The sequence below is a fragment of the Oscillibacter valericigenes genome (genome assembly GCF_016902445.1).
GTDB lineage: Bacteria > Bacillota > Clostridia > Oscillospirales > Oscillospiraceae > Oscillibacter > Oscillibacter avistercoris.
In genome coordinates this window covers 1-228,016 of record NZ_JACSNX010000001.1, presented here as the reverse complement: position 1 = coordinate 228,016, position 228,016 = coordinate 1, and the positions used below count along the sequence as shown (strand labels likewise).

The 228,016-nt window shown below is 63.6% G+C and carries 210 protein-coding genes, 1 tRNA gene, 2 pseudogenes, 1 riboswitch and 2 other annotated features (1 of these 216 cut by a window edge); of the genes and pseudogenes, 146 read left to right on the top strand and 67 right to left on the bottom strand.

Going from position 1 to position 228,016, the window contains the following annotated elements; genetic code table 11:
* The 7 genes from H9X91_RS01050 to H9X91_RS01020 all read left to right on the top strand — a co-directional run.
* A protein-coding gene (locus tag H9X91_RS01050; RefSeq protein ID WP_204801626.1) for a homoserine dehydrogenase crosses the window boundary here: on the top strand, positions 1 to 1,005 show its 3' portion. It extends 189 nt beyond the left edge of the window; 1,005 of the gene's 1,194 nt are visible here — the last part of the coding sequence; the start codon falls outside the window, past its left edge; the stop codon is at positions 1,003 to 1,005.
* A 79-nt stretch (positions 1,006 to 1,084) separates the two neighbouring features.
* Positions 1,085 to 2,296, top strand: coding sequence for an aspartate kinase (locus H9X91_RS01045; RefSeq protein ID WP_204801624.1), 1,212 nt, complete (start codon positions 1,085 to 1,087; stop codon positions 2,294 to 2,296).
* Between the two features lie 105 nt (positions 2,297 to 2,401).
* Complete coding sequence (locus tag H9X91_RS01040) at positions 2,402 to 2,875, top strand: hypothetical protein (protein WP_204801622.1); 474 nt, start codon at positions 2,402 to 2,404, stop codon at positions 2,873 to 2,875.
* Between the two features lie 175 nt (positions 2,876 to 3,050).
* Positions 3,051 to 3,320 carry an ACT domain-containing protein gene (locus H9X91_RS01035; protein WP_204801619.1) on the top strand — a complete coding sequence of 90 codons (270 nt, stop codon included), beginning with the start codon at positions 3,051 to 3,053 and terminating at the stop codon, positions 3,318 to 3,320.
* 237 nt (positions 3,321 to 3,557) lie between these two features.
* Entirely contained in the window at positions 3,558 to 4,916 is a 1,359-nt protein-coding gene (locus H9X91_RS01030) for a PFL family protein (protein WP_204801617.1), read from the top strand.
* A gap of 284 nt (positions 4,917 to 5,200) precedes the next feature.
* On the top strand, positions 5,201 to 6,793 hold the full coding sequence (locus H9X91_RS01025) for an amidohydrolase (protein WP_204801615.1): 1,593 nt from the start codon (positions 5,201 to 5,203) through the stop codon (positions 6,791 to 6,793).
* A gap of 102 nt (positions 6,794 to 6,895) precedes the next feature.
* Entirely contained in the window at positions 6,896 to 7,240 is a 345-nt protein-coding gene (locus H9X91_RS01020) for a cyclic-di-AMP receptor (RefSeq protein WP_204801613.1), read from the top strand.
* A 136-nt stretch (positions 7,241 to 7,376) separates the two neighbouring features.
* Here H9X91_RS01020 and H9X91_RS01015 read toward each other — a convergent pair whose 3' ends face one another.
* Complete coding sequence (locus H9X91_RS01015) at positions 7,377 to 7,943, bottom strand: epoxyqueuosine reductase QueH (RefSeq protein ID WP_204801611.1); 567 nt, start codon at positions 7,941 to 7,943, stop codon at positions 7,377 to 7,379.
* 229 nt (positions 7,944 to 8,172) lie between these two features.
* Here H9X91_RS01015 and H9X91_RS01010 point away from each other — a divergent pair, with 229 nt between their 5' ends.
* The 8 genes from H9X91_RS01010 to H9X91_RS00975 all read left to right on the top strand — a co-directional run bounded on the left by H9X91_RS01010 (position 8,173) and on the right by H9X91_RS00975 (position 18,812).
* Positions 8,173 to 11,106: an acyl-CoA dehydratase activase gene (locus tag H9X91_RS01010; RefSeq protein ID WP_204801609.1), complete on the top strand. Its 2,934-nt coding sequence runs from the start codon at positions 8,173 to 8,175 to the stop codon at positions 11,104 to 11,106.
* A gap of 9 nt (positions 11,107 to 11,115) precedes the next feature.
* Complete coding sequence (locus H9X91_RS01005; RefSeq protein WP_243414388.1) at positions 11,116 to 12,459, top strand: 2-hydroxyacyl-CoA dehydratase; 1,344 nt, start codon at positions 11,116 to 11,118, stop codon at positions 12,457 to 12,459.
* 163 nt (positions 12,460 to 12,622) lie between these two features.
* Positions 12,623 to 14,344 carry a glycosyl hydrolase family 18 protein gene (locus H9X91_RS01000; RefSeq protein ID WP_204801607.1) on the top strand — a complete coding sequence of 574 codons (1,722 nt, stop codon included), beginning with the start codon at positions 12,623 to 12,625 and terminating at the stop codon, positions 14,342 to 14,344.
* A 122-nt stretch (positions 14,345 to 14,466) separates the two neighbouring features.
* Positions 14,467 to 15,054, top strand: a complete 588-nt coding sequence (locus H9X91_RS00995; protein ID WP_204801604.1) for a flavodoxin family protein — start codon at positions 14,467 to 14,469, stop codon at positions 15,052 to 15,054.
* A 141-nt stretch (positions 15,055 to 15,195) separates the two neighbouring features.
* Entirely contained in the window at positions 15,196 to 16,062 is an 867-nt protein-coding gene (locus H9X91_RS00990; RefSeq protein WP_204801602.1) for a class I SAM-dependent methyltransferase, read from the top strand.
* A gap of 216 nt (positions 16,063 to 16,278) precedes the next feature.
* Positions 16,279 to 17,130, top strand: coding sequence for an energy-coupling factor transporter ATPase (locus H9X91_RS00985; protein WP_204801601.1), 852 nt, complete (start codon positions 16,279 to 16,281; stop codon positions 17,128 to 17,130).
* Positions 17,131 to 17,148: 18 nt separating this feature from the next.
* Positions 17,149 to 18,015 (top strand): energy-coupling factor transporter ATPase, encoded by an 867-nt coding sequence (locus H9X91_RS00980; RefSeq protein ID WP_204801598.1) that lies wholly within the window; start codon positions 17,149 to 17,151, stop codon positions 18,013 to 18,015.
* Positions 18,009 to 18,812 (top strand): energy-coupling factor transporter transmembrane component T family protein, encoded by an 804-nt coding sequence (locus H9X91_RS00975; protein ID WP_204801596.1) that lies wholly within the window; start codon positions 18,009 to 18,011, stop codon positions 18,810 to 18,812. The genes H9X91_RS00980 and H9X91_RS00975 overlap by 7 nt, the downstream gene beginning before the upstream one ends.
* Here H9X91_RS00975 and H9X91_RS00970 read toward each other — a convergent pair.
* On the bottom strand, positions 18,787 to 19,053 hold the full coding sequence (locus H9X91_RS00970) for a hypothetical protein (RefSeq protein WP_204801594.1): 267 nt from the start codon (positions 19,051 to 19,053) through the stop codon (positions 18,787 to 18,789). The two genes, H9X91_RS00975 and H9X91_RS00970, sit on opposite strands and share 26 nt — an antisense overlap.
* A gap of 151 nt (positions 19,054 to 19,204) precedes the next feature.
* Between H9X91_RS00970 and H9X91_RS00965 the strand changes: the two genes are divergently transcribed.
* The 9 genes from H9X91_RS00965 to H9X91_RS00925 all read left to right on the top strand — a co-directional run bounded on the left by H9X91_RS00965 (position 19,205) and on the right by H9X91_RS00925 (position 27,910).
* Positions 19,205 to 19,432 carry a helix-turn-helix domain-containing protein gene (locus H9X91_RS00965; protein ID WP_204801592.1) on the top strand — a complete coding sequence of 76 codons (228 nt, stop codon included), beginning with the start codon at positions 19,205 to 19,207 and terminating at the stop codon, positions 19,430 to 19,432.
* Positions 19,433 to 20,013: 581 nt separating this feature from the next.
* Positions 20,014 to 20,895, top strand: coding sequence for a hypothetical protein (locus tag H9X91_RS00960; protein ID WP_204801590.1), 882 nt, complete (start codon positions 20,014 to 20,016; stop codon positions 20,893 to 20,895).
* Positions 20,896 to 20,904: 9 nt separating this feature from the next.
* Positions 20,905 to 21,660, top strand: coding sequence for a tRNA pseudouridine(38-40) synthase TruA (gene truA / locus H9X91_RS00955; RefSeq protein WP_204801588.1), 756 nt, complete (start codon positions 20,905 to 20,907; stop codon positions 21,658 to 21,660).
* Positions 21,653 to 22,840, top strand: coding sequence for a DUF5711 family protein (locus H9X91_RS00950; protein WP_204801586.1), 1,188 nt, complete (start codon positions 21,653 to 21,655; stop codon positions 22,838 to 22,840). The genes truA and H9X91_RS00950 overlap by 8 nt, the downstream gene beginning before the upstream one ends.
* 57 nt (positions 22,841 to 22,897) lie before the next feature.
* Positions 22,898 to 23,599: a CvpA family protein gene (locus H9X91_RS00945; RefSeq protein WP_204801584.1), complete on the top strand. Its 702-nt coding sequence runs from the start codon at positions 22,898 to 22,900 to the stop codon at positions 23,597 to 23,599.
* Positions 23,600 to 23,650: 51 nt separating this feature from the next.
* Positions 23,651 to 25,969, top strand: coding sequence for an ATP-dependent Clp protease ATP-binding subunit (locus H9X91_RS00940; RefSeq protein ID WP_204801582.1), 2,319 nt, complete (start codon positions 23,651 to 23,653; stop codon positions 25,967 to 25,969).
* Positions 25,970 to 25,995: 26 nt separating this feature from the next.
* Entirely contained in the window at positions 25,996 to 26,205 is a 210-nt protein-coding gene (locus H9X91_RS00935; protein WP_204801580.1) for a hypothetical protein, read from the top strand.
* Positions 26,206 to 26,270: 65 nt separating this feature from the next.
* The gene (locus H9X91_RS00930; protein WP_204801578.1) at positions 26,271 to 27,092 is read left to right on the top strand and encodes an EFR1 family ferrodoxin; all 822 of its coding nucleotides are present in this window, start codon (positions 26,271 to 26,273) and stop codon (positions 27,090 to 27,092) included.
* Positions 27,089 to 27,910, top strand: a complete 822-nt coding sequence (locus tag H9X91_RS00925) for an esterase/lipase family protein (RefSeq protein WP_338111897.1) — start codon at positions 27,089 to 27,091, stop codon at positions 27,908 to 27,910. The genes H9X91_RS00930 and H9X91_RS00925 overlap by 4 nt, the downstream gene beginning before the upstream one ends.
* Before the next feature lie 45 nt (positions 27,911 to 27,955).
* On the opposite strand, the gene H9X91_RS00920 is transcribed toward H9X91_RS00925, so the two are convergent.
* Positions 27,956 to 29,101 carry a D-alanyl-D-alanine carboxypeptidase family protein gene (locus H9X91_RS00920; protein ID WP_204801576.1) on the bottom strand — a complete coding sequence of 382 codons (1,146 nt, stop codon included), beginning with the start codon at positions 29,099 to 29,101 and terminating at the stop codon, positions 27,956 to 27,958.
* A 211-nt stretch (positions 29,102 to 29,312) separates the two neighbouring features.
* Between H9X91_RS00920 and H9X91_RS00915 the strand changes: the two genes are divergently transcribed.
* Entirely contained in the window at positions 29,313 to 30,380 is a 1,068-nt protein-coding gene (locus tag H9X91_RS00915; RefSeq protein ID WP_204801575.1) for a hypothetical protein, read from the top strand.
* A gap of 121 nt (positions 30,381 to 30,501) precedes the next feature.
* Positions 30,502 to 32,319 carry a DNA helicase RecQ gene (recQ, locus tag H9X91_RS00910; protein ID WP_204801572.1) on the top strand — a complete coding sequence of 606 codons (1,818 nt, stop codon included), beginning with the start codon at positions 30,502 to 30,504 and terminating at the stop codon, positions 32,317 to 32,319.
* Positions 32,320 to 32,565: 246 nt separating this feature from the next.
* On the opposite strand, the gene rpoD is transcribed toward recQ, so the two are convergent.
* Together rpoD and dnaG are read right to left on the bottom strand one after the other, a co-directional pair.
* On the bottom strand, positions 32,566 to 34,032 hold the full coding sequence (gene rpoD, locus H9X91_RS00905; protein WP_204801570.1) for an RNA polymerase sigma factor RpoD: 1,467 nt from the start codon (positions 34,030 to 34,032) through the stop codon (positions 32,566 to 32,568).
* Positions 34,022 to 35,815: a DNA primase gene (gene dnaG / locus H9X91_RS00900; protein WP_204801568.1), complete on the bottom strand. Its 1,794-nt coding sequence runs from the start codon at positions 35,813 to 35,815 to the stop codon at positions 34,022 to 34,024. Before dnaG ends, rpoD begins: the two co-directional genes overlap by 11 nt.
* A 218-nt stretch (positions 35,816 to 36,033) precedes the next feature.
* Between dnaG and H9X91_RS00895 the strand changes: the two genes are divergently transcribed.
* A complete protein-coding gene (locus tag H9X91_RS00895; RefSeq protein ID WP_204801566.1) occupies positions 36,034 to 36,639 on the top strand; it encodes a 4'-phosphopantetheinyl transferase family protein in 606 nt (201 codons plus the stop codon).
* Positions 36,640 to 36,702: 63 nt separating this feature from the next.
* Here H9X91_RS00895 and H9X91_RS00890 read toward each other — a convergent pair whose 3' ends face one another.
* Together H9X91_RS00890 and H9X91_RS00885 are read right to left on the bottom strand one after the other, a co-directional pair.
* Positions 36,703 to 37,176, bottom strand: a complete 474-nt coding sequence (locus H9X91_RS00890; protein ID WP_204802095.1) for a helix-turn-helix transcriptional regulator — start codon at positions 37,174 to 37,176, stop codon at positions 36,703 to 36,705.
* Between the two features lie 176 nt (positions 37,177 to 37,352).
* Positions 37,353 to 37,802 (bottom strand): CBS domain-containing protein, encoded by a 450-nt coding sequence (locus tag H9X91_RS00885; protein WP_204801564.1) that lies wholly within the window; start codon positions 37,800 to 37,802, stop codon positions 37,353 to 37,355.
* Between the two features lie 191 nt (positions 37,803 to 37,993).
* Here H9X91_RS00885 and H9X91_RS00880 point away from each other — a divergent pair, with 191 nt between their 5' ends.
* From H9X91_RS00880 to H9X91_RS00855, 6 genes are all read left to right on the top strand, one after another.
* Positions 37,994 to 38,656, top strand: a complete 663-nt coding sequence (locus H9X91_RS00880) for a Crp/Fnr family transcriptional regulator (protein ID WP_204801562.1) — start codon at positions 37,994 to 37,996, stop codon at positions 38,654 to 38,656.
* Positions 38,657 to 38,817: 161 nt separating this feature from the next.
* Complete coding sequence (locus H9X91_RS00875; RefSeq protein WP_204801560.1) at positions 38,818 to 39,660, top strand: sulfide/dihydroorotate dehydrogenase-like FAD/NAD-binding protein; 843 nt, start codon at positions 38,818 to 38,820, stop codon at positions 39,658 to 39,660.
* A 2-nt stretch (positions 39,661 to 39,662) separates the two neighbouring features.
* Positions 39,663 to 41,054 (top strand): NADPH-dependent glutamate synthase, encoded by a 1,392-nt coding sequence (gltA, locus tag H9X91_RS00870; protein WP_204801558.1) that lies wholly within the window; start codon positions 39,663 to 39,665, stop codon positions 41,052 to 41,054.
* Positions 41,055 to 41,197: 143 nt separating this feature from the next.
* Positions 41,198 to 41,620, top strand: coding sequence for a hypothetical protein (locus H9X91_RS00865; protein WP_204801555.1), 423 nt, complete (start codon positions 41,198 to 41,200; stop codon positions 41,618 to 41,620).
* A gap of 32 nt (positions 41,621 to 41,652) precedes the next feature.
* Positions 41,653 to 42,561, top strand: coding sequence for a DUF3658 domain-containing protein (locus tag H9X91_RS00860; protein WP_204801553.1), 909 nt, complete (start codon positions 41,653 to 41,655; stop codon positions 42,559 to 42,561).
* Positions 42,562 to 42,708: 147 nt separating this feature from the next.
* On the top strand, positions 42,709 to 43,029 hold the full coding sequence (locus tag H9X91_RS00855; protein WP_204801551.1) for a DMT family transporter: 321 nt from the start codon (positions 42,709 to 42,711) through the stop codon (positions 43,027 to 43,029).
* A gap of 52 nt (positions 43,030 to 43,081) precedes the next feature.
* Here the strand turns inward: H9X91_RS00855 and H9X91_RS00850 are convergent, their stop codons facing one another.
* Both H9X91_RS00850 and murC read right to left on the bottom strand, forming a co-directional pair.
* On the bottom strand, positions 43,082 to 43,618 hold the full coding sequence (locus H9X91_RS00850; RefSeq protein WP_204801549.1) for a prolyl-tRNA synthetase associated domain-containing protein: 537 nt from the start codon (positions 43,616 to 43,618) through the stop codon (positions 43,082 to 43,084).
* A 3-nt stretch (positions 43,619 to 43,621) separates the two neighbouring features.
* Complete coding sequence (gene murC / locus H9X91_RS00845) at positions 43,622 to 45,004, bottom strand: UDP-N-acetylmuramate--L-alanine ligase (RefSeq protein WP_204801547.1); 1,383 nt, start codon at positions 45,002 to 45,004, stop codon at positions 43,622 to 43,624.
* Positions 45,005 to 45,373: 369 nt separating this feature from the next.
* Here murC and H9X91_RS00840 point away from each other — a divergent pair, with 369 nt between their 5' ends.
* Together H9X91_RS00840 and H9X91_RS00835 are read left to right on the top strand one after the other, a co-directional pair.
* On the top strand, positions 45,374 to 45,724 hold the full coding sequence (locus H9X91_RS00840; protein ID WP_204801545.1) for a DUF2200 domain-containing protein: 351 nt from the start codon (positions 45,374 to 45,376) through the stop codon (positions 45,722 to 45,724).
* Between the two features lie 32 nt (positions 45,725 to 45,756).
* Positions 45,757 to 47,109: a CCA tRNA nucleotidyltransferase gene (locus tag H9X91_RS00835; protein ID WP_204801543.1), complete on the top strand. Its 1,353-nt coding sequence runs from the start codon at positions 45,757 to 45,759 to the stop codon at positions 47,107 to 47,109.
* 74 nt (positions 47,110 to 47,183) lie between these two features.
* Here H9X91_RS00835 and H9X91_RS00830 read toward each other — a convergent pair whose 3' ends face one another.
* Both H9X91_RS00830 and H9X91_RS00825 read right to left on the bottom strand, forming a co-directional pair.
* Positions 47,184 to 47,819, bottom strand: coding sequence for a DUF624 domain-containing protein (locus tag H9X91_RS00830; RefSeq protein WP_204801541.1), 636 nt, complete (start codon positions 47,817 to 47,819; stop codon positions 47,184 to 47,186).
* Complete coding sequence (locus tag H9X91_RS00825) at positions 47,803 to 49,194, bottom strand: MATE family efflux transporter (RefSeq protein ID WP_325192993.1); 1,392 nt, start codon at positions 49,192 to 49,194, stop codon at positions 47,803 to 47,805. Before H9X91_RS00825 ends, H9X91_RS00830 begins: the two co-directional genes overlap by 17 nt.
* A gap of 260 nt (positions 49,195 to 49,454) precedes the next feature.
* Between H9X91_RS00825 and H9X91_RS00820 the strand changes: the two genes are divergently transcribed.
* The 9 genes from H9X91_RS00820 (at position 49,455) to H9X91_RS00780 (ending at position 59,076) form a co-directional block, all read left to right on the top strand.
* Positions 49,455 to 50,582, top strand: coding sequence for a LacI family DNA-binding transcriptional regulator (locus tag H9X91_RS00820; protein ID WP_275552497.1), 1,128 nt, complete (start codon positions 49,455 to 49,457; stop codon positions 50,580 to 50,582).
* Between the two features lie 51 nt (positions 50,583 to 50,633).
* A complete protein-coding gene (locus H9X91_RS00815; RefSeq protein WP_204801535.1) occupies positions 50,634 to 51,920 on the top strand; it encodes an ABC transporter substrate-binding protein in 1,287 nt (428 codons plus the stop codon).
* A gap of 178 nt (positions 51,921 to 52,098) precedes the next feature.
* The gene (locus tag H9X91_RS00810) at positions 52,099 to 53,010 is read left to right on the top strand and encodes a carbohydrate ABC transporter permease (RefSeq protein WP_204801533.1); all 912 of its coding nucleotides are present in this window, start codon (positions 52,099 to 52,101) and stop codon (positions 53,008 to 53,010) included.
* Positions 53,011 to 53,027: 17 nt separating this feature from the next.
* Positions 53,028 to 53,876, top strand: a complete 849-nt coding sequence (locus H9X91_RS00805; protein ID WP_204801531.1) for a carbohydrate ABC transporter permease — start codon at positions 53,028 to 53,030, stop codon at positions 53,874 to 53,876.
* 35 nt (positions 53,877 to 53,911) lie between these two features.
* Entirely contained in the window at positions 53,912 to 54,967 is a 1,056-nt protein-coding gene (locus tag H9X91_RS00800) for an amidohydrolase family protein (RefSeq protein ID WP_204801529.1), read from the top strand.
* Between the two features lie 21 nt (positions 54,968 to 54,988).
* Positions 54,989 to 56,377 carry a family 4 glycosyl hydrolase gene (locus tag H9X91_RS00795; RefSeq protein ID WP_204801527.1) on the top strand — a complete coding sequence of 463 codons (1,389 nt, stop codon included), beginning with the start codon at positions 54,989 to 54,991 and terminating at the stop codon, positions 56,375 to 56,377.
* Between the two features lie 20 nt (positions 56,378 to 56,397).
* Complete coding sequence (locus tag H9X91_RS00790) at positions 56,398 to 57,288, top strand: carbohydrate kinase family protein (RefSeq protein ID WP_204801525.1); 891 nt, start codon at positions 56,398 to 56,400, stop codon at positions 57,286 to 57,288.
* Between the two features lie 14 nt (positions 57,289 to 57,302).
* Positions 57,303 to 58,427: a M20/M25/M40 family metallo-hydrolase gene (locus H9X91_RS00785; RefSeq protein ID WP_204801523.1), complete on the top strand. Its 1,125-nt coding sequence runs from the start codon at positions 57,303 to 57,305 to the stop codon at positions 58,425 to 58,427.
* A gap of 46 nt (positions 58,428 to 58,473) precedes the next feature.
* Positions 58,474 to 59,076 (top strand): DsbA family oxidoreductase, encoded by a 603-nt coding sequence (locus H9X91_RS00780; RefSeq protein WP_204801521.1) that lies wholly within the window; start codon positions 58,474 to 58,476, stop codon positions 59,074 to 59,076.
* A 78-nt stretch (positions 59,077 to 59,154) separates the two neighbouring features.
* On the opposite strand, the gene H9X91_RS00775 is transcribed toward H9X91_RS00780, so the two are convergent.
* The 4 genes from H9X91_RS00775 to H9X91_RS00760 all read right to left on the bottom strand — a co-directional run bounded on the left by H9X91_RS00775 (position 59,155) and on the right by H9X91_RS00760 (position 64,958).
* Positions 59,155 to 60,543: an MATE family efflux transporter gene (locus tag H9X91_RS00775; protein ID WP_204801519.1), complete on the bottom strand. Its 1,389-nt coding sequence runs from the start codon at positions 60,541 to 60,543 to the stop codon at positions 59,155 to 59,157.
* A 231-nt stretch (positions 60,544 to 60,774) separates the two neighbouring features.
* Positions 60,775 to 62,496 carry an ABC transporter ATP-binding protein gene (locus H9X91_RS00770; RefSeq protein ID WP_204801517.1) on the bottom strand — a complete coding sequence of 574 codons (1,722 nt, stop codon included), beginning with the start codon at positions 62,494 to 62,496 and terminating at the stop codon, positions 60,775 to 60,777.
* Entirely contained in the window at positions 62,493 to 64,271 is a 1,779-nt protein-coding gene (locus H9X91_RS00765) for an ABC transporter ATP-binding protein (RefSeq protein WP_207754306.1), read from the bottom strand. The genes H9X91_RS00770 and H9X91_RS00765 overlap by 4 nt, the downstream gene beginning before the upstream one ends.
* 72 nt (positions 64,272 to 64,343) lie before the next feature.
* Positions 64,344 to 64,958, bottom strand: a complete 615-nt coding sequence (locus tag H9X91_RS00760; protein WP_204801515.1) for a TetR/AcrR family transcriptional regulator — start codon at positions 64,956 to 64,958, stop codon at positions 64,344 to 64,346.
* 197 nt (positions 64,959 to 65,155) lie between these two features.
* Here H9X91_RS00760 and larAH6 point away from each other — a divergent pair, with 197 nt between their 5' ends.
* Complete coding sequence (gene larAH6, locus H9X91_RS00755) at positions 65,156 to 66,418, top strand: nickel-dependent malate racemase, LarAH6 family (RefSeq protein WP_204801512.1); 1,263 nt, start codon at positions 65,156 to 65,158, stop codon at positions 66,416 to 66,418.
* 86 nt (positions 66,419 to 66,504) lie between these two features.
* On the opposite strand, the gene H9X91_RS00750 is transcribed toward larAH6, so the two are convergent.
* The 4 genes from H9X91_RS00750 to vanR form a co-directional block, all read right to left on the bottom strand.
* Complete coding sequence (locus H9X91_RS00750; protein WP_204801510.1) at positions 66,505 to 67,257, bottom strand: M15 family metallopeptidase; 753 nt, start codon at positions 67,255 to 67,257, stop codon at positions 66,505 to 66,507.
* Positions 67,254 to 68,297, bottom strand: coding sequence for a D-alanine--D-alanine ligase family protein (locus H9X91_RS00745; RefSeq protein ID WP_204801508.1), 1,044 nt, complete (start codon positions 68,295 to 68,297; stop codon positions 67,254 to 67,256). Before H9X91_RS00745 ends, H9X91_RS00750 begins: the two co-directional genes overlap by 4 nt.
* A gap of 130 nt (positions 68,298 to 68,427) precedes the next feature.
* Complete coding sequence (locus tag H9X91_RS14670; RefSeq protein ID WP_338111895.1) at positions 68,428 to 69,537, bottom strand: sensor histidine kinase; 1,110 nt, start codon at positions 69,535 to 69,537, stop codon at positions 68,428 to 68,430.
* Complete coding sequence (gene vanR, locus H9X91_RS00735) at positions 69,530 to 70,225, bottom strand: VanR-ABDEGLN family response regulator transcription factor (protein WP_204801506.1); 696 nt, start codon at positions 70,223 to 70,225, stop codon at positions 69,530 to 69,532. Before vanR ends, H9X91_RS14670 begins: the two co-directional genes overlap by 8 nt.
* Before the next feature lie 264 nt (positions 70,226 to 70,489).
* On the opposite strand from vanR, the gene H9X91_RS00730 reads away from it, so the two are divergent.
* Both H9X91_RS00730 and H9X91_RS00725 read left to right on the top strand, forming a co-directional pair.
* Positions 70,490 to 71,353: an AraC family transcriptional regulator gene (locus H9X91_RS00730; RefSeq protein ID WP_204801504.1), complete on the top strand. Its 864-nt coding sequence runs from the start codon at positions 70,490 to 70,492 to the stop codon at positions 71,351 to 71,353.
* 134 nt (positions 71,354 to 71,487) lie between these two features.
* On the top strand, positions 71,488 to 72,489 hold the full coding sequence (locus tag H9X91_RS00725) for a substrate-binding domain-containing protein (RefSeq protein ID WP_204801502.1): 1,002 nt from the start codon (positions 71,488 to 71,490) through the stop codon (positions 72,487 to 72,489).
* 52 nt (positions 72,490 to 72,541) lie between these two features.
* Here the strand turns inward: H9X91_RS00725 and H9X91_RS00720 are convergent, their stop codons facing one another.
* The 4 genes from H9X91_RS00720 to H9X91_RS00705 all read right to left on the bottom strand — a co-directional run bounded on the left by H9X91_RS00720 (position 72,542) and on the right by H9X91_RS00705 (position 78,033).
* Positions 72,542 to 73,702 carry a YibE/F family protein gene (locus tag H9X91_RS00720; RefSeq protein WP_243414370.1) on the bottom strand — a complete coding sequence of 387 codons (1,161 nt, stop codon included), beginning with the start codon at positions 73,700 to 73,702 and terminating at the stop codon, positions 72,542 to 72,544.
* Positions 73,703 to 73,817: 115 nt separating this feature from the next.
* Positions 73,818 to 75,764 (bottom strand): metallophosphoesterase, encoded by a 1,947-nt coding sequence (locus tag H9X91_RS00715; RefSeq protein ID WP_204801498.1) that lies wholly within the window; start codon positions 75,762 to 75,764, stop codon positions 73,818 to 73,820.
* Between the two features lie 252 nt (positions 75,765 to 76,016).
* Positions 76,017 to 77,315 carry a sensor histidine kinase gene (locus H9X91_RS00710; protein WP_204801496.1) on the bottom strand — a complete coding sequence of 433 codons (1,299 nt, stop codon included), beginning with the start codon at positions 77,313 to 77,315 and terminating at the stop codon, positions 76,017 to 76,019.
* Positions 77,316 to 77,319: 4 nt separating this feature from the next.
* Positions 77,320 to 78,033 (bottom strand): LytR/AlgR family response regulator transcription factor, encoded by a 714-nt coding sequence (locus H9X91_RS00705; RefSeq protein ID WP_204801494.1) that lies wholly within the window; start codon positions 78,031 to 78,033, stop codon positions 77,320 to 77,322.
* Positions 78,034 to 78,272: 239 nt separating this feature from the next.
* On the opposite strand from H9X91_RS00705, the pseudogene H9X91_RS00700 reads away from it, so the two are divergent.
* From H9X91_RS00700 to H9X91_RS00685, 4 genes and pseudogenes are all read left to right on the top strand, one after another.
* A pseudogene (locus tag H9X91_RS00700) lies at positions 78,273 to 79,046 on the top strand (TraX family protein).
* Positions 79,047 to 79,065: 19 nt separating this feature from the next.
* Positions 79,066 to 79,809 (top strand): ABC transporter ATP-binding protein, encoded by a 744-nt coding sequence (locus H9X91_RS00695; protein ID WP_204801492.1) that lies wholly within the window; start codon positions 79,066 to 79,068, stop codon positions 79,807 to 79,809.
* A 4-nt stretch (positions 79,810 to 79,813) separates the two neighbouring features.
* A complete protein-coding gene (locus tag H9X91_RS00690) occupies positions 79,814 to 81,949 on the top strand; it encodes an FtsX-like permease family protein (protein WP_204801490.1) in 2,136 nt (711 codons plus the stop codon).
* Between the two features lie 270 nt (positions 81,950 to 82,219).
* On the top strand, positions 82,220 to 85,402 hold the full coding sequence (locus H9X91_RS00685) for an S-layer homology domain-containing protein (RefSeq protein ID WP_204801488.1): 3,183 nt from the start codon (positions 82,220 to 82,222) through the stop codon (positions 85,400 to 85,402).
* A gap of 150 nt (positions 85,403 to 85,552) precedes the next feature.
* Here H9X91_RS00685 and H9X91_RS00680 read toward each other — a convergent pair whose 3' ends face one another.
* Positions 85,553 to 86,464 (bottom strand): LysR family transcriptional regulator, encoded by a 912-nt coding sequence (locus tag H9X91_RS00680; RefSeq protein WP_204801487.1) that lies wholly within the window; start codon positions 86,462 to 86,464, stop codon positions 85,553 to 85,555.
* A gap of 291 nt (positions 86,465 to 86,755) precedes the next feature.
* Here H9X91_RS00680 and H9X91_RS00675 point away from each other — a divergent pair, with 291 nt between their 5' ends.
* The 5 genes from H9X91_RS00675 (at position 86,756) to H9X91_RS00655 (ending at position 93,646) form a co-directional block, all read left to right on the top strand.
* Positions 86,756 to 88,120 carry a Na+/H+ antiporter NhaC family protein gene (locus H9X91_RS00675; RefSeq protein ID WP_204801485.1) on the top strand — a complete coding sequence of 455 codons (1,365 nt, stop codon included), beginning with the start codon at positions 86,756 to 86,758 and terminating at the stop codon, positions 88,118 to 88,120.
* A 21-nt stretch (positions 88,121 to 88,141) separates the two neighbouring features.
* Positions 88,142 to 89,338 carry a mandelate racemase/muconate lactonizing enzyme family protein gene (locus H9X91_RS00670; protein ID WP_204801483.1) on the top strand — a complete coding sequence of 399 codons (1,197 nt, stop codon included), beginning with the start codon at positions 88,142 to 88,144 and terminating at the stop codon, positions 89,336 to 89,338.
* 24 nt (positions 89,339 to 89,362) lie between these two features.
* Positions 89,363 to 90,559 (top strand): methionine gamma-lyase, encoded by a 1,197-nt coding sequence (gene megL / locus H9X91_RS00665; protein WP_204801481.1) that lies wholly within the window; start codon positions 89,363 to 89,365, stop codon positions 90,557 to 90,559.
* Between the two features lie 197 nt (positions 90,560 to 90,756).
* Complete coding sequence (locus H9X91_RS00660) at positions 90,757 to 92,907, top strand: YcdB/YcdC domain-containing protein (protein ID WP_204801479.1); 2,151 nt, start codon at positions 90,757 to 90,759, stop codon at positions 92,905 to 92,907.
* A 352-nt stretch (positions 92,908 to 93,259) separates the two neighbouring features.
* Positions 93,260 to 93,646 (top strand): metal-dependent transcriptional regulator, encoded by a 387-nt coding sequence (locus tag H9X91_RS00655; RefSeq protein ID WP_204801477.1) that lies wholly within the window; start codon positions 93,260 to 93,262, stop codon positions 93,644 to 93,646.
* A 38-nt stretch (positions 93,647 to 93,684) separates the two neighbouring features.
* Here the strand turns inward: H9X91_RS00655 and H9X91_RS00650 are convergent, their stop codons facing one another.
* The 4 genes from H9X91_RS00650 to obgE form a co-directional block, all read right to left on the bottom strand.
* Complete coding sequence (locus tag H9X91_RS00650) at positions 93,685 to 94,245, bottom strand: putative ABC transporter permease (protein WP_204801475.1); 561 nt, start codon at positions 94,243 to 94,245, stop codon at positions 93,685 to 93,687.
* 97 nt (positions 94,246 to 94,342) lie between these two features.
* Positions 94,343 to 95,164, bottom strand: coding sequence for a polysaccharide deacetylase family protein (locus H9X91_RS00645; protein ID WP_243414369.1), 822 nt, complete (start codon positions 95,162 to 95,164; stop codon positions 94,343 to 94,345).
* A 126-nt stretch (positions 95,165 to 95,290) separates the two neighbouring features.
* Positions 95,291 to 96,673, bottom strand: coding sequence for a TrpB-like pyridoxal phosphate-dependent enzyme (locus tag H9X91_RS00640; RefSeq protein ID WP_204801473.1), 1,383 nt, complete (start codon positions 96,671 to 96,673; stop codon positions 95,291 to 95,293).
* 88 nt (positions 96,674 to 96,761) lie between these two features.
* Positions 96,762 to 97,013, bottom strand: a binding site (T-box leader).
* A 160-nt stretch (positions 97,014 to 97,173) separates the two neighbouring features.
* Positions 97,174 to 98,460 (bottom strand): GTPase ObgE, encoded by a 1,287-nt coding sequence (obgE, locus tag H9X91_RS00635; protein ID WP_204801472.1) that lies wholly within the window; start codon positions 98,458 to 98,460, stop codon positions 97,174 to 97,176.
* 209 nt (positions 98,461 to 98,669) lie between these two features.
* Here obgE and H9X91_RS00630 point away from each other — a divergent pair, with 209 nt between their 5' ends.
* Positions 98,670 to 98,843 carry a hypothetical protein gene (locus tag H9X91_RS00630; RefSeq protein ID WP_204801471.1) on the top strand — a complete coding sequence of 58 codons (174 nt, stop codon included), beginning with the start codon at positions 98,670 to 98,672 and terminating at the stop codon, positions 98,841 to 98,843.
* 73 nt (positions 98,844 to 98,916) lie between these two features.
* Here H9X91_RS00630 and rpmA read toward each other — a convergent pair whose 3' ends face one another.
* The 3 genes from rpmA to rplU are packed head-to-tail and all read right to left on the bottom strand — an operon-like array spanning position 98,917 to position 99,887.
* Positions 98,917 to 99,198, bottom strand: a complete 282-nt coding sequence (gene rpmA / locus H9X91_RS00625; protein WP_025543765.1) for a 50S ribosomal protein L27 — start codon at positions 99,196 to 99,198, stop codon at positions 98,917 to 98,919.
* A gap of 42 nt (positions 99,199 to 99,240) precedes the next feature.
* Complete coding sequence (locus H9X91_RS00620) at positions 99,241 to 99,573, bottom strand: ribosomal-processing cysteine protease Prp (RefSeq protein ID WP_204801470.1); 333 nt, start codon at positions 99,571 to 99,573, stop codon at positions 99,241 to 99,243.
* A gap of 2 nt (positions 99,574 to 99,575) precedes the next feature.
* Positions 99,576 to 99,887: a 50S ribosomal protein L21 gene (gene rplU, locus H9X91_RS00615; RefSeq protein WP_204801469.1), complete on the bottom strand. Its 312-nt coding sequence runs from the start codon at positions 99,885 to 99,887 to the stop codon at positions 99,576 to 99,578.
* Positions 99,888 to 100,093: 206 nt separating this feature from the next.
* Between rplU and H9X91_RS00610 the strand changes: the two genes are divergently transcribed.
* From H9X91_RS00610 to H9X91_RS00600, 3 genes are all read left to right on the top strand, one after another.
* Entirely contained in the window at positions 100,094 to 100,552 is a 459-nt protein-coding gene (locus H9X91_RS00610; protein WP_204801468.1) for an AraC family transcriptional regulator, read from the top strand.
* Between the two features lie 118 nt (positions 100,553 to 100,670).
* Complete coding sequence (locus H9X91_RS00605; RefSeq protein ID WP_204801467.1) at positions 100,671 to 101,030, top strand: DUF3796 domain-containing protein; 360 nt, start codon at positions 100,671 to 100,673, stop codon at positions 101,028 to 101,030.
* The gene (locus H9X91_RS00600) at positions 101,027 to 101,245 is read left to right on the top strand and encodes a helix-turn-helix transcriptional regulator (protein ID WP_204801466.1); all 219 of its coding nucleotides are present in this window, start codon (positions 101,027 to 101,029) and stop codon (positions 101,243 to 101,245) included. The genes H9X91_RS00605 and H9X91_RS00600 overlap by 4 nt, the downstream gene beginning before the upstream one ends.
* Positions 101,246 to 101,295: 50 nt before the next feature.
* Here H9X91_RS00600 and mtnN read toward each other — a convergent pair whose 3' ends face one another.
* From mtnN to H9X91_RS00580, 4 genes are all read right to left on the bottom strand, one after another.
* Complete coding sequence (gene mtnN / locus H9X91_RS00595; RefSeq protein ID WP_204801465.1) at positions 101,296 to 101,982, bottom strand: 5'-methylthioadenosine/S-adenosylhomocysteine nucleosidase; 687 nt, start codon at positions 101,980 to 101,982, stop codon at positions 101,296 to 101,298.
* Positions 101,983 to 101,999: 17 nt separating this feature from the next.
* Positions 102,000 to 102,407, bottom strand: a complete 408-nt coding sequence (locus H9X91_RS00590) for a zinc-ribbon domain-containing protein (RefSeq protein ID WP_204801464.1) — start codon at positions 102,405 to 102,407, stop codon at positions 102,000 to 102,002.
* A gap of 28 nt (positions 102,408 to 102,435) precedes the next feature.
* A complete protein-coding gene (locus H9X91_RS00585; RefSeq protein ID WP_204801463.1) occupies positions 102,436 to 103,359 on the bottom strand; it encodes a carbon-nitrogen hydrolase family protein in 924 nt (307 codons plus the stop codon).
* 145 nt (positions 103,360 to 103,504) lie between these two features.
* The gene (locus H9X91_RS00580) at positions 103,505 to 104,713 is read right to left on the bottom strand and encodes an acetate/propionate family kinase (protein WP_204801462.1); all 1,209 of its coding nucleotides are present in this window, start codon (positions 104,711 to 104,713) and stop codon (positions 103,505 to 103,507) included.
* 331 nt (positions 104,714 to 105,044) lie between these two features.
* On the opposite strand from H9X91_RS00580, the gene H9X91_RS00575 reads away from it, so the two are divergent.
* From H9X91_RS00575 to H9X91_RS00555, 5 genes are all read left to right on the top strand, one after another.
* The gene (locus tag H9X91_RS00575; protein WP_204801461.1) at positions 105,045 to 106,271 is read left to right on the top strand and encodes a nucleotidyltransferase family protein; all 1,227 of its coding nucleotides are present in this window, start codon (positions 105,045 to 105,047) and stop codon (positions 106,269 to 106,271) included.
* Positions 106,272 to 106,290: 19 nt separating this feature from the next.
* The gene (locus H9X91_RS00570) at positions 106,291 to 107,223 is read left to right on the top strand and encodes a DUF3298 and DUF4163 domain-containing protein (protein ID WP_204801460.1); all 933 of its coding nucleotides are present in this window, start codon (positions 106,291 to 106,293) and stop codon (positions 107,221 to 107,223) included.
* Between the two features lie 111 nt (positions 107,224 to 107,334).
* On the top strand, positions 107,335 to 107,676 hold the full coding sequence (locus tag H9X91_RS00565; protein WP_204801459.1) for a PadR family transcriptional regulator: 342 nt from the start codon (positions 107,335 to 107,337) through the stop codon (positions 107,674 to 107,676).
* Position 107,677: 1 nt separating this feature from the next.
* Positions 107,678 to 108,415: a permease prefix domain 1-containing protein gene (locus H9X91_RS00560; RefSeq protein ID WP_204801458.1), complete on the top strand. Its 738-nt coding sequence runs from the start codon at positions 107,678 to 107,680 to the stop codon at positions 108,413 to 108,415.
* On the top strand, positions 108,412 to 109,131 hold the full coding sequence (locus H9X91_RS00555; protein WP_204801457.1) for a hypothetical protein: 720 nt from the start codon (positions 108,412 to 108,414) through the stop codon (positions 109,129 to 109,131). Before H9X91_RS00560 ends, H9X91_RS00555 begins: the two co-directional genes overlap by 4 nt.
* A gap of 42 nt (positions 109,132 to 109,173) precedes the next feature.
* Here H9X91_RS00555 and H9X91_RS00550 read toward each other — a convergent pair whose 3' ends face one another.
* The 4 genes from H9X91_RS00550 to H9X91_RS00535 form a co-directional block, all read right to left on the bottom strand.
* Complete coding sequence (locus H9X91_RS00550) at positions 109,174 to 110,220, bottom strand: flavodoxin family protein (protein WP_204801456.1); 1,047 nt, start codon at positions 110,218 to 110,220, stop codon at positions 109,174 to 109,176.
* A gap of 17 nt (positions 110,221 to 110,237) precedes the next feature.
* Positions 110,238 to 111,488 carry a Rossmann-fold NAD(P)-binding domain-containing protein gene (locus H9X91_RS00545; RefSeq protein ID WP_204801455.1) on the bottom strand — a complete coding sequence of 417 codons (1,251 nt, stop codon included), beginning with the start codon at positions 111,486 to 111,488 and terminating at the stop codon, positions 110,238 to 110,240.
* Between the two features lie 41 nt (positions 111,489 to 111,529).
* Positions 111,530 to 116,341, bottom strand: coding sequence for a nicotinate-nicotinamide nucleotide adenylyltransferase (locus H9X91_RS00540; protein ID WP_243414368.1), 4,812 nt, complete (start codon positions 116,339 to 116,341; stop codon positions 111,530 to 111,532).
* Positions 116,342 to 116,470: 129 nt separating this feature from the next.
* Complete coding sequence (locus tag H9X91_RS00535) at positions 116,471 to 117,334, bottom strand: rhomboid family intramembrane serine protease (RefSeq protein ID WP_204801454.1); 864 nt, start codon at positions 117,332 to 117,334, stop codon at positions 116,471 to 116,473.
* 200 nt (positions 117,335 to 117,534) lie between these two features.
* A riboswitch (SAM riboswitch) is annotated at positions 117,535 to 117,629 on the top strand.
* 92 nt (positions 117,630 to 117,721) lie between these two features.
* On the opposite strand from H9X91_RS00535, the gene metK reads away from it, so the two are divergent.
* The gene (gene metK, locus H9X91_RS00530; protein ID WP_204801453.1) at positions 117,722 to 118,912 is read left to right on the top strand and encodes a methionine adenosyltransferase; all 1,191 of its coding nucleotides are present in this window, start codon (positions 117,722 to 117,724) and stop codon (positions 118,910 to 118,912) included.
* A gap of 68 nt (positions 118,913 to 118,980) precedes the next feature.
* On the opposite strand, the gene H9X91_RS00525 is transcribed toward metK, so the two are convergent.
* Positions 118,981 to 119,427, bottom strand: coding sequence for a GNAT family N-acetyltransferase (locus H9X91_RS00525; protein ID WP_204801452.1), 447 nt, complete (start codon positions 119,425 to 119,427; stop codon positions 118,981 to 118,983).
* Positions 119,428 to 119,602: 175 nt separating this feature from the next.
* Here H9X91_RS00525 and H9X91_RS00520 point away from each other — a divergent pair, with 175 nt between their 5' ends.
* Positions 119,603 to 120,160, top strand: a complete 558-nt coding sequence (locus tag H9X91_RS00520) for a hypothetical protein (protein ID WP_204801451.1) — start codon at positions 119,603 to 119,605, stop codon at positions 120,158 to 120,160.
* An 83-nt stretch (positions 120,161 to 120,243) separates the two neighbouring features.
* Here the strand turns inward: H9X91_RS00520 and H9X91_RS00515 are convergent, their stop codons facing one another.
* A complete protein-coding gene (locus tag H9X91_RS00515; RefSeq protein WP_204801450.1) occupies positions 120,244 to 120,669 on the bottom strand; it encodes a ferritin family protein in 426 nt (141 codons plus the stop codon).
* A 171-nt stretch (positions 120,670 to 120,840) separates the two neighbouring features.
* Here H9X91_RS00515 and H9X91_RS00510 point away from each other — a divergent pair, with 171 nt between their 5' ends.
* The 9 genes from H9X91_RS00510 (at position 120,841) to H9X91_RS00470 (ending at position 135,648) form a co-directional block, all read left to right on the top strand.
* Entirely contained in the window at positions 120,841 to 121,857 is a 1,017-nt protein-coding gene (locus tag H9X91_RS00510) for a glycosyltransferase family 2 protein (protein WP_204801449.1), read from the top strand.
* A gap of 19 nt (positions 121,858 to 121,876) precedes the next feature.
* Positions 121,877 to 123,400 carry an O-antigen ligase family protein gene (locus H9X91_RS00505; RefSeq protein WP_204801448.1) on the top strand — a complete coding sequence of 508 codons (1,524 nt, stop codon included), beginning with the start codon at positions 121,877 to 121,879 and terminating at the stop codon, positions 123,398 to 123,400.
* Positions 123,397 to 123,705, top strand: a complete 309-nt coding sequence (locus tag H9X91_RS00500; RefSeq protein WP_243414367.1) for a hypothetical protein — start codon at positions 123,397 to 123,399, stop codon at positions 123,703 to 123,705. The genes H9X91_RS00505 and H9X91_RS00500 overlap by 4 nt, the downstream gene beginning before the upstream one ends.
* 171 nt (positions 123,706 to 123,876) lie before the next feature.
* Positions 123,877 to 124,719 (top strand): tyrosine-type recombinase/integrase, encoded by an 843-nt coding sequence (locus tag H9X91_RS00495; RefSeq protein ID WP_204801447.1) that lies wholly within the window; start codon positions 123,877 to 123,879, stop codon positions 124,717 to 124,719.
* A gap of 123 nt (positions 124,720 to 124,842) precedes the next feature.
* Positions 124,843 to 125,637: a tyrosine-type recombinase/integrase gene (locus H9X91_RS00490; protein ID WP_204801446.1), complete on the top strand. Its 795-nt coding sequence runs from the start codon at positions 124,843 to 124,845 to the stop codon at positions 125,635 to 125,637.
* A 140-nt stretch (positions 125,638 to 125,777) separates the two neighbouring features.
* The gene (locus H9X91_RS00485; RefSeq protein ID WP_204801445.1) at positions 125,778 to 134,069 is read left to right on the top strand and encodes a Cna B-type domain-containing protein; all 8,292 of its coding nucleotides are present in this window, start codon (positions 125,778 to 125,780) and stop codon (positions 134,067 to 134,069) included.
* Between the two features lie 177 nt (positions 134,070 to 134,246).
* Positions 134,247 to 134,322: transfer RNA gene (locus tag H9X91_RS00480), tRNA-Pro, on the top strand.
* 194 nt (positions 134,323 to 134,516) lie between these two features.
* Entirely contained in the window at positions 134,517 to 135,314 is a 798-nt protein-coding gene (locus H9X91_RS00475; RefSeq protein ID WP_204801444.1) for a hypothetical protein, read from the top strand.
* A gap of 40 nt (positions 135,315 to 135,354) precedes the next feature.
* The gene (locus H9X91_RS00470) at positions 135,355 to 135,648 is read left to right on the top strand and encodes a hypothetical protein (protein WP_204801443.1); all 294 of its coding nucleotides are present in this window, start codon (positions 135,355 to 135,357) and stop codon (positions 135,646 to 135,648) included.
* Positions 135,649 to 135,704: 56 nt separating this feature from the next.
* Here the strand turns inward: H9X91_RS00470 and H9X91_RS00465 are convergent, their stop codons facing one another.
* The 5 genes from H9X91_RS00465 to H9X91_RS00445 all read right to left on the bottom strand — a co-directional run bounded on the left by H9X91_RS00465 (position 135,705) and on the right by H9X91_RS00445 (position 139,984).
* Positions 135,705 to 136,790, bottom strand: coding sequence for an iron-containing alcohol dehydrogenase (locus H9X91_RS00465; protein ID WP_204801442.1), 1,086 nt, complete (start codon positions 136,788 to 136,790; stop codon positions 135,705 to 135,707).
* A 159-nt stretch (positions 136,791 to 136,949) separates the two neighbouring features.
* Positions 136,950 to 137,525, bottom strand: a complete 576-nt coding sequence (locus tag H9X91_RS00460) for a hypothetical protein (RefSeq protein WP_204801441.1) — start codon at positions 137,523 to 137,525, stop codon at positions 136,950 to 136,952.
* Positions 137,522 to 138,553 (bottom strand): HAMP domain-containing sensor histidine kinase, encoded by a 1,032-nt coding sequence (locus H9X91_RS00455; RefSeq protein ID WP_338111892.1) that lies wholly within the window; start codon positions 138,551 to 138,553, stop codon positions 137,522 to 137,524. Before H9X91_RS00455 ends, H9X91_RS00460 begins: the two co-directional genes overlap by 4 nt.
* A 62-nt stretch (positions 138,554 to 138,615) precedes the next feature.
* Positions 138,616 to 139,287, bottom strand: a complete 672-nt coding sequence (locus tag H9X91_RS00450; RefSeq protein ID WP_204801439.1) for a response regulator transcription factor — start codon at positions 139,285 to 139,287, stop codon at positions 138,616 to 138,618.
* Positions 139,262 to 139,984, bottom strand: a complete 723-nt coding sequence (locus tag H9X91_RS00445) for a cation diffusion facilitator family transporter (RefSeq protein WP_204801438.1) — start codon at positions 139,982 to 139,984, stop codon at positions 139,262 to 139,264. The genes H9X91_RS00450 and H9X91_RS00445 overlap by 26 nt, the downstream gene beginning before the upstream one ends.
* Positions 139,985 to 140,374: 390 nt before the next feature.
* Here H9X91_RS00445 and H9X91_RS14765 point away from each other — a divergent pair, with 390 nt between their 5' ends.
* From H9X91_RS14765 to H9X91_RS00270, 35 genes are all read left to right on the top strand, one after another.
* Positions 140,375 to 140,557: a cupin domain-containing protein gene (locus tag H9X91_RS14765; protein ID WP_204801435.1), complete on the top strand. Its 183-nt coding sequence runs from the start codon at positions 140,375 to 140,377 to the stop codon at positions 140,555 to 140,557.
* A gap of 35 nt (positions 140,558 to 140,592) precedes the next feature.
* On the top strand, positions 140,593 to 141,393 hold the full coding sequence (locus H9X91_RS00435) for a heparan-alpha-glucosaminide N-acetyltransferase (RefSeq protein ID WP_338111891.1): 801 nt from the start codon (positions 140,593 to 140,595) through the stop codon (positions 141,391 to 141,393).
* 207 nt (positions 141,394 to 141,600) lie between these two features.
* Complete coding sequence (locus H9X91_RS00430; protein ID WP_204801433.1) at positions 141,601 to 142,533, top strand: carbohydrate kinase family protein; 933 nt, start codon at positions 141,601 to 141,603, stop codon at positions 142,531 to 142,533.
* A 276-nt stretch (positions 142,534 to 142,809) separates the two neighbouring features.
* Complete coding sequence (gene tenA, locus H9X91_RS00425) at positions 142,810 to 143,469, top strand: thiaminase II (protein WP_204801431.1); 660 nt, start codon at positions 142,810 to 142,812, stop codon at positions 143,467 to 143,469.
* Between the two features lie 9 nt (positions 143,470 to 143,478).
* The gene (locus H9X91_RS00420; RefSeq protein WP_204801429.1) at positions 143,479 to 144,234 is read left to right on the top strand and encodes an ABC transporter ATP-binding protein; all 756 of its coding nucleotides are present in this window, start codon (positions 143,479 to 143,481) and stop codon (positions 144,232 to 144,234) included.
* Entirely contained in the window at positions 144,231 to 144,986 is a 756-nt protein-coding gene (locus tag H9X91_RS00415) for an ABC transporter permease (RefSeq protein ID WP_204801427.1), read from the top strand. The genes H9X91_RS00420 and H9X91_RS00415 overlap by 4 nt, the downstream gene beginning before the upstream one ends.
* Positions 144,987 to 145,027: 41 nt before the next feature.
* Positions 145,028 to 146,050 carry an ABC transporter substrate-binding protein gene (locus tag H9X91_RS00410; RefSeq protein WP_204801425.1) on the top strand — a complete coding sequence of 341 codons (1,023 nt, stop codon included), beginning with the start codon at positions 145,028 to 145,030 and terminating at the stop codon, positions 146,048 to 146,050.
* Positions 146,051 to 146,191: 141 nt separating this feature from the next.
* Positions 146,192 to 147,247 carry a M23 family metallopeptidase gene (locus H9X91_RS00405; RefSeq protein WP_204801423.1) on the top strand — a complete coding sequence of 352 codons (1,056 nt, stop codon included), beginning with the start codon at positions 146,192 to 146,194 and terminating at the stop codon, positions 147,245 to 147,247.
* Positions 147,231 to 147,824, top strand: coding sequence for a zinc metalloprotease (locus H9X91_RS00400; RefSeq protein ID WP_204801421.1), 594 nt, complete (start codon positions 147,231 to 147,233; stop codon positions 147,822 to 147,824). Before H9X91_RS00405 ends, H9X91_RS00400 begins: the two co-directional genes overlap by 17 nt.
* 128 nt (positions 147,825 to 147,952) lie before the next feature.
* Complete coding sequence (gene rplS / locus H9X91_RS00395) at positions 147,953 to 148,294, top strand: 50S ribosomal protein L19 (protein ID WP_204801419.1); 342 nt, start codon at positions 147,953 to 147,955, stop codon at positions 148,292 to 148,294.
* A 149-nt stretch (positions 148,295 to 148,443) separates the two neighbouring features.
* The gene (gene lepB / locus H9X91_RS00390; RefSeq protein ID WP_204801417.1) at positions 148,444 to 149,037 is read left to right on the top strand and encodes a signal peptidase I; all 594 of its coding nucleotides are present in this window, start codon (positions 148,444 to 148,446) and stop codon (positions 149,035 to 149,037) included.
* A gap of 70 nt (positions 149,038 to 149,107) precedes the next feature.
* On the top strand, positions 149,108 to 149,740 hold the full coding sequence (gene lepB / locus H9X91_RS00385) for a signal peptidase I (protein WP_204801415.1): 633 nt from the start codon (positions 149,108 to 149,110) through the stop codon (positions 149,738 to 149,740).
* Positions 149,741 to 149,825: 85 nt separating this feature from the next.
* Entirely contained in the window at positions 149,826 to 150,722 is an 897-nt protein-coding gene (gene ylqF, locus H9X91_RS00380; RefSeq protein ID WP_204801413.1) for a ribosome biogenesis GTPase YlqF, read from the top strand.
* Between the two features lie 13 nt (positions 150,723 to 150,735).
* A complete protein-coding gene (locus H9X91_RS00375) occupies positions 150,736 to 150,972 on the top strand; it encodes a PF20097 family protein (protein WP_204801411.1) in 237 nt (78 codons plus the stop codon).
* Between the two features lie 49 nt (positions 150,973 to 151,021).
* The gene (locus H9X91_RS00370; RefSeq protein ID WP_204801409.1) at positions 151,022 to 151,258 is read left to right on the top strand and encodes a PF20097 family protein; all 237 of its coding nucleotides are present in this window, start codon (positions 151,022 to 151,024) and stop codon (positions 151,256 to 151,258) included.
* 7 nt (positions 151,259 to 151,265) lie between these two features.
* Positions 151,266 to 151,889, top strand: coding sequence for a ribonuclease HII (locus H9X91_RS00365; RefSeq protein ID WP_204802081.1), 624 nt, complete (start codon positions 151,266 to 151,268; stop codon positions 151,887 to 151,889).
* Entirely contained in the window at positions 151,886 to 152,254 is a 369-nt protein-coding gene (locus tag H9X91_RS00360; RefSeq protein ID WP_204801407.1) for a YraN family protein, read from the top strand. Before H9X91_RS00365 ends, H9X91_RS00360 begins: the two co-directional genes overlap by 4 nt.
* A 29-nt stretch (positions 152,255 to 152,283) precedes the next feature.
* Complete coding sequence (gene thrC, locus H9X91_RS00355; RefSeq protein WP_204801405.1) at positions 152,284 to 153,771, top strand: threonine synthase; 1,488 nt, start codon at positions 152,284 to 152,286, stop codon at positions 153,769 to 153,771.
* An 824-nt stretch (positions 153,772 to 154,595) separates the two neighbouring features.
* Positions 154,596 to 155,282, top strand: coding sequence for a metallophosphoesterase (locus tag H9X91_RS00350; protein WP_204801403.1), 687 nt, complete (start codon positions 154,596 to 154,598; stop codon positions 155,280 to 155,282).
* A gap of 90 nt (positions 155,283 to 155,372) precedes the next feature.
* The gene (gene tig / locus H9X91_RS00345) at positions 155,373 to 156,854 is read left to right on the top strand and encodes a trigger factor (protein ID WP_204801400.1); all 1,482 of its coding nucleotides are present in this window, start codon (positions 155,373 to 155,375) and stop codon (positions 156,852 to 156,854) included.
* A gap of 262 nt (positions 156,855 to 157,116) precedes the next feature.
* Entirely contained in the window at positions 157,117 to 157,701 is a 585-nt protein-coding gene (locus H9X91_RS00340) for an ATP-dependent Clp protease proteolytic subunit (protein WP_204801398.1), read from the top strand.
* A gap of 76 nt (positions 157,702 to 157,777) precedes the next feature.
* A complete protein-coding gene (clpX, locus tag H9X91_RS00335; RefSeq protein WP_207754304.1) occupies positions 157,778 to 159,100 on the top strand; it encodes an ATP-dependent Clp protease ATP-binding subunit ClpX in 1,323 nt (440 codons plus the stop codon).
* A 72-nt stretch (positions 159,101 to 159,172) separates the two neighbouring features.
* A complete protein-coding gene (lon, locus tag H9X91_RS00330) occupies positions 159,173 to 161,593 on the top strand; it encodes an endopeptidase La (protein WP_204801396.1) in 2,421 nt (806 codons plus the stop codon).
* A 12-nt stretch (positions 161,594 to 161,605) separates the two neighbouring features.
* The gene (gene yihA / locus H9X91_RS00325) at positions 161,606 to 162,202 is read left to right on the top strand and encodes a ribosome biogenesis GTP-binding protein YihA/YsxC (RefSeq protein WP_204801394.1); all 597 of its coding nucleotides are present in this window, start codon (positions 161,606 to 161,608) and stop codon (positions 162,200 to 162,202) included.
* Positions 162,203 to 162,348: 146 nt separating this feature from the next.
* Positions 162,349 to 163,065, top strand: a complete 717-nt coding sequence (gene pyrH / locus H9X91_RS00320; protein ID WP_204801392.1) for a UMP kinase — start codon at positions 162,349 to 162,351, stop codon at positions 163,063 to 163,065.
* A gap of 61 nt (positions 163,066 to 163,126) precedes the next feature.
* Entirely contained in the window at positions 163,127 to 163,684 is a 558-nt protein-coding gene (gene frr / locus H9X91_RS00315) for a ribosome recycling factor (RefSeq protein WP_204801390.1), read from the top strand.
* A gap of 470 nt (positions 163,685 to 164,154) precedes the next feature.
* Positions 164,155 to 164,637, top strand: coding sequence for a hypothetical protein (locus tag H9X91_RS00310; RefSeq protein WP_204801388.1), 483 nt, complete (start codon positions 164,155 to 164,157; stop codon positions 164,635 to 164,637).
* Between the two features lie 16 nt (positions 164,638 to 164,653).
* Positions 164,654 to 164,941 carry a hypothetical protein gene (locus H9X91_RS00305; RefSeq protein ID WP_204801386.1) on the top strand — a complete coding sequence of 96 codons (288 nt, stop codon included), beginning with the start codon at positions 164,654 to 164,656 and terminating at the stop codon, positions 164,939 to 164,941.
* Between the two features lie 393 nt (positions 164,942 to 165,334).
* Positions 165,335 to 166,081 (top strand): polyprenyl diphosphate synthase, encoded by a 747-nt coding sequence (gene uppS / locus H9X91_RS00300; protein ID WP_204801384.1) that lies wholly within the window; start codon positions 165,335 to 165,337, stop codon positions 166,079 to 166,081.
* A 36-nt stretch (positions 166,082 to 166,117) separates the two neighbouring features.
* Positions 166,118 to 167,002: a phosphatidate cytidylyltransferase gene (locus tag H9X91_RS00295; protein WP_243414366.1), complete on the top strand. Its 885-nt coding sequence runs from the start codon at positions 166,118 to 166,120 to the stop codon at positions 167,000 to 167,002.
* Positions 167,003 to 167,059: 57 nt separating this feature from the next.
* Entirely contained in the window at positions 167,060 to 168,205 is a 1,146-nt protein-coding gene (locus tag H9X91_RS00290; RefSeq protein ID WP_204801382.1) for a 1-deoxy-D-xylulose-5-phosphate reductoisomerase, read from the top strand.
* A gap of 32 nt (positions 168,206 to 168,237) precedes the next feature.
* On the top strand, positions 168,238 to 169,308 hold the full coding sequence (locus tag H9X91_RS00285) for a M50 family metallopeptidase (protein WP_204801380.1): 1,071 nt from the start codon (positions 168,238 to 168,240) through the stop codon (positions 169,306 to 169,308).
* A gap of 14 nt (positions 169,309 to 169,322) precedes the next feature.
* Positions 169,323 to 169,841: a GNAT family N-acetyltransferase gene (locus H9X91_RS00280; RefSeq protein ID WP_204801378.1), complete on the top strand. Its 519-nt coding sequence runs from the start codon at positions 169,323 to 169,325 to the stop codon at positions 169,839 to 169,841.
* Complete coding sequence (ispG, locus tag H9X91_RS00275) at positions 169,838 to 170,875, top strand: flavodoxin-dependent (E)-4-hydroxy-3-methylbut-2-enyl-diphosphate synthase (RefSeq protein WP_204801376.1); 1,038 nt, start codon at positions 169,838 to 169,840, stop codon at positions 170,873 to 170,875. The genes H9X91_RS00280 and ispG overlap by 4 nt, the downstream gene beginning before the upstream one ends.
* 159 nt (positions 170,876 to 171,034) lie before the next feature.
* Positions 171,035 to 175,042, top strand: a complete 4,008-nt coding sequence (locus H9X91_RS00270) for a PolC-type DNA polymerase III (protein ID WP_204801374.1) — start codon at positions 171,035 to 171,037, stop codon at positions 175,040 to 175,042.
* A 162-nt stretch (positions 175,043 to 175,204) separates the two neighbouring features.
* Here H9X91_RS00270 and H9X91_RS00265 read toward each other — a convergent pair whose 3' ends face one another.
* The 6 genes from H9X91_RS00265 to H9X91_RS00240 form a co-directional block, all read right to left on the bottom strand.
* Positions 175,205 to 175,603 (bottom strand): thioesterase family protein, encoded by a 399-nt coding sequence (locus H9X91_RS00265; RefSeq protein ID WP_204801372.1) that lies wholly within the window; start codon positions 175,601 to 175,603, stop codon positions 175,205 to 175,207.
* A 75-nt stretch (positions 175,604 to 175,678) separates the two neighbouring features.
* Complete coding sequence (locus tag H9X91_RS00260) at positions 175,679 to 176,776, bottom strand: ABC transporter substrate-binding protein (RefSeq protein ID WP_204801370.1); 1,098 nt, start codon at positions 176,774 to 176,776, stop codon at positions 175,679 to 175,681.
* A gap of 72 nt (positions 176,777 to 176,848) precedes the next feature.
* On the bottom strand, positions 176,849 to 177,730 hold the full coding sequence (locus H9X91_RS00255; RefSeq protein ID WP_204801368.1) for an ABC transporter permease: 882 nt from the start codon (positions 177,728 to 177,730) through the stop codon (positions 176,849 to 176,851).
* A complete protein-coding gene (locus tag H9X91_RS00250; protein ID WP_204801366.1) occupies positions 177,727 to 178,551 on the bottom strand; it encodes an ABC transporter permease in 825 nt (274 codons plus the stop codon). Before H9X91_RS00250 ends, H9X91_RS00255 begins: the two co-directional genes overlap by 4 nt.
* The gene (locus H9X91_RS00245) at positions 178,541 to 179,758 is read right to left on the bottom strand and encodes an ABC transporter ATP-binding protein (RefSeq protein WP_204801364.1); all 1,218 of its coding nucleotides are present in this window, start codon (positions 179,756 to 179,758) and stop codon (positions 178,541 to 178,543) included. The genes H9X91_RS00250 and H9X91_RS00245 overlap by 11 nt, the downstream gene beginning before the upstream one ends.
* A 174-nt stretch (positions 179,759 to 179,932) precedes the next feature.
* Positions 179,933 to 180,895: an RluA family pseudouridine synthase gene (locus tag H9X91_RS00240; RefSeq protein WP_204801362.1), complete on the bottom strand. Its 963-nt coding sequence runs from the start codon at positions 180,893 to 180,895 to the stop codon at positions 179,933 to 179,935.
* 107 nt (positions 180,896 to 181,002) lie between these two features.
* Here H9X91_RS00240 and H9X91_RS00235 point away from each other — a divergent pair, with 107 nt between their 5' ends.
* The 7 genes from H9X91_RS00235 to H9X91_RS00205 all read left to right on the top strand — a co-directional run bounded on the left by H9X91_RS00235 (position 181,003) and on the right by H9X91_RS00205 (position 185,958).
* Positions 181,003 to 181,317 carry a hypothetical protein gene (locus H9X91_RS00235; protein ID WP_204801360.1) on the top strand — a complete coding sequence of 105 codons (315 nt, stop codon included), beginning with the start codon at positions 181,003 to 181,005 and terminating at the stop codon, positions 181,315 to 181,317.
* Positions 181,314 to 181,787 carry a hypothetical protein gene (locus H9X91_RS00230; RefSeq protein ID WP_204801358.1) on the top strand — a complete coding sequence of 158 codons (474 nt, stop codon included), beginning with the start codon at positions 181,314 to 181,316 and terminating at the stop codon, positions 181,785 to 181,787. Before H9X91_RS00235 ends, H9X91_RS00230 begins: the two co-directional genes overlap by 4 nt.
* Positions 181,788 to 181,903: 116 nt before the next feature.
* On the top strand, positions 181,904 to 182,410 hold the full coding sequence (locus tag H9X91_RS00225; RefSeq protein WP_204801356.1) for a YceD family protein: 507 nt from the start codon (positions 181,904 to 181,906) through the stop codon (positions 182,408 to 182,410).
* A 52-nt stretch (positions 182,411 to 182,462) separates the two neighbouring features.
* The gene (gene rpmF / locus H9X91_RS00220; RefSeq protein ID WP_025543998.1) at positions 182,463 to 182,657 is read left to right on the top strand and encodes a 50S ribosomal protein L32; all 195 of its coding nucleotides are present in this window, start codon (positions 182,463 to 182,465) and stop codon (positions 182,655 to 182,657) included.
* Between the two features lie 167 nt (positions 182,658 to 182,824).
* A complete protein-coding gene (gene der, locus H9X91_RS00215) occupies positions 182,825 to 184,150 on the top strand; it encodes a ribosome biogenesis GTPase Der (RefSeq protein ID WP_204801354.1) in 1,326 nt (441 codons plus the stop codon).
* Positions 184,151 to 184,154: 4 nt separating this feature from the next.
* Positions 184,155 to 184,865, top strand: a complete 711-nt coding sequence (plsY, locus tag H9X91_RS00210) for a glycerol-3-phosphate 1-O-acyltransferase PlsY (RefSeq protein WP_204801352.1) — start codon at positions 184,155 to 184,157, stop codon at positions 184,863 to 184,865.
* Positions 184,866 to 184,953: 88 nt separating this feature from the next.
* Complete coding sequence (locus H9X91_RS00205) at positions 184,954 to 185,958, top strand: NAD(P)H-dependent glycerol-3-phosphate dehydrogenase (RefSeq protein ID WP_204801349.1); 1,005 nt, start codon at positions 184,954 to 184,956, stop codon at positions 185,956 to 185,958.
* Between the two features lie 124 nt (positions 185,959 to 186,082).
* Here the strand turns inward: H9X91_RS00205 and H9X91_RS00200 are convergent, their stop codons facing one another.
* Positions 186,083 to 186,289: a DUF6485 family protein gene (locus H9X91_RS00200; RefSeq protein WP_204801347.1), complete on the bottom strand. Its 207-nt coding sequence runs from the start codon at positions 186,287 to 186,289 to the stop codon at positions 186,083 to 186,085.
* 130 nt (positions 186,290 to 186,419) lie between these two features.
* On the bottom strand, positions 186,420 to 186,977 hold the full coding sequence (locus tag H9X91_RS00195) for a cyclase family protein (protein WP_204801345.1): 558 nt from the start codon (positions 186,975 to 186,977) through the stop codon (positions 186,420 to 186,422).
* 190 nt (positions 186,978 to 187,167) lie between these two features.
* On the opposite strand from H9X91_RS00195, the gene trpS reads away from it, so the two are divergent.
* Genes trpS through H9X91_RS00180 form a run of 4 tightly spaced genes read left to right on the top strand, consistent with a single transcriptional unit; the run spans position 187,168 to position 191,265 of the window.
* On the top strand, positions 187,168 to 188,175 hold the full coding sequence (gene trpS, locus H9X91_RS00190; RefSeq protein ID WP_204801343.1) for a tryptophan--tRNA ligase: 1,008 nt from the start codon (positions 187,168 to 187,170) through the stop codon (positions 188,173 to 188,175).
* Positions 188,176 to 188,188: 13 nt separating this feature from the next.
* On the top strand, positions 188,189 to 189,331 hold the full coding sequence (locus H9X91_RS14240; protein ID WP_204833181.1) for an MraY family glycosyltransferase: 1,143 nt from the start codon (positions 188,189 to 188,191) through the stop codon (positions 189,329 to 189,331).
* Entirely contained in the window at positions 189,332 to 190,480 is a 1,149-nt protein-coding gene (gene wecB, locus H9X91_RS14235; RefSeq protein ID WP_243414365.1) for a non-hydrolyzing UDP-N-acetylglucosamine 2-epimerase, read from the top strand. It begins immediately after the preceding gene.
* A 35-nt stretch (positions 190,481 to 190,515) separates the two neighbouring features.
* Entirely contained in the window at positions 190,516 to 191,265 is a 750-nt protein-coding gene (locus H9X91_RS00180; RefSeq protein ID WP_204801341.1) for a hypothetical protein, read from the top strand.
* 253 nt (positions 191,266 to 191,518) lie between these two features.
* Here the strand turns inward: H9X91_RS00180 and H9X91_RS00175 are convergent, their stop codons facing one another.
* The 5 genes from H9X91_RS00175 to H9X91_RS00155 form a co-directional block, all read right to left on the bottom strand.
* The gene (locus tag H9X91_RS00175; protein WP_204801338.1) at positions 191,519 to 191,905 is read right to left on the bottom strand and encodes a hypothetical protein; all 387 of its coding nucleotides are present in this window, start codon (positions 191,903 to 191,905) and stop codon (positions 191,519 to 191,521) included.
* A gap of 3 nt (positions 191,906 to 191,908) precedes the next feature.
* Positions 191,909 to 192,337, bottom strand: a complete 429-nt coding sequence (locus H9X91_RS00170; RefSeq protein ID WP_204801336.1) for a hypothetical protein — start codon at positions 192,335 to 192,337, stop codon at positions 191,909 to 191,911.
* A 28-nt stretch (positions 192,338 to 192,365) separates the two neighbouring features.
* Positions 192,366 to 192,626: a hypothetical protein gene (locus H9X91_RS00165; protein WP_204801334.1), complete on the bottom strand. Its 261-nt coding sequence runs from the start codon at positions 192,624 to 192,626 to the stop codon at positions 192,366 to 192,368.
* Positions 192,627 to 192,725: 99 nt separating this feature from the next.
* Positions 192,726 to 193,373, bottom strand: a complete 648-nt coding sequence (gene nth, locus H9X91_RS00160) for an endonuclease III (protein WP_204801332.1) — start codon at positions 193,371 to 193,373, stop codon at positions 192,726 to 192,728.
* A gap of 73 nt (positions 193,374 to 193,446) precedes the next feature.
* Positions 193,447 to 194,040 carry a DUF6064 family protein gene (locus tag H9X91_RS00155; protein ID WP_204801330.1) on the bottom strand — a complete coding sequence of 198 codons (594 nt, stop codon included), beginning with the start codon at positions 194,038 to 194,040 and terminating at the stop codon, positions 193,447 to 193,449.
* A gap of 172 nt (positions 194,041 to 194,212) precedes the next feature.
* Here H9X91_RS00155 and H9X91_RS00150 point away from each other — a divergent pair, with 172 nt between their 5' ends.
* The 5 genes from H9X91_RS00150 (at position 194,213) to H9X91_RS00130 (ending at position 200,584) form a co-directional block, all read left to right on the top strand.
* Complete coding sequence (locus tag H9X91_RS00150; protein ID WP_204801328.1) at positions 194,213 to 195,625, top strand: sodium:solute symporter family protein; 1,413 nt, start codon at positions 194,213 to 194,215, stop codon at positions 195,623 to 195,625.
* An 89-nt stretch (positions 195,626 to 195,714) separates the two neighbouring features.
* Positions 195,715 to 196,842 (top strand): aminopeptidase, encoded by a 1,128-nt coding sequence (locus tag H9X91_RS00145; RefSeq protein ID WP_204801326.1) that lies wholly within the window; start codon positions 195,715 to 195,717, stop codon positions 196,840 to 196,842.
* Between the two features lie 11 nt (positions 196,843 to 196,853).
* Complete coding sequence (gene pepT, locus H9X91_RS00140; RefSeq protein ID WP_204801324.1) at positions 196,854 to 198,110, top strand: peptidase T; 1,257 nt, start codon at positions 196,854 to 196,856, stop codon at positions 198,108 to 198,110.
* 4 nt (positions 198,111 to 198,114) lie between these two features.
* Positions 198,115 to 199,188, top strand: a complete 1,074-nt coding sequence (locus H9X91_RS00135) for a M24 family metallopeptidase (RefSeq protein WP_204801322.1) — start codon at positions 198,115 to 198,117, stop codon at positions 199,186 to 199,188.
* A gap of 127 nt (positions 199,189 to 199,315) precedes the next feature.
* Positions 199,316 to 200,584 (top strand): replication-associated recombination protein A, encoded by a 1,269-nt coding sequence (locus H9X91_RS00130; RefSeq protein WP_204801320.1) that lies wholly within the window; start codon positions 199,316 to 199,318, stop codon positions 200,582 to 200,584.
* Here the strand turns inward: H9X91_RS00130 and H9X91_RS00125 are convergent.
* On the bottom strand, positions 200,565 to 201,500 hold the full coding sequence (locus H9X91_RS00125; RefSeq protein WP_204801317.1) for a S1 RNA-binding domain-containing protein: 936 nt from the start codon (positions 201,498 to 201,500) through the stop codon (positions 200,565 to 200,567). The genes H9X91_RS00130 and H9X91_RS00125 overlap by 20 nt on opposite strands.
* Positions 201,501 to 201,595: 95 nt before the next feature.
* Here H9X91_RS00125 and H9X91_RS00120 point away from each other — a divergent pair, with 95 nt between their 5' ends.
* The 11 genes and pseudogenes from H9X91_RS00120 to H9X91_RS00075 all read left to right on the top strand — a co-directional run bounded on the left by H9X91_RS00120 (position 201,596) and on the right by H9X91_RS00075 (position 210,467).
* Positions 201,596 to 201,787, top strand: coding sequence for a DUF951 domain-containing protein (locus H9X91_RS00120; RefSeq protein WP_204801315.1), 192 nt, complete (start codon positions 201,596 to 201,598; stop codon positions 201,785 to 201,787).
* 210 nt (positions 201,788 to 201,997) lie between these two features.
* Entirely contained in the window at positions 201,998 to 202,489 is a 492-nt protein-coding gene (locus H9X91_RS00115) for an RNA polymerase sigma factor (RefSeq protein WP_204801313.1), read from the top strand.
* 2 nt (positions 202,490 to 202,491) lie between these two features.
* On the top strand, positions 202,492 to 203,070 hold the full coding sequence (locus tag H9X91_RS00110) for a zf-HC2 domain-containing protein (protein WP_204801311.1): 579 nt from the start codon (positions 202,492 to 202,494) through the stop codon (positions 203,068 to 203,070).
* A 122-nt stretch (positions 203,071 to 203,192) separates the two neighbouring features.
* A pseudogene (locus tag H9X91_RS14230) lies at positions 203,193 to 203,945 on the top strand (sigma-E processing peptidase SpoIIGA); the annotation flags it as partial.
* Between the two features lie 115 nt (positions 203,946 to 204,060).
* Positions 204,061 to 204,765, top strand: a complete 705-nt coding sequence (gene sigE, locus H9X91_RS00105; protein ID WP_204801309.1) for an RNA polymerase sporulation sigma factor SigE — start codon at positions 204,061 to 204,063, stop codon at positions 204,763 to 204,765.
* Positions 204,766 to 204,934: 169 nt separating this feature from the next.
* Positions 204,935 to 205,162, top strand: a binding site (T-box leader).
* A 53-nt stretch (positions 205,163 to 205,215) separates the two neighbouring features.
* Positions 205,216 to 205,686 (top strand): GNAT family N-acetyltransferase, encoded by a 471-nt coding sequence (locus H9X91_RS00100; protein ID WP_204801307.1) that lies wholly within the window; start codon positions 205,216 to 205,218, stop codon positions 205,684 to 205,686.
* On the top strand, positions 205,683 to 206,192 hold the full coding sequence (locus tag H9X91_RS00095; protein ID WP_204801305.1) for a hypothetical protein: 510 nt from the start codon (positions 205,683 to 205,685) through the stop codon (positions 206,190 to 206,192). Before H9X91_RS00100 ends, H9X91_RS00095 begins: the two co-directional genes overlap by 4 nt.
* Before the next feature lie 25 nt (positions 206,193 to 206,217).
* Positions 206,218 to 208,854, top strand: coding sequence for a valine--tRNA ligase (locus H9X91_RS00090; protein WP_204801303.1), 2,637 nt, complete (start codon positions 206,218 to 206,220; stop codon positions 208,852 to 208,854).
* A gap of 107 nt (positions 208,855 to 208,961) precedes the next feature.
* Complete coding sequence (locus H9X91_RS00085) at positions 208,962 to 209,429, top strand: VOC family protein (protein WP_204801295.1); 468 nt, start codon at positions 208,962 to 208,964, stop codon at positions 209,427 to 209,429.
* Positions 209,430 to 209,481: 52 nt separating this feature from the next.
* Complete coding sequence (locus tag H9X91_RS00080) at positions 209,482 to 210,027, top strand: CD3072 family TudS-related putative desulfidase (protein WP_204801293.1); 546 nt, start codon at positions 209,482 to 209,484, stop codon at positions 210,025 to 210,027.
* A gap of 8 nt (positions 210,028 to 210,035) precedes the next feature.
* Entirely contained in the window at positions 210,036 to 210,467 is a 432-nt protein-coding gene (locus tag H9X91_RS00075; protein WP_204801291.1) for a GNAT family N-acetyltransferase, read from the top strand.
* 63 nt (positions 210,468 to 210,530) lie between these two features.
* On the opposite strand, the gene H9X91_RS00070 is transcribed toward H9X91_RS00075, so the two are convergent.
* Entirely contained in the window at positions 210,531 to 211,157 is a 627-nt protein-coding gene (locus H9X91_RS00070) for a flavodoxin family protein (RefSeq protein ID WP_204801288.1), read from the bottom strand.
* Between the two features lie 191 nt (positions 211,158 to 211,348).
* Here H9X91_RS00070 and H9X91_RS00065 point away from each other — a divergent pair, with 191 nt between their 5' ends.
* Genes H9X91_RS00065 through H9X91_RS00055 form a run of 3 tightly spaced genes read left to right on the top strand, consistent with a single transcriptional unit; the run spans position 211,349 to position 212,823 of the window.
* Entirely contained in the window at positions 211,349 to 211,654 is a 306-nt protein-coding gene (locus H9X91_RS00065) for an STAS domain-containing protein (RefSeq protein ID WP_204801287.1), read from the top strand.
* Between the two features lie 18 nt (positions 211,655 to 211,672).
* The gene (gene spoIIAB, locus H9X91_RS00060; protein WP_204801286.1) at positions 211,673 to 212,122 is read left to right on the top strand and encodes an anti-sigma F factor; all 450 of its coding nucleotides are present in this window, start codon (positions 211,673 to 211,675) and stop codon (positions 212,120 to 212,122) included.
* A complete protein-coding gene (locus H9X91_RS00055; RefSeq protein ID WP_204801285.1) occupies positions 212,119 to 212,823 on the top strand; it encodes a sigma-70 family RNA polymerase sigma factor in 705 nt (234 codons plus the stop codon). Before spoIIAB ends, H9X91_RS00055 begins: the two co-directional genes overlap by 4 nt.
* Here the strand turns inward: H9X91_RS00055 and H9X91_RS00050 are convergent.
* The 4 genes from H9X91_RS00050 to H9X91_RS00040 all read right to left on the bottom strand — a co-directional run bounded on the left by H9X91_RS00050 (position 212,711) and on the right by H9X91_RS00040 (position 216,173).
* On the bottom strand, positions 212,711 to 213,568 hold the full coding sequence (locus tag H9X91_RS00050; RefSeq protein WP_204801284.1) for a TIGR03915 family putative DNA repair protein: 858 nt from the start codon (positions 213,566 to 213,568) through the stop codon (positions 212,711 to 212,713). The genes H9X91_RS00055 and H9X91_RS00050 overlap by 113 nt on opposite strands.
* Before the next feature lie 13 nt (positions 213,569 to 213,581).
* The gene (locus H9X91_RS00045; RefSeq protein ID WP_204801283.1) at positions 213,582 to 214,847 is read right to left on the bottom strand and encodes a putative DNA modification/repair radical SAM protein; all 1,266 of its coding nucleotides are present in this window, start codon (positions 214,845 to 214,847) and stop codon (positions 213,582 to 213,584) included.
* 1 nt (position 214,848) lies between these two features.
* Positions 214,849 to 214,977 carry a hypothetical protein gene (locus H9X91_RS14550; RefSeq protein ID WP_275552496.1) on the bottom strand — a complete coding sequence of 43 codons (129 nt, stop codon included), beginning with the start codon at positions 214,975 to 214,977 and terminating at the stop codon, positions 214,849 to 214,851.
* A gap of 173 nt (positions 214,978 to 215,150) precedes the next feature.
* A complete protein-coding gene (locus tag H9X91_RS00040) occupies positions 215,151 to 216,173 on the bottom strand; it encodes a threonine aldolase family protein (protein WP_204801282.1) in 1,023 nt (340 codons plus the stop codon).
* 185 nt (positions 216,174 to 216,358) lie between these two features.
* On the opposite strand from H9X91_RS00040, the gene H9X91_RS00035 reads away from it, so the two are divergent.
* From H9X91_RS00035 to H9X91_RS00025, 3 genes are all read left to right on the top strand, one after another.
* Positions 216,359 to 216,877 carry a DUF4358 domain-containing protein gene (locus H9X91_RS00035; RefSeq protein ID WP_204801279.1) on the top strand — a complete coding sequence of 173 codons (519 nt, stop codon included), beginning with the start codon at positions 216,359 to 216,361 and terminating at the stop codon, positions 216,875 to 216,877.
* A gap of 66 nt (positions 216,878 to 216,943) precedes the next feature.
* Entirely contained in the window at positions 216,944 to 218,371 is a 1,428-nt protein-coding gene (locus tag H9X91_RS00030) for an MBOAT family O-acyltransferase (RefSeq protein WP_204801277.1), read from the top strand.
* Positions 218,372 to 218,384: 13 nt separating this feature from the next.
* The gene (locus H9X91_RS00025) at positions 218,385 to 219,503 is read left to right on the top strand and encodes a DHHW family protein (protein WP_204801275.1); all 1,119 of its coding nucleotides are present in this window, start codon (positions 218,385 to 218,387) and stop codon (positions 219,501 to 219,503) included.
* A 90-nt stretch (positions 219,504 to 219,593) separates the two neighbouring features.
* Here H9X91_RS00025 and H9X91_RS00020 read toward each other — a convergent pair whose 3' ends face one another.
* Entirely contained in the window at positions 219,594 to 224,177 is a 4,584-nt protein-coding gene (locus tag H9X91_RS00020; RefSeq protein WP_204801274.1) for a M56 family metallopeptidase, read from the bottom strand.
* Positions 224,170 to 224,550: a BlaI/MecI/CopY family transcriptional regulator gene (locus H9X91_RS00015; protein WP_204801272.1), complete on the bottom strand. Its 381-nt coding sequence runs from the start codon at positions 224,548 to 224,550 to the stop codon at positions 224,170 to 224,172. The genes H9X91_RS00020 and H9X91_RS00015 overlap by 8 nt, the downstream gene beginning before the upstream one ends.
* Positions 224,551 to 224,747: 197 nt before the next feature.
* On the opposite strand from H9X91_RS00015, the gene H9X91_RS00010 reads away from it, so the two are divergent.
* Complete coding sequence (locus tag H9X91_RS00010; protein WP_204801270.1) at positions 224,748 to 227,219, top strand: ATP-dependent helicase; 2,472 nt, start codon at positions 224,748 to 224,750, stop codon at positions 227,217 to 227,219.
* Entirely contained in the window at positions 227,219 to 227,887 is a 669-nt protein-coding gene (locus H9X91_RS00005; protein ID WP_204801268.1) for a nucleotidyltransferase domain-containing protein, read from the top strand. The genes H9X91_RS00010 and H9X91_RS00005 overlap by 1 nt, the downstream gene beginning before the upstream one ends.
* Positions 227,888 to 228,016: the final 129 nt, after the last annotated feature.

Genomic DNA, 228,016 nt, shown 5'->3' with positions numbered 1-228,016 from the left:
GACGACGCCATCCGGGTGGTGGTGGAGACCATCGGCGGCGTGGAGGCGGCCTACGAGTACACGAAGCGGGCCCTGAATGCCGGCAAGCATGTGGTGACGGCCAACAAGCAGCTGGTGGCGGAAAAGGGCTGTGAGCTGCTGGCCCTGGCCAAAAAGCGGGGCGTGAACTACCTGTTCGAGGCAAGCGTGGGCGGCGGCATCCCCGTCCTGCACCCCCTGACCCAGTGCATGGCAGCCAACCGCATCGACGAGGTGTACGGTATTTTGAACGGCACCACCAACTATATCCTCACCCGGATGGTCCGGGCCGGCGCCACATTTGCCGACGCCCTGCGGGAGGCTCAGGAGAAGGGCTATGCCGAGGCGGATCCCACCGCCGATGTGGAGGGCATCGACGCCGGACGGAAGATCTGCATCCTGGCGGATCTGGCCTTCGGCCGGCAGGTGGATCCGGCGGCGGTCCCCATGGAGGGGATCAGCCGGCTGTCGCTGGATGACGTCCGGATCGCCCAGCGGGCGGGCTACCGCATCAAGCTGCTGGGCCGGGCGCTGCGCCTGGGCAGCGGCCGGACGGCTTATGTGGCGCCCCACTTGGTCCCGGAGGACCACCCCCTGGCCAATGTGGAGGATGTGTTCAACGCCGTGGTGGTGAAGGGCAATGCCACCGGCGAGGTGATGTTCTACGGCCGGGGAGCCGGGGAGATGCCCACCGCCTCCGCCTGCGTGGCAGATGTGATGGAGGCCCTGCAGGCCAGCCCCCGCCGGGAGGAGATCGGCTGGGAAGCGGACCCGGAGGGCTTTGTGGCCCCGCAGACAGTGCCCCTCCGGCACTACTTCCGCATCCGCGGCAGCCTGGCAGACGCCGTCGGAGCATTTGGCCAGGTGGAGGTGCTCAGTGAGGACAGCGGTATGACGGCGTTCCTGACAGAGCCTGTCAGCGGCGGGGAGGCGGCGGAAAAAGCTGCGGCCCTGGCGGTCCTGGCCAGGCTGCCTGTCCTGGGATAAGCCCCAAACGGCCCCTTGCTGTGTATAATGGACCAGGCGTGGAAGCCTGCTTGAGATTTCAGTTAAAGAAGGAAACACCATGAGTTTGATCGTACAGAAATTCGGCGGCAGCAGCGTGAAGGATGCCCAGCGCATCCGCAACGTGGCCGGCATCATCGCCGAGACCTATCTGGCTGGGAATGACGTGATCGTGGTCCTCTCCGCCCAGGGGGACACCACCGATGATCTCATCGCCAAGGCGGAGGAGATCAACCCCCACGCCTCCAAGCGGGAGATGGATATGCTGCTCTCCACCGGAGAGCAGATCTCCGTGGCCCTGTGCGCCATGGCCCTGGAGGCCATGGGCCTGCCCTGCGTGTCCCTGACGGCCTGGCAGGTGGGGATCCAGTCCACTGCCGTTCACTCCGATGCCCGGATCAAGAAGATCGACTCCGAGCGGATCCAGGCGGAGCTGGACCAGCACCGGATCGTCATCGTCACCGGCTTTCAGGGCGTGGACCGCAACGGCGATGTAACGACCCTGGGCCGGGGCGGATCCGACACCAGCGCCGTGGCGCTGGCGGCGGCATTCCGGGCAGACCTGTGCCAGATCTATACGGATGTGGACGGCGTGTATACCACAGACCCCCGCATCGTTCCTAATGCCAAGAAGCTGGAGGAGATCACCTACGACGAGATGCTGGAGCTGGCGTCGCAGGGGGCCCAGGTGCTCCACAACCGCAGCGTGGAGCTGGCCAAGAAGTTCAGAGTGAATTTGGAAGTCGTGTCCAGCCTGGAACGCAAGCCCGGCACGAAAGTCAAGGAGGTCACCAAAGTGGAGAAAACGAATATCGCCGGCGTCGCCAAGGACACCAGCATTGCCCGGGTCGCCCTGATCGGCCTGCAGCACAACCCCGGCGTCGCCTTCCAGGTCTTTGACCTGCTGAGCAAGCACAACATCAATGTGGACGTCATCCTGCAGTCCATCGGCCGGGAGGATACCAAGGACATCACCTTCACGGTCCACAAGAAGGACCTGGAGGAGTCTCAGAAAGTGCTGGAAGAGCACAAGGAGGCGCTGAAATTCGACCATATCGAGACTGATGAGAGCATCGGCAAGGTCTCCATCGTGGGCGCGGGCCTGATGAGCAACTGCGGCGTGGCCGCCAGGATGTTCGAGGCGCTCTATGAGGCCGGCATCAACATCCAGATGATCAACACCTCGGAGATCCGGGTCTCTGTCCTGCTGGATGAGGAGGATGTGAACCGGGCGGTCCGGGCCATCCACGACAAGTTCTTCGGCGACCTGTAACAGGTCCCGCTGCCGGGAGGTGGGGCGCGCGGCCGGCGCGCCCCATGTCCTTTCTGGTCTGCCGTCCCGCTGCTGCGCATACAGTGGAACGAGGTGAGGCAGACCATGCGGGACCCCTGTGATCGGTTTGCACTGCGATATCTGGCGGCGGTGGTGTGCGGGCTGGCCCTGCTGCTGTTCCACGGCGCGGCGGACAGCGGACTTCCGGCGGCATTCGTGCCCCAGTGTGCCAGCCCCTGGGAACTGAGCAAGCTGGCCTTCTGGCCGGGCCTGGCCGCCTGGGTGATGACCAGCCGCCTGGGCGGGGCGCGCCGGCCTTTGCTGCGGGACCTCCCTGCGGCGGTGCTGGCGCCGCTGACGGCAGCGGCGGCGGACTGGGCACTGCTGGCCGCCGGCGGACGCGGCACGATGGGGCTGGCTGTATGGGCGGCGGTGCTGGCTGCATCCATGGCCTTCTGTCCGGACGGGGAAAAGCACCCGGTGCTGTGGACGGCGCTGGCGCTGGCCCTGGCGGGGCTGTACATGCTGCTGACGTTCACGCCGCCGGCCTGGGGGCCGTTTCTGGCCCCGCCGGGATGAGAGAGGATTTACTTCTCCGTCCCTTCGTGGTACAATAGCCGCAAAACACGGCGAGAGCGCCGGCTGCTGCCGGACTGGCAGTATGCCGTGGCGTGCTGCCGGCTGCGGCGGCCCGATACGAGAGAACGCCGCCCTGCCGGAGCTGCCGGCCGGCGGCTGTGAGGAGGAATTTTCCATGAACGCCATCGTTACCGTTGTGGGGCAGGACAAGGTGGGCATCATCGCCGCTGTCTGCACCCTGCTGGCTGAAAACAATGTGAATATCCTGGATATCTCCCAGACCATCCTCCAGGGCTCCTTCACCATGGTCATGGCCGTGGACGTGGGGGCGGCCAGCGTCTCCATCGGGGAGCTGCGGGACCTGCTGGAGCAGCTGGGCCGGAAGATGGGGATCTCCATCCGCATCCAGCGGGAGGAGATCTTTGATGCCATGCACAGGATCTAAAGGGGGAGCAGGCTCCCCCTTTAGAACCCCCACCCCCAGTGACGTCGGTCACTGGGGACGCCGCCCAAGGCGGCTGGGTCAAGGAATTTTCGACAGGCGCATGTCCTGCCGAAAATGATTTCAATTTCTTCGTTTGCCGGCGGCGAACGAACTGGGGAAAACCGGAGGTTTTCCCCTAGCCCCCTTTCCCGGTTTACGGGGCTCCTTAGAGAGAATTTGTACGTTGGGAGATACATTATGCTGAACCAGAAGGAAATCTTATCCACCATTGAGATGATCGACCAGCAGCATCTGGACATCCGCACCATCACCATGGGCATCTCCCTGCTGAGCTGCTGCGATCCGGACCCAAAGCGGGCCTGTGAGAAGATCTACGACAAAATTACCCGGTACGCGGAGAAGCTGGTGCGGACCGGGGAGGACATCGAGCGGGAGTTCGGCATCCCCATCGTCAACAAGCGGATCTCCGTCACCCCCATGGCCCTGGTGGCAGGCGCCAGCGAGACGGAGGACTACGTGCCCTTCGCCCTGGCGCTGGACCGGGCGGCCCGGACCTGCGGCGTCAACTTCATCGGCGGCTACTCTGCCCTGGTGCAGAAGGGCATGACCAAGGCCGATGAGAAGCTGATCCGCTCCATCCCGGAGGCGCTGGCCCGGACGGAGCTGGTATGCTCCTCTGTCAACGTGGGCTCCACCCGGGCGGGCATCAACATGGATGCGGTGGCTCTCATGGGCCGCATCGTCAAGGACACCGCCGCCGCCACGGCGGACCGGGACGGCTTGGGCTGCGCCAAGCTGGTGGTGTTCTGCAACGCCGTGGAGGACAACCCCTTCATGGCCGGCGCCTTCCACGGCGTGGGAGAGGCGGAGAAGGTCATCAACGTGGGCGTCTCCGGCCCCGGCGTGGTGTGCACCGCCCTGCAGGCGGTGAAGGGCCAGCCCTTTGACGTGGTGGCGGAGACGGTGAAGAAGACCGCCTTCCGGGTGACCCGCATGGGCCAGCTGGTGGCACAGGAGGCCAGCCGTCGGCTGGATACCCCCTTCGGCATCGTGGACCTCTCTCTGGCGCCCACCCCGGCGGTGGGGGACAGCGTGGCCCGGATCCTGGAGGAGATGGGCCTGGAGGTCTGCGGCACCCATGGCACCACGGCGGCGCTGGCATTGCTGAACGACGCGGTGAAGAAGGGCGGCGTCATGGCGTCCTCCTCCGTGGGCGGCCTCTCCGGCGCCTTTATCCCCGTCAGCGAGGACGAGGGCATGATCGCCGCCGCCGAGGCGGGGACCCTCTGCCTGGACAAGCTGGAGGCCATGACCTGCGTCTGCTCCGTGGGACTGGACATGATCGCCGTGCCCGGTGACACCCCGGCGGAGACCATCGCCGCCATCATCGCCGATGAGGCGGCCATCGGCATGGTGAACAACAAGACCACCGCCGTGCGGCTGCTGCCGGCCCCCGGCAAGACGGTGGGGGACCGGATCGAGATGGGGGGCCTCCTGGGCAGCGCCCCGGTGATGCCGGTACATCCGGAGTCCAGCGCGGACTTCATCGCCCGGGGCGGCCGTATCCCGGCACCGCTCCACAGTTTGAAGAACTGAGGCCGCCCCGGGGACCCCATCGCAGATGGGGCGGCGCTTTGCGCCGTACAAGCGTTTTGCCATTGGCAAAACCTTGGCGCAGGCGGAATTTACTTCCGCCGAGCATTGCAATCGAAGCAGGGGTCCCGGCCGGGTTTACCCGGCTGGGACTGGCCGTATCCCGGCACCCCTCCACAGTTTGAAGAACTGAATCCGCAGGCCGCCCGGAGGGGCGGCCTGCTTTTGCACATCGTGGGTATGGGATGACTCCGGCCGCGGCAAACTGAGAGAACAGGAGGGATCATATGGACATTCTCTTTACAAACGGCACCATCCGCACCATGGAGCGGGAGAGCCCCGCAGCCCAGGCTCTGCTGGTGCGGGATGGCCGCGTCGCCGCCGTGGGGAGCTTGGCGGCGGTGGAGGACCAGGCGGAGATCGATGTCCGCCGGGTAGACCTGGCGGGCCGGACGCTGCTGCCGTCGTTCCTGGACGCCCACAGCCACTTCACGGCGGTGGCCAACCAGTTTCTGCAGGCGGATTTGAGCGGGTGCCGGTCCTGGGCGGACATCCAAAACAGGATCCGGGACTACATCCGGCGGGAGCACGTTCCCGCCGGACAGTGGGTGACGGCTCAGGGGTACGACCACAACCAGATGTCGGAGTGCCGCCACCCGGACCGGGCCTGCCTGGATGCGGCGGCGCCGGAGAACCCGGTGGTGATCTGCCACCAGTCCGGCCACATGGGAGTATTCAACACAGCCGCGCTGGAGCGGCTGGGCGTCACCGGGGACACCCCTTGTCCAGCGGGCGGCGTCATCGGGCAGGCGTGCGGCGTCCCCACCGGCTACATGGAGGAAAACGCCTTTCTGGAGTTTCAGAAGCGGGTGCCCATGATGCCGCTGGAGGCCTTTCTGGGGGCCTATCGGAAGGCCCAGGGCCTGTACGCCTCCCACGGCATCACCACGGTGCAGGAGGGGCTGCTGCGCCGGGAGCTGGTGCCCCTGTATCAGGCGCTGCTGGCGGACGGCTCTCTGAAGCTGGACGTGGTGGCCTATGGAGACGAGGCGGGGACTGCGGCGGCCCGGCAGGCGTTCCCGGCCAGCGTCCGGCGGTATCAGGGGCACTTCAAGCTGGGCGGGTACAAGATGTTTCTGGACGGCTCCCCCCAGGGCCGCACCGCCTGGCTGCGGCAGCCCTATCAGGGGGAGGCGGCGTACCGGGGCTACGGCCCCCTGACGGATGCACAGGTGTTGGACATGGTCCGCCGGGCCGGGGCGGAGGGCGTGCAGCTGCTGGCCCACTGCAACGGGGACGCCGCCTGCGCCCAGTACCTGGCGGCGCTGGAGACCGCGGCCCGGGAGGGCGTGGACCTGGCGGCCATGCGGCCGGTGATGATCCACGCCCAGCTGCTGGGCCGGGACCAGCTGCCGGCGGTGAAGCGGCTGGGGGTGATCCCCTCCTTCTTCGTGGCCCACGTGTACCACTGGGGGGACATCCACTGGGAGAACCTGGGGCCTGACCGGGCGGACCGCATCAGCCCCGCGGGCTCGGCGGCGGAGCTGGGCATCCCCTTCACCTTCCACACCGACGCACCGGTGATCCCGCCGGATCTTCTGGAGACCGTGTGGTGCGCCGTGAACCGGGTGACCCGGTCCGGCCGTCTCCTGGGAGCGGAGGAGCGGGTGGACGCCCGGACCGCCCTGGAGGCGGTGACGGCGAATGCCGCGTTCCAGTATTTTGAGGAGCGGGACAAGGGCACCCTGTCGCCGGGGAAGCGGGCGGACCTGGTGATCCTGGACCGGGATCCGCTGGCGGTGCCGCCGGAGGAACTCCGGGACATCCGGGTGCTGGAGACCTGGAAGGACGGTGCGGCCATCTTCCGCCGGGAGCCGTGATCCTCGGGGCGCACGAAAAGGCGCTTGCAATTTCTGCCGGGCGCGGTAAAATAGAAAAAGGAAGTGCGCTTCCAACGACATTGAACACGGGAGGCGGAAGATATGGAAAAGAAGAGCAAGCTGGTGCTGGCCGTCCTGCAGGGCAGTGATTCCGACAACACCATCCGGAACCTGAACGAGCAGGGCTTTATGGTGACGGTGCTGAGCTCCACCGGCGGCTTTTTGAAGAAGAAGAGCACCACGGTGATGATCGGCGTGGAGGAGGACCGGCTGGATTCGGCTCTGGAGCTGCTGCAGAAATACGCCGGGCGGCGGAAGGAGACGGTGTACCAGAGCGTCACCATGCCGCATGGGGAGATGTCCTCGGTCCCGCCGGTGCCCATGGAAGTCATGGCCGGCGGCGCGGCGGTGTTCGTCCTGTCCCTGGACGAGATCCGGAAGTTCTGAGACCAAAGCTGAAACAAGGAGCCTGCAGGGCCGATGCCCCGCAGGCTCCTGCGCTGTTCTCTGACCAGTTGTCCTCCGCCGGAGACCGGCGGTCCGTCTGCTCTGGACAGTGCCGGGCCGCGGTGAGATACTGGATTTACGCCTCCTGGAATTTCGCCCGGTCCCGGTCGATCTGCTTCTGATAGCGGTCGGCCTCGGAAAAGACGCAGCCGCAGTACTTCTGCATGTAGAAGCCCAGCTCCCGGGCCCGCTGGTTCCCGGCCCGGAAATTGGGCCGGAAGTCCCGGTAGAGGAATTCCACCCCGTACTGCCGGGCGTACTTCTCCCCGGCGGCGGCGATGGCCTCGTGGTTCTGATAGGTGCTGGCCAGCAGGGTGGAGGTGAAGGCGGAAAAGCCGTGCTCCGCCGCGTATTTGGCCGTGCCCTCCAGCCGGTGCTCGTAGCAGTAGACGCAGCGGCGGTCGATGTCCTCCGCCACATGTTCCACGAACTGCCGCAGGCCGTAGTCCTCCTGCACCCGGACCTCCATGCCGATGGTGGGGGCATGCGCCAGCAGGCAGTCCCGCCGGGCCTGATACTCCTTCCAGGGGTGGATGTTGGGGTTGTACCAAAACGCCACCGGCTCGATGCCCTCGCTCCGCAGGGGATCGATGCAGCTGAGGGAGCAGGGGGCGCAGCAGGTGTGCAGCAATACACGTTCCATATCAAGGGTGCCTCACTTTGGTTCTAAGATGGGACCAGTATAGCATAGAGGAGAGAAAAGGCCAAGCCCTTTCCTTCACCAAGTTTCTTAACGAAAAATTAACAGTCTTTCAGAATATTGCCGATTGAACATCCCATGGAAAAAGTGTATGATGTCAACTAATGTGGTATCATGCGGTTAGCTGTCGAAAACTCTGACGCAACCGTTTTCCCAGAAGGAGGAATCAGAGTTGAAAGTTGGACTTGACGTGGGCTCCACCACCATCAAATGCGTGGTGCTGGATGACACGGACAATCTGATCTACAGTACATACGAGCGGCATTACAGCCATATTCTGGAGAAGTCGGAGGAGCTGCTGCGCCGGGTGGCGGAGCGGTACGGCCGGACGGCGGATCTGGCCATCTCCGGCTCTGCCGGCATGGGCATGGCGGAGAGCGTGGGCGTCCCCTTCGTGCAGGAGGTGTTCGCCACCCGGGTGGCCGCCAACCGTCTGGCCCCGGGCACAGACTGCATCATCGAGCTGGGCGGTGAGGACGCCAAGATCCTGTTCCTCACCGGAGGCATGGAGGTGCGGATGAACGGCTCCTGCGCCGGCGGCACCGGTGCTTTTATCGACCAGATGGCGACGCTTTTGAAGATGAGCGCCGACGAGATGGACGCCGCCGCCCAGCGGGCGGAGAAGACGTACACCATCGCCTCCCGCTGCGGCGTGTTCGCCAAGAGCGACATCCAGCCCCTCATCAATCAGGGCGCCCGGGCGGAGGACATCTCCGCCAGCATCTACCAGGCGGTGGTGAACCAGACCATCGCCGGTCTGGCCCAGGGCCGGCCCATTCACGGCAACGTGCTGTATCTGGGCGGACCCCTGACCTTCTCCCGCTGCCTGCGGGAGAGCTTCGACCACACCCTGGGGGTGAAGGGCGCCTGTCCGGAGAACAGCCTGCTGTTCGTGGCGCTGGGCGCGGCCTTCTACTCTGACCAGGCCTTTGACCTGGATCGGGTGGCGGACGACCTGCAGAAGCACGGCGCGGCGGAGACTTACCGGTCCCAGCCGCCTCTGTTCACCAGCCGTGAGGAGTATGAGGCCTTCCGGGCCCGGCATGCCAAGGCCGCAGTGCCCCGGGTGCCCTTCGGCGCGGACTACGCCGCCCCGGTGCACATCGGCATCGACTCCGGCTCCACTACCGTCAAGGTGGTGGTCATCGACCAGGAGGCCCGGATCCTCTTTACGGACTATCAGCCCAACCTGGGCAATCCGGTGCCCCTGATCCGGGAGGTGCTGCAGAAGCTCTACGACGAGCATCCGGCCCTCCACGTGGCATCCGTCACCACCACCGGCTACGGTGAGGACCTGGCGAAGAACGCCTTCCACGCCGACTACGGCGTGGTGGAGACGGTGGCCCACTTCACGGCTGCCCGTCACTTCCTGCCCAATGTGGACTTCATCATCGACATCGGCGGCCAGGACATGAAGTGCTTCAAGATCGAGGACGGCGCCATCAGCAACATCTTCTTAAATGAGGCCTGCTCCTCCGGCTGCGGCAGCTTCCTGCAGACCTTCGCCCAGGCACTGGGCTATGATGTGAAGGAGTTCGCCAGGCTGGGCCTCTTTGCCGAGCGGCCTGTGGACCTGGGCAGCCGCTGCACCGTGTTTATGAACTCCTCTGTGAAGCAGGCCCAGAAGGACGGGGCCACCATCGAGAATATCTCCGCCGGCCTCTCCATCTCTGTGGTGAAAAACGCCATCTATAAGGTGATCCGGGCCTCTTCCCCCGAGGAGCTGGGCCGGAACATCGTGGTGCAGGGCGGCACCTTCTACAATGAGGCGGTGCTGCGTGCCTTTGAGAAGGAGATGGGCGTGGAGGTCATCCGGCCCGATATCGCAGGCCTCATGGGCGCCTATGGCGCGGCCCTGTTCGGCCGGGGCAAGGCCCGGGCGGACCAGATCAGCACGCTTTTGGACCGCCAGGGACTGGCGGATTTCCGCCAGGAGACGGAGAGCCGGGTGTGCGGCCTGTGCGGCAACAACTGCCAGCTGACCATCAACACCTTTGCCGACGGGGCTACCTTCATCAGCGGCAACCGGTGCGACCGGCCTGTCACCGGCAAGGCGGACACCGGCGAGCGGAACCTCTACGCCTACAAGCGCAAGCTGATCCTGGGGTACAAGCCCGTCCCCGGCAAGCGGGGCAAGATCGGCCTGCCTCTGTGCCTGAACATGTGGGAGCTGCTGCCCTTCTGGCATGCCTTTTTCACAAAGCTGGGCTTTGCCGTTTACCACAGTCCTCTCTCCAGCCGGGACCTGTATCTGAAGGGGCAGGGCACCATCCCCAGCGACACCGCCTGTTTCCCCGCCAAGCTGGCCCACGGCCACATCCAGTTCCTCTCCAAGCTGGGACTGGACGCCATCTTCTACCCCTGCATGACCTACAACATCGATGAGGGGCTGGGGGACAACCACTACAACTGCCCCGTGGTGGCCTATTATCCGGAGGTCATCGCCGGCAACTGCCCGGAGATCCAGGACACCAGGTTCATCTATGACTACGTGGGGCTCCACCGGCCCAAGGACTTTACCAAGAAGATCTTCACCATCCTGCGGAATTACTTCCCGGACATCACGAAGGGCGAGGTGAAGGAGGCCACCGACGCCGCCTACGCCGAGTACGCCCACCACATGTCTCTCATCCGCAGGGAGGGGGAGCGGATCATGGACCAGGCCCGGGCGGAGGGCCGCCGGATCATCGTGCTGGCGGGCCGCCCCTATCATGTGGACCCGGAGGTGAACCACGGTATCGACACCCTGATCACCCGCTCCGGCGCCGCGGTCATCACGGAGGATTCCATCTCCAACCGGGTGGAGAAATTCCCCACCACGGTGCTGAACCAGTGGACCTACCATGCCCGGCTCTACGCGGCGGCCCGGTACTGCTGCACCCAGAAGGATATGGACCTGGTGCAGCTGGTCTCCTTCGGCTGCGGCGTGGATGCCATCACCTCCGACGAGACGAGAGAGATTTTGCAGGCGGGCGGCAAGCTGTATACGCAGCTGAAGATCGACGAGATCACCAACCTGGGCGCCGTCCGCATCCGGCTGCGGAGCCTGTTCGCCGCCCTGGATGAGCAGGACGAGGCCCGGGAAACCGCCAGAAAGGAGGCGTGAGACATGGAGCTGGAATACCAGAATTACCCCAAGTTCACCCCTGAGATGAAGAAGACCCATAAAATTTTGATCCCCAATATGGCTCCGGTGCAGTTCCGCATCCTGGCGGCCGTCATGCGCCAGGCCGGCTACACCTGCGAGCTGCTGGAAAACTGCGGCAGCCAGGTGTGCGAGCTGGGCCTGAAATACGTCCACAACGACACCTGCTATCCCGCCCTGCTGGTCATCGGCCAGTTCCTGGACGCGCTGAACTCCGGGAAGTACGACCTGGACCACACCGCCCTGATCATCACCCAGACCGGCGGCGGCTGCCGGGCGTCCAACTACATCCACCTGCTGCGCAAGGCCCTGGTGAAGGCGGGCTACGGCCAGGTGCCGGTGGTGAGCCTGAACTTCTCCGGCCTGGAGAAGGACTCCGGCTTTCCCATGACCCTGCCCCTGATGCGCAAGCTGCTGGCCTGCATCTACTACGGCGACCTGCTGGTGGCCCTGAAGGCCCAGACAGAGCCCTATGAGACCCACAGGGGCGACGCGGCCGCCCTGCAGGAAAAATGGCTGGATACCATCTGCGGCTGGGTCCTGGAGGACAAGGGCTGGTCCGGCCGGGAGATCAAGGCCGCCATGCCCAAGATCGCCAAGGATTTCGCCGCCATCCCCGTCCACCGTGTGCCCAAGGTCAAAGTCGGCGTGGTGGGGGAGATCTACGTGAAATACTCTCCCCTGGGCAACAACGATCTGGAGAAGTTCCTGGCCTCTCAGGACTGCGAGGTGAACCTGCCGGGGCTCATGGGCTTCGTGCAGTACTGCGCCTACAACCCCTCCGAGACCGCCCGGCTGTACGGCGGCACCTTCCTGGAAAAGCATGTGTCCGACGTGATCCTGGATTACATCGAGGGCATGGAGAAGGTGATGATCAAGGTCCTGAAGGACAATGGCTTCCACGCGCCCCTGCCCTTCCGGGAGCTGGTGAAGCTGGCGGACGGCGTCATCTCCACCGGCAACAAGATGGGAGAGGGCTGGCTCCTCACCGCTGAGATGATCGAGCTGGTGCGGGCCGGGTACGAGAACATCGTCTGCGCACAGCCCTTCGGCTGCCTGCCCAACCACATCTGCGGCAAGGGCATGATCAACAAGATCCGGGAGCTGTACCCCCAGGCCAACATCACCCCCATCGACTATGACCCCAGCGCCACCCGGGTGAATCAGGAGAACCGCATCAAGCTGATGCTGGCGGTGGCCCGGGAGCGGCTGGCGGAGAAGGCTGCCGGCCAGGGCGAGGCGGCCCCCGCTCCGGCGGAGGCCCCGCAGAGCGCGGCAGAGCCCCAGACCGCCTCCGTGTCAATCAATCTATGACTGGAAATGCCGGCGCGGCAGACCCGAAAGGGCCTGCCGCGCTGCTGTTTTCTGGCCGTGCTGCCAGCATTTGTGCCTTGAGGCCCGCAGCCCGGTCCGGTAGAATAGAGCGTGACGACACACGCCATGCGGTGACGATCATCTGAAAAAGGAGCGTTTTCCCTTGCAAGATCTTATCAGACGCACCGCCGCCGCGCTGGCCGCCGCGTGTATGGCGGCATTGCTGCTGGGCACCCCCACCGGAGCAGAGCAGCGTACATACCAGGCCGGCGGCGAAGTGGTGGGCTATTACGCCGGGTGGGCGGCCTACCAGGGCTACACGCCGGACCAGCTTCCGGCGGAGCACCTGACCCAGATCAACTACGCCTTTGCCCGGATCGACCCGGACACCCTGACCATCGCCCTGGAGAACCCGGCCCACGACAAGAAGAACCTGGCTGCCCTCCGGAAGCTGCGGCAGCAGAACGGGCATCTGAAGCTGCTGATTTCCGTGGGCGGCTGGTCGGACTCCCAGTATTTCTCCGACGCCGCCGCTACGGCGGCCCGGCGGGAGGCATTCGCCGCCAGCTGCGTGGACTTCGTGGTGGCGCAGGGCCTGGACGGGGTAGACCTGGACTGGGAATACCCGGTGTCCGGCGGCGCGCCGGGGACCATCCACCGCCCGGCGGACAAGCAGAACTTCACCAAGCTGCTGCAGGAGCTGCGGACCCAGCTGGACCGCCAGGGCCGCCGGGACGGGAAGGACTATTCCCTCACCATCGCCGGCGCCGCCGGCAGCTGGTATCTGAACCAGATCGAAGCAGTCAAAGTGGCGGACATCGTGGACCACATCTTCCTGATGGGCTATGACCTCCACGGTCCCTGGGACACCTCTGCCGACTTCAACGCCCCTCTGTACACGCCCTCCGGCGCCTCGCCCCAGGGGAAGAGCAGCATTGCGGACAGCGTGCAGGCCTATCTGGACAAGGGCATCCCGGCGGAGAAGCTCGTCCTGGGCATGCCCCTGTACGGCTACGCCTACCAGGGGGTCAGCAGTCAGAACAACGGCCTGTACAGCACCTACACCTCCGCCAAGTCCGTCAGCTACAGGATGCTGAAAAAGAATTATCTCAGCAATGCCGCTTACCGGCAATATCGCCACCAGGAGGCCCAGGTGCCGTATCTCTACGGCAGCCGGACCTTCATCTCCTACGATGACGCCGAGTCTCTTGCCGCCAAGGCCGCCCTGGCCCGGTCTCAGGGCCTGGGAGGCATCGGGTTCTGGGAGCTGTCCCAGGACGACGGCGGGGAGCTGACGGCCGCCGCCAGCAGTGCCTTCCGCAGCACCTGGGGCAACCCCTTCCGGGACGTGGCCCCCGGCGCCTGGTACGAGGAGGCGGTTCGATATGTCTATGAGGCGGGGCTGATGCAGGGCACCACCGGCACCACGTTCTCCCCCGGCCGGACATCCAACCGGGGGCAGATCGCCGCCATCCTCCACCGGCTGGAGGGCAGCCCCCGGGCGGGGACGCCGCCCTTCACCGATGTGGCGGCGGGCAGCTACTGCGCCGACGCCGTGGCCTGGGCGGAGAAAAACAACATCGTCCGGGGCTTTGAGGACGGCACCTTCCGCCCGGAGGGACGGATCACCCGCCAGCAGCTGGCGGCCATCCTGTTCCGCTACCTGGAGCACTGGGGAGCGGACACGGCGGGCCGGGCGGATCTGAGCCGCTTCTCCGACACCGCTGCTGTGGCGGACTACGCCCGGGAGGCCATGGCCTGGGCGGTGTCCGCCGGGCTGCTCCGGGGCCGGTCCGATGGGACCTTGGACCCGGCCGGCTCCGCCACCCGGGCCCAGACGGCGGTGATCCTCCAGCGGCTGGGTGCCCTGCTGGAAGAGGCCTGACGACAGCCCACGGGGCCGGGACCGTCAGTCCCGGCCCTGTTTCCTGCCTTGTCTTGACGGAGCGCCCCCTTCCGGGTATGATGAAAGCATACAGAGATCCGACGGAAAAGGAGCTGGCGCGCATGAAGGTGTGCATTCTGATGGGCAGTCCCCGGAAGCAGGGGAATACCAACGCATTGCTGGTACCCTTCCGGCAGGAGCTGGAGGCCCTGGGGGCGGAGACGGAGACCGTGTGGCTCCACGATCTGGACATCCGGCCCTGCACGGCCTGCCGGGCCTGTCAGCGGGACTGGACGGTATTCGGCTGCGCCCGGCGGGACGATGTGCCCGCCATCTTTGACCGGGTGCTGGCGTGCGACCTGATTGTCCTGGCCACCCCCATCTATTCCTGGTACTGCACGCCGCCCATGAAGGCCCTGCTGGACCGGCTGGTGTACGGCATGAACAAGTACTACGGGGCGGAGAAGGGCCCCGCCCTGTGGGCGGGGAAGGCCATGGCCCTGCTGCTGACCTGCGGCTACCGGCCGGAGCAGGGGTGCGACCTGTTCGAAGAGGGGATGCGCCGGTACTGCAAGCATTCCCGGCTGCGGTATCTGGGCAGCCATGCGGAGCGGCACCTGGGCTATGACGTGCCCTTCATGGACGGGGAGAAGGAGGCCCGTACCCGGACCTTTGCCCGGGAACTGTGGAGAGCCGCGCAGTCAAACTGAACCCTGAGAGACCGCCTGCGGGCGGTCTTTTTCTTGTGCCCGGAAAGAGACAAACCAGCCTCAAACGGTTGACGGAACTGGGCGCAGGCGGTATAATAACATAGTTTATACTGGAAAAGAGTTTGTCTGGAGGAGTTTGGTATGTGGATCGCGGATCAATGGCGGGACTATGAGCTGCTGGACTGCGGCAATGGAGAAAAGCTGGAGCGGTGGGACACGCAGTATCTGGTGCGTCCGGACCCCCAGGCCATCTGGGCCACGCCCCGACGCAACCCCGCCTGGAAGCGGGCCAATGCCCGGTATCTCCGCAGCCAGTCCGGCGGCGGCCACTGGGAGAAGAAGGCCCTGCCGGAGAGCTGGAAGATCCGCTACCGGGACCTGACCTTCCAGGTAAAGCCCATGAACTTCAAGCACACGGGACTGTTCCCGGAGCAGGCGGTGAACTGGGACTTCGCCATGGAGAAGATCCGCTCCGCCGACCGGCCCATCCGGGTGCTGAACCTGTTCGCCTACACCGGCGGGGCCACGGTGGCCTGCGCTAAGGCGGGGGCCAGCGTCTGCCATGTGGACGCGGCCCGTGGCATGGTGGCCTGGGCCAGGGAGAACGCCAGGCTCTCCGGGCTGGGAGAGGCCCCCATCCGCTGGATCGTGGACGACTGTGCCAAATTCGTGGAGCGGGAGATCCGCCGGGGCAAGACCTACGACGCCATCATCATGGATCCCCCCAGCTACGGCCGTGGCCCCGGCGGCGAGGTGTGGAAGCTGGAGGACAACCTCTATGACTTCGTGAAGCTCTGCGCCGGCGTGCTGTCGGAACGGCCCCTGTTCGTGCTGATCAACTCCTACACCACGGGCCTGGCCCCGTCGGTGCTGGGGTATCTGCTGCACCTGCTGGTGGCTGAGAAGTACGGCGGCAAGTGCACCTGGGACGAGTTGGGCCTGCCGGTGACGGAGACGGGATTGGCGCTGCCGTGTGGAGCCACGGGCCGATGGACTTCGGAGAATTAGGAATTAGAAGTTAGGAATTAGGAATGGAGGTGTTTCGCCTGCGGCGAAACGATTGAAATTTGTCCGGCGAAGCGGTCACCACAATCATTCCTAATTTTCCATTTCTCATTCCGAATTCAAGATACGGCGAAACTGATTGAAATTTGTCCGGCGGAGCCGGACACCAAAATTCCTAATTCCTCATTCCTAACTCCTAATTGAGCAAAGGACGTTGTGATGAAAGACGCAATCATTGAAACAAAAGATCTCACCTTCTCCTACCCCGCCGACGAGGGCGCGGAGCCGGCACTGGTTCTGAAGGGCGTGGACCTGACCATCGAGAGGGGCTCCTTCGTGGTGGTGCTGGGCCACAACGGCTCCGGCAAGTCCACCCTGGCCAAGACCTTCAACGGCATCCTGCTGCCCTGCGGGGGCCGCGTGTATGTGGCGGGCATGGACACCCAGGACGAAAACCAGCTGCTGGCCATCCGCAGCACAGTGGGCATGGTGTTCCAGAACCCGGACAACCAGATCGTGGCCAACGTGGTGGAGGAGGACGTGGCCTTCGCCCCGGAGAACCTGGGGGTCCCCAGTCAGGAGATCCGCCGGCGGGTGGATGACGCCTTGGCGGCGGTGGGCATGAGCGAGTTTGTCCGCCATGCGCCCCACCTGCTCTCCGGCGGGCAGAAGCAGCGGATCGCCATCGCCGGCGTGCTGGCCATGGAGCCGGCGTGCATCGTGCTGGACGAGGCCACCGCCATGCTGGATCCGGTGGGCCGGCGGGAAGTGCTCTCCGCCGTCCACAGGCTGAACCAGGAGAAGGGCATCACCGTGGTGCTGATCACCCACCACATGAACGAGGCGGAGGACGCCGACCGGGTGGTGGTGATGGACGACGGGAAAGTCGCCCTGGACGGCACGCCCCGGGAGGTCTTTACCCAGGTGGACGCTCTGCGCTCCATGGGCCTGACGGTGCCGGACACCGTGGACCTGCTGGACCGACTGTGCAAAGACGGGCTGGATGTGCCCCTCACCGCCCTGACGGTGGAGGCCTGCGCGGACGCCATTTACAGCGCCGTGGCCAAATGAGCGGAAGGGAAGAGAACATTGGAACCGATACTGCAAGTACAACATCTGACCCACACCTACAGCGTGGGCACCCCCTTCCAGCGCAGCGCGGTGGAGGATATGAGCTTCGACGTGTATGACGGGGAGTTCCTGGGCATCATCGGCCACACCGGCTCCGGCAAGTCCACCCTGATCCAGCATCTGAACGGCCTGCTGAGACCTACGTCGGGGCAGATCCTGCTCCACGGAAAAGACATCTGGGCGGAGCCAAAGAAGATCCGGGACGTCCGCTTCCAGGTGGGGCTGGTGTTCCAGTACCCGGAGTACCAGCTGTTTGAGGAGACGGTGTACAAGGACATCGCCTTCGGCCCCACCAACCAGGGCAAGACCGGGGAGGAGCTGGACCGCTGTGTCCGGGAGGCCGCCCGCCTGGTGGGCATCCGGGACGACCAGCTGGGGAAGTCGCCTTTCGAGCTCTCCGGCGGACAGAAGCGCCGGGTGGCCCTGGCGGGCGTCATGGCCATGGAGCCGGACGTGCTGGTGCTGGACGAGCCCACCGCGGGCCTGGACCCGGCGGGGCGGGAGAACCTGATGGCCAACATCCGGGATTACCACCGCAACAAAAAGCGCACCATCATCCTGGTGAGCCACAGCATGGACGAGATCGCCCAGAACGTGGACCGGATCCTGGTGCTGAAGTCCGCCCACGTGCTGATGAGCGGCGCCCCGGCGGAGGTGTTCGCCCGGGCGGACGAGCTGCTCTCCGCCGGGCTGGACGTGCCCCAGGTGACCCGCATCGCCATGGGCCTGCGGGAGCGGGGCCTCGCCATCGACCCGGCGGTCTACACCGTGGAGGCGCTGGAGCGGGAGCTGCTGGCGCTGCGAGAGGGGGGAGCGGCATGCTGAAGGACATCACGCTGGGCCAGTATTTCCCCGGTGACACCGTGGCCCACCGCCTGGACCCCCGGACCAAGATCCTGCTGGTGGTTTTGTACATCGTGGCGCTGTTCTGCGCCGACAGTCTGCTGGCCTACGGCATTCTGGCGGCGGTTCTGGCGGTGTGCGTCCGCATCTCAAGGGTGGGCATCAGGGCCCTGGTGCGGGGGCTGAAGCCGGTGGTGTTCATCATCGTGTTCACCGGCCTTCTGAATCTGTTCTTCACACCGGGGGAGCATATCCTGGCGGAGTGGGGATTCCTCCACGTCACGGCAGAGGGCGCCCGAAACGCTCTGTTCATGGTCCTGCGGATCATGCTGCTGATCATGGGCACGTTCCTGATGACCTACACCACCAGCCCCATCAGCCTTACCGATGGGCTGGAGCGGCTGCTGAACTGGATGAAGAAGCTCCACGTGCCGGTCCACGAGCTGGCCATGATCATGTCCATCGCCCTGCGGTTCATCCCCACGCTGATCGAGGAGACGGACAAGATCATGTCTGCCCAGAAGGCCCGGGGCGCGGACTTTGAGAGCGGCGGCATCATCCAGAAGGCCAAGGCCCTGATCCCCATCCTGGTGCCGCTGTTCATCAGCGCCTTCCGCCGGGCGGACGAGCTGGCGGTGGCCATGGAGTGCCGCTGCTACCACGGCGATGAGGGCCGCACCAAGCTCCACGTGCTGCAGTACGAAGGACGGGACTATGCCGCCCTGGCCCTGGGCGCGGTGATCACGGCGGGCATTATCGCCCTGCGGCAGTTTCTGTAATGCTTGGACACCCGGACACCCGGCCTCCCAGGGAGAGCCCCAGGTGGGCGCCCACGGCAAAGGCGGCTGTGGACCAGCGGAAATAGCAGTCGAACAGCAGGTCGCAGACCTCGTTCTTTGCGGGCTGCTCCAGGGACAGGCCGTCCAGGGCTTTCATCAGCTCTGTCTCATCAAAGACACCATGCTCCCGCATCACGCTGTCGCCGTAGGTGTCGAAGAGGGGCTCGAAAATGGATGTCATAGGGATTCCTCCTTTGGAAGTTTGTTGTTTCCACATCAGTTTTGTGGTATGGTAGCGGTTAATGAGAACAGTATAATCCAAAAATTATTGGATTACAAGAGAAAATCCAAAAAAAATTGGAAAAATATTGCGCGCGATGGAGGGTCACTTAATGTACGCCCCGGAAAAGGTTGCTGAATCCATAAAGAATAGAGCAAAAGAACGGAATATTCAAATCAAAGATATGCTTTTAGATTTGGGATTAAACAAGAATACATTGTCGACCATGTATAGCGGTTCTATGCTCAAGGGAGACAGTCTTGCCCGCATCGCTGACTACCTGGACTGCTCCGTGGACTACCTGCTGGGCAGGACGGACAACCCGGCAGTCAATCGCTGACGTAGGGGCGGTTATCAACCGCCCGTTGGAAATGTGGGCCGCCGGACGGCGGCCACGGGGTCTCTGCTCCCGCAGGGGGGCTGGTCCAGCGGGATACACCCCCCATTTTCTTTTCGGTCTTGGCCGAAAAGAAAACGGGCCGTGCACGGTCCAAAAGAAAAGGCCGTTTTGGCGCGCTCCGGTGCAGTGGCCCTCCGCGCGACGGGGGTCGGCGGATCGGTGCCTGCTCCGATTTGGCCCCGCCTTCGGGCACGCTATTCTCTTCTGCGAAGTCGGTACTGCCGTCCCGTGGCGGATGGTGCGGACCTCGTCGGGGTGGTCGTCGCATTGAATTGCTTCTCTTTTCGCTGCCGCTGGCCGCTCCGCGCGGCAGCTTGTGCGGCGGGCGGATGTGGGCATCCGCCCCTACAGAGCAGAAGGGTGACCCGCCCCATCCGTAGGGGCCGACCTGTGTGTCGGACCTTGCAGGGGTGACGAAAGCCCGCATCCCGTAAGGGCCGATGCCCTCATCGGCCCGCTGCGGGGACTGCCACCGGCCAGCGGGGCCGTCCGAAATGCACATCTGATCGGGAGGGACGCTCATGTGGAAGCGGCATTGGAAACTGGCGGTTCTGGTTCTGGTCCTGGCGGTCCAGGCTGTGGCCATTGGCGCCCTGTGGGGCCAGGTGAACGGCCTGCGGACGAAGCTGGCGGACACCCGGGAGGGGGCCGCGGACCTGGAGGAGCGTCTGGAGGCTGCGGACGCGGCCCTTCGGGAGCTCCAGGCGGCGCGGGCACAGCAGTCTCCCTCCGCCCGGTTTGAAAATCCCGTGGTCAACACCCAGAGCCGGATGCTGACAGTGGACATCGTGGCGCAGGTGCCGGATGTCCACGCGCCCAGTCTGGACATCGGATTCTGCCACGTGGGGGAGCCCTATTCCATGGCGTGGAAGCTGGACGCCCTGTCTCCCCATGCGGACGGGGTGACCTACACCGGTACCGTGACCTTCCCGCTGGACCTGGACATGGGGCTAGAGCTGCGTCTGGAGGACGATACCGTGCTGTACAGCAGCGAGACCATCGCCCCCCTGCTGCCCCTGCAGATGCAAAGCGGAGGAAGCGGCTTCCATTACTCCTATGAGCTGCGGCAGCTGTCGCTCTTGGATTTTTGGGTTGAGCTGGTGTCGCCGTCCGGGGAGGAGGCAGAGGCCGCCAGCGGCACGTTCCGCCTCTACCGGAACGGCAGTCTGATCCACACGATCCGGGAGACGGCGGATCGGCCAATGCTGGACGTGGACGGAACTGTGCAGGACGGTGTTGCCATCTCCTGCGCCCCGGGGGACCGGGTCCGGCTGACCTACGTCTGCACGGATGGGTTTGGCCTGCGGTATGAATTTCCCCTCTATGAGCAGGAGGCCATGCGGTGGGATGATCTAGAGGAGTGCCCCTTGTCCAGAACGCCCAGTCTGGCCTGGCCGGAATAAGGAGAGCTTATGCGTAATATCGCCTTAAAACTCATGTACAACGGCACCGCCTACCACGGCTGGCAGGTGCAGAAAAACGCCGTCACCGTCTGCGGGACCCTGGAAAAGGCCATCGCCTCCATCTGCGGCGGGCCGGTGCACCTGACCGGCTGCGGCCGGACGGACGCCGGCGTCCACGCGGAGCACTACATCGCCAACTTCCGCACCGACTCCCGCATCCCCGTGGACCGGATCCCCTTCGCCATCAACACCCATACGCCGGAGGACATCGCGGTGAAGGAGGCCTTCGAGGTGGCGGAGGACTTCAACGCCATCGGCTCCTGCCTGAAGAAGGAGTACACCTACCGGATCTACAACTCCCGGTTCAAGAACCCGTTTTATGTCAACCGGGCGTATTTTTATCCCAAGCATCTGGACGAGGGATTTCTGGACCGGGCGGCGGGGATGTTCGTGGGTACCCACGACTTCGCGGCAGTGCGCTCCGTGGGGACGGAGACCAAGTCCACCGTCCGCACCATCTACTACTGCCATGTGACCCGGAACGGCGACCTGCTGGAGTTGAAGGTCTGCGCCAACGGATTTCTGTATAACATGGTACGGGCCATCACCGGCACCGTGCTGTACGCGGCGGAGGGCAAATTCGCCCCGGAGGACATCCCCGGCATTCTGGAGCGGGGGGACCGGTCCGCCGCCGGCCCCACGGTGCCGCCGGGGGGACTGTACCTGACGAGACTTTGGTATGAGGATGGACGGCTCAATGCGTGATACAAGCAACGACATCTGGAACGACAACGACGGGGAAGAGGACGAGGCCCCCCGGAGGGGCAGCCGCCTGCGCCGGTTCGGCATCTTCTTCCTGATCCTGGCGGCGGTGCTGGCCGTGGTGATCGTGGCAGCCTACCGGGACGGCACTGGCTTTGACGCCCTGCAGCGGCTGTTTTCCTACGGCAGCGGGGAGAGCGCGGCTGAGGTCCGGTATGACTATGATGCCTCAGACAACAACCGCTTCGCAGTGCTGGACAGCTCTCTGGTGGTCCTTTCGGACACAAAGCTCCAGATCCTGGGAAAGAACGGCCAGGAGATCTGGTCCACTGCGGTGCGGATGACAGCGCCCGCCCTGTCCATCGGCGGCGGCCGGGCCGTGGCCTATGATGCGGGCGGCACGGAGCTGTATGTGGTGGACGAGGACGGCGAGGTGCTGGCCCTCACAGCGCCGGAGGATTACCCCTTCCTCTCCGCCCGGCTGAACCGCGACGGCTGGCTGGCCGTGACAAAGGAGCTGGAGGGCTATAAGGGCGGCGTCACCGTGTATAACAGCCGGATGGAGGAGGTCTTTGCCTTCAATGCGTCCCAGCGGTTCGTTGTGGATGCCTGCGTCACGGATGACAGCTCCATGCTGACGGCGGTGACCCTGGGCCAGGAGGACAGCGTATTCGTCAGCAACGTGGTGCTGTACCGGCTGGACCAGGAGGAGCCGGCGGCAGACTATGACATCTCGGATGGGCTGGTGATGGCCATCGGCCAGCAGGACAGCCGGCTGGTGACAGTTTCCGACACCTGCCTGACCTATGCGGGACAGGACGGAGAGATCCGGGCGACCTATTCATACAGCGGCAGCTATCTGCGGGAATACGACCTGAACGGGGACGGCTTTGCCGCCCTGCTGCTGAACCGCTACCGGTCCGGCAGCGTGGGCCGGCTGGTGACCGTGGACACGGACGGGCAGGAGATCGCCTCCCTGGATGTGAACGAGGAGATCCTCAGCATCTCCTCTGCGGGAAGCTATCTGGCGGTGCTGTATATGGACAGCGTGGTGATCTACACGGAGGAGCTGGAGCCTTACGCCGCTCTGGAGGGCACGGACTACGCCCGGTCCGTCCTGATGCGGCAGGACGGTTCCGCCCTGCTGCTGGCATCGGACAGCGCCCGCCTGTTCCTGCCTTGAATGGGAAACATTTCGGCTGAATTCACAAAACGTTTACGAGCAAAAAGGTAGGCAAGCATGACAACACCTGTTATAATAGACATGATTGCGGCGGCCGTTCTGATCGCCGCGGCGGCCTGGTGCGCCCATCGGGGACTGTTCCGGGCTCTGGCGGGACTGGCGGTGGTGATCGTGGCCCTGGTGGGCGCGGCCGTCATCGCAAATGCGCTGGCGGCGCCGGCGGCCCGTCTGGTCACACCGCTGATCCGGGAGAGCATCGAGACAAGGGTGGACGAGGCCATGGCCCAGCAGTCCCAGGAGGTCCAGATGCCGGAGGAGGACGTGGACGAGGGCTTCGCCATCGCCGACCTGCTGGCCCTGATGGGCCTGGACGAGGACGTGCGGGATTCCCTGGTCCGGCAGACGGAGGAGAAGATCCAGGACACCGGCATTTCTCTGGCCATGGCTGTGGTGGAGAGCGTTGCCCAGTCCATTCTCTATGCGGCGCTGTTCCTCATCTCCTTCGTGGGATTGACGATCCTGCTGAAGCTGCTGATCCGGGCCATGGATCTGGTGCTGCAGCTGCCGGGTCTCCATCTGGTCAACTCCCTGGGAGGCGGCCTCATCGGACTGGCGGAGGGCGCTCTGGCCCTGTTTCTGGCCATCTGGGTGCTGCGGCGCTTCGGAGTCTCCTTTGAGACGGACACCGTTTCCGCCACCCATATTTTACGATTTTTTGCGACACACACGCCCCTGAGCGCGCTGTCGCTTCTGCAATGACGAACGGGGCCGCGCCCCGGCGGCGTCATGATTTCTGGAGGGATTTACACGATGCAGCCGACACTTTGTTCAAGATGTAAAAAGAATATCGCCGTAGTGTTCATCTCCAAGATGGAGGGGGACAAGACCATCAACGAGGGCCTGTGCCTGAAGTGCGCAAAGGAGCTGGGCCTGCCCCAGGTGGATGACATGATGAAGCGCATGGGCATCTCGGACGAGGATCTGGAAACCCTCAACAGCGAGATGCTCCAGGCCATGAACGGTGTGGAGAATATTGAGGATCTGCCCGGCGGCGAGGACCTTGGGGAGGAAGAGGAAGAGGGCAAGACCGCCACCTTCCCCTTCCTGAACCGGCTCTTCTCCGGTGAGACCGCCAAGAGCGGCGAGAGCGGCGGTCAGGAAGAGGGCGGCGCCCGCGGCCGGGAAAAAGAGCGCAAGGATCCCAAAAACGGCAAGCGCAAATATCTGGAGAACTACTGCATCTCCCTGACCCAGCGGGCCCAGGAGGGCAAGCTGGACCCGGTCATCGGCCGGGAGGAGGAGATCGAGCGGGTGGTGCAGATCCTGAACCGCCGTCAGAAGAACAATCCCTGCCTGATCGGTGAGCCCGGCGTGGGCAAGACCGCCATCGCCGAGGGGCTGGCCCAGCGGATCGCCAAGGGCGATGTGCCCTTCAAGCTGCGGGACAAGGAGGTCTATCTGCTGGATCTGACGGCCCTGGTGGCCGGCACCCAGTTCCGGGGCCAGTTCGAGAGCCGGATGAAGGGCCTCATCGACGAGGTGAAGCGCCTGGGCAACATCATTCTGATGATCGACGAGGTCCACAACATCGTGGGCGCCGGCGACGCCGAGGGCAGTATGAACGCCGCCAATATCTTAAAGCCCGCCCTCTCCCGGGGCGAGATCCAGGTGATCGGCGCCACCACCTTCAATGAGTACCGCAAGTCCATCGAGAAGGACACCGCCCTGGAGCGGCGGTTCCAGCCGGTGACGGTGAACGAGCCCTCCATCGAGGACTCGGTGAAGATCCTCCAGGGCCTGGCTCCCAAGTACGAGCAGTTCCACGGGGTGAAGATCTCTGAGGGGATCCTGCGCCAGGCGGTGCTGCTGTCCGAGCGGTACATCACCGACCGGTTCCTGCCGGACAAGGCCATCGACCTGATCGACGAGGCCTGCTCCGACCTGAACCTGAAGGACCCGGACATCTCCCGCCGCATGGAGATCCAGCGGGAGCTGGACGACTATGAGAAAGAGCGCACCATGCTGGAGGAGCAGGAGGAGAAGACGGAGCAGGACTACGCCCGGATGGCGGAGCTGAAGAGCCGGGAGATGCAGCTGAACACGGAGCTGAACGGCCTGCTGGAAAAGGGCGACCCCCAGCTCAGCATGGACAACCTGGCCCACGTCATCGAGCTGTGGACCAAGATCCCGGCGGCCAAGATCCGGGAACAGGAGTTCCAGCGCCTGAGCCAGCTGGAGGGGCGGCTCAAGAGCCACATCATCGGCCAGGACCAGGCGGTGACCGCCGTGGCCGCCGCCGTGCGGCGGAACCGGGTGGGCATCTCCCCCAAGCACAAGCCCGTCAGCTTCATCTTCGTGGGCCCCACCGGCGTGGGCAAGACAGAGCTGGTGAAGCAGCTGGCAAATGACCTCTTCAACACGCCGGACGCCCTGATCCGGCTGGATATGTCGGAGTTTATGGAGAAGCACTCCGTCTCCCGCCTGGTGGGCTCTCCCCCGGGCTATGTGGGGTATGACGAGGCGGGCCAGCTGACGGAGAAGATCCGCCGCAAGCCCTACGCCGTGGTCCTGTTCGACGAGATCGAGAAGGCCCACCCGGATGTGCTGAACATCCTTCTCCAGATCCTGGACGACGGTGAGATCACCGACGCCCACGGCCGGAAGGTGAACTTCGAGAACACCATCATCGTCATGACCTCCAACGCCGGCAGCGCCACCAAGGAGGGCACCGTGGGCTTCGGCCGTTCCGTGAACGAGCAGGACGCCGACCGGGCCATGAAGGCGCTGCAGCAGTTCCTGCGGCCGGAGTTCATCAACCGGGTGGACGCGGTCATCACCTTCAACCGCCTCAGCGAGGAGAACTTCCACGGCATCGCCCGCATCATGCTGAACGAGCTGGTGGGCTCCCTGAAGGAGAAGGGCATCACCTTCACCTATGACGACGCCCTGGTGGAGCTCCTCACCAAGAAGTCCTACTCCCTGACCTACGGTGCCCGGAACCTGCGGCGCACCATCCAGCGGGAGCTGGAGGACCCCATGGCGACCCAGATCATCGACAGCTACGAGCACCCCATCAGCCAGGTGAAGGCCACGGTGGAGAATGACGCCATCAAGCTGTACACCCTGTGACGGGTGAAGAAGGAGGGGGGAAGGTCATGCTGTTCCGAAAGGATATGGACCCCCGCTGTGCCTACTGCCAGCGAGGCCAGCAGATCAACGAGCGGGAGGTGGCCTGCGTGAAGCGGGGCATCGTCCCGGTGGAGCATCACTGCAGAGCATTTAAATACGACCCCTTGAAGCGGGTGCCGCCCCGGCCGGCGGCGCTGGAGACTGAACGGCTGAAAGAGGAAGATTTTTCACTGTGAGTTCAGCAGGCGCCCGAGGGACCTCGGGCGCCTGCTGTTTATAACAAGAAGGGGAGAGATGAGAGATGCGTGTGGAACGGGTCCGGGCGGTCTATTGGAGCGCCACAGGCAATACGGACAAGACGGCAAACACCATTGCGGAGACCCTGGCGGAGAAGCTGGGCGTCCCCCTGGAGCGGCGGAACTTCACCCGCCCGTCGGACAGGCGGGAGCCCATGGAGTTTGACCCGGGCGATCTGGTGGTGTTTGCCATGCCCACCTATGCGGGGAAGCTGCCCAACAAGATGCTGCCCTTCGTCCGGGAGCAGATCCACGGCAATGGCGCCCTGGCGGTGGGGGTGGTCACCTTCGGCAACCGGTCCTACGACAACGCCCTGGCGGAGCTGTGCGCCGTGCTGGAGGCGGACGGCTTCCACACCGTGGCGGGCGCCGCCTTCGCCTGCCGCCACGCCTTCACCGACGTCCTGGCGGACGGCCGCCCGGACTGGGACGACAAGCGGCAGATGGAGTCCTTTGCCGCCCGGATCGCGGACAAGGTGGCGGGCCTGACGGACATTCCCGCCCCCGTCGCCGTGCCGGGAGACCCGGCGGCTCCTTACTACGTGCCCAAGGGCACCGACGGCCAGCCCGCCCAGTTCCTGAAGGCCAAGCCCCAGACGGACCTGAGCCGCTGCACCGACTGCGGCGCCTGCGCCCGCCTGTGCCCCATGGGGGCCATCAACCCCTCCAACGTGGCGGAGGTGCCGGGCACCTGCATCAAGTGCCAGTGCTGCGTCCGCAAGTGCACGAAGCACGCCAAGTACTTTGACGACCCGGCGTTTTTGTCCCACGTGGCCATGCTGGAGCAGAATTTCACAGAGCTCAAGGAGAACGAGGTGTTCCTGTGAGGCAGTGGGCCAGGAGGGGCGTTTTTGTCCTGGTTTCCGTTGCGGCTGGCCTGACCTGGATGCTGGTGGAAGACTTGGATTTCCTTACCTGGCTGATGGGAGACCTGGGGGGCTGGCTCTGGCTGCTGGGGCTGCTCTGTGCCGCCTTCTTCCTGCTGTTGAACATCCGGCCGGTGGGGGCAGCCTATCCCACCCGGCGCATCCGGCAGATCCTGGCGGAGACAGGCTGTGAAAAGGTGAACATCATCGCCCACTCCAAGGGCGGGCTGGACAGCCGGGCCGCCATCACCCGCCAGGGAATGGCGCCGTATGTTGCCAGCCTCACCACCGTCAACACGCCCCACCGGGGCTGCATCTTTGCCGAATACCTGCTGGAGAAGATCCCGGCGGCGGCCCGGCAGAAGATCGCGGACACCTACAACGCGGCTCTGAAGCGGCTGGGGGACGAGCGGCCGGATTTCCTGGCGGCGGTGACAGACCTGACGGCCTCCGCCTGCGAAAAGCGGAACGCGGTCACCCCGGATGCCCCCGGCGTCTTTTACCAGAGCGTCATGTCCTACTGCCGCAGGGCCCAGCACGGGAAGTTCCCCCTGAACATGACCTACCCCATCGTCAAGCACTTCGATGGGCTGAACGACGGGCTGGTGGCGGTGGACTCCGCCAGGTGGGGAGAGCGGTTTACCCTGCTGGAGCCCAAGGGAAAGCGGGGCATCTCTCACGGGGACGTGGTGGACCTGAACCGGGAGAACATCCCCGGCTTTGACGTCCGGGAGTTCTACGTCTCCCTGGCGGCGGATCTGAAAAGAAGAGGATTCTGAACAGAACGAGAGAGGCGGAGCGCCGAAGGGCGCTCCGCCTGTTTCTTATGCAGAGACGGCATCTCCATCGGAAAGGACGGGAGGCTCTGCCTCGGTCTCCTCCGGCGTCTCCCCGGAACAGTAGATCCTGTACAGATCCGTGTGATCGTAGATGGCCCGCCAGGCACTGTACGCATCTGCCGTCACGCAGATGTAGCGGCGGCCGTCCGCCGTCTCGCCGCAGCTGACGGCGCAGTTGCCGGACTCCGCCACATATCCGGTCTTGGCGCCGGTGACCGTCACACTGCCGGTGTCCTTGTCCTCGATCCGCCGCAGGAACCAGTTGGAGAGGATCTGCCCCTCCGGGTGGTCTGTGGTGGGAAGGGTCTCATAGGTCCGGGCCCCCAGCACTTCCCGGCACAGGTCGTTGTCCATGGCAGCCTCCAGGATCACCGCCATGTCGCGGACCGTGCACTTGTGAGCCTCGTCGTACAGCCCCACGCAGTTGGTGAAGTGGGCGGTGTCCGCGATGCCCAGCTCCTCCAGCTTTTCGTTCATCAGCGCCACGAACGCCTCCTGGGAGCCCGCCACATAGGTGGCCAGTCCCAGCGCCGCGTCCGCGCCGGAGGAGAGGATGGTGCCGTAGAACAGCTCCCGCACCGGGACCGTCTCCCCCACCATCAGGCCCACCACGCTGCATCCGTTGACATAGCAGTAGTCGGTGATGTCGATGGTGATGGTGAACGTCTTGTCCAGGTCCTCCTCCGTGATGTGCTCAGCCGCCACCAGCACCGTCAGCACCTTGGTCATGGAGGCGGGATCGATGAGCGTGTCCGCGTTCTTCTCGGCCAGGACCGTCCGGTCATCCAGATCGATCAGCACCGCGCAGCGGCTGGGGAAGTCCTCTCCCAGCTGGACGGTGTCCGTGTCGGACACGGCTCTGGTGTAAGACGCCGCAACATCATCGCTGGCGGCGGCCGCTGGCTGGAAGGGGCGGCCGGCCTTGCCGACCTCCGGCCGCGGCTTCTCGATGAGCTGGGCCCCTACGGTCACCAGCCCCACACACAGGACAGCCAGCAGGCCGCAGGGCACCAGGCGGCGAAGCTGCCGCATCCGTCTTGCCCGGCGTTTTTTCCGGCGGCTCTCCGCCCGCTGGGCCCGTCGGGCGGCACGCTCCTCGTCTGAGATCATGGGCTTGTATTCCTCGTCCATATCGGCGCTCCTATCTGAAAGGCGGGCCAGTCCGGCGCCGCCGCAATGTCGTTCGTTTCATTATAACAGATGGCGGAAAAAAATTCATCTCCTAATTTCTCTTCCAGAAGAGGTATTTTCATCCATCCGGCCCCGGTCTGTGAAAAACCGCTGTCAGGTCAAGTTGTTTTTGCATAGCCTGAGAGTAAGAACGACACTTGGAGGGGAGCGTATGGCTCAAGTTACCCATTTTTTCGCAGGCGCCAACAGCGGCGACGGCTTTCAGAACCTGTTTTCGGAGATCGTGGACCTGGAGGACACCTATGACCTGATGGTCCTGAAGGGCGGCCCCGGCGTGGGCAAGAACACCTTCATGCGGGAGATCGGCCGCACCATGGAGGACGCAGGCACGCCGGTGGAGTACTTATGGTGCTCCGGAGATCCGGACTCCCTGGACGGCGTGGTGCTGCCGGAGCTCCGCTGCGCCGTGGTGGACGGCACGGCGCCCCACATCATCGAACCCAAGTATCCGGCGGCGGTGGACCGGTATGTGGACCTGGGACGGTTTTATGACCTCACTGCAGCCAAGGCCGCGGCGGAGGAGGTGAAGGCCCACACCCACGCCTACAAGGCCGCCTACGCCCGGGCCTACCACAACCTGAAGGCCGCACGGCAGGTAGAGCTGGACGCGGTGGCGGCGGTGCGGAAGACCTTCGACCGGGAGCGGGCGGACCGCCGGACGGCGGGCATCATCACCCGGGAGCTGCGCCGCCGGGGCGGCGAGGAGGGAAGGACTACCCGCCGCTTCCTGGGCAGCATCACCCACAAGGGGTACATCTGGCGGTTCGACAGCGTGGACGCCCTGTGCCCCAAGGTTTACGAGCTGGCGGACAGCTGGGAGCTGGCGGGGGAGATGCTCGCCCGGCTCCACCGGGCAGCGGCGGACAGCGGCTGGAATACCATCATTTGCTGTGCGCCGGAGCAGCCGGACCGGATCGAGCACCTGCTGATCCCCGGCCTGGGGCTGGCCTTCGTCACCTCCCGGTCCGGCATGGAGTACGGGCAGAAGCCCTTCCGCCGGGTGCGGCTGGATGCCATGGCAGAGCCGGAGGGCAAGGCCCGCCTGCGATTCCAGACCCGGATGGCGGCCCTGCTGCGGGAGGAGGGCGTGGCGGCCCTGAAGGACGCCAAGGCCAGCCATGACAAGCTGGAGGCGGTCTACAACCCCTATGTGGACTTCGACGGCGTCCGGACCCTGGCAGCCCTGGAGGCTGGAAGGCTCCTCAGCTGGCTGGGGTAAGATAAGATATGAGAGAGCAGGCCCCGGCGGACGAATGCCGGGGCCTTGCCTTATGCGAACAGATGTGCTACAATGCTGAGCGTCAACACGGGGGCGGACAGGCCCCGGAGGGAAGGAAACCATGACCAAGGAAGAGGCCCTGAAAACCTATTACGGCTACGACGCGTTCCGGGGCGGGCAGGAGGCGGTCATCGACGCGCTGCTCTCCGGCCGGGACGCCCTGGCCATCATGCCCACCGGGGCGGGGAAGTCCATCTGCTACCAGATCCCGGCGCTGCTGCTGCCTGGGATCACCCTGGTGGTGTCGCCCCTGGTGTCGCTGATGCGGGACCAGGTGACGCAGCTGGTGCAGATGGGCATCCCGGCGGCGTTTTTGAACAGCTCCCTGACCTTCCGCCAGTATCTCCTGGCGCTGGACCGGGCCAGGGAGGGGCGGTACAAGATCATCTACGTGGCCCCGGAGCGGCTGGAGACCGAGGGGTTCCAGTCCTTCGTCCGGGAGGCGGACATCTCCCTGGTGGCGGTGGACGAGGCCCACTGCATCTCCCAGTGGGGCCAGGACTTCCGCCCCTCCTACCTGAACATCCCCGCCTTTGCGGAGGGCCTGCCCCGCCGGCCCCCGGTGGGGGCCTTCACCGCCACCGCCACGCCGGACGTGAAGGCGGACATCCGCCGCCTGCTGGACCTGCGGGGCCCGCTGGAGCTGACCACCGGCTTTGACCGGGAAAATCTGTACTTCGAGGTCCGGCAGCCCTCGGACAAGCGGGCGGCATTGCTGGAAGCGGTGAAGAGCCGCCCCGGCAAGTGCGGCATCGTCTACTGCTCCACCCGGAAGACGGTGGAGGAGGTGTGCGATTTCCTCCGCCAGCGGGGGGTGGCCACCGCCCGGTACCACGCCGGGCTGGACCCGGAGGAGCGGCAGAGGAACCAGGAGGACTTCCTCTACGACCGGGTGCAGGTGATGGTGGCCACCAACGCCTTCGGCATGGGCATCGACAAGTCCGACGTCCGGTACGTGGTCCACTACAACATGCCCAAGGACATGGAGAGCTACTACCAGGAGGCGGGCCGGGCCGGCCGGGACGGGGCGCCCTCCAGCTGCATCCTGCTGTACAGCGGTCAGGACGTGCGGACCGGGGAGTACCTCATCACCCACAGCGAGCCCCGGGAGGACCTGGACCCCCGGACGGCGGAGGAGCTGCGGCAGCGGGACCTTGCCCGCCTGCGGCAGATGACCGGCTACTGCCGGACCCGCCGGTGCCTGCGGCAGTACATCCTGGAGTATTTCGGCGAGCGCGCGCCGGATACCTGCAATGCCTGCTACAACTGCCTCCACAACTTCCAGGAGGTGGATGTCAGCCGGGACGCCAAGGCCATTGTGGCCTGCATCGCCAAAACGGGGCAGCACTTCGGCGCCGGCGTCATCGCGGAGACCCTCTGCGGCGCGGACACGGAGCGGGTGCGGAAGTACCGCATGGACCGGGAGGACACCTACGGTGCCCTGGGCCACCTGACGGCGAAGGAGGTCCAGGAGCGCATCCGCTTCCTGCTGGACCAGGGGGTGCTGGAGCTGAGCCCGGGGCAGTACCCGGTGCTGCGGCTGACGGAGCGGGCGGAGGACGTGATGTACGGGGAGTCGGCGCTCCAGATGAAGACGCTGCGGGAGGACCGGTCCGCCCCGGCCCGCCGGGCGGCGGCCGGAGAGCTGGAGGGGGATGCGGCGGAGCTGTTCGGCCGTCTCCGGGCCCTGCGGGCACAGATGGCCCGGCGGCAGGGCGTGCCCGCCTACGTGGTGTTCTCCGACAAGACGCTGCGGGAGATGGCCATCTCCCGCCCCGGGACCATGGCGGAGCTGCGGGCGGTCAGCGGCGTGGGTGCCGCCAAGGCGGAGCGGTACGGCCGGGACTTCCTGGCGGTGATCCGGGACTTTCCATCGTGACAGAGACAGAAAGACAACAGGCGCTGTCCCGCCCGGGACAGCGCCTGTCTGCGTTTGATTCAGTTGAGGAAATCCTTCAGCTTCTTGGAACGGCTGGGGTGGCTCGTCGCCGTCGCCCACTCCAGATCCCTCGCTTCCGCCCGTGGCGAAAGCTCGCTCCTTCCGCCGCTCCGGCTCTCCCCACGCAGCAGACTGCGCGGGGGCCCCAAAACTGCGCCGTGGAACTTGAAAGCTAGTGCACCTGCATCAGTTCAAAAAGTCCTTCAGCTTCTTGCTGCGGCTGGGGTGGCGCAGTTTTCTGAGGGCCTTGGCCTCGATCTGGCGGATGCGCTCCCGGGTGACGTTGAACTCCTTGCCCACTTCCTCCAGGGTGCGGGTCCGGCCGTCCTCGATGCCGAAGCGGAGCTTCAGCACCTTCTCCTCCCGGGGGGTCAGGGTGGACAGCACGTCCATCAGCTGCTCCTTCAGCAGGGTAAAGGACGCGGCCTCGCTGGGCTCGCTGGCGCCCTCGTCGGGGATGAAGTCCCCCAGGTGGGAGTCCTCCTCCTCGCCGATGGGCGTCTCCAGGGAGACCGGCTCCTGGGCGATCTTCAGGATCTCCCGGACCTTCTCCACCGGCATGCCCATCTCGGCGCTGATCTCATTGGGAGAGGGATCGTGGCCCAGCTCCTGCAGCAGCTGCCGGCTGACCCGGATCACCTTGTTGATGGTCTCCACCATGTGGACGGGGATGCGGATGGTGCGGGCCTGGTCGGCGATGGCCCGGGTGATGGCCTGCCGGATCCACCACGTGGCGTAGGTGGAGAACTTGTAGCCCTTGGTGTAGTCGAACTTTTCCACCGCCTTGATGAGGCCCAGGTTGCCCTCCTGAATCAGATCCAGGAACAGCATGCCCCGGCCCACGTACCGCTTGGCGATGGACACCACCAGACGGAGGTTGGCCTCTGCCAGCTTCTGCTTGGCGGTCTCGCCACGGGCGTGGTCAGCCTTCCAGCCGTCGATCTCCTCCTGGGTGTAGGGGATGTCCTGCCCCTCCTTCCGGAGCTGCTCGATCTCCGCCAGCTTCTGGTCTGCCGCGTTGCCGGCGCCCATGGCCTGGGCCAGATCGATCTCCTCATCCGGGGACAGCAGGGGGACCTTGCCGATCTCCTTCAGATACATCCGCACCGGATCGTCGATGGAGAAGCTGTTCACCAGGGTGTTGGGGTCCACCAGCTCCTCTTCCTCCACCTCGGCGATCTCCTCGGCGGCGGGCTCGTCATCCGGCAGGTCCGACAGCAGCGCGTCATCGGCGCTGATGTCGATGTTCAGTGCCTCCAGGGAGTCGTAGAGCTGGTCCATCTGGTCGCTCTCCAGATTCAGATCGTCCACGGTGTCCATCAGCTCCGAGGAGTCCAGCTTTCCCTTTTTCTTGCCGCGGGCCAGCAGTTCCCGCAGCTTCTCGTTGCCCATCAGCCAGCTGGCGGCGGGCAGCGCCGCCACCTGTTTGTCGTCCAGCCGCAGGATGCCGGCCTTCTTGGCCTCTTCATCTGTCAGCAGACGGGGCTGATCCTGCACGGGATCCTCCGCTTTCTTCCGGGAGGACTTTCTGGCAGACCTGGCAGCCGGCTCCCCCTTCGCGGCCTCGTCTCGTTCCGCCGCGTCAGCGGCCGCCAGAATGGCGTCCGCCTGTCTCTTGAGCTCCTTGGGGCTCATCTCATACTCATTTGCCATGCTGCTTTCCTCCAGTACCCTTTTTGTCTTTGTATTTTTCTGTGGCCGCCAGCAGGGGATCGGCTTCGCCGCCGCCCAGCCGCTTTTCGGCCTCCGTCTGTACGATGCGTATGTAATCCGCCAGCGCCTGCCGCCCGTTGGACAGGGACTCCGGCTGCTGGCAGATGCCGGTGAGATGGTCCATCTCCTCCCGGGTGAACTCCCCGGCCAGCGGGGACAGGGACGGTGTGCGCCCCTGGGCCCTGGCCTGCCACAGCAGGGCAAAGGCCCGTCCCAGCAGGGAAGAGGAGAACTGCTCCTCTTTCAAAGGCGGCTCCGCCGGGAACAGGCTCTCGTCCCGGATCAGCAGCCTCAAAATGCCCTCCTCCGCCCGGGCGGAGCGGATGTTGTCGTACCGCAGCTCCCGCTCCCTGGGCTGCAGCTGGGCCGCCGGGTTCAGATCCCGCCGCAGCTCCTGCCGCCGCTCCCGGCCGGCGCGCCGCCGGAAGGCCCGCTGGACCTCCAGCTTCATGGCCTCCGGGGTGATCTTGGCGGTCTCCGCCGCCCGGGTGGTGTAGATCTCCCGCTCCACCGGGTTGTCCAGCGCGGCCAGAAGGCCGCTGATCTCCCCGCAGTAGGCCACCCGGGCCTCGTCATTGGTGAGATCATACTTTCCCGCCACCTGGGCCATGCGGAACTCGATGCCGTTCTCACTGCCGCTCAGCAGCGCTTCAAAGGCATCCTTGCCCTGGAACTTGATGAAGTCGTCGGCGTCCTGCTTCACCAATTCTCCGTCCTCCGTCCGCCGCCGGGGCAGCTGAAGGACCTTCACGGAGAACTCCGAGTTGTTCAGGATCTCCAGCGCCCGGTCCGTGGCGATCTTGCCGGCGTTGTCGTTGTCGTAGCACAGCACCAGCTCCTTGGTGAACCGGCTGAGGAGCCGGGTCTGCTCCACCGTCAGCGCCGTGCCCATGGAGGCCACCGCGTTGTCGAATCCCGCCTGGTGGAGGGTCACCACGTCGATGTTCCCCTCACAGAGGATGATGTTGGGCCGCTTGGACTTCTTGGCCAGATTCAGCCCGTACAGCACCCGCCGCTTGGAGTATACCGGCGTCTCCTGAGAGTTCATGTACTTGGGCTCCGACTTGTCCAGCACCCGGCCGCCGAAGGCCACCACGTCCCCCCGCACGTCGATGACGGGGAACATGAGCCGGTTGCGGAACTTGTCGTAGAGACCGCCGTTCCGGTTCTGCACCGCCAGGCCGGCATCCAGCAGCTCCGACTTGGTGTAGCCCTTTTTCGTCATGGCCAGGATCAGCGCGTCCCAGGAATCCAGGGACGCCCCCAGGCCGAAGTTGACCGCCGTGGCTTTGCGGATCTTCCGTCGGTCCAGATATTCCTGCACGGCCCGGCCCTCCGGCTGCTGAAGCATCTGATAATAAAACCGGGCTGCGTCCCGGTTCAGGTCCAGCAGGCGCTGCCGCCTCCGGCCCGCCTCCCGGTCGCCGTCCTCCTCCGGCACCTCCATCCCGGCCCGCTTGGCCAGGAACCGCACCGCGTCGGGGAAGGAGAGGTTCTCTTCCTCCATGATGAAATTGATGACGCCGCCCCCACGCTTGCAGCCGAAGCAGTAGTAGATCTGCTTGTCCGGGGAGACGGAAAAGGAGCCGGTCTTCTCACTGTGGAAGGGGCACAGACCGAAGAGGTTCGAACCCTTCCGGGTGAGCTGCACATAGCTGCCCACCACATCCACGATGTCGCTGCGGGCCACCAGCTCGTCCAGAAAGCTCTGGGGGAAGGGCATGACAAGGTCTCATCCTTTCCATCAGTTTTGCCGCCTTTTCCGCCGGCCATACCGTGGGAGCGGCACAGTTCTAAAACGGGACATTTTAGATATACCCCGTTCTGTTTGGATTTCCTCTTTTTTTTCCGGATTTTTTAAAAAAGTTTTTGCGCAGCGGGTTTACAGACGGCAGTCTTGTGCGTAAAATGGTAGAAAAGTGTCGAAGGGGGAGGTGCGGTATGTCCATCGAGCTGTGGGCGGCCCGGCTGGAGCGGCCGCTGACAGAGCGGGAGACGGCAGCCATGCTGCGCCTGCTGCCGGAGGCGCGGCGGGAGCGCCTGCTGCGGATCAAGCAGCCGGAGAAGCGCCGGGAGCCCCTGTGCGCCTATCTGATCCTGCGCCACGCCCTGTGGGAGCAGTACCGCTGGCGGGAGCTGCCGGAGATCCGCCTCAGCTCCTTCGGCAAGCCCTATTTCCCGGAGCACCCGGACGTCCACTTCAATCTGAGCCACACCGCCGGCGCGGTGCTGGTGGGCCTGTCGGACCGGCCGGTGGGAGTGGACATCGAGCATATCCGTCCGGTGAGCCAGCGGACCATGCGCCGCCTGGCGGACGTGGGCACGGAGCGGGCCTTTTTCCAGAGCTGGGTCCGGCGGGAGGCCCGGACCAAGCGCAGCGGCACCGGCGTGGGGACCATGCTGGACGCTGAGACGCCCCTCCAGCCCGGCGAGCAGTTCTACTTTCTGGACACGTTCCCCGGCTATGTGGCCGGTGTGTCCACAAAGGGCGGCGGCCCGCCGGGGCCGGTGCGGAAGTATGCGCTGGATGAGATGATGGAGAGATGACAGGCGGCGGGATCCGGGATCCCGCCGCCTGCCGGATGCCCTGCTTCCGCAGGGCCTGGTATTTCAGGGCGCCTCTTGAGACGGCGCCGGCGCACCGTCCTTCCAGACCTTGGACAGGATGTCCTTCAGTACGAGGAGGGCGTTCAGCCGGTCATAGCCGTAATCCCGCTGCAGCTGCCCCAGCAGCCCGTCCAGTGCGGCGGCATAGACGTCCACCGCCACCTCTGTCTGATAAGTGGTCAGGATCGGATATTTTTTCCCCCACACCCTGGTCCAATCCACATTTTTTGTCACGGCATCGCTGGTGGTGTCGATCATTTCCTGCAGGGCCCGGGTGTCCAGGTCGAACGAGATGAGTTCATCCAGGGTGAGTCCATAGAGCACGGACAGCTTTTTCGCCTGCCGGATGTCCGGCAGGGTCTCATCCGTCTCCCACTTGGAGATGGTCTGTCTGCTGACGCCCAGTTTTTCCGCCACAGCTTCCTGAGACAGACCCTTTTTCCTCCGGGCGTGATAAAGGCTGGTACCTAAACGCATCAAGATGGATTCCTCCGTTTCTGTTTGGATGAAGACCATGATACCGGAATGGGCGCAGAGATGCCACCAGATCCGCTGTACAGTTTCGCCCGTTTTCCTGTCAAAGCCGGCCGGACGGGCATGCCCGGCTCTGCAAAAGAGACGGCGGAGCTGCGCTCCGCCGTCCTCCGGCTGGCTTATACGATCTTCCGCAGAGGCTGCGGCTCCGCCGCGTCCTTGCGCTCCGCAAAATAGCGGATGATGTCCTTGCGGGTGACGATGCCGGTGAAGTTGCCCAGATCGTCTACCACGGGGATGAAGTTCTGGTTCATGGCGCTTTGCAGAAGCGCCTCCATGCTGACAGTGATGCGGACGGGAGGATAGTTGTTGCCCCGGAGGATGTCCCGGACCCGCAGCTTTTCCATGTCCTTCATGGAATAGGCCGACAGGTCTTCACAGTCCTTGGAGAGCAGGCGCCAGAGAAAGTCCCCCTCACTGACCGTGCCGATGTATGTTCCCTCCCGGCTGATGACCGGGATGGCGGTGTAGCCGTGGTGCCGCATCTTTTCCAGTCCCTGGCGGAAGGTGCAGTCGTCATAGAGATATGCGACAGAGTGCTTCGGGAGCAGAAAATAAGCTATGTTCACGTTGCTGCCTCATTTCTAAGGGCGGGGGCCGCCCGTATTGAGCCGTTCCGGCTGTCTGAATAAATTATACAGGGAATACCGCCCAATTTGATGAATAATTTATGAAATCTGCCAGAGATTTGGCTTTACATTTGTGCAGGAGACTGGTATGATAAGAAATGTGATATATGCAACAGAAAGGAGAGGCTGTCATGCTGACCCGGCAGGAACTGACAAAGAGTCCTCTGTTTCAGGACATCCGGTATGAGGACTATCAGCGGATGCTGAACTGTTTTCAGGCGGTGCAGAGGAGCTACCGCCCCGACGATGTGATCTATGATTTCTCCGGTCCCGGCGGCAATTCCGTGGGCGTGGTGGAGCGCGGAGAGGCCGCCCTGATCCGCATCGACCAGGAGGGCGTGGCCACTGTGCTGGAGGAGCTGGGGCCCGGCGGTGTGTTCGGCCGGAGCCTGGCCTTTTCTACCTCTGCCCGGGACAGTTTGGAGGTGGTCTGCCGGGCGGCCTGCGATGTGGTGTTCATCGACTACCCCCACATCCTGAAGCGGTGCGAGCATGCCTGCACCCACCACAGCCTGCTGGTGCAGAACATGCTGCGGCTGATCTCCGACAAGGCCCAGGCCCTCTCCGAGCGGGTGGACGTGCTGTCCCGCCGGTCCATCCGGGAGAAGCTGCTGTGCTACTTCCACCAGCTGGCGGAGAAGGCGGGCAGCGACACCTTCCAGCTGCCCTTCTCCCTGAGCGTGCTGGCGGACTACATCGCCACGGACCGCAGCGCCATGATGCGGGAGATGAAGCGGATGAAGGAGGAAGGCGTCCTCCGGTCTGAGGGCAGACGCATCACCCTTTGTACGTGAGGGAAGAGCATCCCGGGAGTTTGCGATTTCTTTTGCAGATCCATGCGAAAAACAGATTGACGGCGTTCTGGCTATGTGTTAAAGTATAAACAATGTGTCGCGTTGAAGGATACATCGCCGGAAGACTATAAATTTCGATCATTCGGGAAAGAAGGAAGACTATGTATCGCATTGTGAGAAAAGAGGCCCTCCGTCCCACCGTCACGCTCTATGAGATCGAGGCACCCCTGGTGGCCAAAAAGGCCCAGCCGGGCCAGTTCATCATCCTGCGGGTGGATGAGAACGGCGAGCGGATCCCTATTACGATCAATGATTTTGACCCGGAGAAGGGCACCGTCACCATCATCGTCCAGACGGTTGGCGCCACCACGGAGAAGCTGAGCCACCTGAACGAGGGCGACTGCCTGCAGGACTTTGTGGGTCCCCTGGGCAAGGCCACCGAGACCGAGGGCAAGAAGAAGGTCTGCGTGGTGGGCGGCGGCGTGGGCTGCGCCATCGCCTATCCCGTGCTGAAGAAGTTCCACGACTGCGGCGCCGAGGTCCATGCCGTCATCGGCTTCAAGAACAAGGACCTGGTGATCCTGGAGGATCAGTTCCGCGCCGCCAGCAGCGTGCTGAAGGTCTGCACCGACGACGGTTCCTACGGCCAGAAGGGCCTGGTCACCGACGCCCTGAAGGAGCTGATCGAGGCCGGCAACCAGTATGACGAGGTGTTCGCCATCGGCCCCATGGTGATGATGAAGTTCGTCTCCAAGACCACGGAGCCCTACGGCATCCCCACCACCGTGTCCATGAGCCCCATCATGATCGACGGCACCGGCATGTGCGGCGGCTGCCGGCTGAGCGTGGGCGGCGAGATGAAGTTCGCCTGTGTGGACGGCCCGGACTTCGACGGCCACAAGGTGGACTGGGATCTGGCGGTGAAGCGCAACCAGATGTATCAGGAGTTCGAGAAGCACAAGTATGAGGAGACCTGCAACCTGTTCAAGAAGGAGGCCCAGTGACCATGGCCAATATGTCTTTGAAAAAGAATCCCATGCCCTCCCAGGATCCCAACGTTCGGAACAAGAACTTTGACGAGGTGGCCCTGGGCTACACCGAGGAAATGGCCATCGACGAGGCCAAGCGGTGCCTGAACTGCAAGAACCCCAAGTGTGTGAACGGCTGCCCCGTGAACGTACATATCCCCGAGTTCATCTCCAAGGTGGCGGAGGGCAAGTTTGACGAGGCCTACGGCGTCATCACCTCCACCAACAGCCTGCCCGCCATCTGCGGCCGGGTCTGCCCCCAGGAGAACCAGTGCGAGGGCCAGTGCATCCGGGGCATCAAGGGCGAGAGCGTGGGCATCGGCCGTCTGGAGCGGTTCGTGGCGGACTACCACAACGCCCACGGCCATCAGGGCGGCGCTCCCGCCGTGCCGGAGCGCAACGGCCACAAGGTGGCTGTGGTGGGCTCCGGCCCCGCCGGCCTGACCTGCGCCGGCGACCTGGCCCGGAAGGGGTACGACGTCACCGTGTTCGAGGCGCTGCACCAGGTGGGCGGCGTGCTGGTGTACGGCATCCCGGAGTTCCGTCTGCCCAAGGCCATCGTGGCCAAGGAGGTGGCCCGGCTGGAGCACTTCGGCGTGAAGATCATGACCGACACCGTGGTGGGCCGCACCATCACTGTGGACGAGCTGATGGACGACATGGGCTTTGAGGCCGTGTTCATCGGCTCCGGCGCCGGCCTGCCCATGTTCATGAACATTCCCGGCGTCAACTACAAGGGCGTGCTGTCCGCCAACGAGTTTCTGACCCGCATCAACCTGATGAAGGCCTATCTGCCGGACTCCGACACCCCCCTGATCCACCCCAAGAAGGTGGCCGTGGTGGGCGGCGGCAATGTGGCCATGGACGCTGCCCGGTGCGCCAAGCGCCTGGGCGCCGAGGTCTACATCGTCTACCGCCGGGGCATGGAGGAGCTGCCCGCCCGGCGTGAGGAAGTGGAGCACGCCGAGGAGGAGGGCATCATCTTCAAGACCCTCTGCAACCCGGTGGAGGTGCTGGCCGATGAGAACGACGACGTGAAGGGCATCCGCTGCATCCGGATGGAGCTGGGCGAGCCCGACGCCTCCGGCCGCCGCCGTCCCATCGAGGTCCCCGGCAGCGAGTTCGATGTGGACGTGGACTGCGTCATCATGGCCCTGGGCACCAGCCCCAACCCCCTGATCAAGTCCACCACCGAGGGCCTGGAGATCAACAAGAAGGGCGGCATCGTGGTGAACGAGGACGGCCTCACTTCCCGCGAGCACGTCTATGCCGGCGGCGACGCCGTCACCGGCGCTGCCACCGTCATCCTGGCCATGGGCGCCGGCAAGACCGCCGCCCGTGCCATCGACGAGGCGCTGAGCAAGAAGTAAATCCCCCGAAAGAGGCGGCGGACCGGACGGTCCGCCGCTTTTTTGCGGAGCCCTTGACAAAGCGGGCGGAAGCCGATATGCTGGAGCCAGAGACAGGCCCGGCCCGGGACCGTGTCCTGGGCCCCGTGGAAGGAGGACGCAAAATGAAGCGGATCTTTTCCCAGAAAACCCTGCTGCTGGTACTGGCCTTGGGGCTGACGGCCTCGCTGACGCTGAACATCGCCCTGCTCCAGAAGCAGCGGGAGGAGGTGCCCCTGGATCTTCGCGGCACCTATCAGGTGGGGCCGATGTATGGAGCGATCTATCTGCTGCTGGACGGAGAGGGCCATTTCTGCCGCTATACCCAGGAGACGGGCGTGCTGGACGAGGGGACCTGCCGGGAGCAGGGGGACGGGTATTATACCCTGCAGGCCAGCGACGGCGGCGGATACAGCCTGCTGCGGGTCGACGGCGGCATCCTGCTGTTCGACGCCGGAGACAACACGCTGACCCAATATGAAAAGCGGGACAATGCCCTCTTCTTTGCCAGCATCCCGGGCCCGTGGCCGGAGTGGTGCGGGCTGTGATGTGTCGGGGGCAGCAACAGGAGGGAACAGAGATGCTGGAACTGTGCTTCAGTCAGTCGGCTCGGGGCGGGTTGCGATGCGCCCAGCACTGCGGCGGCGGGGGCCGGAAGATCATCGGCGTGATCGTGGGCTGCGATGACGGCCGCCCGGCCACCAGGAAGGAGATCCGGCAGGCGCAAAAACAGGCCCAACAGAAGCGGGAGGCCCTGGACCGGGAGGCCATCCCCCTGGGAGGAACGGCCGCGGATGTGCTGGGACTGTCCCTGGGACTGGACATGGAGGATATCCGGGAGCCCCTGGGGGAGGCCCGCCGGGAGCTGCTGCGCCGGTGGTACGACGGGAACGACGAAGCCGCGGACCAGGACTGGCAGGAGACACTGGAGAGCGCGGACCGTCTGCGGGCCTGCGGCACCGGCGATGCCGTCCGCATCTGGGTGGACCACACGCCATCCAGCGCCTGCGGCCTGCTCCACGCCGCCAGCATCCTGGAAAAGACCGGCGCCGCCGTCTCTGTGGTGCCCCTGCCCCGCTGGCGGGAAGAAGGAAAGGCCGTGGTCTCCTACCAGGGCTGGGGTGAGGTGGAGCCGGAGCTGTTCGGCCATTTCCTCTCCCGGGAGGAGCCGGTGCCGCCGCTGATCCTGGGGGTCATGGCCAGTCGCTGGCGGGAGCTGCAGCAGGAGAATGCCCCCCTCCGGGCGGTGGTGAATGGCCGGGTCCGCAGTGTAGGCGCGGACTTTTACGACGGCCTGATCCGTAAGCACATCCCGGAGGGCCAGACAAAGATCGCCCTCATCATCGGCGACGTCCTGGGCTGGGAGAAGCCCGGCATCGGCGATATTTGGCTGGTGGAGCGCATCCGCTGGATGCTCTCCGCCGGGGAGCTGCGGATGGTCCGGGAGGACCGGGAGCGGTTTTACCGCTCCGTGGTGGAAAGGGCTTGACATTTTCCGGGAAATCTGTAAAATAGAACATCGATATGGGTCCGCCGCCGGGCGGACAAAAGGCGTTTGCCCCTGCATCCGTAGGCCATTGGAGATGCGGGGCGCGGGCGCCTTTTATTTTTTGCTGTCTGAGGAGGACTGAGTTGTATGGCATGGGTATTTCTGGCGTGCGCGGGACTTCTGGAGGTGGTCTGGTCCTCGTTCCTGAAGCTGTCGGAGGGCTTCACGAAGCTGGGGTGGTCCGTGGTGACCATTGCGGGGATGCTGGCCAGCTTCTATCTGCTGAGCCAGGCCATGAAGACGCTGCCTCTGGGCACTGCCTACGCCGTCTGGACCGGCATCGGCGCCGTGGGCTCCGTGGCGGTGGGCATCCTGGTGTTCAAGGAGCCGGTGACCGCCGCCCGGATGTTTTTCACCGTGCTGCTGCTGACGGGCATCATCGGCATCAAGCTGACCTCTTCCCACTGAGGGAAAACAGAAAACGAGGACCGGTCCGGTCCTCGTTTTTCCATGGATGCCGTTACAGGTCCACTACCGTCACATCGTGGCCGGTGTGGGGGAGAAAGACGCGCAGCAGGTCCTCCGTCCGCAGGCGGAGGCTGGCGTCGTTCTTGCAGGGGTGGCAGCCGAACCACTCCGCGTCATGGACCTCCCGGTCCATCACCAGCCGGACCCGTTGCGCCGTGTCATAGGCCAGGCCCAGTACGCTGGCAGAGCCGGGGGTGCAGCGGAGCATGGACTCCATCAGCTCCGGCGGAGCGAAGGAGAGACGGGTGGTGCCCAGCTGATGGCTGAGGACCTTGGTCTGGAAGGGCTTGTTGCCGGGCATGGTCAGCAGATAGAATTCTGTCTTCTGCCGGTTGCAGAGGAACAGGTTCTTGCAGATGGAGATGCCCAGCGCCTCGCTGACCACATCACAGTCGGCGATGGTGTCGGCGGTCTCATGGGCCACCCAGGCATAGGGGATGCGCAGCCGGTCCAGCAGGGCGAAGGTCTCCAGCTCCACGGCGGCGCGGCCCTCCGCGGGGGCGGCGGTGCGGATCTCTGAGATCTCCATGGCTCACACCCCTGCCAGCAGCTTTTCACCGGCCCGGTAGATGTCTCCGGCGCCCACAGTGAGGATCAGGTCCCCGGGCCGGGCCACCTGCCGCAGCTGGTCAGCTACCTTGTCCAAGGTGGAGCAGTACACGGCGCCCGGGACATTCCGGCACAGGTCCGCCGAGGAGATGCCCAGGGTGTTCTGCTCCCGGGCGGCGAAGATCTCCGCCAGGATGGCCACGTCCGGGATCTTCAGCTCCTCCACGAATCGGTCGAACAGCTTGGCGGTGCGGGAGTAGGTGTGGGGCTGGAAGGCCACCACCAGCCGCTGGTAGCCCATCTCCCTGGCGGTGGTGAACAGGGCGTGGAGCTCGTCGGGGTGGTGGGCGTAGTCGTCGTACACTTCCGCCCCGTGGTAGGTGCCCTTGTGCTCGAACCGGCGGCCGGCGCCGGTAAAGGAGGCCAGCCCCTCTTCCACAGCGTGGCCCGGCAGGCCCAGCACGTAGGCGGCGGAGGCCGCCGCCAGGGCGTTGAGCACGTTGTGGTGGCCGTAGACGTGGAGCTCCACATGGGCGTATTTCTCGCCGCGGACCATCACGTCGAATACCGGCCTGCCGTCCACCTCCTGCAAGTTGGCGGCGGTGCAGTCGGCGGGATGGTCCAGGCCGAAGGTGAAGACGGGGTGGGCGATGCCCGCCACCGCTTCCATGGCGCTGGCGTTGTCGGCGTTGACGATGACGGAGCCCGCCTCCGGCACCAGCTCCGCGAATTGCCGGAAGGAGTGCTGAATATCCCGCAGGTCCTTGAAGAAGTCCAGATGGTCCTCCTCCACGTTCAAAATCACCGCCACCGTGGGGAAGAAGCTCAAAAAGCTGTTGCAGTACTCACAGGACTCCAGGATGATGGTATCCCCCTGGCCCACCCGGTAGCCGGCGTGGAGCAGGGGCAGCGTGCCGCCGATCATCACCGTGGGGTCCGCCTCCGCCGCCATGAAGATGTGGGTGCACATGGAGGTGGTGGTGGTTTTGCCGTGGGTGCCGGACACGCACAGGGCGTTGGGGTACCGCTGCATGATGGCGCCCCAGGCCTGGGCCCGCTCGTACACGGGGATGCCCCGGGCAACGGCCCCGGCGATCTCCGGGTTGCTGTCATGGACGGCGGCGGTGCGGATCACCAGATCGCAGTCCCCCAGGTTCTCGGCGTTGTGGCCGATGGCCACGGGGATGCCCAGGGACCGGAGATGGCGGACCGTGTCGCTCTCCGTCATGTCGGAGCCCTGGACCTGCAGGCCCATGCCCCGCAGCACCTCCGCCAGGGGGCACATGGACACGCCGCCGATGCCCACCAGGTGGGCCCGCCTGCCGGGGACGATATAGTCGCGGATGGGATGGGGATTGTTCATCATGGAAAAGACTCCTTACCGGCGGCCGGGCCGCCGCTGAAATCAGGTCAGATCAGAAAATAGGATGCCCGAAAATGGGGCACTTCTTACCAAATATTTCATTATAGTATGGAAGAGGGGAAAATGCAACCGGAGAAATCCGGGGCCGTCGAAAAAACGCGCGGGAGCAGGATGCTTCCCGGATCTTGCAAAAGCGCGGCTTGCAGCGGACCCCTGAATGCGGTAGGATATTAAGAAAAGAGATTCAGCCTGCGCGGCACGGCGGGGCACCGTATGGAAAGCCCCAGTTTTTCGCCGGATGCGAACGGCGGGAAGACTTGAGTCTGTCCGTCCGGTGTGGTATCATCCGAATCACGGAAAGGGAGATGCGGTATGAACGAACAGGCTGTATATGCCATGAAGCTGACAAAGCTCTATCCGCTGCTGGTCGCCAAGGCGGAGCGCAAGGGCCGCACGCAGCAGGAGACGGACGCTGTGATCCGCTGGCTCACCGGATATGACAGTGCGGGCCTTGCGGCGCAGCTGGAGCGGGATGTGGACTACGGGACCTTCTTCCGGGAGGCTCCCCGGCTGAACCCCGCCTGGCAGCAGATCACCGGCACCATCTGCGGCTGCCGGATCGAGGCCATCCAGGACCCGCTGATGCGGCAGATCCGGGTGCTGGACAAGCTGATCGATCAGTTGGCCAAGGGAAAGCCGCTGGAGAAGCTCCTGCCGGAGTGAGCGGACCATCCGAGATGAGAGGAGGCGAGACCATGGTGGACATCCCCGCCCCGGTACGGGAAATTCTGGAGATACTGGAGACGGCGGGCCATCGCGCCTGGTGCGTGGGCGGCTGTGTCCGGGACGCCCTGCTGGGCCGGCCACCGGAGGACTGGGACGTGACCACCGCCGCCCGGCCGGAGGAGATCATGGCCCTGTTTGGAGACCGGGCGGTGCCCACCGGCCTCCGCCACGGCACCGTCACCGTCAGGACGGCGGCCGGCGGCGTGGAGGTCACCACCCTCCGGCGGGACGGGACCTACCGGGACCACCGGCGGCCGGAGTCCGTGGAATTCACCGACTCCCTGGAGGAGGATCTGCGGCGCCGGGACTTCACCGTCAACGCCATGGCAATGGATCTGGCGGGGGATCTGCACGACCCCCTGGGAGGCCGGGCGGACCTGGCGGCGGGCATCCTCCGGTGCGTGGGGGACCCGGACCGCCGGTTCGACGAGGACGCCCTGCGCATCCTCCGGGGCCTCCGGTTCACCGCCCAGCTGGGGCTTGCCGTTGACCCGGATACGGCGGCGGCCATTCACCGGAACCGGGCGCTGCTGGGGGACATCGCCCCGGAGCGCATCTGGACGGAGCTGAAAAAGCTGGTGACGGGAGACCGGGCGGCGGAGGTCCTGCGGGCGTATCCCGACGTCATCGGCGTCTTCTGGCCGGAGGTCCTGCCTATGGTGGGATTTGACCAGCGGAATCGCCACCACTGCTATGACGTGTGGGAGCACACCCTCCACGCCCTGGCGGCGGTGAGGCCGGAGACGGAATTGCGGCTGACCCTGCTGCTCCATGATATCGGAAAGCCAAACTGCTTTACGGCAGATGAGAAGGGCCAGGGCCATTTTTACGGCCACCCGGCGGAGAGCGCCCGGCTGGCGGGGGAGATGCTCAGCCGTCTCCGGGCGGACAGTGCCACAAGAGAGACGGTGATACGGCTGGTGGCCTGGCACGACAAAAACATCCCCCGGACCAGGCCCGGTGTGGCCCATGCCCTGGCGGCGCTGGGGGAGCAGGATCTGCGGCGGCTGCTGGCGGTCAAACGGGCGGACAACCTGGCTCAGGCGCCGGATTATCGCTTTATGCAGGGGGAGATCGACAAGGCAGAGGCCATCCTGGATCAGCTGCTGGCGGAGGGCGCCTGCGTGTCCCTGGGACAGCTGGGGGTGACGGGACGGGACCTGCTGGCGCTTGGGCTCTCCGGTCCCGCTGTGGGACAGGCCCTGCGGGCCCTGCTGGACGCCGTGATGGACGGGGACCTCCCCAATGAGCGGCAGGCTCTGCTGGCGGCGGTCCGGGGGCAGCGGGCGGAAACGCTGTCCGCCGGACCGGCAGAGAAGTGAACAAAAGAAGAGACCTGCGGCCAGCGCCATTCCGGCGCCGGCCGCGGGTCTTGTGATTTCAAATCAAACTGTCGTCAGTCCCCCTGGTCGAACCGCCAGGGCTGGAACAGCCGGACAGTGAGCCGGGCCCACAGGAACCCGACTGCTGCCGGCCACAGGAAGGACCACACGAAGATCAGCAGCCAGAACCACCGGTTGGAGAAGAACAGCACCACGGCGGGGATGGCCAGGGCCGCCAGGATCGCCAGAGACCGGGGCAGCCGCCCGATGCCCTGGACCAGGGCTGTCTTCCACAGCTGCAGGAAGGGAAGAGACGGGTTGGCGTTGATCAGCGGCGGCAAGAAGGCCGCAGCCATCAGCAGGCAGAACACCAGAAAGAGCACGCCGCCCCAAAAGAAGATCCGGATGGAGGAGGGCAGACTGCCGATGGCCTGGAAGTCCAGGAAAAACAGATACGCCAGAGCCAGGATGAGCACCCAGCATTTCGTGGCCGGCTTGAAGAGCCGGCGGAAGTGGGCGAAGTATCCCTGCAGATGCACAGAGGCTCCGGCAGCCATGTCCGCCATGGAGCCGTACAGGGCGCACCAGGCGGCTCCGGCGGTGATCACCGGCAGAGAGCACATCAGGGTAAGAAGGCTGAGGACGAAGAAGTCCATCAGGCTGGACAGGGCGGACATCACAGGGGAGTCCGGATCAAACAGACGGCGCACAGGCGTTTTCTCCTTTCTGCGGGGCTTCCAGCTGGCGCTTGTAGATCAGCAGGAAGACGATGTGGATGGCCAGGGTCAGCACCCAGGAAACGGGATAGGACCAGTACAGGCTCTCGATGGTGCCCACGGCTTTGAAGATGGTGTACAGCCAGACGATCCGCAGCCCGCAGGCGCCGATCAGCGTGGTGACGGTGGGATTGATGGTCTTGCCCAGGCCCCGGATGGAGCCGCAGGCGGTCTCCATCATGCCGCCCACCCACTGGAACTGGCTGATGGCCAGCACCCGGACCACGCCGGCGGCCATCACGGCCTCATAGGCGTCATCCGTGGGCTTGATGTAGATGCCCAGCAGCTGGGTCTGAAAAAGCCGCAGCAGCACACACAGCACCAGGCCCAGGCCCACCGTCAGCCCCATGCAGATCCAGAAGACCCGGACCGCCTGCCGGGGCCGCTTGGCCCCCAGGCTCTGGCTGGTGAAGGTGATGGCCGCCTGGTAGAAGGTGTTCTGGGCGGTATGGATGAAATTCTCCAGTCCGGAGGCGGCGGAGTTGCCGGCGATGACGGCGGAGCCGAAGGAGTTCACAGCAGACTGGATCATCACGTTGGCAATGGAGAAGATGATGCCCTGGATACCGGCAGAGAGGCCGATCTTCAGCATCAGCAGGGCCTTGTCGGGATAAAAGCGGACCTTCCGCAGGTCCAGCCGGCAGATGGAATCGATGGTGCACAGCCGAATGGCGACCAGCACGGCGGAGAGCAGCTGAGAGACGGCGGTGGCGATGGCCACGCCTGCCACGTCCAACTGAAAGACGATGACGAACAGCAGGTTCAGCCCCACGTTCAGCGCGCCGGAGACGATCATGAAGACCAGGGGGTACAGCGTGTCCCCCACCGCCCGCAGGATGGCGCTGCCGAAGTTGTAGACCACCATGGCGGGGATGCCCAGAAAATAGATCTTCAGATAGAGGGAGGAGAGGGGCAGCACGTCCGCCGGCGCCCCGGCCAGCTCCAGCAGCGGGGTGGAGAAAAAGAACCCCACGACGCCTGCCAGAAGCCCCAGGATCACACTGAGGACAGCGGCGCAGTGGACCGTCTGGGAGATGGCCTCCCGGTCCCCGGCTCCGTAGTACCGGGCGGTGAGATAGTTGGCGCCGATGGACACGCCGTTGAACAGCGTCACCAGCAGAAACACGATGGAGGTGGTGGCTCCCACCGCAGCCAGAGAGGTGCTGCCGGCATAGCGCCCCACCACCACGGAGTCTGCCGTGTTGTATGCCAGCTGCAGCAGGCCGGTGAGCATCAGAGGAATGGAGAACCGCACGATGGAGCGGAAGAGCCGCAGGTGGTCCGGCTGGCTGAGCGTGATCTGTTTCACATTGTTTCCTCCGTCCGGGACATGTCCCATCAGAATGACTTCATTAACTGCAAGTATTGCAGAAAGGGGGATAAATGTCAAGAGAGAGTCAAAACTTGCGGAATTTTTTGTGAAATACCGAAAAAACTGCACAGATAAAATTTGCGTAAAATTTTTCGGAGCATGGAACCAATTTTTTGAGAAAATGGCGCAAAGCGGAAAGAATGCAGAAATGTTTCAGAAATAATTCTGAAAATATCTGAAAGAAAGCTGTTAAATTCATGATATTGACAGGTTTTGAAAAGGAAGTTATAATCTTTCACGACAAAAGGTGGCAAAAGAGACAAAGCTTGTATGATCAAGAAAAATACGATGATATTGTTTCTGAAACAAAACGAAGGAAGGCTCCTATGAAGATCACCGTCCGAAAAATCGCGGAGGAGGCCGGCGTCTCACCGGCATCGGTCTCCCGTTATATCAACGGCTCGGAAGAGGTGAGTTCCGAGATCGCCGGCAAGGTGGAGAGCGCCCTGTATGCACTGGGCGGGAGTCCCTCGGCCCGCAGGCCGCGCAGGCGGGTGATCCTGATCCTGCTGACCCACCTGCGGTTCGACTTCTACGGCCGCACCCTGGCGGAGCTGCTGGAACAGGGAGCTGAGAGCGAGTACACCTTCCTGGTGCTGCGGTACGATCCGCAGACGCCGGAGACCGTACGGAATTTCGTCTGCCGGATGCACCCGGTGGGCGTCATCTATTTTGAAGAGGAGATCGACAGCGGCATCCTTCAGTATTTACAGGGATGCGGCCTGCGGACGGTGATGTGCGGCGGCGTTGCCCTGGACCACCAGTCCGATCGGGTCCACGTGAATGACATCGCCGCTGCCTATGAGGGCACCAGCTATCTGCTGGACCTGGGCCATCGGGAGATCCTGTTCCTCTCGGACGATGAGCAGAAGATCGGCGCCGGATTCCAGCGGATCACCGGCAGCCGCCGGGCCATGGAGGAGCGGAGGCTGGAAGTCCCGGAGTCTCTGGTGCTCCGGGGCGGTGTCACCTTTGAGGACGGCTATCAGGCCATGGCGGCGGCTCTGAAAGAGAAAAAGCGGTTCACAGCGGTCTTCGCCTTCAGCGATGAGCTGGCGGTGGGAGCCATGGCGGCCCTGTATGACGCGGGGCTACGTGTGCCGGAGGATGTCTCGGTCCTGGGTTATGACGACCTGACCATCGCCACCCGGGTCCGCCCGGCGCTGACGACGGTCCATCAGCCCATTGATGCCTTTGTACAGCGGTCACTGGAGCTGTTCAGCCAGCCGTCCCAGGCCCTCCATGCGGAGATCCTGCTGCCGCATTCCATCGTGGAGCGGCAGAGCTGCCGCCGGGTCGGCGATCCGGTGCCAAAACCTGTTTGATCCCCCGGAACGGGGTGTTTTAGGAAACGAAACAACAAAAGGAGAATCGGTATGAAAAAGAAGATTACAGCATTGCTCCTGGCCCTGACGCTGGTCCTCTCCGCCACGGCTCTCACCGGCTGCGGCGGTGGCGGCGGAGAGAGCTCCGACGGTCCCGTCAGCCTGACGCTGTCCCTGTGGGACGAGGCCCAGCTGCCGGTGATCCAGGAGAACGTGGACGCCTTCAACGCCGCCCACGAGGGCGAGATCGAAGTCACCATCGAGCAGATCCCCTGGGACACCTACTGGACCAAGCTGGACGCCTCTCTGGAGACCAACGAGGCCCCGGATGTGTTCTGGATGAACACCTACGTCCAGAAATACGTGGACGCCGGCGTGCTGGAGCCCCTGGACAGCTATATCGAGGGCGAGAGCTTTGATATGAGCGTCTATGCCGAGGGCCGTGTGGACGCCTACAATGTGGACGGCCAGCAGTACGCCCTGCCCAAGGGGCTGGACGCTGTGGTGGTGGCGCTGAACACCGAGCTGTTCGACCGCTACGGTGTGGAGCTGCCTCAGGAGGGCTGGACCTGGGATGACATGCGGGACATCGCCTCCCAGCTGCGGGATGCCATCGCCGCTGCCGGCGGCAGTGAGTATCCCATCGTCATGGAGCTGGATGCCCAGCCGTCCTGGATGAACTTCCTGTATCAGAACGGCGGCAACTATCTCAGCGAGGACGGCAAGACCTGCGGCATCGCCCTGCCGGAGTCCAAGGACGCCATCCAGCAGGTGGTGGACCTGATGAACAATGAGCAGATGGCCCCCTACTCCGTGCTGACGGAGACCAAGGGCACCGACCTCTTCATCTCCGGCCAGGCGGCCATCGTCTTCATCGGCTCCTGGAAGTCCAGCGTGCTGGAGGACAGCTCTCTGGCGGCAGACGGCAAGGTCCAGCTGATCCAGATGCCCTCCATGGCTGTGGACAACAAGACCAACATGGGCGGCCTGGGCTATGTCATGTCCGCCAACTGCGAGAACAAGGAAGCTGCCTGGGAGTTCATGAAGTACATCACCGGTGAGGAGGCCATGGCCCACGAGGCGGAAGAGGGCATTGATATCCCCGCCTACCTGTCCGCGCAGGCAGGGTATGTGGAGAACTTCCAGAACATCAACGCCCAGGCGTTCATGGACGCCTCCGCCACCGGCTTCGCCTATCCCTCCAACGGCAACTTTGACTGGACCACCATCGTGGACGACGCCATGCAGGAGGCTCTCGGCCAGGTGAAGACCGTGGATGAGGCCATGGATGAGGGCGCCGCAGAGGCGCAGGCCATCCTGGACGAGGTCTTTGGCTGAGTCCGGCAGAGACCGGGACGACCCAGAGAAAACGTGACCTTCCGTTCCGCGGCGGCCCCCCCAGGGCCGCCGCGGGCAGGGGGGAGTCCATGGGCCCAAAAGCGCGCTTCGGTCCGGAACGCGGTTTTGCGCCCAGGGCCTCCCAAGAGGCGATACGGGGAAAACAGGAGGAACGCCCATGAAAAATCAGGCACGGCATTTCAGCAGGCTCAGACGCGCGGAGATGCGCACTGCGTACATCTTCATCCTGCCCATGTTTGCGGGACTGCTGCTGTTCAGCGTCATTCCCTTCATTCAAAATATCCTCTACAGCTTTCGGAGGATGGGGACCTTCGGAGAGGGGACCTTCATCGGCCTGAAGAACTATCAGGACCTGCTGACGGACGACACCTTCTGGCTGGCACTGCGGAACACCGCGTTTTATGCCGTGGTGGGCGTGCCACTGGTCATCATCTTCTCCATCTTCCTGGCCCATCAGATCAACAAGAAGATCCGTGGCCGCACGATCTACCGGACGCTGCTGTTCATCCCGGCGGTCACCATCCCGGCGGCCATCGGCATCCTGTGGCGGTGGATCCTCAACTATCAGTACGGCATCTTCAACTGGATCCTGGAGAAGCTGGGCCTTCCCAGGATCTCCTGGCTGGGCGATGTGAAGTACGTCCGATGGGCCATCATCCTGGTGGTGGTCTGGTCCATGGTCAGCTATTACGTCATCATCATGCTGGCGGCCATGCAGGGGGTCGACAGCTCCTATTACGAGGCCGCCCGGCTGGACGGCGCCAGCAGCCGCCAGGTGTTCTTCAAGATCACCCTGCCCATGCTGACACCCATGATCTTCTTCTCCGTCATCATGGTGACCATCGGCATCCTGCAGATCTTCGACTTCATCTATCTGATGGTGGACCGGCAGACGCTGTCGTACACCTACAGCATGAGTCTGGTGACGTACTTCTACGAGTGCGCCTTCAACAAGAGCAGCATGCGGGGATATGGCGCTGCCATCTCTGTGGTGCTGGCTGCCATCATCATGGTGATCACCATCATCCAGATGATCGGTAAGAAATACTGGGTCAGATCCGGCGAGTGAGCGAGGGAGGCAGCCGTATGAAACAGAAAAGAGACCGCCTGAACGACGAGAGCAGGCTCTCGCGCTTCACCACCCATGTGGTGCTGATCTTTGCGTCGTTCCTGGCCTTCGGCCCCTTTGTCTGGATGTTCCTCACATCCATCAAGACGTATGAGGAGACCATCCAGATCCCCATGAAGTTCCTGCCGGAGATCCCACAGTGGGTGAATTACAGCATCGTCTCCGACAAGCTGAATTTCCCACAGCTGTATCTGAACACCATTCTGGTGACGATCATGATGATCGTGGGCCAGATCCTGATCGTCACCATCTGCGCCTATGCCTTTGACCGGCTGAATTTCCCGGGCAAGAACGTCCTCTTCATGGGGATGCTGGCGCTGATGATGGTGCCCGGCCAGATCTTCATCATCCCCCGCTTCAAGCTGATGGTGAACCTGGGCCTGACCAATACCCTGGTGGGCCTGGTGCTGCCGGGACTGTTCAACATCTTCGGCGTGTTCCTGATGCGGCAGTTCTTCTCCACGCTGCCAAGAGAGTTGGACGAGGCGGCCCGCATCGACGGGTGCAGCTACTTCCGTACCTACTGGAACGTGCTGCTGCCGCTGGTGAAGCCGGGCCTGACCACGCTGGCCATCCTGGGCATGCTGAACACCTGGAAGGACCTGATGTGGCCCCTGATCAACAACTCCCAGGCGGACAAGATGACGCTGGCGGCGGGCCTTGCCATGCTGATCGGCGAGCATACCACCTATTATGAGCAGGTCATGGCCGGCGGCGTCATCGCCGTGCTGCCGCTGATCGTACTGTTTGTGATTTTCCAGCGGCAGTTTGTGGAGGGCATCGCCCACAGCGGCATCAAGGGCTGAGACAGACTGCCAAAAAAAGAAAGGGAAGTGAGCGCATGTTTTACCGGTACCCCATCAACGATGTCCACATCCACCTGTTCGATCCCAAGGATATCGACGAATGTATTGCAATGGTGGACGAGTGCGGATACACCAACTGGACGTTCCTGGCCTGCACGGTCATCGACAGTCCCTTCGCCCTGACCCAGAATCTGCTGTGCGCCCTGGTGAAGCTGAAGGAGGGCGGCCGCTGCCAGGCGTTCGGCTCCTTCCACTACGACGGGGACGTGGTGCCGGACGCGGATGATCTGCTGCGGCAGATCCAGTGGTTCGACCAGGCGGGCTTTGACGGCATCAAGATGCTGGACGGCAAGCCCGGCGTGCGCCGGCGGCAGAACCTGCGGCTGGACGCCCCCAACTACGACAAGATGTTCGACTACGCCCAGCGGACCCAGTTCCCCATCCTGTACCACATCAACGACCCCATCGAGTTCTGGTACCGGGACCGGCTGCCCCAGTGGGCGGTGGAGAAGAACTTCTTCTACGGCGACGGCACCTTCCCCCACAAGTTCGAGATCGACGAGGAGACCTTCGGCTTCCTGCGCAAGCACCCGAATCTGAACCTGTGCATCCCCCACTTCTTCTTCATCTCCGACCAGCCGGGGCTGTGCTGCGAGATGCTGGACCGCTATCCCAACCTGTTCTTTGACATCACCCCCGGCTGGGAAATGTTTGAGAACTTCGCCAAGGACCGGGAGTACTGGCGCAACTTCTTCTCTGCGTATTCCCACAAGATCCTCTTCGGCACGGACACCTTCTCCGACCACTGGCGGGAGACGGTCACCTGCCTGCGCCGGGTGATGGAGACCGACGAGCCCTTCACCGCCTTCGAGGAGAACTGCGTTGGCCTGGACCTGCCGGAGAAGACCCTGCGGGACATCTACTTCAACAACTATCACAAATTCATCCGCCGGATGGACAAGAAGATCAATGTGGACATGGTGCTGGAATATGCCGACACCCTGTATGACCGCATCCCCGCGGGAGAGAACCACCAGATGATCTCCGACACCATCGACTATCTGAAGGCGGAGATCGCCAAATTCCGGTAACGGCAGAAGAGAGGATATTTCGTGAAACTGTGTGTGATCGGCGGGGCCGGTGCCCGCTCCGCGTTTTTGACCAAATCCCTCGTAAAGAGCGCCCGGGACATCCGGGTGGACCACATCGTCCTGCTGGATAACGACCAGCAGAAGCTGAAGACTTACGGGGAGATCTCCCGGGAGCTGGCCCGCCGTCTGGACCCGGAGCTGACCTTTGAGGTCACCTCCGACGCCCGGGCCGCCCTGACGGGGGTGGACTATATCATCACCACCATCCGGGCCGGCGGGGACGCCGGGCGGCTGTTTGACGAGCAGACCTGTCTGGCCCACGGCGTGCTGGGGCAGGAGACCACGGGCGCCGGCGGCTTCGCCATGGCCATCCGGTCCGTGCCCACCCTGGTGTACTACTGCACCCTGGCCCGGGAGGTGGCCAACCCCGGTCATCTGATTTTCAACTTCACCAATCCCAGCGGCATCATCACCCAGGCCCTGCGGTCCAAGGGGTTCGACAATGTGTACGGCATCTGCGACGCCCCAAGCGGCTTCATCAAGCAGCTGGAGGAGATCCTGGACATCCCCTACGGCACCCTGGATATCGAGTGCTACGGCCTGAACCACCTGTCCTGGTTCCGCAACGCCAAAGTCAACGGCCGGGACGTGCAGCGGGAGCTGCTGGACAATCCCCGGACCTATGAGCACTCGGAGATGCGGCTCTTCACCCGGGAGATGGCACGGATCAGCGGGGACTGCATGCTCAACGAGTATCTGTATTTCTACTACCGGCGGGTGAAGTCCCTGTCCATGATCCAGAAGGCGGATCACCCCCGGGGAGAGATGATCTACCTCATCAACCGCGAACTGGAGGAACAGCTGGCCCGGCTGGAGCTGCCCCGGGATTTCGAGCAGGCGTTCAACCTGTACATGACCGCCTACGGCAAGCGGGAAAACGCCTATTTCTCCGTGGAGAGCGGCGCCTGCCGGGAGAAGGTGTGGGATCCGCCCACGGTGGAGGAGTTTCTCACCGCCCCGGACGAGGGCGGCTACGCGGCGGTGGCCCTGCGGTTCATCCGGGCCATCACCGACGGGGAGGACTGCCGGATGGTGCTGTCCGTCCCCAACCAGGGGGCCATTGACGGCCTGCGGGACGACGATGTGGTGGAGATCACCTGCGACATCCGCTCCGACGGCGCCCACCCCGTCCGCATCGGCGCCATCGACGAGTTCCAGCTCCAGCAGATCAAACGGCTGAAGTACTTTGAGCGGTGCACCATCCGGGCCATCCTGGAAGATGACCGGGACGCGGCCGTCAAGGGACTGGCCCTGCATCCGCTGGTGAACGACTTCGAGCTGGCGGAGACGCTGACGGATATCTTCTTCGACAAATACGCGGACTTTATCCACATGAACGAGACGCCTTAAAGACGGATCGGAGAGAGTGTATGTACGATTTCAAGACCTTTGCACAAATGAATCTGGACCTGATCTTTCAGGGCTTTGACCGGATGCCGCAGCCCGGGGAGGAGGTCTTTGCAAAGCGGTTCACCATGCAGCTGGGGGGCGGCCCCATCGTCTGCCCAATCGTGCTGGAGCAGCTGGGCTTCCGGGTCCGGCTGGGGACGTTCCTGGGGCAGGACGACGTGAGCGACCTGTGCCGCCGCCTGCTGGACCAGCGGGGCTTCTCCAGCTACGACGAGTTCGCCCAGGACAACCCGGACCCGGTGGTGGTGACCAGCGTGTTCTCCTGGGAGCACGACCGGGGCTTTCTGGCCCACAATGAGGGCGTCTACGAGAGCGTTCTGGACCCGGAGACCGTCTATGGCTTCCTGCGGGACGCCAAGGTGGTGTTCGCCCCGGTGGGTCAGCCGGAGGTGACCCGCCGCCTCCACGAGGAGGGCGTGAAGGTGGTCTATGACAGCGGCTGGAGCGACGATCTGTCCATCGACGGCATCAAGGCGTTCCTGCCCTATATCGACGTCTACACACCCAATGACAAGGAGGCCCGGAAGCTGGCGGGCACAGACGACCTGGAGGCGGCCGTCCGCTTCCTGGCGGGCTACACGCCCCACCCGGTGGTGACGCTGGGCAAGGGCGGCTGCGCCTACTGGCAGGACGGCTCCATCCGCTACGCGCCGGCCATCGACGAGTTCCGGGCGGTGGACACCACCGGCGCCGGGGACAACTTCCTCACCGGCATCATCTACGGCCTGCTGACAGAGGAGCCCCTGGACCGCTGCGTGCGGCTGGGGAACATCTTCGCGGGCAAGTCCACCACGGCGGTGGGCTGCTTCGGCGCGGCGGTGACGCCGGCGCTGATCCGGAAATATCTGTGAGAGCGGGGGAGGACATGGACGTGCGTATTCAGCCGGACCGCCTGGCGGAGACCTTTGCGGCCCTGGTGGCCATCGACAGCCCCTCCTACGGGGAGCGGCAGATGGCGGACGAGCTGACCCGCCGCCTCCGCGCCCTGGGCCTGACGGTGGAAGAGGACGACGCGGCGGAGCGGATCGGCGGCACCAGCGGCAACCTCTACAGCTTTCTGCCGGGGACGCTGGACCTGCCGCCCCTGCTGCTGTGCGCCCATATGGACACCGTGGCCCCCGCCAACGGAAAGCGGGCCGTCCGGGAGCCGGACGGCCGCATCCACAGCGCCGGGGACACGGTGCTGGGGGCCGACGATCTGGCGGCGGTCGCCATCATCCTGGAGGTGCTGGAGGCCCTTGCGGAGAGCGGAGCGCCCCACCGGCCGGTGGAGGTGCTGTTCTCCGCCTCGGAGGAGACCTACTGTGTGGGCGCCTCCGCCTTTGACTTTTCCAGGGTCCGGTCCCGGGAGGCCTATGTGCTGGACTACGAGGGGCCGCTGGGGGAGGCGGTGACCGCCGCCCCCACCATTCTGGAGTTCACGGCGGAGATCCTGGGCCGGGCCTCCCACGCGGGCTTTTCCCCGGAGGCGGGCGTCAGCGCCATCGCGGCTGCCGCCCGGGCCATCGCCGCCGTGAAGAGCGGCCGGGTGGCGGAGGATACCACTCTGAATTTCGGCTGCATCCAGGGGGGCACGGCCACCAACATCGTCCCGGACCGGTGCCAGGTCCGGGGGGAGATCCGCAGCGGCTGCCACCAGCGGGCGCTGGACCAGTCGGAGACCGTCCGGCAGGCCTTTGCCGCCGCCTGCGAGGCGCTGGGGGCGGAGCTGCGCTATCGGGACAAGTGCTTTATCCGGGCCTATCAGATCCCGGCGTCCGCCCCGGTGGTCCAGCGGTACTTCCGGGCCTGCCGGACCAGGGGGTATGAGACCCGGACGGTCACCACCTTCGGCGGCAGCGACAACAATCTGCTGGCTGCCAACGGCATCACCGGCATCGTGACGCCCGCCGCCATGCACTGGTGCCACTCCTGCCAGGAGTACACCTCCGTGCAGGAGCTGACCGCCGTGGCGGAGGTCACGGCGGACCTGGTGCTGAGCCGGGACTGAGCCCGGCAGCGGCGTCTGTCCGCCGCATTTGAAAGGAGGGAGCCCCATGCCAGGGAAGCTCACCATCGTCTCTGATTTTGTCTGTCCCTACTGCTACTGGCTGGAGGCGCTGCTGGACCGGCTGGAGGAGCCGCCGGAGGTCACCCATGTGCCCTTCCAGCTGACAGAGCCGCCGGAGCCCCGGGTGGATGTCTGGAACGACCCGGTCCGCCGGGCCCGGTACGCCGAGACGCTGGGGCCCGCCTGTCAGGCCCAGGGGGTGGAGATGCACCTGCCGCCCCGGGTCATCCCCCGGCCTTACACGGACCTGGCCTTTCAGGGCTGGTGCTTCGCTGAGGAGCGGGGCAGGGGAGAGCCTTTTTACAGGGCGGTGTTCCGGGCCTACTTCGTGGAGGAGCGGGACATCGGGGACCCGGCCGTCCTGACGGAGCTGGCGGAGGGCTGCGGCCTGCCGGGGGAGAATTTTCGCACGGCGCTGGAGACGGGGGCCTACGCGGAGACGGTCCGACGGGAGTCCCGCCTGTCCCGGGAGGCGCTGGGCATCCGCATGGTGCCAACCATCCTGGCGGGAGACAAGCGGCTGGAGGGCTTTGTCCCGGATCTGGATGCGCTGCAGGCGTGGCTGGACGAGGTGCGCCGGGAGGCGTGAGCCTTTGCATATGGATAACAGAAAAACGCCGGAGGCGGCCAGCTGGCCGCCTCCGGCGTTTTTGATTGAGAAGAGGCGTTACAGGACAGCCTCCTTGCCGCCCTCCGGCTGCGGGGGAGCATCCGGCAGGTGCCGCAGGGGGCGGTACACCGTGAAATACATGGTGAGGATGCAGGCCAGCCCGCCGATCAGCTGGGAGACGGCCTCCGCCACGAACACGCCGGTGGTGCCCATCCAGATGGGCAGGATCACCGTCAGGGGGGCATTGATGACCGCTTTGCGCAGCAGGGAGAAGAAAATGGCCTGCCGGGACCGGCCCAGACCCACGAACACGCCCTGCCCCGCCATCTGCAGGGACATGAAGACGAACAGCAGGAAGTAGATCCGCAGGGCGGGGATGCCGGCCTCGATCACCTCCGGCTCGCTGCTGAACACCTGGATCAGCAGGCCCGGGAAGGCCATGGCCGCCGCCCAGAACACGGCGGCGTAGACCACGGTCACTGTGGTGCTGAAGCGGATGGAGCTGCGGACCCGGCTGTACTGCCCGGCGCCGTAGTTGTAGCCGGTCACCGGCTGGGCGCCGTTGGTCAGCCCCTGCACCGGCATGAAGAACACCTCCCGCAGGGAGTTGATGATGGTCATGACGCTGACGTACAGGTCCCCGCCGTAGGCCTGCAGGGTGGCGTTGCACACCACCTGCACCAGGCTGGTGGTGAGGTTCATGAAAAAGCCGGAGAGCCCCAGGGAGATGATGGCCTTCACCCGCTTCAGCTCCAGCGCCATGTACCGCAGCCGCAGCTTCAGGATGGCTTGCTTGCCGGTGAGGAATCTCAGCACCCACACGGCGGAGCAGGCCTGGGCGATGATGGTGGCCAGGGCCGCCCCCCGGACACCCATGTCAAGGGCAAAGATAAAGATGGGGTCCAGCACGATGTTCACGATGGCACCCAGCCCGACAGTCATCATGCCGGTGGCGCCGAAGCCCTGGGACGTGATGAAGGGATTCATGCCCAGGCCGATCATGACGAACACCGTCCCCAGCAGATAGATGGTCATGTAGGCGGCAGCATAGGGATAGGTGGTGTCGCTGGCGCCGAAAAGGTAGAGAATGGGCCGCTGGAAGATCAGAAACACCGCTGTGACGGCCGCCCCAAAGATCAGCAGAAGGGTGAAGGAATTTCCCAGGATCCGCTCGGCCTCATCGGGATCCCCCTTGCCCCGGTGGATGGAGCACAGGGGGGCACCGCCGGTGCCGCACAGATTGGCAAAGCCCATGATGATGGAGATGATGGGCGTCACCAGCCCCAGCCCCGTCAGGGCCAGATGCCCCGGCAGGCGGCCCAGATAGATCCGGTCCACCACGCTGTACAGCACGTTGATCAGCTGGGCCGCCGTCATGGGAGCGGCCAGGGCCAGGATATTCCGGGAGATGCTCCCTTTTGAAAAGTCGTGTTCTGCCCGCGCCATCGATCCATCTCCCGCCCGTCAGATTCCATTTCCGCCGGACCAGAGGCCGTCGTGGCGGAAATCGAGCGGCGGCGGAGACCGCCGCCGCACAACCCGTTTGCGGCCATCTCTCTGTAAAAGCCGCAAACAAGGACAGATGCTGGCTTTATTATGAAGGAACGGGAAACCTTTGTCAAGGATGCCGCCGGGGACCCGTGCCGTATGGGACGGGTCCCCGGCGGGCAGAAGGTCTTACTGCTGCCGCTCTGCCATCTGGCGGTAGAGACCGTTCTGGGCCAGCAGCTCCGCCGGAGCGCCCTCCTGGGCCACGCCGCCGTCCGCCAGTACCACCACGTGGTCGGCACCTGCCACGGTCCGCATCCGGTGGGCGATGATGAGGACGGTCTTGTCCTTCACCAGGCGGGAGATGGCCTCCTGCACGGCGGTCTCGTTCTCCACGTCCAGGGAGGCGGTGGCCTCGTCCAGCAGGATCACCGGAGCGTCCTTCAAGAGAGCCCGGGCGATGGAGATCCGCTGCCGCTCCCCGCCGGAGAGGGTGGAGCCGTTTTCCCCCACCACCGTCTGGTAGCCCTCCGGCAGCTCCCGGACGAACTCGTCGCACCGGGCGGCCCGGGCGGCGGCGTAGACCTCCTCGTCGGTGGCCCCCCGGCGGCCCAGGCGGATGTTCTCCAGGATCGTGTCCCGGAACAGCACCACGTCCTGGAACACGAAGGAGTAGTGCTTCAGCAGCGTCTCCGGGTCCACGGTGGAGATGTCGATGCCGCCCAGGGTGATTTTCCCGCCCTGGATGTCCCAGAACCGGGCTGCCAGCTTGCAGGCGGTGGACTTGCCGCCCCCGGAGGGGCCCACCAGAGCCGTCACCTGGCCCTGCCTGGCGGTGAAGGATACGTCCTCCAGCACGCTCTCTCCATCCCGGTAGGCGAATTTCACGTGGTCGAACACAATGTCGAAGTTTTCCGGCTCGCAGGTTTCCACGCCGGTCTGCACCGGCTGTTCCTGGATGGCCCGCATCCGCTCGATCTTCAGCTTGGCGTTGAAGGTGGCGGCGATGTTCTGCAGCACCAGCCCCAGAGGATCATACAGCCGGGCAGCGGCGAACAGGAAGCCCAGGAAATACAGGAAGGACAGCTCACCGCCGGTCAGCAGCTCCGCCCCCACCAGCACCGTGGTGGCCAGGCCGATCCGCAGGAAGGCCTGGGCGGAGCAGACGAACACGCCGGTGATGAGCTCGGACCGGATAGAGCTCTGCTCCGCCGCCTCCAGTCTCCGATCCAGCTCCTGGAGGCACGCCTCCTGCCGGTTGCAGGACTGGATGTCCCGGATGGCCTCGATGTCCTCCTGAATGGCGTCCGCCACCTCCCGCTTTGTCAGGATGTTCCGGGTCCCGAAGGCATCCTGGAGCTTCTTGGACCCGGCGGTCAGCAGCACCGCCGCCGGCAGCACCCACAGCACCGCCAGGGCCATCCGCCAGTCGAAGCAGAACATGCAGACGCCGATAAACACTGTGGAGAGGATGGAGGCAAACAGCTGGGGGATGTAGTGAGAGAACATCTGGTCCAGGGACGAACAGTCGGCGATCATGGTGGAGGTCAGGTCGCTTAAGTCCCGGGTGCCGAAGAAGCTGAGGGGGAGCTTTCGCAGCGTCTCCGCCAGAGCGATGCGGCGGGCGGCGCTCTCCTGATAGGTGGCCAGGTACAGCGATGCGTACTGGAACCAGTGGAGCAGGAACAGCAGCGCCAGCACTGCCGCCGCCCCGCCGGTGTAGACCAAAACCTTCGCCGCCGGATCGCCGCCGGTCTCCAATGTTTCCAGCAGGTACTGGAGGGTGGCCATCACCACGCCCACCGGCAGCATCAGGCCGACATTGCACAGGAAGCACCAAGCCACGGCCTTCACGAAATCCCGGGCGCCTTTCTCACTCAGGGCGAACACATGCTGCAGCTTCCGGATCATACCGCCGCCTCCTTTCCAACTTTCCAGGCAGCCGCCTGGAGGTAATCCCGCCACATCCTGGCGTACAGACCGCCCTGAGCCGCCAGCTGGTCGTGGGTGCCCCGCTCCCGGACGGCGCCCTTCTCGATCACCAGGATGCTGTCCACGTCCTTCACCGTGGAGAGCCGGTGGGCGATCATCAGCACCGTCTTGCCCTCCATGAGCTTGGCGAAGGCCTTCTGGATCAGGGCCTCGTTCTCCGGGTCCGCGAAGGCTGTGGCCTCATCCAGCACCACGATGGGGGCGTCCTTCAGAATTGCCCGGGCCAGGGCGATCCGCTGGGCCTCGCCGCCGGAGAGGTAGACCCCCCGGGTCCCCACCACCGTGTCGATGCCCTGGGGCAGCTTTTCCAGGATGTCGTCACACTGGGCGGCGTGGGCGGCGGACCGGATCTCCTCCAGGGTGGCGGAGGGCCGGGCCATGCGGATGTTCTCCAGCACGCTGACCTTGAAGAGCCGGGTGTCCTGGAACACGAAGGCCACCTGCTCCATCAGCTCCCGGCGGTCCATGTCCCGCACGTCCACGCCGCCGATCCGCACGCTGCCGCTCTCCACATCCCAGAACCGGGGGATCAGGGCGGCAGCGGTGGACTTACCGCCGCCGGAGGGCCCCACCAGACCTGCCACGGACCCCTCCGGCACCGTGAAGGACACGTGGTCCAGAGCGGGTCTGGCGGCGCCGGGATAGCGGAAGGTCACATCCGTGAAGGTGATGTCGTGCCCCTTTGGCTTCTCGGGAATGGCGGCCCTGGGCAGGGGCCGGTTTTGCAGGATCTCGTCCATCTTCATCATGGCCTCGTCCGCCTCCATGACGGACTCCGAGGCGTACATGATCCGGTTGATCATACCGCCGCAGGCGGGGGCGAACAGGGCATAGAAGATGAAGTCCGCCAGCACCTCCAGCCCGTTCCCTCCGGAGGAGAGCAGCAGTGCCGCCGGGATCAGCAGGGCGAAGGCCCCGTTGATGCAGGTGAGGAATCCGGTCTGGCCGGCCCGGCAGCTCATGGCATACTGGCTGGCCAGGTCGCTGTAGGACTGGATGGCGTTGTAGAATGCCTTAAAGGAGTAAACGGTCTGCTGGAACACTTTCACCACCGGGATGCCCCGGACATACTCCACTGCCTCTCCGCTCATCTTCTCGATCTCCCGCTGGTAGCGGTGGAAGAACCCGGCGTTCCTGCCGCCCATCATGGCCATCATGCAGCCCAGGGCCAGCACCATGGTGAGAAGGCACAGCAGGCCCATCCGCCAGTCAAAGACGAACAGCAGCACGATGGCGGCCAGAGGTGTCACCACCGCCGCCGTCAGGTCCGGCAGCTTGTGGGCCAGCAGGTCCTCCGTCAGGGCGGCGTTGTCGTCGATGATCTTCCGCAGCTCGCCGGAGCGGTTCCCGGTGAAGAAGCCCAGGGGCAGCTCCATCAGGTGGGCCACCCCGGCATGGCGCATGTTCCGGGCGGTCCGGAAGGCGGCGATGTGGGTGCACATCAGCGCCGCGAAGTACAGGGCGATGTTGGCCACGGCGAACCACACCGCCATCCAGCCCCAGCGGGCCAGGCCCTCCGCCTCTGTGACGGCAGGGAAGACTGCCAGCGCCTGCCGGGCTACCAGCCACACGCACACATAGGGGACCAGCCCCAGCACGGCGGCGGCGCCGGACAGCACACAGCCCAGCACCGTCAGCTTCCGGTGGCCGCCGGCGTAGGCCAGCAGCCGGGACAGATTCGATCGCTTTTTCAAAAAGATCCCTCCTTGCAGATTGTATCCGCCGATAGTTAGCTACAACTAACTATTGGCCAAAAAAGATGAGGGTCACTCCCCCATCAATTTTTGCCATCCAGCCATGTAGAATTCCCGCAGCTGCCGGATATACTGCTTGGCGTGGTCATACGGCATGTCGTGGACCATGACTTCGAACACGGCGCTGAACATACCGCTGGCGATGATATGGCACAGCTGATGGTCCAGCTCCGGCACATTCCGGCCCAGCTGCCGCAGGACCTGGATGTATTGCTCGGTGGCCTCCACCTCGACCTCCACCATGTTGTGGACGAAATGCTCATAAGGCGTTCCCTCGGCCCGGCAGAGCAGCAGCTTCACCGGTACGGAGTGCCGGTACATGTAGTCCACCATCCAGTCCACGCAGGCGGAGGACTCCACCCCCATGTGGCTGGGCTGTTCCGCTGCCGGCAGTGCGGCAAACTCCGTCTGGGTCTGCATGAATCGGCCCATGATGGCGGCGGCATGGGGTTCCACGATGGAGGCGAACAGCGCCTCCTTGCTGGAGAAGTAGCCGTAGAAGGCCCCGGTGGTGACGCCGGCATTCTTCACGATCTGCCGCAGGGAGGCCCCCCGAAAGCCCTTGTCCAGAAACTCCTGTACGGCTGCCTGCTGGATCTGTTCCAGCGTCGAAGTCTCTTCACCCATAAGCCCTCCTGATATAACAGCGTTATATAACATCGTTATAATACACGAAGTCCACACGTCTGTCAAGGGGACGGGGAAACTTTTTTGCCTGCGGGCACCGGTTGACAAGCCATGCCGATACCGGTATAGTGAATAGGAAAGGCATATTGCCCGGCGGCGTGTCCGCCGGTGGGAAGACGCGGGAAGGAGAAGATGGAATGGAGCGAGAACTGGAATTCAAGATCGGTACCCGGAGCCAGCGGGTAGCTGTCCCGGAGGAGGCGCTGCTGGGCGTGCTGGAGCCCAACGAGATCGCGGCCCCTGTGACAGGGGAAGCGGCGGTGCGGCAGGCGCTGGCATCGCCCATCGGCACGCCGCGTCTGCGGGACCTGGTCCGCCCGGGGGAGAAGATCGCCATCGTCACCAGCGACATCACACGCCCCATGCCCACCTGGGTGGTGATGCCCCCGCTGCTGGAGGAGCTGTACAGCGCCGGCGTCCGGCCGGAGGACATCACCCTGGTCTTCGCCCTGGGCAGCCATCGGCCCCATACGGAGGCGGAGCAGCGCCATCTGGCGGGGGAGCAGGCCTTCGCCCAGATCACCTGTGTGGACTCCGATGTGACGGACTGCGTCCATGTGGGCGTCACCGCCCGGGGCACGCCGGTGGACATCGACCGCCGGGTGGCGGAGGCGGACCGGCGGATCTGCCTGGGCAATATCGAGTACCACTACTTCGCCGGCTACTCCGGCGGCGCCAAGGCCATCATGCCCGGCGTCTCCACCCGGGCGGCCATCCAGTCCAATCACAGCCGGATGGTGGAGGCGGACGCCCGTGCCGGCAAGCTGGCGGGCAACCCGGTGCGGGAGGATCTGGAGGAGGCCGCCGCCATGGTGGGGGTGGATTTCATCCTGAACGTGGTGCTGGACGCCCACAAGGAGATCATCCGGGCCGTGGCCGGGGACGTGACGGCTGCCCACCGGGCGGGCTGCGCCTTCCTGGACACGCTCTACCGCAAGGAGATCCCCGCCCGGGCGGACATCGTGCTGGTGTCCCAGGGGGGCGCCCCCAAGGATCTGAACCTGTACCAGACCCAGAAGGCCCTGGACAACGCCAAGCACGCGGTGAAGGACGGCGGCGTGGTGGTTCTGATCGGCTCCTGTAAGGAGGGGCTGGGGGAGAAGGTGTTCGAGGAGTGGATGACCTCCGCTCCCACGCCGGGATCCCTGGTGGAGCGCATCCAGCGGGAGTTCCGGCTGGGCGGCCATAAGGCGGCGGCCATCGCCCTGGTGCTGGAGAAAGCGGACATCTACCTGGTGTCCGACCTGGACGACGACCTGGTCCGCTCCCTGTTCATGACGCCCTTCCACACAGTGGAGGAGGCCTACGCGGCTGCTGTACAGAAGTGCGGGCCCGGGGCCACGGTCCTGGCCATGCCCTACGGCGGCTCCACCCTGCCGGTCTGCACGGCGGAGATCTGATCGCTGATATGCACCGGCGCGGACAGCGGGCGTCTCTCAAATCGGGAGTTGTCCGCTGTCCGCGCATTTCCGCATCGCAGGCCGATTCAGCCCGGGAGGGGCAGCTGCTCCCAGACGGTGACGATGAACCCGCCGGCGTTGTCGCCGGAGATCTGGCAGCAGGAATCCGGCAGACGGATCTCCGTCTCCTCTCCTGTGCAGGGGACGCAGAAGACCCGGGCCCGCTGCCCGCCCGGCAGGGCACAGGTGCGGGGCCCCTGCCGCAGAAAATCGCCGTACTCCTCCAGGCACAGTCCGTTGGCCTCCATCAGCAGGGCGTGGGGCGTGCCCACGTAGCGGAAGTGCCAGGGCTCCGGGGCGATGCCGGTAAGGGCCTCCTTGCCCCGCTGGTAGCGCTCGATGAAGCCGTAGGCAGCCGCCGTCCGCCGGAAGGCGCCGCAGATCCCGTCGTAGGGGAAGTCAGGCCGGATGAAGTCGATCTCGTCGGCGGCCTTGCCCAGGTCGATGGCAAGGCCCGTCTGATGCTCGCTGCACCCGGGAAGCGCCACATACTTTTGCGTGAAGTCTGCGCCGCTCTCCGCCAGGGTGTCGTCCCAGATCCGCTGCTGTTCCGCCTGGCTCCGCCAGCCGGAGACGGGGACGATCTCCGCCCCGCCGCCCGCCTTCCGGACGCAGGCGGCCAGCAGCTGGGCGGCCCGCCGGTCCAGCAGGATGTCCGGATGGCGGCTGTCCACGGCGGTGAGATCGACAGGACCGCCGGGGTGGAGGGGGTGCTGCCGGTTCACCAGCACCAGGGGGCCGGTCCGGCTCTTCTCCCGGGGAAGGCGTACGGTCCTCATGCCTCCACCCCCAGTTCCACCAGCCGGCTCACCAGGGTCTGGAAGTCCAGGCCGATGGCCTGCATCATACCGGGATAACAGCTGTGGGGCGTGCAGCCGGGGATGGTGTTCACCTCGTTGAAGACGAGCTCCCCCCAGGGGGTCAGGAACAGGTCCACCCGGGCGAACACCCGGCAGTCCAGGCAGCGGTAGATCCGCTTGGCGGTCTCCTGGATCTCTGTGGCCTTCTCCGGGGGGATCCGGGCGGGGCAGTAGATCCGCAGGGTCCCGCCGTCGGCATATTTTTCGCCGTAGTCGATGAAGCCGCCCTCCACCTGGAACTCCGCCACGGCACCCACGGTCAGGGCGGTGCTGCCCAGAATGGCGCAGCTCACCTCAAAGCCGGGCACGGCCTCTTCCAGCAGGATCTCCCGGTCGTGGCGGAAGGCCTCTTCCGCGGCGGCGGCCAAATGCTCCGGCGCGGCGACTCTGGAGACGCCGAAGGAGGACCCGGACCGCACGGGCTTCACGAACAGGGGATAGCCCAGCGCCTCCGCCGCCCGGGCGATCTCACCGGCGTCATCGCCCCGGCGGAACAGGTGGCCCCTGGGCACCCGCACCCCGGCCAGGGCCGCCAGCTTGTGGGAGCGGTCCTTGTCCATGCACAGGGCGCTGGACAGGGCCCCGCAGCCGATGATGGGGGCGCCGATCAGCTCCAGCAGGCCCTGGACGGTGCCGTCCTCGCCGTTTTTGCCGTGGAGGACGGGAAATGCCGCGTCGAAGGGTTCGCTCCTGCCGGACCCATCCAGCCACAGGAGCCGCAGGTCTCCCCGGTCCAGGGAAAGAGCACAGGGCACGCAGTCCGGCTGGGCCTCCCAGTCCCCGGTCTCCAGATGGAACAGGGGGCCGCCGTACCGCAGCCAGCGGCCCTCCCGGGTGATGCCCACGGCCAGCGGCGTGTACCGGCTGTGGTCCAGCGCCTGCAGCACGGCGTGGGCGGACTGCAGGGATACCTCATATTCCGTGGAGCAGCCGCCGAAGAGAAACAGGATCGTCTTCATGGAAATACCTCCCCATATGACGGAAACCGCCTTGTTTTGATACGAAGATCGTACCAGAACAAGGCGGTTTTTATCTGCGGGTTTCCATGCGGAGTTCCTGCAAAGTGATTGTGAAATCCTTGCGATTTTCTTACGACGCCGGCAGGCACACGGTGAAGGTCACGGTGTCGTGGGCGCTCTCCGCCCGGATGGTGCCGCCGTGGAGCTCCACGATCTCCTTGGCTATGGCCAAGCCAAGGCCCGCGCCACCCGTGCGGGTGGCGCGGGAGCTGTCCAGCCGGAAGAACTGCTCGAAGATCCGGTCCAGCTTCTCCTGGGGAATGGTTTTGCCGGCGTTGGTGAAGGTCAGCGTGATGGTCTCGCCGTCGCTGCCGCCGGCGATGTGCACCTCCGTGCCGGGAAGGCTGTAATAGGAGGCGTTGCGCAGCAGGTTGTCGAACACCCGGGAGAGCTTCTCCCCGTCGCAGGGGCACAGCAGCTTCTCCGGCAGGTCCAGGCGGCAGGTGAGGTCCGCCTCCGCCAGCATGGGCTGGAATTCGCTGACCACCTGCTGGAGCATCCTCGTCAGGTCCGTGGGCTGCTTCTCCAGCTCCAGGTGGGTGAGATTGAAGCGGGTGATGTCGAAGAACTCGTTGATCAGGTCCTCCAGCCGCTCCGCCTTCTCCAGGGCGATATGGGTGTACCGGGCCCGCAGCTCCGGCGAGAGCTGGGGCTCATCCCGCAGCAGCGTCAGATAGCCGATGACGCTGGTGAGGGGCGTCTTCAGGTCGTGGGCCAGGTAGACCACCAGGTCATTTTTCCGCTGCTCCGCCGCCCGGGCGGCCCGGGCGTCCCGCAGCGCCCGCTCCCGGGCGGCGTTCAGCTGGACCTCCACCTCCTCCAGCCCCGCCGGCAGATGGATGGACTCCTCGCCGGGGGCGGCCAGCCGCTCCGCCGCCTGAGCCATGGCCTCCACCTGCCCCACGGGCCTGGCAATGAAGAAGTAGCTGATCACCACCCAGCCGGCCAGGACCACCAGGGCGCATACAAAGACGAAGTAATCCCGCACCCAGTTCAAAAACAGGTAGAGGGGACTCAGGGGGTCATACCAGGTGATGGCGCTGCACACCAGATACCCCAGAAAGGCCAGGAGCAGCACCACCGTCACCCAGGCGGTCAGCGCCAGCAGGTAAAAGCCCCAGGTCCGCAGGGCCCGGCCCCGCGCCCGGTCCGACAGGGGCGTGCGCTGATCCTTACTCAATGGTATACCCCACCCCCCAGACAGTTTTGATGAACTTCGGCCTGCGGCTGGGCTCGTGCATCTTCTCCCGCAGGCGGGCGATGTGGCTCATGACGGTATTGTTGCTGTCCATGAATTTCTCGCCCCACACCGCCTCGAACAGCTCCTCACTGGACACCACCTGCCCCCGGTGGTCGCAGAGGTACCAGAGGATGGAGAACTCCAGGGGCGTCAGGGACAGCTCTTCCCCGAACAGGACGCATTTGTGGGTGGTTTTGGAGATCTGCAGCCCCCGGAAGTCGTGCTCCGCGATCTCCCGGGGCGCCGCCTCCCCGGTGTTGTACCGGGTGTAGCGCCGCAGCTGGGTCTTGACCCGGGCAACCAGCTCCAGCGGGCTGAAGGGCTTGGTGATGTAGTCGTCTGCTCCCAGGGTCAGCCCCATGATCTTGTCCGTGTCCTCCACCCGGGCCGTCAGCATGAGGATGGGGAACAGGTGGTCCTCCCGGATCCGCTGGCAGAGGGTGAACCCGTCCATATCCGGCAGCATCACGTCCAGAATGGCCAGATCCAGCCGCTGCCGCCGGACACAGACCAGGGCATCTGCGGCGTTATTGCATTTGTGGACCGCAAAGCCCTCGTTTTTCAGGCAGACCTCCACCAGGTCCGCGATGGCGGTCTCGTCATCCACCACCAAAATGTGAGTCTCCATAGTCACCCTGCTTTCCAAGAGAGCGGAAACGCCCCCTGCCGCGGCGGGACCGACCGCCGTACTGCCGCTATCATACCACACCGGAAGCGGAAAGGAAAGAGCCAAGTCCTGCTTCGGAGCCCCCGGGGATGCCGGCCCTTGACAGGCGTGCTCCGTGCCCCCATAATGAGAACGGAGCGGTCCGGACTTTTTTGCGGATATCCCGGGCGGAGGCCCGGGACACAGACGCGGCCCGCACTTTTTGGCGGAGAGAGGAGAAAAGCGATGGAACTGAATCGGCAGCGGGGGGTATTCTCCCGGCAGGAGGCGGAGACGCTCCCGCCGAATCGCCCCTATGTGGCCTACATCTGCTATTACGACTGGACAGAGGGTGAGCACGCCACGCTGATGCACAGCCACGAGGATCTGGCGGAGGTGCTGCTGATCCTGAAGGGCAGCGGCCACTACGCCGTGGATCTCTGCCGGTACGAGGTATCTGCGGGGGATGTGGTGCTGTGCAACGGCGGCGCGCTCCATGACGAGTTCCCCCAGGCAGACCAGCCCTACCAGACCTTGTGCGTGGCCATCGGGAACCTGCAGCTGCCGGATCTGCCGCCGCACCAGTTCCTGTCCCGGGGGCTGAGCCCGCTGTTCCACCAGCCGGAGCAGTTTTCCGATCTGAAGCAGCTGTTCTGCCAGATGGACCGCTACGCTGCCGAACGGGAGGAGGGGTTTCAGACCCTGTGCCAGTACCTGATGCTGGCGTCGCTGGAGCTGGTCCGGCGGATGACGGCAGGGCGGAAGGAAGCGTATGTCACTCAGGCGGACTCCACCTTCGGCCGGGTGGCCCGCTACATCGACCAGCACTACGCCGAGGACTGCTCCATCGAGCAGCTGGGGCATCTGTTCTACCTGAGCCCCTATCACCTCTCCCACATGTTCCGGCAGAAGACGGGCTACAGCCTGAAGCAGTATGTCCTGCGCCGCCGGATCGGGGAGGCTCAGATGCGGCTGGTGAACTCCCTGGACTCCGTTCAGACCATCGCCGAGGCGGTGGGGTTTGAGGACGCCAGCTATTTCTCCCGCATCTTCTCCAAATACATCGGTCTCACGCCCACGGAGTACCGGAGATTCCGGACCGGGCGGTGAACGCGCAAAAAAATCCGGAAAAGAGGACCTGCAGAGGAACGATCTGGTTCCCCCGCAGGTTTTTCTCTTCCATTTCCCCGGGTATATTTGTACCCTGAATCCAGCATCCTAACAGGAGAAATGGAGGGACTTCCATGAGACGGATTTTCAAACGAATGACTGCCCTTGCGGCATTGACCGCGCTGGTGCTCTGCGCCGGCTGCGGGGCGTCGGACCCGGCAGCGGAGGCCCGGACCGGGGAGCGGGAGACTCTGGGGCTGCTGATGGCCCGGGAGGACCCGTTTTTGACAGAGCTGAAGGAGCAGATCCAGGCGGAGGCAGCTGCCCGGGGCTATGACGTCCGGGCCTACAACGCCGGAAATGACCCGGAGGCCCAGCTGCGTCAGGTCCATCAGGCGCTGGCCGACGGCGTGGAGACGCTGCTGGTGAATCTGGCGGAGGGCGAGGACGCCGAGAAGATCGCCGGGATCGTGGGCGACGCCGGGGTGGTGCTGATCAACCGGGCGCCGGAGACAGCCATCCTGAATGACCGCATGGTGTTCGTGGGCATGGACGAGGCCGGGGCCGGGGCGCTCCAGGGCCGGGTCCTGGCGGACTATTTCTGGGAGACGGACCACGGGACGGATCTCCGGTATCTGCTGTTCCAGGGGGTGCCGGATCAGGAAAATACGGATGCCCGGTCCGCCGGTGCCCTGCAGAGCCTGCTGGATGACGGGTTCTTCCCCGTGGCGGCAGCGGATTATCAGGTGTGCGGCTTTGACCGGCAGCGGGCCGCCGACGCCATGACGGACCTGCTGGCCCAGGGCGTGACCTATGACTGCGTCATCTGCGGCAACGACGAGATGGCCATCGGCGTCATCGGCGCGCTGAAAGCCGCCGGCAGGGACCCCGGGGCGGTGCCCATCGTCAGCGTGGACCACACGGAAGCGGGCGCCAACGCACTGGAGGCGGGGGAGCTCTATATGACTGTGGATCAGAATGCGGGCCTCCAGGCCAAGGCGGCGGTAGCGGCGGCGGTCAATCTGGATCAGGGGCGGCCCTTTGACAGCGGCCTGGCAGACCTGCTGGGGGAAACGTACACGGACCCGGACCAGCCCTATACGCTCCGTGTCCCGGTGGAAGCAGTACGGAAATAGCACCGGAAAAATGGAAAACAGGAGGCGGCTGCTGTGCAGCTGCCTCCTGTTTTCATGCCTCCGGACCGGCGGCCGCCCGGGAGCGGGCCGGCAGAGTGTAGAGCACCGTGGCAATGGCCACGGTGGCCGGCACGCTCAAGATCACGCCGAAGCTGCCGGACAGGCCCTGCATGATGGCGATGCCGATGTTGTTGGAGTTGATGATCTGCAGCCAGGGCAGGTCATAGGCGTAGTCCAGCACCAGCATGCTGACGCTGCCGCCGGCAAAGGCCAGGATCAGGGTGTTGGAGTCGGTGCCCATCATGTCCCGGCCCACCCGCATGCCGGCCCGGAACAGGTCGGCCCGGGAGATGTCCGGGGACTGGCCCTGGATCTCCGCCATGGCGCTGGCGATGGACATGCCCACGTCCATCATGGCCCCCAGGGCGGAGATCAGCAGGCCGGAGAACAGCAGCCCTCCCACCTGGATGCCGGAGGTGCTCCACAGGGTCATCAGGCTCTCGATGTCGCTGACGTTCCAGCCGGTGACGCCGGTGGAGAAGGAGAAGAGGGAGGCGAACACCCCCGCCATCACCACGCCGGCAACGGTGCCGGCGGTGGCCACCAAAGTCTTGCGGGTGGGCCCGCCCAGCAGCCACATGGACACCACCGTGGTGACGGCGCACACCAGCACCGCGCTCCAGAAGGGAGACCAGCCCCGGTACACCATGGGCAGATACACCCAGATGATGCAGGCGAAGGTGAACACCAGGCTCAGCGCCCCCTTGGCCCCCTGCCATCCGCCAATGGCGCACAGGGCCAGCAGATACAGCGCCACGAAGCAGATGATCTGAAGCTCCCGGTCCTGGGAGTAGACGCTGGACACCACCGTGTCCCCGGCCACGCTCTGCATCACCACCACCCGCATGCCCACGGTGCAGGGGGCGCCGAAGAGAAAGCCGGAGCTGGAGGTGGTCTCGATCTCCTGGCCCTTCAGTTCGCCGGAGGTCATCCGGACCCGGACTACCTGCTCGCCCACCCGGGTGCCGTTTGGCTGCAGGTTGTCCTGAAGGATCTCCGTCACCACGCCTTTTTCAAAGGTCTGCCCCTCCCGGGAGATCAGGGGGACCTTCTCCACCTGATTCAGGCGGACCACCAGCACCAGAAACAGCGCCAGCAGCACCAAAGGCGGCACAAAGCGCTTCCAATCCAATCGTTGCGTCAACTGCTTCAAGGGAACAGACCTCATTTCTTTCAGATGTGACCGGCCCGGAGGGACGGCGTAAAACAGCGTCTCTCCGCAGGCGCACAGCCTGCGGAGAGACTGAAGGGGATGGGGATGGGCCGGATCAGCCCAGCTTGGTCAGGGCGTAGTCCGCGCTGGAGGCGGTGACGGCGCTGCCGGTCAGCAGGCCATGGCTCTCAGCGTAGGTCATGCCCTGAGAGAGGGTGGCGTTCCGGGAGGCACCGGCCTTGCCCTGAACGGCGGCATAGCGGGTCAGCATGGCGGCGAACTGGGCCTGGGTGATGGTCTCGTCCGGGGCAAAGCTGCTGTCGGACACACCGTTGACGATGCCCTGGGCTTTGGCCCAGGCCACGGCGTTCAGGTAGTCGGCACCGGCGGCCACGTCGGAGAAGCCGGCGGCGGTGGACACGGCGGGACGGCCGGCGTCATCGTACAGGCGCTGGACGGCCTGGGCCCGGGTCAGGGGAGCGGTGAGGCTCTCGCTGTCGCCGGTCTTGCGGATGGTGAAGGTCTCGTCGATCTTCTCCGTCTGACCGTCAGCGGTCAGCTGATAGGTATCGATGGAGAAGGAGTCTTCGCTCAGGGTGATGACGGACCAGCTGGGCAGCCAGTTCTGGCTGCGCTCGGCGATGTAGTCCTGCTGAGCGGAGATCAGCTCGTAGTACTTGGAGCCGGAGGCGGAGTTGGCGGTCATATACAGGGTGCCGTTGGGATCCACCACAGTGTTGCCCACGGTGGTCTCAATGGTGTAGCAGTGGTTGTCCGCCTGGAAGTCGTTCAGCAGGGCCTGACCGGCGGTGTCGCCGTCCTCGGGGTACAGGGGGATCTGGGTGCTGGCGTTGATGTCGTAGGCATGATCCCAGTCGTAATCGCTGCCGTCGGCATTGAGCTGGAACTCATAGGCGCCGTGAGTCTGGCCGTCGCCGTACAGCAGCTTGGAGCGGCTGTAGGTGTGGTCGTGGCCCTGGAGCACCACGTCGATGTCGTACTCATCGAAGATGGGGGTCAGCTGGGTGCGGAGGATCATGCCGTCCGTGTCGGAGTGATCCAGGCCGGAGCCGTAGATATCCTGATGGATGGTGACGATCCGCCAGGCAGCGTTGGGATCAGAGGCAATGGCCTCCTGGATGGCCTGCTCGTGCTCCGCCACATTGTAGTTGTTGGTGTTCAGCACGATGAACAGGCCGTTGCCGTAGGAGTAATAGTAATCGCCGCCGGCCTGGGTGGCACCGTACTCCGTGGCGTTGGGGTTGTTGAAGTGGTACATGTAGTCGGCATTCAGGGAGTCGTGGTTGCCGATGGTGGTGGCCACCGGCAGACCGGCCAGCACATCGGGGCTGAGGTAGCCGGCGTACTCCTCCTCCTTGGCCTGACCGGTCTTGTTGACCTGGTCACCGGCGGAGATGATGAAGCTCACATCCGGGTCCTGGGCCAGAGCGGCCTCCAGGGTCCGGTTCCAGCCGAAGGCGTCGTTCCGGGCGGCGGTGTTGGCCGCGCCGGACTCGGCGGCCAGGGTCTCGCCGCCCTGGGGCTGGCCCTTGGAGGCGCCGATCTGGGGATCGCCCACATACAGCATCTTCACGGTGTCGAAGCTCTGGGTCTCGTAGGTCTCCACCTCGGTCTGCACACCGTTCTTCTCCACGGTGTAGTAGTAGGTGGTGTTGGGCTCCAGACCGGTGACGGTGACGTGGTTGTAGTGATAGGCCACGCCGTCGGTCAGGCTGGTGTCCACATCGCCGGCGGTGCCGGTGTAGGACTGCAGGCTGTTCCGGTCCGTGCCGAAGTGCACCACAGGGGTCGCGGCGGAGCCGTTGTCCAGGCTGTACCAGGCGAAGTTCAGCTCTGTCTCGTCTTCGCCGGGGGTCAGGGACACCTGGGTGTAGTCCGTAGCGACCGTGTTCCACTCCTCTGTCCAGGCGGTCCACTCGGCGCTGCCGCCCACGGTGGAGCCGTCGTTGTAGTGGACAGTGGCAGCCAGGGCGGGGACCATGGTCCCGATCAGCAGAGCGCCGCACACGCCGCCGACCAGAAGTCTCTTCTTGATTTGCATATCGATCCTTCCTCTTGTCTTTTTGTGGTTTTGTGAAAGATTCCCCTTCGGAAAATGAGTATAATCTTCCGTTTTTTGCCCTGCAAGACACCTTTCAAACTCTTGTCCAAGATTTAACAAACGCTTTACACAGCGCCTTCCGGCTTTACAGAACTGCTGCAGGAGAACTCCGGCACAGTCGACCCCGGACGGAGAAAGGCCGCGGACCCAATGCTGGGTCCGCGGCCTTATTCTCTATGAGAAGAAGCGGAGTCAGACATGCCGCCCTTCGGCGGCATTCTGCACCAGAGGCAGGCATACCACCAGCTCGAATCGGTCGTCCCGGACCCCGGCGTCCAGGGTGCCGCCGTAGCGCTCGGCGATCTCCCGCATGCCGGGGATGCCGAAGCCGTGGGCGGCCTTGTCCGCCTTGGTGGTGGCGAGATCCGGTTTCACCTCGCCGCCCAGGGTGTTCTCCACCCGCAGCATGAAGAGGCCCTTGTCTGCCTTGCAGCGGACGGTGATCCGCCGGGCCGTCCCGCCCCGGGTGCCCTCCAGCGCATTGTCCAGGGCGTTGCCCAGCAGGGCGCACAGGTCCACGTCTGCCACCGGCAGATCCCGGGGCAGGGAGACGGCGAAGTCCGCCACGGTCTCCTCCCGCTCCATGGCCTCCGCCTTGGCGGTGAGGACGGCGTTGGCCGCCTCATTCTCGCAGAGGCGCCGGGTCCCCCGGAGGGCCGGAGACCCGGCCATCTGGTCCAGATAGCGGATGGCCCCCTGCTCATCTCCCTGCTCCAGAAGGCCCCGGACTGCCGTCAGGTGGTTCCGCAGGTCGTGACGGAGGCGGCGCACCTGCGTCTCCTGCTGCCGGAGACCCTGGTAGTAGACCTCCCGCAATCCCGCCAGGCGGCCGGCCTGCTCCAGCCGCTCGTGGTCCGCCAGGATCAGAATGGCCAGCAGCAGCACCAGGGAGGTCAGCAGCGCGAAGGGCAGCACCACCATGCCCTGGTTCATGGCCACGGCATAGACCTCGACGGACTCATACCGTCGGAAGGTCAGCAGCACCACGGCGATCAGGGCGCACAGGGGCATGGCCGCCAGGCCCAGCACCAGCTTCCACAGCCGCCGGGAGAGCGTCACCGGCTCCCGGGGCAGGCGGCGGCGCAGCAGCAGCCACAGCGGGCCGAATACCATCGGGCGGGCCATTCGCACCAGCACATCATAGAGCGCATCCCGGTTGATCCGCTCCACATAGGTGTCCAGCAGGGCGCACACGGACATCTCCAGGCAGAAGAGGATCATGCACACCGCCAGCCGCCCCACCCGGTCGCCCCGGGTGGACAGGAAGAACAGGGCCAAGAACACCGGCAGCGTATAGAGCAGATTGGGGTCCCCGATCCAGATTACCATGCCGCTGGTGCCCGCCAGGGTCAAAAAGAGCAGCGCCTTCCAGAACCGCCCTCTCCGGAGCCGGACGAAGGGCGTGCAGAGCCGGTAGAGGAAAAAGCCGCTGGCCGCCACCGTCAGGAAATACCCGAAATAGAGCCAGAACTTCCAGAGAACATCCAGCATCTCCTCACCCCTCCAGTTCCGCCCGGGTCAGGGCCAGCAGGGCCGACTGCTGGCAGGACCGGCTGACGGGCAGGCGCTGCCCGTCCCGCAGCACCACCTCGCCGCCCTCCATCCGGTCCACGGCTCCTGCCCGGACCAGATACCGCTGGTGGACGCGGACAAAGCCGGCCCCCACCTCTTCCGCCACCGCGTCCAGCTTGCCGTAGAAGGTGTAGCCCCGGCCCTCCGTCACGCAGGTCACCTGCCGCCGGTCCGAGACGAAGTACAGAATGTTGGCGATGGGGATGCGGTAGTGGGTGTCCCCGCTGCGGCAGATGTAGGCCCGGTCCAGGTCCCGGACCAGCGCCGCCTGGGCCCGGTCCAGCACCGCCTCCAGCTGTTCGATCCTCGGGGGCTTCAAGAGATACCCCAGGGCCCCCACGGAATACCCGTCGAACACGTGGTCGGCGTAGCCGGTGACGAACACCAGCTGGAGACCGCTGTCCGCCGCCCGGAGCCGCCGGGCGGTCTCCATGCCGTCCAGCTCCCCCATCTCCATGTCCAGAAACACGATGTCCAGCTCCCCGGCGTGGCCCTCCAGCCAGCGGAGCAGGCCCTCGCCGGAGGAGAACTCCCAGAACTGCCCCTGAACACGCCGCTTTTCCAGGACCCGCTCCAGGGCGGAGCGGAGCACCAGCCGGGCGTCGTAGACATCATCACAGATGCCGATCCGCAGCATCTTCCTCACCTCAAATCAAACGGATTGCCCACACGGGGGCAATCGCCCCAAAGGCACGTGCCCATTCTACCACAGGAGCTGCCGCCTGCCAAACCAAACTTGACGGCAAAACCGCCAAATTTGACATCCCGCCACGCCCCGGTGCAAAACTTGACATTCCAGCCGCCGCAGATGACACCCCCGTTTGCGGCGGCGGTTTTTTCGCGGTACGCTGGTGTCAACAAGGAGGGAACAACACCATGACAAACACCACTGCCATCTCCCGCTCCCGCGTGTGGAGCGTCCTCACCACCCCGGCCGTCATCCCCCAGACAGGTCCCCGGCTCAAGACCAACCTGGACACGGACCTGCTGAAGCTCATCGCCATCACCGCCATGCTGATCGACCACATCGGCGGCGCCTTCTTCCCGGAGGTGGGCGTGTTCCGCTGGATCGGCCGGCTGGCCTTCCCCATCTTCTGCTACTGCCTGACGGTGGGATTGCTGTACACCCACGACGTGCGGAAGTACCTGACCCGGCTGGGGATCTTCGCCCTCGTCAGCCAGCCCTTCTACATCCTGGCCTTCCATCCGGTCAGCGAATTTGCGGCCAACCTCACCAACTGGAACATCTTCTTCACCCTGTTTCTCAGCCTCCTGGGCATGTACGGCGTGAAGGAGCGGAAGTGGTGGCTGTTCGCCCTGGCCCTCTTCACCGTCAGCTGGTGGAACTTCGACTACTCCGGCACCGGCATCACGTTGATGCTGATCTTCTACCTCTGCCGGAACCGTCCCGGCCTGGGCGCGGCGCTGTATATCCTCAGCTATCTCCCGGCCCTGTGGAACGGCTGACCGGAGGACCCCCTGTGCCTGACGGTGGGCGGCCTTTGCATCGACTGGTCCTTCTTCGCCGTCTTCGCCGCGCCGCTGATCTTCTGCGCCACCCACTCCCGCATCAAGGTCAACAAGTGGTTCTTCTACGCCTTCTATCCCGTCCATCTGGCGGTCATCGCCCTTTTGCAGAACATCCTGTGAGTCAGAAAGGAAGAATTTTATGTTAACTGTCAAAGACCTGCACAAGTCCTATCAGGTGGGCAAGACCACCTACGAGGTCCTGAAGGGCGTGTCCCTGACCGTTGAGAAGGGGGAGTTCGTAGCCGTTATGGGCCCCTCCGGCTCCGGCAAGACCACACTGCTCAACTGCATCTCCTGCTACATCCCCATCGACAGCGGGGAGATCACCCTGGGGGAGAAGCAGCTGGCTGATCTCAGCGAGGACGCCCTGGCCAAGGTCCGCAACCGGCAGCTGGGCTTCGTGTTCCAGGACTTTCTGCTGCTGGATGGCCTGACGGTCCGGGAGAACATCCTGCTGCCCGCCATCATCGGCGGCACCGTCACCAGCCAGACGGAGGCCCGGGCGGACCAGCTGTGCGACGTGTTCGGCATCACCGCCATCCGGGACAAATACCCGGCGGAGATCTCCGGCGGCGAGAAGCAGCGCTGTGCCGTGGCCCGGGCCCTCATCAACCACCCCCTGCTGATCCTGGCGGACGAGCCCACCGGAAACCTGGACTCCAAGTCCAGCCGGGCGGTGATCCGGTCCTTTGAGCAGGCCAAGGCGTCTCTGGAGGCCACCATCTTCATGGTGACCCACGACTCCTTCGCCGCCTCCTTCTGCGACCGGGTGGTGATCCTCCGGGACGGGGGGGTGTGGCGGACCCTGGAAAAGGGCAGCACCGACCGCGCCGCCTTCCAGGATGCGCTGCTGGACGCCATCCGGGACATGGGGAAGGAGTGAGACCATGCGCTGCTTTTCCGACGCCTACGCGGCCCTGCGCCGCAAAAACAGGGGCCAGTACGCCCTCTTGGCGGGGTGCAGCTTCTTCTCCGTGCTGCTGATCACCGCCTATGTCTGCATGATGCGCTCCCCCACCATCCTCTCCGTCCTGCCGGAGGGCGGCGACAGCCGCAAACAGGTGATGATGGTGTTCGTCCTGGCGGTCATCGGCTGCGCCGTGTTCACCGCCTACGCCGCCGGGCTGTTCTTCCGGCAGAAGTCCCGTGAGACCGGCGTGTTCCTGGCCCTGGGGGCAACCCGCCGCCAGATGCAAAAAGAGATGGGCAAAGAACTGGCGGTGATCTCCCTGGGCTCCTGCGCCGCCGGGGCGGTCTTAGGCGGCCCCCTGGCCTGGGGCGTGTGGCAGATGTTCCGGCTGTTCCTGGTGGACTCTCAGGAGATGGCCCTGTCTTTCGATCCCCAGTCCTATCTCCTGTCCCTGACCTTTGCCGCCTACGTGGTGATCATGCTGTTCTTCCTGGGCGGGCGGTCCATCCGCCGCACCAACATCATCGACATCGTCCAGGAGTCCCACAAGTCCGAGCCCATCCGGGAGGTGAAGCGGTGGTACGGCCCCGTGGGCATCGCTCTGGTGGTGATCGGCGCCCTGGCGGGGTATCTGATGCCGTCGTTCTTCGTCACGGTACTCCACTGGTATCCCCCGGAGGGTCTGACCGCCCTGTTCTACCTGCCGGCGCTGGTCGGCATGTACATGATCCTGCTCCACACGGTGGTGAACGGCTGGCGGAAGCGCCACAAGTACCGGGACATCATCGCCGCCTCGATGATGAAATTCCAGGGCCGCCAGACCGTGCGGAACATGCTGGTGATGACGCTGCTCATTGCCGGCGCTTACTTCGCCAGCTTCTATGCCCCCATGCTGAACACCAGCTCCGCCTACAGCTTCTCCACCCGGCCGGTAGACTTCGAGTACCACTGGCGGAATGACCAGAACTGGCCGGAGCGGGAGGAAGTGGAGTCCCTGGCGGAAGAGTACGATGTGGACATCACCTCCTGGACCCAGACAGGCGCCGCCACCCTGGCCGGAGACGGCTATGTGCAGGTGGAGCAGGACAACGGCGCGCTTGGCACCACTTATACCGATGAGTACCGGGAGATCGCCTCCAGCGCAACCTTCTTCTCCGAGAGCGCCTGGAACGCCCTGACCGGCCAGAACATCGACCTGGCCCCCGGCACCTGCGCCAACGTGCTGGACGACGACGGCGGCAGCGACTACATCTCCGGCGGCGACGTGACTCTGGTCACCAACATGGTCACCGGCGCGCGCCTGTCCGTCACGCCGGCGGAGCCCCTGTGCTTCACCATGCTGCTGGGCAGCTACGTGCTGGACGACGCCGATTATGAGACCCTCACCGCCGGCCTCACGGACCTCTGGCGGGAGACCTGGGTGTTCTTCAACGTGGCGGACGTGGAGGCCAGCTATCCCTTTGCCGACGCCCTCTTCAACGAGATCGTGGACCGCTCCGGCCCGGAGATCGAGGTGTTCGACGCCTGGGACCCGGTGATCCGGGAGCAGGAGATCGCAGAGAAGGGCAGCTACGACTACGACAGTGAGGAGTACCTGGCAGCGAACAGCCTGGCGGTCATCGACTATGACCAGCGGGACACCTCCGATTTCCGCAACTACTGGCTGTATATGCCCCAGTTCCGGGTGCTGGACCAGAACGACTTCGTCACCACCATGGCGGTGTTCCTGGTGCTGTTCATCTTTATCGCCCTCATCTGCTTCGCGGCGGTCATCGTCATCGCCTTCACCCGGTGCATGACCATCGCCCTCACCAATGCGCGGGTCTACGACGACCTGCGGCACCTGGGGGCACCGGACCGCTACCTGTTCCGGTCCGTGAAGGGGCAGGTGTCCAAGGTGTTTCTGGTGCCCGCTATCGTGGGCACGGCGGTCATCTCCGCCTTCTACCTGATGATCATGTACTTCAACGACAACCGCTTCACCCCCGGCGAGTTCGCCGGCATGGCCGCCTGCGCCGCCGTGATCGCGGTGCTGTCGGCGGTGCTGTACGGGGTCTACCGCGTCACCCGCCGCAGCGTCTGCCGCCAGCTGGGCATCCGCCCGGGGCGGTGAGAAAGCGGCGGAGCGGCCCCGGCAGTGGCCAGGGCATCCCGGATCCGGGATGCCCTGGTTTTTGCGCCGGTTTTTGTAAAACACAGCTTGCCATTTGCGGCAGTCCGTGGTAAGATGATCCTGAAAAAATGACGAAATATTTGTTTCGCCATAATTGGAAAGAAACGGTATATCAGGCATCCGCTGCCATATTATATCAGAAAATACATGGAATTGTGAAAGCCTGATGGATCGGGTTCTGCCGGAACGAAAGAGAAGGAGTGGTACAAAATGAAAAAACGGTTCCTATCCATCCTGATGGCGCTCTGCCTGACGCTGACGCTGCTTCCCACAGCGGCGCTGGCGGCGGAAGGAGAAGATGACGAAAATGAGAGTACAGAGACAACAATTGGGGTTGTACAAGGCTCTGATGGAAAGTCTTATACTTCCATTCAAGCGGCAGTGGAGAAAGGACAAACAGAATTGACCCTGACAGGTGACACCTCTTTGGACATTACCGAATGGCCAGCAGAGGGATCGCTTGCGATTGATTTAAACAAAAATACTATTACAATAACCAATACAAATAAAGTTAAGATTGGCATTGCCGTGCCTGAAAATGAGACACTTACACTGAAAAATGGTTTGATTAAGGCAGAGCAGCAATTTGATGGGGCCCACTCTGTTTTTGTCCCAAAAGCAGATGCCACGATAGTATTGGATCATATTATAATGGAGACAAATGGCACAGCACTCTATCCTGCTGGAAATGCGGCGGAAGTTGTTGTGCGGGATTCTGCTATCACTGCTGGGTGCTTTGCGATTGGCACCAATGCGTCTATGGATTCAGATGGAGACCTGCTTTATAGCAGTGAGGTCAAAATCTCTTTGGAAAAGTCCACTATTAGTACGACGGGCAATAAAAATAACGATGGAGACGATTGCACAATTCTGCTCAATGTACCGGGAACACTGACAATTGATAACTGTAAGATTACCGGGCATCGCGTGGCTGTTTTGGTTCGTGGCGGTGAAGCTACGATCCGAAACTCTGAGATTAATCTTTCAGATGTGTTCAATGGAGAGGATAAAGACGACTACAATGAAAACTGGGGCTCCGGAAATGCAGTACCTATGGGCGCTTTGATTGTTGGAAATCGGAGCCAAAATGCATACAAATACTCTGCAAGCTGCACTTTGATTGATACAAAGGTCACTGCGGAAGATGGAGCCCGTGGTGCCTATGTGTATGGAATTGACAAAGACAGTCGCTCGGCTGGCTTGACAGTTGAAGGCGAAAGTGAGATTACTGTAAGCGGAGATGCTGAAAGCATTGAAATTGCTGGAGAAGGAAGTCAGGCAGTTGTCACTGGGGGTACTTTTAGCACCGATGTATCCCAATATTTCCCGGAAGATGTCAGCCTGAAGTGGGATAAAGATACCCATCAGGTCGTCATCGATACATCGACCGCCGTGGCAAAAGTAAACGGCGTGCCCTATGCAACGCTTCAAGCCGCCATCGATGTTGCCCAAGAGAATCAGACCGTGACCCTGCTGAAGGACACACAGGAAGATATCACCATTGGGGAAGGAAAGAAAATTACCCTGGATATGGGAAGCCATACGCTGACGAATCAATCTGGGGATACGATTTCCAACCATGGCACACTGACCGTGATCGGTTCCGGAACGGTGGACAATATTACGCATGGCAAAGGCGCTATTGTCAATTATGTGGGAGCCATTGCTAACCTGAATGGCGGCACCTTTACGCGGAGCCGGGAACAGACCTCAAATTCTTGGTACACAGTTAAAAACCTCGGCGAAATGACCATTGATGGAGCCACAGTTCAAACTGGCGAGAACAGCACCGGAAGTTCCAGCCTGATCGCCAACGGCTGGTATAACAGCGATAGCCCGACGACAGGCGACAGAAATGAGGAACATGAAGACAGTACAGTTGCGAAACTGACCATCATTTCCGGTACATTTTCCGGTGGCATGAACACGGTCAAAAATGATGACTATGGTGTACTGAACATTGAAGGCGGCACTTTCGCGAATACCACGGGCCCGCTGATTTTGAACTGGAATGAAGCGACGATCAGCGGCGGTACGTTCACAGCCAACACTGGCGCCGCTTTGGCAAACGGATATTTGAATGACAGCGGCGACAAGGGACAGTTCACCATCACCGGAGGTACATTTACTTCTGGCAACAATGGAGAGTCTGGACTGTTTGCCTATGGCGACAGCTCAAAAAATGGCGGAACGCTTTCTATCAGGGGTGGCGTGTTTGTTGGGCAGCTTTCGGGCTCTGCCCCTTATAAAGTGTCGATCTCTGCGGGCAGCTTTTCAAATCTGGTTCCCGAAGAGTATTGTGCCAAAGATTTTGTCCCAGTGACGACCAAAGACGACAACGGCATGTATACGGTGACAAAAGATGCGAAAGATGGGACAACCGTCACGGGGCTGACACTGGAACCGAAAAATCTGACCCTAACCGATGGCGAGACCTATCAGCTGAAAGCCGTTACCACTCCGGAGGGCAGCTCCCTCACCTGGACCAGCAGCAACACTTCTGTTGTGAAGGTCAATTCCTCCGGCCGTGTGACAGCCGTAGGCGCCGGAACAGCGACGATCAAGGTTGAGGCGGGTCAACTTTCCCTGACCTGCAAGGTGACGGTCAAGGCTGCGCCGTCTTCCTCCGGTTCCTCCTCCAGCGAGCCCAGCTACTCTCCGAAGCTGGACGTCTCCGACGGCGGCAGCATCAAGATCAACCCCCGCACCCCCGAGGAGGACGACGAGGTCACCATCACCGTGGACCCCGACAGCGGCTACGAGGTGGACGAGGTCACCGTCACCGACCGCAACGGCCGGGAGGTAAAGGTCACCGCCGAGCGTAACGGCACCTACACCTTCACCCAGCCCCGTGGCCGGGTGACCATCTCCGTCACCTTCGTCCGGGAGGGCGGCAGCACCTTCTTCTCCGACGTGCCGGAGTCCTTCTGGGCCTATGACGAGATCGCCTGGGCCTACGACAATGGCTACGTCAACGGCACCAGCGCCTCTGCCTTCAGCCCCAACGCCAGCATCTCCCGCCAGCAGGTGTGGATGATCCTGGCCCGGCTGTCCGGCGCTGACCCCGCCAATATGTCCGCCGCCAGGGAGTGGGCCGTGACCAATGGCGTCTCTGACGGCACGACCCCCGGCGGCGCCGTCACCCGCCAGCAGCTGGTGGCCCTGCTGTACCGCTACGCCACCCTGATGGGCTACGCCAATGACCAGCGGGCCGACCTGTCCGCCTATCCCGACGCGGGCACCGTGGCCGGCTACGCCGTGGAGCCCATGCAGTGGTCCGTTGCCAACAGCATCGTGGGCGGCACCAGCAACGGGACCCTGGATCCCACCGGCACCGCCACCCGCGCCCAGTTCGCGGTGATCCTGTACCGCTTCTGGGATCAGGTGGGCTGAGCCGATACAAGACCTATCCAGACGGCCGAGGCCGGGCGGAGATCTTCTCCGCCCGGCCCGCTTCTGTCCGGGGTGCCCTGGGGGATCCCCGGCGTGCATACGCAAGAAAGCCTGTGTTCCGAAGGAACACAGGCTTTTTCTCTGGATCGGTTACTGGGCCACCACCGCCTCCAGCTCCCGCAGGAAGGCGGAGAGGGGCTCCGGGATGGGGCCGCCGGCCGGCTGGATCCAGCCCAGGTGGATCTCCCGCTGGTGGCCCCGGATGGGGCGGCTCACCAGCTCCGGGCCGGCAAATCCCTCTGACAGGATGCCGGTGCCGATGGAGAAGGCGTCCGTGTGGGTCAGGGTGTTGATCATAGTGCCCCGGTCCACCACATAGATCCGCTTGGTAAAGGCGTTGAGACTGGAGAACAGGACCTCCTCGGAAAACTCCACGGACACGGAGACACCGGACTCAAAGGAGGCAAAGGGATACGCCTCCATGTCATCCAGGTCCACCTCCGCACGGGCGGCCATGGGGTGGTCCTTCCGGAAAAAGACGCAGGGGTCGATGGCCACCATCTCGTGGAACTCCAGATTCCTGGCCGCCAGATACTTGCGGATGAACTTCTCCGTGGAGGCGGAGAGGAAGATGATCCCCAAGTCGCTCCGCTTTTCGAACACGTCGCGGATCACGGCGTCCATGCTGCTCTCCCGCAGGTGGATCTCAAACTGTTCCGGGGCCAGCTTCTGGAAATAGCTGTAAAAGGCCTTGATGACGAAGGGATACCGCTGGGTGGAGATGGAGAAGCGGAAGGGCGCCGCCGACGACGGCTTGTCCGCATAGAAATTCAGGATGCGCTCCTCCTGCTCCAGCAGCGGCCGTGCGAAGTGGAGAAATTCCCGTCCGTCTTCCGTCAGCACCACGCCCTTCCGGGCCCGGGAGAAGATGGTGATCCCCAGCTCGTTTTCCAGCTCCTTCAGCACGCTGCTGAGGTGGGGCTGGGTGATGTAAAGTTCCTGGGCGGCTTTGCTGATGGTCCCATGCCGGGCGATCTCCGCCACATATCTGATCTGCTGCAAGGTCAATGTGCTTCCTCCTCTGTGACGAAAGCAGGTGAAACTGCATAAAAGGAACCGGGCAGTTTTGTTCTATTTTTTTTAGCTATGCCCATACATACCTTTTTCGGAATTGTACTTTTTCCACAAACCGGGTAACGTTGAAAGCGCAGAGATGACATCATACCTCTGCCTATAAGGATATCTGTGGAAACGGAAAAAAGCAAGAGCCAAAACAAGGGGGGATCGCTCACACCTCAAAAACAGTCTGGACCCATGAGACAGATCTACAGATGAAAGGGAGAAATCAAGCGCATGATCAAACAGAACAAAAACTGGGGTTTGAAATCCTTTATCCCACTGCTCACATTCCTGGCGGTGTACCTGGGCGCCGGCGTCGTGTTTTCCCTGATGGGAACGGAGAACCCGTTCAAGCAGATCTCCCGGGAATTCGCGGTGCTGTGCGGCCTTACCACGGTGATCCTGCTGAGCCGCAGCCGCAAGAACATCGACCTGAACATCGACCTGGTGGCCAAGCACTGCGGCGAGCCCGGCGTCATGCTGATGATCATGATCTTTGCCCTGGCCGGAGCCTTCTCCGGCGCGGCCGAGGCCATGGGCGGCACGGAGGCGGCCGTGAATTTCGGGCTGTCCATCATCCCGCGGCAGTTCGTATTCGCCGGCGTTTTCGTGATCTCATCCGCCCTGGGGCTGGCCACCGGCACGTCCATGGGCACCATCGCCGCCATCGGACCCATTGCCCTGGGCATCGCGGAAGAGGCGGACCTCTCCGCCGGCGTGGCCATTGCGGCGGTCATCGGCGGCGGCATGTTCGGCGACAACCTGTCCGTGATTTCCGACACCACCATCGCCGCCACCCGGGGCGCCGGCTGCAAAATGAACGACAAGTTCAAGATGAACGGCCTGATCGCCCTGCCCGCGGCCCTGATCACCATCGTGATCTACTGCCTGGTGGGCAGCGGCGGTGAGCTGGCCGGCGTCTATGAGTACAGCCTGATCAAGATCCTGCCCTACATCGTGGTGCTGGTCACGGCTCTGATCGGTCTGAACGTGGTGCTGGTGCTGCTGCTGGGGACCATCGTGGCCGGCGTGATCGGCTTTGCCACCGGCAGCCTGACCCTGGCCACCTATTCCGCCGGCATCACCGACGGCATCAGCGGCATGGCCAGCATCATCATCGTCACCATCATCCTCCGGGGCCTCACCGGTATCGCCAAGGAGTACAGGGGCATCGACTGGCTGGTGGAGAAGATGGGCAAGCATATGCACACCCGCCGCAGCGCGGAGTATGGCATGTGCCTGCTGACGGGACTGGTGGATATGTCCATGGGCAACAACACCATGGCCATCCTGGTCAGCGCGCCCCTGGCCATGCGGTTCGCCAGGAAGTTCAACATCTCCCGCAAGCGGGTGGCCAGCCTGCTGGATATCTCCGCCTGCGTCTTCCAGAGCTTTATCCCCCACGGCGGACAGCTGATGCTGGGCATCTCCATGACCGGACTCTCTCCGTTCGCGCTGATCGCCGCCTCCTACTATCCCATCCTGCTGGGCCTGGCGACCATCGTCACCATCCAGTTCGGCCTGCTGAAGACGAAAGAGGAGAAGAACGGCATCAGCCTCTATCCCGAGGGGGAAGAGGAAGCGGCCGCTGCGGAATAAAAAGAAAGAGAGGAAACCCATATGAAAATCACCAGCATCGACATTTTCGACTTCGCCAAGTGCCTGAATTACGAGGACTGTGCCCCCATCTGCATCCGCATCAACACGGACAGCGGCATCTGCGGCTTCGGTGAGGTGGGCCTGGCCTACGGCAACGCCCACAACGCAGGCATCGGCATGGTCAAGGACTTCGGCCAGCTGATCATCGGCATGGATCCCCTGAACAGCGAGGCCATCCGGGAGAAGCTGTTCCGCACCACCTTCTGGGGCATGGGCGGCGGCACCGTCATCAACGCCGGCATGAGCGCCATCGACATCGCCCTGTGGGACATCAAGGGCAAGTACTACAAGGCTCCGGTCTACCAGCTGCTGGGCGGCAAGACCAATGAGAAGCTGCGGGCCTACGCCAGCCAGATCCAGTTCGACTGGGACCTGGAGGACCGGAACATGGTCACGCCGGAGCAGTACGCCGAGGCGGCCAAGAAGGCCATGGCCCAGGGCTACACGGCAGTGAAGGTAGACCCTGTCGGCGTGGCCGCCAGCGGCAACTGGCAGCGCACCCGCCAGGAGGCGGACTGGCGGCTCCGGGGCCAGATGCCCAAGAAGGTGCTGGACACCGTGCGGGCCCGCCTGCAGGCCATCCGGGACCTGAGCGATGACCTGGACATCATCATCGAGCTCCACGCCTTCACGGACACCAGCACCGCCATCCAGCTGGCCAACTACGTCGACGACCTGAACATCATGTACTATGAGGAGCCGGTCCATCCCCTGAACCCCGTCTCCATGCGGGAGATCCGGGACAAGATCAACATCCCCGTGGCCTCCGGCGAGCGCATCTACACCCGCCTGGGCTACCGGCCCTTCTTCGAGAACCGCTCCCTCAGCGTGATCCAGCCGGACGTGTGCCTGTGCGGCGGCATCTCCGAGACCAAGAAGATCTGCGACATGGCGGACACCTACGACGTCAAGGTGCAGGTCCACGTCTGCGGCGGTCCCATCTCCCAGGCGGCGGCCCTGCACGTGGAGACGGTGATCCCCAACTTCCTGATCCACGAGCAGCACTCCTACGGCATCAAGGAAGGTCTGCGGAAGACCTGCGTCTACGACTACCTGCCGGACGACCACGGCGAGCTGACCGTCCCCGAGCTGCCGGGCATCGGCCAGGAGATCACGGAAGAGACCATGGCAAAGACCCACGTCTGCACCATCCAGTAAGATTTGTAAAGGAGACCGGCACACATGGAACACACAGGAACTGGATTCGGCACACAGGTCATCCACTCCGGCGTAACGCCGGGGAAGGACTGCCGCCCTTTGAGCATGCCGATCTATCAGACCTCCACCTTCTATTTTGACACCTGCGAGCAGGGCGGCAGATGCTTTGCCGGGGAAGAGGGCGGCTATTACTACTCCCGGATGGGCAACCCCACCGTACAGCTGCTGGAGGAGAAGATCGCAGCGCTGGAGGGTGCGGAGGCGGCCGTGGCCACCGGCTCCGGCATGGGCGCCATCTCCTCCGCGCTGTGGAGCATCGCCGGCGCAGGGAAGCACATCCTGGCGGACAAGACGCTGTACGGCTGCACCTTTGCCCTGCTGGGCCACGGCATGACCCGCTACGGCGTGGAGGTGACGTTCATCGACACGTCGGACCTGAAGGCCGTGGAGGAGAATCTGCGGGAGAACACCTGCGCGGTCTATCTGGAGACACCGGCCAATCCCACGCTGAAGATCGCGGACATCCAGGCCGTGGCCAGGATCGCCCACGGATACGATCCCAACATCAAGGTCGTGGTGGACAATACCTTTGCCACGCCCTATCTCCAGAGACCCCTGGAGCTGGGAGCGGACATGGTGGTCCACTCCGCCACCAAGTTCCTCAACGGCCACGGCGACGCCCTGGCGGGCTTTGTCTGCGGCAGGCGGGACCTGATGGATCAGGTGCGGATGTTCGGCGTGAAGGACATGACCGGCTCCGTCCTGGGGGCGCAGGAGGCGTTCCTGGTCCTGCGGGGCCTGAAGACCTTTGAGCTCCGGATGATGCGCCACTGTGAAAATGCCCGGAAGCTGGCGGACTACCTGGTGACGGATCCCAGAGTGGAGACCGTCTATTTCCCGGGGGTACCCACCCACCCCGGCCATGAGACGGCAAAGAAGCAGATGCGCTGCTTCGGCCCGGTGATGTCCATTGAGATCAAGGGCGGAAAGCAGGCGGGGATGGATTTTGTGGACCACCTCCGCATGTGCAGGATCGCCGTCAGTCTGGGAGACGCGGAGACGCTGGTGCAGCACGCCGCCTCCATGACCCACTCCGCCTATTCCCCGGAAGAGCTGAAGGCGGCGGGGATCCCCGAGGGGCTGGTCCGCATCTCCGTGGGCCTGGAGAACGCGGAGGACATCATCGCCGATGTGAAGCAGGCACTGGACCATGTGAAATGACAGGGTGTCCCCTCTGATCGAAAACAAGGCGGAAGGAGCCGCGGGCGACTGGCCCGCGGCTCTCCTGCATCCGGACGCCGGAAGGGAGGCGGCGGACAAAAATCCAGAAAGAATCCGCAGCATCACTGGAAATTTTACGTCTAAAGGGATAGAATGGAATCACCATTCCGGAAACTGCCGACATGGAGGGAAGAACGATGAAGAAGCTGCTTTCTCTGACTCTGGCCCTGGTGATGGCCCTGGGACTGGCACTGCCGGCCTCCGCTGCGGAGGAGACTGCGGACGAATCGCTGGCCCGCATCACCAAAAGCGTGAAGGACACTCTGGATCTGGACACAGAGGACTATGACGACTTCTGGGGTGAGCGGTATGAGGACGGCCTGACCGGCGTATGGGACCTTTACTGGTCCGGCCTGGATACGGACCTGTCCGTCTCGGCCCTGGACGACGGGACCGTCATCAGCTACCGGGCGGGACAACCCTATACAGTCTCCGGCAGCGAGACGTTCCCCACATTCCCGCAAGGGGACGCTGCCGCAGCCGCCCGGGCCGCTGATGACTTTCTGGACAAGGTCCTGACGGCGGGAGAGAGCGTGGAACTGGGCGAGCCCCGGGGCATGGACACCCTGGGCGGCGACAGCTACCGCTTCTCCGGCATGATCCTGCTGAACGGCCTGCCCTCGCCGCTGAGCTACTCCATCACGGTGGACGCAGCGGACAACCAGGTCCGCTCCTTCTCCCGGGACGCGGCGGCGAATGTCTTCCTGGGAGATGTACCCGCCTCTGCTGCCTCTGTGAGCCGGGACCGAGCCGCCGGCCTCCTGACGGACACACTGGCGGTAAAGCTGGAATACGTACGGGAGGCGGACAGCTCCACCGCCGTGCTCCGGTATCTGCCGGAGGACACGCACGCCTTCTACGTGGATGCCGCCACGGGCGAGCTGCTGGACATGACGGAGCTGGAAGAGCAGATGGAAGGCCTGGGCATGGGCGGCAGTTCCAGCGACAACGCCACAGCGGGAGAGAGCAGCGACAGCGGTCTGAGCCCGGCGGAGCAGGCCGGCATCGCCCAGATGGAGGGCGTCCGGTCATCTGACGCGCTGGACCAGAGCCTGCGGGCCGAGGCGGCCTATGGCCTGGCGGATTACGCCCTGTCCTCCGCCGCCTACCGGCTGGTAGAGGCCGCGGAGAACGGGGAGGAGGACCAAGTCCTCTGCGTCCTGTCCTACATGCGGCCGGAGGAGGACGGCAGCCGCTCCCGCACCATCACGGTGGACGCCCGCACCGGCGCGGTCCTGTCCGTGTCCTCCCGTGCGCCCTGGCTGGAGGAGGGGGAGACCCCGGCCTTGTCCCGGGCAGAGGCGCAGACCCAGGCGGAAACATTCCTGGCTGCCTTCTGCGGCGCCCGCTGGAAGGACCTGGTCCTCTATGAGGACAGCCCGGCCGACACAGAGGACCAACGGCCCTATGACACCTTCACCTATGTCCAGCAGGTGAACGGGATCCCCTTCCCGGAGAACCGCTATACAGTCTCCATCGACAGCGCCGACGGGTCCGTGTACCGGCTGGACTACAACTATGACGAGGATGTGACGTTTGCCAGCACCGCCGGCATCGTCGGCGAGGCGGCGGCCCTGTCCGCCTGGGCGGGGACGTATGACACGGTCCTGGCCTACCGCCTGGTGCCGCGGCCGCTGGACGGCAGCCATGAGACGGAGGCCCGCCTGCTGGAGCTGGGGCTCACCCACTTCTATGAGCTGCGGCTGACCTATGCGCTGGAGCGGGAGGACTGGTGTCCGGGCATCGACGCCGCCACCGGTAAGCCGGTGGTGCCGGAGAAGCAGGACACGGCCATCACCTATACGGACCTCTCGGGCTCCGGCGTGAAGGCGGATGTGGAGAAGCTGGCCCGCTACGGCGTGGGGTATGACGGAGGCCGATTCCAGCCGGCAAAGCAGCTGACGCAATGGGATCTGGTGGCCCTGCTGGCCAGTTTGGACGGCTATCGCATCGACCCGGAGACGGCAGATGAGAGCACCCGGGACGCCGCTTATTCCGCGGCCTACCGGATGGGCGCCCTGGCCCGGGGGACTCGGGATGAGGACAGCGCCGTCACCCGGGGGCAGGCGGTGAAGTGCCTGCTGGACTGCGCCGGCTACGGCCCCGCCGCCCGGCTCCAGGGCATCTACACCTGCGCTTACAGCGACGCCGCGGACATCCCGGAGGCGGATCTGGGCTATGCGGCCATCGCCCAGGCGCTGGGCATGGCGCAGGGGAGCTACCGGGGAGACCAGACAGCCACCCGGGGTGAGCTGGCCTCCATGCTCTGCCGCCTGCTGGAGCGGTGATGCCTGATGGGCAGGCGATTGACCGCACCTGCTGACGGGATCGAAGTCGGAGAGAAACGTGCGCAGGAAGCCGGTATCCGGCTGCCCGGGGTTTGACACGGAGCCCGGAGCGATCACGGCGCGGCTGGATGCTGCCTCTGAACGGCGATCCCCGGCTGCAGACCACCCGCAGTTGGGACGAGCGGCGCCTCCAGCTTCATGACGGGGAGTGATCTCCGTGCTGCGAGAAAGACACCGCTCCCAGAACGAACACGGCGCCTTTCTTCAGACTAAAAAATCAGCTTGCAATCTCACGCCATAGCTGTTAACATAAATAAAAGGCTTTGCGCCAAGATTAGAGAGGTTGAGAGCTATGGTAATCCATGAGTCTGCGGAAGACTATCTGGAGTCGATCCTGGTCTTGCAGCAGCGGCGGGGGCAGGTGCGGTCCATTGACATCGTCAATGAGCTGGGATACTCCAAGCCCAGCATCAGCATCGCCATGAAAAAGCTGCGGGAAAATGGGTATATCTCCATGGACCCGGATGGGATCATCACGCTGAATGAAAGCGGCATGGAGATCGCCAGCCGGGTCTACGGCCGCCACAAGACCCTCTCCAAGCTGTTTGTGCTGATGGGGGTCACGCCGGAGGTGGCCTCAGAGGACGCCTGCAAGGTGGAGCATGACCTCAGTGAGGAGACCTTCCGCTGCATCCAGAGCTATCTGGAAAAGATGATGGGAACGCAGAAAGAGGACTGACAGCGTCAGTCCTCTTTTTGTTTGAGAAAAGGCGGAGGTCATCGAAACAGCAGCAGCACACATTCAGCCGCAAGCAGCACAACCACTGCACCCGAGGCCGCCAGCCGAACCCGGGAGGAGAGAGAACCCACCAGCCGCTGGAACAGAGGCTGCAGTACATACAGGAACAGCAGGCCGCCCAGACCGAATCGGATGGAGGGAGACAGGGCGATGCGGCCCTCGAAGTTGATGTCATAATCCAGGTACGTCTGCCAGGGCCAGGCTCCGGTGAGGGCCTCCAGAATGTAGCTGGTGGCCAGCTCGATGGCGGTGGCCGTGATCATGCAGCCCAGGAACACCAGCACCGGTTTCGCCCAGCGGATCCAAGACGGCTCCCGCTTGGCCATGAGTCTGGAGAAGCACAGCAGGAACACCAGGGCGCCCACTCCGTACACCGGGCAGTAGGGGCCCAGCAGCACGCCCCGGTTGGTGAACCCCCAGCGATAGACGACGACCTCCAGAAAGACCTCATACAGCCATCCCAGAACAGAGTAGAAAAAGAAATAGAGCACATAGGCCTGGACCGCCTCGAACCGCTTTGCCTTGGAGAGATACCGCATGGGATGCAGCCCCCTTTCATCCTCTCCATCCTACCATGTCCGGCGGCGGGAAGCAAGAGGGAGGCGCAGGATTCTCCGGCATACGGCTGGCGGCATGTCAGGACAGCCCCGGCAGCTGGGTCAGAGGAGCGAAGGTATAGCCCATCTCCTCCCATTTCGTCAGCAGGTCGTCCAGGATCGCGGCGTTGGTGGCGGAGGTGGAGTGGAGCAGCACGATGGCCCCGTCATGGATCCGCGGCAGCAGCTTGGCATAGGCTTCCTCCGCAGAGGGCTGTGCGTCTGTGTTCCAGTCCACATAGGCCAGACTCCAGAAGACGGTGGTGTAGCCCAGCTGCTGGGCCTGCTTCAGATTCTCCTCGCTGTACTTCCCCTGGGGCGGCCGGTAGAATTTGGAGAGGGGCCGCCCGGTGGTCTCCTGGTACAGCGTCTCCAGATCCGTCAGCTCCTTCTGGAAGGAGGTCAGGTCCGAGATGCTGGACATATCCGGGTGATGGAAGGTGTGGTTGCCCACGATGTGGCCCTCCTCCGCCATGCGGCGGACGATGTCCGGAGCGGACTCCACCATGTGGCCCACCACGAAGAAGGCGGCAGGGGCGCTGTGCTTTTTCAGGGCGTCCAGAATGGCCTCCGTGTAGCCGTTTTCATATCCGCAGTCAAAGGTCAGGTAGAGGACCTTTTGGCTGGTGTCCCCCAGGTAGTAGGCGTTGTACTGGGCCAGGTCCTCCGCGGAGACGTTGCCCACCGGGGATTCTCCCTCCGTGGGGAAGGACAGCCCCCAGTCCGCGGCGGCGGGCACGGCAGCAGGGGCGGAGGCGGTGAGGGATTGCGGCGGATCGGCAAAATAGAACAGCGCGGCCAGAACCAGGCATAAAGAGGCGGACACCAGAGCCATGGCGCCGCGGCGGTTGGGATTCGACATGAGACATTCCTCCAGTCCGGACAAAGGGATTCATGTCCAGTCTGTGCGGTCAGGCGCCAATTATGCAGGGAAACGACGCAAAAACAGCGGAGGACGAACCGTCCTCCGCTGTTTGAGAATGGGCGCTTACTCCTGTCCCGGCACCTTGGGCAGCTGGGCGAAGCTGGCCTCCAGCTCGGCGTCGGTGGGGATGTAGTCGGTCATCTGGCCGTTGTGGAACTTCTCGTAGGCCACCATGTCAAAGTAGCCGGTGCCGGTGAGGCCGAAGACGATGGTCTTTTCCTCGCCGGTCTCCCTGCACTTCAGCGCCTCGTCAATGGCCACCCGGATGGCGTGGCTGGACTCCGGCGCGGGGAGGATGCCCTCCACCCGGGCGAACTGCTCCGCCGCCTCAAAGACCTTCGTCTGCTCCACCGCCCGGGCCTCCATCAGTCCCTCGTGGTACAGCTCGGAGAGCACCGGGCTCATGCCGTGGTACCGCAGACCGCCGGCGTGGTTGGCGGAGGGGATGAAGCCCGCGCCCAGGGTGTACATCTTGGCCAGGGGGCAGACCTTGCCGGTGTCGCAGAAGTCGTAGGCGAATTTGCCGCGGGTGAAGCTGGGGCAGGAGGCGGGCTCCACGGCGATGAACTGGTAGTCCCGCTCACCCCGGAGCTTCTCGCCCATGAAGGGGGAGATCAGGCCGCCCAGGTTGCTGCCGCCGCCGGCGCAGCCGATGATGATGTCCGGCACGATGCTGTACTTGTCCAGGGCCGCCTTGGTCTCCAGGCCGATGATGGACTGATGCAGCAGCACCTGGTTCAGCACACTTCCCAGCACGTACCGGTAGCCGGGCTGGCTGGCGGCGGCCTCCACCGCCTCGGAGATGGCGCAGCCCAGGGAGCCGGTGGTGCCGGGGTGCTCCTTCAAGATCGCCCGGCCCACGTTGGTGGTGTCGGAGGGGGAGGGGGTGACGGTGGCTCCGTAGGTCCGCATGACCTCCCGCCGGAAGGGCTTCTGCTCGTAGCTGACCTTCACCATGTACACCTGGCAGTCCAGGCCCAGGTAGGAGCAGGCCATGGAGAGGGCGGTGCCCCACTGGCCGGCGCCGGTCTCTGTGGTGACGCCCTTGAGGCCCTGGTTCTTGGCGTAGTAGGCCTGGGCGATGGCGCTGTTGAGCTTGTGGGAGCCGGAGGTGTTGTTGCCTTCAAACTTGTAGTAGATCTTGGCGGGGGTCTGGAGCTTCTCCTCCAAACAGTAGGCCCGCACCAGGGGAGAGGGCCGGTACATCTTGTAGAAGTCCCGGATCTCCTGGGGGATGGGGATCTCCCGGGTGTCGTTGTCCAGCTCCTGACGGATCAGCTCGTCGCAGAACACCGGCCGCAGGTCGTCGAAGCCCATGGGCGCGCCGGTGGCGGGGTTCAGCAGGGGGGCGGGCTTGGTCTTCATGTCTGCCCGGACATTGTACCAATTCTTGGGCATCTCGTCTTCGGTGAGGTAGATCTTGTAGGGGATTTTCTCGAATGTCATGGCGCTTGCTCCTTTCTGATCTGCGGTCCTCCGGAGAGAAGGCAAACAAAAAAGACCTTCCTCCCACAAGGACCCATTCCTATGGTTCCCTTGGGACAAAAGTCTGAAAACTTCTGCGGTGCCACCCAACTTGGCGAAAAAATTCGCCCCCTCGGCGACGTGCCAACACACATCTTTCCCTGGTAACGGGGGAAAAGCCCGTCGGTCCTTACTGGGGAAACTTCCCGTTCAGTCCGCCCTCCGCAGTCCATTCGGCGGGGCCCCTTCTGCTGCCATCCCACCACCGGCAGCTCTCTTGGAGAAGCGACGTCCGTGTACTCGTCTGCGTCATCGGTTTGTCATTTTGAACTTGGGGTGAGTGTACAACAGAAAAAGCCCGCCTGTCAAGCCCTGAAAAAGACTTTATCGGTTTCGTCTAAAAAACGCCGGAAATTTCTGCTATTTTTCTCCTTAACAAACAAAAAAGCGGCGGCGGGCCGTAGGACCCGCCGCCTGGAGCTTTATCGCTGATACTCGAACTCGAAGTCGTACAGGGACACGGTATCCCCGTCCTGGATGCCAGCTTCCTCCAGCTTCTGGAAGAAACCGTTGTCCCGCAGCACCTTGTCGAACCACATCCGGCTCTCGTAGTCGGCGAAGTTCACGTTGCCCATGACCTGCCGCAGCCAGGTGCTCTCCACGATCCAGGTGCCGTCGTCCTCCCGGTGGATGTCCAGAGGCGCGGAGGCGTCGATCGCCGGCGCCTTCGGCACATACTCCGGCTCGTACACTGTGACGGGAGGCAGGACGGACAGCATCTCCGCCGCCTTTTTCACCAGCTCCGCCGTGCCCTGATGGGCGGCCGCGGAGATCTTCACCAGGGTATAGCCCTTGGCCTCCACATGGGCACGGAGACGCTCCAGGTTGTCGGAGTCCGGGGACAGGATGTCCGCCTTGTTGGCGGCCACGATCTGGGGCCGTGTGGCCAGATCCGGGCTGTACTGGGAGAGCTCCGCGTTGATGGCGTCAAAGTCCTCCACCGGGTCCCGGCCCTCGCTGCCGGACACATCCACCACGTGGATCAGCAGCCGGCAGCGGTCCACGTGCCGCAGGAAATCGTGGCCCAGGCCGGCGCCTTCGCTGGCGCCCTCGATGATGCCGGGGATGTCCGCCATGACGAAGCTGACGCCGTCCTCCACCCAGACCACGCCCAGGTTGGGGAACAGGGTGGTGAAGTGGTAGTTGGCGATCTTGGGCTGGGCCTTGGAGACCACGGACAGCAGCGTGGACTTGCCCACATTGGGGAAGCCCACCAGCCCCACGTCCGCCAGCAGCTTCAGCTCCAGGACCACGTCGTGGGCCTCGCCGGGCAGGCCCGCCTTGGCGAACCGGGGCACCTGCCGGGTGGGGGTGGCGAAGTGGCTGTTGCCCCAGCCGCCCCGGCCGCCCCTGCAGAGGACGTAGGGCTCGCTGCCGGACATATCCTGCATGATCTCGCCGGACTCCGCGTCCCGCACCAGGGTGCCCCGGGGGACCTTGATGACAAGGTCCTGGCCGTCTTTGCCGGTCTTGCGGGCCCCCTGGCCGTCGGCGCCGTTGCCCGCCACATACTTGCGCTTGTAGCGGAAATCCATCAGGGTGGACATGTTGTCGTCCACCTGCAGAATGATGGAGCCGCCCCGGCCGCCGTCGCCGCCGTCCGGCCCGCCGGCGGCCACGTATTTCTCCCGGTGGAAGGAGACGGCGCCGTTGCCGCCGCTCCCCGCCCGGACGGAGATCCGAGCCTTATCGATGAAAGAAGTTGCCATTTTCGTACCTCTCGTGTATTCTTATCTTGAAAGCAGAATTTTCAGTCCTGCCTATTTTATCCGAAAACCTTCCGCACGTCAAGAGCGGAGGCCTCCCTGCCGGTCTCGCGCGCGGCCGCAAATCAGAAGAGGGTGTGGAACAGCGGACTGGGCTATGCGATCCTGCTTTTGCCATATCATCGATGTTTAGAGAGAGGGGAGGCCGCACGATGGCGGACGTGATCCTGCTGATCCTGTTGGTATGTGTCCTGTATTTTCTGCTGTGTCTGCTGATTGCCTTTGTACGGGCCATGCTCCCCGGCAAAAGGAGCCGGAGATCACGCTTCAAGGACACGTTCTGGACGTTTTTTCTGGAAATCCTGAATCCCCTCAACTGGTTTTGACGGCCGCTGGGCAGAGAGACCCTGTGACTGCAAAAAACCGCCCCGGTCAGATGACCGGGGCGGTTCGGCTTGCTTATTCAGCTTCGTAAACAGAGACCTGCTTGCGATCCTTGCCCAGCCGCTCGAAGCGGACCGTGCCGCTGACGGTGGCGAACAGGGTGTCGTCGGTGCCCTTGCCCACGTTCACGCCGGGGTGGATGTGGGTGCCGCGCTGACGCACCAGGATGTTGCCGGCCTGCACGAACTGACCGTCGGCACGCTTGGCGCCCAGGCGCTTAGCCTTGGAATCACGGCCGTTCTTGGTGGAGCCGCCGCCCTTCTTGTGGGCGAAGAACTGAAGACCAATGCGAATCATGATACGGACCATCCTTTCTGCAGAATTTTTAGATGGGGAGGCTCAGTCGTCCTCCAGAACTTCGATGTTGTCGGGATACTCGTCATGGAGCTGTGCGAAGTAGACCATCAGCCCTGTCATCAGGGACTGGCAGGTGCTCTCCGTGACCTCATCCAGGCCCCCCGGCAGGCGGAGGGAGATGGACGCGTCCTGCTCCCGGATCTTCACCGATGCGGCCAGACCCAGCACGTCGTTGACGGTGGTCTCCACCAGACGGACGGCGCTGGTGACGGCGGCGCAGACGATGTCCTCGCCCGCCTCAGCGTAGCCGCTGTGGCCCCTGGCCTCTAAACCGGTGATCCGGTCATCCTCCATGCGGAATACGACAGTGGTCATACTCAGACGGAGATCTTGCCGATCTCGACCTTGGTGTAAGGCTGACGATGGCCCTGACGCTTGCGGTAACCCTTCTTGGCGTTGTACTTGAAAATGCGGATCTTCTTGCCCTTGCCGTTCTTGACGATCTTGCCCTCCACAGAGGCGCCCTCCACCACGGGAGTGCCGAAGGTGGCCTTCTCGCCGTCGATGATGGCCAGGACCTGATCGAACTTCACGGTGTCGCCGGCTTCCTGGTCCAGCTTCTCGATGTAGACCACGTCGCCCTCGGCCACCTTGTACTGCTTGCCGCCAGTCACGATGATTGCGTTCATTGCGTTGTTTCAACTCCTTCATTACGGGCTCGCTGTCGGGGGCGGTCCAGACGGACACTTATTGACCCATTCAAAGCGGCTCAATTAGTATATCAGCCAAAATCTGAAAAGTCAATCATTTTAAAAAAGTTCTTGCAAAATATTTTAATAGGATTTACCATTTCGCTGTCCGGCCGGACACAGATCAACATACAGGAGGTGGTCACTTGACCATTGAGAAGCTGGAAGACATGCAGATCGCCTATATGCGCCGGACCGGCGGGTATGGCGAAGGCAACCGACAGCTGATGGAGCGGTTCAAACGGTACCTGCGGGCGAATGGACTGTTTCGGGCGAATACGACGATCCTGGGCATCGCCCTGGACGATCCGGCACGGACCCCGGAGGACCGGCAGAGGTATGATGTGGGCGTGGTCCTCACCGGCGGAGAGGGCCCCTGCGGCCTGCCGGCCCGCACCATTGCCGGAGGCCGCTATGCGGTGTTTGAGGTCCCCCATACGGAAGAAGGGGTATCGGATTTTTGGAGAGACCTTCCTCGAATCGCGGCACAGCTGCCCGTGGACACTACGAGACCGATCCTCGAGCGATATGCACGCCAAAAGCTCTTGGCGCATCTCTGCGAGTTTTGCGTGCCTCTGCTAGAAAGAAAACACGGTGGGATTTGAGGCGCAAAGAGTGTCCATGCCAGAGCCATGCTTGACAGCACAGATGGAAAGTGATATATTTACCATATAAAGAGCGAAATATACCACAAACCGAAATACTTGACTTGGGGGGTCACTTATGAAAAAGCAGATGCTGTACGGGATGCTGGGGTTTCTCTCTCTGCTGGGCTTCGTGGGCCTTTTTACGGAGGAGAGGAGCTTTCTGGGCTTCTTCGCCTTCGCTGTGGACTTCCAGTATTTCTTCCTGAAGTCCGACGAGATGCTGGAGGAGCAGCTGGCCCGGTCTGCCTCCCGGGCGTTTGTGGCCGGGATGCTGGTGATGGCGGCCGCCGTGCTGGGGATGCTGGCCCTGGGGCGCTTTGACCCCAGCCGGGCCCTGCTTACCGGCTGTGCGGCGGGCTGGGCTGCCTCTGTGGTGGTCTACGCCCTGACCGCCGCCTGGTACGGCTTCCGGGAAAACTGGGGGCTGGAGCCGTGATCCGCAACCGGATGAAGGAGCACCGGGCCCGTCTGGGCCTGAAGCAGGAGGATCTGGCAAGGCTGGTGGGGGTCCGGCGGGAGACCATCGGCAACCTGGAGAAGGGGCGCTACAATCCCTCCCTGGTCCTGGCCTGGAACATCGCAAAGGTGTTTGGCGTGCCCATTGAGGAAGTGTTCACTGTGGAGCCGGACAACACGGCGGAAAGAGAATGAGGATAGCAGCAGCGCCCGGCGGGAATGATCCCCGCCGGGCGCTTTGCGCGTTATTCCCGAATTTCCTGCAGCGCCCTGGCCAGGGGCAGCACCGCCCGTCCCAGGGCCTCCAGGGCCTGTCCGAAGTCAAAGTACTCCTCCGCCTGACTGTCGGAGAACAGATGGTCCGAGACGGATTTCACCGACACGAACCGGACGTTGTTCCGCAGGCACACCTGGGCGATGGCGCCGCCCTCCATCTCCGTCAGCAGGGGGGAGAAGGTGTCCCGGATAAAAGCGGCCCGCTCTCCCTTGACGGCGAACCAGTCCCCGGTGGCCACCCGGCCGGTGACTGCCGGATGGCCCAGGGAGGCCAAAATCTCCGCGCACCGCTCCGGCTGCCAGGTGGGGAAGGCCACCTGGTTCACCGTGGACACCAGGCCGATGGGGTCCCCCACGGCGGTGGTGTCCACATCGTGCTGGACGAACTCCGACGCCACCACCAGCGTGCCGGTGGGCAGGTCCGTCAGGCACCCGGCCACGCCGGCGTTGAGGATCAGGTCCACGCCGTACTTGAGGCACAGCAGCTCCGCAGCCATGGCGGCGTTGACCTTGCTGACGCCGCCGGCGCAGGCCAGGATGCCGGGCGCCGCCTCGAAGATGGGGACGCCGGAGACGGTCTCCGCCGGCTCCAGATCCCGGGCTCCCGGCAGGGCGTGGAATTCCGACGGCATGGCGAATTGCAGGGCGATTTTCATGGCGATCAAAAGCCTCCTTATGGGATGTCCGGCAGTTTCCTGCCGCATTTGGCGCAGAAGGCAAAGCCCTCGCCCACCTCCGCCCCGCAGTAGGGGCAGTAGCGGAGTTCCGCTCCAGTCGGCGGGATGTCCCGGAACACCGGCGCGTCCGCATCGCCGCCGAACTGCTGATCCCAGGGGTCTGGCTCTTCCTGGTTGTCCACGATGTCAAAGGAGGAATAGCGGTTTTTCCCGGTGGCGTTTTTGAAGTTGTAGACGGCCTGGACGATGCCGATGATGATAAACAGCACGCCGAAGATGGGGAAGAAGGCAGGGGCGCCCATGGAGGCGGTCGATACGGTCCAGAAGATGCCGAAAATCACGGCAATGATGGCGCCGAAGGCCCCCATGGCTGAGGGGCCCCGGCCGGGCTTGACGTGTTTCACAGCGAGATACCCTCCTTCATTTGTCCGCTCACCGGTCGTCCACCGTCAGCTTCAGCACGTCGGGGCGGGAGTAGTGACCGCAGCCGTCGAACTCCATCCGGCTCCGAGGCACCTGGGTCAGGTCCAGATCAGCCAGAATGACGGCCTCCCGGTCCCAGACGGGCTGGGTCACATAGTGGCCGTAGGGGTCCACCACGCAGCTGCCGCCCCGGCAGACGATGTCCGGCAGGCGGCCGATCTCCTCCGGGCAGTGGAGCCCGGCGGGGTACATGTCCCGGGTGAACACCATGTCGCAGTTGATGAAGAAGCAGTGCCCCTCGATGGCGATGTGGCGGATGGTGGACTGCCACTCCTCGTTGTCGTTGGTGTTGGGGGAGAGGTACAGGGTGATGCCCTTTTCATACAGGGCCACCCGGGCCAGGGGCATGTAGCTCTCCCAGCAGATGAGGCTGGCCATGGGGCCCCAGGGGGTCTGGGCGATGGGGAAGTAATGGCGGTCCGCGTCGCCCCACACCACCCGCTCCGCGCCGGTGGGCTTCAGCTTCCGGTGGACGGTGAGCAGCTCCCCCTCGGGGGAGAAGATGAGGTTGGTGTTGTACAGCGTGGCATTGACATGGTCCCGCTCCGAGACGCCGATGCTCACATAGGCCCGGGCCTCCCGGGCCGCACGGGCCAGGACCTCCGTCTCCGGCCCCGGCACCAGGATGGAGTTGTCGTAGTACAGCCCCCAGTCCTTCCGGCCCGGGGCGGTCCGACTGCCCACGGTGAAGCCGAAGGTCATGCCGTAGGGATAGCCGGGAATGAACAGCTCCGGAAACACGATCAGCTCCGCCCGCTCCGCCGCCGCGGCGCGGATCAGCTCCACCGCCTTCACGGTGCAGGCGGCCTTGTCAAACATCACAGGGGCGGCCTGGATCACGGCGATCCGGCAGCTCTCCCGCAGGTCTCGCATGTTCGATCACCTCATTGCAAAATGTTCGTGGGATGTGGTTCGAGTATATCATACCGTCCGCCCCGGGGCAAGGGCCGCGGAGAGAAAAGAACGGAGGGCAGGCCATTGGCCTGCCCTCCCGGATATGCGGAGATGGAGATTGAGCTTACTTGCCCTTGACGATGGCGGCGGTATCAGTGGCGATCATGAGCTCCTCGTTGGTGGGGATCAGCAGGACCTTCACCTTGGAGTCGGCGGCGGAGATGACGGTCTCCTTGCCGCGGACGTCGTTGGCGGCGGGATCCAGCTTCACGCCCATGTACTCCAGACCGTCGCACACCATGGCGCGGATGCCCTTGTCGTTCTCGCCCACGCCGGCGGTGAAGATGATGGCATCCACCCCGCCCATGGCGGCGGCATAGGCGCCCACGTACTTCTTCACCTCATAGGCGAACTTCTCCTCGGCCAGCTGGGCACGCGCGTTGCCCTCGCCAGCGGCGGTCTCCAGATCCCGGAAGTCGGAGCTGACGCCGGACAGGCCCTCCACGCCGGACTTCTTGTTGAGGATGTTCAGCATCTCGTCGATGTTCATGCCGTACTTGTTCATCAGATACTGCAGGATGCCGGCGTCCAGATCGCCGGAGCGGGTGCCCATGGGCAGGCCGGCCAGGGGCGTGAAGCCCATGGAGGTGTCCACGCTCTTGCCGCCGTCCACGGCGGCGATGGAGGAGCCGTTGCCCAGGTGGCAGGAGATCAGCTTCAGCTCCTCAGGCTTCTTGCCCAGCATGGCGGCGGCGCGGCCGGAGACATACTTGTGGGAGGTGCCATGGAAGCCGTAGCGGCGGACCTTGTCCTTCTCATAGTACTCGTAGGGCAGGGCGTACATATAGGCCTTGGCGGGCATGGTCTGGTGGAAGGCGGTGTCGAACACGGCCACCTGGGGCACGTCCTTGCCCATGACGGCGGTGCAGGCGTTGATGCCGGTGATGTTGGCAGGGTTGTGGAGGGGGGCTAGGGGGATGCACTCCTCCAGGGCCTTCATGACCTCGTCCGTGATCAGGACGGAGCCGGCGAAGGCCTCGCCGCCGTGGACCACCCGGTGACCCACAGCGTCGATCTCCTGCATGGAGCCGATGACGCCGTTGTCCTTGTCCACCAGGGCGTTCAGAACGGCCTGGATGGCCTCGGAGTGGGTGGGCATGGCCACGTCGACGGCGTCCAGCACCTGCTTGCCCTCCACCTGGGGCTTGTAGGTGAACTTGCCGTCAATGCCGATGCGCTCGCACAGGCCCTTGGCCAGCAGGGCGCCGGTCTCGGGGTTCAGCAGCTGATACTTCAGGGAAGAGCTGCCAGCGTTGATAACCAGAATGTTCATGTTTACCGTCTCCTCTTCTTTTGGGGCCTCCGGGGGACGCCCCGAATCGTAAGATCCGTGTACAGATCCTGTACAGAACGGGTCCCGCTCTCCGATGGGGCGGGACGATACATACCTTCATTATACCAGAGATTTTCCAGGTTACAACCGCCATTTTGAACGAAGTGTCATTTTTTTCACCGGAAAATTCCAGCATTTGGGCTGGGACTGGACGTTTTGCACAAAGTGTGATACCATCTTCTCAGAGGAAAAGGCAGAGAGAGCATGTCAAAAAATTGACGACTCTGACACCGGACTGTAACTTTTTTGTCATTTGGAAGGGGAGAAATCCGTGCGGGCCGCGGGTATAATCGTAGAATACAATCCGCTCCACAGCGGCCACCTGCGCCTGCTGGAGGCGGGCCGGGCGGCGCTGGGGCCGGACACGGCCATGGTCTGTGTGATGAGCGGGAATTTCGTTCAGCGGGGGGACTTCGCCCTGCTGCGCAAGCATGCACGTGCCAGGGCCGCTGTGGAGAGCGGCGCGGACCTGGTGCTGGAGCTGCCGCTGCCCTGGGCGGTGTCCTCGGCGGAGGGATTCGCCGACGGCGGCGTGCAGGCGCTGGCGGCCACAGGGCTGGTGGACCATCTGCTGTTCGGCAGCGAGTGCGGAGACGCCGCCGCACTGGAGCGCGTCGCCGCAGCCCTGCTGACCCCGGACTTCCGGGAGCGGCTCCGGCGGGAGCTGCCGGGGGCGGTGAGCTTCGCCGCCGCCCGCCAGCGGGCCCTGGCGGGGCTGGTGCCCCCGGCGGACGCCGCCCTGCTGGCGTCGCCGAACAACATTCTGGGCATTGAATACTGTAAGGCCCTGCTGCGGCAGAAGGCGCCCCTTCGGCCGGTGACGATCCGGCGGGAGGGCAGCGCCCATGACGGGGCTCTGGCACCGGGGGCCCACCCCTCGGCTTCCGGTCTCCGGTCACTGCTGCGGCAGGGGAAGCGGGAGGAGGCCCTGGCCCTGCTGCCCCCGGCTATGGCCCGGGCCTATGCGGCGGAGGAGGCCGCCGGCCGGGCCCCGGTGTTCCGGGAGAACAGTGAGCGGGCCATTCTGGCCCGGCTGCGGTCCATGACAGAGGCGGACTTCGCCGCCCTGGACCAGGGGCGGGAGGGCCTGTGGAACCGGCTGTACGACGCCTCCCGCACGGCCGCCACGCTGCAGGCGCTGCTGGAGGCCGCCAAGACCAAGCGGTACGCCCTGGCCCGGCTGCGGCGGATGACACTGTGGGCCTATCTGGGGCTGACGCCGGCGGATGTGCCGGAGCGGATGCCCTATCTGCGGGTGCTGGCAGCCAGCGGCACCGGCTGCCGCCTGCTGGCGGAAATGCGGACGTCTGCCGCCGCCCCGGTGCTGACAAAGCCGGCACAGGTCCGGCAGCTGGGCCCGGAGGCCCGGCGGCTGTTTGCCCACGAGGTCCGTGCAACAGATCTGTATACCCTGGCGTATCCCCGCCTGGAGGCCGCCGAAGGCGGCACGGAGTGGCGGGAAGGTCCCGTGATCTTAGGAGGGCCTGCGCCCTGCTGAGGAAAGGAGAGACCCCCTGATGAAACGATTGATCGCCCTGATGGCCCTGCTGGGCACGCTGACTGCCTGTTCTGCCCCGGCGGAGCCGGCAGCGACCGAGCAGAAGGAGACGCCTGCCGCAGAGGAGAGCGTCACGGCGGAGCCCCCCGCGTCCCTGGATGACAAGGCCACGTTTTCCGCCGCCGCGCCGGAAAAGCTGACCTATTCTGTGACGCTGGAGACCCTGGAGGACACTTCTGAGGCAGGGGACGGCACCGTGCTGATCCACCGGACCTACACGCTGCCGGTGATCTCGGTGGAGACGGCGGACGGCACCGCTGTGACGGAGGCCTCCACTCCGGCGGAGACGGAGGCGCTGACCGTGGCCCAGACCTTCAACGACCAGTTCCGGGCCTGGGCGGCATCGGACGGGGCCGATGAAATGGCGGCGGGAGCGGAGGAGGACCGGGCCTTCCGGGCCGAGTCCGGGCTGGAATGGCACCCTTATGAGCTGGAGCTGGACTGCTCTCTGTACCAGACGGAGGAGCTGATCAGCGTCCAGGCCGAGTATTACAGCTATACGGGGGGCGCGCATCCCAACACGGTGCTGCTGGCCTGGAACTATGACCTGACCACCGGCCAGTTCCTGACGCCGGAGCAGCTGGCGGCGGACGGGCAGGCATTTTCCGAGGCGGTCCGGGCGGAACTCCTCCGCCAGAGCCAGAAGACGGCTGCGGACAATGACATGGCGCCGGAAGAGTATTTCTGGTCCAACTACGAGGAGATCCTCGCCGGATGGAGCAGCTATGCCGTCTCCTTTGACGAGACGGGGATGACGGTGGGGTTTTCGCCCTTTGAGCTGGCGGCCTATGCCGCCGGACCCCAGATCTATCATCTGCCCTACGAGACATTTGCCGGATATCTCAGCATCCATGGCCTGGCCATGCTGGGCCTGGCGGCTGCGGAAAAATAGACAAAACGCACGGGGATTTCCCGTGCGTTTTTCACACTTGACATACCTAGAATTGCTATGTATGCTATAAGCATAGCAACTCTAGGTATTTTGCGTTTCAGGAGGTGCCCTATGGCAAAGAAGCAGACCATGGATCACGCTCAGCTGCTGGTGCTGTCCCTGCTGGCGGGAGAGGACATGTACGGCTACCAGATGATCGTGGAGCTCTCCCGCCGGTCCGACCACACCTTTGAGATGAAGGAGGGGACGCTGTACCCGGTGCTCCACGGGCTGGAGCGGGAGGGGCTGGTGGAGGCGTACCAGCAGGAGGCCCCCACCGGCCGGGTACGGAAATACTACCACCTCACCCGCCGGGGGACGGCGGCCCTGAAGGAGGAGGCCCAGGCCTGGCAGACCTACTCCGGCGCTGTGAACGCCGTGCTCCGGGCCTGCCCGGCGCTGGGGCTGGCGTGATATGGACAGGCGGCAGTATACAGACCGGGTCCTAACCTCCCTGCGCCGCGTGACGGCGAAGGAGCGGGAGGCCATCCGACAGGAGCTGGACGGCCACATGGAGGACCACATGGATGCCCTGCGGGAGCTGGGCTACGACGAGGCGCTGGCGGAAGAGCGCACCATCGCCGCCATGGGGGACCCGGAGGAAGTGGGCCGGGAGCTGAACCGGCAGTACCCTTCCCGGTGGCTGGTGGTGAAGTGGGGGGCCCAGGGGGCGGCGGTACTGCTGATGCTGTTTCTGCTCTCCGGCTGGTGGGATGTGCTTGACAATCTGGTCTGCTACGCCCGTGCCCGGCTGTGGCCCGGAACCTTTGCCAATGTGGAGTGGCTGGCCCGGGAGACAGGTCAGGGAGAGGTGGACGTGATTGAAAAAACGGAACAGCGGGCGGAGCTGGGCACCATGACCGTCCGGGTCTGGCAGGTGGGGCTGGATCAGGCGTCGGAGCGGGGCGGCACGGCGTATGTGGCTTTCAGCTGCTGGGATGAAGAACCCTGGGCGGAGCCGCCGGGCTACATCGAAGTGTACAATGACGCCGACGGCGCGGGGGCTGTCCAGTCCATGGGCGGCAGCTGGGGCAGGGCCTATGCGGTTCCGGCCGCCTATGGCGATACCCTCCGGGTCTGCTGGTATGATGAGCTGGATCACCAATATGAGACCCTGCTGACGGTGGAACTGCCTTGGGAGGAATCACCATGAAAACAAAACGGCCCAAGCTGCCCATGCCCCGCAGACGGTTGGCGCTGCTGTGGCTGCTGGTCCCCTGTCTGCTTTTGCTGGCGGCCTACATCACCGACGTTTACCGGTTCACACCGGATCAGGCCCAGCGGCTGGAGGAAAAACGCCGCCTGTTGGAGCCCATGGAGGTCCTCTGGCAGGGAGATGTTCCCTGGGAACAGGAGGTTCCCGCCATAGCTCGCTTTACCGCCAATGAGCGCGCGGTTGGCTTCAGTGAGTATGACTTCCGCTGGCGGGCCGGAGGGTGGCAGGGATTTCTATCTCTCACGCCCCGGGAAAATGACCGCCCCTTTACGGCGGGCTGCAGTTGGTTTGAACGCCAGCTGGAGGAGGGGGAGGTTGTGTCAGAGAAGGCACCATACCTTTGGGAGCAATACCGGTCGTCTCTGACAGAGAAATTCGTCTATGTCTACGGCTGTCTGGAATCGCCGGAGGTGGAGGAACTAGTGGTGGAGTTCGAGCCGTCAAATTTCCTGTTGGAACCTCAGCCCTCCCTAACTGTGCATCTGACGGCGGCGGACTGGATCATGGGCGCTGACGGCACGGCATACTTCGTCTGCCCGCTGGAGCCTTGTCGGGCAGTACAGTCCATCACCTGCTTCGTCACAGCTTATGACAAAGATGGGAGGTCTTTGGGTACTCGCTGCGTCACCGGCATGGAACACTGGGTGGAGTGAAAAAGCGGAGCCGCCGGAAATTCCCGGCGGCTCCGCTTTCTGTCATAAAAGCTGACATAACATATTCTCCGCAAACCGCTCCGCCCGCTCGCCGATCCCCGGCAGGGCCAGGGCCTCACCCTTGTCGTTGGCGGTCTCCAGCATACAGAAGCGCCCCGGCAGCCAGAAGCCCTTGTTCATCCCCATAGCCCCCGCCACCTGGCTGGCCACGATGTCCCCGCCGGAGTAGCCGGACACCACAATGGCGAACACCGCCTTGTCCGCGAAGGAGGCGGTACGGTACAGGGCCGTCAGCCGGTTGATGGCCGCCGTCAGGTTGGCGGACAGGGCGTCGTTGTAGTTGGGGCACAGCAGCACCACGGCATCCGCCTCCAGAATGGCGGGGTACACCTCCTGCACCATGACGCCGCCGTAGAAGCAGCCGCCCTGCTCCCCGTAGTGGAGGCAGGTGGTGTAGGGGCAGCCGGCGCAGTCCTCCAGCGTGCCGTTCCGCAGGCCGATCTCCGTGATGTCACACCGGTCTCCCAGCCGGTCCCGCACCAGCCCCCACAGGGCCAGGGTGTTGGAGGTGGCCCGGCTGGAGGCGTGGAGCACCAGCAGCCGCGGCCGTGCCAGCCGGGGCGGGGAGAAGGCCAGCACCCGCGACCCCAGATCCGCCGCCGCCAGGCGGTAGGCCGCATCCAGCGAACAGCCGGCGTTCCGGGCCTGGACGGTGAAGTTCCGCAGGCTGCCGGTGCCCTCCACCAGCGGGCGGCCCACGAAGGCGCACCCGGCCAGGTTTGCCGCCAGCGCCAGCTCCCGGCCCGCCGCCTTGGTGTACAGGTCCCCGGGGGCGTCTGTCAGCACGCCCCCCACGCAGCCCTCCAGACACCCGGGATGGGTGCGGAGAGCGGCCAGCAGGTCAGAAACGCTGTGGTTCACGCCGCCCTCGTCCAGGGAGAGGACGAACAGCAGCCGCCGCCCGTGGAGGGGCGCCTCCAGCCGGGTCAGGACCTCCGCCCGCCGCCCCGCCAGCGCGGCCTCCAGCACCCCGGCGCACCGGGGAGAGGCCGCCCCGCCGGGGAGCAGCACGGTGAGTTGTTCAGCCATGGCGGCATCTCCTTTTATCAGATGATCTCCCGCAGCAGGGCCTGGGTCTCCCGCAGCCGCTCAAACAGCGGCGCGGGCAGGGAGACGGTCTCGATCTCCAGACCGGCGGCGGTCAGCCGGTTGCGGACGCCGAACCACACGTCCCCCAGGGCCACGGAGCTGCAGTGCCAGCTCCGCCGCAGCGTCAGCAGCAGCTGCATGGCGCCGGAGGAGATGGCGGGGGCCACATAGGGCTTGAATCCCAGCTCCCGGATCCGCAGATTGGCGGTGGTCACCAGGTCCGTCAGCTCCCGGGACAGGCCGTCGTCATAGTGGGTGAGGGAGTTGGCGATCACCAGCCCCTGGCCGTGGGGGCCATAGCTGCGGCCGTCGGTGAGAAAGCTGCGGAACCGGGGATCCTGCCTGGAGAAGTAGGCCGCCCGGGCGTTCATCACGCCCAGGCCGAAGCCCTGGATCTGTTCCGCCCGGAGGCCCATCCCGTCCCACTGGCCGTCCGCCCCCTGGTTGGAGGCCAGATATGCCGCCTTGCACAGCGGATCCACCGGGTCTGACAGCACGACGAACAGCCCGCCGAATCCCGCCTGCCGGGCCTGGCGGGCGTACTGCTCCACCAGGGGGCGGTTGGCGCCGAACTGGGCCATCCGCACGTCCCGGACGCCGCCGCCCACCGGCGGCACGCCCCGGGTGGCGGCGAAGAGGAACACATCGCACCGGAACAGGTCCTCCGGTGCCACCGGCTCCACCTCCGGCAGGGCGTCATAGTCCCAGGGCCAGGACACCTGGCCCAGCTCCGTGACCCAGCGGGTCACGGCCTTTTCGTTCAGATCGCAGATACCGATGCTCTCGATGCAGTCGCCGCCCAGCAGCTTCAGAGCGGTGAGCAGAGTGCTGCCCACGTCACCCACTGCCAGCAGATTCACCCGTACCCGCGGCGGCAGCTGCATGGACGGGGCCATGGCAAATTCCGCCCAGCGGGGGTGGCGGATGTTGACGGCCCGCAGCAGGCGGGCGTCGATGGTGTGCTGGATCCGCTTGGGCAGGACAGGCGCCGGGACGCCCATCCGGGCGGGGTCCAGCCAGGAGACGTCCTCCGTTCCCGCCGTCAGCTGCCGGGCGTCGGAGACACAGAAGGAGGAACGGCCGGATACCGGGTCCCGGTCGATGAGGAACAGGCCGGGGCTGCCGGAGGTGGGGCGGTCCGCCGCCTCCAGAGGCAGGTCCGGCAAAAGCGAGGCGAAAACCGTCTCGCCGTGGCGGTAATAGTGCATGAAGGGCTCCTTTCCCCTGCCGGCTGCGGCAGGGCCACATTTTATTCCAGCACGTTCCGCATCCGCAGCAGCATCTTCAGGTCGTTCTGCAGAAACACAGAGGCGGGGAGGCTGGGGTCATAGTGCATGCAGCTGCCCTTGTCCGGGGAAAGGGGCAGGATCACCGCCTCGCTGAGACGGGAGAGGGTCAGGTTGCGGGCGTACCGCTCCCGGAAGGTGGACTCCAGGGCCAGCAGGATGTCTCTTGCGTTCTCCAGACACGTGCAGGAGAAACGGAACACCGCCTCCCGGTCGCAGTTCTTGTAGAACCGGGGGAAGGCATAGGGCAGGATCAGATTCACCGCCGGTGTCAGGCCTGGGACGGAGGGCTCGTCGTGGCCCACGGTGTCGCCGCCGATGAAGGGGTACATGGTGGACTCCACGAACCAGGACTCCATGTTGGGAATGAAGTAGACGCTGTCCACGCTGAGGCCCTTGGCGGCAATCAGATCCCTGCCCCGGCCGGACAGCAGGCCCACCAGCACCTGGTCGATGACCACGCCCTCCTGCCGGAACAAGGGGTCCAGGGCGTTGATCCGGGTGCCGGAGTGCAGCAGGTCGTCCACCAGGATCACCGGCCGGCGGAAGGAGTGGATGGTGCGGATCTGGCTTTCCAGCGGGGCATAGCCCGGGAAGCTCTCGATGGTGAAGGACCGCAGATCCTGGGCGAACACCTTGTCGGTGTGGATGGTCTTGGTGACGGTGTTGGGGATGGCGTTGCCCCGCAGGATCTTGCCGAAGGGCACGCACATCTTGGGCCCCAGCACCCGGGGCACGGTGGGCTCTGCCCGGACGCCGTTGAGGTCCGCGATCTTCCGCACCAGCCGGTGGTAGATGACCTCCGCGTTCAGCGACAGGATCAGGGAACCGGGATACAGGCCGGTGAGGGCCCGCTGCATGTTCCGGTGGGCGGCCTTCACCGCCTTCAGGACCGCGGGGTCGGAGGAGAAGGGCTCCTTCAGCGTGGTGGGGATATTCTGCAGCAGGACGGAGGGGGAGCGCATGTCCACCAGCAGCAGCGGCTGCCGGCTGGGCAGCTCCGCCCGGACGAAGCCCTGCCGCTCCAGCAGGTCCAGCGTGTCCTCCGATGCGGGGCCGTACCAGACGGCGTAGCCGCAGTCCTCGCTGATGGCCCGGGAGAGGGCCTCCGTCATCAGCAGCTGCCCTACATCGTGGCCGCCGGCGGCACCGGGGACTACGGTGAGGCTGGTGAGCAGCCGGATCTTGCCGGCTGTGCGCCTGCGGACGAAGTCCGCCAGCTCCGGATCCTCCAGAGCCTCATACAGACTGCCGGAGTTCACGGTCCGCAGTGTCAGGAAGCCCAGCAGCCGGGACCGTGGGCCGCCGCTGCGCAGCAGGCAGACGCCGTCCCGGGGGTCGGTCTGCGGCGCCGGGGCCCGGGCCTGCAGCAGCGCCTCCGTCACCTCCTCCCACAGCATCCGGTTGGGCTGAGAGATGTGGGAGAACACCAGGTCTCCCGCCCGGAGGATCTGCTTGTACTGAGGCTCCCGGAGGTAGAGGCTGTTGCGGTAGATAAAGTCCTGGACCACCGGGTCGATGAGACTGGAGATGTCCCGGCCCAGATCGATGTTCTCCCGGATGCGGGTGGAGCTGATGTCCTCCAGATGGGTGGGCAGCTGCAGCTGGATGACGCGGCCGGAGATCCGGCTCAGGTCCGCCTCGATCTCCTGCCCCTCTGCGCCGCTGGAGCGTCGGAAGACGATGTGATTCAGGGAGTGGACGGATCCCGGTGACGGCGCCGCCCGGTAGGAGGAGGCGTTGGCCACCACATCAGACCCCACTGCCAGATACAGCTCCCGGCCGGCAAAGACCTGCCGCAGGCGGTCCAGATCCTCCGGCGTGGCCAGATTCACCGGGATGTCGTGGGGGAAGAGGTACACGTCGAACTCATCCGCCACGGACATGCTGACGATCTGCCGACGCACCAGGGAGGGCTGGGTCTTCTTGGACCAGGAGAATTCGTCCACCGCCAGATAGACCTCCATCCCCAGGTTCCGGATGGCCTGGACGATGCCCTTGTGGCTGAGGGAGAAGGGGTCGAAGGTTCCGGGGAAGAAGGCCGCGCCGGCGGGAGCGCGGAAGGAGAATGCCCCGCACTCGATCTGATAGGAGACGATGAAGCGGTAGATGTGGGAGAGGGCCGCGGCGGTGTAGAAAAAGCTCAGCTCCTGCTCCGGCTGCTCACCCAGCAGGAAGAGGATCTTCTTGGCCATCAGGGTGAAGAGGGCGGCCTTGTCCGCCCGGGAGAGGACCTGGGAGCCGAAAATCCGTTCTCCCAGGATCTGCAGGGCCTCCTGCCGGACGCTCTGGCGGTAGGAGGCCAGGCCCTTCAGCAGCAGGCCTGCCAGCCGCTGCCAGCGCCGCTTCAGGACCTCCTGAGGCTCCCGGAACCGCCCGGCATAGACGCCGTAATGCTCCAGCATGGCGCCCACGGTGGCCAGGGCTGCGGCCACGATCACCGTATTGGCGGAGGAGAGGAGCAGCTGCATCTGGTCCACGATCTCGTCCAGCTCCCGGGGCGTCAGCCACAGGGCGAACTGGCCCAGATACGCCGGGATGTACTGGGAGATCTCTGTCTGCCCCGTCTCCAGGACCTTGGACAGCTCCACCGCCACCTCGTTCCGGCGGTCCGGCGTCAGCACCGGGGCGATGGCCAGCAGGGAGGCGCCCGCCATCCGGCGGACCACGATGTTCTCACTGACCTTCATCAGGTTGGAGAAGTGGGTGGCGATGTGGAGCACGTTGGCATTGTCCCCCTGCTCCACCTGGTCCAGCAGATATTCCACGCCCACGGCCTTCAGCACCCAGGGGGTGGCGGATTTCAGGTTGTCCAGGAACACGCTGCTCACAGCGTCCTGCCGATCCAGCACGGCCCGCTGGGCGGAGACGTCCAGCCCCAGCATGGCCCCCAGATGGGCCTGCAGGAACAGCAGCGGCGTGCTGCCCTGGCACTCGGCGGCGGCCACGGCGGCGGTGATGTCCGCTGTGTCCGGCCCGTGGGGATCCAGCGCCGTCAGCAGGTGGCGGAACAGCCGCAGGGCGGCGGCCTTCTGGGGCAGGCCGCCCCACTTCAGCCACCAGACGGCGAAGGATGTCAGAAGATGCAGGTCCTCGCCGGATACCCGCTCCAGCGGCAGGCTCAGCACCGTGTCCAGCAGGGCGAAGGCGGCGTCCGCCTCCACCAGCTCCGGCCGGCGGTAATGGCGGAACAGCTCCCCGGCAAAGCGGGGGGCGTCGGCGTCGGAGCAGTTCATCAGCAGGGCATCCGCCGCGGTCTTGGCCTGATAGCGGATCATGCTGATCTGCCGGGGGGTCAGCCGGCGGTCCGGGTCGATGAGCCTGGCCAGGTACTCCGCCCACAGCTGGAAGGGCAGGTCCTCCTCCGGGTCCGGCGGGGCGTCCGCCGGCGGCTCCTTCTGATAGCCCAGACGGAAGACCGCCAGGATGCGGCCGATGAGGGCGGCGGCCCTGCGGCGGATATTGCCGTCCGGCATCATCAGCAGCTCATAGAGGAACTCCAGGGTCTGCTGCTTCTGGGAGGCGTTCCAGTAGGTGAAATACTCTTCGAAGATGGACACATACGCCTGCAGCCGGGCAGGGTCCTTCTCGCCCCGGGCGGCCTCCAGCGTATTGCCGAACAGCTGCTCGTGGCCCAGCCGGTGCATCAGACGGATGTTGTGGTCCACGGCGGTGCGCCGCAGAGCGGGGACCACCTCGCCGGCCTCCAGCAGGGCGGCGTTTTTTGCCGCCGGCGGCGTGCCTCTCGGGGTGCGGAGCGTGGTATCCACGCCGAAGGAGATGAGGTAGTCCTCAAAGTCCCGCAGTTTGGCGTAGACGTACCGGTACCGCATCCGCTTGGCGTCGTCCACATCATCCAGCTTGCTGAGGATGACGTCAAAGGCCTCCTGCAGGGAGTAGAGGCGGGGGATCTCCCGGTGCTGGTCATCATAGATCTGCTTCACCCGGAAATCCGCGTACACCAGGGCCAGGGACTCGGAGGACAGGTTCTCGATCTCCAGGTCCCAGACGGAGTGGTTGGCGGCGATGTGGCCCAGGGCCGTCAGCCCACGGCGGGTGAACCACTGATCCGTGTAGTAGTAGTGGAGGTAGGCCACACGTTCTCCGGGCTTGCAGCCGAACTTGCCCAGGTCGTGGCCCAGGGCGGCGCCGGAGATCAGCCCCAGGTCGATGAGCCCGCCGGCGGAGCGGAAGGCTCTGGCCACCTGCATGGCCACATGGTGGACACCGGCGATGTGGTCCAGGGTCTGGAAGGGCGTCACCTCCCGGCCCAGCCGCAGCAGCTCGTAGATGTATTCCTCCCGGAACCGCCGGAGAAAGCGGCGGTACTCCTCCGCCACGCCGCTGTGGGAGAGCTCCTCCTCCGTGCACAGCTCAAAGTCCAGCCAGAGATCAAAGGGCAGACTGACCCGCTCCAGATCAAAGAGCACCTGGAGGAACTGGAGAAAGCACAGGGCCCCATCCCGCTGTGCGGCGGTGTGTCCGGCGTCCGCCGCCGGATACAGCAGCGACCGGGCGGTCTCATAGGCGCAGGACAGCCAGCCCTCCGCCGGCTCCGGCGATATCCGGTCCAGCAGGGGGCGGAAGGCATCCAGAGCGGCGGCGCAGGAGACACGGCGCTCCGTGGGCGCCAGATCCCGGCACAGTCCGCACCAGTCCACCGGGGCGAAGAGCTGCTCCGCATCCGCATGGGACATGGTCAGCTTTTTGAAGAAGGCGGGCGCGGCAAAGGCTGCCGCCCGGCTCTGCAGCGGGATATCCATCGGTCGTACCATCGGTCCCTTCTCCTTTCCGGACAGGTCTTGGTCGCTACCAGTATATCGCAAATGTGTGTGGGAGGGAAGGAATATCTCCATCCGGCGGCGAAAAAGAGGCCCTGTCCGCAGGACAGGGCCTCTGGGTGCTCACTGGGTGAAATGGGTGTGGTTGAAGATGTGATCCTCGCAGAAGCAGTGGTAGCCCGCGCACTTGGAGCAGTACCGGAACTGCAGGTCCGGGAAGTCGGCGTCCGTGCGGCCGCAGACCTCGCATTTGTGGCGGTAGCCCTGCTGCTGGGCCTTCTTCTGCTGCTTTACAGCGGATTTGAAATGGATGGTCTGGGGAGAGTTCTGATGCCGGACGGCAAAGCCGAATTCCCTCAGCAGGTCTGCGATCCTGTCCCAGAAGAACACCAGATATACCAGCAGCACGGCCAGCAGCTGGGGCAGGGTGAACAGAGCCGCCCACAGACCGTTGCGGAGCAGATCGTAGCCCGTCAGAACCACATAGAGCACCGCCAGCCACTTGGCCTTGACCGGAAGGATCAGATAGACGCGGATCAGCGCGTCGGGGTACAGGGTGGCAAAGGCCAGAAACAGGATCTGGTTGAGGTTCCCGCTGGTGACCACCGGAAACGGCGACCACAGGGCGCTGATCATGCCGAAGACCACCATCAGCACGGCGGATGCCAGATAGAACAGGGTGAATTTGGCGGTGCCCCAGTACTCCTCAATGGAAGTGCCGATGAAGTAGTAGAAGGACAGGCTGATGAAGATCCAGAACAGGGAGCCGTTGGTGGGCAGGAACATCCAGGTGACCAGCCGCCACAGCTCTCCCCGCAGGATGAGATCCGCGTCAAAGTACAGCATATAGCTGGCGTAGCTGTTGGAGAACAGGTCCAGCACGAACACCACGGCCATGACCCCCACCAGGAACTTCATCAGATTCGGAATGCCGAAGCGGGGATGGCTGTATGCGAACCGGTCCACCGCGGCGTTCAGTTTTCTCAAGTTCAAAACCTCCCAGGAAGATGTTGACAGATACCGGAGCTCATTATACCCGATGGGGCGGAAAAAGTCATGTACAATTTTTGAACAGAGGCTCCGGGCGGCGGAATTTTCCGCAGAGGACCGGAATTCTGCGGAAAAGCGCCGGGATCGTATTGACAAACGAAAAAAACCTGTTAAAATAATAGGGACAATTTTATCATCCCTTATCAAGAGTGGCGGAGGGAACGGCCCGATGAACCCACGGCAACCTGCTTATGACAAGGTGCCAAATCCGGCGGTGATCGACAGATGAGGAGCATTGAACAGATCCTTTTGTGCGTTTCGCCGTCGAAACGCGCATTTTTTTCGCCGCTTGATGGGGACGGAACGCTAGAAAGGAACTGTGCTATGGCAAGACATTATCTCTTTACCTCCGAGTCCGTGACGGAGGGACATCCCGACAAGATCTGCGACCAGATCTCCGACGCCGTGCTGGACGCCATTCTGGAGCAGGACCCCAACGGCCGCGTGGCCTGCGAGACCACGGTCTCCACGGGCCTGGTCCACATCATGGGCGAGATCAGCACCGACTGCTATGTGGACATCCCCAAGATCGCCCGGGAGGTGATCCGGGACATCGGCTATGACCGGGCCAAGTACGGCTTTGACTGCGACACCTGCGGCATCATCACCAACATCGACGAGCAGTCCGCCGACATCGCCCTGGGTGTGGACAAGTCCCTGGAGAACAAGGAGGGTGCCGACAGCGAGCTGAGCAACGGCGCCGGCGACCAGGGCATGATGTTCGGCTACGCCTGCGATGAGACGCCGGAGCTGATGCCCCTGCCCATCTCCCTGGCCCAGAAGCTCTGCCGCCGGATGGCAGAGGTCCGCAAGAGCGGGGAGCTCTCCTATATGCGGCCTGACGGCAAGAGCCAGGTCACCGTGGAGTATGACGAGCTGGGCCGCCCCGTCCGGGTGGACACGGTGGTCATCTCCACCCAGCACAGCCCGGAGGTCTCCCTGGACCAGATCCGGAAGGACATGATCGAGCTGGTGGCCAAGGCCGTGATCCCCGCGGACATGCTGGATGAGAAGACGAAGTATTATGTCAACCCGACGGGCCGCTTCGTCATCGGCGGCCCCCAGGGGGACTCCGGCCTCACCGGCCGGAAGATCATCGTGGACACCTATGGCGGCAGTGCCCCTCACGGCGGCGGCTGCTTCTCCGGCAAGGACCCCACCAAGGTGGACCGCTCCGCGGCCTATGCCGCCCGCTGGGTGGCCAAGAACATCGTGGCCGCCGGCCTGGCCCGGCGCTGTCAGGTGCAGCTGGCCTACGCCATCGGCGTGGCCCAGCCGGTGAGCGTGCTGGTGGACACCTTCGGCACCGGCACCGTGGGCGATGACAAGCTGGAGACCGCCGTCCGCAAGGTCTTCGATCTGCGGCCCACGGCCATCATCCGGGACCTGGACCTGCGCAAGCCCATTTACCGCCAGTTGGCGGCTTACGGCCACATGGGCCGGGAGGACCTGGGCGTGGCCTGGGAGAAAACGGACCGGGTGGAGGCCCTGAAGACCGCCGCGGCAGAGGCGTAAGGACCCGGGGCACCGGCCCGCGCGAAGCAGGCGGCACCGCTGATCTCAGCGGCGCCGCCTTTTTGCGCTCACAGCTCCATGGACAAATAGATCATGTCCGACAGAAGGCGACCGCCTTCGTAGATGGGATGGTCGTAATATCGAAGGAAGAAGCCGGGGACCCGGTGGCTCTCCCGGAACCCGCAGGCTTGGTAGAAGGGCAGGGTCAGGGGACTGTCCCCGGTGCCCACCAGCAGCCGCCGTCCGCCGGCGGCCCGGCAGTCCCGCACCGCCCGCTCCACCATGGCGCGGCCGTAGCCCCGGCGGTGAAAGGCCGGCTCCACCGCCAGATTCTTGATCTCGAACACGCCAGGGGCCTCCTCTGTCACCACGCACACCGCCCGGAGGCCGCCGTCGTACAGCGCCGTCAGGACGCCCCGGTCCAAATACCGGTCGATCATGTCCTCCTGCTCGTCCCCCAGCAGCAACAGGGGGAGAAAGTTCCGCTTTTCTGCTTCAATGCGCCGAAATTCCATGGGATCCCTCCAGACTGATCATGCTTATAGGGAAGCACATCCTGCCGCGGCTGTCAAGGCCGGCCGGTCAGAAATGGTCCGATTTTGTCCATTGATGTCGAAAATATTTCAAATCTGCGAAAATTCTGGTATATTAAAAGCGGCGGATCAAGGACGCTGGGGGAGATGGTTCCGGATGGATGAAGAGATTCTGTTGGCAGTGGAGCAGATCGGCGGCAGACTGAGCCGGGACTGTTACTGCGACCTCTGCTGCCTGGTGGAGACTGCCATCCCCCATCTGCCCGGTACCTTTTCCATGGAGGCGCTGTATGCGGAGGCCCGGGCGGAGAGCGGAAAGGAGAAGGACACCCTGGCCAAGTCCCTCTCCCGGGCGGCGGAGGATATCTGGGCCTATGGGGACCGGGAGGCGCTGCGGCAGCTCTTCCGGCGGATGCCCCGGGAGAAGCCTGCCCCCAAGGACCTGGTCCGGGCACTGGCAATGTCTGTGTGGCGGAAGCGGAAAGCCCAGGATCGGCCGCCGGTGCGGTATCAGCTGCTGGAGAGCCTGTATCCCCGGCGGTTCGGCATCCGGGGCGAGTCGTGGGACCCGGCGCGCCAGCTGGTGGTGCTGCTGTACAGCCGGGACCGGGCAGAGGTGGAGCAGCTGGTACAGGCGCTGAACCGGGATCAGGTCCCTCTGCAGGAGGCGCAGGAGCGGTTCCTGTGCGGCGAGGATCTTTACACCCGCTCCTGAGGCGGCGGGCGGAGAACGTATCTAACGTATATAAAGAGACGGCGGAGGGCCTTTCCTTGGAAGGGCCCTCCGCCGTTCCGGCCTCAGAGGAAGGACTTCATCTGTGCGGCGTTGGCTTCCTCGGTGTGCAGCAGCCGCTCCGCCAGATTCCGGATCTCCCGGCTGCAGCCGCTGTAGTCCCCCAGATGCCGGGTGCTTTTGGCGGCGCCCATGGTGTTGCCCTGGATGACCATTTCGGCGATGTTGGAGGGGGAGGGGTCTGCCAGGGTCTTGACGGTGGACAGGACCTCTGCGGAGACCTTGGCCAGCAGGCCCGGGTCCCGGGGCTCCTCTCCCAGGGACCGGAGCAGCTGTTCCGCCTGGTCTGCGATCCGGCGGTATTCGGCGCTCTGCTGGCCCAGGACCCGGCGCAGGCCGTCGTCCCGGACCTGACCGTCCAGGCTGGAAAGGCCCTGGATGCCCATCTCTGCCGTTTCGTGGACGTACTGGAGCAGTTCAATGTCGTTCATGTTTGGATCACCTCGCCTCTAGTATGCCCGGCTTTTCCGGGAAAAGCCGTTGACCTTCCCGGGGAAATCAGGTACAATAGCTCCGTATGAGAGTCCCAGGATCTGGGGAGGCGCCGGGATCCCGGTGCCGCAGTCTGCGTGGGAGCGCCGCAGGGCGCAGGGAGGCCGTCTATGCCAAAGATTTCCGTCATCGTGCCTGTCTATCAGGCAGAGAAGTTCCTGCGGGATTGTGTGGAGAGCGTGCGGCAGCAGACCTTCTCCGACTGGGAGCTGCTGCTGGTGGACGACGGCTGCACCGACGGTTCTCCGGTCATCTGCGACGAACTTGCCCAGACAGACGACCGGATCCGAGTGTTCCACAAGGAAAAAAACAGCGGCGTCAGCGAGACCCGGAACGTGGGACTGGACCACGCTCGGGGGACCTGCATCGCCTTTCTGGATTCGGATGACCGGTACGAGCCCCGGTGTCTGGAGACCCTGTGGGATCTGCGGGAGCGGGCCGGGGCGGACACCGCCGCCTGCGCCCACCTGAACCTGTGGGCCGACGGCAGCGAGACGCCGGAGCCGGTGCTGCCCGCCGGTGTCTACGATGCGGACGCCATCCGGGAGAAGATCGTCTGCCCCCTGCTGGGGGACCGGCTGGCCCAGCCGGTGTTCAACGGCTTTATCTGGCGGTATCTGTTCTCCGCCGAGATCTTTGACAAGCTCCACCTCCGGTATGAGGGCGCCTATCTGGAGGACGAGCTGTTTCTAATGGAGTATTTCTGCAATGCCCGCCGTCTGGCGGTGACGGAGGAGCCCCTGTACCGCTATCTCCAGAACCCGGCCTCCGCCACCCACAAATACATGAAGGACTTCCAGCAGGTCTTCGGCCGCTTCATGGAGCGGAAGGAGGACCTGGCCGCCCGATATGATCTGACGCCGGACCGTCCCCAGTGGCGGGAGAACTCCAACTGGGCCGGGCTGCTGATCGCCATCGGCAATGAGTACGCCCCCGGCAATCCCAAGACCCTCCGGCAGCGGCAGGAGACCATCCGGGCATTGTGCCAGCGGCCGGATATGGCCCACGCCATCCAGACTTTGACGCCTGTGGGCATGAGCCGCAATAAGCAGCTGGCGGCCAGGCTGGTGCGGGGCGGTCACTTCTGGCTGCTCTCCCAGCTGTACCGGATCAAAAACCGCATCTGAAGAAACGAGGTTCCGCTTCATGACCACTCTCCGCGAAAGCTATCTGTATCATCTCTGGGCAGCGCTGTGCACCGTCTACAATGACAGCGGCGTCCACCGCTGCCTGGTGCGCATGGGGGCCTGGTGCAACCGCCAGATCGACGAGAGCCGTGTCCTCCGGGTCCTGTGCCGGGAGGGCGTGGTGGCCCGGGCCTGGGAGGGGAGCTTCCTCTGCTGGCTGCTGACGGCCCTGGTCAACCTGCCCGCCTGGCTGCTCCACAAGCTGTATCTGGCCCTGAAGGCCACGTTTGACGACAGCTTCTTCTCCCGGCTGGCCTTTGAGATGGGCCACGAGACCGCCATTGCCCAGTCCTGGCTCATCATGCTGCTGTGGATCATTCCGTTCTCTCACTGGAACAACGCTTACAGCATGCTGGGCTTTGCCGCCCTGCTGGTGCTGTTCTGCGCCGGCGCCATGTCCCGGAAGGCGTACCGGCTGGACGTGAAGCACATCGGCTTCTACCCGGTGGTGCTGTTCGGGTCCATGTTCCTGGCGGTGCTGTTCTCCTACGAGCCCGCCGCCTCCTTCCGCTTCCTGCTCTACCATATCGCCGCGGCCCTCTGCGTGCTGGTGACGGTCAGCGCCGTCCGGGGCACGGAGGACCTGAAGCGGCTGGCCGCCGGCGGCGGGTTCTGCGTGCTGGTGTCCTCCCTCTACGGCGTCTACCAGCGGATCCAGGGCGTGGAGGTCAACGAGTCCTACGTGGACCTGGAGGTGAACGCCGGCATGCCCGGCCGGGTGCAGTCCTACTTCGACAACCCCAACACCTTTGCGGAGGTGCTGATCCTTCTGCTGCCCCTGGTGCTGGCGCTGATCCTCTGCTCCAGGCGGGGCGTCTCCCGCCTGATGGCCTGCGGCGTGTTTGCCGTAGGCGTGCTGGCCCTGGGCATGACCTACTCCCGGGCCAGCTGGGTGGGCATGGCCTGCGCCCTGGTGGTGCTGGTGTTTTTGTGGAAGCCCAAGCTGATCCCGGCCTTTGCGATCTTGTGTGTGATGATGGTGCCCTTCCTGCCGGATACCATCTGGAACCGGGTCCTGACCATCTTCAACCCGGCGGATACGTCCACCGCCAGCCGCATCCCCCTGTATCAGGCGGCACTGGAGGTCATCCGGACCTCGCCGGTCTCCGGCGCGGGCCTGGGCACCGCCGCCGTGCAGGACTACATCCGCGACTTCAACCTCTACCACGGGGAGGCGCCCTTTGTCCACGCCCACAACTTCTTCCTGCAGGTGTGGATCGAGGCGGGGCTTCTGGGCTTTGTGGGCTTTGTGGGAGCCATGCTGTGGAACATCAAGAAGGCGGCCCATACGGTCCGGCACTGCGCGCTCTCCGCTGCCCGCACCATCACCTGCGCCGGCGCGGCGGCCCTGTGCGGCGCCATGGTCTGCGGTCTGGCGGACTACCTGTGGAACTATCCCCGGGTCATGTGCATCTTCTGGTTCGTGTTCGCGCTGACCATCGCGGGGATCAAAGTCTGCCGCCGGGAGACGGAGGCGGCATGATGGAGGAGAGAGACATCCAAATGGAAGACCCGTTTGCGTTTCTGACACTGAATTTTCTGAAGAAGTCGGAGATCTTTCCCGGCTCCATCGGCACCTTCCGCTACCGGTTCCAGCGGACCGGGAAGGTGAACGACGGCTCGATCCAGGCCTGGGTCTATGAAAACATCTGCTTTGAGAAGGCCCAGCAGATCGAGACGGAGACCTTTCCCTGGACGGAGGAGGGCATGGCGTCCCTGCGGGCGTGGCTGAATGAAAAGCTGCGGGAGCGGGGGAGCGAGACCTACAGTGTCCGGGGAGGACGATAAAAGCGATCATATCTATGCGGCAGCCCGCGGAGATCTCTCCGCGGGCTGCCCTTTTGTACCGGGTTCTGCGCTTTTGGAAAACTTCTCCATGTGCGGAACATATCCGGCGCAGTTTTGGGTATGCTTACAGAAAATGCCCGTCTCTGCACGGGCGGAATTGGAGGAGTCAAGATGGAAGAGATCGGCATCACCCAGCAGTCCATCCGCGCGTTCCGGGAGTTCCTGCTGGAAAATGAAAAGGCGCCCGCCACAGTCCAAAAGTACGTGGGAGAGGCGGAGCACCTGCGGGAGTTTCTGGCGGGAGAGCCCCTCACCAAAAAGGAGCTCCTGGCCTATCGGGAGCACCTGCAGCAGCAGTGCGGCGCACGGACCGTCAACAACAAGCTCTCTGCCGTGAATGCATATCTGCTGTTCCTTGGGGCGGAGCACTGCCACGTAAAGCAGCTGAGAGTCCAGCGGCAGGCCTTTCGGGAGGAGCGCCGGGAGCTGTCGGAAGCGGAATACCGCCGTCTGATCGCTGCCGCCAGAGGGCGGAAGGACCAGCGGCTCTACCACGTGATGCTGACCATCTGCACCACGGGCATCCGGGTGAGCGAGCTGCGCTTCATCACGGCGGAGACCCTGGCGTCCGGCCGGACGGAGATCCGGCTGAAGGGAAAGAGCCGGGTCGTCCTGCTGCCGCGGGAGCTGGCACAGCGGCTCAGGCAGTACGCGCAGGCACGGGGCATCCGAAGCGGCCCGCTGTTCCGTACCAGGACCGGCATGCCTCTGGACCGCAGCAACATCTGGCGTGAAATGAAGACCCTCTGCCGGGAGGCCGGCGTGGCCCCGGAGAAGGTCTTTCCGCACAATCTGCGCCATCTGTTTGCCAGGAGCTTTTACGAGCAGGAAAAGGATCTGGCCCACCTGGCGGACATTCTGGGCCACTCGTCCATTGAGACCACCCGCATCTATGTGGCCGTCAGCACGCAGGTCCACGAGCAGATGCTGCAGCGCATGCGGCTGATCCTCTGAAAACAACATAATAGTCATTCTGTTGTAAAATGTGGCTCTGCAGCTGCGGGAAGGAGTGGATGTGCTGTGGAAAGAGCTGCGGGAGCGGTCCTTCCGGATGCCCCTCCGGGGCAGGAGACCGGGGTGACTGTTTCTTGGGAAGAGATCTGCCGGTATCTGGACAGTCTGGCTGTCCGTGGCAGGCAGCGGGAGACGATCCAGGTCTACCGGCCCAAGCTGGAGGCATTTTTCCGCTTTCTGCCCCGGGACAGGCTGGTCACGGCGCGGACGCTGGAGGACTGGCGGCTCTCCCTGCTGAAGGCGGGCTACTCCCCCGGCACGGTCAACACCCACATCTCAGCGGCCAACGGCCTGCTGGCCTTTCTGGGCCGGCGGGACCTGCAGCTGATCGGCCAGCTGGACACCGGAGAGGAGATCCAGCCGGAGCTGACCAGGGCGGAGTATCTGCGCCTGCTGACCACGGCCCGGACCCAGGGACGGGAGCGCACCTATCTGCTGGTGAAGACATTCGCCCTGACGGGGCTGCGGGTCGGGGAACTGGACCAGATGACGGCAGAGGCGGTGGCAGAGGGCCGGGTCTCTGTCGCTGAGGGCGGCAGACGGCAGGAGGTCCCCATCCCGGCCTGCCTGCAGCGGGAGCTGGAGTCCTACCTTCACCGGACGGGGATCACCGCCGGCCCGGCCTTTCTCACCCGCAGCGGGCGGCCCATGCGGCGGACCCAGGTGAGCGGAGAGATCCGGACCCTGTGCCGGGATGCCCGGGTGGACGCGGAGAAGAGTAACCCCCGCTGCCTGCGCAGGCTGTATCAGGCCACGCAGGAGCAGATCCGGGCAGATGTGCTGTCGCTGGCGGAACAGGCCCATGAACAGCTGCTGGATGCGGAGCAGCGCACGGTGGGATGGGAGAACGGCGGCTGACGGCGGATGCCGCCGGAGAACGCGGAAGCAGACGCGGTGGCTGGTGCGCCTCCGCGGTGAAACGTTTTTGGGAGAGGTGAGGATTCATGCTGTACGAAGGCAAACGACTGCAGAAGGGAAAAGTGCCCCGGAAGCGAGGCATGCCGAAAAAAAGCGGCAGGCGCCTGCTCAGCGGCCTGCTGGCACTGGTGCTGTGCCTGACCCTGGTGCCGGTGATCTATGCGGATACGGTAGTGAGCGTGAAAAGCTGGCATGATGCCGGAGACTTTGAAGAGAAGACGCTCTATTGGGTGGACAACAACGACGAGGAAAGCAGGCGCCCCGCGGCGGAGGACTACCAGCCCCTGCTGTATTTCCGGATCGAGGGCGAGGATTGGAAAGCCCTGGAAGAGGATACCTGTTCCGACGTCGGCCTGTCCAGCGTTCCGCAGATGACCGTTGTGGATAACGGGAACAACACGTACACGGTCTCCGTCCCGGATCATAGGCTGCCGGCGGAGATCATCCGTGAGGATGAATTCGGGGCCGAAAGCGAGCCGCTTGCCGTGGAGTGGGCGCTGGGCCCCGCAGGGAGCGGCGGAGAAGAGGAAACGGATTACTTCGGCAGCTATATTCCCGTTGATGTCAACCAGGACAACGTGGAGGACTACCCCTCCGCGAAAGACCAGCTTGGCTGGTACTATGTGCTGACAGACGAGTTCAGCTTTGACGTCCAGCTCCGCCAGGGGGACCGGACCGCGGCGGATGGCATCACAGATGCCCTTTATCAGACCTTCCTGTTCTCAGTGGATACGGGATATGATGCGACCACGGCTACATATCTGTTGGATACCATTCGTGAAGTGCTGGATGTCAATTCGGATGTGGGAGCGGACTCGGGCGATCCCAGCGGCACCATCACCATTTCCGGCCTGTGGAAGTACAACCTGGACGGCAGCCGCATCGAATACTCCGTGGAGGAGGCTCCGAACGGCGACGGCCGGCTGGACGCGGATGACGGGATCCCAGGCAATGTGCTGGATGCGGGGGACTGGTTCCAGATCTCCTATGACAACTCCGGGGCGCCCAACGTGGGCTCTGAGGTGGACAAGGTCTACGACGGCGGCATCCTGTACCTGACCCTCACGGGCACCAAGGATTACTCCGCCACCAAGGTCTGGGAGGACCAGGCGGACTCCAGTCACCGGCCGGACGGTGAGCTGCAGCTCTGGCGCTACCGGGCCGGGCAGAGCTATACCACTGCCGCTCCCGTCCGGGACGACAGCGGCAGCGTCATGACGATATCGCTCGACAAACAGGACACCCAGGAGATCACCTTCGAGGACCTGCCCAAGTACGACGCGGAGGGCTACGAGTATATCTATGTGGTCCGGGAGTATCTCACCGGCGACGACGCCGGCCGCTACACCCAGGTGCTGGGCGCTGTGGATGCAAACGGCGATGTGTCGGATACCATCTGGGTGCTGGGCAGCAACGGCAGGCTGCAACAGCTGATCGGCGAAGCGGCCGATGCGGAAAGAGCGGAAAACGATACATATCTCTACAACGGCGGCACCCTCTCCAACAAGCTCTCCGGCACGGTGACGGTGGACGCTACCAAGATCTGGAAGGCGGCGGCCTTCCAGTCGGAGCTGGAGGACGTGCAGGTGGAGCTGACGCTCCAGTCCCGGCCGAAGGGCAGCACGGATGATGACGCCTGGGAGAATACCGACATCACCAAGACCCTGGGCGGCGGTGGAGAGAATGGGAGCTTTTCGGCGGAGAACCTGGGCGGGCTCTCCGTCAGCGAAAGCGTGCCCAAATACGACAACCAGGGCCGGGAGCTGGAATACCGCTGGGTGGAGACGGCGGTCTATGAGGGAGAGAGTGGGAATCTCCTGGAGGGCGACTCCTTCACGCTGACCAGCGGCGGCAGCCGTGGGGAAGTCCGGTATCAGGTGACCTATCAGCAGAACGACAACGGCACGGTCATCACCAATGCCGTCAGCAACCGGATCGACTACACTGTGGAGAAGGTGTGGGAACCGGACGGTGAGTCGAATCCAAAACATGAGGTGACCTTCGCCCTCTACCGCACCATCGGCGAGCAGTCGCTGACGGAAGACTGCAAAGTCCTCACGTTTGAGATGGACGAGGAAGGCGCGTTTGTAGAGAGTTCCATTGAACACGGTGATGCGTACAACGACGAGATCGACAAGGAGATCACCATTTCCGGTAAAAACTGGGAAGCCCTCCTAAACAGCCTCCCGGAATACGACGAAGAGGGCCGCCGGTACGAGTACCTGATCCTGGAAGTGGGCGGAAGTCCCACCTATGAGACCACCATCGACAGCGAGACCGGCGACTACACCACCATTGTCACCAACGGCCTGGGCGCCGGCGAACGGATCCTGGTCCAGAAGAACTGGGTGGATGACAGCGACACCGCCCATCGGGAGCCGGTGGAGGTGACGGTGTACGATGCGCAAACAAATGGGAAAATCGATTCCGTTATTCTTGGTGACACTGCAGGGGAAAGTCAGGACCCCGTCTGGTACGAATGGGTCGCGCTCCCGGAGGACATCAAAGCAGCAGATGTCTATATCCGGGAGACCGGGATTGGGGCAGGCGGAAAAGTGGAGCTAAGCCAAGATGCGGACGGAAGCTTCCGCGACAAAGTGACTGGCGAAAACCACACCTACGAAGCTACCTATGACAGCGAGAACGTTGCGAATGAGATCGTGTGGACCGTCACCAACCGCCGTCTGGGCAACGTGGACCTGACCGTCGTCAAGGACTGGCGGGACGGCAACGGAGAGGGCGTGGACGCCCTTCGGACAGCCATGGCGGGCACCGGCCTCACCCTGGCGGTGAAGCTGGAGATCTCCGCCAGCGATGACGCGGAAAACGCATTTCGGATCTATGATGACGAACAGGGAAACGGACACGTGACGCTCGGCGGCGAGGACGTTCCGATCAAGGATAACGAGGACCAGCCGGTTTCCTCCGTCCAGCCGATCCTCACTGCAGACGAGGAGTATCATGAGATCTATTTCCACAACCTTCCCAAGTACGACACCAACGGCACCGTGGTCCGCTATACGGTGGAGGAGGTCTGGCTACATAACGGGGAAGAAATCGCACTGTCTGAACTTCAGACGATTTCCCCGGACGTCTACGCCCTGTGGAGCACCTACACCCGGTCGGTGGAGGAGACCTCCTATGACGCAAACGACGGCGCACTAGAGAACGACACCCAGGAGATCACCCTCACCAACACCCGCACCGGCGTGACGGATGCCGTCTGGTACAAGGAGTGGCACGACGTCTACATGTATGAGGCCGGCAGCCGCCCGGACATCTACCTGGACATCTACCAGACCGTGCATACCAGTGAGACGGAGACGGAGACGGAGACAGAGACCCAGCTGATCTACCCCAGCTACCGCTGGACGGACGAGGGCCTGCTCCCGCCGGAGACAGAGGAGCCCGATGCTGGCGGAAATGCCGGCGGCTCCGAGGGTGAGGCATCTGAGACACCGGCCGAAGCGTCTGGAGACACGGCCCAGCAGTATGTCTGGCAGGCCCTGCTGGAAGACCTGCCCAAATACGACGCGTACGGCTTTGAGATCGTCTACTCAGCGGTGGAGCGCACCAATGTGAATGCCTCCGAGTTTGACTACGCCATCGCCGAATACTGGTGGGAGGGGACCCGTCTGGGCACCCGGAACGAGGCCGATGAAGGGAGCGAAAGCATATACACAGCGCATACCACGGCTTTGACAGGGCAGACAGAAGATTATGCCAGATACGCCCTGAACGCCGGCGGCACCTTTGTCAACCGCCTGGACAAGCCCCTGACCATCGAGGGACGGAAGCTCTGGACCAACCTGCCCGCCGGCTATCCGGCGGAGGACCTGCCCACCGTGACCTTTGCCCTGTACCAGCGGGAGCGGGGCGGCGCGTATGACTTTGACGCGGAGCCCATCGCCACGCTGACCATCAGCGACTGGTCCGGGCTGAACAACTACACCTTCCAGATCCTGTACGTGGGCGAGAACATCATCGGCAGCAGCGGAACGGTCCAGCCGGAAACTCAGGACCAGCAGCGTCTTCCCAAATACACGCCGGAGGGCCGCCTGTATGAGTACACCCTGCGGGAGACCGGCATTACAGGCACCGACGGCACCTCCCTGGTGGATGACGGGAGCACAGACACGGACATCCCCCTTTTCGAGATGCGCCAGCCCTCCAACACCTTCCAGGCGGAGAACGTGTACAACAGTCCCACGGGCAGCCTGTCGGTGAAGAAGATTTTGGAGCTGCCCACAGACGGGGAGGGAGACCCCATCGCCTATCCCGCCGTGCGCTTCCATCTGTACCGTACGTATACAAAAAACAGTGGAGAGCCGTCTGAACAGGAACTGGTGCAGACCATCACATGGTCTTCCCAGGACGTGCGGGAGGCCTATCAGGAGCAAGAACAAGCGACCGTGGAAAAGACCCTCACCTTTGAGGGCCTGGCTCAGTACGCCCCCAACGGCTCGGAATATGTGTATCAGATCGAGGAGGACCAGGATTTCCTGGGCGGCTATGAGACCAAGTGCGGCCGGGGTGATCTGGACGCAGACAGCGAGGCCCTTCAAAACGGAGCCGCTGTTGAGGATCTGCTGCCTGATGAAGACAGGAACGCTGATGCCACCTTCTGGAACCGGCGGGAGGACCCCCAGACGGAGTTCGTCACTCTGACGGGCACCAAGGTCTGGCAGGACTTTGACAATGCCTTCGGCCTGCGGCCGGATGGACCTTACGTACAAATCGAGAATGGGGACTGGGTCCCCGTGATCCGGCTCGTCGTGACCCGCAGCGCCGCCGCCCAGGAGGGGCAGGAGGCCCCCAACATTACGGAGATCCTGGAAGAGGGCACAGACTACACCGTCACATGGACCCAGGAGGACGACGGCACATGGACCTACCAAATCTGGGGCATAGGGGACCCGGGCATTGATGATCCTCAATATCCCGCCGAGCCCGGAGAACCCGAAACTCCGACTGATCCTCAGACGGATCCCGCCCCGAAAGATCCGGACGTGAGCGAGCCTCCCTCCACGGGAGAAAATGACCAGAGCGAAACTCCCACGGCAGCGGAGGGCAACGACCAGACCGCGGGTTCGGAAGAGGAGGCCGCGCAGCCCCCGGAGCCGGAGGGCAGCCTCAGCGCCGCCAGCCTGCACAGCGATCCGGCGGATGCGGGCGGCTCCGGCAGCGAAGAGGACACGACGCCGGGAGACGGCTCTGATATCACACCGGACCCGACGGAGGACCCGGAGACCGATCCCGGGGAAGAGCCCCCCGCACCGGCGCAGACGGAGCTGGAGAAATGGGCCCCCAACGGCGCCCGGTGGGTGTACTCCGTGAAAGAAGAGCTGAACTCTGATCTGCCGGATGATCTGGAAGAGCAGTATAAGATCTATTTCAATAACCAGACGGCGAGCGAAGCGTCCGCTGAGGATGACACCATCACCATGGCGAATCTGACCAACTCGCTGGAGACCTCCGCCCGCTTCGAGAAGAAGTGGGTGGGCAGTGACGGCCAGTCGATCACCGCCGACTACATGGGTCTGGGTGAGATGTCCGTGACCTTCACGCTGTATGTCAAAGCGGGAGAGAAAGGAATATGGCAGCCGGCGGAAGAGTATTTTGAAAATATGGATTCCGGCTTATATAGCCAAATTTTTGGTGAGGACTATCAATTTACACAAACACTGGGAAACCGCCACATCTACGACTCCTGGACCGGCACATTCCAGCATCTGCCCCGGGTAATGAAGACAGCTGACGGATTCGTGGAGCTGTCCTATCGTGTGGCGGAGACAAATCTCACCTATCACAACGGTGGGGACACGGTTAATGTCTCGATTACCGTAACTGTTGAGGGTGATACGTTTACCTATACAGTCAATGACAGTCTCTTCACAGGCGTCACGGGGGATTATGCTACTTCTACCAGCGAACTCACCAACCAGCTGGCGACGACCTCGCTGAAGGTGCAGAAGGTCTGGGCGAACGACCGGAACAACGCCTACGGCACCCGCCCCGACACGGACGAGGAGGGCATGACCTGGGAGACCAGCTTCCTGATCCAGCGGACGACAGCGGCGACTCTGGCCGAAGAAGACTGGCAGGCAGTCCAGGTGACCGGCGACAACGGCCAGACGCAGGACCTGGTCGTGACGCTCACCGGGACGAGCAGCGACAGCGAAAAGGAGTACACTCTCTCAGGCCTGCCGCAAAAGGCATCTCCCGATCAAATCTATACCTACCGTGCCGTGGAGCTCCAGCCGGAGTACAAAACGGCAGGAGAAGGATCATCTTTGCATGACTATATAGTTGAAAATGAGGGCCAGTACAACACCGCCTACACCGCGACATATGCGTATGATGATGGATCCACAGGTGGAGATCCCGACAATGGATCCACCGAAGAGGGCTTCATCACCACGGTGACCAACACCATGAGCACCACCAAGGTCTACGCCAGCAAGAGCTGGGAGCCCGCCGAAGAGACCGGCGTCCCGGTCACGCTGAAGCTACAGTACATGACCGCCCCGGCTGCAGAGGGCGCAGAGGCGACCTGGCAGGAGATGGCTTCCGTAAAGGTGACGGTGGATGGGACGAAGGATGCATTCTCTCCCTCCAAGCCCTATTACGAGTACGATGCATGGAAGGCCGTCTGGGAGGATCTCCCGGCCCGGATGCCCGGAAGCTACCTGGGAGAAAATGGGACCACCCAGTACCGCGTGGTCGAGGAGACCAGCGGCAGCTATGTCCTGGTGAACAGCGATACAGGAGAAGTGCTTGGCGAGGATGGAAAGACGACCTATCCCGAATTCCAGTTCACCAACAAGGCCATCACCTCCCTGACCGTCCTCAAGCAATGGCATACCACAGCGGACAAGATCGCGGACAGCATCACCGTCCAGCTCTGGCGGACCACGAATAAGAATTTGGTGGGACAGACAGAGGGCGATGTCGAGAAAGTCGCGGGTAAGACAGCGATCCTGTCCGCCGCCAACAACTGGAAGGTTGTGTTCGATCAGCTGGACAAAGTCAATGAGCAAAACGAGAAGTACTATTATTACGCCATAGAAGAAGGAGACTCCGGCAGCGGGATCGAGGTGAAATACGACCACGGTGAACCGGACGAAAATACGGTGGCCTTCACCACGACCATCATCAACAAGGGCTTCACGGACATCACGGTCACCAAGACGTGGCAGGATGACAACGACGCCCAGGACCTCCGCCCGGATACGCTGAAGCTGACGCTGTACCGGAAAACGGCAGTGACAGAGCAGGAGAAGGTAGACGAGGTGACCCTGTCCGCGGAAGAAGCCCAGAGCGGGAATTCCAATGTCTGGACATATACCTTCCAGGATCTCCCGGACACGGACGAAAATGGAAACCTCTATACCTACCGGGTAGAGGAGGCGCCTGTCTCGGGCTATACCGAATCCCGGACAGATGATTTGGATCTGGTCAACACCCTGGGGGACGAGGACACGGAAGTTCAGATCCAGGGCGAAAAGACCTGGGTGGGAGACGACCCGGCAAAGCGCCCGGCATCCATCACCGTGATCCTCTTGCAGAACGGCACAGAGGTCAAACGGCAGGAGGTCCAGCCGAACGAAGACGGCAAGTGGACCTACGATTTCGGCAGCTGGCCTGTCTACGACGACAGCGGCCGGGCCTACACCTACACGGTGCAGGAGGAACCGGTCGATGGCTACGGCACCCAGGTGAATGGCTATGACATCGTCAACGGCCAAGGCGGCCTGACCGTCACCAAGCAGGTGTACAGCGGCGACAAGACGAGGGAGTTCCGCTTCACGGTCACCCTCAGTGACAAGACCGTCAACGGCACCTATGGAGACATGACCTTCATCGACGGCGTGGCGGAGTTCACCCTGAAAGACGGGGAGAGCAAGACTGCCGCAGGGCTGCTCCCCGGTATCCGCTACACTGTGACCGAGGAGCGGGTGAGCGGCTACGGCATCCGCGTCGAGGGCAGCAACCCCGGCACGATCCCGTTCGGGGACACGGCGGAAGTGCTGGTCATCAACTACGATGACACCACCCCGCCGCCGGATCCCAAACCGGACCCGGATCCTGATCCAGACCCGGACCCCACGCCGGATCCTGACCCTGATCCGGATCCGACACCCGACCCGGATGAGACGCCGGACCCCGACATCCCGGATACGCCGGATGAGCCGGATACGCCGGATGAGCCGGATACGCCGGATGAACCGGACACCCCGGAGGAGCCGGACGACTCCGTCCACACAGGTGATGATGCCCAGCTTGCGCTGTATCTGACACTGCTGGCAGCATCGCTGGCCGGTGCGGCGGCAGTTATCTTCCTGGGCCGGAGAGGCAGAAAGAAAGAGTAACAGGCGATTCTGACAGAAAAAGCAGAGCCGGGGGACACGATTTTCGTGTCCCCCGGTTTCCGGGCAGGTTTAGATTCAGATGAGAAACCCACTTCCACACTTGACAGCGGCCAAAAAATTCCGTATAATAGACTACGCTGTCGCGAGGGCAGGGAAAGCTCTTAGAGGCAGACATATCCGGGTGTAGCGCAGTTGGTAGCGCGCTTGGTTCGGGACCAAGAGGCCGTGGGTTCAAATCCCGCCACTCGGACCAAACAATGATAATCCGAACTACATTATCCAAGTGGGTAATGTGTTCGGATTTATCATTTCTATTGAGAATGTTCTTTAATTCGTCAAGGGTGGCGCAACTTAGCGCCGCCCTTGACCTTTTTCCTAAATTCTGCTATATTTTTACATGACAGAACTCGACTTTCTCTCAATCAAGATTAGTTTGGGGTGATTGCTGTGAAACGTTTTGCCTTTCTTCTGAACTTTCTGTTGCTTATTTGGCTGTGTGGTTGTTCGGCTAGTCCGGCTATTGAGACTTTAAATAACTGGTCCTTCCAATACAACGAAGGAACTGATGATTACAGTGTATTTTTTGAATTAAGAGATAAATCAGGCAATTCTATATCGGCCGATGTTGATGTGGATATTCGGATTGTTAACGATAGAGACGAGGAAGTGTTCAGAGGTACACGTTCTGTTTCGCCAGATGATTTTGGCTATTATACAAGCCAAGCCCAGGGCGAACAATATCTTGCCAATATAAGAATCCCTACTTCTGAAATTAATCCCGGTGCAGATTCAAGTGGTAAAGTTTATTTGACAGTTTACAAAGCAGATGTTGTCGCTTTTGATGAAGTAAATTGTGATGCTTTCTATTGCCTCCCCATAAAAGATATTCAGTTAGAATCTGGGCCATTTCCCATTGAGTTAAATGTGAAAGGTTTTGACGGATCAATTACATCCAAACTTCAAATAGACGATGTAACCTATGAATGTGAAACGGGCTATACGCCAACACTGACAGTAACTATTTCCGGCACAAAAACTTATAGCAACAATAATTCAATTTTTAGTTCTGGTTACGATGTAATCAGTTATAAATTGTATGATAGTGAAAACTATATGGTTGATTCGGGGAGTGTATATCTTAACTCGTTGAATCAAGGAGATAAATTTAAAGATGAATCTATCATCATTTATGATCTGATTCCGGGAGAAATATATACGCTAAAATTTGCTGAATATGAGTTCTAAGAACAATTAAAAGTATAGTATGTTTATAGGAGGGAGAAAAATGTATAAACTCACCCCTCTTCAAAAAGAGACAATGGCATTTTTGAAAGCACAAATAGACGAGGCCAGATCGCATTCTATCAATTTTGAAAATATGGGAAAAGAAAATTATGCAAATGCGCAAAAAATTTTGGAGGCGCAAAAGGGTATTGTTTATACGCCAGGCGGAAATGTGACGGTACGTACATTAAGAAAATTGGAGAATGTTGGTCTTATCAAAATATTAGAAGATAATTCTGGAATAGGTACTGGATTTGGGGCTTTTCCCTCTAAAGTAAAGGTGTTAAATTACTAAAGCAGAATTATTGGACAAAGGCGGGAGCATCGCTTTAGATGTTCCCGCCTTGTGTGTTAACCCTGTTTTACTTTGTCCTTTTCCTGTTGTGCTTTCCACTCTGCAAACTCCCGCTGCCCTTCCTCGCTCTCAAAAAAGGCTTGAATTTTGGGGAGTAGGATACGGGCCAGGGCGTCCACCGCCGCCTCGGCCCCCTCCACCCCAAAGACCGCCCGGCCCAGCCGGGCGAATTTCTCCGGGGCGTCCTTCACAATGTGCCGGTAGTAAGCCGGGTGGAGCACCGCCAGCCCCTGACCGTGGTTGCAGTCGGTGTAGGCCCCCAGCTGGTGCTCCATCTGGTGGCACTCAAAGTCGGTGACCCGGCCTACCTTCAAAATGCCGTTCTCCGCCATGGCGGAGGTCCACATCAGGTTGCTGCGGGCGGTGTAATCGTCAATATCCTGGAGCAGTGCGCGCATGTTGGTGACGGTGCTGTGCATGACGGCCAGGGCCACCTCGTCGGAGACGTTGTCCCGGTCGGAGCGGCCAAAATAAGTCTCCATGGCATGGCTCAGGGTGTCAAAGGCGCCGGAGAGCACCTGCATCCGGGGCAGGCTCATGGTGTATTCCGGGTCCAGAATGGCGAACCGGGGCGCGGCGGCGAACATGCCGCCCTTGATCTTGGCGTCCTCGTTGGTGATGACGGCGCCGCCGTTCATCTCCGCCCCGGTGCCGGAGGCGGTGACCACCGCTCCCAGGGGAATGGGGGTGATCGTGGGGGCCTTGTGCCGGACCATCTCCAGGTCCCACAGGTCCTCGTCCGTGACGGCCTGGGCGCAGACGATCTTGCAGCAATCCACTACACTGCCGCCGCCCACCGCCAGGATCAGGTCGATCTTGTGCTCCCGGGCCAGCTTTGCCCCTTCCCGCACCTTGGCGAAGGTGGGGTTGGACATGATGCCGGTGAACTCCGTGACGGTCTTGCCGGCAGCTTTCAAAATACCGGTGATCTCCTCATAGACGCCGTTTTTTTTGATGGACCCGCTGCCGTAGGCCAGCAGCACATTGGGGCCATAGGCCGCCAGGATGCCGGGCAGATGCTGTCCGGCCGCCCCCTTGCCGAAATAGACCTTTGTAGGATATTCATAGACGAAGTTTTCCATAAAAGACGCTTGAGAAATGTGAAAAATGCGGACGCCGGAGGCAGACAGAAGCAAGATCGGACCGCGGGGGTTTTTCTGGCCCCCGCCTGGGTTTCTTCAAAAAATCAAACGGGCGGGACGCTGTGTACACAGCGTCCCGCCCGTCTGTTCCCGCCAAAGTCAAGGCAGCAGCCGGCTGCCTTTCTGACAGATATCGTTGATCTCATCATATGTCTGCTCGATCAGCGGCTCTATCTGAACCGTTTTTCTCCGCACCACGGCCCGGTACAGAAAGTATGGGAGGATCCACCCCAGAAATCCGGGGACCGCCAGGAGGATCATCAGCCATAGGTTGGGCGGCGTGGACACCGCCGCAAAGGTGGAGCCGGCAATCAAGGCGGTGCCAAGAATGCCCACAGTCAGCGCCGCAATCATCCCCTGTGTCCGTTTGGCCCGCTCCAGCGCCTTCAGTTCGGCGACACAGCTGTCAAAATTGCGCTGGAGCCGGGTCAGCTCCACCTTGCTGCGGATGCTCCTGACGCGGCGGAAGTACAGCGTGACGGCATCTTTTTCACCGGCTCCCCCGGAACGGACGTGGACTCCCCTGCGTCCGTGCTGCTCATAGTTGGGGTCCTCCTCCCAGCCGAAGCACGGATAGCTGTCCAGACAGAGGGAGACGTACTCCCTGGGCACTGAGATCTCACGGTATTCATAGCCGGTGTAGCCGGCCCCTGCCTGTCTGCGTTCCTCTGTCATTGCGCACCATGTCCTTCACTCTGTTTTTCCCGATCCATCAGGATGGGGAGACGCACTGTGAATGTCGTTCCCCTCCCCTCCTCGCTGTCCACGGAGATCTCGCCGTCCATCATCTGCAGAACGCGCAGAGCCAGGGACAGCCCCAGGCCGTTCCCCTCCGCGGCGTGAGAGGTATCCCCCTGATAAAACTTGTCAAAAATATGTCTCTGTGCCCCTTCCGATATCCCGCATCCGGTGTCGGATACCGCCACAAAAACGGCGTGCCCGTCCGAGGTCTGGCGCAGCGTGACTGCCCCTCCCGGCTCGGTAAATTTGAAGGCGTTGGACAGCAGGTTGTTCCAGACCAGCTCCATGAGGCTGGCGTCCGCCTGAATGACGGCCCGGTCCTCCAGCTCGGCGTCAAATTCGATCCCCTTCTCCTCCCAGACCGGTTCAAAGGCCAGCGCGCACTCGCTCAGCTGGCGGCACAGGTCGTAGGTCTCCCGTCGGGGCGTGATCTGCTGGCTCTCCAGCTTGTTGAGCTTCAGAATGTTGGTGATCAGCTCCGAGAGCTGGCGGGTGCTGTCCTGGATGGCGGCCAGATAGGCGTCCCGCTCCGACGGGGACAGGCCGGGCCGCTGGAGCAGCTGGGTATAGTTCTGGATGGCCGCCAGGGGCGTCTTGATCTCATGGGACACGTTGGCAATAAAATCCGTGCGCATGGTCTCAATGCTGCCCAGCTCCGCCACCATTTGATTAAAATCCAGAAACATGAGGTCCAGATAGTCGTGGCGGTTGGAGGTGTGGAGGGGCGGGATATAGACGGAAAAATCCCCGTGGGCCACCTTGTCCGCCGCCTTGGCCAGTTCCTTCATGGGCTTGTCATAGGTCTTTACGATCTGGTGCCGGGTAAACAGCGTCAGCCCCACCGCCACCAACGTCCAGTAGGCGGTGGGGATCAGGATCTGCACGGCGGTGTGCCAGTGGGGATTTTCATTGATCAGGGTGACAAGCCCGATGTGGATGCCGGACATCAGAAGCAGCGTCACCAAGTAAAGTCCAAACAGGGAAGGCGGAAACCGGGACTCCAGCCTTCTTCGCGCCCGCGTCTTCATTTCAGCACCGCCTTATAGCCCAATCCCCGAATCGTCTTGATCTCAAAGGCGGGGCAGGCAGAAAACTTGTCCCGCAGCTTGGTGATGTAGACGTCCACCGCCCGCAGGCCCGTGCCGCTCTCGATCCCCCAGAATTCATCCATCAGCTGGGAGCGGGAGAAGGCGTGGTTGGGATAGGAGAGCAGTTTGTACAGGATGTTGAACTCCCGGGTGGTCACGGGGATCTCCACCCCATCCAGAGCGGCGGTCAGGCCGTCCGCGTCCAGCACCAGGCCGCCCACCGTCAGCTTTCGGCTGGCCTCAATATTGGCCCGGCGCAGCAGCGCCCGCACCCGCAGCCGCAGCTCGCTGAAGTCGATGGGCTTCACCATGTAGTCATCAATGCCCAGATCAAATCCCTTCTGTTTGGCCGGCAGGTCGTCCCGCGCCGACATAAACAGAATGGGAATGGTCTTGTTCAGCCCCCGGATTGTCTCGGCAAACTCAAAGCCGTCTGTTCCGGGCATCATAATGTCTGAGATGATCAGGTCAAAGAGCTGGCTGTACATGGCGTCATAGGCCGCCTCCGCGCTGAGGCAGCCCTTGGCCTCATAGCCGCAGTCATTGAGATACGTACAAGCCGCCTGGTTCAGCTTCGGGTCGTCATCCACCACCAGTATCCGGATCATAACTTATGTCCCCCATTTCATTTGTTTCCCTGCGCCGCAGCTTTCCAATGCGCCAGAGCATGAAGACTCCCAGCAGCGCCGCGCAGGTCCCGCTGAACATCCCCATCAGCGCGTTCACGGCGGGATCATGGTGTTCCCCGCCGGCAAAGGAGAGAATGGCAGACTGCGTCAGAACCAGAGAGATGAGCGCAGCCGCCAGATTGATGGTCTTGATGGCGTGAAGCAGCGGGGTGCGGTTCTTTCGGTTGGCAATCATTCCGTATAAATTGACGCCGATCTCAGCGAAGATGAAGGTGGCTATGGCCAGAGCCACATACATGTGATAGGAGACCTCTTTGGGATGAAAGAAGCTCCACACGGAATAACAGATATACAGCAGACTGGCGGCGATCAGGATCATCCCCGACCGGCGGTAATAGCCGTACTGCTGTCCGGCATCCTGTGTCCGGATCGCACCCGCCAGGGCACAGTAGCGTGCCAGCACCATCCCAAGGGTATACAGCCCGTTGATGCACACAAAGACTGATAATGAGAGGATGCCCGATGCGATCTTGCCCAGTCCCAGCAGGATATTGCCCACACCGGAGATCCCGGCCAGATGGAGCGTTCTGCTGTCGGAGGCGCCATAAGCGCGGTGGATCGCGCGGCTGTTCGACCTCATAAGACGAAGTCCGTTCTTCAACGGGTTCTTGAACATCCTGCCCCCTCCTGAAAACACTTGGAGAACTGTACCCCTATACATAGCACCCGATTGTTTGCGTTTTGTTAAAAAAGCAGGCTCGAACAAAAAAATTTCAGCTGCTCTGGTAAAGCCGCGGGCGCGGGAAAGGGGAGCATGGGATCGGTGGCAGAACGATCTCCTCCGGCCATGGCCCATGACGCAATCATAAATAGAACCGGTCCCGCTTGTCAAGCTGAAGCAGCCCCCCGGACCAGTGTTCCTGAGGGTAAGAGGCTGTCTCCCGAAAATGTGCTTGGGATCCGGCCTGGCCGCAGATTTTGACGGAGGAAAACAGAGACGGTGCGGATGACAAAGATGACGGCATGAAGGATATCCGACAATTGACAATCTCCGCCGGAACCTGCTATGATAAACAAAATCGTATGTTCAGAGACGTGGAACGGAAAAACTTACACGCTGCAAGAGGGGGATTCCCTTTACATTGACTCGTCCAAGCCGCACCGCTGGAAAAACGCCGGAGAGAAAAAGATGGTCGTTTTGGCGGCGCTGATCCCCTCCAAATCGTGGCCGCCGCTGGCGGATTACTGACGGGGCGGAAGCGGCCCTGCGAGAAAACGGCACCTGTGAGGAAGGGGGGAGACGCTGTGGACTACGGCGGGACTGCGGCGGTGCTTCGGAGACCGCAGCGCCGGATCGCCGCGCTGGACGCGCTGCGGGGACTGAACCTGCTGAGCATGATCGCCTATCACACCTGCTGGGATCTGGTGTATCTGTTCGGCATGGACTGGAGCTGGTACCGGGGCACCGGCGCGTACATCTGGCAGCAGAGCATCTGCTGGACGTTCATCCTGTTGTCCGGCTTCTGCTGGCCCATGGGACGGCGTCCCCTCCGCCGGGGGCTGACGGTGTTTGCCTGCGGCTGGATCATCACGCTGGTGACGGTGATTTTCATGCCGGACGAGCAGATCTGGTTCGGCGTGCTGACGCTGATCGGGTCCTGCATGCTGCTGCTGATCCCCCTGGAAAGGGGACTGCGGTATGTGCCGGCAGGAGCGGGTCTGGCGGTCAGCGCGGCGCTCTTTGCCCTGCTGCGGAATGTGAACCGGGGGACCCTGGGGGTTGAGGGACTGGTGCTGGGCACGGTGCCGGCGGAGCTGTACCGGAACGATCTGACGGCGTATCTGGGGTTTCCCGGGCCGGGCTTTTTCTCCACCGACTACTTCTCGCTGCTCCCCTGGCTGTTCCTCTTTCTGGCGGGGTACTTTCTCCATCGGCTCTGTGCTCCGGCGCTGGAGCGGGCGGATCCGGACATCCTCCGGTGCCGACCGCTGTGTGCCCTTGGCCGATGGTCGCTTCCGGTGTACATGATCCACCAGCCGGTGGTCTACGGCGTACTGACGCTCTTTGCTGCGCTGATGCGGTGAGACCGCGGCGGCGCGGCGGCCGCCCTCTTCGGGGGCGGCTTTTTTGCGCAGCGGCGGACCGTCAATCTGGCGAAATTCTCCGGGCTTTCAACGGGAAAACAAGGCAGGTAAACGATTGACATAAAATCAATTACATGGTTTAATGAACATACTGTGAAATGGTCCGCCCCGTCGGCGCCGGGGCGGAAGGAAGGGGAGGGAACTCGGTTGGACCTCTACAGCATTGGGGAAATGCTGATCGATTTTATCCCGGGGGACGTGCCCGGGAGTTACCTGCGCAACGCCGGCGGCGCTCCCGCCAATCTGGCCATCGCCGCCGCCCGGTGCGGACTGGACACGGGCCTCTGCTGCTCGGTGGGCAATGACGACTTCGGCCGCTTTCTGCTGGACACGCTGCGCCAAAATGGTGTGCGGGCCCTGCGGACGGAGCTGTGTGACGAGGCAGTGACCACCATGGCTTTTGTCACGCTGACGGAGACAGGGGAGCGCAGCTTCACCTTTGCCCGGAAGCCCGGCGCCGACATGTTCCTGCGGGAGTCGGACGTGAAGGAGTCGGATATCCGGGAGGCGGTCATCGTCCACGCCGGGTCCTGCTCGCTCTCCGCCTCTCCGGCGGCGGAGGCTACGGTGCGGGCTCTGCGGCTGGGCCGGCAGTTGGACAAGCTGGTGACCTTTGATGTGAATTACCGGGACATGATGTGGCCCGGCGGCATGACGGCCTGTGCTGCAAAGGTCGGGGAGATCCTGCCGGATGTGGATCTGCTGAAGATCGCCCGGGAGGAGACGGTCCTCTTCGGCGGGGAGGATGCCCTGCCCGCCCTGATGGAGCGGTACGGACTGACGCTGGTGGTGGAGACCCTGGGCAGCGGCGGCGCCCGGGGGTATTTCCGGGGCCGGGAGATCCGGGTGCCCGGCCGTCCGGCCCGCTGCGCGGACACCACCGGCGCGGGGGACGCCTTCTGGGGCGCGTTTTTGTCGCTGCTGCGCTTCCGGGGCGTCACCCGGGCGGAGGAGCTGACGGAGCCGCTGATCCGGGAGGCCATGACCTACGGCAACGTGGGCGGCTGGCTCTGTGTCCAGAGCAAGGGGGCCATCGCATCCCTGCCCTCCTGGCAGGAGATCCGGCGGCATCTGGCCTAACGGGGACTGCCGGAGAAATTTTGATTGACAAACGGAAAACGAGCTTTTACAATAGGCTGTGCAAGGGAGCTCCCGCGAGGGGGCTGAGAGGAGGGGCAAGTCCCTCGACCTGACCTGATTTGGGTAATGCCAACGTAGGGACGCGGCGCAAAAGCCGCACGGGATCGCTCTCGTGTGGAGAGGAACAGAGCTGGCGGCGGGGTGTCCCACAGGGACGCCCCGCTTTTTTTGCATGGCCGGAACGGCTCTTCGGCCAAGGAATTGGAGGAATGTGAGATGAAGACCACCCAGCGGCTGTACGAGGCCGCCCACCCCATCTGGGAGCAGTGCCACGCCCACCCATTCGTCCGGGGCATCGGCGACGGCAGCCTGGACCTGGAGAAGTTCCAGTGGTTCCTGCTGCAGGACTACCTGTACCTGTTCGACTACGCCCGGGTGTTCGCCTACGGCGTGGTGAAGGCCCGGGACCCGGAGCTGATGCGGACCTTCTCCGCCAACGTGGACGCCATCCTGGGAGGCGAGATGAAGGTCCACCGGGCTTACATGGCCCGCCTGGGCATCACGGAGGAGCAGGTGTTCGCCGTGCAGCCGGCCCTGTCCAACCTGTCCTACACCCACTATATGCTCTCCTGTGCCGCCGCCGGCGGCCCGGCGGAGATCATCGCCGCCATTCTCTCCTGCTCCTGGAGCTACGCGGAGATCGGCCAGCGCCTGGCCGCCATCCCCGGCGCGGCGGACCACCCCTTCTACGGCGAGTGGATCCGCAGCTACGCAGGAGAGGACTACCAAAAGACCAACGACGCCCTGGTGGAGCTGATGGACCAGCTGGCGGAGGGCTGCACCGAGGCGGAGTACCGGCGGCTGGAGGAGATCTTCGTCAACTGCAGCCGGTACGAGCTGGGCTTCTGGGAGATGGCCTGGACCCTGGAGCGGTGAGCCATGCACATGCTGGAATTTCAAGAGGTCTCCTACCAGTATCCCAGTGAGGACTTTGACATCATCGACCGCCTGAGCTTTTCCGTGGCGCCGGGCTCCTTCCACTGTATCATCGGCATCAGCGGCTGCGGCAAGAGCACCATCTTCCGCATGACCAACGGTCTGCTGCAGCCCAAGGGCGGCACCATCCTGGTGGAGGGGCAGTCCATCGTGGGGCGGAAGCGCTACTGCGGCTATATGCCCCAAAAGGACCTGCTGTTCCCCTGGCGGACCGTGGGGGAGAACGTGGCCCTGCCCTTGGAGATCCAGGGGGGCCTTTCCAAGGCGGAGCGCCGGGACCGGGCGGAGGCGGCCCTTCGTGACGTGGGCCTTTCCGGCTGCCTGGACAAGATGCCTCACGAGCTCTCCGGCGGCATGCGGCAGCGGGCGGCCTTTGCCCGCACCATGCTGACGGGCTGTGACCTGCTGCTGCTGGACGAGCCCTTCTCCGCCCTGGACTTCCTCACCCGCATCTCCATGCAGGAGTGGCTGGTGGACCAGTGGCGCAGGCACCAAAAGACCATCCTCTTCATCACCCACGATGTGGAGGAGGCCCTGTTCCTCTCCGAGAGCGTGCTGGTGGTGGAGCACCCCCCTATCCGGGAACTGGCGGAGATCCCGGTGCCCGCGGCCTTTCCCCGAGACCGGTCCAGCCTGAAGCTGCCGGAGATGGTGGAGCTGAAGGAGCACCTTATCGACCTTCTTCGAAAGCAGGTGACGGTATGAAGCAAGCCTGCAAGGCCAACCTCCCGGCCCTGATCTTCCTGTTTGCCCTGCTGATCCTCTGGCAGGCGGGGGCCATGGGCATGGACGCCGCCTACATCCTGCCGTCTCCCACCCAGATCCTGGCCAAGCTGTGGGAGCTGCGGGTGCCTCTTTTCACCGTCCACCTGCCCGCCACCATGCTGGTGACCGCCATCGGCCTGGGGATCTCCCTGGTGCTGGGGCTGGCGCTGGCGGTGGTGATGGACGGCAGCGACATGGTGCGGCGGATGATCTACCCCATTGTGGTGGTGTCCCAGACCATCCCCACCACCGCCATTGCGCCCCTCTTCGTGCTGTGGTTCGGCTACGGCATCTGGAGCAAGGTGCTGGTGACGGTGCTCATCACCTTTTTCCCCATCACCATCACGGTGTACGACGGGCTCCGCTCCGCCAAGACGGAGATGGCGGAGCTGCTGCAGACCTATGGCGCTGCAAAGCGGGATATCTTCCTCAAGATCAAGGTGCCCTGCGCCCTGCCCTACTTCTTCTCCGCCATCAAGATGGCGGTGCCCATGAGCATCATCGGCGCGGCTATCGGCGAATGGCTGGGGGCCAAGAGCGGCCTTGGGTACTTCTCCCGCCGGATGATGACCCAGCTGGACGGCGCCGGGGTGTTCGCCCCCATCGTGCTGCTGAGCGTGGCGGCCATCCTGGCGGTGGCAGTGGTGAACCTGCTGGAGAAGCGGTTCGTCCGCTGGAGAGGGGAGTCCTGACGTCCGCTTCCCATACAAACCATACAGAAAGGATACAGACTATGAAAAAGACACTTGCCCTGCTGCTGGCGGCCCTGATGCTGCTGAGCGGCTGCTCCGGCGGAAGCACCGGAGACACGGACAGCGCCTCCGGGGACGCCGGGGACGACGGCCTGCGGGAGATCAGCGTGGTGCTGGACTGGTACCCCAACGCCCTCCACACCTTCATCTACGATGCCATCGCCAAGGGCTACTATGAAGAGGAGGGGCTGAAGGTCAACGTCCAGTTCCCCTCCAACGCCAATGACGCCATGAGCCTGGTGGCTGCCGGACAGGCGGAGATCGGCCTGTACTACCAGCAGGACGTGATCATCGCCCGGGCCAACCAGGACGTGCCGGTGAAGTCCATCGGCGCGGTGGTCCAGGGGCCGCTGAACATCGTTCTTTCCCTGGCGGAGAAGGACATCACCTCCCCGGAGGACCTGGTGGGCAAGACCATCGGCTATGCGGGCACGGAGCTGTCCGAGGCCCTGATCCGCTCCATCATGGCCTATGTGGGGGCGGACTCCAGCGACGTGGAGATGATCGACGTGGGCTTTGACCTGATGAGCTCCATGACCACGGGCAACGTGGATGCCACCATCGGCTGCCTGGTGAACCACGAGGTGCCCCAGATGGAGGAAGAGGGCTTTGACGTCAACTGGTTCGAGCTGGACGACTACGGCGTGCCCACCTATTACGAGGGCGTGTTCCTGGCCAGCGACGACACCATCGAAAATGATGCGGACATGCTGCGGGCCTTCCTGCGGGCCAGTGCCAAGGGATTTGAGGACGTGAAGGCAGATCCCGCCGCCGCCCTCCGGACCTTGCTGGACAACCAGAACGAGGAGAACTTCCCCTTGTCCGAAACGGTGGAGACTGAGAGCCTCAACACCCTGCTGCCCATGATGGAGACCGCCGACGCCGCCTTCCTGTCCCAGAGCGAGGCGTGCTGGCAGGAGAACATCGACTGGCTGCTGGACCAGGGGCTCATCGACCAGGCCCCCGCCATCTCTGACGTGATGGTGGATCTGCTGGCCGAGTGACGGGAGACAGCACAGCTTCAGACGACCGCCGGGAGATCCCTCCCGGCGGCGTTTTTTAAAGGGATGTCCCGCTTCCGCGTCATATCCCGCCTTCCCGCCGCATAGAGTCTGGAATAGATCCCAACAGGGGGAGGGAGTGTTATGGCGGCACGGCATGCGGGGCGGCGGATCAGCACCGTCTCGTCTCAGCACAGGACAGCAGAGAGACGGCAGAGAAGCGCTCCGGCCGCACCCCGTCGGGGCCAGCGGGGCAAGCGGGAGACGCTGTCTTTCGGGGAAAAGCGGCGCCTGGCCCAGCTGGTGGCATGCGGCAGCATCTTCGTGCTGCTGGTAGCGGTGAAGTTGCTGCTGCCGGGGCGTATGGCCCAGATGAACGCCCGGCTCACAGGGATGCTGGAGCAGAACATCGACGTGCAGGGCGTGTTCTCCGCTGTGGGGCGGGCTGTCTCCGGTGAGGCGGACGTGAGCGTAGCCCTTCAGGATATGTACCAGGCGGTGTTCGAGCCGCAGGAGTCTCCGGCTGTGGAGGCGTCGGCCCCTGCCGGGGGAGAGGCGGTGGCGCTCCGGCTGCCTGCGGCCATCGAGCCCCTGCGGGCCTTCCGGATCGGCACCGGCAGCAGCGACGGCTGGCTGGACCTGCCGACGGCTGAGACGGAGGAGACCGGACAGGCGGCCGGGACAGATCCGGCAGCTGAGACTGCTGAGACTGCGGCCCAGGACGGGGCGGAGGCCTCCACGCTGGCCTACGTCCTCTACTCGGACCGGAATCTGCCGGACAACGTCTGCCTGGAGCAGGCGCTGCTGGGCTTTGACTACTGCACCCCGGTGATGGGCACGCTCACCTCGGACTTCGGCTACCGGGAGCACCCGGTGCAGGGGGAGGAGCGGTTCCACTATGGCCTGGACATCGCGGCCGCTGCCGGAACAGAGATCAGCTGCTTTGCCGACGGCACTGTGACAGCGGTGGGGGAGAGCAGCAGCTACGGCAAATACATCACTGTCTCCCACGGGGGCGGCTTCTCTACGCTGTATGCCCACTGCAGCCGGATCCTGGCTGCATCCGGTGCCTCCGTAAAGGAGGGGGATGCCATCGCGGAGGTGGGTGAGACCGGCGTGGCCACAGGCCCTCATCTGCATTTTGAGCTCCATCAGGGCAGCCAGTACCTGAATCCGATCTACTATGTCTCGCTGGTGTGAGGGACTGCACATCTCCGGCGGCTTTGCGCTGCTGGCTGCGTGGTTCGCATTGGTGAACGGCTGGCAGCTGCTGGCGGTGATCCTCTCCGCCGCACTCCTCCATGAGCTGGGGCATCTGCTGGTGCTGTATCTGCTGGGCGGACGGGTCCTGGGCCTGCGGATCAGCATCTTCGGGGCGGAGCTGGTGACGGATGCCGCCCGCCTCTCCTATCCCGGGGAGCTGGCGGCAGTGCTGGCGGGCCCGGCGGTAAATCTCCTCTGCGGCCTGCTGCTGGCAAGAGGGCACGCCTGGGTGGCCGCCGGAGCCCATCTGTCCCTGTGCCTGTTCAACCTGCTGCCGGTGCGTCCCCTGGACGGGGGGAGGGCGCTGGCACTTGCCGTCTCCGCACTGGCAGGGCCGGCTGCCGGAGAGGGGGCCGCCCGCTGGGCCGGCGCCCTCACGGCCCTGACCCTGGGAGCGCTGTCCCTGTGGCTGATGGGCCGCACCGGCGGATCCCTGTGGCTGCTGCCGGCGGCTGCGGGACTGCTGGCCGCCGGAGCCCGGGAGCTGACCGGCAAAAAAGCGGATTTTCTGTAAAAAACACTTGCATTTTCCTCCCAGCCGTGGTATTCTATTACGGCTACAAAGGGTGGTCCTCTGCCGTGCACGCGCTGATGTGCCTTGAGAAAAGCGGTATGAACGCCTATTATTTAGGAGGAATATCCATGGATCTGATCAAGGAACTGAACAAAGAGCGCCTGGAAACGGAAGTGACCCCCGTCAAGGTGGGCGACACCGTCCGTATGCACGTGAAGGTCAAGGAAGGCTCCCGTGAGCGTATCCAGGTCTTCGAGGGCACCGTCATCGCCAAGAAGCACGGCGGCATCAACGAGACCATCACCGTCCGCCGCATCTCTTACGGCGTGGGCGTGGAGAAGGTCTTCCCCGTGCACTCCCCCTCCATCGACAAGATCGAGGTGGTCCGCAGCGGCGCTGTGCGCCGGGCCAAGCTGTACTACCTGCGCGGCCGCGTGGGCAAGGGCGCCAAGGTCAAGGAAAAGCTGTGATCCAGGACAAAAGAGAGGCGAGAGCCTCTCTTTTCCTTTTCCGCCGGTGCGCGGCCGAACAAATTTTCCCCGCATCCCTTGTGATTCCGGCGGCTGTCTGATATACTAGCATACGTTATTGCGGAATTTCACGGGATGGGGGCGGTGGCTTGCGGGGCGGAAAACGGCTCAGCCGGAGCGACGTGCCCCTTCAGTGGCTGTACGAGTGGGTACAGGCTCTGGTGGGGGTGGTATTGGCAGTGGTGCTGCTGTTCACCTTTGCGGTGCGCGTGGTGCTGGTGTCCGGCCCCTCCATGCAGGAGACGCTGCAGGACCAGGACTGCCTGCTGGTGCTGAATGCGCCCCTGTGCGGCGGATTTGAGACCGGGGACATCGTCATCATCCAAAGAGATGATTTCCGGGATGGGGAGCCCATCGTGAAGCGGATCGTCGCCACAGAGGGGCAGACGGTGGACATCGACTTTGACGCCGGCACGGTCTATGTGGATGGGCAGCTGCTGGAGGAGACGTATATCCGGGAACCCACCCATCTGGAGGAGGGGCTGGAATTCCCCGTCACTGTGCCGGAGGGCTGCGTGTTCGTCCTGGGGGACAACCGCAACGACAGCGACGACAGCCGGGACCCGGACCTGGGACCCGTGGACACCCGGGAGATCCTGGGCCGGGCGGTGGCGCTGCTGTTCCCCGGCGTGACGGCGGCCAGCGAAGAGCGGGACTTCGGCAGGATCGGCCCGCTGGACTGAAGAACAGGGAGACCTCCGTCGGGGGGCTTACCATCAACAGGGCGGATGCGCCCACGGAGGTTTTGGAACGATGTGGAAGAAAAAAGCGCAGGAGGCGCAGACGGAACCGGCAGGACAGGAGACCTCCCGGAAAAAGGAGGAGGGCCGGGATCTGTACGAGTGGACCCAGGCGCTGGTCTGCTCGGTGCTGGCGGTGGTGCTGCTGTTCACCTTTGTGGTCCGGCTCATCGGGGTGGACGGCCACTCCATGGTGCCGACCCTGCAGGACGGGGACCGGCTGCTGGTGCTGAATTCCCTGCTGGATGACGACTATCAGTACGGCGACATCGTGGTGCTGCGGAAGGATACCTTCATGACCGAGCCCATCGTGAAGCGGGTCATCGCCACAGAGGGGCAGACGGTGGACATCGACTTCGCCTCCGGCTCCGTCTATGTGGACGGCGAATTGCTGGAGGAGGACTATATTAACGAGCCCACCTATGTGGAGGAGGGAACAGAGTTCCCCCTGACGGTGCCGGAGGGCTCCATCTTCGTTATGGGCGACAACCGCAACCACTCCAGCGACAGCCGCAGCAGCGACCTGGGCACGGTGGATACCCGGTACGTCATCGGACGGGCGGTGTTCCTGCTGTTTCCCGGGGCAGACGAGACCACAGGGGAGCGGGACTTCGGCCGCATCGGCGGGATCGACAGGATCGGCTGACTGCCCGCAGGCCCCCGGCGCCGCTTTGCCGGGAAACCCTTCAGACCGTTTTACGCCGCGGGTCACCGCGGAATGAGGAATTTGCATGAACATTCAATGGTATCCCGGTCATATGACCAAGACCCGGCGCATGATCGCCGAACAGATCAAACATGTTGACGCGGTGTGTGAGATCGTGGACGCCCGCATCCCCGTGTCCAGCCGCAACCCGGATATCGACGAGCTGACGGCGGGCAAGCCCCGGCTGGTGGTGCTGAACCGGGTGGACCAGGCGGACCCGGAGGCCACGAGGCGATGGGCGGCTTGGTTCCGTTCCAAGGGCTACGCGGTGCTGGAGTGCGACGCCAAGTCGGGCAGCGGCACCAAACAGTTCGCCGCCGCCGTGCGGTCCCTGCTGGCGGACAAGCTCCGCGCCTACGCGGAAAAGGGCCAGAACCGGGTGGTGCGGGTGATGATCCTGGGGGTGCCCAATGTGGGCAAGTCCACCTTCATCAACCGCATCGCCGGCCGCAAGACCGCCAAGACCGAGGACCGGCCCGGTGTCACCCGGGCCAAGCAGTGGGTGCCCATCGACCGCGGGCTGGAACTGCTGGACACCCCCGGCATCCTCTGGCCCAAGTTCGAGGACCAGAGCGTGGGGCTGAACCTGGCCTACACCGGCGCGGTGAAGGACGAGATCCTGGACGTGGAGACATTGGGCTGCCACCTGATGGCGTACCTGGGCGCCAGCTACCCGGAGGCCCTGAAGGCCGGCTACAAGCTCCCCGCCCTGCCGGAGCGGGAGGATGGCGAGGAGGACGTGGCCTGGGGCTACCGCCTGCTGGAGGCCGCCGGGAAAAAGCGGGGCTTCCTCATCTCCGGCGGGGAAGTGGACACGGAGCGGATGGCCAAGATCCTGCTGGACGAGTACCGCTCCGGCAAGCTGGGCCGCTTTACACTGGAAGTGCCCGAAGGGACAGAACAGCCCACGGCGTCAGAATAAGGGAGGCGCGCCCATGAACTGCCCGTCATGCGGGAAAGAGATGGAGCGGGGGATCCTCTATACGCAGCTGGGGCGGGGCCTGTTTTTCCTGCCGCCCGGCGGAAAAGTGGGGGTCTGGGATACGAAGCGCAGCGTGGAACAGCGCGGCGGGATCGTTTTTGACGGCCCCCATCATATACAGGGGAGCGATCGCGCGACCGTACACGGCTATGTCTGCCGGGCCTGTAAGAAGATCCTTCTGGAGTATTGAGATCACCTGGCGGAAAGCGGGGAAGCGCGATTTACAAGGAGGGGCATCTATGAACTGTCCTGTCTGTGGGATCGAGATGGAAAAGGGCCACATCATCACCAAGAACAGCATCGGGCTCTTTTTCATGCCGGGAGAGAAGGACCTCCGTACGTTTTATACCAAGCGGAACATCGAGGCGGACGGCGGCATCGTGCTGGACGGACCGATGACGTTCCGCTACAATCGGACCTGGCTTCCCGCCTGGGTCTGCCGTTCCTGTAAGAAGATCGTCATGGAGTATTGGTAGGATGGAAATGGACCTCTGGACCTATGAGCGCCAACAATGGAACAACGGCTGCACCGCCCTCTGCGGCGTGGACGAGGCGGGGGCCGGGCCCCTGGCGGGGCCGGTGTACGCCGCCGCCGTCATCCTGCCGAGGGAGATCGATCTCCCCGGTCTCAACGACTCCAAGAAGCTGACGCCCAAGAAGCGGGAGGCGCTGTTCGACCAGATCACCGCCGCGGCGGAGGCATACAGCATCGCCTTTGTGACGGCGGAGGAGATCGACCAGATGGACATCCTCAACGCCAGGATGCTGGCCATGAACCGGGCCATCGGCGGGCTCTCTGTGCCGCCGGACCTGTGCCTCATCGACGGCAACCGGGACCATGGCAGCGCCGTGGCCATCACGGCACCCCACCTGTGTCTGGTGGGCGGAGATGGAAAGAGCGCCTCCATCGCGGCGGCCTCCATCCTGGCAAAGGTCAGCCGGGACCGGTACGTCACCGACGTGCTGGACCGGGAGTACCCCCAGTACCAGTTCGCCCGCCACAAGGGCTACGGGACGAAGCTCCACTATGCCATGCTGGACCAGTACGGCCCCTGTCCGGCCCATCGGCAGACGTTCCTGAAAAAGTGGGAGGACAAACGGACATGAGCACCACCAAGGCCCTGGGCGACCGGGGCGAGGCTGTGACGGCCCAATACCTGCGGGAACGGGGCTATGCGCTGCTGGCCAGCCAGTGGCGCTGCCGGTATGGAGAGCTGGATCTGGTGGCCCGGGACCGGGACGGCACCATCTGCTTTGTGGAGGTAAAGCTCCGCGGCGGAGATCTCGCGGGCCTGCCCCGGGAGGCGGTGGACCGCCGGAAGCGGGAGCGGCTCCGGACCGCGGCGGAGGCCTATCTCAGCCAGCACGGCCTGGAGGATGCTCCCGCCCGGTTCGATGTGGCGGAGGTCTATACCGACCAGGACCACCGGTTCCTCCGGCTGGAATATCTGGAGAACGCGTTTACAGAGTGAATCGACTGCCTGAAAAGGAGAGAAGAGATATGAAGTACTACAGCACACGGGATGCCGCCGTCCGCATGGACGCCGCGGAGGCCATCAAGATGGGACTGAGCCGGGATGGCGGCCTGCTGACCCCCTGTGAGATCCCGCAGATCGACCGGGCCTTTTTGGAGAGTCTGGTGAGCGCCCGGTATCAGGAGCGGGCGGCGAAGGTCATGGGCCTGTATCTCACCGACTACACGTATGAGGAGCTGCTGGCCTTTGCGGAGAGCGCCTACGGCCCCGAGAAGTTCGACACCGACGCCGTGGCCCCCGTCCGCACGGTGGATGACACCACCCACTGCCTGGAGCTGTGGCACGGCCCCACCAGCGCCTTCAAGGACATGGCTCTGCAGATGCTGCCCCAGCTGCTCTCCGCCGCCCTCCGCAAGACCGGGGAGGCCAAGACGGTGTGCATCCTGGTGGCCACCTCCGGCGACACCGGCAAGGCCGCCATGGAGGGCTTTGCCGACGTGCCCCAGACAAAGATCCTGGTGTTCTATCCCAAGGACGGCGTGTCCAAGGTCCAGGAGACCCAGATGGTCACCCAGGACGGCGAGAACGTCGGCGTCTGCGCCGTGGTGGGCAACTTTGACGACGCCCAGGCCGGCGTGAAGCGCATTTTCTCCGACGAGGCCATCCGGGCCACCCTGGCGGACCGGGGGTACTTCCTGTCCTCCGCCAACTCCATCAACTGGGGCCGCATCCTGCCCCAGGTGGTCTATTATATCTCCGCCTACTGCGACCTGGTCCGGGACGGCAAGCTGACCATGGGTGACAAGGTCAACTTCTGCGTGCCCACCGGCAACTTCGGCGACATCCTGGCGGCCTACTACGCGGGGCGCATGGGCCTGCCGGTGCACAAGCTGATCTGCGCCTCCAACTGCAACGACGTGCTGACGGACTTCCTCCGCACTGGCGTGTACGACAAGAACCGGCCCTTCCACACCACCATGAGCCCCTCCATGGACATCCTGGTGTCCAGCAACCTGGAGCGGCTGCTGTTCGACCTCTCCGGCGAGAACGACGCGGAGGTGAAGGGCTACATGGACGCCCTGGCCAAGACCGGGAAATACGAGGTGTCCGACGCCATCAAGGCGGCCATCCGGGACCAGTTCTGGGGCGGCTTCTGCGACGAGGCCGGCACCGCCGCCGCCATCGCCAAGTATTACAAGGAGGACGGCTATCTGATCGACACCCACACCGCCGTGGCGGCCAGCGTCATGGAGCAGTACCGGCGGGCCACCGGCGATGAGACCGTGACGGTGTTCGTCTCCACCGCCTCTCCCTACAAGTTCTGCGACCACGTGCTGCGGGCCATCGGCGAGACGCCGGCGGGCGACGGTGTGGAGCTGCTGGATCAGCTGCACGCTGTCACCGGCACGGCTATTCCCCGGCGCCTGGCGGCCCTGAAGGGCAAGGCCCGGCGGTTCGACCTGACCTGCGAGAAGCCGGGCATGGACGGCGTGGTGCTGGACTTTTTGAAGTAAGGCAGGGCTTGCCTGGGGGCCACCCGTTTGGGTGGAGGAAACAGCCATGCCGATGGCTGGGAAGAAGCACCCCCCATTGTCGTCGTCGCAAAGTCCGCTCAGCTCCGTTTCCGCCTGCGGCGAAAGCTGCACCCGCTCCCTTGCTCCTCCTCTCCCCACCGCGCAGGGCGCGGCGGGGGCCCCATATTTGGTCTTGCCGAAAAGAAAACGGGCCGTGCACGGTCCAAAAGAAAAGAACGCCTTTTGTCGCGCTCCGGCACCTTCGTGCCTCCGCGCTGTACGGGAGTCGGCGTGAGATGGTGCTTGCGGGTTTGCGAGGACTGGCCGACGGGCGCGGCGGGGTGCCGCAGAGACTTGACAGTTGATTCCCGCGGCGCGGGTGCCGACGGTATCGGGTTGCAAGGACGCATCTGACCAGCTCCTCTTTCCGCGCGTTCCGCTTCGCTACGCGCTCCCCGGGCGGTCGTAGGGGCCGATGCCCTCATCGGCCCGTTGCAGAAGCCCCATCAACCACCGGCCAGCGGCAGCGAAAAGAGAAGCTGGTCAATGCGACGACCACCCCGACAAGGTCGGCACCATCCGTCACGGGACGGTAGTATCGACCTCGCAGAAGGGGATAGCGTGCCCGAAGGCCAGGCAAAATCGGCGCTTGCACCGATACGCCGCCTCCCGTCGCGCGCGGAGGGCTACTGCACCGGAGCGCGCCCAGCGCCTTTTTCTCTTCCACCGGGCGCGGCGCATTCTCTTTTTGGGCAAGACCAAAAAGAGAATGGGGGGCGCATCTCCCCCATTGGGATGCCAATAAAAGAAAGGAGGGGTGCCGCATGGCCCTCTACGCCATCGGGGACCTGCACCTCTCCCTGACAGCGGACAAGTCCATGGAGGTGTTCGGCCCCGCGTGGGAGAACTACACGGAACGCATCGGGGAATCCCTGAGCCAGCTGACCGCCGACGATGTTCTGGTCCTGGCGGGAGACACCTCCTGGGGCATCGACCTGAACGAGGCGGAGGCGGACTTCCGCTTCCTGGACCAGTTCCCCTGTAAAAAGTACCTGGTGAAGGGGAACCACGACTACTGGTGGTCCACGGCCACCAAGATGAAGAACTTTTTCACGGAGAAGGGACTCACCACCCTGGATATTCTCCACAACAACTGTGCCCTGTATGGAGACTATGCCCTGTGCGGCACCCGGGGCTGGTTTTTTGAGGAGGACCAGAAGCCCCACAACGCCAAAGTCCTGAACCGGGAGGTGGGGCGGCTGGAGGCGTCACTGAAGGCAGCGGAGGGACGGCCCATCTTCTGCTTCCTCCACTATCCGCCGCTGTATCAGGGCTACGAGTGCCCGGAGATCCTGCGGACCTTGGCGGCCTATCCGGTGGAGCAGTGCTGCTACGGCCATCTTCACGGCTACGCCATCCGCCGGCGGCTGGAGGAGGAGCGGAACGGGACGACATTTTCCCTGATCTCCGCCGACTATCTGGGCTTTGTCCCGAAAAAAATTTGTGAATAACGGAAAAACCTATAGCTTTTTCGTGTTTTATATGGTAAAATACCATTTCGCACCGGCGTATGACCGGGGATGAACGGAGGATAAGACAAGATGAGTGTGAAAAGCTGCGAAAAGATCGAAAAGAGCCAGGTCGTTCTGACCATCGAGGTCGGTGCGGCGGAGTTTGAGGCCGCCATCGAAAAGGCATATCAGAAGATGCGCCGGAAGATCAACGTACCGGGCTTCCGCCCCGGCAAGGCCCCCCGGAAGATCATCGAGGGGATGTACGGCGCAGAGGTGTTTTTCGAAGAGGCCATGAATATTGCGTTCCCCGAGGCCTATGAGGCCGCCGTGAAGGAGCAGGAGCTCCAGGTGGTGGGCTATCCCACCGTGGAGATCGAGGGCCAGGTGACGAAGGACGGCTTCACCTTCAAGGCCACCGCTCCCGTGTATCCCGAAGTGACCCTGGGCCAGTACAAGGGCCTGTCCGCTCCCAAGGAGGAGGTCAAGGTCTCCGCCGCGGACGTGGACGAGCGCCTGAAGACCCTGACCGACCGGAACACCCGCCTGGTGAGCGTGGAACGGGAGGCCAAGGACGGCGACACCGTGGTCATCGACTTCGAGGGCTTCCTGGATGGCAAGCCCTTTGACGGCGGCAAGGGCGAGAACTACAGCCTGGAGCTGGGTTCCCACACCTTTGTCCCCGGCTTTGAAGAGCAGCTGGTGGGCGTGAAGGCCGGCGACGAGAAAGACCTGGATGTCACCTTCCCGGAGGACTATCACAAGGACCTGGCCGGCAAGGCCGTGGTGTTCAAGGTGAAGGTCCATGAGGTGAAGGAGAAGGAAGTCCCCGCTCTGGACGACGAGTTCGCCAAGGACGTCAGCGAGTTCGACACCCTGAAGGACCTGAAGGCCGACCTGAAGAAGAAGATCACCGCTGAGCGGGAAGAGACTGCCAAGCGTGCCTTTGAGGACGCTCTGATGGAGCAGGTGGCGGACAACATCACCGCCGACGTGCCCGACGCCATGGTGGAGGCCCAGGCCCGGCAGTATCTGGACAATTTCAAGATGCAGCTGGCCCAGCAGGGCATCCAGTATGACCAGTACATGAAGGCCACCGGCATGGACGAGGCCAAGCTGATCGAGGATGCAAAGGAACCCGCTCTGAAGCAGGTCCGCATGGACCTGGCCATGGCCGCCATCATCAAGGAGGAGAACATCGACGCCACCGATGAAGAGGTGGAGGCCGAATTCCAGAAGATGGCCGACCAGTACGGCATGGATCTGGAGACCGTGAAGAAGTATCTCCATGCCGATCAGGTGAAGGACCAGCTGAAGAGCCAGAAGGCCATCGCTGTGGTGACTGACAGTGCCACCGCCGCCAAGCCCGAGAAGAAGACCGCCAAGAAGTCTTCCAAGAAGGCCGAGGAGACCGCCGAGGGCGAGGAGCCCGCGGAGGAAAAGCCCGCCAAGAAGACCACCCGCAAGAAGGCGGAAAAGGCCGAGGAGGACGGCGAGGAGAAGAAGCCCGCCAAGAAGTCCACCAAGAAGGCGGCGAAAAAAGAGGACGAGGAGCCTGCTGAATCCAAATAATTCCGGGCATACTAGAAGTCCGGAGGGCGGGAGCGTGTGTTCTCCCGCCGGAGGCAGGACTCTCCGCATGGATTCGACGGATTTCCGCACAGCGCCTGTATTAAGATAGGCGTGCGCGTGGGCAGGAGCGCCGGAGGCTCGCAGCGGGCCGGGCGCTTCTGCCATACATGCCCCCAGCGCCGGGAGAGCGCGGCGGGTTTGGGAGGAACAGATCTGTCGTACGTGCCGCATGGCCGGCACGGGAATCAAGGAGGTTTTACCAATGAGCTTAGTCCCTTATGTAGTTGAGCAGACCAACCGCGGCGAGCGGTCCTATGACATCTTCTCCCGTCTGCTGAACGACCGGATCGTATTCCTGGGAGAGGAGGTCAACGCCACCACTGCCAGCCTGGTGGTGGCCCAGCTGCTGTATCTGGAGGCCCAGGATCCTGACAAGGATATCCAGCTGTATATCAACAGCCCCGGCGGCTCCGTGACGGACGGCATGGCCATCTATGACACCATGCAGTATGTCAAGTGCGACGTGTCCACCATCTGCATCGGCATGGCCGCCAGCATGGGCGCGTTCCTGCTCAGCTCCGGCGCCAAGGGCAAGCGCATCGCCCTGCCCAACGCGGAGATCATGATCCATCAGCCCTCCGCCGGCACCCAGGGCAAGGTGACGGACATGGAGATCGATGTGGAGCACTTCCTGCGGATCAAGAAGAACCTGAACGAGATCCTGGCGAACAACACCGGAAAGACGGCAGAGGAGATCAAGGCGGCCTCCGAGCGGGACCACTGGATGACCGCTCAGGAGGCACTGGACTTCGGCCTCATCGACAAGATCATCACCAGCAAGAAGTGAGCCTGCGCAGGCCCGGCCGAAGAGACCGGATCCCAGGCAGAACTTCCGCGCAAAATTCCAAAACTGAGGTATTACCATGAGTGACGAGAGCAAGAAGGGCCTGCGGTGCTCCTTCTGCGGCAAGCATGAAAGCCAGGTCCACCGGATGATCCAGGGGCCCGGCGTGCGCATCTGCGATGAGTGTGTCCAGCTGTGCATGAGCATTCTGAATGATGGGTTCGACGATGTCTCCTCCAGCGCGCTGGAGGACCTGCCGGATCAGCTGCCCACTCCCAGGGAGATCAAGGACGTGCTGGATCAGTACGTCATCGGGCAGGATGAGGCCAAGGTGGCCCTGTCCGTCGCGGTGTACAACCACTACAAGCGCATCTACTTCGGCGGGGACGAGGACGTGGAGCTCCAGAAGAGCAACATCCTGCTGCTGGGCCCCACCGGCTCCGGCAAGACGCTGTTTGCCCAGACCCTGGCCCGGATCCTGAAGGTGCCCTTCGCCATCGCGGACGCCACCACCCTGACGGAGGCCGGCTACGTAGGCGACGATGTGGAGAACATCCTGCTGCGTCTGCTGCAGGCCGCGGACTTTGATGTGGAGCGGGCGGAGCACGGCATCATCTACGTGGACGAGATCGACAAGATCGCCCGGAAGAGCGAGAATACCTCCATCACCCGGGACGTGTCCGGCGAGGGCGTCCAGCAGGCTCTGCTGAAGATCGTGGAGGGCACCGTGGCCAACGTGCCGCCCCAGGGCGGCCGGAAGCACCCCCACCAGGAGTTCATCCAGGTGAACACCAAGAACATCCTCTTCATTTGCGGCGGCGCCTTCGACGGTCTGGAGAAGATCATCGAGCGGCGGCTGGACCAGAAGTCCATCGGCTTCGGCGCCAACGTCCAGGGGAAGAAGGACAAGGACATCAGCCGGATCCTCCATGAGGTCCAGCCTCACGACCTGCTGAAGTTCGGCATCATCCCGGAGCTGGTGGGCCGTCTGCCGGTCATCGCCTCTCTGAACGCGCTGAAGCGGGAGGACCTGGTCCGGATCCTGACAGAGCCCAAGAACGCCCTGGTGAAGCAGTATAAGAAGCTGATGGAATACGATGAGGTGGACCTGGAGTTCCAGCCGGAGGCGCTGGAGGCCATTGCCGACAAGGCCATCGAGCGGAACATCGGCGCCCGGGGCCTGCGGGCCGTCATGGAGGGCATCCTGACTCCCATGATGTATGAGATCCCCTCTGATCCCACGGTGGTGAAAGCCGTCATCACCCGGGAGTGTGCGGAGGGCAAGTCCGGCCCGGTGCTGACCCGGGACCCCCAGAAGATCAGCTATTCCGTGAAATTGAACACCGGCAAGGGAGAGGGCAGATCGCCCCACGGCTCTTCGACCCCCGCGTCGGCGTCTTAATTGACAGAAGGGAGGGACGCTGCCGCGCCTCTCCCTTCTGCGCATCCCCACCCCTTCAGAAAGGAACAACACATGGAACTGACCACATGGAATCTTCCCGTCCTGGCCCTTCGGGGCCTGACGGTATTTCCCCATATGAGCCTGACCTTCGACGTGGAGCGGAAGATCTCCATTGCGGCCCTGGAGCGGGCCATGGAGGGGGATCAGGACATCTTTTTGGTGACCCAGCGGGAGATCGGCGTCAATACGCCGGAGGAGAAGGACCTGTATACCATCGGCACCATTGCCCACATCTCCCAGATCCTGCGGCTGGGCCAGACCACCGTCCGCTGTGTGGTGGACGGCCGCCAGCGGGCCCATCTGCGGCGCCTGTGGCAGACAGAGCCCTTCCTGCAGGCCAATGTGGAGGCCGTGCCGGAAGAGCCCGCCTCCGAGGCCATGCGGAAGAGCCCCAGGACAGAGGCGCTGCTGCGGCAGACCTATGCCTTGTTCAGCGAGTACGCAGAGCAGGCCAGCGGCGTGCCGGAGGAGGTGGTGGCCGCCGTCATGGACAGCAGGGACCCCGGCTTCCTGGCGGACTACATCGCCCAGAACATCTCCCTGCGGTATACCGACAAACAGGAGATCCTGGAAGAGCTCTCCCCCTTTGCCCGGCTGCGGAAGCTGAACGGTTTCCTGGCACGGGAGAACAATGTGCTGGGCTTTGAGCATGAGATGGAGAGCAAGGTCCGGGACCAGCTGGTCCGCACCCAGCGGGAGCAGATCCTCCGCACGCAGATCCGGGTCCTCCAGAACGAGCTGGGAGAGGCCGACGAGGGTGAGGACGATGAGATCGAAGCCTATCGCCAGGAGATCCTGGCCCTGGGACTGCCGGAGGAGACGGAGAAGCACCTGCTGAAAGAGGTCAACAAGCTGGCCAAGCAGCCCTTTGGCTCCGCTGAGGGGGCCGTCATCCGCAACTACCTGGACGTGTGCCTGGAGATGCCCTGGAACACCACCACGAAGGAACGCGTCAGCGTGGAGGCGGCCCGGAAGGTGCTGGAACGCGACCACTTCGGCCTGGAAAAGGTGAAGGAGCGCATCCTGGAGACCATCGCCGTCCGGCAGATGAACCCGGACGCCAAGGGGCAGATCATCTGCCTGGTGGGCCCGCCGGGCGTGGGCAAGACCTCCATCGCCATCAGCGTGGCCAAGGCCCTGAACCGGAAGCTGGCCCGCCTGTCCCTGGGCGGCGTCCGGGACGAGGCGGACATCCGGGGCCACCGCAAGACGTACATCGGCTCCATGCCCGGCCGCATCATCGAGGCCATCAGCCGCTCCGGGTCCATGAACCCGTTGCTGCTGCTGGACGAGATCGACAAGCTGGGCAGCGACTACCGGGGCGACCCGGCCTCGGCCCTGCTGGAGGTGCTGGACAGCGAGCAGAACAGCGCCTTCCGGGACCACTTCCTGGAGATCCCCGTGGACCTGAGCCGTGTCATGTTCATCACCACCGCCAACACTACGGAGACCATCCCCCGACCCCTGCTGGACCGGATGGAGGTCATCCAGCTGAACTCCTACACCGACGAGGAGAAGCTGCAGATCGCCAAGCGGCATCTGTTCCCCAAGCAGCTGGCGGAGCACGGTCTGAAGAAGGGCAGCGTCCGCATGAGCGACGACGTGTACCGGGCCGTCATCCGGGACTACACCCGGGAGTCCGGCGTCCGCCAGCTGGAGCGGCGGCTGGCCGCCATCTGCCGCAAGGCGGATATGCGCCTGCTGGAGGGCGCTGTCAAGCGGATCACCGTGACAGAGGAGGACCTGCCCAAGTTCCTGGACTGCCAGCCCTTCCCCCCGTCCCTCCACACGGAGCGGGAGGAGATCGGCGTGGTGAACGGCTTGGCGTGGACCGAGGCCGGCGGCGAGATCCTGGAGGTGGAGGTCAACGTCATGGAGGGTTCCGGCAAGCTGGAGCTCACCGGCAACCTGGGGGACGTGATGAAGGAGTCCGCCCAGGCGGCCCTCTCCTGCCTGCGGAGCCGGGCGGCGGTGCTGGGCATCGAGGCGGACTTCTACAAGACGAAGGACATCCACGTCCACTTCCCGGAGGGGGCCGTGCCCAAGGACGGGCCTTCCGCCGGCATCGCCGTCACCACCGCCATGCTGTCCGCTCTGACAGAGCGGAAGATCAAGGCGGGCGTAGCGATGACAGGTGAAGTCACTTTACGAGGCCGGGTGCTGCCCATCGGCGGCTTGAAGGAAAAGACCATGGCCGCCCTCCGCAACGGCATCACCACCGTGCTGATCCCCAAGGACAACGTCCGGGACCTGGAGGAGATCGACCAGACGGTCCGTGCGGCCCTGCGGTTCATCCCGGTGGAGACGGTGGACCAGGTGTTCGCCGCCGCCCTGTGCCCGGAGCGGGACCCCGTCCGGGAAGAGGTGGCGGACCACGTGGCGGCCTTCGCCCCCGCCGGGCGGGAGAGCGGCCGGGACGCCATCCGCCAGTAAAGGAGAGCAGTTATGGCGCTGAATTTCAACAAGGCGGAGTTCGTCCGCTCCGCTGGAGTCCAGCGGGACTTCATCCGGGACGGCCTGCCCCAGTTCGCCTTTGCGGGCCGGTCCAACGTGGGCAAGAGCTCCGTCATCAACCGGCTGGTGGGGCGGAAGAACCTGGCCTACGTGGGCGCGTCCCCCGGCAAGACCACCCAGGTGAACTACTTCCTCATCGACCGCCGGGCCTATCTGGTGGACCTGCCGGGGTACGGCTACGCCAAGGTCAGCCAGGCGGAGAAGGAGCGCTGGGCGAAGCTGATGGAGACCTACTTCCAGCAGGAGGCGGACCGGATCACCGCCGGGGTGCTGATCGTGGACATCCGCCACAAGCCCACGGCCAACGACCTGACCATGCACGACTGGTTCCGCCAGACCGGCTGCCCGGAGATCGTGGTGGCCAACAAGCTGGATAAGCTGAAAAAGAGTCAGGTGGAGCCGGCTATGACCCTGATCCGGGAGACCCTGGAGCTGACGGAGCGGGACCTCCTGATCCCCTTTTCCGCGGAAAAGGGCGACGGAAGGGACGAGCTGATCCGGCACCTGACGGCGGCCTGCGGAGGATGAGCTGAAAAGAGAGGACTTCGGTCCTCTCTTTTTCGTCCCGCGGTCCGGGCAATTTTCGGAAAATCTTTGTCTACCCCCTATGCAAAAGCGGAAAAATACGCTAAAATAACAATGACATTTTATGTGCAACAGACGGAGGTTTCATCATGGCAAAGCCAGTTTATAAGCGGGTCCTGCTGAAGATCAGCGGCGAGGCCCTGGCCGGCGACAAGCACACCGGCCTGGATTTTGAGATGATCGGCAGTGTCTGCGACGTCATCAAGGAGTGCCTGGACATGGGCGTCCAGGTGGGCCTGGTGGTGGGCGGCGGCAACTTCTGGCGGGGCGCCAAGAACAGCGGCGGCGCCATGGAGCGCACCCGGGCCGACCACATGGGCATGCTGGCCACGGTGATGAACGCCCTGGCCGTGGCCGACGTGTGCGAGCAGAAGGGCATCCCCGTCCGGGTCCAGACCGCCATCGAGATGCGGGCCATCGCCGAGCCCTACATCCGCTCCCGGGCCATCCGGCATCTGGAGAAGGGGAGAGTGGTCATCTTCGGCGCCGGCACCGGCAACCCCTACTTCTCCACAGACACGGCGGCCGTCCTGCGGGCGGCGGAGATCGACGCCGACGTGATCCTGCTGGCCAAGAACGTGGACGGCGTGTACAGCGCCGACCCGGCCAAGGACCCCGACGCCGTGAAGTACGACGCCATCACCTATGACGACGTGCTGGCCCAGCACCTGGCGGTGATGGACTCCACCGCCACGTCCCTGTCCATGGACAACCACATCCCGGTGCTGCTGTTTGCCCTGAAGGACCCGAAGAACATCATCCGGGCCCTGTGCGGCGAGAACGTGGGCACCATCGTCAAGGAATAAGAGCACGTCTGCGCACCTGTGCGCCTCCCCATACACAACTGTGAAAGGAAGGACCATGATTATGTTGAAGGAAGAATACAAGGTATACGAGGACAAGATGAAGAAGAGCATCGACTCCGTGGCGGCGGACTTCGCCTCCGTCCGGGCGGGCCGGGCCAACGCCTCCGTGCTGGATCGGATCATGGTGGACTACTACGGCAGCCCCACGCCCATCCAGCAGATCGCGGCCATCTCCTCTCCCGATGCCCGCACCCTGCTGATCTCCCCCTGGGACAAGACGGCGGTGAAGAGCATCGAGAAGGCCATCCAGAACTCCGACCTGGGCATCAATCCCCAGAACGACGGTGCCAGCATCCGCCTGAACTTCCCCCAGCTGACGGAGGAGCGCCGCAAGGAGCTGGTGAAGCAGATCCGCAAGTACGCCGAGGGCGGCAAGGTGGCCATCCGCAACATCCGCCGGGACGCTATGGAGGCCTTCAAGAAGAAGGAGAAGTCCTCCGAGATCACCGAGGATGATCTGAAGCAGGCGGAGAAGGACCTGCAGAAGCTGACGGACGACAGCTGCAAGCATCTGGATGAGCTGCTGGCCAAGAAGGAAAAGGAACTGATGGCGGTGTAAGAGCCGCCGGGGCCTCCGGCGGGAGCACGGCTGCCCGCCGGAGGCATTGCGCGTTTTGAAGGGGATGGGCCCCTTTCGGGGGCTTCTGCTCCCGCAGGGGGGCCGTTTCCACGGGGGATGCGCCCCCATTCTCTTTTTGGTTGCGCCAAAAAGAGAACCCTCCAGAGGGGCTTCTCTTGCCCCTGCGGGGCAATTCACCTTCTGCGCCGCGCCCGGTGGAAGAGAAAAAGCGCTTGTGCGCGCTCCGGCACCTTCGTGCCTCCGCGCTATTACGGGGGTCGACGTATCGGTGCAAACGCCGATTTGGGCCGGCCTTCAGGCACGCTATGCTCTTCTGCGATTCCTGATACTGCCGTCCCGTGGCGGATGGTGCGGACCTCGTCGGGGTGGCCATCGCATTGACCAGCTCCGATTTCCGCTGCCGCTGGCTGGGCGGAGACTGGGAGAGCTGTAGAAAGGGGAAAATCTGCATGGGACGCTGGATGGAGAAACACAGCCGGGGACTGGGGTGCCTGGTCCTGCTGGCGGTGACGCTGGCGGTTTTGCTGCGGCCGGTGCCTTTTCGGGAGTTTGCCCACTCGGACCGGGCCACAGAGTTCTATGTCACTGCCTTTGTGGGGGACCTCCGCCGTACACTGGAGGCCCGCCCTGACCAGGCGGAGATCGCGCCGCTGCTGGCGGAGCTGGAGACGGGCACCGTCTCTTTCTGCGGCCGCCAGCGGAATATCTCCTGGTCCGGGGACCAGCAGGTCTACAACCTCTGGCTCAACCACGTGGAGGGAAACCAAGGTATACTGGACGCCGCGTTCAGTCTGCGCTCCGACGGCTTGCTGTACACGCCCCTGTACCTGAGGGACCTGAGCTTGGGCTACGCCTGCTATCAGCTGAAAGGCTGTGACTTGGCGGCGGCTATGGAACAGCTGAACGCCCTGCTGGCCCTGCCGCCCGCTTAAGAAAGAAGAGGGTTCTATGAAACTGGAAAAGAAATGGTATTCAGTAGCCAGAGGAACACTGTTTGCGACTGTTTTTCCCTTGTGTCTGGCGGGCGGCGTGCGGGGCAGACTGGGGCTGGTGTTCCTGGCCTTGGGCGTTGTAGCAGCAGCCGTCTTCTCGGGAATCGAACTGCGCCATCTCCGCTGCCCCAACTGTGGACGCTTCATCCTGCCCTGGTTTCCCATGGAGGAGACCCAATACTGCCGCGCCTGCGGCTTCCATTTTGCCTGGAAGACCGACCGCTGGTGGAACAAGGCGGACTGAGCTGCATCTTCCACGCCCGTCCGAGCAGCGCGTAGCGAAGCGGAACGCGCGGAAAGAGAAACAGGTCAAATGCGTTCTTGCACCCCGCTGACCTCCGCACCTGCGTTGCGGGAATCAACTGTCAAGTTTCTGCGGCACCCCGCCGCGCCCGTCGGGGAGCCATCGCGACCCTGCAGGCACCATCTCACGCCGACCCCCGTACAGCAACTTTGCACGTACGTGCAAAGTTGCGACCAAAGCGTTTTTTCTCTTTGGACCGTGCACGGCCCGTTTCTCTTTTGGCAAGACCAAAAGAGAAATGGGGGGTGCATTGCCCAGCTATCACCATAGCTGCCATTCCACGTCCAATGGGACGCATCCCCAACAATCCATTTTGAAATGAGAGAATCCATCATGCAAGAGATTATCAACGCCTCGGCGGGCCAGGTCCTGCCGCCTCCCCGCCACATTGCGATCATCATGGACGGCAACGGCCGCTGGGCCACGAAGCGGGGCCTGCCCCGCACCGCCGGCCACAAGGCGGGAGCGGAGACGTTCCGCCGCATCGCCACCTACTGCAAGAACATCGGCGTGAAATACCTGACCGTCTACGCCTTTTCCACGGAAAACTGGAAGCGGTCGGAAACAGAGGTCGCCGCCATCATGGCCCTGCTGAAGCGGTATCTGCTGGAGGCGGTGGACACCATGGAGAAGGACCACATCCGCCTCCATTTCTTCGGCGACATGACGCCCATCTCCCCGGAGCTGCGGGCCCTGGCCCGGGAGACCGACGAGATCACGGAGCACCTGTCAAAAGACGACTTCCAGGCCAACGTGTGCCTGAACTACGGCGGCCGGGACGAGATCCTGCGGGCGGTCCGGCGGTTTGCCGCGGACTGTGCCGCAGGGGAGCGGAAACCGGAGGACCTGGACGACGCCCTGTTTTCCACTTACCTGGACTCCGCCGGCATCCCGGACCCGGAGCTTATCATCCGCCCCAGCGGGGAGCTGCGCCTCTCCAACTTCCTCCTGTGGCAGTGCGCCTACAGTGAGTTCTACTTCACCGATGTGCTGTGGCCGGACTTCGACGAGGCGGAGCTGGACCGGGCTATCGCAGCCTACCATCACCGGGACCGGCGGTTCGGCGGTGTGAAGAAATGATCCTTTACAGACATTGAGAAGAAGAGGGTTGATGCAATGTTCAAGCGTGTGATGGTGGCCGTGGTGGGCCTGCCGCTTCTAATCCTGATTTTAGGCTGGGCGCCGTCCTGGGCCACCATGCTTCTGCTGGCGGCCATGTGCGCCATCGGCGCCTGGGAGCTGATGCGCGCCGCGGCGGGGGAGAAGGGCAGGCCCCTGATCCTCCTGGCGGTGATTGCCGCGGCCCTGGTTCCGGTGTGTGTGTATCTGGAGGAGTCCATCGCCAACGCGGCGCTGACCGCCCTTCCGGTGCTGCCTTTTGCCGCCCTGCTGGGAGCGGTGTTCATCTTCGTGATCTTCGCCCTGGCCATCCACCGGTATGACGAGGAGAAGGGCATCCCCTTTGCCGCTGTCACCTGCGCAATTTTCGCAGGGCTGGTGTTTCCCCTGATGCTCTCCTGCCTGCTGCGGCTGCGGCTGCTGGGGAACCTGGGACCGGCCCTGGTGTTTCTGCCTCTTGCCATCTCCTTTGGGTCTGACACCTTCGCCCTCTTTGCCGGGATGCTGTGCGGCAAGCACAAGCTGGCCCCCAAGGTCAGCCCGAAAAAGACGGTGGAGGGCGCCATCGGCGGCCTGATCGGCGGTGTTATCGGGATGACGCTCTTCAAGCTGATTGCTGACAGCATCGTGCTTTCCGTGGACGTCTATCCGCCAATCGAGATGGCGGGTGGTCCGCAGCTCTCCTGGGCGGCGGTCTTTGTGCTGGGCATCATCGGCAGTATCATCAGCCAGATCGGCGATCTGAGTTTCTCTGTCATCAAGCGGGAGTTCGGCGTCAAGGATTACGGCAACCTGCTGCCGGGCCACGGCGGCATCCTGGACCGGTTTGACTCCGTCACCTTCGTGGCGCCCTTCGTGTGGCTGGCCCTGCAGCTGTTCTGAACAGGCTCTCTGAGAAGGTTTAGGATTGTTTTCAGCTATTGGGAATAGGATAGTGCTATGAGCAAGACGATTTCGATTTTAGGGGCCACCGGCTCCATCGGGCGGCAGACGCTGGACGTGGCGGAGCAGCTGGGGCTGCGGGTGGCCGCCCTCACGGCCAATTCCAACGCGGAGCGGCTGGAGGCCCAGGCGAGAAAATTCCGCCCCCGGCTGGCGGTGCTGACAGACGAGGCGGCGGCAAAGGACCTGGCGGTGCGCCTAGCGGACACGGACATCCGCGTCCTGGGCGGGCCGGAGGCCCTGCTGGAGGCCGCCGTCTGCCCCGAGGCGGACACGGTGGTCACCGCCGTGGTGGGTATGGTGGGGCTGAAGCCCACCCTGGCCGCCATCCGGGAGAAGAAGCGCATCGCCCTGGCCAATAAGGAGACGCTGGTCTGCGCCGGCCAGCTGGTGATGGACGCGGCGGATACATACGGGGCGGAGATCGTGCCGGTGGATTCGGAGCACTCCGCCATCTTCCAGTGCCTCCAGGGCTGCGCCGACCGGCGGGAGATCAAACGATTGATCCTCACCTGCTCCGGCGGGCCTTTTTACGGCATGATGGCAGAGGAAGTGGGCAAAATGACCAGAGCGGACGCCCTCTGCCACCCCAACTGGACCATGGGCCCCAAGATCACCGTGGACTGCGCCACGCTGATGAACAAGGGCCTGGAGGTCATCGAGGCCATGCGGCTCTATCGCCTGCCCCTGGAGCAGGTGTCGGTGGTGATCCACCGGCAGAGCATCGTCCACTCCCTGGTGGAGTACCGGGACGGGGCCGTGCTGGCCCAGCTGGGCACGCCGGATATGCGGCTGCCCATCCGCTACGCCATGACCTGGCCCCATCGGGCGGACAATCCGGCGGAGCCTCTGGATCTGCTGGCCTGCCCGCCGCTGACCTTCGCCCAGCCGGACCGGGACGTGTTTCCCTGCCTGCGTCTGGCGGAGGAGGCGGCAGAGGAGGGCGGCACCGCCTGCGCCATCCTCAACGGCGCCAACGAGGAGGCGGTGGGTCTGTTCCTGGCGGAGAAGATCGGCTTTTCCGACATCCCCCGCCTGGTGGAGGCGGCCCGGGCGGCGGTGGCCGTCCAACAGGACCCGTCGCTGGAGGACATCCTGGCGGCGGACCAGGCGGCCCGGCAGGCGGTGCTGGCCCGGGCATAGGCGACATTCTATAATTTGACGGGAGTTTTTCCATGATCATCGTGTATATCCTGGCAGCCATTCTGATCTTCGGCGTATTGATCGCCGTCCATGAGTTCGGTCACTTTGCCGCCGCGAAGCTCTGCGGCGTGCGGGTCAACGAGTTCTCCATCGGCATGGGCCCCCTGATCTGGCACAAGGAGACAGCGGAGACCCAGTACTCCCTCCGGCTGCTGCCCATCGGCGGCTTCTGCGCCATGGAGGGGGAGGACGAGGAGTCCGGTGATGAGCGGTCCTTGGGCCGCCAGGGCTTTTTCAAGAAGGCGGTGATCTTCGCCGCCGGATCCTTCATGAACTTTCTGGCGGGGTTCCTCATCATTCTGGCGGTGTACAGCGGTGCGGCGGGGTTCCTGATCCCGGCAGCCGCCGGTACGGCGCCGGAGTTTGAACAGCAGAACGGGCAGACCCTCCAGGCCGGGGACATCTTCTACGAGATCAACGGCGAGCGGGTGTATCTGTACAGCGACGTGTCATTGCTGATGAGCCTGCACCAGGGCCAGCCCATGGACCTGGTGGTCCTGCGGGACAGTGAGAAGGTGGAGCTGAACGACATCACCTGGGGCACCTACACCGGCACGGAGGGGGAGACCTACCAGGGCTACGGCATCTATATCGCCGGCGATCAGGTGGAGGAGGCCAACCTCTGGACACTTCTCAAGACCAGCTGGCTGAACACCATCGACTTTGTCCGCATCGTCCGGCTGAGCCTGCAGATGCTGGTGACGGGTCAGGCGGGCATGGACGACCTCAGCGGCCCGGTGGGCATCGTGTCCACCATCACCCAGGTGGGCACCGCGTCGGAGACCTTTGCCGCTGCGGTGGAGAACATCCTCTACTTCGGGGCCATGCTGGCGGTGAACCTGGCGGTGATGAACATGCTGCCCATCCCGGCTCTGGACGGCGGCAAGATCTTCTTCCTCATCATCGATGAGATCGCCATGAAGCTGTTCCGGAAGAAGATCCCGGAGAAGTATGAGATGGCGGTGAACACCGTGGGCTTCGTGGCTCTGATGGGCTTCATGCTGGTGGTCACCTTCAACGACGTGTTCAAGCTGTTCGGATAGGGAGGCGGTCTGTGATGACGGATCTGAGCCTGCGGCCCTGGCGGCTCTCGGATGCCGCCGATGTGGCCCGGTATGCCAATAATGAGAAGATCGCGGCCAATCTGCGGGACGTGTTCCCCTGGCCGTACAGCCGGCGGGACGCGGTCTCCTTTGTGGAGCACTGCGTCCGGCAGGAGGGCCGGGGCCAGCTGGCACGGGCCATCGAGGTGGACGGCGCTGCTGTGGGCAGCATCAGCCTGACCCTGGGGAGCGACGTGTACCGCAGGAGCGCGGAGCTGGGATACTGGCTGGCGGAGCCCTTCTGGGGCCGGGGCCTGATGACCTCTGCCGTGGCGGAAATGTGCCGGGAGGGGTTCGGGACGTGGGACATCGTCCGCATCTACGCCGAGCCCTACGCCCGTAATCTGGCCTCCCGCCGGGTGCTGGAGAAGGCGGGCTTCACGCTGGAGGGCACCCTCCGGCAGTGCGTGTGCAAAAACGGCGAGATGCTGGACGCCTGCATCTACGCCCTGATTCGGGAGGAAGCGACATGACAAAGCGTTTGATGGTGGGGGACGTGGCCGTGGGCGGCGGCGCTCCGGTGTCCATCCAGTCCATGTGCAACACCAAGACCGACGATGTGGCGGCCACCGTGGCCCAGATCCACGCACTGGAGGCGGCGGGCTGCGAGATCGTCCGGGTGGCTATTCCGGATCAGGCGGCGGCGGAGGCGGTGGATCAGATCAAGGCCCGGATCTCCATCCCCCTGATCGCGGACATCCACTTCAACTACAAATACGCCCTGGAGTGCGCGGAGCGGGGCATCGACGCCATCCGCATCAACCCCGGCAACATCGGCGGGGAGGAGAAGGTGAAGGCGGTGGCGGATATCTGCCGCCAAAAGAACATCCCCATCCGCATCGGCGTCAACGGCGGGTCCCTGGAAAAAGAGCTCCGGGCCAAGTACGGCGGCGTCACCGCCGAGGCGTTGGTGGAGAGCGCCATGGGCCACGTGGCCCTTCTGAACAAGTTCGATTTTGACGACATCTGCATCTCCGTCAAGTGCTCCGACGTGCCCCTGACTATGGCGGCCTACCGGCTGCTGGCCGAGCGGACGGACTACCCCCTCCACCTGGGGGTGACGGAGGCGGGCACCCCCTCCATGGGGATCATCAAGTCCGCCATGGGCATCGGCGGCCTGCTGTGCCTGGGCATCGGCGATACCATCCGGGTGACGCTGACCGCCGACCCGGTGGAGGAGATCTACGCCGCCAAAAAGATCCTGAAGGCCGCCGGGCTCCGCAAGGAGGGTGTGAACCTCATCGCCTGCCCCACCTGCGGCCGCACCCGCATCGACCTGATCCCCATGGCGGAGGAGGTGGAGCGCCGTCTCATGAACTGCACGAAGAACATCACCGTGGCTGTCATGGGCTGCGCCGTCAACGGCCCCGGAGAGGCGGCCGCGGCGGACATCGGCATCGCCGGCGGCAAGGGGGAGGGGCTGCTTTTCAGGAAAGGAGAAATCCTTTACAAAGTGCCCCAGGAACAGCTTGTGGACAAGCTGATGGAGGAGATCGAAAAACTGTAATGAGGAGTTAGGAATGAGGAATTAGGAATTTCGGTGTCCGGCAAAGCCGGACGATTTGAGATCGTTCCGCCTGCGGCGGAACACCACAATAATTCCTAATTCCTAACTTCTAATTCCTAATTCTTTGGTACCTGATTCCTGTTTAACAAGGTGGCGTCTATGTCAAGAGATATACCCTTTTTTGAAATGTTTACCGAGCTGCAGCTCTCCGGGGAGCTGCGGCTTCGTTTGGCCGGCGCAGTGGTGAACGGCGCCTGTATCGACCAGACCAGCATGTCCCTGGCCCTGCGGCTCACCACCCGGTTCGAACTGGGGGAGGCGGAGCTGGAGGAGCTGAAGCGGCTGCTGATGGGGATCTACGGCTTCCAGAAGGTGACGGTGGAGGTCATCTGCAAGGCTCCGTCCTCCCATGCCGCACCTGCGGGGGGGCATCCGGTGTCCGCTCCGGCGGCGCCCTCCGGCGGCAAGGGGGAGAAGGCCGCCCCCGGCAAGGTCCTGATGGGCCGCCCCATCCGGGTCCAGCCGGTGCCCATGAAGATCCTGGACCTGAAGATGGGGAATGCCACCGTGGCGGGGAAGGTGTTCGCCTTCGAGTGCCGGGAGACCCGGCGCCCCGGCATGTGGCGCCTGAGCTTCGACATGACGGATTACACCAACTCCGTCACCGTCCAGAAGAACCTGACGGAGAAAGAGGCCCAGGGGCTGGAGAGTGCCATCAAGCCCGGCATGTGGCTGTGCGTCCAGGGCAAGATGGAGCCCACCTGGGACGGCAAGGACATCCAGCTGAACCCCTACCACATCCAGCTGGCGGAGCACGCCGAGCGGCAGGATACCGCCCCGGAAAAGCGGGTGGAGCTGCACCTCCACACCAAGATGAGCAACATGGACGCCCTGACGGACACGAAAGAGGTGGTCCAGCAGGCCATCCGGTGGGGCCACCCGGCCATCGCCATCACGGACCACGGCGTGGCCCAGTCCTTCCCGGACGCCTGGCACGCCGCCGGGGACAAGATCAAGATCCTCTATGGCGTGGAGGGGTACTTCGTCAACAACATCGACGACCGGGTGGTGGTCCACGGCCCCCAGGACTGTTCCCTGGACGGGGAGTTCGTGTGTTTTGACATCGAGACCACCGGCCTCAAGGTGGACCGGGAGGCCATCACGGAGATCGGCGCCGTGGTGCTGAAAAACGGCGAGATCACCGACCGGTTCCAGACCTTCGTCAACCCCAACCGGCGGCTGACGCCGGAGATCATCGGCCTCACCGGCATCACTGACGACATGCTGAAGGACGCTCCCCAGCTGAAGGAGGCCCTGGCGGAATTTCTGAAGTTCGTGGACGGCCGGCCTCTGGCGGCCCACAACGCCGAGTTCGACATCGGCTTTATCCGGGCGGGGTGCCGGAAGGTGGGGCTGGACTTCTCGCCCACCTATGTGGACTCCCTGATCCTGGCGCAGAACCTGCTGCCGGACCTGGGAAAGTACAAGCTGGACATCGTGGCGGACCGGCTGGAGCTGCCCACCTTCAACCACCACCGGGCCAGCGACGACGCCGCCACCGTGGGCTATATGCTGATCCCCTTCTGGAAGATGCTCCACCAGCGGGGCATCCATACCCTCCAGGCGGTGAACAGGGAAATGGAGAAGCTGCGGCCCCTGGGCAGCAAGACCAACCGCTTCCCCAAGCACATCATCCTCATCGCCCGGAACAAGGTGGGACTGAAGAACCTGTACCAGATGATCTCCGCCTCCAACCTGAAGTACTTCAAGCGGGTGCCCACCATCCCCAAGAGCCTGCTGCTGGAGCACCGGGAGGGCATCATCGTGGGCTCCGCCTGCGAGGCCGGCGAGCTGTTCCGGGCTGTGGCGGACCACAAGGACTGGGAGGAGCTGAAGCGCATCGCCTCCTTCTACGACTATCTGGAGATCCAGCCCCTGTGCAACAACGCCTTTATGCTCCGCAACGGCGACGTCCAGTCGGAGGAGGAGCTGCGGGAGTTCAACCGTACCATCGTCCGGCTGGGGGAGGAGCTGGGCAAGCCCGTCTGCGCCACCGGCGACGTCCACTTCCGGGAGCCGGAGGACGAGACCTACCGCCACATCCTGCTGGCGTCCAAGAAGTTCCCGGATGCCAACGCCCCGCTGCCCATCTACTTCAAGACCACCGATGAGATGCTGGAGGAGTTCGCCTATCTGGGGAAGGAGAAGGCCTACGAGGTGGTGGTCACCAACACCCAGGCCATCGCCGACCAGGTGGAGACCTTCCCCCTGCTGCCGGAGGACCTGTTCCCGCCCCGGCTGGAGAACTCTGAGGAGGAGCTGAACTCCCTGGTGTGGAACAAGGTCCACGCCCTCTACGGCGAGGACCCGCCGAAGCTGATCGTGGACCGGCTGAATGTGGAGCTGGGCGGCATTCTGGGCAAGTACGACGTGGTGTACATGTCCGCCCAGAAGCTGGTGCAGCGGTCCCTGGAGAACGGCTACCTGGTGGGCTCCCGTGGCTCCGTGGGCTCGTCCCTGGTGGCCTACATGTCCGGCATCACGGAGGTGAACAGCCTCCCGCCCCACTACCGCTGTCCCAGCTGCAAGCACTCCGAGTTCATCCAGGACGGCTCTTACGGCTGCGGCGCGGATATGCCGGACAAGGTGTGCCCGGTGTGCGGCACGAAATACATCAAGGATGGCTTCGACATCCCCTTTGAGACGTTCCTGGGCTTCGGCGGCGGCAAGGTGCCGGATATCGACCTGAACTTCTCCGGCGAGTACCAGGCCCGGGCCCACCGCCACGCCATCGAGATGTTCGGCGAGACTCAGGTGTTCCGGGCCGGAACCATCGGTACCCTGGCGGAAAAGACCGCCTACGGCTTCGTGAAGAAGTATCTGGAGGAGAACGGCATGACCGTGGGCCGGGCGGAGGAGAACCGCCTGACCCTGGGCTGCGTGGGCACCCGCCGGACCACCGGCCAGCACCCCGGCGGCCTGGTGGTGGTCCCCGACGACATGGACATGGAGGATTTCTGCCCGGTCCAGCACCCGGCGGACGCCGACGACTCCGACACCGTCACCACCCACTTTGAATATCACTCCATGGAGGCCAACCTCTTAAAGCTGGACATGCTGGGACACGATGATCCCACCATGGTCCGCATGATGCAGGACCTCACCGGCGTGGACCCTCACGACATCCCGCTGGACGACCCGGACACCATGTCCATCTTCACCTCCAGCAAGGTGCTGGGGTACGAGAACGACGAGATCCTGGGCCCCACCGGCGCCGTAGCCATCCCGGAGTTCAACACCCGCTTCACCCGGCAGATGCTGGTGGATACCCAGCCCAAGGACTTCAACACCCTGGTGCGGCTCTCCGGCTTCTCCCACGGCACGGACGTGTGGCTGGGCAACGCCCGGGACCTGATCGTCAGCGGCACCGCCTCCGTTCTGGAGACGGTGGGCTGCCGTGACGACATCATGCTGTACCTGATCTCCAAGGGCCTGGACCCCAAGATGAGCTTCAAGATCATGGAGAAGGTCCGAAAGGGCAAGGTGAAGAAGGGCGGCTTTGACGAGGGCTGGGTGGAGGCCATGCGGGACCACGACGTGCCCGAGTGGTACATCGAGTCCCTGGCCAAGATCGGGTATCTCTTCCCCAAGGCCCACGCCGTGGCCTACGTGATGATGGCCTTCCGCATCGCCTGGTACAAGGTCCATGAGCCCCTGGCCTTCTACGCCACGTTCTTCTCCGTCCGGGCCAAGGCCTTTGACGCGGAGTACTGCTGCGCCGGCAAAGAGGCGGTGAAGCGGAAGATCCGGGAGATCGAGAACAACAAGGACGCCACGGCGGTGGAGCAGAACCTGCTGACCACCCTGGAGGTGTGCTACGAGTTCTACCTGCGGGGCTTCCACTTCGACACCATCAGCATCTACGAGTCCGACGCCACCAAGTTCAAGGTGACGGAGAACGGCCTGCTGCCGCCCTTCACCACCGTCCACGGCCTGGGCGAGGCGGCGGCCATCGACACGGTGGAGAAGCGAAAGGGGAAGCAGTTCGTCTCCATCGAGGAATTCGCCATGTGCTGCAACAAGCTGTCCAAGACCCACATCGAGCAGCTGAAGGCGCTGGGTGCCTTCGCCGGCATGGCGGAGACCAGCCAGCTGACGCTGTTTTGATCCCTGCTCCCGCAGAGACGCGTTGGGGTGCATCCCCGCTGGACAGCAGACGCCTCGTGGCCGCCGAACGGCGGCCCATAGATTTCCCCCATGGCACTGCCATAGAAACGAAGAGGGAGGACCCATTCCGGGTCCTCCCTCATGTGATTCCTGGGAAAAGGATCACTTCTTCTCCAGCTTGCCATTGCATTTGGCTAAAAACTTTTCATTCTTGATGATAGCCCGCGTATGGGTGCCGCTGCCGATGGGCCCGGCCTCATCCCAGGCCTTCACCGCGAAGTCCACCATCTTGCCGTTTTCCGACACGCCGGTGATTTCCGCCTCTGCCCATACCTTCATACCGATGGGAGTGGGAGCGTCGTGAGAGATATCCAGATGCGTTCCCACGCTGCCCTGGCCCTCCTCCAGAAAGCTCTGGAGGCAGGTCATCGCGGCGTTCTCCATCAGGGCAGACATGTAGGGGGTGCCGAACACCGGCAGGGCGCCGGAGCCCACATGGGCGGCGGTCAGCTCCTGGGTGACGGTGGCCTCCAGCTGACATTTGGTTCCAATGATGATCATAGCTGCCTCCTTGTTCAAGTGAAAGGGTCCGCCGGAAGCCCGGCGGACCCCTTGGGTCAATGCCTCACGGCCTGGTCAGTTGGCGGACTTCAGCCGGGTCCACTCGCTGTCGTACAGGTCCAGAATATTCTGGGGCAGACCGGCGTAGCTCTCGCACTGGGCCATAATGGAGGAATCCGGGTAGGCCAGAGGATCATTCGCTACCTCCGGGTCCAGCTCCTCCCGCACGCTCAGCAGGGGAGTGGAATACCAGATCTCCTCACAGTTCTTCAGGCCCGCCTCGGTGGAGCACATGTAGTTGATGAAGGCCTCGGCGTTCTCCTTGTTGGGGGCGTCCTTCAGGATGCACATGGCGTCCACATAGATGTTGGTGCCCTCCTCGGGGATATAGAAGCCCAGATCGGGGTTGTTCTCCAGCATGGTCAGGTAATCGCCGTAGTAATAGGTGCCGATGGCGGCGTTGGCGCCCTCCATCTTGCCGAAGATCTCATCCATGGCATAGCCCTGGAGAATGGGCTTCTGCTGCACCAGTGTGTCGACGGCCTCCGTGATCTGGGCGGTGTCCGTGGTGTTGTAGGAGTAGCCAAGCCGCTTGAGGGCGATACCGATGGCGTCCCGGGAGTTGTCGATCATCACGATGTCGTCGGCGTACTTTTCGTTCCACATCAGATCCCAACTGCCCAGATCCGCCTCATCCACCATGGTCTTGTTGTAGATGACGCCCATCAGGCCCCACATGTAGGGCACGGAGTACAGATTCTCCGGGTCGTACTCGGGGTTCTTCAGTTCGGGGTCGATATCCGCAAAGTTGGGGATATTGTCAAAGTTCAGAGGCTCCAGCATGTCCTCCTCGATCATCCGGGCGATCATATAGTCGGAGGGGATCACCACATCGTAATCCGCGCCGCCGCCGGCGATCTTGCCGTACATGGTCTCATTGCTGTCGTACATCTGGTAGTTGACATGGATGCCGGTGGCCGCCTCGAAGTCCTCCAATACGGACATGTCGATGTACTCACCCCAGTTGTAGACATTCACCACTCCGCCGGAGGTCTGCTGGGTCCCGTCGGAGCTGCTGTCCGCGCTGTCGGACTCCCCGCGGGAGCTGACGCAGCCGGACAGGAGGCTGGCCGCCATGGCCAGGCTCAACATGAGTGCCAGAGTCTTTTTCAATTTCTTTCTCGTTCTCCTTTCAGATTTGGAAACTCTATCACCAGGGCCGAAGCCCGTGTGACCGGAAGGGATTCAGGGCCGGAGGGCCCGCCGTCCGCGGCGGGCGTCCTGCCGGGACTGCCGCAGGTTGATGACCACCAGCAGGATCAGCACCGCTGCAAACATCAGCGTGGACAGGGCATTGATCTCCGGGCTCACCCGGCGGCGCACCATGGAGTATACCACCATGGAGAGCGTGGACACCTGGCTGCCGGCAGTGAAATAGCTGATGACAAAGTCATCGATGCTCATGGTAAAGGCGATCAGAAGGCCGTTGACGATGCCGGGCATCAGCTCCGGCAGCACCACCTTGCGGAAAGCGGTCCACCGGGTGGCGCCCAGGTCCAGGGCCGCTTCCGCCAGGTTGGGATCCAGCTGCCGGATCTTGGGCAGCACGGCCACGATCACATAGGGGATGTCAAAGGTGATATGGGCGATCAGCAGGGTGAGAAAGCCCAGATTGAAGCTGAAATCGAACCACAGATTGGCATTGACGGCCCACTCCTGGTTGTTCAGCCAGCCGGAGAAATCCGCCAGCGCCTGTCCGGCAAATACGAACAGCAGCATCATGGATACGCCTGTGATGATGTCCGCGTTGGTCAGGGGGATGTTGTTCACAGCCATATACAGCCCCCGGGCCCGGCGCTTCATGCTGGAAAAGCCGATGGCTGCCGCAGTGCCCACCACTGTGGCGATGAGCGTCGCCAGCACAGAGACCAGAAGGGTGGTCTGCAGCGCCTCCAGCACGGTCCGGTTGTTCAGCAGCTCGGCATACCAGTCCAGGGTGAAGCCACCCCAGACCGCGTTGGACTTGGAGTCATTGAAGGAAAAGACGATCAGCACGAAAATAGGCGCATAGAGAAAGAGAAAGACCAGCGCCAGAAACAGGCGGGAAAGCACACCGTTCTTTTTCACAGCAGCACCGCCTCCTCTTCACCCTCGCCGAAGCGGTTCATGACCCCCATGCAGACCAGAACGATGACCATCATCACCAGGGAGATGGCAGAGCCCAGATGGGGGTTGTAGGCGGCCCCCAGGAACTGCATCTCAATGAGATCGCCCAGCAGCAGGCTCTTGCCGCCGCCCAGCAGGCGGGAGATGACGAAGGTGGACACCGAGGGGATCAGCACCATGGTCACGCCGGAGAGAACGCCCGGCAGAGACAGCGGGAAGATCACCCGCCGGAACACCTGCACGCTGTTGGCACCCAGGTCCTGGGCTGCCTCGATGACCCGGGAGTCGATCTTCACAATGACCGAGAAGATGGGCAGCACCATGAAGGGCAGGAAGTTGTACACCATGCCCAGCACCACCGCGCCGGAGGTGTTGATGATGTCCAGCTTCGGCAGGCCGATGGCGGAGAGCAGGGAGTTGAAAAATCCGTTGCGCTCCAGAAGGAACACCCAGGAATAGGTTCGCAGCAGGAAGTTCATCCACATGGGCAGCATGATCAGCAGGGTGGCCATGCTCCGCAGACGGCCCCGCTCCCGGGCCAGGAAATAGGCCATGGGATACCCCAGCAGGATACAGACCAGCGTGGCGATGCCGGCCAGCAGGAAGGAGCGTCCGAACACCGAAGCATAGCCCATCATTCCCTCAAAATTATCCAGGGTGATGAACCAGCTGCCGTCGGCAGACTCCCGGGTGAAGGCGTATATCAGCACCACGATCAGAGGGGCTACCACGAAAAAGGCCATCCAGCCCACATAGGGGGCGGCGATCCACTTATTCCGCATAGCCTTCCTCCCGGCGCTCCTCCTCAGCGCCCTCGTCCTCGTCCAGAGCCTCCGCGTCGGAGAGCTCGTCATACTCGTCACTGTAGGAGCTGTAGTCGCCGAACATGCCGGAGTACTGGCTCTTCTTCATAATGTGGAACCCGTCGGGGTCGATCTTCACGCCGATCCGGGCGCCCACGGGGGAGTGGTCCGTGGTCTGGATCAGCCACTTGAAGCCCCGGAAGTCCACGATGATGTCGTACTGCATCCCCTTGAAGGTGACGGAGGTGACCGTGCCCACCAGCTGGCCCTGGTCCACGGGGACGATGTCGATGTCCTCGGGCCGGATGACCACGTCCACCGGCTCGTTCTCGGCAAAGCCGCCGTCCAGGCAGGGGAACTCCCGGCCGTACATCTTCACCAGCTTGTCCCGGACCATGACGCCGTCGATGATGTTGGACTCGCCGATGAAGTCCGCCACGAAGGCGTTCTTGGGCTCGTTGTAGATGTCCTCCGGCGTGCCGATCTGCTGAATGCAGCCCTTGTCCATCACCACGATGGTGTCGGACATGGTCAGGGCCTCCTCCTGGTCGTGGGTCACATAGATAAAGGTGATGCCCACCTGCTGCTGGATCTTCTTCAGCTCCAGCTGCATATCCTTCCGCAGCTTCAGGTCCAGGGCGCCCAGAGGCTCGTCCAGCAGCAGCACCTTGGGCCGATTCACCAGGGCCCGGGCGATGGCCACCCGCTGCTGCTGGCCGCCGGAGAGGGCGTCGGGCTTGCGGGTCTCAAAGCCCTTGAGGCTGACGGTCTCCAGCATCTCCATGACCCGGTCCTGGATCTCCTTTTCAGACAGCTTGACCTTCCGGCGGCTGATGACCTTTCCGTTTTCGTCCTTCTGCTCCTCCACCTTGGGCATCCGCAGGCCAAAGGCCACGTTTTCAAAGACATTCATGTGAGGGAACAGGGCGTACTTCTGGAACACGGTGTTGATCTGCCGCCGATAGGGCGGAACGTCATTAATCCTCACACCGTCGAACAGGACGTCTCCCGACACAGGGGTCGTGAAGCCGCCGATAATACGCAGCGTCGTGGTCTTGCCGCAGCCGCTGGGTCCAAGCAGTGTGAGGAATTCTTTGTCATTGATATAGAGGTTTAAATCGTTGAGAACCACTTCGTCGTCAAACGCCATGCGGATGTTCCGCAGACGGATCAACTCTTTGGACATGTATCCTCCCCCATTTCATAATAATATGGATTACAATGAAACGCCTCTTTTCTCTGTTGAGGGGGAACCTTTCTCGTCGAAATTCAGCAATTTCAAACTATATCCGATATGAAACAAAAAGTCAAGTAAAATCAGAGATTTCACCCTGCTTTTACAGGAATTTTTGCCCCGCGGTCAGGGCACGGAAAAATACCGGTCCCGGAAGGGCACCTCCGACACGGTGAATTCTCTGCCCCGCAGGTAGTTCAGCATCCCCGCGTCCGTGGGGAAGGGAAAGGCCAGCTTGTAGGAGTACAGGGCCTGGCGGGTCTCGCCGTAGCGGCGGTTCACGTCGCCGCGGCCGTACTTGCCGTCCCCCAGCAGAGGACAGCCGATCTCCGCCATGGACACCCGGATCTGGTGGGTCCGGCCGGTGAGCAGACGGCACTCCACCAGGGACAGGGGACCACGGGTCTCCAGCGTCCGGTAGAGGGTCACGGCGGTCTTGCCGCCGGGGACAGGACGGCGGTAGAAGGCCACCTGCTTTTTGGCCTCATCCTTTAATAGAAAGCCCTCGATCTTTCCCTCCGCCGGCCTGGGCCGGCCCACGGTGATACAGAGATAGGACTTCTCCACCTCGTGGGCCTTGATCTTCTCGTTCATGATCCGCAGGGTCTCGGCGTTCTTGGCGGCGATGACGATGCCGCCGGTGTTCCGGTCGATCCGGTTGCACAGGGCCGGGGCGAAGGCGTTCTCCCACCTGGGATTCCACTCCTTTTTCTGGTACAGGTACGCCTGGATGTGGTTGATGAGGGTGTTGACCTTCTCCGTCTCGTCGGCGTGGACCACCAGGCCCGGCCGCTTGTTCACCAGCAGCAGGTTCTCATCCTCGTACACGATGTCCAGCTGAGGGCGGAACACGGTCAAAAACATGTTTTCCTCAGAGGGCTTGTCAAAGAACTCATCGTTGATATATAATTGTAAAGTATCGCCGGCAAGCAGCCGGGTGTCCCGCTTGGAGCCCTTCCCGTTGACCTTGATCCGCTTCAGACGGATGTACTTCTGCAGCAGGGCAGGGGGCAGCAGGGGCAGGCTTTTGGCCACAAAGCGGTCCAGCCGCTGTCCGGCGTCGTTTTTTCCAATGGTGAGTTCCCGCATGGCATCCTCCGGTATGTGTAGAGATCGATACCATCATCATACCCGTTTACCGGCCGGTTGTAAAGCGGCGGGAGAATTTTTCGGATCAGCAAGGAGAAACTGAGCATATGGCACAGCGTGACGGAAACAAGCAGCGGGGCTGGGTGAACTACTTCCGGGTCCTGGCTGGAGGCTATCTGCTGTATCTGGCCTACCGCCTGATGCGGGGCCTTTGGGACGGGACGGCGGAAAATGTACTTTTGAACGGAGCGGCGGGCGCGGTATTCGCCGCGGCGGGCGCGGTGATCCTGTGGCGGGAGTGGAAGGCATACCAGTATGCCAAGGCCCACAAGGACGACCCGGATACCTGGACCCGGGACGACACTCTGCCGGAAAAGACAGACACCGATGCGGACGCGGACAGAGGAGGAGACGGGACGTGAAGGCAGAGGAGCTGTGCGCCGCCGTGCAGGAGGCGCCCTATTACAATGAGCGATTTACCCGCCGGGAGTACACGGCCGCCTTCCGGGAATATACGGAGCGGTTCGGTCCCCTGTACATGGATGCCGTCCGGGAGACGGCGGAAGATCCTGCCGGGCGCCGGAGCCTGGCGGAACAGCTGCTGGACGTCCTGGAGGCGGGCTGGAAGCGCCAGCGCCCCTGGAACCGGGGCATGGTCCAGGCCCGGGAAAAGCAGATGCTGGTGACCTATCTCTCTCCCATGCTGCTGGGGCTGGAGGAGCCGATGTGCCGGGAGCTGGCGGAGCAGCTGCGGGATGCCTGGAATGCACGCCGGCCCAAGGATGCCTATGACATCACCAGCTACGCCCGGCTCCAGGAGGGCTTCCGGAATGTGATCCTGGGCATCGACCTGACCGGCTGGCAGAGACGGCGGGAGGAGCGGGACTCCTGACCGGTTTTCCCGCTGCCGGAAAAAATTTGGCCCGGAACGGCAAAAACATGAAAAAATTGTTTGACATCCGGGTATCCATCCCTTATAATACTATTCGTGTCATTACGAGGTAGCTTATGCGTATAGATGTAAGACCCATTCTGCACGCCCCCGGCAAGCGTCTGGACTTCCGGTTTTCCATGGACCTGTCCGATGTGGAATTCGCCGGGCGGCATCCCATCAGCCGCCCTGTGGCGGTGGAGGGCGCGGTGACCAACACCGCAGATCTCCTGGAGCTGGAGCTGACGGCCCGGACCACGCTGGACGCGGTCTGCGACCGGTGCGGCAAGGAATTTCTCCAGGACAAGATCATTCCCTTCCGCTGCCTGCTGGCAGAGGAGCTCCAGAACGAGGACAACGACGAGATCGTCCTGCTGGAGGATGGGGAGGTAGACGCGGGCGATCTGGCGCGCACGGCGTTCATCCTTGGAATGGACACCAAGACATTGTGTTCGGAAGATTGCAAAGGGCTGTGTCCCCGGTGCGGTGCCGACCTGAACCTCGGCCCCTGCTCCTGCGGGAAAGAGACGGATCCCCGGCTGGCAGTCCTGGCAAAGCTTTTGGAGAACAGAGAGAACGAATGAATCAGGGCCGGGGGCGACTCCGCTGCCTTTGAAAGATCAAGGAGGTGTCACAATGGCAGTACCTAAGGGAAAAGTATCCAAAGCTAGACGCGACAAGCGCCGCAGCTCCCACTGGAAGCTGGCGGCTCCCGGCCTCGTCAAATGCCCGAAATGCGGTGCGCTGCACCTGCCTCACAGAATGTGCCAGGAGTGCGGTACTTACAACGGCCGCGAGGTCAAGGTTGTCAAGTCCGTGGTGGCGAAATAAGAAGTGTCCTATGGATCGGGAGGGAAGAGCAGATCTTCCCTCCCTTTTTCTGCGCTTGGGCAGTGTTAAAAATCGGGGGATGACTTGCCATTCCGCCGATCAGCGGGTATAATATGACCGAGTATGTCTGTAAGTATGATTGAATCAAGAAGGGAAGTGCGCGAGAGGTGAAACCCATCGTCGCCATCGTGGGCCGGCCCAATGTGGGCAAGTCCATGCTGTTCAACAAGCTCATCGGAAAGCGCCTCTCCATCGTGGAGGACACGCCGGGCGTCACCCGGGACCGCATCTATGGGGAGACGGACTGGAACGGCCGGTCCTTTATCCTGGTGGACACCGGCGGTATCGAGCCCCGGACCGATGACCAGATCCTGTCCTTCATGCGGGACCAGGCCCAGATCGCCATTGAAAACGCCACCGTCATCATTTTTCTGACGGATGTCCGTACAGGTCTCACCGCCTCCGACCAGGAGGTGGCGAACATGCTGCTGCGCAGCGGCAAGCCCATCGTGCTGGCGGTGAACAAGATGGACTCCACCGGGGCCCCGGACCCGGACTTTTACGAGTTCTACAACCTGGGACTGGGAGACCCCATCGCCGTCTCCGCCGTCCACGGCCACGGCACCGGCGATCTGTTGGACGCCTGTCTCCAGTACTTCCCGCCGGAGGAGGAAGAAGAGGAAGAGGATGACGCCATCAAAGTGGCCGTCATCGGCAAGCCAAACGCCGGCAAGTCCTCTCTGGTGAACCGGATCCTGGGGGAGGAGCGGGTCATCGTCTCCAACGTGGCCGGCACCACCCGGGACGCTATCGACTCCTATTTTGAAAACGACCAGGGCAGGTTCGTGTTCATCGACACCGCCGGCATCCGCCGCAAGTCCAAGGTGGAGGAGGACATCGAGAAGTACTCCGTCCTCCGGGCCACCATGGCCATCGAGCGCAGCGATGTGTGCCTCATCCTGATCGATGCCACCGAGGGCGTCACGGAGCAGGATACCAAGGTGGCGGGTCTGGCCCATGAGGCCGGCAAGGCCAGCATCATCGTGGTGAACAAGTGGGACCTGATCGAAAAGGACGGCAAGACCATGGACAAGATGCGGGAGGAAGTCCGCAACGGCCTGGCCTTCATGACCTATGCCCCCATCCTGTTCATCTCCGCCAAGACCGGGCAGCGGGTGGACCGGCTGTTCGAGCTGATCGACTACGTCTCCAACCAGGCCAGCACCCGCATTACCACCGGTATGCTGAACTCCGTCCTGGCGGATGCCCAGACCCGGGTCCAGCCCCCCTCCGACAAGGGCCGCCGGCTGAAGATCTACTACATGACCCAGGTGGGCATCCGGCCGCCCCACTTCGTGGTGTTCTGCAACGACGCCCGGCTGTTCCACTTCTCCTACCAGCGGTATCTGGAGAACTGCCTGCGGAACACCTTCGGCCTGGAGGGCACCCCCATCATCCTCTCCATCCGCCAGCGCGGCGAGAAGGAGGAGTGAAGTGATGCTGGATTCCTTCTATCTGGACCCCAACGCCGTCACGGGGCCTGACCCCCTCGGCATTCTTCTCGTGGCGGTGATCGCCTATTTCTGCGGCTGCTTCAACGGGGCCGTCATCGTCTCCAAGTACATCCTGCGGGACGATGTCCGCAACCACGGCAGCGGCAACGCCGGTCTCACCAACTTCTACCGCACCTTCGGCGGCCCGCTGACGCTTGTGGTGATCCTGTGCGACGTGCTGAAGGCCGTTGTGGCGGTGCTGCTGGGCAGCTGGCTCCTGGGTACGGCCGCCGGGGCCAATGGCTACGCGGCCAGTGCGCAGATCAGCGCCATGTGGGCGCTGTTCGGCGAGTACTGGGCCGCCGTGCTCTGCCTGCTGGGCCACATGTTCCCCTGCATGTTCCACTTCAAGGGGGGCAAGGGCATCCTCTCCGGCGGCACCATCGTCTGGATGATCGACTGGCGCATCGGCCTGGTGGTCTGGGCGGGCTTTCTGATCCTGTTCCTGCTGACGAAGTATGTGTCCCTGGGATCCGTCTGGGCAGGGGCCAGCTTTCCCTTTGCCACCTGGTACTTCTATCCGGATCCGGTCATTGTGATCCTGGCGTTCATCCTGGGCGGACTGGTGCTGTGGAAGCATCGGGGCAACATCGCCCGGCTCATCCACGGCAATGAGAACAAATTCAGCATACACCGCAAAAAAGATAAAAGTTAAAGGATAAAAGATAAGAGATAGCCTGGAGGATGGAAGATCTTTTATCTCATCACTTTTATCTCTTATCTCCAAAAAGGGGGATTTCAAGATGAAAGCAGTTGTGTTGGGTTCCGGCGGCTGGGGCACGGCCCTCAGCCAGATCCTGTGTGACAACGGCCATGAGACGTACCTCTGGTCCCACAACCCCGCCAAGGCGGCGGAGATGGTCCGGACCCGGGAAAACCCGCTGCTGAAAGGGGTTTATCTGTCGGAGGCGCTCCGCATCACGGGAGATTTGGACTGCCTGAAGGGGGCGGATCTGGTTGTCAGCGCGCCACCCTCCTTTGCCGTCCGGGAGACGGCGAAAAAAATGGCCCCCTATCTCACGGAGAAGAGCGTGGTGGTGTCCGTCTCCAAGGGCATCGAGCGGGACACCAACCTGCGCCTCAGCCAGGTGATCGGGGAGGAGACCGGGAACCTCTGCCCCGTGGTGGCGCTCTCCGGCCCCTCCCATGCGGAGGAGGTGGGCATCCGCATGCCCACCGGCTGCGTGGCGGCCTGCCGGGACGCAGATGCTGCCCGCTTTGCCCAGGATGCCTTTATGAACGACTATTTCCGGGTCTACACCAGCGGAGACATCGTGGGCGTGGAGCTGGCCGGCGCGCTGAAGAACGTCATCGCCCTCAGCTGCGGCGTGTGCGACGGACTGGGCTATCAGGACAACACCAAGGCTTTGCTGATGACCCGGGCCATGGCGGAGATCACCCGCCTGGGAGAGAAGCTGGGCGGTTCCCGGCAGACCTTCGGGGGCCTGGCCGGCATGGGAGACCTGATCGTCACCTGCACCTCCATGCACTCCCGGAACCGCCGGGCGGGCATCCTGATCGGCCAGGGAAAAACGCCCCAGGAAGCCATGAAAGAGGTGGGCGCCGTGGTGGAGGGCTACTTCGCCGCCCTGAGCATCCATCAGCTGAGCCAGCGGGCAGGCGTGGAGATGCCCATCAGCCGCTGCGCCTATGAGGTCCTCTATGAGGGCAAGCAGGTGAAGAACGTGGTGACAGAGCTGATGACCCGGGCCAAAAAGGACGAGCTGCTGGAGACTGTACGGCCGTGAGAACGGCCTGCCCCCTGAATGGCTCTGCGGGGAGATAAAAGATAAGAGATAAAAGATCCGGACAAAACGATCTTTTATCTCTTATCTTTTCGTTTTTATCTGTCTGTGGACGTTTCAGAGGCAGCTATGTCTGTTCCAGCACCCGGCGGGCGAAGGCCGCTAGGGTGCAGTCCTCCACGGTCTCTCCGGGCCAGATCACCAGGTTGAAGAAGCAGCTGGGGATCTCGCCCTTCCGCAGCTCCTTCTGGATGCACAGATCGCACCCCTGGTCGTGGTTGGCCGGATGGCAGCGGCAGGCGGTGTTTTGGCAGGTGCAGAAGGGGGATGTCATGGCGGACAGCTCCTTTTGGGATCGTGTGTAGGGGCCGGCCTGTGTGCCGGCCCGCTTTTCGATGGCGGAAAGGTCCCTTCCAACGCCGTAGGGGCGGCAATCTGCCGCCCGGGGGAAATGCGCCTGGAAGTCAGACCTCCGCCACCACACGGCAGGGAAGGCCCGACATCTCCGCGTAGTTCATGGGGTAGGTGTGGGCAGTGAAGCGCCCGCCGGCGTTCAACACCGCCTTGAGATTGTACAGGTTCTCCACAACGAACACCCCGTGGTCGGCGCAGAACTGGTCCTTGGGCGTGTGCTCCCTGCCCCGCCGGACCCCGGCGAAGTCCAGACCGATGATGGAGACGCCCTTTGCCACCAAGGCGTCGATCAGGGTATCCGACAGCTGGGGGTGGTCGTGGAAGTATTCCCGGGTGCCGTAGCCGGGTTCCTCCGCGAAGCCGGAGTAAAAAGCCACGAACATCCCCGGCTCCACCCGGTCCAGCTCCAGGTCCGGACAGTCGATGTCCCGGTCCGTCACGCTGCTGACATCGAAAGCCACGCCGGGCCGTTCGGTGTACTCCAAGGGAAATTCCTTGTCCATCACATCGAAATGGGTGCCTAGGTGGCCAACCAGCACCTTCTGCTCGTGGCCCTGTGCATCCGAGGCCATTTTGGGTGTGATCTTCAGCGTGATGTCGATTTTCATAACAGCTTCCTCCCAAAACGCGCCCAGCGCGATTTTTAGATGGCTCCATCCTATCACATCTGCCCCGGGAAGACAAGGCCCTGGCGGAAACAGAGATTGCACTTTTTGCCGGAGCGTGGTACAATAATCTCCGTATATTGCCACGGCGGGGGAAGCGTCCCGGCCGTGTGAGATCCTGAGGTGTAAAGATATGGAAAACGAAGTACAGAAAAAGAGGATTTTGAGCGGCATCCAGCCCTCCGGCGACCTGACCCTGGGCTCCTATCTGGGGGCCATCAAGAACTGGGCGGCCCTGGCGGATGAGTACGACTGCTACTATATGCTGGCGGACATGCACACCATCACGGTGCGGCAGGTGCCCGCCGAGCTGCGGCGGCACACCCTGACCCAGGTGGCGGCCTACATCGCCAGCGGCTTGGACCCGGAGAAGAACGTGCTCTTCGTCCAGTCCCACGTGCCCGCCCACGCCCAGCTGGGGTGGGTGCTGGACTGCTACACCATGTTCGGCGAGCTCAGCCGCATGACCCAGTTCAAGGACAAGTCCGCCAAGAACGCGGACAACATCAACGCGGGCCTTTTCACCTACCCGGCTCTGATGGCGGCGGACATCCTGCTGTACCAGGCGGATCTGGTGCCGGTGGGCGGCGACCAGAAGCAGCACGTGGAGATCTGCCGGGACATCGCCACCCGGTTCAACGGCATCTACGGCGACGTGTTCAAGCTGCCGGAGCCCTACATTCCTCAGGTGGGCGCCCGGGTCATGAGCCTCACCAGCCCGGAGAAGAAGATGAGCAAGTCCGACAAGGACCCCAACGGCTGCGTCTACATGCTGGAAAAGCCCGAGGACATCATGCGCAAGTTCAAGAAGGCCGTGACGGACTCCGAGGCCTGCGTCCGCTTCGACCCGGCCAATAAGCCCGGCGTGTCCAACCTGATGCAGATCTACGCCGTGGCCACCGGCAAGAGCTTTGAGACCATCGAACAGGAGTTCGCCGGCCGCGGGTACGGCGACTTCAAGCAGGCGGTGGGCGAGGCTGTGGTGGAGCTGCTGCGCCCCATCCGGGAGGAGACGGAGCGCCTGCTGGCGGACAAGACCTATCTGGAGAGCGTCTACCGCGCCGGCGCGGAGAAGGCGGCCTATGTGGCGAACCGGACCCTGAACAAAGTCTACAAGAAAGTGGGCTTCCTGCCCCGGTGATGGAGGAGACATCATGCTGATCGAAAACCGGCTGATCGCCTACACGCTGCTGGCACTGCTGGTGGCGCTGATCGTCAGCTTCCTGACAACGCCCATCGTCAAGACCTTTGCCTACAAGGTGGGGGCCATCGACGTGCCCAAGGACGCCCGTCGGATGCACAAGGTGCCGATCCCCCGGCTGGGAGGCCTGGCCATCTTCATTGGATTTATGGTCAGCATCCTGCTGTTCGTGGAGATCACGGCGGAGATGCGCAGCATCCTGCTGGGAGCGGTCATCATCGTTGTGCTGGGTGTGGTGGATGACATCATGGCCCTGCCCGCTCTGCTGAAATTCGTGGTGCAGATCGTGGCGGCCCTGATCCCGGCCCTGAACGGGGTGACGATCCAGGCGTTCTCTAATCCCAATATCTTTTCCGACAACGCCTACTGGGTGCTGGGGAATCTCTCCATCCCCCTGACGGTGCTGTGGATCGTTGCCATCACCAACTCTGTGAACCTGATCGACGGCCTGGACGGCCTGGCCAACGGCGTCTCTGCCATCTCCGCCACCACCGTGCTGGTGATCGCCCTCATCGGGGGCCAGTTCCAGGTGGCGGTGGTGATGGCTGCCCTGGTGGGAGCCTGTGTGGGCTTCATGCCCTACAACATGAACCCCGCCAAGATGTTCATGGGGGACACCGGCGCCACCTTTTTGGGCTATATTCTGGCAACCATGTCCATCGAGGGGCTGTTCAAGTTCTATGCCATCATCTCCTTTGCGGTGCCCTTCCTGATTTTGGGACTGCCCATCTTTGACACAGCCTTTGCCTTCATCCGCCGCATCGCCCACGGACAGAGCCCCATGCATGCCGACCGGAGCCACATCCACCACCGGCTCATCGACATGGGCCTGAACCAGAAGCAGGCGGTGGCCACGCTGTACGTGATCTCCGCCATCCTGGGCCTCTCCGCTGTGGTGCTGACCACCAGCGGCGAGGGCCGGGCCATGCTGCTGTTTTTGGTGCTGTGCATCGTGGCGGTGGTGGCTGCCCGGGTGGTGTTCCCCAAGGAGGTCAAGGAGGAGCTCCACGAGGAGCTGGAAGAGCTGAAGGAGCACGGCCACCATGCAGAGCATGGGGACAAGACCCCGGAGGACGGCGGAAAGGCGGAGAAATAAATGAAAAAGATTCGGATCATGAGCGTCTTCGGCACCCGGCCGGAGGCCATCAAGATGTGCCCCCTGGTCCAGGAGCTGGGCCGCCGCGAGGGGATCGAGAGCCTCTGCTGCGTCACCGCCCAGCACCGGCAGATGCTGGACAGCGTGCTGGAGGTCTTTCATGTGAAGCCGGACTGGGATCTGGACATCATGACCCCCCGGCAGACGCTGTCCACCATCACCAGCAAGTGCCTCACCGGCATGGATGCGGCCATCGACGCCCTGGAGCCGGATATGATCCTGGTCCACGGGGACACGTCCACCACCTTTGCCGGGGCCCTGTCCGCCTTTTACCACCAGGTGCCGGTAGGGCATGTGGAGGCTGGCCTGAGAACGTATGACAAGTATTCTCCCTTTCCAGAGGAGATGAACCGCAAGCTGGTGTCCGCCATCGCGGACCTGTATTTCTGCCCCACCGCCAACAACCGGGCCAATCTGGAGCGGGAGGGCATCACCGAGGGGCTGTTCGTCACCGGCAACACCGTCATCGATGCCCTGAAGACAACCGTCCGGGAGGACTACCGCTTTTCCACCGACGAACTGAACCACCTGCCCTATGGGGAGAAGAAGATCGTCCTGGTCACCTGCCACCGGCGGGAGAACTACGGCGAGCCCATGCGCAGCATCATGCTGGCCCTGCGGCAGATCGCCGAGGAGAACCGGGACGTGGAGCTGGTGTATCCGGTGCATCTGAGCCCGGTGGTGCGGGAGGCGGTGGACACCTACCTCCGGGGCGCCCCCCGGGTCCATCTCATCGATCCCCTGCCGGCGGACGAGATGCACAACCTCATGGCCCGGTCCTATCTGGTGCTGACAGACTCCGGCGGTCTTCAGGAGGAGGCCCCCGCCCTGGGCAAGCCGGTGCTGGTGATGCGCCGGGAGACGGAGCGGCCGGAGGCGGTGGCCGCCGGCACTGTGAAGCTCTGCGGCGTGGTGCAGGATGACATCGTCACCATGGCGGAACGGCTGATCCGGGACAAGAGCGCCTATGACGCCATGGCCCACGCCGTGAACCCCTACGGCGACGGACAGGCCTGCCGCCGCATTGCTGACGCCATCGAGTGGAAGTTCGGCCTGCGGCCGGAGCGGCCGGTGGAATTCGGCACCTGACCCTGCGGCGTTTCCGGGGGAGAAAGGAGGGCGGCATGGAAAAACGGAAGATGAACCGGGTGGCCATCGGCTTTATCATTCTGGTAGTGATGGTCCTGGTCCTGATGTTCAGCAACAGCCTGCGCCGCTCCTCCCGCATCACCCTGCCGGCGGAGAACAGCACGTCCGGACAGACTGATCCGGATGCCTCTGCGGGAGAGGATGCCCTGACGGTGATCGCCGTGACGCCGGAGACGGTGCAGACCGCCATCGCCACCCTGTCCCGGCCGGAGCAGTACAGCCGGGCCATCCGGGTGGAGCAGGTGTGGAGCGGCGGCAGCGGCTCCTTTGAGACCACGGTGACGGTCAGCGGACGCTGGACCCGGACGGACCGGACCCTGTCGGACGGTCAGGTCCGCCACACCATCACGGACGGGGAGACCACCTATATCTGGTACAACAGCGAGAGCACGGTCTACAGCGGCCCGGCGGGGGAGATCTCCCCAGATGACGAGCAGGCCATCCCCACCTACGAGACAATTCTGGAGCTGCCGGTGGAGGACATCGCCGCCGCGGACTACCGCAGCGTCTCCGATGTGAACTGCATCTATGTGGAGACGGTGGAGGACCCCGACGGCTACACCCAGCGGTACTGGGTCGGCGTGGAGACGGGCCTCCTGGTGGCCTCGGAGCGGCTGCTGGAGGGGGAGACCATCTACCGCATGGCCTCCCTGACCGTGGATCTGAGCGTCCCCTCGGCAGACCGGTTCATCCTGCCGGACGGCACGGTGCTGCTGGACACCTGAATAAGGATACGGAAACGGCCCCGGCGGAGATCCCGCCGGGGCTGCAGACTGTCGATAAACCCGGAAATTCTGGGAGACGGGAAGGAAGATAGCTACGAAAGAAACCCAGGAAGGGTGTCTTTCGTTTCCATTCAACCGATTTCCAGAACTTTTCAAAGTTCTGGAAATCGCAAGCAGCCGCAGCTTGTCGAAAAGACTTTTTCGACAAGCTGCGGCCCCGGCGGAGGTCCCGCCGGGGCCGTTTTGGCAGATGTCATAAGATCAGCAGCAGTCCCAGGGCCGCCAGCAGCTCGTCGTCCGCACCCTCCCGAAAGAGGAAGAAGAGAATGGCCAGAAGCAGCAGATCCCCGGTGTCCACGCTGTTCAGGCGGAACTGGTCCAGCAGATGCCGGAGCAGGCCGGTGAGGCTGTCCTGCCCCTCTCCGCCGGAGGGAGGGGGATCTCGCCCGGGCGGCGGAGCGTCCTGGCGTGGCGGCGGGGGAGGGCGGTCCTCCCGGTGGGGAGGCGCCTGTCCGCTGCTGCCGGCACTTCCAGACCCTGAATGACCGGGCGGGGGAGACGTCCCCTGGGACTGCCGGGGGTCTTCCTCCGGGATGCGGGTATAGGTGCCCTGATCGTTTCGGATGTAGCGGTTGTACATGGCTCATCCCTCCCGTCCGGTCAGAAATTTCCGGCCCAGGTGGAACAGCCGGGCCAGCTGCAGCGCCCGCTCCACCTTTTCCTGCCGCTCCGGCTTGAGATAGGGCCGCAGGGCGTACAGCAGCTGCCGGGCGTTGGAGTCCTGCTGCCCGCCCAGCTCCCGGAGCAGGGGCAGAAAGCGCAGCAGCAGCTGGGGGTCCAGTCCGCCGGCCAGGGCGGAGAGCGGATCGCCGCCGGATGCCGGCGGCGCCTGGAAGGCCTGCTGGCCCTGTCCTGCGGCAAAGCTCCCGGCCTGGGGCGGGGGAGGGGGCGGCCCGCCGGCGGACCCGCCGCCCTCCGTGCTGCCGGAGAGGGACTGGGCCAGCTGCATGATCTGGGCCATGGCGTCCGGGTTGGAGAGGATGCTGTTCAGTTTGTCGTCGAATTCCGCCATCGCGCCCGCCCCCTTTCCGGTCTCCTGCTTACCGGCCGTTCATGGCCTTGCTGATGCGGTCGACCAATGCCGCGCCGTCCGGGCTCTGCATCAGCTGATTCACCATACGGACCATCTCCGCCGGGTTGCCCTTGGCGGCGGACTGGGCCGCCCGCTGAAGGGACGCCCCCTGGTCGCCGCCGGAGAGCATCCGCAGCAGGTCCTGCCCGTCCCGGGACTGCATCAGTGCCTGCAGCATGGCGGGATTGCTTTTCAGCTGCTGGATCATACGGGCCGTCTGTTCGTCCATAGTGCCTCCTTGTGCCGTCTGTTGGATGGTTCTCGTCTCAGTATATGAGCGCGGACGCAAAAAAGTGCCTGCGCAGAGCGCAGGCACCAGCGGAGGTCTTTATTTCTTTTTGGCGGCGGCCTTGGCGGTGCCGCAGTCCTTTGCCAGGGGACAGCCGTCGCACTTGGGAGAGTGGGCGGTGCAGGTGTCCCGGCCGAAGAGCACCATCCGGTGGCAGAAGTTGTTGGACTCCTTGGGCGGGATGCGCTCTCGCAGCTGCCGCTCCACCTGGAGGGGGTCCTTGGACCCGTCGGTGATGCCCAGCCGCCCGGTGATGCGGATGCAGTGGGTGTCACAGACGTAGGCGGGCTGGCCGAACACGTCCCCCAGGATCAGGTTCGCCGTCTTGCGGCCCACGCCGGGCAGGCCCGTCAGCTCCTCCATGGTGCCGGGGACCTTGCCGCCGTACTCGTTCACCAGCTTCTGGGCGCAGGCCACGATGTCCCGGGCCTTGCCGTTGTAGAAGCCGCAGGAGTGGATGTACGCGCCCACCTCTTTCGGATCCGCCTCCGCGAAGCTCTCCAGAGTGGGGAAGCGGGCGTACAGCGCCGGCGTCACCTTGTTGACCCGCTCGTCGGTGCACTGGGCGGAGAGCCGTACCGCGAACAGCAGCTCATAGTCCTTTTCATACTGCAAGGAGCACAGCCCGTCCGGGTAGATGCCCTTCAGCGTCTCGATGATGCGGTTCACTGCGGCTTTGGATATCATGTCATTCACCTCAGACGACAGAATACCACAATCCCCGGCAAAAAGCCAGAAAAAATTCGGTTTCCGCCGGGCGTCAGCTTCTCCGGCGCTCCAGCAGCAGCTGCCGCGCGCCGTACAGACCGCAGAGCAGGAGGATGAGGTCCTCATAGACATGGAACAGCAGGGACTTGATCCCCGTCAGCCCCCAGAGGGTCAGCAGTGCCAGCAGCAGTCTGTTTTTCCGGGTATATCCGCTGTAGACGACGATCCCGAAGCTGACCACAGGACAGGGCATGATGGATGTCACCATCTGCGGAAAGGCATTTCCGGCCAGAAGGGAGCAGAGCGGATAGGACAGACACAGGATCAGCAGCACAGTCCGGGGCAGGTCCGGGCGCGCCAGCTCGTCGCTCCGGCAGTGCCGGCACTCATACAGGAACAGGAGCCCGCAGGCCAGAAAAAGGGGGAGAGCGAAGAACAGCTGGATGGGAGCCCTTCCGTACCGGGCAAAAAAGACGGCGGCGAGGAACAGGTGGACGACGCCCAGGGCACACTTGGCCGCCCAGCGGACTTTTCCGGCGTAGGAGAGTGCCGTCATCCCCAGCAGAAAGGTCAGCAGAACGGCCTGCACCGCCGCAGTCTGCCGGTTATAGGCACTGATAGCTTCCCAGAACACCTGCACGTCCATCCCGCCGCCTCCTCAGCCTGATGTGTTCAGGCACAGTATACCATGCGGCGGCGGGACACGCAATCGGGGCTGCGGCGGCGGACGAGGCTTTTCGAGATACAGCTTGACATTGTTTCGCGGAAAGAGTAATATTTCTATATTATTCCCTGTGTGAAAAGGAGAAGGAGAAGATATGGCATATATCGTAGCGATCGGCGCCTATCTGGTGCTGCTCATGATCTTCGGGCTGATTGTGGCCCATAAGAAGGTCAAGACCTCTGATGATATGGTGACCGGCGGACACCGGATCCCCTTCATCGTTCTGGTGGGCACGCTGCTGGCCACCTGGTGCGGCGGCGGCGGCATCACCGGCTCCGCCAGCGTGGTGTACACCGGCGGCCCCTGGGTGGGCCTCATCACCTTCGCGGCGCCCCCCATCGGCATCATCCTGCTGTACTTCATCGCCGGAAAGGTCCGCAAGTCCAATAAGGTCACAGTGCCGGAGATCATGGAGGCCCGCTACGGCAAGGCCGCCAGCATCATCTCCGCCCTGTGCGTCATGCTGGCCTACGTGGGCGTGCTGGCCACCCAGCTGAAGGCAGCGGCGGACATCATCGTGCTGCTGTGCTCTTCCAGCGGTGTGGAGATCTCCCACGGCGTGGCGCTGGCCATCTGCACCATCATCATCGCCGTGATCACCGTGGGCGGCGGCCTGGTGTCCGTGGCCTACTCCGACGCTGTCAGCGCCCTGCTGATGGTGGGCGGCTTCTTTGCCGCCATCCCCATCCTGATGGCGGCAGCCTCCGCCCAGGGCGCTACCCTGCCTCCGGAGAAGATGACCATTACCGGCGGCATGTCCGGCTGGGAGCTGCTGGGCTACTTCCTGCCCTCTCTGGCGCTGATGCTGGGTGACCAGAACATGCTGCAGCGGTTCGCCTCCGCCAAGAACAGCGACGAGGCCAAGAAGTCCAACATCGGCATGTTCATCGGTGAGATCCTGGTCATCATCAGCATCGTGCTGATCGTCACCCAGGCGGCCAAGCTGTATCCCACGCTGGAGACGCCCTCCAACGTCATCTTCCAGGTGGCTGTGGATTATCTGCCCCTGGTATTCGGCGCGCTGGTGATGTGCGCCTGCATGGCCTTCATCGTCACCACGGCGGACAGCTATCTGCTCTCCTCCGCCACCAACCTGACCAACGACGTCTATCAGCGGTACATCAACACCAAGGCCACCGACAAGCAGAAGATGCTGGTCCTGCGGGCTACCATCGTGGTGTTCAGCTTCATCGCCGTGGCGCTGACCCTGTACTTCCCCACGGTGCTGTCCCTGCAGATGACGGCCTATACCATGTACGGCGCCGCCATCACCCCGGCCATCCTGTTCGCCCTCTTCTCCAAGAAGGTGACCCCCGCCGGCGGCATGGCCGGCATCCTGGTGGGCGGCCTGGCCACCATCATCTGGACCCTGATGGGCACGCCCTACGGCATCCAGTGCGCCATCGTGGCGGTGCCCGCCTCGGTCATCGCCATCCTGGTGGTCAGCGCTGTGACCCGGTGCAACGATCCCAAGCGGTCCCTGGAGGCCCTGTACCAGGACAACTGATCCCACGCGGGGCGGAAGACGATCTTCTGCCCCGCTTTTTCTTATGTGCGGACATCCGCAACGACTGAAAGGAAAGTGAGGAACACACCATGGAAGATCCCCGTATTCGAAAATTCGCCCAGTTCCTGATCCGCAGCGCCGTGGGCCTGGAGAAGGGCGAGAAGATCCTGATCGAGCTCCACGGCAGCGAGACGGGCCTGATGAAGGCCCTGGTGCAGGAGGCCTACGCCGTGGGCGGCAAGCCCTTTGTCCACATCTTTGACTACGCCGTGGAGGGCGCCCTGGTCCAGGGCGCCGACGCGGAGCACATGGAGGAGATCGCCTCCTATGAGCTTGCCAGGATGCGGGACATGGACGCCTACATCGACATCCGGGCCACCACCAACATCAGCATGTGGCACAACGTCTCCGACGAGGCCCAGAAGCGCTACCGCCAGTACTACTGGGGCCCCATCCATCTGGCGGAGCGGTGCAACCACACCAAGTGGTCCGTGCTCCGGTACCCCAACGACGCCATGGCCCAGCTGGCCGGCGTCTCCACGGAGGAGTATGAGGACTTCTACTTCCGGGCCTGCCTGGTGGACTACGACAAGATGGGCCGGGCCATGCAGCCCCTCCAGGACCTGATGGCCAGGACCGACAAGGTCCGCATCGTCGCGCCCGGCACGGACATCACCTTCTCCATCAAGGGCATCCCCAGCTTCGGCATGCACGGCAACCGGAACATCCCCGACGGCGAGATCTATACCTCCCCGGTGAAGGACTCCGTCAACGGCCACATCACCTACAACGTGCCGTCCCCCTATGACGGCTTTTTGTTCCGGGACGTGTACCTGGAGTTCCGGGACGGCAAGATCGTCAAGGCCACCAGCAACAACACGGACTATATGAACGAGATCCTGGACATCGACGAGGGCGCCCGGTACATCGGCGAGTTCGCCTTCGGTGTGAACCCGGAGATCAACCACCCCATCGGGGACATCCTGTTCGACGAGAAGATCGCCGGCAGCTTCCACCTAACCCCCGGCAACAGCTACGACAACGCCTCCAACGGCAACCACTCCGCCGTCCACTGGGACCTGATCCAGATCCAGACGCCGGAGTACGGCGGGGGCGAGATCTGGTTCGACGACGTGCTCATCCGCAAGGACGGCCTCTTCGTGCTGGACGAATTGAAATGCCTGAATCCGGAGAATCTGCTCTCCAGTGAAGAATAAGGAGGAACCACATGGATACCGTTGTTGACCGTCTCATCCGCTACGCCAAGGTATACAGCGAAAGCGACTACCACGCCGGCCGCACCGTCACCCCCAGCACGGACCGCCAGTTCGACATGGCCAGGCTGCTGGTGGAGGAGCTCCGGGGCCTGGGCATCGAAAACGCCCGGTACGACGACAAGTGCTACGTCTACGCCACCCTGCCCGCCACGCCGGGGTGCGAGCATCTGCCCGCCATCGGCCTCATCGCCCACATGGACACCACACCGGACATGACCGGCAAGGACGTGAAGCCCCAGATCATCCACTACACCGGCGGGGACGTGGTGCTGAACCGGGAGCAGAACATCGTCATGGAGGCCGCCCAGTTCCCGGAGCTGCAGAAATTCGTGGGCCAGGATCTGGTCTGCACCGACGGCACTACCCTGCTGGGGGCGGACGACAAGGCGGGCATCGCCATCATCCTCCAGGCGGTGGAGGAGCTGCTGGCGGAGAAGGCTCCCCACGGCAGGATCTGCCTGGGCTTCACCCCGGACGAGGAGATCGGCATGGGCGCCAGCTTCTTCGACGTGGCCGGCTTCGGCGCGGACTTTGCCTACACCCTGGACGGCGGCGACATCACCGACTATGAGTACGAGACCTTCAACGCCGCCAAGACCGTGGTGACCATCAACGGCTTCAGCATCCACCCGGGCACTTCCAAGGACAAGATGCGCAACGCCCTGCTGATCGCCATGGAGTACAACGCCCTGCTGCCGGCGCTGGAGACCCCCGCCCACACGGAGGGGTACGAGGGCTTCTTCCACCTGCAGGAGATGCACGGCAAGGCGGAGCGGGCCACCCTGGAGTATATCGTCCGGGACCACGACATGAAGCGGTTCCAGGAGCGCAAGGCCATGATGGACAAGGCCGCGGAGCAGATCGACCGCCGTTGGGGCGGCGGCACCGCCGTGGTGGACACCCAGGACCAGTACTACAACATGTACGAGGTGCTGAAGGACCACATGGAGATCATCGAGCTGGCGGAGGCCGCCATGAAGGCCGCCGGCGTCGAGCACCCCACCCACTCTCCCATCCGGGGCGGCACCGACGGCAGCATGCTGACCTATAAGGGCCTGCTGTGCCCCAACCTGCCCAGCGCGGGCCATAACGCCCACGGACGGTATGAGTACGCGCCGGTGGAATCCCTGAAGACCGGTGTCAAGACCGTGAAAGCACTGGTCTCCCCGGAGCTGGTGGGGACCATCATCAAAAAGAAAGAGGGCTGAGATCATGTACGAGGAACGGATCAAGAGAGTACTGGCTGCCATGGAGCAGATGGGCCTGGAGCAGATTCTGGTGTCCGACCCGGACAGCATCTGGTATCTGACGGGCTACGACGTGTTCCCCTTTGAGCGGCTCTACGCCCTCTATCTGCGGAAGGACGGACAGCACAAGCTGTTTCTCAACAAGCTCTTCCCGGTGCCGGAGGCACCCTGGGAGCAGGTGTGGTTCTCCGACACAGACGACTATCTTACTATCCTGGCCCAGGCTGTGGACGGGGAAAAGGACATGGGCGTGGACAAGGACTGGCCCGCCCGGTTCCTGCTGCCCCTGATGGCCCACAACCCCAGCTGCCGGTACGTCCTGGCCTCCGACTGCGTGGACGACGCCCGGGCCTGCAAGGACGCGGTGGAGCGGGATCTGATGCGGGAGGCCTCCCGGATCAACGACGTGGTGATGGAGCGGGCCGCCGCCTACATGAAAGAGGGCATGACCGAGCGGGAGGTGGCCGACTACATCGTCGGCCAGTACGCCGCCGAGGGCTGCGACTCCACATCCTTCCTGCCCATCGTCTCCTACGGCGCCCACGCCGCGGACCCCCACCACGAGGCGGACCAGACCCGTCTGCAGGCCGGGGACTGCATCGTCATTGACATGGGCTGCCGGAAGAGCCGGTACTGCTCCGACATGACCCGGACCTTCTTCTGCAAGACGGCGGACCCCAAGTACGCCGCCATCCACGACCTGGTGCGGGAGGCCAACGAGAAGGCGGAGTCCCTGATCCGCCCCGGCGTGGCCCTGAAGGACCTGGACAAGGCCGCCCGGGACCACATCGCCGCCGCCGGCTACGGGGAGTTCTTCACCCATCGGCTGGGCCACTTCATCGGCCAGACGGACCACGAGAAGGGGGACGTCAGCGCCACCACGCCCCTGGTGGCCAAGCCCGGCATGATCTTCTCCATCGAGCCCGGCGTGTATCTGCCCGGCGAGTTCGGCGTCCGGGTGGAGGACCTGGTGCTGGTGACGGAGACCGGCTGCGAGATCCTCAACCACGTAGACAAGCACTGGAAAACGGTGGGCTGACCGAAACAGAGCCGGGAAGACAGCTGTCTTCCCGGCTTTTCAGCGTTTTCCGGGTGGAAATTTCCGGCGGGCTATGGTATAATAAAAATTCCGAATTTGAAACCCGACAGGGAAGGGGGGTGCCGCCATGCAGCGGCCTCTGGCGGACGAGATCCGCCCAAAGACATTGGACGAGGTGGTGGGCCAGCGGCACCTGCTGGCAAAGGGCGCGGTGCTCCGCCGGCTCATCGACAGCGGGACCGAGGCCAACATGGTGTTCTACGGCCCCTCCGGCACCGGCAAGACCACCATCGCCAACATCATCGCCCGGCAGACCAACAAGACCCTCCACCGGCTCAACGCCACCACCGCGTCCCTCCAGGATGTGAAGGACATCATCGCCGACGTGGGGACCCTGCTGGCCCCGGGAGGCATCCTGCTGTACCTGGACGAGATCCAGTACTTCAACAAAAAGCAGCAGCAGAGCCTGCTGGAGTTCATGGAGAACGGGTCTCTGACCCTCATCGCCTCCACCACCGAGAATCCGTACTTCTATGTCTACGGCGCGCTGCTGTCCCGCAGCACGGTGTTTGAGTTCAAGGCCGTGTCCCCGGAGGAGGTGGAGCCCGCCGTCCTCCGGGCCCTGAAGATCGAGCAGGACCGGGCACCCCTGCCCCTGGACTGGGAGCAGGCGGTGCCCCGGCAGATCGCCACCGCCTGCGGCGGCGATGTCCGCAAGGCCATCAACGCGGTGGAGCTCCTCTGTCAGGCAGCCCTGCCCAAGGACGGCAGGCTGACGCTGACCCTGGCCGACGCGGAGCAGGTGGCTCAGCGCAGCGCCATGCGGTACGACAAGGGCGGTGACGCCATGTACGACGCCGCCTCCGCCCTGATGAAGTCCCTCCGGGGCAGCGACCCGGACGCGGCCCTCCACTACCTGGCCCGGTTCCTGGAGGCGGGGGACCTGATCACTCCCTGCCGGAGGCTGCTGTGCTCCGCCAGCGAGGATGTGGGGATGGCATACCCCCAGGCAGTCTCCATCGTGAAGGCCTGCGTGGACACCGCCATGCAGCTGGGGCTGCCGGAGGCGCAGCTGCCCCTGGCCCAGGCGGCCGTTCTGCTGGCCACGGCCCCCAAGTCCAACAGCGTGGCGGCCAGCATCGGCAAGGCTTGGGCGGACGTGAAGGCAGGCCGCACCGGGGATGTGCCCCGGGAGCTGCAGAACGTCCACGCGGACTCCACCGGCATGGAGCGGGAGCAGGGGTACCTGTACCCCCACAACTTCCCCCGCCACTGGGTGCGGCAGCAGTATCTGCCCGACGCCCTGCTGGGCGTCCAGTACTACGAATACGGCGACAACAAGACGGAGCAGGCCGCCAAGCGGTACTGGGACGAGATCAAGGGCCCGCAGCCGTGAACACCGTCCCCACCGGCTCCTTTTCATACCCGGGCGGGGAGTAGACCCACCGGTCCAGCACGCCGTCGGTGATCTGATACCGCAGAGGCTCCGGCGCCTCCCGGGGCGGCAGCTTCTCAATGACCTGCAGCTTGATCTTCATCCGCTCCGGGCGGATGGACTTGATGTAGACGGAGACGCCGTCTCCCTGCTGCAGATCGGTCCGGGCGTCCGCCAGACCGGAGAGATTGGGGGCCAGTTCGATGAAGCTGCCGTACTCCTTTACGCTGCGGACCACGCCCCGCACCGTCTCCCCGGGGGAGAACCAGCTGGCGTTCTCCATCCAGGTGCCCAGCAGCTCCTTGTGGGTCATGGTGAAGCGGCGTTTTTCCAGGTCCACGGACCGGACTGCCGCCAGGATCCTCTGTCCCGGCTGGAACCGCTCCCTCGGGTGGGAGATGCGGGAGACGGAGATGTACTCGATGGGCAGCATGGCCACGATGCCGCAGCCGATGTCCAGGAAGGCGCCGAAGGACTCCAGGTGGGTCACCACGGTGGCCACCACGGACCCGGGGCACAGGTGCTCCAGGAAGAAGTCCATGGCCCGCTCCTGGACGGCCCGGCGGGAGAGGATCGCCAGAGGCGCCCCCTTTTCGTCGGCCTGCAGGGCCGACACCTGAAAGCAGGTGGGCTTTCCCACCCGGGAGAGAACGGCGATGTCCCGCTGTGCCCCGCTGATCCAGGGGGCGAGGACCTCCGTCCGGGGCATCCGGCCCCGGATGCCGCCCAGGGAGAAGAGAAGGTCGTGTCCGGCATCGCACCGGAGGGCCGTGTCCTCCAGCACCGTGCCCTGTTCCAGAGCCTCCCGCAGGCCCTGCATGGTGAACGAGGAGGGAGGGCGCAGGCCCTCCGGCGGATACAGTTTGTTTTCCGGCATATGGCGATCGCATCCTATCTGCCGCGGAGGCGGCGTTTTGTTCCATACCGTTATGATATGCAGCCCGGCGGGCTGCTTTGACAAGGAGGATGACAATGGACCTGCATCTGCACGACAAAGTGGAGCTGAAAAAGGCCCACCCCTGCGGCAGCACCCAGTGGGAGATCCTGCGGGTGGGCATGGACATCAAGCTCAAATGTCTGGGCTGCGGGCATGAGCTGATGCTGCCCCGCAGCAAGGCGGAAAAGAGCATCCGCCGGATCTTGACAGAGGAGGGACCGAAATGAGCAACAAGCACCGGGTGTTTGCGGCTGTCCTGGTGATCATCCTGGTGATCTCCATGCTGGCGTCGCTGATCATCCCTTACTTATCCCTGCTGTAACAGGCGGCATTGCCCTCCGGGAAGCGTCTTCCCGGAGGGATTTTTTTCAGGGAGCTGTAACGAATCGAGGGAGCGTGTCGATTTATCAGCAGAGAGCGGGGAAGGGGGGATGCGGATGGAACCTGTGGATGAGATCTATCAGCAGTATGCGGATGAGGTGAAGCGGTTCCTGGTGTGCCTCACCGGTGACCCGGATCTGGCGGAGGAACTGACTCAGGAGACCTTTTACCAGGCGATCCGGTCCATCAGACGCTACAATGGGGCCTGCAAGCGGTCTGTCTGGCTGTGCCAGATCGCCAAGCACCTGTACTATGACCACCTGAAGCACCAAAAACGCCATCCCACGCTGCCCATGGAGGAGTTGGAGCGGGCGGCGCCGGAGAACGACGGGATACCGGAGATCTCCCTCCTGCGGCGGGACGCCTACGTGTCCATCCACAAGGCCATCCACAGCCTGCGGGAGCCCTATCGGGAGATCTTTCTGCTGCGGGCGCTGTCGGAGCTGAGCTTTCGGGAGATCGGCGAGATCTTTGGCCGGACGGAAAACTGGGCCAGGGTCACTTACTATCGAGCCAAGGTGATGCTGGCGGAACGATTGGAGGAATGACTATGCAATGTGAGGTGATCCGGGATCTGCTGCCCCTGTATCAGGATGAGCTCTGCAGCCCTGTGACGGCAGAGCTGGTGCGGCAGCACCTGGCGGAGTGCCCGGATTGTGCCCGGGCGGCGGAGCGGATGCGCAGTCAGGTCCATGTGGAGGAAAGACCCGTGATCCGGGCGGAGTCCCCCTTTTATGTGTATCAGAAAAAGGTGTTCCTGCGGACGGTGCTGGCGGTGCTGGCCACACTGGCAGTGTGCTTTGCCGCCTTCTGCGGCTGGCAGTATTTTGCGGAGAATTATCCGCCCCGCCAGATCGTGCTCAGCCGGGTGACCGCCGAAGAGACGGACCAGTGGCGGCAGGCGGAGGAACCCGTGGTGTTCGACAGCATCTTCCACCGGCGGGAGGTGATCCTGGATGCCCACTGTGAACAGCCAGCGGACTTGCGGTTCCGGGATGAGAAAGGGGAACTGGTGCTGGAGGTGACGGCGCTGCCCGGCCAGGCCGTCAGCCTGGAGGGCCTGGAGCGGGACCGGCCCTATACGGTGGAAATGCGGGGCGAACCAGACATCTTTCTTCAATTCCGGTGAAACCCAGATGAGCTGCGGGGAGGCGTGTCTTTTCAGACACGCCTCCTTTTTGCGACGGGTTTTCCCGACGGCCTGCCCTATAATATGTTCCGCGGGACGGAGAGGGGGCGGCGGGCTTGACCGTGGTGTATGTGGACAGCGTGTTCGTGCTGAATGCGCTGATGGACTACCTGCTGGTGCTCTCCGTGGGCCGGCTGGCGGGGATCCCCCTCCGGCGGGGCCGGTATCTGCTGGCGGGGCTGCTGGGGGGCGCCTATGCCGTGGCGGTGTTCCTGCCGGGGCTGGGCTTTCTTGCCGCCACGCCGGTGAAGCTGGCGGCGGGGGTGCTGCTGGCGCTGACGGCCTACGGCGGGGAGGAGAAGCTGCTGCGGCTGACACTGCTGCTCTTCGCCGTCTCCTGCGCCCTGGCGGGCTGTGTGCTGGCTCTGGGCCTGCTGGCCGGTGGCGGGGTACCGGTGGTGAACGGCGTGTTCTACACGGACGTGGACGCCAGGGTCCTGCTGATCGCCTCCGCCGCGGCCTATCTGGTGCTGACGGTGGTGTTCCGGGCGGCGGCCGGAAAGGGCATCCGGGGGCAGCTGGTGCCGGCCCGGGTGTGCCTCGGCGGCCGGGAGACGGCCTTCACCGCCTTTTGCGACACGGGGAATTCCCTCCGGGACCCGGTGTCCGGCCAGCTGGTGCTGGTGGTGTCTCCAGGGCGGCTGGACGGCGCGCTGCCGCGGCAGGTCCGGCAGCTGCTGTCCTCTCCGGCGCTGGAGCGTCCGGCAGAGCTGCTGGAGCCTCTGCTGCGGGCGGCGCCGGATCTGCGGTTCCGGCTGATCCCCTACCATGCGGTGGGGGTGGACGGCGGACTGCTGCTGGCGGTGCGCAGCGATTGGACGGAAGTTGCGGGGGAGCGGTACGCCGGGCTGCCGGTGGCCCTGTCCCCCACTGATCTGGGGACCGGGTACAGCGCCCTGTGGGGCGGCGCGGCGGGAAGGAGAAGAGCGCATGAAAAACTGGAAGGAACCGTGGCGGCGGCTGCTGGAGCGGATCGGCCTGCTGCCGCCGGCAGAAGTGCACTACATCGGGGGCAGCGACACGCTGCCCCCGCCCCTGAGCCGGGAGCGGGAGGCAGTGCTGCTGGAGCAGATCGGGGACGAGGACGCCCGGAAGGAGCTCATCGAACATAATCTGCGGCTGGTGGTGTACATCGCCCGGCGGTTCGAGAACACCGGCATCAACATCGAGGATCTGATCTCTATCGGCACCATCGGGCTCATCAAGGCGGTGGGCACCTACCGGACGGACAAGAACATCAAGCTGGCCACTTACGCCTCCCGGTGCATCGAGAACGAGATCCTGATGTACCTGCGGAAAAACGCCGGACGGAAGGGGGAGGTCTCCTTCGATGAGCCCCTGAACACCGACTGGGACGGCAACGAGCTGCTGCTCTCCGACGTGCTGGGCACCGATGCCGACGTGGTGATGCGCCCCATTGAGGAGGACGTGGAACGGGACCTGCTGGCGGCGGCCATCAGTGTCCTTTCGCCCCGGGAAAAGCAGATCATCACCCTGCGGTTCGGCCTGGGAGGCGGGAAGGAGCAGACCCAGAAGGAGGTGGCGGACCAGCTGGGCATCTCCCAGAGCTACATCTCCCGGCTGGAAAAGCGCATCATCAACCGGCTGAAAAAGGAGATCCTGCGGCTGAGCTGACAGGGCTGAGGGTTAGGAGTTAGGAATTAGGTGTTAGGAATTGTGGTGTCCGGCAGAGCCGGACTCATTCAAATCGACCCGCCTGCGGCGGAACACATCAATTCCTAATTTCTAATTTTCCTTGGCTTGACAATCAAAACCGGGTATATTATACTGTAACAGTATATCGGAAACTGCGAGGAAGGGAAGCAGTACCCGGCGGGCAGCGGCCAAGAGAGAGAACGGCTGGTGTGAGTTCTCCCAATGCCGCCGGAGAAGTCGTCCCGGAGCACCGGAGCTGAAGTGTCAGTAAGCCCCGGCGGCTGCCCACCGTTACCGGGGCAGGCGCTTTCAGCGCCCCAGAGTGCGGTTTTACCCGAATTCAGGTGGTACCACGGACAGAATGTTCGCCCTGAGCCGAAAGGCTCGGGGCGTTTTTGCGTGCTGCCGGCCCGTGAGGAGGACAAAGCCATGCAACTGATCATCAGGCACTTTCGGGATCTGACGGCAGACGAGCTGCTGGATCTCGCCAAGCTGCGGATCTCTGTCTTTGTGGTGGAGCAGAAGTGCCCCTATCAGGAGATGGACGAATATGACCGGGATGCCTGGCATATCTGGCTTGCAGATGAGAACGGGATCCAGGCGTATCTTCGGGTGCTGCCTCCAGGCAAAGCATTTCCCGACGCCGCCATTGGCCGGGTGATCGCAGTAAAGCGGCACTGCGGGCTGGCATCCCGGCTCCTGCAGGAGGGGATCCGGCTGGCCCGGACGGTCTGCCGGGCAGATGCAGTCCAGCTGGAGGCGCAGACCTACGCACGGGGACTGTATGAAAAGGCAGGATTCCGCCAGGTGTCCGGGGAATTTCTGGAGGACGGCATTCCCCACATTCGGATGCGTCTGGATTTTACAGACAGAGAGGATCATAAGGGAGAGAACACATGAGATTTGAAGCAGAAATGAAATTGGATTACCGGCAGCTGCTGGCGCTGTACACCGTGTCGGAGAAGCTGTTCCGGCGCAAACAGATGCTGATTTATCGGGTGATCTTTCTGGCGGTGGGTGTCTGGCGCACCTGGACCGTGGCGGAGGATATCCTGGCGGACGGCATGTCCTTTGAGCGGTTCGGCTACACGGTGATCGGCATCTTATTCCTGATCGCCGGCCTGATCCCCAACGTGGCCAGCGCCGCCATCGCCCGGATGCGGATGGTGTACAGCGGAAAGATCCAGTTTATGGACAGCTGCCTGTACGAGGTGATCGGCAATAAGAAGGTCCGACACAACTACGACAAGATCTACGCCCTGGTCTATTACCGGGGATATGACTTTTTGTTCCTGGACCCCACGGCCAGCCTCATCGTGAAGCTGGACGACGTGCCCGGCCGGGACCCGGAGGAGCTGCGGAAGTTCCTGTCTGAAAAATGCGAAAAACCGTATCAGCGTGTCTGACGCACGGAGCAAAAGGAGAGTCACTATGAAGAAAGAACTGCCCAAGGTGTATGAACCCCAGCAGGTGGAGTCCCGCATCTACCAGATGTGGGAGGATAACGACTGCTTCAACGGGGATCCGGATCCCAGGAAAAAGCCCTTTTCCATCGTCATGCCGCCTCCCAACGTCACGGGCCAGCTCCACATGGGCCACGCCCTGGACTGCACCCTGCAGGACATCCTGACCCGCTTCAAGCGGATGCAGGGCTACTCCACGCTGTGGGTCCCCGGCACGGACCACGCCGGCATCGCCACCCAGATCAAGGTGGAGGAGGAGCTGCGCACCAAGGAGGGCCTGACCCGCTATGACCTGGGCCGGGAGAAGTTCCTCCAGCGGGTGTGGAAGTGGAAGGAGGCCTACGGCAACCGGATCGTGGAGCAGCAGAAGAAGATGGGCGTCTCCTGCGACTGGAGCCGCTCCCGCTTCACCATGGACGAGGGCTGCTCCAAGGCCGTGCGGGAGACCTTCTGCGAGCTGTACGACAAGGGCCTGATCTACAAGGGCAGCCGCATCATCAACTGGTGCCCCCACTGCATCACCGCCCTGTCCGACGCCGAGGTGGAGTACGTGGACAAGCCCGGCCACCTGTGGCATATCCGCTACCCGCTCTCTGACGGCTCCGGCGACCTGGTGGTGGCCACCACCCGTCCCGAGACCATGATGGGCGACACCGGCGTGGCCGTGAACCCGGAGGACGAGCGGTTCAAGGACCTCGTCGGCAAGACCTGCATCCTGCCCATCATGAACCGGGAGATCCCCATCGTGGCGGACGACTACGTGGAGCTGGGCTTCGGCACCGGCGCCGTGAAGATGACCCCCGCCCACGACCCCAACGACTTCGAGGTGGGCCTGCGCCACAATCTGGAGGTCATCCGCTGCATCGGCGACGACGGCAGGATCAACGAGAACGGCGGCCCCTACAACGGGATGGACCGGTACGAGTGCCGCAAGCAGATCGTGAAGGACCTGGAGGAGCAGGGGTATCTGGTGAAGACCGAGCCCTACAGCCACAACGTGGGCACCTGCTACCGCTGCCACAACGACGTGGAGCCCCTGATCTCCGCCCAGTGGTTCGTGAAGATGGAGCCCCTGGCCAAGGAGGCCCTGCGGGTGGTCCGTGAGGGCGAGGTGAAGTTCGTCCCCGAGCGGTTCGCCAAGACCTACACCAACTGGATGGAGAACGTCCACGACTGGTGCATCTCCCGCCAGCTGTGGTGGGGCCACCAGATCCCCGCCTGGTACTGCGACGACTGCGGCCACATCAACGTCTCCCGGGAGGACCCCACAAAGTGCGAGAAATGCGGCTCCACCCACCTGACCCGGGATCCGGACGTGCTGGACACCTGGTTCTCCAGTGCCCTGTGGCCCTTCTCCACCCTGGGCTGGCCGGAGCAGACGGCGGACCTGGACTTCTACTATCCCACCTCCGTCATGGTCACCGGCTATGACATCATCTTCTTCTGGGTGGCCCGGATGATCTTCTCCGGCTGCGAGCAGATGCACAAGATCCCCTTCCACACCGTGCTGATCCACGGCCTGGTGCGGGACGACAAGGGCCGCAAGATGTCCAAGTCCCTGGGCAACGGCATCGACCCGCTGGAGATGGCGGAGAAGTACGGCGCCGATGCCCTGCGCTTCAACCTCATCACCGGCAACTCCCCGGGCAACGACACCCGGTTCTACACCGAGAAGTGCGAGGCCATGCGGAACTTCGCCAACAAGATCTGGAACGCCAGCCGCTTCGTGATGATGAACCTCACCATCGACAAGTGTGAGCTGCCTGCGGCGGACGCCCTGGCGCCAGAGGACAAGTGGGTCCTCTCCAAGCTGAACACGCTGGTGAAGGAGGTCACGGAGAACCTGGACGCCTACGAGATCGGCGTGGCCTCCGCCAAGGTCTATGACTTCCTGTGGGACACCTACTGCGACTGGTATATCGAGCTGACAAAGACCCGCCTCCAGGGAGAGGACGAGGATGCCAAGCTGGTGGCCCAGAACGTGCTCTGCTACGTGCTGACGGAGCTGCTGAAGCTGCTGCACCCCTTCATGCCCTTCATCACGGAGGAGATCTACCAGGCCCTGCCCCACGAGGACCAGTTCATCATGACCTCCCGGTGGCCGGAGTACCGGGCGGACCTGTCCTTCCCGGCGGAGGAGGCCGCCATGGAGGCAGTCATGGACACCATCAAGGCCATCCGGGCCCGCCGGGCGGAGATGAACGTGCCCCCCTCCAAGAAGGCGGAGGTGCTGATCGTCACCGCCACCCCGGACGTCTACGCCCAGGGCAGCCACTTCATCCAGCGGCTGGCCTATGCCAGCGACGTGAAGTTCGCCGACGCCGCCCCGGCGGACGTATCCGGCATGGTGACCGCCGTCACCCACAACGCCACGGCCTATCTGCCCCTGCGGGAGCTGGTGGACATCGCCGCCGAGCTGGAGCGGATCCGCAAGGAGATCGAGAAGGCCCAGAACGGCCTGCGGAGCGTGGAGCAGAAGCTCTCCAACGAGAAGTTCGTCTCCCGTGCTCCGGAGGCGGTGGTGAACGCCGAGCGGGAGAAGGCTGCCAAGTACCAGGAGCTCATCGCCAAGCTGGAGGAATCCGCCAAGGCCATGCAGGCGTAACGCCCCGGCACATCGAACATGCAGCGACAAAACGCCCCTGCGGAGCATCTCCCAGGGGCGTTTTTTCAACAAGGAGCGGCAGAGCGCCGCGGAGAGAGGAGACGAAGATGAAGCTGAAAAATCCCCTGCTGGCAGTCCGGGATATGGAGCGGTCCAAGGCCTTTTACCGGGAGGTGCTGGGGCTCCATGTGGTGATGGACTTCGGCGCCAACGTGACCCTCACCGGCGGACTGTGCCTTCAGACACTGGACACCTGGGCGGGTTTCCTGGGAAAAGCGGCGGAAGAGATCCGCTTCGGCGGTGGTGACAGTGAGGTCTACTTTGAGGAGGACGACTTTGACGGCTTCCTGACCCGGCTGGCCGCACGCCCGGACATCGCCTACGTCCACCCGCCGCTGGAGCACCGCTGGGGCCAGCGGGTGGTGCGGCTCTACGACCCGGACCGCCATATCCTGGAGATCGGGGAGAACATGAAGGCCGTGTGCCGCCGGTTCCGGGACCAGGGCATGACGCCGGAGCAGATCGCCGCGCGGATGGAGGTGCCCCTGAAATTCGTCACCGGCTGTCTGCGCTGAGAGCGCTGCGGGCGCGGGGAGAGAGATCCTCCCCGCTGAAAGGAGAGATATGATGTTTACCGACGGGAGAAGCAGGCGGGTCATTTTCCTGGCCCACTGCCTGCTGAATCAGAACGCCATATCCGACGGCACTGCCGAGGTGCCGGCGGCCCACCGGGAGATTCTGCAGGCCGCCCTGGACGCCCAGGCGGGCGTGGTGCAGATGCCCTGCCCGGAGCTGTGCTGCCTGGGGCTGGACCGGGGAGATCCCAAAGGCGGGGAGCGGCCCGTGGTGGTGGAGAACACCCGCATCCGCCGGGCCATGGGCCAGCCGGAGGCTGCCGCCCGGCTGCGGGAGCTGACGGCTCAGGTGATCCGGCAGATCCGGGAGTACCGGAAGCACGGCTTCACAGTGCTGGGCATCGTGGGCGTCGACCGCTCCCCCTGTTGCGGGGTGAACACCACCTCGGACCTGGACCGGGAGCTGCCCGGCCGGGGAGTGTTTATCGCCGCCCTGCAAACGGCGCTGGAGGAGGCGGAGCTGACTGTGCCGGTGATCGGCATCAAGCCGTCCGCCCCGGATGCGCTGGCCGCAGTGCAGGCGCTTTTGGGAGCATGAGGTGCGCCATGGAGATCCGGAGGATCCGGGAGCCGGAGCTTCCGGCGGCCATGGACCTCTGCTGGCGGGTGTTTCAGGAATTTGAGGCTCCAGACTATCCGCCGAAGGGTGTGGAGGCCTTTTACACTTATATCTCAAATACTGAACAGGTAAAATACTTAACAGTATTTGGCGCCTGGGAGAGGCATCAGCTCTTGGGCGTCCTGGCGGCGGAGGGGGACCATATCGCCCTGTTTTTCGTGGAGCCATCGTTTCACCGGCAGGGCATCGGCCGCAAGCTGTTCCAGGCATATCTGTCGGCAGACGGCTGGGACCGGGTGACAGTCCACAGCTCCCCCTATGCGGTGGAGGTCTACCGGCATCTGGGCTTTTCACCCACGGCGGAGGAACAGCTGTCGCCGGACGGCATCCGCTACACGCCCATGATCTGGGAGCAATAGATTTGATCCTGAGAGATCCGGCAAAGCCCCCGGAGGGATTTCCCTCCGGGGGCTTTTGGCATGTCAGCGGATAAAATTGGTCCAGGCGCTCCGCTCAGCCTGGGGCGGTTGGATGCCGGCGGCCTTTCCCGCCTGGATGCACTGGATCATCCAGAGCAGGTTGCGGGCGAGATTCCGCATGGTCTGCATCCCCTCCGCGTCCTGGCGCACCTCCTCCGGCGTGTTGCCGTGGACCATGTTCCAGTAGGTGGAGGAGACCACCGGCATTTGAGAGATGGTGAAGTATTTGTTCAGCACATCCACAGAGGCGGTGGTGCCTGCCCGCCGGGCGGAGGCGATGGCGGCACCGGGTTTGTGGGCAAAAGCCGCATTTCCGGCATAGAACACCCGGTCCAAAACCGACAGGACCCGGCCGGAGGGGTGGGCGTAGTACACCGGCGTGCCGAATACGAAGCCGTCCGCCGCCCGGGCCTTCTCGATGATCCGATTCACGATGTCGTCGTCAAATACGCACCGGCCCGGTGTCTTCTGACAGGTCCTGCAGGCGGTGCAGTCCCGGATGGGACCGCTGCCCAGGAAGAGGATCTCCGTCTCCGCGCCGCCGGCTTCCAGCGTGTCCGCAACCTCCCGCAGGGCCGTGTAGGTGCAGCCGTTTGGCCGGGAGCTGCCGTTGAGCAGTAAAATGTTCATGTATGTGCCTGCCTTTCCCATGAGATACCTCCATGATACCCCGCCGCAGACGCTGCTGCAAGCGTGGAAACGGAACATTTTGCAGTGAGGCGTGATTCCGACAAAAAAGAAAGGCCCGTTTCCTTATAATGGGAGGAAAAACGGGGTACCCTGTATCTTGGTACACAAACGACAAGGAAGAAGGGGATCGAATGGAGATCGAAGCCACAAGCGCAGACCGGAATCTGCTGCTGGAACTGAAGGGGGAGCTGGACCACCACGGGGCCCGGGACGCCCTCCGGGAGCTGGAGCTGGCCATTGACGCGGCGCTGCCGAAGAAGCTGGTGCTGGACTTTTCCGGCGTGACGTTCATGGACAGCTCCGGCATCGCGCTGATCCTGCGGGCCCAGCAGCGGATGCAGCTGCTGGACGGCAGCCTGCTGGTGCGGAACGTGCCCCAGCAGGCCCGGCGGGTCCTGGACGCCGCCGGCATCGGCCGGCTGGTGACGATACGATAAAAAGGGGGAGTACATACCATGAAGACCAAAGCCAACAACGAAGTCACGCTGGCATTTCCCAGCCGCAGCAGCAACGAGGGGTTCGCCCGGGCGGCGGTGTCCTGCTTCGCCGCCCAGATGGACCCCACCCTCAACGAGCTGGAGGACATCAAGACCGCCGTCAGCGAGGCGGTGACCAACGCCATCGTCCACGCCTATCCGGACTCCATCGGTCAGGTGGTGGTGAAGGTCCGGATCTGCCCGGACCAGGTGCTGGAGGTGACGGTGCGGGACCACGGCCGGGGCATTCCCGATGTGGAGAAGGCCCGCCAGCCCATGTTCACCACCGGCGGGGAGGAGCGCAGCGGAATGGGCTTCACCATCATGGAGAGCTTTATGGACAGGCTGGTGGTCCGCTCCACGCCGGGTCGGGGCACTACCGTGGTGATGCGCAAGCGGCTGGCACCCCGGCTGAAGAGCGGGACATGAGCGCCACGCTGGAGCTGCTGCGGGCGGCCCAGGAGGGGGACCGAGATGCCTGCGAGCGGGCGGTGATCGAAAACAACGGTCTGATTTGGAGCGTGGTGCGGCGCTACTACGGCCGGGGCGTGGACCCGGAGGACCTGTACCAGCTGGGGTGCCTGGGCTTTCTGAAGGCGGTGCAGGGGTTCGACTTCGACTACGGCACCTGCTTCTCCACCTACGCAGTGCCCAAGATCGCCGGGGAGATCCGCCGCTTCCTCCGGGACGACGGCGCGGTGAAAGTGGGGCGCACCATGCGGGAGCAAGCGCAGTCCCTTTACACCATTCGGGAGCGGCTGCGGCAGACACTGGGCCGGGAGCCGGTGCTCTCCGAGCTGTCGGAGGCCTCCGGCCTGACGCCGGAGGAGATCGCCCAGGTGGAGATCGCCACGGACACGCCGGAGTCTCTCCAGAGGGAGACCGCCGATGGCCTCACCCTGGAGGGCATGCTGGGCACGGAGGCCCCGGAGGAGGGCATGGTGGAGCGGATCGCCCTGCGGGAGTCCATCGATCAGCTGCCGGAGAAGGAGCGGATGGCCATTCTCCTGCGGTACTTCAAGGGGCTGACCCAGGAGCAGACCGCCCGGATCCTGGGCGTGTCCCAGGTGCAGGTATCCCGGCTGGAGCGCCGGGGCCTGAAACGGCTGCGGGACGCTCTCTCGCTTTGAAGGAGTCCTCTCCCTGGAACTCCGTCATGGTGTTCCAGTACCGCTTGGGCATGTGGGTCATGCGGCAGCGGGGGTTCTCCCGCTCCCGGATGGCGATGGTGTCGTAGAACCGCTTCCACAACAGGCGATAGCGGGCCTCCGCCTCATCCGGCGGCGCCATCTGGAACTGCTCCAGGGGCCGGATGGCGGAGCGGCCCGCGACGTAGAACAGCGCCTCCCGGTGGGTGCGGTCGTAGAGAAAGAACCGCTCGTTCCGGTACCGGGCGCAGAAGTGCTGCCGCAGCAGGGGCAGCACCCGGTTTTTCGGCTCGATCTCGCCGCCCAGAACGCCTCCCAGGTCGGAGAAACGGACGAAGCCCTTGTACTGATGGACCTCGCCGTTCAGGTGCCGCACCGCCCGCAGGACCGGATACAGCGTCTCGTCGGACAGGTCCCGGAGGAACCGGGGCCCCTCCTCCAGCAGCTTCACCACCAGCCGGTACAGGTGGATCTCCCGCTCCGGCAGGCAGGTGAGAAAACCACGGCGCAGCAGGTCCGCCGCCTCCGGAGACAGCTTGACCACCTTCCGGTACACCCGGGCGGCGTGGTCCCGGTCCGTCAGCACTGTCCGCACGGGAAACAATGTGGATTGAATGTCCTCACCGCAGGTGATCGCGGTGAGGACTTCCTTTTGAGCATAGCTCTCAAAGACGCAGGTGAGGAGCCCCTCGAAGCTGCCGTCGTATTCATAGATCATCTCGGTCATGGGGAGACCTCCCTCACACAGGGGCGAACAGGGACAGCTGCTCCAGCTCCGGCTGGGGCAGGGAAGGCCGCTCCGCCGCGATCAGGTTCCGCAGCAGGCTGTCCGGGGTGAACCGCAGGCCTTCCGCCATGCGGCCGGAGGCGGTGAGAAAATACTGGGCCCGCTTCATCACCACTCCCAGCTTGGGCAGGTCCTCGATCCGCAGCTTCCGGGTCCGGCGGGACACCAGGATGCGCTTGGCGGAGACCATCCCCACGCCGGGGATCCGCAGCAGGGCCTCATAGTCCGCCCGGTTCACCTCCACCGGGAAGAAGTCCAGGTGCCGGAGGGCCCAGCTGCACTTGGGGTCCACCTGGGGGTTGAAGTCCGGGTGGCTTGCATCCAGCAGCTCCTCCGCCCGGAAGCCGTAAAACCGCAGCAGCCAGTCCGCCTGGTACAGCCGATGCTCCCGCAGCAGGGGCGGCTTTGTGTCCTTCGCGGGGAGCAGGGCGTGCTCCACCACCGGCACGTAGGCGGAATAGAACACCCGTTTGAGCCGGTAGCGGTCATACAGCCCCTGGGTCAGCCGTAGGATGTGAAAGTCCGTGTCCGCCGTGGCGCCCACGATCAGCTGGGTGCTCTGGCCGGCGGGGGCGAACCTGGGGGCGTGACGGTATTTTACCAGCTCCTCCCGGCTCTGCTGTCCCCGCACTCGGATCTGGCCCATAGGGGCCAGGATGGCCTGCTTCGTCTTGTCCGGGGCCAGGGCCCGGAGGCCCGCCTCCGACGGCAGCTCGATGTTGACGCTGAGCCGGTCCGCCAGGAATCCCAGCTGCTCCACCAGCTCCGGCGCCGTGCCGGGGATGGCCTTGGCGTGGATGTAGCCGTTGAAGCGGTACTGCTCCCGCAGGATGCGCAGCGCCCGGATCATCAGCTCCGTGGTGTAGTCCGGGGAGCGGTACACGCCGGAGGAGAGGAACAGTCCCTCGATATAATTCCGGCGGTAGAACTGGATGGTGAGATCCGCCAGCTCCTCCGGGGTGAACATGGCCCGCTTCGTCTCGTTGCTGCGGCGGTTGACGCAGTATTTGCAGTCGTACACGCACCGGTTGGTCAGCAGCACCTTCAAAAGCGTCACGCACCGCCCGTCAGCGGAAAAGGAGTGGCAGCAACCGGCGATGGAGGAGGTGGTGTTGCCGATCCATCCCGCCCTGGCCTTCCGGTCCCCGCCGCTGGAGGTGCAGGCCGCGTCGTACTTGGCCGCGTCCGTCAGGATGGTGAGCTTCTCCAGAACATCCATCTTACCGGAGGGCAGCCCGCCGCCGGGGGTGGCGCCGGGCAGGGCGCTCGATGGCGTCGATGACCCGGAAGAGCTGAGAGGTCAGAAAGACCACGCCTACCAAAATAAAAAAGAAAGTCCAGCCGCTCATGGAAAACCCTCCTTGTTCGAACTTATGTTCTAATCGTATTGTAACTCGAACAAATGTTTCTGTCAAGTATAAATCGAACAAAAGTACGATAAAGGGTCTGACAGGGCAAACGGGCCGGCAGATGGGGATGCGCCACACAAAAAGGGACCGCCGACAGGCGGTCCCTTGGGGATTCAGCACTTGGACAGGTCCCGGAGGAAGTCCTCCACCGCCGACTCCGGCGTGGCCCAGCTGGTCACTAGGCGGATGCAGGTGTGGCCGGCATCTACCGGGTGGTCGGTCTCAAATTCATAGCCCATCTCCTGGAGCTTTGCCACCGTCTCATTGGGCAGCACCGGGAACTGCTGGTTGGAGGGGGAGCTCACAGGGAAGGGGTATCCCAGGGCAGTTATGCCGTCCCGGAGCCGGAAGGCCAGCTGGTTGGCGTGGCGGGCCAGGTCGAAGTACAGGCCGTCCTCCAGCAGTGCCTGGAACTGGACGCCCAGCAGCCGTCCCTTGGCCAGCACGGCGCCCCGCTGCTTCATGTGCCAGCGGAAGTGGGGCAGGGGGTGGGTGAGCACCAGAGCCTCCCCGAACAGGGCGCCGTTTTTCGTGCCGCCGATGGTGAAGCCGTCGGTAAGGGCGGCCAGATCCGGCAGGGTCAGGTCGTTGTCGGGGGAGGTGAGGGCGGAGCCCAGCCGGGCGCCGTCCAGATAGAGGAACAGGCCGTGGGCATCGCAGCACTGCCGCAGGGCGGTCAGCTCCGCCTTTGTGTAGAGGGTTCCGATCTCGGTGGTGTCGGAGATGTACACCAGTCGGGGCAGCACCATGTGTTCCGTGCCGTTGTGGCCTGCCAGAACGGATTCAATCAGAGCCGGGGTCAGCTTGCCGTCGGGACTCTCCGCGATACAGACCTTGTGGCCGGTGGCTTCGATGGCCCCGGTCTCATGGGTGCTGACGTGGCCGGTCTGGGCGGCGATCACCGCCTCATAGGACTGCAGGAATGCGTCGACGGCCACCAGATTCACCTGGGTCCCGCCCACCAGAAAGTGGACGGCTGCGTCCGGGGCCGCGCAGAGGCGGCGGACCGTGTCCGCCGCGGTCCGGCAGTACGGGTCCAGGCCATACCCCACGGTCTGGACGGCGTTGGTATCCGCCAGGGCCTGGAGGACTTTGAAGTGGGCGCCTTCGCTGTAATCGTTCCGAAAACTGTACATTGTGTGTTCCCGCCTTTTTCAATCGTGATAGTGTCATGATACCGCCTGGGGCATGGAATTGCAAGTGCGGGTGAAGGCTCTGTGCTAAAAGAAAAAAATCTGGAAATACTGGCGGCAGGAGGGAACTTTTCGGCGGGACGGCCCGTCTGTATTCCCCGAGAACTTCAGAAAGGAATCCAATGCACATGAAGAGATTTTTGACCCTGGCGCTTTCCGCGCTGCTGGCCGCGGGCCTGCTGACTGCCTGCGGAGGAACCTCCGACGGCTCCGCCGACACCGCCGAAGTGTCCCTGTCCAGCTTTTATGCCGGTCTGGCAGAGGAATACGGCTGGACGGAGGACGCTGCCTCCAGCGGCGAGGAGGACATCCTGATGATGGACGTGGAAGGCGATCTGCTGGAGAGCTACTACCCCGGTCTGGCGGATGTGGCCACGGAGCAGCTGATCGCCAAGGCCCCCATGATGAGCGCCGTGGTGAACGAGATCGTCCTGGCCCAGTGCGCCACCGAGGAGGACGCCGCCGCTGCCGCCTCCATCCTCCAGGACCGGGTGGACGCCCAGGCAGAGGGCGGCGCCTGGTATCCGGAGTCCATGGAGACCTGGAGTGACGCCCAGGTTGTCCAGCACGGGACCTATGTGGCCATGATCGCCACGGCAGAGCATCAGGATGAGATCACGGAGCAGTTCAATGCCCAGTTTGCATAAGAAGGAGACCGGCCGCGGCAATGCCGCGGCCGGCCGGATGAAACACAGAACCGGGAGGGGACGCCGATGGTATTCAGCAGCCTGACCTTTTTATTCCTCTATCTGCCGCTGACGCTGCTGGTGTATTTCCTGGCGCCTCTGAAATGGCGGAACTTCATCCTGCTGCTGGTGAGTCTGCTGTTCTATGGCTGGGGAGAGCCGGTCTACATCGTCATCATGTTTGTGTCCATTGCCATCGACTATACCCACGGCCTGCTGGTAGAGAAGTACCGCAGCGATGACAAAAAGGCCCGGTGGTTCGTGGCGCAGTCGGTGATCTTCAACCTGGCACTGCTGTTCTTCTTCAAGTACGGCACCTTCTTTGCCGAGAACCTGTACGCCCTGACGGGTATCCTGATCCCCAAGAGCGTGGAGCTTTTGGGAGTCACCATCCCCCTGTGGGGCGTGCCCCTGCCCATCGGCATCTCCTTTTACACCTTCCAGACCATGAGCTACACCATCGATGTATACCGGAAAGACGCGCCGGTGCAGCGGAATCTGGTGGAGTTCGGCACCTTCGTCACCATGTTCCCCCAGCTGATCGCCGGGCCCATCGTCCAGTACAAGACGGTGGCGGCGGACCTGGTGCACCGGGTCCACACGTCGGAGAACTTCGCCCTGGGCGCCCGGCGGTTCTGTGTGGGCCTTGCCAAGAAGGTGCTGCTGGCCAACTCCATCGGCGCCCTGTGGGAGGAGTGCCTGGCGGCTCAGGGAGCCGGGACGCTGACGGTCCTGGGGGGCTGGCTGGGCCTGGCCGCCTACGGCTTCCAGATCTACTTCGACTTCTCCGGCTACTCCGACATGGCCATCGGTCTGGGGCGCATCTTCGGCTTCCGCTTCAATGAGAACTTCGACCACCCCTACTGCGCCGACTCGGTGGGCACCTTCTGGCGGCGGTGGCACATGTCCCTGACCACCTGGTTCCGGGACTACCTGTATATCCCCCTGGGAGGCAACCGGGGCGGTACCGTCAAGACCATCCGGAATCTCATCATCGTCTGGTTCTGCACCGGCTTCTGGCACGGAGCCAGCTGGAACTTCGTCCTGTGGGGCCTGTACTTCGCCGCCTGGCTGATCTTGGAGCGGTACGTCCTCCGGGGCGTGCTGGAGAGGACCCCGAAGGTCCTCAAGCACCTCTACACCCTCATCGTGGTGTTCGTGGGCTGGGGTCTCTTCGCCATGGTGGACCTGTCCGTGTGCGGGGACTACCTGGCCACCTGCTTCGGCGGCGGGCCCCTGTGGAGCGCTGCCGACGGCTTCCGGCTGCGGAGCTATGCCGTGACGCTGATCGCCCTGGTGCTGGCATCCACCGCCCTGGGCCAGCGGCTGTGGGCCAAGCTGCCCCGGCGGGCGGAGGTCCTGTTCACCCCGGTGCTCATGGGACTTTCCCTGGTGGTGTGCACCGCCTATCTGGTGGACGGCAGCTACAACCCCTTCCTGTATTTCCGGTTCTGAGAGGAGGCAGATCATGACAAAAGCATATGCCCGGCTGATCACAGCCCTGTTCTGCCTCTTTCTGGGGGGATTGATGGTGTGGCAGTTCCTGCTGCCGGACCGGGAGCGGTCCGACGTGGAGAACCGGACCTTGCAGCAGGTGCCGGAATTCTCCTGGGAGGCGCTGCGGGACGGCACCTACACCTCGGAGGTGGAGGAATACGTGGCAGACCAGTTCCCTCTGCGGGATGAGTGGACGGGCCTGAAGGCCCGGACGGAGCAGCTCATCGGCAAGCGGCTGTTCAATAACATTTACCTCTGTGAGGATGAAACGCTGATCTCCAAGGTGGACGCTCCTGCCGACGGCCTGGAGGAGACGAACCTGGGGTATGTCACCCAGCTGGCGGGGAACACGGACGTCCCCGTGTACCTGGGGCTGATCCCCTCGGCGGCGGAGGTGTGGCGGGACAAGCTGCCGGAGGGAGCGGCGTCCTGGGACCAGAACGCCTATCTCGCCCAGGCGGCGGACACGGGCCTGCCTCTGATCGACTTCTCCGCCGCCCTGACGGCCCACGCCGGCGAGCCCATCTTCTACCGGACGGACCACCACTGGACCAGCCTGGGTGCCTTCTACGGGGCCAACGCCTTGCTGGAAAGCCTGGGACGAGCGCCCCTAAAGTCTAATGACTTTACACCGGAGACCGCCAGCACGGACTTCAACGGGACCCTGTACTCCCAGTCCGGCATCCACTGGCTGACGCCGGACACCATGGAGTACTGGGTGAAAGAGGACGGCCTCACCGTCACCTCCTGGCGCACCGGCTCCCCGGAGCCCGGTATGCTGTACGACCGGAGCTATCTGGACCAGAAGGACAAGTACTCCTCCTTCCTGGGAGGCAACCAGCCCCTGTGCGTCATCCGCAATGAGAACGCCCGGGACGGCGGCAGGCTCCTGCTGATCCGGGACTCCTATTCCGACGCTCTGGCCCCCTTCCTGGCCCAGAGCTTTGCCGAGGTCCACCTGCTGGACCTGCGGTACTATCGGCTGTCCCCCGCCCAGTACGCAGCGGAGAACGGCATCGACCAGATCTGCGTGGTGTACAGCGTCCCCAACTTCATCACGGACCGGAACCTGGTGTTCCTGGCCCAGTGAGTACGCACAAAAGAGAACGCCCCCACCTGGGGGCGTTCTTTTTTGCTTGCGGGTATCGGGACCCTTCCGGCAGATTGGGGAGACTGGGGGTTACGCAAACTCCGCCTCCGCCGATTGCAGGCACTCTGCGCGGAGTTCGGCATGGAGCTCCTTGAAAAGATCCGTCTGGACGCCGTCCTTCACATAGAGATCCAGTGTCTCGGTTGGAAAGTCGGGGAACAGGTCCGGGCGGTCAAAGGTGTCGCTGCCGTAAAAGCCCCAGGATCCCACGGGCTGCCAGCTGCCGTTTTCATAGCGGAACGTGATGGAGGCGGGGAACAGGGAATACCAGTCCTGTACCGGGAACCCGTCTTCCTCAAGAAAGCTGGTGCAGTAGACGAACAGGTGGAAGGTGTGGGTGTCCTGCCCGGAGGTCTCCTGCAGCACCTGGTGGGCCTCCGCACAGCCGTCGGAATCCATGGGCAGGATACTGCTTTGATAGTGGAGGATGGCGGCGTGCAGGGCCTCCTCCGACGGGGCGCTGGAGGACTGCAGCAGGGAGGCAGAGACCGGGTGCTCCGCAAAATACGCCTCCGCCTTGGCCCGGCACTCCTCCTGAAGCGCCGCCCAGGCCTCGTCGTCGTTTACCACCATGTCCGCCAGTTCCTCCGGGAAGATGGTCCGCAGGTCCGTGGCGTAGGAGGCGGGCTCCTGATAGTCTGTGACCTCCCAGCCGCCGTTTTGCCAGATGAAGGTGACGGCGGCGGGGAACTGGCCGTTGGTGCCGCTCTGCCAGCCGGTGGCGGTGCGCTCATAGGCGCTGTACCACACCAGGAGGTATACCGTGCAGACGCTACCGTCCTGAACAGCGTCCAGCACCCGGTGAGCTTCTGTGGAGAAGTTATACTGATGGGCGGTGGCGTTTACCCGATGGTTCAAAATCGCCGCCTGAATGTCCGCCTCCGTGGGCCGGGCGGGACTGGGGGCCGCGGAGGCGGAGCCCACATAGCACCCGTCGGCATCCGGGCAGTCCGGGTTGGGGGTGATGCCGTTGCGGGAGAGGAAGTCCTCCAGCACCGCCTGGGACTGGTCCCGCAGCAGCGCATACTGGGCCATGCTGGTGGGATCCTCCACCAGGAACTGTACGTCCGTAGGGGTGGAGAGGAGATAGATGTAGGTGTCGTCAGAGCCGATCACATAGCTGGAAGCTCCCAGGATCTCCGACCAGTCCGCGTCCCCAAAGGCGGACTGGAATTGTGTCCGGGTGAGGGCCCGGACATCCCAGACCCGCCCGGTGTAGGGATCTGCGTCGTGGGCCAGACGCTCGTAGACGTCAAACCCCGGCACGGATTCTCCGGACCAGACGGAATCCCGGGCGGTGACCACCGCCATGTCCGCCCAGCCCGCCGGCACCCACAGAGAGAGGCCGCTGGCCTCATAGACCGTGCCCTTCCCCTGGGCCTGGCCGGCCAGGAGCGATTGCCGCTCCGCCTCCGCCTGGGCCCGGGTCCAGGCGCTTTGCAGCCGCTGGTGTGCCGCTTCGCCATCCTCCGTCAGCTCATAGAGGCCATCATACTCCTCCAGCCGCTGCAGGCCGTCTGCCAGCAGCCCGCCGTCGTCGGTGTTCGCCACAGACACGGCGTATTCTGCCATGGCATCCAGGGCCGCATTCTGCTCATCCACGGGGAAGGCTCCGATGAGATTCAAAAATACATCCTGGCCGTTGTAGAACATGTAGTAGAGGTCTTCCGCCCGCACCTCCGACGGGGTCAGCAGGCCGTTCTCCAGCGCCACCTGGGCCATGAGACCGGCGAACATGGGGTTGTCGCTGCTCCGGCCCACGTCATTGGGAATGGAGCTCTGCAGCAGGACGGGGCCGCTGTTGGCCATGGTGTGGAACACCAGTACCGGGGGCAGGGTGTTGAGGCCGCCCACCCAGCCATCCTCGTCCATGTACATGCCGCCGGCCAGCATCACGTTTTCCGGCGTGGTGGTGTGGAACTCATAGCGAAGGCCGTACACCCGCAGCCCCAGCTCCGGGTAGGCGGGCACCGTGTCCGTCAGCACCAGTTCCGTGATCCGCCAGTCGTCCCACTCCGCCTGAGTACCCGTCTGCTGCCACTGGCTGTCTACATAGGCCATGGCGCCGGTGTGGCTGCGCCAGTAGTCCAGAGCGGAGAGGACGGCGTCCTTCGCCGCCGAGAGCACCGCCTCCGGCACGTCGATGTTGTCGGCCACGTGGTCTGTATAGGTGGTGTTGTCCTGGTACACCAGGATGTTCTCCCCGTCGAAGTAGAGGTAGCGGGTGAAGTGGTAGGGCGTCCCGCCGTCAGCGTACTGGACCATGCCGACGATGGTGAGGCACCGGCGGCTGGTGTCGATGGAGCTGTAGTCCCACCAGGCCATCTCCGGCCAGGCCGCCTGCAGCAGGTCCGTCAGATTCGCCTCGTACAGCTGCCCGTCCCGCTGGAACACCAGCTGGGCGCCGCCGGAGATCCCGTCATCGTCGGAGAGCAGTTCGTTGGCCCCGTCTCCGTCCAGATCCAGGATCGCCGGTTCCGCGCCGTGGACCCGGGCCAGCAGGACGGGATTGCGGTTGGAATCGAAATAGTAGTAGTCGTGGAAGGTGACGCTTGTGTGTTCGTCCAGTTCGCCGGAGTAATGGAGCACCAGCCCGTTGTGGCCGAACAGGTCCTTGAAGAAGTCCACGGAGACGGCGTAGCCGTTGGAATCACTGGCACTCAGCGTGTTGTGTTCCGGGAAGGTGAAGAAGCAGTCCACATTCCACACGTCCACACGCCCTCCCTGCCCGATTTCCATGTCGACGATTTCGGCAGCATAGAGGTTGCCGTCTGTGGAACGGTAGATATAGACGGAAACCTGCCCACCGTCCTCGCTGTCCACGCCATACCCGCCGCCCCGCTCCGCACAGTCGCCCGTGTGCCGGGTGACTTCCACGGCTTCCGGCTCATAGGGCGTGAGATCCGTCAGGGGGATGGTCAGCACCGGATCCCCCTCCGGGTATACGGTTGGGATGGCGGGCTGCTCGCTGGGAAGGTTGGAGACGAACCAGTAGGAGCCGTCGTCCTGGGCCTCCAGGGTCACGCACAGCCACGCACTGTCATAGCGGGCGGAGGTATCCGGGTAGTACAATCGGATGGTATTGCCCACCCGCTCCCCGGCGGTGACCTGGACACTGTGGAAGTAGTTGGTATCCCCATGGGCCCAGTAATAGGCGTCATAATCCGGCAGATACGTGAAGTTTTCCAGTCCCACGCCACTGGTCTCGGCCACGGTGAGGCCCATATATTCCTCCAAAATACCATCCATATCGGCTGTGGTGGCTTTATACCGGGCGCAATCCGCCAGAGTGTCCCCGTAGACCAGACGGAGTTCCTCGTCGCTCATGCTGCCGGACAGGCCGGTGCCGCAGTAGAACAGCTCAAAGAGGTCGATGTCCTCAGGCCGCTCATAGAGGGAGGTGAGGAACTGGTTGTGGATATTCAGTCCCACCACGTTGTCCACAGTGTCGTTGTTGAAGAACTCCTCATTGAAATACGCCAGCTCGTCGCCGGTGAGGGGGACAGGGTCCGACTCCGCCTTGGCCCCGGTGAAGGTGACGGCGCAGACCCCGGCGACCAGGGCCAGGGCCAGGAACAGCGCCGCCGCCCGGGTCTGGTTCCCCCGGGCGATGCGGGTGATCCGGTCCTTCAGCTGCCGCTTGCCCGCCGTCATGGTGGTGGCGGACAGCAGCGGCGCGCCGGGCCCCTTCCGCACCGGGATCAGGGACAGCAGCGTCCGGCCGTAGGGGATGCGCTGGTCCTCTCCCAGGGCCCGGATGGCGGCCTCGTCGCAGGCCAGCTCCCCGTCGGTCTTGGAGACAGCGGCGGCCGCCCACACCAGGGGGTCGAACCAGTACACCGCCAGGCACACGCACCGCAGGAGGGACCACAGGGGGTCTAAGTGCCGGGCGTGGGCGGTCTCATGGGCCAGCACGTGCCCCAGCCGCTCCGGGGAGGCCACGGCGGCGGGCGTCAGGTAGATGGCGGGCCGGAAGAGCCCGAACAGGCAGGGGGAGGGGAGCCCTTCCGCCACCAGGTACACGGGATACCTGCAGCCCTCCACGGCGTAAGGCGTCCGTGTCCGCCGGAGCGTTCGCCAGAACCGCAGGTTGGTCACCAGGAACCACACCGCAATACCGGCGACACCTGCCAGCCAGAGGATCGTCAGCAGCTCCGAGATGGGCAGCATGAAGAAGTAATGGGTGGACTGATCTCCTTCGATGATGACCCCGCCGGAGTAATATTCAGACTGCACGGTGCCGTCGGGTGCCAGATTGGAGTGCCAGGTCCGGTCAACGAGATCCATGGAATCGTCCGTGACACCGAAGTTGCCCGCCGCCGGGGATGGCTCTGTGGCGCCCGATTGGCCCGGATCCGCATAATCATAAACTTCCGTGGGCATGGCGTAGACCATCCGCTGTTCCAGCCGCTCTGCCACCGCCTGTCCCACCGGCTCCGCCGCCGACAGGACGGAGAAGTCCACTCCCGGCAAACTCACCGGCACCAGCAGCCGGAGCAGCACCAGTCCCCACAGGGCGTACTGCGCCCGGCGGGAGATCCGGTCCCGGAACGCCAGCCGCAAGAGCAGGACCGCCAGGATCAGCACGGAAGATGTCAACAGGATCTCACGCATGTTCCTCGCCTCCCGCCTTTTCCAGAATGGCGGACAGCTCCGCGATGTCCGCCGCCGTCAGCTGGTGGCTCTCCACCAGGTTGCTCACCATCAGGCCCAGGCTGCCGCCGTAGACCCGGGAGAGGAAGCTCTCCGTCTCCGCTGCTGCGGCGTCCTCCCGATCCACCGCCGGGAAGTACCGCTTGGCCCGGCCGCCCTCCTCGTGCCGGACGGCTCCCTTGGCCTCCAGACGGGACAGCATGGTGATGACGGTGTTCTTGCTCCAGCCAGTGTCATCCTTCACCGCCGCCGTCAGCTCCATGATGGTCCGGGGGGACTGCTCCCACAGCCGGTTCATCAGCTTCCACTCGCTGTCGGACAGATTGACCCGCATGTTCTCACCTCCATGGTATACGAATGTCTACCAATTCTTCTGATTTGACCATAGCAGATAGGTAGACATTTGTCAACCTCAAATCGGTAACAAAAGCGGCAGACTGGAAACAGCCGCTTTCCCGCCTTGACCGGCGGGGGATTTTGCCGTAAAATAGGGGCCGAGACTTTTTGAGATCAACGGAGAACGGTGGACATATGGAAGACTTCAAGCAACGCTACATCGCCGCCCGGAAGGCGGTCATCGCCCAGGACCTCCAGCGGCTGAACCCCATGCAGCGCCAGGCCGCCATGACCACGGAGGGGCCGCTCCTCCTGCTGGCCGGCGCCGGCAGCGGCAAGACCACGGTGCTGATCCAGCGGGTGTACAATCTGCTCACCTACGGCCGGGGCAGCGACTCCGACGAGGTGCCCGTCTGGGCCACGGAGGAGGACCTGCAGTTTCTGGAGAGCTTCCCGGCCCGGCCCACGGAGGAGGACGTCCGCCGGGCCCGGCATCTCTGCGCCGTGGACGTGCCCCGGCCCTGGGAGATCATCGCCATCACCTTTACCAACAAGGCGGCGGGGGAGCTGAAGGACCGTCTGGCCGCCCGGCTGGGGCCGGATGCCAACGACATCTGGGCCTCCACCTTCCACTCCGCCTGCGTGCGGATCCTGCGGCGGGACATTGACCGGCTGGGGTTCGACAAGGACTTCACCATCTACGACACCGATGACTCCAAGCGGGTCATCAAGGACGTGCTGAAGGAAAAGCACCTGGACGAAAAGACGTATCCGCCCCGGAGCGTCCTGGCCGCCATCAGCCACTCCAAGGACCAGTACGAGTCCATTGAGGACTTCGCCAAGCGGGCGGAGGCCGCCAACGACTGGCGGATGAAGGACTACGCCAGGATCTACGCCGCCTATGAGAAGCGGCTCCGCACTGCCAACGCCCTGGACTTCGACGACATTATCTTCCATACGGTGACGCTGCTGCAGCAGGAGCCCGAGGTGCTGGACTACTACCAGCGGAAGTTCCGCTACGTGCTGGTGGACGAGTACCAGGACACCAATCACCTGCAGTACCTGCTGACCTCTCTGCTGGCGGGGGGGTACCAGAACCTCTGCGTGGTGGGCGACGACGACCAGTCCATCTACCGGTTCCGGGGCGCCAACATCGAGAACATTTTGAACTTCGAGGAGCAGTACCCCAAGGCCCGGACCATCCGCCTGGAGCAGAACTACCGCTCCACTCAGAACATCCTGGACGCGGCCAACGCCGTCATCCGCAACAACCAGGGCCGCAAGGGCAAGACGTTGTGGACCGACAACGGCGGCGGCGACGTGGTTACCATCAAGACCACCTTCAACGAGAGCGACGAGGCCAACTACGTGGCCGGGGACATCCTGATGGGGGTGAACCGGGGACGGAGCTTCCGGGACACGGCGGTGCTGTACCGGATGAACGCCCAGTCCAACCAGCTGGAATACGCCATGAAGCGCAACGGCATCCCCTATAAAGTGGTGGGGGGCATGAAGTTCTTCGACCGGGCGGAGGTCAAGGATATGCTGGCCTATTTGTGCGTGCTGAACAACCCCCTGGACGACCTGCGGCTGCGGCGCGTCATCAACAACCCGCCCCGGGGGATCGGCGCCACCACCCTGGACAAGGTGGGGGCCTTGGCGGAGAGCCAGGGGGCGTCCCTGTATGAGATCATCCGCAACGCGGATTTGTTCCCGGAGCTGAAATCCGCCGCCTCCAAGCTGCTGAAGTTCGCCGACCTGATCGACGGTCTGCGGCGGGAGGGCACGGAGCTGGCCCTGCCGGAGTTCTACGACGCCGTCTGTGACCAGACCGGCTATGTGAGGGCCCTGGAGGAGAAGAACGACATGGAGAGCCGGGGCCGCATCGAGAACGTGCAGGAATTGAAGTCCAACATTCTGGGCTTTTTGGAGCAGGACCCGGAGGACGCCACCCTCTCCGGCTTTCTGAACGAGATCGCCCTGTACACGGACCTGGACAGTGTGGAGGGCAGCGACGACTGCGTTACCCTGATGACCATCCACTCCGCCAAGGGGCTGGAGTTCCCGGTGGTGTACGTGGTGGGCATGGAGGAGGGCATCTTCCCCGGCTCCTCTGCCCAGTACGACCAGGAGGAGCTGGAGGAGGAGCGGCGGCTGTGCTACGTGGCCATGACCCGTGCCAAGGAGAAACTGATTCTCACCAACTGCCGGCAGCGGATGCTGTACGGCCGCACCAGCTCCAACCGGGCCTCCCGGTTCCTGGACGAGATCCCGGAGGAGAACATGCGCTGGGAGAGCAAGCCGGAGCCCCGCTTCGGCGGTATGGAGCACGACAGCACCTTCGGCGGCGACCGGTACGAGGAGGGCTGGGGCGGCGCCTCCGCCCGCACCGGCGGCTCCTGGAGCAGCGGCGGCGTACACAGCTACCGGGCCCCGGCCCATGCGGCCCAGCGGCCCCTGCAGTCCCTGCAGAAAAACGCAGCCCCTGCGGCGACTCTGCTGCAGCTGCAGCAGGGGGACATGGTGGAGCACACCGCCTTCGGGAAGGGCATGGTGCTCTCCGTCCGGCCCATGGGCGGCGATGCCCTGGTGGAGGTGGCCTTTGACAATGTAGGCAAGAAGAAGCTGATGCTGAAATCCGCCGGGGCCCATATGAGGAAACTGTGATGCTGGACATAAACAGCTGGATGAATACATATATCGCGGCCGTCCGGGCCGCCTTCGGGGACCGGGTCCGATACGTCGGCCTCCAGGGCAGCCGGGGCAGGGGAGAGGCCGGACCGGACAGCGACATCGACGTGGTGTGCATCCTGGACGCCTGCGCTCTCCAGGATTTGGAGACTTACCGGAAGGCCGTGCAGGACCTTCCGGACCGGGACAAGCTGTGCGGCTTCGTCTCCGGCGCGGCGGAGCTGGCGGCCTGGGATCCGGCGGACCTGTTCCAGTTCCGCCATGACACCGCCGACTGGTACGGGCGCCTCACAGACCTGCTGCCGCCGGAGCGGGAGGAGGACGTCCGCCGGGCTCTCCACACCGGGGCCTGCGGGCTGTACCACCTGTGCTGTCACAACTTTCTCCACGGCAGGAGCCGGGAGGCGGTGGCGGAGGCCTACAAGTCTGCGGTGTTCCTGCTGCAGGCCAAGGCGTACCTGGAGCAAGGGACTTACTGCCGCCGGCGGGAGGACCTGGCACAGCGCCTGACCGGAAGAGACCTTGAGATCCTGCAGACCGCCCAAGCCCTGAAAGCGGGGGAGTGCCAGGAGGACCTGCCGGCCCTGACAGACCGGCTGCTTGCCTGGTGCCGGGACGTGATCTGCCGGTACGGACCAGCATAAACGACAAGGGACCCGCCGTTTGGCGGGTCCTGGTGTTTTTTATATAATATATGGTTGGAGGCATTGGACGGGGGGGAAAATAGCTATGCTGATGGCTGGGCAGATACGCCGGATGGGGGGCGCATCCTC

Bases quoted from the DNA above. Each gene is read 5' to 3' on its own strand.
- H9X91_RS00100 (WP_204801307.1), top strand. From the start codon at position 205,216: ATGCAACTGATCATCAGGCACTTTCGGGATCTGACGGCAGACGAGCTG.
- pepT (WP_204801324.1), top strand. From the start codon at position 196,854: ATGGATACCGTTGTTGACCGTCTCATCCGCTACGCCAAGGTATACAGC.
- H9X91_RS00465 (WP_204801442.1), bottom strand. From the start codon at position 136,790: ATGGAAAACTTCGTCTATGAATATCCTACAAAGGTCTATTTCGGCAAG.
- H9X91_RS14765 (WP_204801435.1), top strand. From the start codon at position 140,375: ATGATAAACAAAATCGTATGTTCAGAGACGTGGAACGGAAAAACTTAC.
- H9X91_RS00250 (WP_204801366.1), bottom strand. From the start codon at position 178,551: ATGCGGAATAAGTGGATCGCCGCCCCCTATGTGGGCTGGATGGCCTTT.
- H9X91_RS00485 (WP_204801445.1), top strand. From the start codon at position 125,778: ATGCCGAAAAAAAGCGGCAGGCGCCTGCTCAGCGGCCTGCTGGCACTG.
- H9X91_RS00760 (WP_204801515.1), bottom strand. From the start codon at position 64,958: ATGGGTGAAGAGACTTCGACGCTGGAACAGATCCAGCAGGCAGCCGTA.
- H9X91_RS00180 (WP_204801341.1), top strand. From the start codon at position 190,516: ATGGAAAAACGGAAGATGAACCGGGTGGCCATCGGCTTTATCATTCTG.
- lon (WP_204801396.1), top strand. From the start codon at position 159,173: ATGGAACTGACCACATGGAATCTTCCCGTCCTGGCCCTTCGGGGCCTG.
- H9X91_RS00975 (WP_204801596.1), top strand. From the start codon at position 18,009: ATGCTGAAGGACATCACGCTGGGCCAGTATTTCCCCGGTGACACCGTG.
- H9X91_RS00785 (WP_204801523.1), top strand. From the start codon at position 57,303: ATGGACGTGCGTATTCAGCCGGACCGCCTGGCGGAGACCTTTGCGGCC.
- H9X91_RS00370 (WP_204801409.1), top strand. From the start codon at position 151,022: ATGAACTGTCCTGTCTGTGGGATCGAGATGGAAAAGGGCCACATCATC.
- H9X91_RS00375 (WP_204801411.1), top strand. From the start codon at position 150,736: ATGAACTGCCCGTCATGCGGGAAAGAGATGGAGCGGGGGATCCTCTAT.
- H9X91_RS00285 (WP_204801380.1), top strand. From the start codon at position 168,238: ATGATCATCGTGTATATCCTGGCAGCCATTCTGATCTTCGGCGTATTG.
- metK (WP_204801453.1), top strand. From the start codon at position 117,722: ATGGCAAGACATTATCTCTTTACCTCCGAGTCCGTGACGGAGGGACAT.
- tenA (WP_204801431.1), top strand. From the start codon at position 142,810: ATGAAGACCACCCAGCGGCTGTACGAGGCCGCCCACCCCATCTGGGAG.
- H9X91_RS00655 (WP_204801477.1), top strand. From the start codon at position 93,260: ATGGTAATCCATGAGTCTGCGGAAGACTATCTGGAGTCGATCCTGGTC.
- H9X91_RS00880 (WP_204801562.1), top strand. From the start codon at position 37,994: ATGCTGACCCGGCAGGAACTGACAAAGAGTCCTCTGTTTCAGGACATC.
- H9X91_RS00505 (WP_204801448.1), top strand. From the start codon at position 121,877: ATGACCACTCTCCGCGAAAGCTATCTGTATCATCTCTGGGCAGCGCTG.
- H9X91_RS00730 (WP_204801504.1), top strand. From the start codon at position 70,490: ATGGAACTGAATCGGCAGCGGGGGGTATTCTCCCGGCAGGAGGCGGAG.
- H9X91_RS00670 (WP_204801483.1), top strand. From the start codon at position 88,142: ATGAAAATCACCAGCATCGACATTTTCGACTTCGCCAAGTGCCTGAAT.
- rpmA (WP_025543765.1), bottom strand. From the start codon at position 99,198: ATGATTCGCATTGGTCTTCAGTTCTTCGCCCACAAGAAGGGCGGCGGC.
- H9X91_RS00855 (WP_204801551.1), top strand. From the start codon at position 42,709: ATGGCATGGGTATTTCTGGCGTGCGCGGGACTTCTGGAGGTGGTCTGG.
- trpS (WP_204801343.1), top strand. From the start codon at position 187,168: ATGGAAAACGAAGTACAGAAAAAGAGGATTTTGAGCGGCATCCAGCCC.
- H9X91_RS00350 (WP_204801403.1), top strand. From the start codon at position 154,596: ATGGCCCTCTACGCCATCGGGGACCTGCACCTCTCCCTGACAGCGGAC.
- H9X91_RS00645 (WP_243414369.1), bottom strand. From the start codon at position 95,164: ATGTCGAATCCCAACCGCCGCGGCGCCATGGCTCTGGTGTCCGCCTCT.
- megL (WP_204801481.1), top strand. From the start codon at position 89,363: ATGGAACACACAGGAACTGGATTCGGCACACAGGTCATCCACTCCGGC.
- H9X91_RS00690 (WP_204801490.1), top strand. From the start codon at position 79,814: ATGCGCTGCTTTTCCGACGCCTACGCGGCCCTGCGCCGCAAAAACAGG.
- yihA (WP_204801394.1), top strand. From the start codon at position 161,606: ATGGCGCTGAATTTCAACAAGGCGGAGTTCGTCCGCTCCGCTGGAGTC.
- H9X91_RS00295 (WP_243414366.1), top strand. From the start codon at position 166,118: ATGTTCAAGCGTGTGATGGTGGCCGTGGTGGGCCTGCCGCTTCTAATC.
- H9X91_RS00500 (WP_243414367.1), top strand. From the start codon at position 123,397: ATGATGGAGGAGAGAGACATCCAAATGGAAGACCCGTTTGCGTTTCTG.
- H9X91_RS00090 (WP_204801303.1), top strand. From the start codon at position 206,218: ATGAAGAAAGAACTGCCCAAGGTGTATGAACCCCAGCAGGTGGAGTCC.
- H9X91_RS00920 (WP_204801576.1), bottom strand. From the start codon at position 29,101: ATGGACGAGGAATACAAGCCCATGATCTCAGACGAGGAGCGTGCCGCC.
- H9X91_RS00860 (WP_204801553.1), top strand. From the start codon at position 41,653: ATGCTGGAACTGTGCTTCAGTCAGTCGGCTCGGGGCGGGTTGCGATGC.
- H9X91_RS01045 (WP_204801624.1), top strand. From the start codon at position 1,085: ATGAGTTTGATCGTACAGAAATTCGGCGGCAGCAGCGTGAAGGATGCC.
- rplS (WP_204801419.1), top strand. From the start codon at position 147,953: ATGGATCTGATCAAGGAACTGAACAAAGAGCGCCTGGAAACGGAAGTG.
- H9X91_RS00780 (WP_204801521.1), top strand. From the start codon at position 58,474: ATGCCAGGGAAGCTCACCATCGTCTCTGATTTTGTCTGTCCCTACTGC.
- H9X91_RS00545 (WP_204801455.1), bottom strand. From the start codon at position 111,488: ATGCACTATTACCGCCACGGCGAGACGGTTTTCGCCTCGCTTTTGCCG.
- H9X91_RS00935 (WP_204801580.1), top strand. From the start codon at position 25,996: ATGCTGTTCCGAAAGGATATGGACCCCCGCTGTGCCTACTGCCAGCGA.
- H9X91_RS00560 (WP_204801458.1), top strand. From the start codon at position 107,678: ATGGACAGGCGGCAGTATACAGACCGGGTCCTAACCTCCCTGCGCCGC.
- vanR (WP_204801506.1), bottom strand. From the start codon at position 70,225: ATGGAGACTCACATTTTGGTGGTGGATGACGAGACCGCCATCGCGGAC.
- H9X91_RS00420 (WP_204801429.1), top strand. From the start codon at position 143,479: ATGCTGGAATTTCAAGAGGTCTCCTACCAGTATCCCAGTGAGGACTTT.
- H9X91_RS00950 (WP_204801586.1), top strand. From the start codon at position 21,653: ATGCGTGATACAAGCAACGACATCTGGAACGACAACGACGGGGAAGAG.
- truA (WP_204801588.1), top strand. From the start codon at position 20,905: ATGCGTAATATCGCCTTAAAACTCATGTACAACGGCACCGCCTACCAC.
- H9X91_RS00010 (WP_204801270.1), top strand. From the start codon at position 224,748: ATGGAAGACTTCAAGCAACGCTACATCGCCGCCCGGAAGGCGGTCATC.
- H9X91_RS00520 (WP_204801451.1), top strand. From the start codon at position 119,603: ATGGATGAAGAGATTCTGTTGGCAGTGGAGCAGATCGGCGGCAGACTG.
- H9X91_RS00510 (WP_204801449.1), top strand. From the start codon at position 120,841: ATGCCAAAGATTTCCGTCATCGTGCCTGTCTATCAGGCAGAGAAGTTC.
- H9X91_RS00675 (WP_204801485.1), top strand. From the start codon at position 86,756: ATGATCAAACAGAACAAAAACTGGGGTTTGAAATCCTTTATCCCACTG.
- ylqF (WP_204801413.1), top strand. From the start codon at position 149,826: ATGAACATTCAATGGTATCCCGGTCATATGACCAAGACCCGGCGCATG.
- H9X91_RS00650 (WP_204801475.1), bottom strand. From the start codon at position 94,245: ATGCGGTATCTCTCCAAGGCAAAGCGGTTCGAGGCGGTCCAGGCCTAT.
- H9X91_RS00165 (WP_204801334.1), bottom strand. From the start codon at position 192,626: ATGGACGAACAGACGGCCCGTATGATCCAGCAGCTGAAAAGCAATCCC.
- plsY (WP_204801352.1), top strand. From the start codon at position 184,155: ATGCTGGATTCCTTCTATCTGGACCCCAACGCCGTCACGGGGCCTGAC.
- H9X91_RS00550 (WP_204801456.1), bottom strand. From the start codon at position 110,220: ATGGCTGAACAACTCACCGTGCTGCTCCCCGGCGGGGCGGCCTCTCCC.
- H9X91_RS00020 (WP_204801274.1), bottom strand. From the start codon at position 224,177: ATGCGTGAGATCCTGTTGACATCTTCCGTGCTGATCCTGGCGGTCCTG.
- H9X91_RS00115 (WP_204801313.1), top strand. From the start codon at position 201,998: ATGGAACCTGTGGATGAGATCTATCAGCAGTATGCGGATGAGGTGAAG.
- tig (WP_204801400.1), top strand. From the start codon at position 155,373: ATGAGTGTGAAAAGCTGCGAAAAGATCGAAAAGAGCCAGGTCGTTCTG.
- H9X91_RS00205 (WP_204801349.1), top strand. From the start codon at position 184,954: ATGAAAGCAGTTGTGTTGGGTTCCGGCGGCTGGGGCACGGCCCTCAGC.
- rpmF (WP_025543998.1), top strand. From the start codon at position 182,463: ATGGCAGTACCTAAGGGAAAAGTATCCAAAGCTAGACGCGACAAGCGC.
- H9X91_RS00405 (WP_204801423.1), top strand. From the start codon at position 146,192: ATGGCGGCACGGCATGCGGGGCGGCGGATCAGCACCGTCTCGTCTCAG.
- H9X91_RS00585 (WP_204801463.1), bottom strand. From the start codon at position 103,359: ATGCGAGACCTGCGGGAGAGCTGCCGGATCGCCGTGATCCAGGCCGCC.
- H9X91_RS00580 (WP_204801462.1), bottom strand. From the start codon at position 104,713: ATGAACATTCTGGTTATCAACGCTGGCAGCTCTTCCCTGAAGTATCAG.
- H9X91_RS00525 (WP_204801452.1), bottom strand. From the start codon at position 119,427: ATGGAATTTCGGCGCATTGAAGCAGAAAAGCGGAACTTTCTCCCCCTG.
- uppS (WP_204801384.1), top strand. From the start codon at position 165,335: ATGCAAGAGATTATCAACGCCTCGGCGGGCCAGGTCCTGCCGCCTCCC.
- H9X91_RS00745 (WP_204801508.1), bottom strand. From the start codon at position 68,297: ATGAAGACGATCCTGTTTCTCTTCGGCGGCTGCTCCACGGAATATGAG.
- H9X91_RS00075 (WP_204801291.1), top strand. From the start codon at position 210,036: ATGGAGATCCGGAGGATCCGGGAGCCGGAGCTTCCGGCGGCCATGGAC.
- pyrH (WP_204801392.1), top strand. From the start codon at position 162,349: ATGGCAAAGCCAGTTTATAAGCGGGTCCTGCTGAAGATCAGCGGCGAG.
- H9X91_RS00175 (WP_204801338.1), bottom strand. From the start codon at position 191,905: ATGTACAACCGCTACATCCGAAACGATCAGGGCACCTATACCCGCATC.
- larAH6 (WP_204801512.1), top strand. From the start codon at position 65,156: ATGGAGCGAGAACTGGAATTCAAGATCGGTACCCGGAGCCAGCGGGTA.
- nth (WP_204801332.1), bottom strand. From the start codon at position 193,373: ATGATATCCAAAGCCGCAGTGAACCGCATCATCGAGACGCTGAAGGGC.
- H9X91_RS00130 (WP_204801320.1), top strand. From the start codon at position 199,316: ATGCAGCGGCCTCTGGCGGACGAGATCCGCCCAAAGACATTGGACGAG.
- H9X91_RS00235 (WP_204801360.1), top strand. From the start codon at position 181,003: ATGGCACAGCGTGACGGAAACAAGCAGCGGGGCTGGGTGAACTACTTC.
- H9X91_RS00030 (WP_204801277.1), top strand. From the start codon at position 216,944: ATGGTATTCAGCAGCCTGACCTTTTTATTCCTCTATCTGCCGCTGACG.
- sigE (WP_204801309.1), top strand. From the start codon at position 204,061: ATGAAAAACTGGAAGGAACCGTGGCGGCGGCTGCTGGAGCGGATCGGC.
- H9X91_RS00265 (WP_204801372.1), bottom strand. From the start codon at position 175,603: ATGATCATCATTGGAACCAAATGTCAGCTGGAGGCCACCGTCACCCAG.
- H9X91_RS00660 (WP_204801479.1), top strand. From the start codon at position 90,757: ATGAAGAAGCTGCTTTCTCTGACTCTGGCCCTGGTGATGGCCCTGGGA.
- H9X91_RS00815 (WP_204801535.1), top strand. From the start codon at position 50,634: ATGAAAAAGAAGATTACAGCATTGCTCCTGGCCCTGACGCTGGTCCTC.
- H9X91_RS00005 (WP_204801268.1), top strand. From the start codon at position 227,219: ATGCTGGACATAAACAGCTGGATGAATACATATATCGCGGCCGTCCGG.
- H9X91_RS00015 (WP_204801272.1), bottom strand. From the start codon at position 224,550: ATGCGGGTCAATCTGTCCGACAGCGAGTGGAAGCTGATGAACCGGCTG.
- H9X91_RS00705 (WP_204801494.1), bottom strand. From the start codon at position 78,033: ATGCTGCGGATCGGCATCTGTGATGATGTCTACGACGCCCGGCTGGTG.
- H9X91_RS00045 (WP_204801283.1), bottom strand. From the start codon at position 214,847: ATGGATGTTCTGGAGAAGCTCACCATCCTGACGGACGCGGCCAAGTAC.
- H9X91_RS00940 (WP_204801582.1), top strand. From the start codon at position 23,651: ATGCAGCCGACACTTTGTTCAAGATGTAAAAAGAATATCGCCGTAGTG.
- H9X91_RS00410 (WP_204801425.1), top strand. From the start codon at position 145,028: ATGAAAAAGACACTTGCCCTGCTGCTGGCGGCCCTGATGCTGCTGAGC.
- H9X91_RS00965 (WP_204801592.1), top strand. From the start codon at position 19,205: ATGTACGCCCCGGAAAAGGTTGCTGAATCCATAAAGAATAGAGCAAAA.
- H9X91_RS01025 (WP_204801615.1), top strand. From the start codon at position 5,201: ATGGACATTCTCTTTACAAACGGCACCATCCGCACCATGGAGCGGGAG.
- H9X91_RS01035 (WP_204801619.1), top strand. From the start codon at position 3,051: ATGAACGCCATCGTTACCGTTGTGGGGCAGGACAAGGTGGGCATCATC.
- dnaG (WP_204801568.1), bottom strand. From the start codon at position 35,815: ATGCCCTTCCCCCAGAGCTTTCTGGACGAGCTGGTGGCCCGCAGCGAC.
- H9X91_RS00305 (WP_204801386.1), top strand. From the start codon at position 164,654: ATGAAACTGGAAAAGAAATGGTATTCAGTAGCCAGAGGAACACTGTTT.
- H9X91_RS00640 (WP_204801473.1), bottom strand. From the start codon at position 96,673: ATGACATTCGAGAAAATCCCCTACAAGATCTACCTCACCGAAGACGAG.
- wecB (WP_243414365.1), top strand. From the start codon at position 189,332: ATGAAAAAGATTCGGATCATGAGCGTCTTCGGCACCCGGCCGGAGGCC.
- H9X91_RS00630 (WP_204801471.1), top strand. From the start codon at position 98,670: ATGGCGGACGTGATCCTGCTGATCCTGTTGGTATGTGTCCTGTATTTT.
- H9X91_RS00915 (WP_204801575.1), top strand. From the start codon at position 29,313: ATGGCTCAAGTTACCCATTTTTTCGCAGGCGCCAACAGCGGCGACGGC.
- H9X91_RS00145 (WP_204801326.1), top strand. From the start codon at position 195,715: ATGGAAGATCCCCGTATTCGAAAATTCGCCCAGTTCCTGATCCGCAGC.
- H9X91_RS00065 (WP_204801287.1), top strand. From the start codon at position 211,349: ATGGAGATCGAAGCCACAAGCGCAGACCGGAATCTGCTGCTGGAACTG.
- H9X91_RS00280 (WP_204801378.1), top strand. From the start codon at position 169,323: ATGACGGATCTGAGCCTGCGGCCCTGGCGGCTCTCGGATGCCGCCGAT.
- H9X91_RS00470 (WP_204801443.1), top strand. From the start codon at position 135,355: ATGTATAAACTCACCCCTCTTCAAAAAGAGACAATGGCATTTTTGAAA.
- H9X91_RS00270 (WP_204801374.1), top strand. From the start codon at position 171,035: ATGTCAAGAGATATACCCTTTTTTGAAATGTTTACCGAGCTGCAGCTC.
- rplU (WP_204801469.1), bottom strand. From the start codon at position 99,887: ATGAACGCAATCATCGTGACTGGCGGCAAGCAGTACAAGGTGGCCGAG.
- H9X91_RS00810 (WP_204801533.1), top strand. From the start codon at position 52,099: ATGAAAAATCAGGCACGGCATTTCAGCAGGCTCAGACGCGCGGAGATG.
- H9X91_RS00775 (WP_204801519.1), bottom strand. From the start codon at position 60,543: ATGGCGCGGGCAGAACACGACTTTTCAAAAGGGAGCATCTCCCGGAAT.
- H9X91_RS01030 (WP_204801617.1), top strand. From the start codon at position 3,558: ATGCTGAACCAGAAGGAAATCTTATCCACCATTGAGATGATCGACCAG.
- obgE (WP_204801472.1), bottom strand. From the start codon at position 98,460: ATGGCAACTTCTTTCATCGATAAGGCTCGGATCTCCGTCCGGGCGGGG.
- H9X91_RS00290 (WP_204801382.1), top strand. From the start codon at position 167,060: ATGAGCAAGACGATTTCGATTTTAGGGGCCACCGGCTCCATCGGGCGG.
- H9X91_RS01015 (WP_204801611.1), bottom strand. From the start codon at position 7,943: ATGGAACGTGTATTGCTGCACACCTGCTGCGCCCCCTGCTCCCTCAGC.
- ispG (WP_204801376.1), top strand. From the start codon at position 169,838: ATGACAAAGCGTTTGATGGTGGGGGACGTGGCCGTGGGCGGCGGCGCT.
- H9X91_RS00450 (WP_204801439.1), bottom strand. From the start codon at position 139,287: ATGATCCGGATACTGGTGGTGGATGACGACCCGAAGCTGAACCAGGCG.
- H9X91_RS00125 (WP_204801317.1), bottom strand. From the start codon at position 201,500: ATGCCGGAAAACAAACTGTATCCGCCGGAGGGCCTGCGCCCTCCCTCC.
- H9X91_RS00995 (WP_204801604.1), top strand. From the start codon at position 14,467: ATGAAGGTGTGCATTCTGATGGGCAGTCCCCGGAAGCAGGGGAATACC.
- H9X91_RS00050 (WP_204801284.1), bottom strand. From the start codon at position 213,568: ATGACCGAGATGATCTATGAATACGACGGCAGCTTCGAGGGGCTCCTC.
- H9X91_RS00085 (WP_204801295.1), top strand. From the start codon at position 208,962: ATGAAGCTGAAAAATCCCCTGCTGGCAGTCCGGGATATGGAGCGGTCC.
- H9X91_RS00695 (WP_204801492.1), top strand. From the start codon at position 79,066: ATGTTAACTGTCAAAGACCTGCACAAGTCCTATCAGGTGGGCAAGACC.
- spoIIAB (WP_204801286.1), top strand. From the start codon at position 211,673: ATGAAGACCAAAGCCAACAACGAAGTCACGCTGGCATTTCCCAGCCGC.
- H9X91_RS00945 (WP_204801584.1), top strand. From the start codon at position 22,898: ATGACAACACCTGTTATAATAGACATGATTGCGGCGGCCGTTCTGATC.
- H9X91_RS00095 (WP_204801305.1), top strand. From the start codon at position 205,683: ATGAGATTTGAAGCAGAAATGAAATTGGATTACCGGCAGCTGCTGGCG.
- H9X91_RS00715 (WP_204801498.1), bottom strand. From the start codon at position 75,764: ATGCAAATCAAGAAGAGACTTCTGGTCGGCGGCGTGTGCGGCGCTCTG.
- H9X91_RS01040 (WP_204801622.1), top strand. From the start codon at position 2,402: ATGCGGGACCCCTGTGATCGGTTTGCACTGCGATATCTGGCGGCGGTG.
- H9X91_RS00080 (WP_204801293.1), top strand. From the start codon at position 209,482: ATGTTTACCGACGGGAGAAGCAGGCGGGTCATTTTCCTGGCCCACTGC.
- H9X91_RS00805 (WP_204801531.1), top strand. From the start codon at position 53,028: ATGAAACAGAAAAGAGACCGCCTGAACGACGAGAGCAGGCTCTCGCGC.
- H9X91_RS00340 (WP_204801398.1), top strand. From the start codon at position 157,117: ATGAGCTTAGTCCCTTATGTAGTTGAGCAGACCAACCGCGGCGAGCGG.
- rpoD (WP_204801570.1), bottom strand. From the start codon at position 34,032: ATGGCAAATGAGTATGAGATGAGCCCCAAGGAGCTCAAGAGACAGGCG.
- H9X91_RS00040 (WP_204801282.1), bottom strand. From the start codon at position 216,173: ATGTACAGTTTTCGGAACGATTACAGCGAAGGCGCCCACTTCAAAGTC.
- murC (WP_204801547.1), bottom strand. From the start codon at position 45,004: ATGATGAACAATCCCCATCCCATCCGCGACTATATCGTCCCCGGCAGG.
- H9X91_RS00890 (WP_204802095.1), bottom strand. From the start codon at position 37,176: ATGCGTTTAGGTACCAGCCTTTATCACGCCCGGAGGAAAAAGGGTCTG.
- H9X91_RS00360 (WP_204801407.1), top strand. From the start codon at position 151,886: ATGAGCACCACCAAGGCCCTGGGCGACCGGGGCGAGGCTGTGACGGCC.
- H9X91_RS00710 (WP_204801496.1), bottom strand. From the start codon at position 77,315: ATGCTGGATGTTCTCTGGAAGTTCTGGCTCTATTTCGGGTATTTCCTG.
- H9X91_RS00195 (WP_204801345.1), bottom strand. From the start codon at position 186,977: ATGAAAATCGACATCACGCTGAAGATCACACCCAAAATGGCCTCGGAT.
- H9X91_RS00155 (WP_204801330.1), bottom strand. From the start codon at position 194,040: ATGGACGTGCAGGTGTTCTGGGAAGCTATCAGTGCCTATAACCGGCAG.
- H9X91_RS01020 (WP_204801613.1), top strand. From the start codon at position 6,896: ATGGAAAAGAAGAGCAAGCTGGTGCTGGCCGTCCTGCAGGGCAGTGAT.
- H9X91_RS00540 (WP_243414368.1), bottom strand. From the start codon at position 116,341: ATGGTACGACCGATGGATATCCCGCTGCAGAGCCGGGCGGCAGCCTTT.
- H9X91_RS00835 (WP_204801543.1), top strand. From the start codon at position 45,757: ATGGTGGACATCCCCGCCCCGGTACGGGAAATTCTGGAGATACTGGAG.
- H9X91_RS00895 (WP_204801566.1), top strand. From the start codon at position 36,034: ATGTCCATCGAGCTGTGGGCGGCCCGGCTGGAGCGGCCGCTGACAGAG.
- lepB (WP_204801415.1), top strand. From the start codon at position 149,108: ATGTGGAAGAAAAAAGCGCAGGAGGCGCAGACGGAACCGGCAGGACAG.
- H9X91_RS00605 (WP_204801467.1), top strand. From the start codon at position 100,671: ATGAAAAAGCAGATGCTGTACGGGATGCTGGGGTTTCTCTCTCTGCTG.
- H9X91_RS00555 (WP_204801457.1), top strand. From the start codon at position 108,412: ATGAAAACAAAACGGCCCAAGCTGCCCATGCCCCGCAGACGGTTGGCG.
- H9X91_RS00150 (WP_204801328.1), top strand. From the start codon at position 194,213: ATGGCATATATCGTAGCGATCGGCGCCTATCTGGTGCTGCTCATGATC.
- H9X91_RS00035 (WP_204801279.1), top strand. From the start codon at position 216,359: ATGAAGAGATTTTTGACCCTGGCGCTTTCCGCGCTGCTGGCCGCGGGC.
- gltA (WP_204801558.1), top strand. From the start codon at position 39,663: ATGGCCAATATGTCTTTGAAAAAGAATCCCATGCCCTCCCAGGATCCC.
- H9X91_RS00245 (WP_204801364.1), bottom strand. From the start codon at position 179,758: ATGTCCAAAGAGTTGATCCGTCTGCGGAACATCCGCATGGCGTTTGAC.
- H9X91_RS00820 (WP_275552497.1), top strand. From the start codon at position 49,455: ATGATATTGACAGGTTTTGAAAAGGAAGTTATAATCTTTCACGACAAA.
- H9X91_RS00770 (WP_204801517.1), bottom strand. From the start codon at position 62,496: ATGATCCGGAAGCTGCAGCATGTGTTCGCCCTGAGTGAGAAAGGCGCC.
- H9X91_RS00850 (WP_204801549.1), bottom strand. From the start codon at position 43,618: ATGGAGATCTCAGAGATCCGCACCGCCGCCCCCGCGGAGGGCCGCGCC.
- H9X91_RS00990 (WP_204801602.1), top strand. From the start codon at position 15,196: ATGTGGATCGCGGATCAATGGCGGGACTATGAGCTGCTGGACTGCGGC.
- H9X91_RS00070 (WP_204801288.1), bottom strand. From the start codon at position 211,157: ATGAACATTTTACTGCTCAACGGCAGCTCCCGGCCAAACGGCTGCACC.
- H9X91_RS00495 (WP_204801447.1), top strand. From the start codon at position 123,877: ATGGAAGAGATCGGCATCACCCAGCAGTCCATCCGCGCGTTCCGGGAG.
- H9X91_RS00120 (WP_204801315.1), top strand. From the start codon at position 201,596: ATGGACCTGCATCTGCACGACAAAGTGGAGCTGAAAAAGGCCCACCCC.
- H9X91_RS00875 (WP_204801560.1), top strand. From the start codon at position 38,818: ATGTATCGCATTGTGAGAAAAGAGGCCCTCCGTCCCACCGTCACGCTC.
- H9X91_RS00240 (WP_204801362.1), bottom strand. From the start codon at position 180,895: ATGCGGGAACTCACCATTGGAAAAAACGACGCCGGACAGCGGCTGGAC.
- H9X91_RS00970 (WP_204801594.1), bottom strand. From the start codon at position 19,053: ATGACATCCATTTTCGAGCCCCTCTTCGACACCTACGGCGACAGCGTG.
- H9X91_RS00565 (WP_204801459.1), top strand. From the start codon at position 107,335: ATGGCAAAGAAGCAGACCATGGATCACGCTCAGCTGCTGGTGCTGTCC.
- H9X91_RS14550 (WP_275552496.1), bottom strand. From the start codon at position 214,977: ATGAGCGGCTGGACTTTCTTTTTTATTTTGGTAGGCGTGGTCTTTCTG.
- recQ (WP_204801572.1), top strand. From the start codon at position 30,502: ATGACCAAGGAAGAGGCCCTGAAAACCTATTACGGCTACGACGCGTTC.
- H9X91_RS00460 (WP_204801441.1), bottom strand. From the start codon at position 137,525: ATGACAGAGGAACGCAGACAGGCAGGGGCCGGCTACACCGGCTATGAA.
- mtnN (WP_204801465.1), bottom strand. From the start codon at position 101,982: ATGAAAATCGCCCTGCAATTCGCCATGCCGTCGGAATTCCACGCCCTG.
- H9X91_RS14240 (WP_204833181.1), top strand. From the start codon at position 188,189: ATGCTGATCGAAAACCGGCTGATCGCCTACACGCTGCTGGCACTGCTG.
- H9X91_RS00170 (WP_204801336.1), bottom strand. From the start codon at position 192,337: ATGGCGGAATTCGACGACAAACTGAACAGCATCCTCTCCAACCCGGAC.
- H9X91_RS00135 (WP_204801322.1), top strand. From the start codon at position 198,115: ATGTACGAGGAACGGATCAAGAGAGTACTGGCTGCCATGGAGCAGATG.
- H9X91_RS00750 (WP_204801510.1), bottom strand. From the start codon at position 67,257: ATGAGGACCGTACGCCTTCCCCGGGAGAAGAGCCGGACCGGCCCCCTG.
- H9X91_RS00840 (WP_204801545.1), top strand. From the start codon at position 45,374: ATGAACGAACAGGCTGTATATGCCATGAAGCTGACAAAGCTCTATCCG.
- H9X91_RS00865 (WP_204801555.1), top strand. From the start codon at position 41,198: ATGAAGCGGATCTTTTCCCAGAAAACCCTGCTGCTGGTACTGGCCTTG.
- H9X91_RS00985 (WP_204801601.1), top strand. From the start codon at position 16,279: ATGAAAGACGCAATCATTGAAACAAAAGATCTCACCTTCTCCTACCCC.
- H9X91_RS00415 (WP_204801427.1), top strand. From the start codon at position 144,231: ATGAAGCAAGCCTGCAAGGCCAACCTCCCGGCCCTGATCTTCCTGTTT.
- H9X91_RS00225 (WP_204801356.1), top strand. From the start codon at position 181,904: ATGCGTATAGATGTAAGACCCATTCTGCACGCCCCCGGCAAGCGTCTG.
- H9X91_RS00620 (WP_204801470.1), bottom strand. From the start codon at position 99,573: ATGACCACTGTCGTATTCCGCATGGAGGATGACCGGATCACCGGTTTA.
- H9X91_RS00790 (WP_204801525.1), top strand. From the start codon at position 56,398: ATGTACGATTTCAAGACCTTTGCACAAATGAATCTGGACCTGATCTTT.
- H9X91_RS00055 (WP_204801285.1), top strand. From the start codon at position 212,119: ATGAGCGCCACGCTGGAGCTGCTGCGGGCGGCCCAGGAGGGGGACCGA.
- clpX (WP_207754304.1), top strand. From the start codon at position 157,778: ATGAGTGACGAGAGCAAGAAGGGCCTGCGGTGCTCCTTCTGCGGCAAG.
- H9X91_RS00445 (WP_204801438.1), bottom strand. From the start codon at position 139,984: ATGTTCAAGAACCCGTTGAAGAACGGACTTCGTCTTATGAGGTCGAAC.
- H9X91_RS00725 (WP_204801502.1), top strand. From the start codon at position 71,488: ATGAGACGGATTTTCAAACGAATGACTGCCCTTGCGGCATTGACCGCG.
- H9X91_RS00515 (WP_204801450.1), bottom strand. From the start codon at position 120,669: ATGAACGACATTGAACTGCTCCAGTACGTCCACGAAACGGCAGAGATG.
- frr (WP_204801390.1), top strand. From the start codon at position 163,127: ATGTTGAAGGAAGAATACAAGGTATACGAGGACAAGATGAAGAAGAGC.
- thrC (WP_204801405.1), top strand. From the start codon at position 152,284: ATGAAGTACTACAGCACACGGGATGCCGCCGTCCGCATGGACGCCGCG.
- H9X91_RS00365 (WP_204802081.1), top strand. From the start codon at position 151,266: ATGGACCTCTGGACCTATGAGCGCCAACAATGGAACAACGGCTGCACC.
- H9X91_RS00685 (WP_204801488.1), top strand. From the start codon at position 82,220: ATGAAAAAACGGTTCCTATCCATCCTGATGGCGCTCTGCCTGACGCTG.
- H9X91_RS00570 (WP_204801460.1), top strand. From the start codon at position 106,291: ATGAAACGATTGATCGCCCTGATGGCCCTGCTGGGCACGCTGACTGCC.
- H9X91_RS00110 (WP_204801311.1), top strand. From the start codon at position 202,492: ATGCAATGTGAGGTGATCCGGGATCTGCTGCCCCTGTATCAGGATGAG.
- H9X91_RS00025 (WP_204801275.1), top strand. From the start codon at position 218,385: ATGACAAAAGCATATGCCCGGCTGATCACAGCCCTGTTCTGCCTCTTT.
- H9X91_RS00310 (WP_204801388.1), top strand. From the start codon at position 164,155: ATGGGACGCTGGATGGAGAAACACAGCCGGGGACTGGGGTGCCTGGTC.
- H9X91_RS00800 (WP_204801529.1), top strand. From the start codon at position 53,912: ATGTTTTACCGGTACCCCATCAACGATGTCCACATCCACCTGTTCGAT.
- H9X91_RS00930 (WP_204801578.1), top strand. From the start codon at position 26,271: ATGCGTGTGGAACGGGTCCGGGCGGTCTATTGGAGCGCCACAGGCAAT.
- H9X91_RS00400 (WP_204801421.1), top strand. From the start codon at position 147,231: ATGTCTCGCTGGTGTGAGGGACTGCACATCTCCGGCGGCTTTGCGCTG.
- H9X91_RS00960 (WP_204801590.1), top strand. From the start codon at position 20,014: ATGTGGAAGCGGCATTGGAAACTGGCGGTTCTGGTTCTGGTCCTGGCG.
- H9X91_RS00200 (WP_204801347.1), bottom strand. From the start codon at position 186,289: ATGACATCCCCCTTCTGCACCTGCCAAAACACCGCCTGCCGCTGCCAT.